This window comes from Nocardia sp. NBC_00508, assembly GCF_036346875.1.
Taxonomy (GTDB): domain Bacteria; phylum Actinomycetota; class Actinomycetes; order Mycobacteriales; family Mycobacteriaceae; genus Nocardia.
This window is the reverse complement of record NZ_CP107852.1, coordinates 6,189,269-6,418,914: the sequence shown is the minus strand read 5'-3', so window position 1 is coordinate 6,418,914 and position 229,646 is coordinate 6,189,269. Positions and strand designations below refer to the sequence as shown.

General features: G+C 68.5%; 218 protein-coding genes and 3 pseudogenes (2 of these 221 running past the window's edge). 91 read left to right on the top strand and 130 right to left on the bottom strand.

Features of this window, described 5'->3' with window-relative positions; all coding sequences use genetic code 11:
- A protein-coding gene (hydA, locus tag OHA40_RS28935) for a dihydropyrimidinase (RefSeq protein ID WP_330230003.1) crosses the window boundary here: on the bottom strand, positions 1-681 show its 5' end (the start). Its footprint begins 741 nt before the window's first position; only the first 681 of its 1,422 coding nucleotides appear in the window; it begins with the start codon at positions 679-681; its stop codon lies beyond the left edge, outside the window.
- A 16-nt stretch (positions 682-697) separates the two neighbouring features.
- On the bottom strand, positions 698-1,534 hold the full coding sequence (locus OHA40_RS28930) for a nitrilase-related carbon-nitrogen hydrolase (protein WP_330230002.1): 837 nt from the start codon (positions 1,532-1,534) through the stop codon (positions 698-700).
- A 656-nt stretch (positions 1,535-2,190) separates the two neighbouring features.
- On the opposite strand from OHA40_RS28930, the gene OHA40_RS28925 reads away from it, so the two are divergent.
- A complete protein-coding gene (locus OHA40_RS28925) occupies positions 2,191-2,919 on the top strand; it encodes a peptidylprolyl isomerase (protein WP_330230001.1) in 729 nt (242 codons plus the stop codon).
- 60 nt (positions 2,920-2,979) lie between these two features.
- Here OHA40_RS28925 and OHA40_RS28920 read toward each other — a convergent pair whose 3' ends face one another.
- From OHA40_RS28920 to OHA40_RS28910, 3 genes are all read right to left on the bottom strand, one after another.
- Positions 2,980-3,411 (bottom strand): VOC family protein, encoded by a 432-nt coding sequence (locus OHA40_RS28920; RefSeq protein ID WP_330230000.1) that lies wholly within the window; start codon positions 3,409-3,411, stop codon positions 2,980-2,982.
- 119 nt (positions 3,412-3,530) lie between these two features.
- Positions 3,531-4,712, bottom strand: coding sequence for a cation:proton antiporter (locus OHA40_RS28915; protein WP_330229999.1), 1,182 nt, complete (start codon positions 4,710-4,712; stop codon positions 3,531-3,533).
- Positions 4,713-4,718: 6 nt separating this feature from the next.
- On the bottom strand, positions 4,719-5,201 hold the full coding sequence (locus OHA40_RS28910) for a cation:proton antiporter regulatory subunit (protein WP_330229998.1): 483 nt from the start codon (positions 5,199-5,201) through the stop codon (positions 4,719-4,721).
- A 209-nt stretch (positions 5,202-5,410) separates the two neighbouring features.
- Between OHA40_RS28910 and OHA40_RS28905 the strand changes: the two genes are divergently transcribed.
- Positions 5,411-7,495 (top strand): acyltransferase family protein, encoded by a 2,085-nt coding sequence (locus OHA40_RS28905; protein WP_330229997.1) that lies wholly within the window; start codon positions 5,411-5,413, stop codon positions 7,493-7,495.
- A 9-nt stretch (positions 7,496-7,504) separates the two neighbouring features.
- Here the strand turns inward: OHA40_RS28905 and OHA40_RS28900 are convergent, their stop codons facing one another.
- The 3 genes from OHA40_RS28900 to arc form a co-directional block, all read right to left on the bottom strand.
- Complete coding sequence (locus OHA40_RS28900; protein ID WP_330229996.1) at positions 7,505-9,028, bottom strand: ArnT family glycosyltransferase; 1,524 nt, start codon at positions 9,026-9,028, stop codon at positions 7,505-7,507.
- Positions 9,021-9,656, bottom strand: coding sequence for a TetR/AcrR family transcriptional regulator (locus OHA40_RS28895; RefSeq protein WP_330229995.1), 636 nt, complete (start codon positions 9,654-9,656; stop codon positions 9,021-9,023). The genes OHA40_RS28900 and OHA40_RS28895 overlap by 8 nt, the downstream gene beginning before the upstream one ends.
- A gap of 96 nt (positions 9,657-9,752) precedes the next feature.
- Positions 9,753-11,513: a proteasome ATPase gene (arc, locus tag OHA40_RS28890; protein ID WP_330229994.1), complete on the bottom strand. Its 1,761-nt coding sequence runs from the start codon at positions 11,511-11,513 to the stop codon at positions 9,753-9,755.
- Positions 11,514-11,692: 179 nt separating this feature from the next.
- On the opposite strand from arc, the gene OHA40_RS28885 reads away from it, so the two are divergent.
- Positions 11,693-12,205, top strand: coding sequence for a hypothetical protein (locus OHA40_RS28885; RefSeq protein ID WP_330229993.1), 513 nt, complete (start codon positions 11,693-11,695; stop codon positions 12,203-12,205).
- A gap of 50 nt (positions 12,206-12,255) precedes the next feature.
- Here the strand turns inward: OHA40_RS28885 and OHA40_RS28880 are convergent, their stop codons facing one another.
- A complete protein-coding gene (locus OHA40_RS28880) occupies positions 12,256-13,089 on the bottom strand; it encodes a tRNA (adenine-N1)-methyltransferase (protein WP_330229992.1) in 834 nt (277 codons plus the stop codon).
- A 75-nt stretch (positions 13,090-13,164) separates the two neighbouring features.
- Here OHA40_RS28880 and OHA40_RS28875 point away from each other — a divergent pair, with 75 nt between their 5' ends.
- Positions 13,165-14,076 carry a RecB family exonuclease gene (locus OHA40_RS28875; RefSeq protein ID WP_330229991.1) on the top strand — a complete coding sequence of 304 codons (912 nt, stop codon included), beginning with the start codon at positions 13,165-13,167 and terminating at the stop codon, positions 14,074-14,076.
- Positions 14,077-14,156: 80 nt separating this feature from the next.
- On the opposite strand, the gene OHA40_RS28870 is transcribed toward OHA40_RS28875, so the two are convergent.
- The 3 genes from OHA40_RS28870 to OHA40_RS28860 are packed head-to-tail and all read right to left on the bottom strand — an operon-like array spanning position 14,157 to position 15,868.
- Positions 14,157-14,996 (bottom strand): helix-turn-helix domain-containing protein, encoded by an 840-nt coding sequence (locus OHA40_RS28870; RefSeq protein ID WP_330229990.1) that lies wholly within the window; start codon positions 14,994-14,996, stop codon positions 14,157-14,159.
- On the bottom strand, positions 14,997-15,527 hold the full coding sequence (locus OHA40_RS28865; protein WP_330229989.1) for a DUF6879 family protein: 531 nt from the start codon (positions 15,525-15,527) through the stop codon (positions 14,997-14,999).
- Positions 15,528-15,538: 11 nt separating this feature from the next.
- A complete protein-coding gene (locus tag OHA40_RS28860; RefSeq protein ID WP_330229988.1) occupies positions 15,539-15,868 on the bottom strand; it encodes a hypothetical protein in 330 nt (109 codons plus the stop codon).
- A 226-nt stretch (positions 15,869-16,094) separates the two neighbouring features.
- On the opposite strand from OHA40_RS28860, the gene OHA40_RS28855 reads away from it, so the two are divergent.
- Genes OHA40_RS28855 through OHA40_RS28835 form a run of 5 tightly spaced genes read left to right on the top strand, consistent with a single transcriptional unit; the run spans position 16,095 to position 18,236 of the window.
- Positions 16,095-16,496 (top strand): hypothetical protein, encoded by a 402-nt coding sequence (locus tag OHA40_RS28855; RefSeq protein ID WP_330229987.1) that lies wholly within the window; start codon positions 16,095-16,097, stop codon positions 16,494-16,496.
- Positions 16,493-16,993 carry a DNA-directed RNA polymerase subunit beta gene (locus OHA40_RS28850; RefSeq protein ID WP_330229986.1) on the top strand — a complete coding sequence of 167 codons (501 nt, stop codon included), beginning with the start codon at positions 16,493-16,495 and terminating at the stop codon, positions 16,991-16,993. The genes OHA40_RS28855 and OHA40_RS28850 overlap by 4 nt, the downstream gene beginning before the upstream one ends.
- Positions 16,994-16,998: 5 nt before the next feature.
- Complete coding sequence (locus OHA40_RS28845; protein WP_330229985.1) at positions 16,999-17,208, top strand: hypothetical protein; 210 nt, start codon at positions 16,999-17,001, stop codon at positions 17,206-17,208.
- Positions 17,209-17,263: 55 nt separating this feature from the next.
- Complete coding sequence (locus OHA40_RS28840; RefSeq protein WP_330229984.1) at positions 17,264-17,704, top strand: hypothetical protein; 441 nt, start codon at positions 17,264-17,266, stop codon at positions 17,702-17,704.
- A 22-nt stretch (positions 17,705-17,726) separates the two neighbouring features.
- Positions 17,727-18,236, top strand: coding sequence for a hypothetical protein (locus OHA40_RS28835; protein WP_330229983.1), 510 nt, complete (start codon positions 17,727-17,729; stop codon positions 18,234-18,236).
- A gap of 116 nt (positions 18,237-18,352) precedes the next feature.
- Here OHA40_RS28835 and OHA40_RS28830 read toward each other — a convergent pair.
- The 11 genes and pseudogenes from OHA40_RS28830 to metH all read right to left on the bottom strand — a co-directional run.
- Positions 18,353-18,496, bottom strand: a pseudogene (locus OHA40_RS28830) (ATP phosphoribosyltransferase); the annotation flags it as partial.
- An 85-nt stretch (positions 18,497-18,581) separates the two neighbouring features.
- On the bottom strand, positions 18,582-19,778 hold the full coding sequence (locus OHA40_RS28825) for a YeiH family protein (protein ID WP_330229982.1): 1,197 nt from the start codon (positions 19,776-19,778) through the stop codon (positions 18,582-18,584).
- Positions 19,778-19,912, bottom strand: a complete 135-nt coding sequence (locus OHA40_RS28820) for a hypothetical protein (protein ID WP_330229981.1) — start codon at positions 19,910-19,912, stop codon at positions 19,778-19,780. Before OHA40_RS28820 ends, OHA40_RS28825 begins: the two co-directional genes overlap by 1 nt.
- A gap of 113 nt (positions 19,913-20,025) precedes the next feature.
- The gene (gene hisG, locus OHA40_RS28815) at positions 20,026-20,877 is read right to left on the bottom strand and encodes an ATP phosphoribosyltransferase (protein ID WP_330229980.1); all 852 of its coding nucleotides are present in this window, start codon (positions 20,875-20,877) and stop codon (positions 20,026-20,028) included.
- Positions 20,878-20,919: 42 nt separating this feature from the next.
- Positions 20,920-21,183 (bottom strand): phosphoribosyl-ATP diphosphatase, encoded by a 264-nt coding sequence (locus OHA40_RS28810; protein ID WP_039798430.1) that lies wholly within the window; start codon positions 21,181-21,183, stop codon positions 20,920-20,922.
- Between the two features lie 120 nt (positions 21,184-21,303).
- The gene (locus OHA40_RS28805) at positions 21,304-23,118 is read right to left on the bottom strand and encodes a choline/carnitine O-acyltransferase (protein ID WP_330229979.1); all 1,815 of its coding nucleotides are present in this window, start codon (positions 23,116-23,118) and stop codon (positions 21,304-21,306) included.
- Complete coding sequence (locus OHA40_RS28800) at positions 23,115-23,957, bottom strand: class I SAM-dependent methyltransferase (RefSeq protein WP_330229978.1); 843 nt, start codon at positions 23,955-23,957, stop codon at positions 23,115-23,117. The genes OHA40_RS28805 and OHA40_RS28800 overlap by 4 nt, the downstream gene beginning before the upstream one ends.
- 44 nt (positions 23,958-24,001) lie before the next feature.
- Positions 24,002-24,865, bottom strand: coding sequence for a HalD/BesD family halogenase (locus OHA40_RS28795; protein ID WP_330229977.1), 864 nt, complete (start codon positions 24,863-24,865; stop codon positions 24,002-24,004).
- 162 nt (positions 24,866-25,027) lie between these two features.
- The gene (locus OHA40_RS28790; RefSeq protein WP_330234422.1) at positions 25,028-25,666 is read right to left on the bottom strand and encodes an HAD family hydrolase; all 639 of its coding nucleotides are present in this window, start codon (positions 25,664-25,666) and stop codon (positions 25,028-25,030) included.
- 61 nt (positions 25,667-25,727) lie between these two features.
- On the bottom strand, positions 25,728-27,560 hold the full coding sequence (locus OHA40_RS28785) for a protein kinase domain-containing protein (RefSeq protein ID WP_330229976.1): 1,833 nt from the start codon (positions 27,558-27,560) through the stop codon (positions 25,728-25,730).
- A gap of 559 nt (positions 27,561-28,119) precedes the next feature.
- A complete protein-coding gene (metH, locus tag OHA40_RS28780; protein ID WP_330229975.1) occupies positions 28,120-31,716 on the bottom strand; it encodes a methionine synthase in 3,597 nt (1,198 codons plus the stop codon).
- Between the two features lie 239 nt (positions 31,717-31,955).
- Between metH and OHA40_RS28775 the strand changes: the two genes are divergently transcribed.
- The 3 genes and pseudogenes from OHA40_RS28775 to OHA40_RS28765 all read left to right on the top strand — a co-directional run bounded on the left by OHA40_RS28775 (position 31,956) and on the right by OHA40_RS28765 (position 33,528).
- Entirely contained in the window at positions 31,956-32,840 is an 885-nt protein-coding gene (locus OHA40_RS28775) for a PAC2 family protein (RefSeq protein WP_330229974.1), read from the top strand.
- Positions 32,841-33,119: pseudogene (locus OHA40_RS28770) on the top strand (hypothetical protein); the annotation flags it as partial.
- Positions 33,120-33,231: 112 nt separating this feature from the next.
- Positions 33,232-33,528, top strand: coding sequence for a hypothetical protein (locus OHA40_RS28765; protein WP_330229973.1), 297 nt, complete (start codon positions 33,232-33,234; stop codon positions 33,526-33,528).
- A 170-nt stretch (positions 33,529-33,698) separates the two neighbouring features.
- Here the strand turns inward: OHA40_RS28765 and OHA40_RS28760 are convergent, their stop codons facing one another.
- Positions 33,699-34,004, bottom strand: coding sequence for a hypothetical protein (locus tag OHA40_RS28760; protein WP_330229972.1), 306 nt, complete (start codon positions 34,002-34,004; stop codon positions 33,699-33,701).
- Between the two features lie 278 nt (positions 34,005-34,282).
- On the opposite strand from OHA40_RS28760, the gene OHA40_RS28755 reads away from it, so the two are divergent.
- The 4 genes from OHA40_RS28755 to OHA40_RS28740 all read left to right on the top strand — a co-directional run bounded on the left by OHA40_RS28755 (position 34,283) and on the right by OHA40_RS28740 (position 42,917).
- The gene (locus OHA40_RS28755) at positions 34,283-35,476 is read left to right on the top strand and encodes an XRE family transcriptional regulator (protein WP_330229971.1); all 1,194 of its coding nucleotides are present in this window, start codon (positions 34,283-34,285) and stop codon (positions 35,474-35,476) included.
- A gap of 107 nt (positions 35,477-35,583) precedes the next feature.
- Positions 35,584-37,299 carry a TIGR02677 family protein gene (locus tag OHA40_RS28750; RefSeq protein WP_330229970.1) on the top strand — a complete coding sequence of 572 codons (1,716 nt, stop codon included), beginning with the start codon at positions 35,584-35,586 and terminating at the stop codon, positions 37,297-37,299.
- A complete protein-coding gene (locus OHA40_RS28745; RefSeq protein ID WP_330229969.1) occupies positions 37,299-38,723 on the top strand; it encodes a TIGR02678 family protein in 1,425 nt (474 codons plus the stop codon). The genes OHA40_RS28750 and OHA40_RS28745 overlap by 1 nt, the downstream gene beginning before the upstream one ends.
- Before the next feature lie 3 nt (positions 38,724-38,726).
- Positions 38,727-42,917, top strand: coding sequence for a TIGR02680 family protein (locus tag OHA40_RS28740; RefSeq protein WP_330229968.1), 4,191 nt, complete (start codon positions 38,727-38,729; stop codon positions 42,915-42,917).
- 75 nt (positions 42,918-42,992) lie between these two features.
- Here the strand turns inward: OHA40_RS28740 and OHA40_RS28735 are convergent, their stop codons facing one another.
- The 3 genes from OHA40_RS28735 to OHA40_RS28725 form a co-directional block, all read right to left on the bottom strand.
- The gene (locus OHA40_RS28735; RefSeq protein ID WP_330229967.1) at positions 42,993-43,517 is read right to left on the bottom strand and encodes a M15 family metallopeptidase; all 525 of its coding nucleotides are present in this window, start codon (positions 43,515-43,517) and stop codon (positions 42,993-42,995) included.
- 756 nt (positions 43,518-44,273) lie between these two features.
- Entirely contained in the window at positions 44,274-44,750 is a 477-nt protein-coding gene (locus OHA40_RS28730; RefSeq protein WP_330229966.1) for a hypothetical protein, read from the bottom strand.
- A gap of 139 nt (positions 44,751-44,889) precedes the next feature.
- The gene (locus OHA40_RS28725; RefSeq protein ID WP_330229965.1) at positions 44,890-46,566 is read right to left on the bottom strand and encodes a fumarate hydratase; all 1,677 of its coding nucleotides are present in this window, start codon (positions 46,564-46,566) and stop codon (positions 44,890-44,892) included.
- Between the two features lie 270 nt (positions 46,567-46,836).
- Here OHA40_RS28725 and OHA40_RS28720 point away from each other — a divergent pair, with 270 nt between their 5' ends.
- The gene (locus OHA40_RS28720) at positions 46,837-47,307 is read left to right on the top strand and encodes a MarR family winged helix-turn-helix transcriptional regulator (protein WP_330229964.1); all 471 of its coding nucleotides are present in this window, start codon (positions 46,837-46,839) and stop codon (positions 47,305-47,307) included.
- Positions 47,308-47,309: 2 nt separating this feature from the next.
- On the opposite strand, the gene mftD is transcribed toward OHA40_RS28720, so the two are convergent.
- Together mftD and mftE are read right to left on the bottom strand one after the other, a co-directional pair.
- Entirely contained in the window at positions 47,310-48,539 is a 1,230-nt protein-coding gene (mftD, locus tag OHA40_RS28715) for a pre-mycofactocin synthase MftD (RefSeq protein ID WP_330229963.1), read from the bottom strand.
- The gene (mftE, locus tag OHA40_RS28710) at positions 48,536-49,237 is read right to left on the bottom strand and encodes a mycofactocin biosynthesis peptidyl-dipeptidase MftE (protein WP_330229962.1); all 702 of its coding nucleotides are present in this window, start codon (positions 49,235-49,237) and stop codon (positions 48,536-48,538) included. Before mftE ends, mftD begins: the two co-directional genes overlap by 4 nt.
- A gap of 40 nt (positions 49,238-49,277) precedes the next feature.
- On the opposite strand from mftE, the gene mftR reads away from it, so the two are divergent.
- From mftR to OHA40_RS28680, 6 genes are all read left to right on the top strand, one after another.
- Positions 49,278-49,898: a mycofactocin system transcriptional regulator gene (gene mftR / locus OHA40_RS28705; protein ID WP_330229961.1), complete on the top strand. Its 621-nt coding sequence runs from the start codon at positions 49,278-49,280 to the stop codon at positions 49,896-49,898.
- A 139-nt stretch (positions 49,899-50,037) separates the two neighbouring features.
- Positions 50,038-50,943, top strand: coding sequence for an STAS domain-containing protein (locus tag OHA40_RS28700; RefSeq protein WP_330229960.1), 906 nt, complete (start codon positions 50,038-50,040; stop codon positions 50,941-50,943).
- A gap of 16 nt (positions 50,944-50,959) precedes the next feature.
- On the top strand, positions 50,960-51,349 hold the full coding sequence (locus tag OHA40_RS28695; RefSeq protein ID WP_040779629.1) for an STAS domain-containing protein: 390 nt from the start codon (positions 50,960-50,962) through the stop codon (positions 51,347-51,349).
- The gene (locus OHA40_RS28690) at positions 51,339-51,752 is read left to right on the top strand and encodes an ATP-binding protein (protein ID WP_051020806.1); all 414 of its coding nucleotides are present in this window, start codon (positions 51,339-51,341) and stop codon (positions 51,750-51,752) included. The genes OHA40_RS28695 and OHA40_RS28690 overlap by 11 nt, the downstream gene beginning before the upstream one ends.
- The gene (locus tag OHA40_RS28685; RefSeq protein WP_330229959.1) at positions 51,745-52,377 is read left to right on the top strand and encodes a SpoIIE family protein phosphatase; all 633 of its coding nucleotides are present in this window, start codon (positions 51,745-51,747) and stop codon (positions 52,375-52,377) included. Before OHA40_RS28690 ends, OHA40_RS28685 begins: the two co-directional genes overlap by 8 nt.
- Positions 52,378-52,447: 70 nt before the next feature.
- Complete coding sequence (locus tag OHA40_RS28680) at positions 52,448-54,733, top strand: SpoIIE family protein phosphatase (protein WP_330229958.1); 2,286 nt, start codon at positions 52,448-52,450, stop codon at positions 54,731-54,733.
- A 117-nt stretch (positions 54,734-54,850) separates the two neighbouring features.
- On the opposite strand, the gene OHA40_RS28675 is transcribed toward OHA40_RS28680, so the two are convergent.
- Positions 54,851-55,294 carry a pyridoxamine 5'-phosphate oxidase family protein gene (locus OHA40_RS28675; RefSeq protein ID WP_442943838.1) on the bottom strand — a complete coding sequence of 148 codons (444 nt, stop codon included), beginning with the start codon at positions 55,292-55,294 and terminating at the stop codon, positions 54,851-54,853.
- Entirely contained in the window at positions 55,291-56,076 is a 786-nt protein-coding gene (locus OHA40_RS28670) for a sigma 54 modulation/S30EA ribosomal C-terminal domain-containing protein (protein WP_330229957.1), read from the bottom strand. Before OHA40_RS28670 ends, OHA40_RS28675 begins: the two co-directional genes overlap by 4 nt.
- 116 nt (positions 56,077-56,192) lie before the next feature.
- Between OHA40_RS28670 and OHA40_RS34790 the strand changes: the two genes are divergently transcribed.
- Positions 56,193-56,672 carry an NAD-dependent epimerase/dehydratase family protein gene (locus OHA40_RS34790; protein WP_442943837.1) on the top strand — a complete coding sequence of 160 codons (480 nt, stop codon included), beginning with the start codon at positions 56,193-56,195 and terminating at the stop codon, positions 56,670-56,672.
- A gap of 21 nt (positions 56,673-56,693) precedes the next feature.
- On the opposite strand, the gene OHA40_RS28665 is transcribed toward OHA40_RS34790, so the two are convergent.
- The 3 genes from OHA40_RS28665 to OHA40_RS28655 form a co-directional block, all read right to left on the bottom strand.
- A complete protein-coding gene (locus OHA40_RS28665; RefSeq protein ID WP_330229956.1) occupies positions 56,694-56,945 on the bottom strand; it encodes a hypothetical protein in 252 nt (83 codons plus the stop codon).
- Positions 56,946-57,045: 100 nt separating this feature from the next.
- Positions 57,046-57,651, bottom strand: a complete 606-nt coding sequence (locus tag OHA40_RS28660) for a hypothetical protein (protein WP_330229955.1) — start codon at positions 57,649-57,651, stop codon at positions 57,046-57,048.
- 206 nt (positions 57,652-57,857) lie between these two features.
- Positions 57,858-58,949 (bottom strand): epoxide hydrolase family protein, encoded by a 1,092-nt coding sequence (locus OHA40_RS28655; RefSeq protein WP_330229954.1) that lies wholly within the window; start codon positions 58,947-58,949, stop codon positions 57,858-57,860.
- Between the two features lie 282 nt (positions 58,950-59,231).
- Between OHA40_RS28655 and OHA40_RS28650 the strand changes: the two genes are divergently transcribed.
- Positions 59,232-59,633, top strand: coding sequence for a hypothetical protein (locus OHA40_RS28650; RefSeq protein ID WP_330229953.1), 402 nt, complete (start codon positions 59,232-59,234; stop codon positions 59,631-59,633).
- A 281-nt stretch (positions 59,634-59,914) separates the two neighbouring features.
- Positions 59,915-60,253, top strand: coding sequence for an STAS domain-containing protein (locus OHA40_RS28645; RefSeq protein ID WP_330234420.1), 339 nt, complete (start codon positions 59,915-59,917; stop codon positions 60,251-60,253).
- Positions 60,254-60,301: 48 nt separating this feature from the next.
- Here OHA40_RS28645 and OHA40_RS28640 read toward each other — a convergent pair whose 3' ends face one another.
- Positions 60,302-61,339 carry an LLM class F420-dependent oxidoreductase gene (locus OHA40_RS28640; RefSeq protein WP_330229952.1) on the bottom strand — a complete coding sequence of 346 codons (1,038 nt, stop codon included), beginning with the start codon at positions 61,337-61,339 and terminating at the stop codon, positions 60,302-60,304.
- Positions 61,340-61,489: 150 nt separating this feature from the next.
- On the opposite strand from OHA40_RS28640, the gene OHA40_RS28635 reads away from it, so the two are divergent.
- Positions 61,490-62,149 carry a cyclodeaminase/cyclohydrolase family protein gene (locus tag OHA40_RS28635; protein ID WP_330229951.1) on the top strand — a complete coding sequence of 220 codons (660 nt, stop codon included), beginning with the start codon at positions 61,490-61,492 and terminating at the stop codon, positions 62,147-62,149.
- 50 nt (positions 62,150-62,199) lie between these two features.
- Here OHA40_RS28635 and OHA40_RS28630 read toward each other — a convergent pair whose 3' ends face one another.
- Complete coding sequence (locus OHA40_RS28630) at positions 62,200-63,102, bottom strand: NADP-dependent oxidoreductase (RefSeq protein WP_330229950.1); 903 nt, start codon at positions 63,100-63,102, stop codon at positions 62,200-62,202.
- A gap of 66 nt (positions 63,103-63,168) precedes the next feature.
- Here OHA40_RS28630 and OHA40_RS28625 point away from each other — a divergent pair, with 66 nt between their 5' ends.
- From OHA40_RS28625 to OHA40_RS28615, 3 genes are all read left to right on the top strand, one after another.
- The gene (locus OHA40_RS28625) at positions 63,169-63,603 is read left to right on the top strand and encodes a winged helix-turn-helix transcriptional regulator (RefSeq protein WP_330229949.1); all 435 of its coding nucleotides are present in this window, start codon (positions 63,169-63,171) and stop codon (positions 63,601-63,603) included.
- Positions 63,604-63,780: 177 nt separating this feature from the next.
- Positions 63,781-64,530 carry a L,D-transpeptidase gene (locus OHA40_RS28620; RefSeq protein ID WP_330229948.1) on the top strand — a complete coding sequence of 250 codons (750 nt, stop codon included), beginning with the start codon at positions 63,781-63,783 and terminating at the stop codon, positions 64,528-64,530.
- A 133-nt stretch (positions 64,531-64,663) separates the two neighbouring features.
- Positions 64,664-65,407, top strand: coding sequence for a hypothetical protein (locus OHA40_RS28615; RefSeq protein ID WP_330229947.1), 744 nt, complete (start codon positions 64,664-64,666; stop codon positions 65,405-65,407).
- 65 nt (positions 65,408-65,472) lie between these two features.
- On the opposite strand, the gene OHA40_RS28610 is transcribed toward OHA40_RS28615, so the two are convergent.
- Positions 65,473-66,327, bottom strand: coding sequence for a bifunctional 5,10-methylenetetrahydrofolate dehydrogenase/5,10-methenyltetrahydrofolate cyclohydrolase (locus OHA40_RS28610; RefSeq protein WP_330229946.1), 855 nt, complete (start codon positions 66,325-66,327; stop codon positions 65,473-65,475).
- Between the two features lie 231 nt (positions 66,328-66,558).
- Here OHA40_RS28610 and OHA40_RS28605 point away from each other — a divergent pair, with 231 nt between their 5' ends.
- On the top strand, positions 66,559-67,431 hold the full coding sequence (locus OHA40_RS28605; protein WP_330229945.1) for a YdcF family protein: 873 nt from the start codon (positions 66,559-66,561) through the stop codon (positions 67,429-67,431).
- Positions 67,432-67,520: 89 nt separating this feature from the next.
- On the top strand, positions 67,521-68,318 hold the full coding sequence (locus tag OHA40_RS28600; RefSeq protein ID WP_330229944.1) for a putative protein N(5)-glutamine methyltransferase: 798 nt from the start codon (positions 67,521-67,523) through the stop codon (positions 68,316-68,318).
- 170 nt (positions 68,319-68,488) lie between these two features.
- Here the strand turns inward: OHA40_RS28600 and OHA40_RS28595 are convergent, their stop codons facing one another.
- Positions 68,489-68,923 carry a hypothetical protein gene (locus OHA40_RS28595; protein ID WP_330229943.1) on the bottom strand — a complete coding sequence of 145 codons (435 nt, stop codon included), beginning with the start codon at positions 68,921-68,923 and terminating at the stop codon, positions 68,489-68,491.
- 15 nt (positions 68,924-68,938) lie between these two features.
- Positions 68,939-69,385, bottom strand: a complete 447-nt coding sequence (locus tag OHA40_RS28590) for a hypothetical protein (RefSeq protein WP_330229942.1) — start codon at positions 69,383-69,385, stop codon at positions 68,939-68,941.
- A gap of 570 nt (positions 69,386-69,955) precedes the next feature.
- Between OHA40_RS28590 and OHA40_RS28585 the strand changes: the two genes are divergently transcribed.
- Positions 69,956-71,140: a helix-turn-helix domain-containing protein gene (locus tag OHA40_RS28585; RefSeq protein WP_330229941.1), complete on the top strand. Its 1,185-nt coding sequence runs from the start codon at positions 69,956-69,958 to the stop codon at positions 71,138-71,140.
- Between the two features lie 101 nt (positions 71,141-71,241).
- Here OHA40_RS28585 and OHA40_RS28580 read toward each other — a convergent pair whose 3' ends face one another.
- Both OHA40_RS28580 and OHA40_RS28575 read right to left on the bottom strand, forming a co-directional pair.
- Positions 71,242-72,072, bottom strand: coding sequence for an SDR family NAD(P)-dependent oxidoreductase (locus OHA40_RS28580; protein ID WP_330229940.1), 831 nt, complete (start codon positions 72,070-72,072; stop codon positions 71,242-71,244).
- A 33-nt stretch (positions 72,073-72,105) separates the two neighbouring features.
- Positions 72,106-73,677 carry a succinic semialdehyde dehydrogenase gene (locus OHA40_RS28575; protein WP_330229939.1) on the bottom strand — a complete coding sequence of 524 codons (1,572 nt, stop codon included), beginning with the start codon at positions 73,675-73,677 and terminating at the stop codon, positions 72,106-72,108.
- Positions 73,678-73,826: 149 nt separating this feature from the next.
- On the opposite strand from OHA40_RS28575, the gene OHA40_RS28570 reads away from it, so the two are divergent.
- Positions 73,827-74,510 (top strand): TetR/AcrR family transcriptional regulator, encoded by a 684-nt coding sequence (locus tag OHA40_RS28570; protein ID WP_330229938.1) that lies wholly within the window; start codon positions 73,827-73,829, stop codon positions 74,508-74,510.
- Positions 74,511-74,926: 416 nt separating this feature from the next.
- Complete coding sequence (locus OHA40_RS28565) at positions 74,927-75,589, top strand: TetR/AcrR family transcriptional regulator (protein WP_330229937.1); 663 nt, start codon at positions 74,927-74,929, stop codon at positions 75,587-75,589.
- A 215-nt stretch (positions 75,590-75,804) separates the two neighbouring features.
- Here the strand turns inward: OHA40_RS28565 and OHA40_RS28560 are convergent, their stop codons facing one another.
- Positions 75,805-77,298 carry a flavin-containing monooxygenase gene (locus OHA40_RS28560; protein ID WP_330229936.1) on the bottom strand — a complete coding sequence of 498 codons (1,494 nt, stop codon included), beginning with the start codon at positions 77,296-77,298 and terminating at the stop codon, positions 75,805-75,807.
- A 586-nt stretch (positions 77,299-77,884) separates the two neighbouring features.
- Between OHA40_RS28560 and OHA40_RS28555 the strand changes: the two genes are divergently transcribed.
- Genes OHA40_RS28555 through OHA40_RS28525 form a run of 7 tightly spaced genes read left to right on the top strand, consistent with a single transcriptional unit; the run spans position 77,885 to position 86,191 of the window.
- Positions 77,885-78,934 (top strand): 3-oxoacyl-ACP synthase III family protein, encoded by a 1,050-nt coding sequence (locus OHA40_RS28555; RefSeq protein ID WP_330234419.1) that lies wholly within the window; start codon positions 77,885-77,887, stop codon positions 78,932-78,934.
- Positions 78,935-78,942: 8 nt separating this feature from the next.
- Positions 78,943-79,857, top strand: coding sequence for a hypothetical protein (locus OHA40_RS28550; protein WP_330229935.1), 915 nt, complete (start codon positions 78,943-78,945; stop codon positions 79,855-79,857).
- A complete protein-coding gene (locus OHA40_RS28545; RefSeq protein WP_330229934.1) occupies positions 79,854-81,527 on the top strand; it encodes a fatty acid CoA ligase family protein in 1,674 nt (557 codons plus the stop codon). The genes OHA40_RS28550 and OHA40_RS28545 overlap by 4 nt, the downstream gene beginning before the upstream one ends.
- 4 nt (positions 81,528-81,531) lie before the next feature.
- The gene (locus OHA40_RS28540) at positions 81,532-81,804 is read left to right on the top strand and encodes a hypothetical protein (RefSeq protein ID WP_330229933.1); all 273 of its coding nucleotides are present in this window, start codon (positions 81,532-81,534) and stop codon (positions 81,802-81,804) included.
- Between the two features lie 5 nt (positions 81,805-81,809).
- On the top strand, positions 81,810-82,856 hold the full coding sequence (locus OHA40_RS28535) for an NAD-dependent epimerase/dehydratase family protein (protein WP_330229932.1): 1,047 nt from the start codon (positions 81,810-81,812) through the stop codon (positions 82,854-82,856).
- 21 nt (positions 82,857-82,877) lie between these two features.
- Positions 82,878-84,077: a peptide synthetase gene (locus tag OHA40_RS28530; RefSeq protein ID WP_330229931.1), complete on the top strand. Its 1,200-nt coding sequence runs from the start codon at positions 82,878-82,880 to the stop codon at positions 84,075-84,077.
- Complete coding sequence (locus OHA40_RS28525; RefSeq protein WP_330229930.1) at positions 84,074-86,191, top strand: MMPL family transporter; 2,118 nt, start codon at positions 84,074-84,076, stop codon at positions 86,189-86,191. Before OHA40_RS28530 ends, OHA40_RS28525 begins: the two co-directional genes overlap by 4 nt.
- Before the next feature lie 89 nt (positions 86,192-86,280).
- Here the strand turns inward: OHA40_RS28525 and OHA40_RS28520 are convergent, their stop codons facing one another.
- From OHA40_RS28520 to recC, 7 genes are all read right to left on the bottom strand, one after another.
- Entirely contained in the window at positions 86,281-86,532 is a 252-nt protein-coding gene (locus OHA40_RS28520) for an Ada metal-binding domain-containing protein (RefSeq protein WP_330229929.1), read from the bottom strand.
- Between the two features lie 3 nt (positions 86,533-86,535).
- On the bottom strand, positions 86,536-87,279 hold the full coding sequence (locus OHA40_RS28515; RefSeq protein WP_330229928.1) for a 2OG-Fe(II) oxygenase: 744 nt from the start codon (positions 87,277-87,279) through the stop codon (positions 86,536-86,538).
- 46 nt (positions 87,280-87,325) lie between these two features.
- Entirely contained in the window at positions 87,326-87,940 is a 615-nt protein-coding gene (locus OHA40_RS28510; protein ID WP_330234418.1) for a methylated-DNA--[protein]-cysteine S-methyltransferase, read from the bottom strand.
- Positions 87,940-88,419 carry an RNA polymerase sigma factor gene (locus OHA40_RS28505; RefSeq protein ID WP_330229927.1) on the bottom strand — a complete coding sequence of 160 codons (480 nt, stop codon included), beginning with the start codon at positions 88,417-88,419 and terminating at the stop codon, positions 87,940-87,942. The genes OHA40_RS28510 and OHA40_RS28505 overlap by 1 nt, the downstream gene beginning before the upstream one ends.
- Positions 88,420-88,459: 40 nt before the next feature.
- Complete coding sequence (gene recD / locus OHA40_RS28500; RefSeq protein WP_330229926.1) at positions 88,460-90,361, bottom strand: exodeoxyribonuclease V subunit alpha; 1,902 nt, start codon at positions 90,359-90,361, stop codon at positions 88,460-88,462.
- A complete protein-coding gene (locus tag OHA40_RS28495) occupies positions 90,358-93,759 on the bottom strand; it encodes a UvrD-helicase domain-containing protein (RefSeq protein ID WP_442943836.1) in 3,402 nt (1,133 codons plus the stop codon). Before OHA40_RS28495 ends, recD begins: the two co-directional genes overlap by 4 nt.
- A 241-nt stretch (positions 93,760-94,000) precedes the next feature.
- On the bottom strand, positions 94,001-97,375 hold the full coding sequence (gene recC / locus OHA40_RS28490) for an exodeoxyribonuclease V subunit gamma (protein WP_330229925.1): 3,375 nt from the start codon (positions 97,373-97,375) through the stop codon (positions 94,001-94,003).
- Between the two features lie 599 nt (positions 97,376-97,974).
- Between recC and OHA40_RS28485 the strand changes: the two genes are divergently transcribed.
- Positions 97,975-98,820: a tat pathway signal sequence gene (locus OHA40_RS28485; protein ID WP_330229924.1), complete on the top strand. Its 846-nt coding sequence runs from the start codon at positions 97,975-97,977 to the stop codon at positions 98,818-98,820.
- Positions 98,821-99,227: 407 nt separating this feature from the next.
- Here the strand turns inward: OHA40_RS28485 and OHA40_RS28480 are convergent, their stop codons facing one another.
- The gene (locus OHA40_RS28480) at positions 99,228-100,724 is read right to left on the bottom strand and encodes a cytochrome P450 (protein WP_330229923.1); all 1,497 of its coding nucleotides are present in this window, start codon (positions 100,722-100,724) and stop codon (positions 99,228-99,230) included.
- 229 nt (positions 100,725-100,953) lie between these two features.
- On the opposite strand from OHA40_RS28480, the gene OHA40_RS28475 reads away from it, so the two are divergent.
- Entirely contained in the window at positions 100,954-102,387 is a 1,434-nt protein-coding gene (locus tag OHA40_RS28475) for an NAD(P)/FAD-dependent oxidoreductase (protein WP_330229922.1), read from the top strand.
- Positions 102,388-102,502: 115 nt separating this feature from the next.
- Positions 102,503-103,408, top strand: a complete 906-nt coding sequence (locus tag OHA40_RS28470) for a hypothetical protein (RefSeq protein ID WP_330229921.1) — start codon at positions 102,503-102,505, stop codon at positions 103,406-103,408.
- Between the two features lie 144 nt (positions 103,409-103,552).
- On the opposite strand, the gene OHA40_RS28465 is transcribed toward OHA40_RS28470, so the two are convergent.
- From OHA40_RS28465 to OHA40_RS28445, 5 genes are all read right to left on the bottom strand, one after another.
- Positions 103,553-104,209, bottom strand: a complete 657-nt coding sequence (locus tag OHA40_RS28465) for an urease accessory protein UreD (protein ID WP_330229920.1) — start codon at positions 104,207-104,209, stop codon at positions 103,553-103,555.
- A 9-nt stretch (positions 104,210-104,218) separates the two neighbouring features.
- Positions 104,219-104,938, bottom strand: coding sequence for an urease accessory protein UreG (ureG, locus tag OHA40_RS28460; protein WP_330229919.1), 720 nt, complete (start codon positions 104,936-104,938; stop codon positions 104,219-104,221).
- A 25-nt stretch (positions 104,939-104,963) separates the two neighbouring features.
- Positions 104,964-105,584 carry an urease accessory protein UreF gene (locus tag OHA40_RS28455; RefSeq protein WP_330234416.1) on the bottom strand — a complete coding sequence of 207 codons (621 nt, stop codon included), beginning with the start codon at positions 105,582-105,584 and terminating at the stop codon, positions 104,964-104,966.
- A 104-nt stretch (positions 105,585-105,688) separates the two neighbouring features.
- On the bottom strand, positions 105,689-106,558 hold the full coding sequence (locus OHA40_RS28450) for an SDR family NAD(P)-dependent oxidoreductase (RefSeq protein ID WP_442943835.1): 870 nt from the start codon (positions 106,556-106,558) through the stop codon (positions 105,689-105,691).
- A gap of 140 nt (positions 106,559-106,698) precedes the next feature.
- Complete coding sequence (locus OHA40_RS28445; protein WP_330229918.1) at positions 106,699-108,171, bottom strand: MFS transporter; 1,473 nt, start codon at positions 108,169-108,171, stop codon at positions 106,699-106,701.
- A gap of 94 nt (positions 108,172-108,265) precedes the next feature.
- Here OHA40_RS28445 and OHA40_RS28440 point away from each other — a divergent pair, with 94 nt between their 5' ends.
- Positions 108,266-108,940 carry a TetR/AcrR family transcriptional regulator gene (locus OHA40_RS28440; protein WP_330229917.1) on the top strand — a complete coding sequence of 225 codons (675 nt, stop codon included), beginning with the start codon at positions 108,266-108,268 and terminating at the stop codon, positions 108,938-108,940.
- A gap of 29 nt (positions 108,941-108,969) precedes the next feature.
- On the opposite strand, the gene OHA40_RS28435 is transcribed toward OHA40_RS28440, so the two are convergent.
- Positions 108,970-109,647: an O-methyltransferase gene (locus OHA40_RS28435; protein WP_330229916.1), complete on the bottom strand. Its 678-nt coding sequence runs from the start codon at positions 109,645-109,647 to the stop codon at positions 108,970-108,972.
- Between the two features lie 115 nt (positions 109,648-109,762).
- Between OHA40_RS28435 and OHA40_RS28430 the strand changes: the two genes are divergently transcribed.
- The gene (locus OHA40_RS28430; protein ID WP_330229915.1) at positions 109,763-110,608 is read left to right on the top strand and encodes an SGNH/GDSL hydrolase family protein; all 846 of its coding nucleotides are present in this window, start codon (positions 109,763-109,765) and stop codon (positions 110,606-110,608) included.
- A gap of 70 nt (positions 110,609-110,678) precedes the next feature.
- Here OHA40_RS28430 and OHA40_RS28425 read toward each other — a convergent pair whose 3' ends face one another.
- Positions 110,679-111,959 (bottom strand): SPFH domain-containing protein, encoded by a 1,281-nt coding sequence (locus OHA40_RS28425; protein WP_330229914.1) that lies wholly within the window; start codon positions 111,957-111,959, stop codon positions 110,679-110,681.
- On the bottom strand, positions 111,959-112,390 hold the full coding sequence (locus tag OHA40_RS28420; protein WP_330229913.1) for an NfeD family protein: 432 nt from the start codon (positions 112,388-112,390) through the stop codon (positions 111,959-111,961). The genes OHA40_RS28425 and OHA40_RS28420 overlap by 1 nt, the downstream gene beginning before the upstream one ends.
- Positions 112,391-112,520: 130 nt before the next feature.
- On the opposite strand from OHA40_RS28420, the gene OHA40_RS28415 reads away from it, so the two are divergent.
- Together OHA40_RS28415 and OHA40_RS28410 are read left to right on the top strand one after the other, a co-directional pair.
- On the top strand, positions 112,521-113,345 hold the full coding sequence (locus OHA40_RS28415; protein WP_330229912.1) for a DUF3097 domain-containing protein: 825 nt from the start codon (positions 112,521-112,523) through the stop codon (positions 113,343-113,345).
- 296 nt (positions 113,346-113,641) lie between these two features.
- Positions 113,642-114,460 carry a hypothetical protein gene (locus OHA40_RS28410; RefSeq protein WP_330229911.1) on the top strand — a complete coding sequence of 273 codons (819 nt, stop codon included), beginning with the start codon at positions 113,642-113,644 and terminating at the stop codon, positions 114,458-114,460.
- A gap of 50 nt (positions 114,461-114,510) precedes the next feature.
- Here the strand turns inward: OHA40_RS28410 and OHA40_RS28405 are convergent, their stop codons facing one another.
- The 9 genes from OHA40_RS28405 to OHA40_RS28365 all read right to left on the bottom strand — a co-directional run bounded on the left by OHA40_RS28405 (position 114,511) and on the right by OHA40_RS28365 (position 123,612).
- On the bottom strand, positions 114,511-114,924 hold the full coding sequence (locus tag OHA40_RS28405; RefSeq protein ID WP_330229910.1) for a hypothetical protein: 414 nt from the start codon (positions 114,922-114,924) through the stop codon (positions 114,511-114,513).
- Positions 114,925-114,997: 73 nt separating this feature from the next.
- Entirely contained in the window at positions 114,998-116,071 is a 1,074-nt protein-coding gene (locus OHA40_RS28400; protein ID WP_442943834.1) for a ferrochelatase, read from the bottom strand.
- A 10-nt stretch (positions 116,072-116,081) separates the two neighbouring features.
- Positions 116,082-116,918 (bottom strand): NADH-dependent enoyl-ACP reductase InhA, encoded by an 837-nt coding sequence (gene inhA / locus OHA40_RS28395; RefSeq protein WP_330229909.1) that lies wholly within the window; start codon positions 116,916-116,918, stop codon positions 116,082-116,084.
- Between the two features lie 82 nt (positions 116,919-117,000).
- The gene (fabG1, locus tag OHA40_RS28390; RefSeq protein ID WP_330229908.1) at positions 117,001-117,717 is read right to left on the bottom strand and encodes a 3-oxoacyl-ACP reductase FabG1; all 717 of its coding nucleotides are present in this window, start codon (positions 117,715-117,717) and stop codon (positions 117,001-117,003) included.
- A gap of 172 nt (positions 117,718-117,889) precedes the next feature.
- Positions 117,890-118,891, bottom strand: coding sequence for a VWA domain-containing protein (locus OHA40_RS28385; protein WP_330229907.1), 1,002 nt, complete (start codon positions 118,889-118,891; stop codon positions 117,890-117,892).
- On the bottom strand, positions 118,888-119,838 hold the full coding sequence (locus tag OHA40_RS28380) for a DUF58 domain-containing protein (RefSeq protein WP_330229906.1): 951 nt from the start codon (positions 119,836-119,838) through the stop codon (positions 118,888-118,890). Before OHA40_RS28380 ends, OHA40_RS28385 begins: the two co-directional genes overlap by 4 nt.
- 32 nt (positions 119,839-119,870) lie before the next feature.
- Positions 119,871-121,064: an AAA family ATPase gene (locus tag OHA40_RS28375; protein ID WP_330229905.1), complete on the bottom strand. Its 1,194-nt coding sequence runs from the start codon at positions 121,062-121,064 to the stop codon at positions 119,871-119,873.
- Between the two features lie 135 nt (positions 121,065-121,199).
- Positions 121,200-122,630 carry an NlpC/P60 family protein gene (locus OHA40_RS28370; protein ID WP_330229904.1) on the bottom strand — a complete coding sequence of 477 codons (1,431 nt, stop codon included), beginning with the start codon at positions 122,628-122,630 and terminating at the stop codon, positions 121,200-121,202.
- 388 nt (positions 122,631-123,018) lie between these two features.
- Positions 123,019-123,612 carry an Rv1476 family membrane protein gene (locus tag OHA40_RS28365; protein ID WP_330229903.1) on the bottom strand — a complete coding sequence of 198 codons (594 nt, stop codon included), beginning with the start codon at positions 123,610-123,612 and terminating at the stop codon, positions 123,019-123,021.
- A 285-nt stretch (positions 123,613-123,897) separates the two neighbouring features.
- On the opposite strand from OHA40_RS28365, the gene OHA40_RS28360 reads away from it, so the two are divergent.
- The 4 genes from OHA40_RS28360 (at position 123,898) to OHA40_RS28345 (ending at position 129,864) form a co-directional block, all read left to right on the top strand.
- Positions 123,898-126,714, top strand: coding sequence for an aconitate hydratase (locus tag OHA40_RS28360; RefSeq protein WP_330229902.1), 2,817 nt, complete (start codon positions 123,898-123,900; stop codon positions 126,712-126,714).
- Between the two features lie 137 nt (positions 126,715-126,851).
- Positions 126,852-127,418, top strand: coding sequence for a TetR/AcrR family transcriptional regulator (locus OHA40_RS28355; protein WP_330229901.1), 567 nt, complete (start codon positions 126,852-126,854; stop codon positions 127,416-127,418).
- A gap of 949 nt (positions 127,419-128,367) precedes the next feature.
- Positions 128,368-129,282 (top strand): hypothetical protein, encoded by a 915-nt coding sequence (locus OHA40_RS28350; RefSeq protein WP_330229900.1) that lies wholly within the window; start codon positions 128,368-128,370, stop codon positions 129,280-129,282.
- A 204-nt stretch (positions 129,283-129,486) separates the two neighbouring features.
- Positions 129,487-129,864 (top strand): hypothetical protein, encoded by a 378-nt coding sequence (locus OHA40_RS28345; protein WP_330229899.1) that lies wholly within the window; start codon positions 129,487-129,489, stop codon positions 129,862-129,864.
- Positions 129,865-130,081: 217 nt separating this feature from the next.
- On the opposite strand, the gene OHA40_RS28340 is transcribed toward OHA40_RS28345, so the two are convergent.
- Together OHA40_RS28340 and OHA40_RS28335 are read right to left on the bottom strand one after the other, a co-directional pair.
- Positions 130,082-130,324, bottom strand: coding sequence for a hypothetical protein (locus OHA40_RS28340; protein ID WP_330229898.1), 243 nt, complete (start codon positions 130,322-130,324; stop codon positions 130,082-130,084).
- A 6-nt stretch (positions 130,325-130,330) separates the two neighbouring features.
- Complete coding sequence (locus tag OHA40_RS28335) at positions 130,331-130,477, bottom strand: hypothetical protein (RefSeq protein ID WP_330229897.1); 147 nt, start codon at positions 130,475-130,477, stop codon at positions 130,331-130,333.
- A gap of 262 nt (positions 130,478-130,739) precedes the next feature.
- Here OHA40_RS28335 and OHA40_RS28330 point away from each other — a divergent pair, with 262 nt between their 5' ends.
- Positions 130,740-130,865: a hypothetical protein gene (locus OHA40_RS28330; RefSeq protein ID WP_330229896.1), complete on the top strand. Its 126-nt coding sequence runs from the start codon at positions 130,740-130,742 to the stop codon at positions 130,863-130,865.
- 41 nt (positions 130,866-130,906) lie between these two features.
- Here the strand turns inward: OHA40_RS28330 and OHA40_RS28325 are convergent, their stop codons facing one another.
- The 3 genes from OHA40_RS28325 to OHA40_RS28315 form a co-directional block, all read right to left on the bottom strand.
- Positions 130,907-131,161, bottom strand: a complete 255-nt coding sequence (locus OHA40_RS28325) for a hypothetical protein (protein WP_330229895.1) — start codon at positions 131,159-131,161, stop codon at positions 130,907-130,909.
- Between the two features lie 243 nt (positions 131,162-131,404).
- Positions 131,405-132,214, bottom strand: coding sequence for a hypothetical protein (locus OHA40_RS28320; protein WP_330229894.1), 810 nt, complete (start codon positions 132,212-132,214; stop codon positions 131,405-131,407).
- A 150-nt stretch (positions 132,215-132,364) separates the two neighbouring features.
- On the bottom strand, positions 132,365-132,877 hold the full coding sequence (locus OHA40_RS28315) for a MarR family winged helix-turn-helix transcriptional regulator (protein WP_330229893.1): 513 nt from the start codon (positions 132,875-132,877) through the stop codon (positions 132,365-132,367).
- Between the two features lie 160 nt (positions 132,878-133,037).
- Here OHA40_RS28315 and OHA40_RS28310 point away from each other — a divergent pair, with 160 nt between their 5' ends.
- From OHA40_RS28310 to OHA40_RS28300, 3 genes are all read left to right on the top strand, one after another.
- Positions 133,038-133,451 (top strand): cupin domain-containing protein, encoded by a 414-nt coding sequence (locus OHA40_RS28310; protein ID WP_330234413.1) that lies wholly within the window; start codon positions 133,038-133,040, stop codon positions 133,449-133,451.
- Positions 133,452-133,858: 407 nt separating this feature from the next.
- On the top strand, positions 133,859-134,314 hold the full coding sequence (locus tag OHA40_RS28305; RefSeq protein ID WP_330229892.1) for a hypothetical protein: 456 nt from the start codon (positions 133,859-133,861) through the stop codon (positions 134,312-134,314).
- A gap of 44 nt (positions 134,315-134,358) precedes the next feature.
- The gene (locus OHA40_RS28300; protein ID WP_330229891.1) at positions 134,359-135,288 is read left to right on the top strand and encodes a hypothetical protein; all 930 of its coding nucleotides are present in this window, start codon (positions 134,359-134,361) and stop codon (positions 135,286-135,288) included.
- Here the strand turns inward: OHA40_RS28300 and OHA40_RS28295 are convergent.
- The 3 genes from OHA40_RS28295 to OHA40_RS28285 all read right to left on the bottom strand — a co-directional run bounded on the left by OHA40_RS28295 (position 135,282) and on the right by OHA40_RS28285 (position 137,877).
- Positions 135,282-135,854: a dihydrofolate reductase family protein gene (locus OHA40_RS28295; RefSeq protein WP_330229890.1), complete on the bottom strand. Its 573-nt coding sequence runs from the start codon at positions 135,852-135,854 to the stop codon at positions 135,282-135,284. The genes OHA40_RS28300 and OHA40_RS28295 overlap by 7 nt on opposite strands.
- 76 nt (positions 135,855-135,930) lie before the next feature.
- Entirely contained in the window at positions 135,931-136,164 is a 234-nt protein-coding gene (locus tag OHA40_RS28290; RefSeq protein WP_083889466.1) for a helix-turn-helix domain-containing protein, read from the bottom strand.
- An 81-nt stretch (positions 136,165-136,245) separates the two neighbouring features.
- Entirely contained in the window at positions 136,246-137,877 is a 1,632-nt protein-coding gene (locus OHA40_RS28285; protein WP_330229889.1) for an ABC-F family ATP-binding cassette domain-containing protein, read from the bottom strand.
- Positions 137,878-138,047: 170 nt separating this feature from the next.
- On the opposite strand from OHA40_RS28285, the gene OHA40_RS28280 reads away from it, so the two are divergent.
- Complete coding sequence (locus OHA40_RS28280) at positions 138,048-138,812, top strand: SDR family oxidoreductase (RefSeq protein ID WP_330229888.1); 765 nt, start codon at positions 138,048-138,050, stop codon at positions 138,810-138,812.
- Between the two features lie 175 nt (positions 138,813-138,987).
- Here OHA40_RS28280 and OHA40_RS28275 read toward each other — a convergent pair whose 3' ends face one another.
- Positions 138,988-141,444: an MMPL family transporter gene (locus OHA40_RS28275; RefSeq protein ID WP_330229887.1), complete on the bottom strand. Its 2,457-nt coding sequence runs from the start codon at positions 141,442-141,444 to the stop codon at positions 138,988-138,990.
- A gap of 376 nt (positions 141,445-141,820) precedes the next feature.
- Here OHA40_RS28275 and OHA40_RS28270 point away from each other — a divergent pair, with 376 nt between their 5' ends.
- Complete coding sequence (locus OHA40_RS28270) at positions 141,821-142,927, top strand: lycopene cyclase family protein (protein ID WP_330229886.1); 1,107 nt, start codon at positions 141,821-141,823, stop codon at positions 142,925-142,927.
- A gap of 371 nt (positions 142,928-143,298) precedes the next feature.
- On the top strand, positions 143,299-144,258 hold the full coding sequence (gene ku / locus OHA40_RS28265) for a non-homologous end joining protein Ku (RefSeq protein ID WP_330229885.1): 960 nt from the start codon (positions 143,299-143,301) through the stop codon (positions 144,256-144,258).
- 56 nt (positions 144,259-144,314) lie between these two features.
- Here ku and OHA40_RS28260 read toward each other — a convergent pair whose 3' ends face one another.
- Complete coding sequence (locus OHA40_RS28260) at positions 144,315-144,926, bottom strand: hypothetical protein (RefSeq protein WP_330234412.1); 612 nt, start codon at positions 144,924-144,926, stop codon at positions 144,315-144,317.
- Between the two features lie 222 nt (positions 144,927-145,148).
- On the opposite strand from OHA40_RS28260, the pseudogene OHA40_RS28255 reads away from it, so the two are divergent.
- Positions 145,149-145,310, top strand: a pseudogene (locus OHA40_RS28255) (ABC transporter permease); the annotation flags it as partial.
- A 1-nt stretch (position 145,311) separates the two neighbouring features.
- On the opposite strand, the gene OHA40_RS28250 reads toward OHA40_RS28255, so the two are convergent.
- From OHA40_RS28250 to OHA40_RS28205, 10 genes are all read right to left on the bottom strand, one after another.
- Positions 145,312-145,740 (bottom strand): DUF4189 domain-containing protein, encoded by a 429-nt coding sequence (locus OHA40_RS28250; protein WP_330229884.1) that lies wholly within the window; start codon positions 145,738-145,740, stop codon positions 145,312-145,314.
- Positions 145,741-146,007: 267 nt separating this feature from the next.
- The gene (locus OHA40_RS28245) at positions 146,008-146,379 is read right to left on the bottom strand and encodes a metal-sulfur cluster assembly factor (RefSeq protein WP_330229883.1); all 372 of its coding nucleotides are present in this window, start codon (positions 146,377-146,379) and stop codon (positions 146,008-146,010) included.
- Between the two features lie 28 nt (positions 146,380-146,407).
- Positions 146,408-146,875 (bottom strand): Fe-S cluster assembly sulfur transfer protein SufU, encoded by a 468-nt coding sequence (gene sufU, locus OHA40_RS28240; RefSeq protein WP_330229882.1) that lies wholly within the window; start codon positions 146,873-146,875, stop codon positions 146,408-146,410.
- A gap of 3 nt (positions 146,876-146,878) precedes the next feature.
- Entirely contained in the window at positions 146,879-148,132 is a 1,254-nt protein-coding gene (locus tag OHA40_RS28235) for a cysteine desulfurase (protein WP_330229881.1), read from the bottom strand.
- Position 148,133: 1 nt separating this feature from the next.
- On the bottom strand, positions 148,134-148,952 hold the full coding sequence (gene sufC / locus OHA40_RS28230; protein WP_330229880.1) for a Fe-S cluster assembly ATPase SufC: 819 nt from the start codon (positions 148,950-148,952) through the stop codon (positions 148,134-148,136).
- A gap of 37 nt (positions 148,953-148,989) precedes the next feature.
- Complete coding sequence (gene sufD / locus OHA40_RS28225) at positions 148,990-150,168, bottom strand: Fe-S cluster assembly protein SufD (RefSeq protein ID WP_330229879.1); 1,179 nt, start codon at positions 150,166-150,168, stop codon at positions 148,990-148,992.
- Positions 150,168-151,604: a Fe-S cluster assembly protein SufB gene (sufB, locus tag OHA40_RS28220; protein WP_330229878.1), complete on the bottom strand. Its 1,437-nt coding sequence runs from the start codon at positions 151,602-151,604 to the stop codon at positions 150,168-150,170. Before sufB ends, sufD begins: the two co-directional genes overlap by 1 nt.
- Positions 151,601-152,404: a helix-turn-helix transcriptional regulator gene (locus tag OHA40_RS28215; RefSeq protein WP_442943833.1), complete on the bottom strand. Its 804-nt coding sequence runs from the start codon at positions 152,402-152,404 to the stop codon at positions 151,601-151,603. The genes sufB and OHA40_RS28215 overlap by 4 nt, the downstream gene beginning before the upstream one ends.
- A 308-nt stretch (positions 152,405-152,712) precedes the next feature.
- Complete coding sequence (locus OHA40_RS28210) at positions 152,713-153,732, bottom strand: alcohol dehydrogenase catalytic domain-containing protein (RefSeq protein WP_330229876.1); 1,020 nt, start codon at positions 153,730-153,732, stop codon at positions 152,713-152,715.
- A 27-nt stretch (positions 153,733-153,759) separates the two neighbouring features.
- Complete coding sequence (locus OHA40_RS28205; protein ID WP_330229875.1) at positions 153,760-154,482, bottom strand: TetR/AcrR family transcriptional regulator; 723 nt, start codon at positions 154,480-154,482, stop codon at positions 153,760-153,762.
- Positions 154,483-154,576: 94 nt separating this feature from the next.
- Between OHA40_RS28205 and mptB the strand changes: the two genes are divergently transcribed.
- The 10 genes from mptB (at position 154,577) to OHA40_RS28155 (ending at position 166,520) form a co-directional block, all read left to right on the top strand.
- Positions 154,577-156,259 (top strand): polyprenol phosphomannose-dependent alpha 1,6 mannosyltransferase MptB, encoded by a 1,683-nt coding sequence (mptB, locus tag OHA40_RS28200; protein ID WP_330229874.1) that lies wholly within the window; start codon positions 154,577-154,579, stop codon positions 156,257-156,259.
- Positions 156,256-156,414: a hypothetical protein gene (locus tag OHA40_RS28195; protein WP_330229873.1), complete on the top strand. Its 159-nt coding sequence runs from the start codon at positions 156,256-156,258 to the stop codon at positions 156,412-156,414. The genes mptB and OHA40_RS28195 overlap by 4 nt, the downstream gene beginning before the upstream one ends.
- Positions 156,415-156,487: 73 nt before the next feature.
- On the top strand, positions 156,488-157,420 hold the full coding sequence (locus tag OHA40_RS28190) for an ABC transporter ATP-binding protein (protein WP_330229872.1): 933 nt from the start codon (positions 156,488-156,490) through the stop codon (positions 157,418-157,420).
- Positions 157,417-158,208, top strand: coding sequence for an ABC transporter permease (locus tag OHA40_RS28185; RefSeq protein WP_330229871.1), 792 nt, complete (start codon positions 157,417-157,419; stop codon positions 158,206-158,208). Before OHA40_RS28190 ends, OHA40_RS28185 begins: the two co-directional genes overlap by 4 nt.
- Before the next feature lie 68 nt (positions 158,209-158,276).
- Complete coding sequence (locus OHA40_RS28180) at positions 158,277-159,251, top strand: COX15/CtaA family protein (RefSeq protein WP_330229870.1); 975 nt, start codon at positions 158,277-158,279, stop codon at positions 159,249-159,251.
- Between the two features lie 28 nt (positions 159,252-159,279).
- A complete protein-coding gene (gene pip / locus OHA40_RS28175) occupies positions 159,280-160,263 on the top strand; it encodes a prolyl aminopeptidase (protein WP_330229869.1) in 984 nt (327 codons plus the stop codon).
- A gap of 188 nt (positions 160,264-160,451) precedes the next feature.
- Positions 160,452-161,330 carry a universal stress protein gene (locus tag OHA40_RS28170; protein WP_330229868.1) on the top strand — a complete coding sequence of 293 codons (879 nt, stop codon included), beginning with the start codon at positions 160,452-160,454 and terminating at the stop codon, positions 161,328-161,330.
- A gap of 22 nt (positions 161,331-161,352) precedes the next feature.
- Positions 161,353-161,592: a hypothetical protein gene (locus tag OHA40_RS28165; protein WP_330229867.1), complete on the top strand. Its 240-nt coding sequence runs from the start codon at positions 161,353-161,355 to the stop codon at positions 161,590-161,592.
- A gap of 80 nt (positions 161,593-161,672) precedes the next feature.
- On the top strand, positions 161,673-162,092 hold the full coding sequence (locus OHA40_RS28160; protein ID WP_330229866.1) for a response regulator: 420 nt from the start codon (positions 161,673-161,675) through the stop codon (positions 162,090-162,092).
- Between the two features lie 54 nt (positions 162,093-162,146).
- Positions 162,147-166,520 carry a HAMP domain-containing protein gene (locus OHA40_RS28155; RefSeq protein ID WP_330229865.1) on the top strand — a complete coding sequence of 1,458 codons (4,374 nt, stop codon included), beginning with the start codon at positions 162,147-162,149 and terminating at the stop codon, positions 166,518-166,520.
- A gap of 20 nt (positions 166,521-166,540) precedes the next feature.
- On the opposite strand, the gene OHA40_RS28150 is transcribed toward OHA40_RS28155, so the two are convergent.
- From OHA40_RS28150 to OHA40_RS28135, 4 genes are all read right to left on the bottom strand, one after another.
- Entirely contained in the window at positions 166,541-167,305 is a 765-nt protein-coding gene (locus OHA40_RS28150) for a pentapeptide repeat-containing protein (RefSeq protein ID WP_330229864.1), read from the bottom strand.
- A 442-nt stretch (positions 167,306-167,747) separates the two neighbouring features.
- Positions 167,748-167,963, bottom strand: coding sequence for a hypothetical protein (locus OHA40_RS28145; protein WP_330229863.1), 216 nt, complete (start codon positions 167,961-167,963; stop codon positions 167,748-167,750).
- A 2-nt stretch (positions 167,964-167,965) separates the two neighbouring features.
- The gene (locus tag OHA40_RS28140) at positions 167,966-168,424 is read right to left on the bottom strand and encodes a DNA-directed RNA polymerase subunit beta (RefSeq protein WP_330229862.1); all 459 of its coding nucleotides are present in this window, start codon (positions 168,422-168,424) and stop codon (positions 167,966-167,968) included.
- Positions 168,421-168,753, bottom strand: a complete 333-nt coding sequence (locus OHA40_RS28135; protein ID WP_330229861.1) for a hypothetical protein — start codon at positions 168,751-168,753, stop codon at positions 168,421-168,423. The genes OHA40_RS28140 and OHA40_RS28135 overlap by 4 nt, the downstream gene beginning before the upstream one ends.
- Before the next feature lie 219 nt (positions 168,754-168,972).
- On the opposite strand from OHA40_RS28135, the gene OHA40_RS28130 reads away from it, so the two are divergent.
- Positions 168,973-170,202, top strand: coding sequence for a helix-turn-helix domain-containing protein (locus OHA40_RS28130; RefSeq protein ID WP_330229860.1), 1,230 nt, complete (start codon positions 168,973-168,975; stop codon positions 170,200-170,202).
- Positions 170,203-170,357: 155 nt separating this feature from the next.
- Complete coding sequence (locus OHA40_RS28125; RefSeq protein ID WP_330229859.1) at positions 170,358-170,930, top strand: flavoprotein; 573 nt, start codon at positions 170,358-170,360, stop codon at positions 170,928-170,930.
- Between the two features lie 139 nt (positions 170,931-171,069).
- Here the strand turns inward: OHA40_RS28125 and OHA40_RS28120 are convergent, their stop codons facing one another.
- On the bottom strand, positions 171,070-171,912 hold the full coding sequence (locus tag OHA40_RS28120; protein ID WP_330229858.1) for a glutamate ABC transporter substrate-binding protein: 843 nt from the start codon (positions 171,910-171,912) through the stop codon (positions 171,070-171,072).
- A 114-nt stretch (positions 171,913-172,026) separates the two neighbouring features.
- On the opposite strand from OHA40_RS28120, the gene OHA40_RS28115 reads away from it, so the two are divergent.
- On the top strand, positions 172,027-172,188 hold the full coding sequence (locus OHA40_RS28115) for a hypothetical protein (protein WP_330229857.1): 162 nt from the start codon (positions 172,027-172,029) through the stop codon (positions 172,186-172,188).
- 52 nt (positions 172,189-172,240) lie between these two features.
- On the opposite strand, the gene OHA40_RS28110 is transcribed toward OHA40_RS28115, so the two are convergent.
- Both OHA40_RS28110 and OHA40_RS28105 read right to left on the bottom strand, forming a co-directional pair.
- On the bottom strand, positions 172,241-173,035 hold the full coding sequence (locus OHA40_RS28110; protein WP_330229856.1) for a transporter substrate-binding domain-containing protein: 795 nt from the start codon (positions 173,033-173,035) through the stop codon (positions 172,241-172,243).
- A 3-nt stretch (positions 173,036-173,038) separates the two neighbouring features.
- The gene (locus tag OHA40_RS28105) at positions 173,039-173,389 is read right to left on the bottom strand and encodes a hypothetical protein (RefSeq protein WP_330229855.1); all 351 of its coding nucleotides are present in this window, start codon (positions 173,387-173,389) and stop codon (positions 173,039-173,041) included.
- Positions 173,390-173,450: 61 nt separating this feature from the next.
- On the opposite strand from OHA40_RS28105, the gene OHA40_RS28100 reads away from it, so the two are divergent.
- Positions 173,451-174,416 (top strand): quinone oxidoreductase family protein, encoded by a 966-nt coding sequence (locus OHA40_RS28100; RefSeq protein ID WP_330229854.1) that lies wholly within the window; start codon positions 173,451-173,453, stop codon positions 174,414-174,416.
- A gap of 270 nt (positions 174,417-174,686) precedes the next feature.
- Here OHA40_RS28100 and OHA40_RS28095 read toward each other — a convergent pair whose 3' ends face one another.
- The gene (locus tag OHA40_RS28095) at positions 174,687-175,301 is read right to left on the bottom strand and encodes a TetR/AcrR family transcriptional regulator (protein WP_330229853.1); all 615 of its coding nucleotides are present in this window, start codon (positions 175,299-175,301) and stop codon (positions 174,687-174,689) included.
- 83 nt (positions 175,302-175,384) lie between these two features.
- Here OHA40_RS28095 and OHA40_RS28090 point away from each other — a divergent pair, with 83 nt between their 5' ends.
- Positions 175,385-176,806: an FAD-dependent monooxygenase gene (locus OHA40_RS28090; protein ID WP_330229852.1), complete on the top strand. Its 1,422-nt coding sequence runs from the start codon at positions 175,385-175,387 to the stop codon at positions 176,804-176,806.
- Here the strand turns inward: OHA40_RS28090 and OHA40_RS28085 are convergent.
- Positions 176,799-177,731 (bottom strand): heme o synthase, encoded by a 933-nt coding sequence (locus OHA40_RS28085; protein WP_442944083.1) that lies wholly within the window; start codon positions 177,729-177,731, stop codon positions 176,799-176,801. The genes OHA40_RS28090 and OHA40_RS28085 overlap by 8 nt on opposite strands.
- 1,005 nt (positions 177,732-178,736) lie before the next feature.
- Between OHA40_RS28085 and tkt the strand changes: the two genes are divergently transcribed.
- The 7 genes from tkt to OHA40_RS28050 all read left to right on the top strand — a co-directional run bounded on the left by tkt (position 178,737) and on the right by OHA40_RS28050 (position 188,436).
- Positions 178,737-180,878, top strand: coding sequence for a transketolase (tkt, locus tag OHA40_RS28080; RefSeq protein ID WP_330229850.1), 2,142 nt, complete (start codon positions 178,737-178,739; stop codon positions 180,876-180,878).
- A 5-nt stretch (positions 180,879-180,883) separates the two neighbouring features.
- Complete coding sequence (gene tal / locus OHA40_RS28075) at positions 180,884-182,029, top strand: transaldolase (protein ID WP_330229849.1); 1,146 nt, start codon at positions 180,884-180,886, stop codon at positions 182,027-182,029.
- A gap of 3 nt (positions 182,030-182,032) precedes the next feature.
- Entirely contained in the window at positions 182,033-183,610 is a 1,578-nt protein-coding gene (zwf, locus tag OHA40_RS28070) for a glucose-6-phosphate dehydrogenase (protein ID WP_330229848.1), read from the top strand.
- Positions 183,607-184,515 (top strand): glucose-6-phosphate dehydrogenase assembly protein OpcA, encoded by a 909-nt coding sequence (gene opcA / locus OHA40_RS28065; protein WP_330229847.1) that lies wholly within the window; start codon positions 183,607-183,609, stop codon positions 184,513-184,515. The genes zwf and opcA overlap by 4 nt, the downstream gene beginning before the upstream one ends.
- Positions 184,508-185,263 (top strand): 6-phosphogluconolactonase, encoded by a 756-nt coding sequence (pgl, locus tag OHA40_RS28060; RefSeq protein ID WP_330229846.1) that lies wholly within the window; start codon positions 184,508-184,510, stop codon positions 185,261-185,263. The genes opcA and pgl overlap by 8 nt, the downstream gene beginning before the upstream one ends.
- 306 nt (positions 185,264-185,569) lie before the next feature.
- Positions 185,570-187,909 carry a thiamine pyrophosphate-dependent enzyme gene (locus OHA40_RS28055; RefSeq protein WP_330229845.1) on the top strand — a complete coding sequence of 780 codons (2,340 nt, stop codon included), beginning with the start codon at positions 185,570-185,572 and terminating at the stop codon, positions 187,907-187,909.
- A gap of 47 nt (positions 187,910-187,956) precedes the next feature.
- Positions 187,957-188,436: a hypothetical protein gene (locus OHA40_RS28050; RefSeq protein WP_330229844.1), complete on the top strand. Its 480-nt coding sequence runs from the start codon at positions 187,957-187,959 to the stop codon at positions 188,434-188,436.
- 13 nt (positions 188,437-188,449) lie between these two features.
- On the opposite strand, the gene OHA40_RS28045 is transcribed toward OHA40_RS28050, so the two are convergent.
- Both OHA40_RS28045 and OHA40_RS28040 read right to left on the bottom strand, forming a co-directional pair.
- Positions 188,450-189,052: a DUF7691 family protein gene (locus tag OHA40_RS28045; protein ID WP_330229843.1), complete on the bottom strand. Its 603-nt coding sequence runs from the start codon at positions 189,050-189,052 to the stop codon at positions 188,450-188,452.
- Between the two features lie 61 nt (positions 189,053-189,113).
- Positions 189,114-190,103, bottom strand: coding sequence for an alpha/beta fold hydrolase (locus OHA40_RS28040; protein ID WP_330229842.1), 990 nt, complete (start codon positions 190,101-190,103; stop codon positions 189,114-189,116).
- A 60-nt stretch (positions 190,104-190,163) separates the two neighbouring features.
- On the opposite strand from OHA40_RS28040, the gene OHA40_RS28035 reads away from it, so the two are divergent.
- On the top strand, positions 190,164-191,012 hold the full coding sequence (locus OHA40_RS28035) for an SDR family NAD(P)-dependent oxidoreductase (protein WP_330229841.1): 849 nt from the start codon (positions 190,164-190,166) through the stop codon (positions 191,010-191,012).
- Between the two features lie 4 nt (positions 191,013-191,016).
- Here OHA40_RS28035 and OHA40_RS28030 read toward each other — a convergent pair whose 3' ends face one another.
- The 4 genes from OHA40_RS28030 to OHA40_RS28015 form a co-directional block, all read right to left on the bottom strand.
- On the bottom strand, positions 191,017-191,256 hold the full coding sequence (locus OHA40_RS28030; protein WP_330229840.1) for a LysR substrate-binding domain-containing protein: 240 nt from the start codon (positions 191,254-191,256) through the stop codon (positions 191,017-191,019).
- 180 nt (positions 191,257-191,436) lie between these two features.
- Positions 191,437-191,670, bottom strand: coding sequence for a preprotein translocase subunit SecG (gene secG / locus OHA40_RS28025; protein ID WP_039798855.1), 234 nt, complete (start codon positions 191,668-191,670; stop codon positions 191,437-191,439).
- 67 nt (positions 191,671-191,737) lie between these two features.
- Entirely contained in the window at positions 191,738-193,336 is a 1,599-nt protein-coding gene (locus tag OHA40_RS28020; RefSeq protein WP_330229839.1) for an MFS transporter, read from the bottom strand.
- 10 nt (positions 193,337-193,346) lie between these two features.
- The gene (locus OHA40_RS28015) at positions 193,347-194,291 is read right to left on the bottom strand and encodes a DMT family transporter (protein WP_330229838.1); all 945 of its coding nucleotides are present in this window, start codon (positions 194,289-194,291) and stop codon (positions 193,347-193,349) included.
- 332 nt (positions 194,292-194,623) lie between these two features.
- Here OHA40_RS28015 and OHA40_RS28010 point away from each other — a divergent pair, with 332 nt between their 5' ends.
- On the top strand, positions 194,624-195,406 hold the full coding sequence (locus OHA40_RS28010) for an META domain-containing protein (protein ID WP_330229837.1): 783 nt from the start codon (positions 194,624-194,626) through the stop codon (positions 195,404-195,406).
- Positions 195,407-195,579: 173 nt separating this feature from the next.
- Here OHA40_RS28010 and tpiA read toward each other — a convergent pair whose 3' ends face one another.
- The 9 genes from tpiA to OHA40_RS27965 all read right to left on the bottom strand — a co-directional run bounded on the left by tpiA (position 195,580) and on the right by OHA40_RS27965 (position 205,211).
- Positions 195,580-196,365, bottom strand: a complete 786-nt coding sequence (gene tpiA, locus OHA40_RS28005) for a triose-phosphate isomerase (protein ID WP_330229836.1) — start codon at positions 196,363-196,365, stop codon at positions 195,580-195,582.
- 2 nt (positions 196,366-196,367) lie between these two features.
- Complete coding sequence (locus OHA40_RS28000) at positions 196,368-197,582, bottom strand: phosphoglycerate kinase (protein WP_330229835.1); 1,215 nt, start codon at positions 197,580-197,582, stop codon at positions 196,368-196,370.
- A 5-nt stretch (positions 197,583-197,587) separates the two neighbouring features.
- Entirely contained in the window at positions 197,588-198,607 is a 1,020-nt protein-coding gene (gene gap, locus OHA40_RS27995; RefSeq protein WP_330229834.1) for a type I glyceraldehyde-3-phosphate dehydrogenase, read from the bottom strand.
- 186 nt (positions 198,608-198,793) lie between these two features.
- Entirely contained in the window at positions 198,794-199,777 is a 984-nt protein-coding gene (gene whiA / locus OHA40_RS27990) for a DNA-binding protein WhiA (RefSeq protein WP_330229833.1), read from the bottom strand.
- Complete coding sequence (locus OHA40_RS27985; protein ID WP_330229832.1) at positions 199,768-200,814, bottom strand: gluconeogenesis factor YvcK family protein; 1,047 nt, start codon at positions 200,812-200,814, stop codon at positions 199,768-199,770. Before OHA40_RS27985 ends, whiA begins: the two co-directional genes overlap by 10 nt.
- A complete protein-coding gene (rapZ, locus tag OHA40_RS27980; protein WP_330229831.1) occupies positions 200,811-201,791 on the bottom strand; it encodes an RNase adapter RapZ in 981 nt (326 codons plus the stop codon). The genes OHA40_RS27985 and rapZ overlap by 4 nt, the downstream gene beginning before the upstream one ends.
- Positions 201,792-201,904: 113 nt before the next feature.
- On the bottom strand, positions 201,905-203,914 hold the full coding sequence (gene uvrC, locus OHA40_RS27975) for an excinuclease ABC subunit UvrC (RefSeq protein ID WP_330229830.1): 2,010 nt from the start codon (positions 203,912-203,914) through the stop codon (positions 201,905-201,907).
- Positions 203,915-203,968: 54 nt separating this feature from the next.
- The gene (locus tag OHA40_RS27970) at positions 203,969-204,388 is read right to left on the bottom strand and encodes a hypothetical protein (protein WP_330229829.1); all 420 of its coding nucleotides are present in this window, start codon (positions 204,386-204,388) and stop codon (positions 203,969-203,971) included.
- A 133-nt stretch (positions 204,389-204,521) separates the two neighbouring features.
- Positions 204,522-205,211, bottom strand: coding sequence for an HAD family hydrolase (locus OHA40_RS27965; protein WP_330229828.1), 690 nt, complete (start codon positions 205,209-205,211; stop codon positions 204,522-204,524).
- 146 nt (positions 205,212-205,357) lie between these two features.
- On the opposite strand from OHA40_RS27965, the gene OHA40_RS27960 reads away from it, so the two are divergent.
- Positions 205,358-207,310 (top strand): gamma-glutamyltransferase family protein, encoded by a 1,953-nt coding sequence (locus tag OHA40_RS27960; RefSeq protein ID WP_442943829.1) that lies wholly within the window; start codon positions 205,358-205,360, stop codon positions 207,308-207,310.
- 8 nt (positions 207,311-207,318) lie between these two features.
- Here OHA40_RS27960 and OHA40_RS27955 read toward each other — a convergent pair whose 3' ends face one another.
- The 5 genes from OHA40_RS27955 to OHA40_RS27935 form a co-directional block, all read right to left on the bottom strand.
- Positions 207,319-207,858, bottom strand: a complete 540-nt coding sequence (locus tag OHA40_RS27955; RefSeq protein ID WP_330229827.1) for a GNAT family N-acetyltransferase — start codon at positions 207,856-207,858, stop codon at positions 207,319-207,321.
- An 84-nt stretch (positions 207,859-207,942) separates the two neighbouring features.
- Positions 207,943-208,443, bottom strand: a complete 501-nt coding sequence (locus OHA40_RS27950) for a PH domain-containing protein (RefSeq protein ID WP_330229826.1) — start codon at positions 208,441-208,443, stop codon at positions 207,943-207,945.
- 2 nt (positions 208,444-208,445) lie between these two features.
- The gene (gene ribH, locus OHA40_RS27945; protein WP_330229825.1) at positions 208,446-208,925 is read right to left on the bottom strand and encodes a 6,7-dimethyl-8-ribityllumazine synthase; all 480 of its coding nucleotides are present in this window, start codon (positions 208,923-208,925) and stop codon (positions 208,446-208,448) included.
- A 30-nt stretch (positions 208,926-208,955) separates the two neighbouring features.
- On the bottom strand, positions 208,956-210,200 hold the full coding sequence (locus tag OHA40_RS27940; protein ID WP_330229824.1) for a bifunctional 3,4-dihydroxy-2-butanone-4-phosphate synthase/GTP cyclohydrolase II: 1,245 nt from the start codon (positions 210,198-210,200) through the stop codon (positions 208,956-208,958).
- 467 nt (positions 210,201-210,667) lie between these two features.
- Entirely contained in the window at positions 210,668-211,291 is a 624-nt protein-coding gene (locus OHA40_RS27935) for a riboflavin synthase (RefSeq protein ID WP_330229823.1), read from the bottom strand.
- Between the two features lie 557 nt (positions 211,292-211,848).
- Here OHA40_RS27935 and OHA40_RS27930 point away from each other — a divergent pair.
- Entirely contained in the window at positions 211,849-212,319 is a 471-nt protein-coding gene (locus OHA40_RS27930; RefSeq protein ID WP_330229822.1) for a hypothetical protein, read from the top strand.
- Positions 212,320-212,324: 5 nt separating this feature from the next.
- Here the strand turns inward: OHA40_RS27930 and rpe are convergent, their stop codons facing one another.
- Positions 212,325-212,981, bottom strand: a complete 657-nt coding sequence (gene rpe / locus OHA40_RS27925) for a ribulose-phosphate 3-epimerase (RefSeq protein WP_330234410.1) — start codon at positions 212,979-212,981, stop codon at positions 212,325-212,327.
- A 96-nt stretch (positions 212,982-213,077) separates the two neighbouring features.
- On the opposite strand from rpe, the gene OHA40_RS27920 reads away from it, so the two are divergent.
- Together OHA40_RS27920 and OHA40_RS27915 are read left to right on the top strand one after the other, a co-directional pair.
- The gene (locus OHA40_RS27920) at positions 213,078-213,500 is read left to right on the top strand and encodes an ATP-binding protein (RefSeq protein WP_330229821.1); all 423 of its coding nucleotides are present in this window, start codon (positions 213,078-213,080) and stop codon (positions 213,498-213,500) included.
- On the top strand, positions 213,500-214,369 hold the full coding sequence (locus OHA40_RS27915; protein WP_330229820.1) for an RNA polymerase sigma factor SigF: 870 nt from the start codon (positions 213,500-213,502) through the stop codon (positions 214,367-214,369). Before OHA40_RS27920 ends, OHA40_RS27915 begins: the two co-directional genes overlap by 1 nt.
- Positions 214,370-214,375: 6 nt before the next feature.
- Here the strand turns inward: OHA40_RS27915 and OHA40_RS27910 are convergent, their stop codons facing one another.
- The 4 genes from OHA40_RS27910 to def are packed head-to-tail and all read right to left on the bottom strand — an operon-like array spanning position 214,376 to position 217,963.
- Positions 214,376-214,726, bottom strand: coding sequence for an MmcQ/YjbR family DNA-binding protein (locus OHA40_RS27910; RefSeq protein WP_330229819.1), 351 nt, complete (start codon positions 214,724-214,726; stop codon positions 214,376-214,378).
- A gap of 59 nt (positions 214,727-214,785) precedes the next feature.
- Entirely contained in the window at positions 214,786-216,477 is a 1,692-nt protein-coding gene (locus OHA40_RS27905; RefSeq protein ID WP_330229818.1) for an RsmB/NOP family class I SAM-dependent RNA methyltransferase, read from the bottom strand.
- Positions 216,474-217,397, bottom strand: a complete 924-nt coding sequence (gene fmt, locus OHA40_RS27900; protein WP_330229817.1) for a methionyl-tRNA formyltransferase — start codon at positions 217,395-217,397, stop codon at positions 216,474-216,476. Before fmt ends, OHA40_RS27905 begins: the two co-directional genes overlap by 4 nt.
- On the bottom strand, positions 217,397-217,963 hold the full coding sequence (gene def, locus OHA40_RS27895) for a peptide deformylase (RefSeq protein ID WP_330229816.1): 567 nt from the start codon (positions 217,961-217,963) through the stop codon (positions 217,397-217,399). Before def ends, fmt begins: the two co-directional genes overlap by 1 nt.
- 141 nt (positions 217,964-218,104) lie before the next feature.
- Here def and OHA40_RS27890 point away from each other — a divergent pair, with 141 nt between their 5' ends.
- Positions 218,105-218,293, top strand: a complete 189-nt coding sequence (locus OHA40_RS27890; protein ID WP_330229815.1) for a hypothetical protein — start codon at positions 218,105-218,107, stop codon at positions 218,291-218,293.
- A gap of 21 nt (positions 218,294-218,314) precedes the next feature.
- On the opposite strand, the gene OHA40_RS27885 is transcribed toward OHA40_RS27890, so the two are convergent.
- The 4 genes from OHA40_RS27885 to OHA40_RS27870 form a co-directional block, all read right to left on the bottom strand.
- The gene (locus OHA40_RS27885) at positions 218,315-219,400 is read right to left on the bottom strand and encodes a proline racemase family protein (protein WP_330229814.1); all 1,086 of its coding nucleotides are present in this window, start codon (positions 219,398-219,400) and stop codon (positions 218,315-218,317) included.
- Positions 219,401-219,749: 349 nt separating this feature from the next.
- Positions 219,750-220,706: an esterase/lipase family protein gene (locus OHA40_RS27880; protein ID WP_442943828.1), complete on the bottom strand. Its 957-nt coding sequence runs from the start codon at positions 220,704-220,706 to the stop codon at positions 219,750-219,752.
- A 111-nt stretch (positions 220,707-220,817) separates the two neighbouring features.
- Positions 220,818-221,453: a PadR family transcriptional regulator gene (locus OHA40_RS27875; protein WP_330229813.1), complete on the bottom strand. Its 636-nt coding sequence runs from the start codon at positions 221,451-221,453 to the stop codon at positions 220,818-220,820.
- A 328-nt stretch (positions 221,454-221,781) separates the two neighbouring features.
- Positions 221,782-222,363 carry a TetR/AcrR family transcriptional regulator gene (locus OHA40_RS27870; protein WP_330229812.1) on the bottom strand — a complete coding sequence of 194 codons (582 nt, stop codon included), beginning with the start codon at positions 222,361-222,363 and terminating at the stop codon, positions 221,782-221,784.
- A gap of 75 nt (positions 222,364-222,438) precedes the next feature.
- Between OHA40_RS27870 and OHA40_RS27865 the strand changes: the two genes are divergently transcribed.
- On the top strand, positions 222,439-223,284 hold the full coding sequence (locus tag OHA40_RS27865) for an SDR family oxidoreductase (RefSeq protein ID WP_330229811.1): 846 nt from the start codon (positions 222,439-222,441) through the stop codon (positions 223,282-223,284).
- Between the two features lie 167 nt (positions 223,285-223,451).
- Here the strand turns inward: OHA40_RS27865 and OHA40_RS27860 are convergent, their stop codons facing one another.
- From OHA40_RS27860 to gmk, 5 genes are all read right to left on the bottom strand, one after another.
- The gene (locus tag OHA40_RS27860) at positions 223,452-225,902 is read right to left on the bottom strand and encodes a primosomal protein N' (protein WP_330234408.1); all 2,451 of its coding nucleotides are present in this window, start codon (positions 225,900-225,902) and stop codon (positions 223,452-223,454) included.
- A gap of 81 nt (positions 225,903-225,983) precedes the next feature.
- Positions 225,984-227,195: a methionine adenosyltransferase gene (metK, locus tag OHA40_RS27855; RefSeq protein ID WP_330229810.1), complete on the bottom strand. Its 1,212-nt coding sequence runs from the start codon at positions 227,193-227,195 to the stop codon at positions 225,984-225,986.
- Positions 227,196-227,426: 231 nt separating this feature from the next.
- On the bottom strand, positions 227,427-228,650 hold the full coding sequence (gene coaBC, locus OHA40_RS27850) for a bifunctional phosphopantothenoylcysteine decarboxylase/phosphopantothenate--cysteine ligase CoaBC (protein ID WP_330229809.1): 1,224 nt from the start codon (positions 228,648-228,650) through the stop codon (positions 227,427-227,429).
- A gap of 49 nt (positions 228,651-228,699) precedes the next feature.
- The gene (gene rpoZ / locus OHA40_RS27845; RefSeq protein WP_040780043.1) at positions 228,700-228,981 is read right to left on the bottom strand and encodes a DNA-directed RNA polymerase subunit omega; all 282 of its coding nucleotides are present in this window, start codon (positions 228,979-228,981) and stop codon (positions 228,700-228,702) included.
- Positions 228,982-229,085: 104 nt separating this feature from the next.
- Positions 229,086-229,646, bottom strand: the 3' portion of a protein-coding gene (gmk, locus tag OHA40_RS27840; protein WP_330229808.1) for a guanylate kinase. Its footprint extends 24 nt past the window's final position; only the last 561 of its 585 coding nucleotides appear in the window; its start codon lies beyond the right edge, outside the window; it ends in the stop codon at positions 229,086-229,088.

Sequence of the window (229,646 nt, the reverse complement as noted above, 5' to 3'; positions counted from 1 at the left end):
CTCCTCCTCCATTTGCCATGGCCTGCTCGTGCCGTGGAAGTAGGGTGCCGTGTCGCCACGCGCGATCGCCTGTTCGACCAGCACATCGATGGCGATGCCGTTCTCGGCGTGCATCATCAGCAGCGCGCCCAGCTCCGCTACGGACTGCATGGCCCGCAGGATCTGGCCGTCGGTGGAGTAGAAGACGCCCGGATAGGCCATGAAAAGCTTGAAGCTGGTGACCCCCTCGGCCACCAATTCGCTCATCCCCTTGAGGGATTCGTCGTTGACCTCGCCGATGATCTGGTGGAAGCCGTAGTCGACCGCGCACTGTCCGGCCGCCTTCTGGTGCCAGGCGCCGAGCGTGTCCTGCAGGCGCTCCCCCGGTTTCTGGACGACGAAGTCGACGATGGTGGTGGTGCCGCCCCAGGCGGCGGCACGGGTGCCGGTTTCGAAGGTGTCGGACGCCTCGGTGCCGCCGAAAGGCATCTGCATGTGGGTATGGCCGTCCACGCCACCTGGGATCACATACTTACCGGTCGCGTCGAGCACCACATCGGCGGATCCCGCGAGGTCCGCGCCGAGCGCGGTGGAGCCGGGGTGCAGCACGGCGACGATGGTCTCGCCGTCGACGAGCACGTCGAGCGGTTGCGATCCGGTGGCCGAAACCACCGTGCCGCCGTGAATGAAGGTGCGCGTCATCTCGATCTCCCCGGTCTCAGGGGGCCACCAGCGGCCCATAGGCGTCAGGGCGGCGGTCGCGGTAGAAGGCCCAGCGGTCGCGCACCACTTTGATCAGGTCCATATCCAAATCGCGGATCACCAGCTCGGGGTCTGTATCGGAGGCGACATCGCCCACGAATTTGCCTTCCGGGTCGACGAAGTAACTGGTGCCGTAGAAATCGTCGTCGCCGTACTCCTCGATGCCGACCCGGTTGATCGCCCCGATGAAGTACTCGTTGGCCACCGCGGAGGCGGGCTGTTCCAACTTCCACAGATAGCCGGACAGGCCGCGCGAGGTGGCCGAAGGGTTGAACACGATTTCGGCGCCCGCCAACCCCAGCGCGCGCCAGCCCTCCGGGAAGTGCCGGTCGTAGCAGATGTAGACGCCGACCTTGCCCACCGCGGTGTCGAACACCGGCCAGCCCAGGTTCCCCGGCCGGAAGTAGAACTTCTCCCAGAACCCGTGCACGTGCGGGATGTGGTGCTTGCGATACTTGCCGAGATAACTGCCGTCGGCGTCGATCACCGCCGCCGTGTTGTACAGCAGGCCCGGTTGTTCCTGCTCGTAGACCGGCAGGATCATCACCAGCCCCAATTCCCTTGCCAGCGCGGCGAACCGCTCCGTGGTGGGACCGGGCACGGATTCGGCATAATCGTAGAACGTCGTATCCTGCAGTTGGCAGAAGTACGGGCCGTAGAACAGCTCCTGGAAGCAGATCACCCCGGCCCCCTGCGCGGCCGCCTGCCGCGCGTAGTCCTCGTGCGCCTTGATCATGGACTCTTTGTCGCCCGTCCAGTTCGTCTGGACGAGCGCCGCTCGAACGATTCCCATGCTTTGTTATACTTCACCGAGAACCAATTGAGTTGTGTTATTGGATTGCGGAAACAATTTCGTAGCCGTAAATTTCGGAGTCGGTCGTAATTCCCTCGCCACGCCCGACGCAGAATGGCGCTGTGAATATCGAGCCCGCGTTCGCCCCTCCCCGAGCCGCCGACGGCGCGTCCTCTCCCGGGCAGACAGGGCGGTTCATCGCGGAGCTCGATGATCGGACCCCGGCGGGGAACGCCGCGGCGGTCGGCCGGTTGATTCATTCCGGCAGAGGACGACCACTATGCCGGAATCGCCTCCGCCGCACTGCGTTCGCTCGGTGCCCGGCGTCCGGGCCGCACCGTGCACGTCCGCTCGCACGCCAAATCCCACGGCGCCGACCCGCGCCCGGTCGTCGCGGGCGGCCTGCCGAGCTACTCGACCCGGTCATCGCGTGCCGCATGCTCGGCCCTGGCTGGTCCAGCAGGCCAGCTCGCTTCCGCCACCGCCGCAACATCCACCTACCGCCGCGTCCGCCGGGGCTGAGCGCGAGCGAAGACCGGGGTTGGCCGCATCGGATGATGGGTAATCGGGCCGTACAGCCGCGCCGGGCAGGGCGAAATGGAATGATTCGCGCTGCATCGTCCGGTGCGCAACCCGAATGAAGGAGATTTCCAGCGGTGAGCAAAGTGCAGGCGCGACAACTCGTCAACGCTCGGCGCGCGGGGCGCCGTCGCCTACCGTGGCGCTCGCTGCGGGTTATCGGCGTCTTGGCGGTGGGCGCGACGGTGGCGGTGTTCACGGCCGGCGGCGTCTCCGCGACCCCGGGACCCGCACGGGAGCAAGCGCCGGCCACCTGCGCCGCTCCGATCGCGGGTCAGCCCAACGGCAAGCAGTGGCCCGCCGAGCCCGGTCTGACCATCGATCCCAACGCCGGATACACGGCGACTCTGGCCACCACGTGCGGCACCGTGACCATCGCGCTGGAGGCGGCGCGCGCCCCGCGCACGGTCAACTCGTTCGCGTTCCTCGCTGGTGAGCAGTACTTCGACCACACGAAGTGCCACCGGATGACCACCGAGGGCATCTACGTCCTGCAGTGCGGTGACCCGACGGCGACGGGTACCGGCGGTCCCGGCTATCGCTTCCCCGACGAGAACCTGGCGGGCGCCACCTACCCGGCGGGCACGGTCGCCATGGCGAATGCGGGCCCCGGCACCAATGGCAGCCAGTTCTTCCTGGTCTACCGCGATAGCCAGCTGCCGCCGGACTACACCCCCTTCGGGCGGGTCACCGCGGGCATGGACGTGCTCACGTCCATCGCCGCCGCGGGCGTCGAGGGCGGCACGGGCGACGGCGCGCCCGCCGTCGACGTCGTGCTCGATTCCGTTGCGGCCGTGCGCAACTGACGTCGCGCCGAGACGGTGGCGGTGCCGATCCGGCACCGCCACCGCCGTGTTCGGCGAGGATCAGCTGTCGCGCTGCTCGAAATACACGACCTCCCAGAGATGGTCGTCCGGGTCCGCGAAGTATCCCGCGTAGATCCCCCACGGCCGCTGCCTCGGCGAATGCACGACGCTCCCGCCCGCCGAGCGGGCAAGCGCCAAAGCCTCGTCCACGTCCGAGCGGCTACCGGCGAACCATCCGAGGCTGATCGGCGATCCGCTGACCCGGGCGACCGGGATGCCCGCGTCCTTAGCCAGGTCGTCGCGCCCGTACAGGGACAGGATGAGCCCGTTGTCCAGCGTGAACATGGCGACCGAGCCGCCGGGATTCTCCTCGTCCCCGACGAATTCGGTGCCGATGATGCCAGGTGACGACATGCCGAGCTCCCGATAGAACCGCAGTGCGCGCTCCAGGTCGCGCACACCGAGCGTGATCACGTTGACGTGCGTCCGCACCGACTCCACCTCCGAATTGCCGACCGGCTATCTGTCGAGCCCAGTCAACTCGCCTGGCTGCGGGACGTCTTGAAACAATCGGACAGAGGGAGCGAACGAGATCCGGCGGAGGGGTGTGGTCAGGACACCCCGGCGCGGCGGCGCAGTACCGCTGCGAGGACCGGCTCGACGATTCGGCTGGCGATCGGGCCGAGGACCGCCATCAGCAGCACGTAGGTGGTGGCCAAGGCGGCGAACTCGCCGGGAACGGCACCAGAGGAGACGGCAAGGCCCGCGATGACGATCGAGAACTCACCGTGGGCGACCAAGGCGGTGCCCGCGCGCGCCCGACCGTAGCGGCCAGCACCGGCCCGCTTGGCCGCCCACCATCCGGTGGCGACCTTGCTCGCCGTCGTGACCAACGCCAGCAGGCACGCCCAGCCCAGTACCGGCGGGATAGTCGCCGGATCGGTACTCAGTCCGAACAACACGAAGAACAGCGCCGCGAACAGATCGCGCAGCGGTTCCAGAACCTTGGTGGCGTTGTGCGCGGTCGAATCCGAGATCGCGATGCCGAGCAGGAACGCGCCGACCGCCGCCGACACCTGCACCGCGGAAGCCGCTCCGGCCACCAGCAGCGCGGAACCCAGCAGCTTCAACAGGAAGATCTCCCGAACGTCGCTGTCGACGATCGCGGAGACATAGCGGCCGTAGCGCAGCGCGACGATCAGCACCACCGTGACGGCGATCAGCGCGATACTCAGCGTCTTCAGCCCGGCGAGGAAACCGACCCCGGCCAGCACCGCGGTGAGCACCGGCAGGTATCCGGCCATCACCAGGTCTTCGAACACCAGGATGGACAGCACCACCGGTGTCTCGCGGTTGCCGAGCCTGCCCAGATCGTTGAGCACTTTCGCGACGATGCCCGAGGACGAGATATAGGTGACGCCGGCCATCGCGATCGCGCCGGTGAAACCCCAACCGAGCGCGAGAGCAACCAGCACACCCGGCGTGGCGTTGAGCACGATATCCAGGACGCCCGCGGCCCACGATCGGCGCATGCCGGTGACCAATTCCGGCGCACTGTATTCCAGTCCGAGCAGCAGAAGCAGCAGGACGACGCCGATCTCGCTGGCGAGGTGGATGAAATCGTCGACCTGTCGCAGCTCGACCAAGCCGCCGGTGCCGAACACCAGCCCGCCGATCAGATACAACGGGATCGGCGACATGCCGATGCGTGCGGCGATCCGGCCGAGCAGGCCGAGGCCGAAGAACACCGCGCCCAGCTGGATCAGCGCGAGCGCAGTCTCGTGTGCCACCATCGCCGCTCAGCCGTCGGACAGGATCTTGGCGGCGGCCTCCAGGCCCTCCGCGGTGCCGACGACGACGAGCACGTCACCGGCGGTGAAGGTGAAGTCCGGGCCCGGCGACGGGATCGGCTGCCCGCCGCGTACCACGGCGACGATGGAGGCTTTTGTCCGCGTTCGCATCTGCGTCTCGCCCAGCCTGCGTCCGTCGTAGCGGGACCGGTCCGGAATGGACAGCTGGCGGGTGGTCAGGCCGGTGAACTGGCGGTGCTCCTCGCGCAACTGCTCGACCAGCTGCGGCGCACCGAGCAGGTTGGCCAGCACGGCAGCCTCTTTCGCCGACAGCGGTATCTGCTCGGTCTCGTCGGGGTTGTCGACCTTGCTCACGATCAGATCCATCGTGCCGTCACGATGATCGATCACCCCTATCCGGCGCCGTGCGTTGGCCAGCGGAAACTCCTTGCGCACACCGATACCCGGCAGGGGTGTCACCTCAACGTTCACGACCCCACCCTATCGGCCCCGGGCGAACGCCCAGACGACAGGTGACCGAATTGTCCGTATCAATCCCACCGTCTCCGTACGACACCCAATCCCCTGGTTGGACCCTGGTTCAACGCCCGTGGTAAGAGAAATGACGTGTCCCGTACATTCACTCGTCGCCGAGCCGTCAGCTCGGGCTGCGCCACGCCGGCCCTGTGACGGTCGCCCGTGTGGTGAACCGATTCCGACGACCGGGCGCGCTCGTCGGCGCGGCGGACGCACCACCGCGGGCGAACGACGGTAGCTACCGCCCCGATCTGGACGGACTGCGCGGAGTGGCGATCGCGCTGGTCGTGGCGTTCCACATCTGGTTCGGCCGGGTGTCGGGCGGGGTGGACGTCTTCCTCGTCCTGTCCGGGTTCTTCTGCACCGGCTCGCTGCTGCGCGCCGCGGAATCCACCGGCACGGTGCCGGTCCGGCACACCGCACGCCGACTTGCCCGCAGGTTGCTGCCCGCCCTGGTGACGGTGCTGGCCGCAGTGGTCGCGGCGACGGTTCTGCTGCGTCCGTTCACCCAGTGGGGCGAGATCGCCGCGCAGACACTGGCGTCGCTGCTGTCCTACCAGAACTGGTATCTGGCGCTGTCCTGGTCGGACTACCTGGCCGCCGATCCGTCCGTGAGCCCGCTGCAACATCTGTGGTCGATGTCGGTCCAGACGCAGTTCTACCTGGCCGTGACGCTCGGAGCGGCGCTCGCGGTGCGGCTGTGCACGCGCTTCGCCGGTCCTGCTGCACTGCGGCCTGCTCTGCTGGTCGTCCTGGCGACAGGCGCGGTGGCCTCCTTCGTCTACGCCGCGCACGGAACCGCGGTGCAGCAGGGCTGGAACTACTACGACAGCTTCGCGCGCGCCTGGGAACTACTTGCCGGGGCGCTGCTCGCGGTCGTAGCGCCCTGGCTGTCGCCGCCACGTCCGGTGCGCGTGGCCGCGGCCGTGCTCGGCGCGGTCGCGGTGCTCTGCGGCTGGCTGATCGACGGCGCCGACCGGTTTCCCGGCCCGGCGGCGCTGGTTCCGGTGAGCGCCGCGCTGGCGCTGATCGTCGCGGGCGGCAACCTGCCCGGCGACGCGCAGCCCCTGCCCAACCGTCTGCTCGGCGCGCCCGCTGCCGTGCGGCTGGGCGAACTGGCCTACCCGCTGTACCTCTGGCACTGGCCGATCCTTGTCTTCGTTCTAGCGCGGACCGGAACCGCGCACGCGGGAGTCGTCGGCGGTCTGGGCGTCATCGCGGCGTCGCTGGTCCTCGCCCACCTGACGAACCGGTTCGTCGAAGAGCCGCTGCGGATGCGGTCGGCCGACCGGGCACCCGCTCGCACCAGCCGCACCCTCCGGCTGGTCGCGGCGCTGGGCCTCGCGGTGCTCGCGCTATCGGTGGGCGAACAGGTGGCGACCCGGGTGAATCCGCCGCAGGCGGTAGCCCTCCTCGACCCGATGCGCTATCCCGGAGCGGAGGCGCTGGTCCATGGGACGAGCGCGCCCAAGGTGCGGATGCGTCCGACCGTGTACGAAGCGCCCGCGGACCTCGCCTACCCGGCGCGCGACGGCTGCATCGCGGACTGGGACACCCGCGACGTCCTCACCTGCACCTACGGAGATCCGGACGCGCACCGCACCGTTGCGGTGGTCGGAAGCTCCCACGCCGAACACTGGGTGCCCGCGCTGGACGTGCTGGCCCGCAGGCACGGCTTCCGCGTCGAGGTCTATCTGAAGATGGGTTGCCCGCTGACCGTGGCGGCGGAACCGAGGTACAAGGGCGAAGCGATCCCGGACTGCCGCGACTGGTCCGCCGAGGTGATCGACCGCTTGGGCGTGGTCCGGCCGGAGTGGGTGTTCACCACCGCGACCCGCCCGCGCGACGGTGTCGGCGACGAAACCCCGGCCGACTATCTGGAGGTGTGGTCGCAACTGGCCGAACGCGGGCTCAACGTACTCGCCATCCGCGACACTCCGTGGCTGCGCCGCGACGGCGTGCGGTATCGGGCGATCGATTGCCTCGCCCAGGAGGGCGACCGGATCAGTTGCGGCATGCCACGCACGGCCGCGCTGGACGAGGTCAATCCGGCTCTGGAGTTCGCCGCCCCGTTCCCCAACGTCTTCCCGTTGGACCTGTCGGATGCGGTCTGTGAACGCGAGGTGTGCGCGGTAGCCGAGGGCAACATCCTGATCTATCACGACGAGCACCACCTCACGGCCAGCTACTCGCGATCGCTCGCGCCGGAACTCGGCAGGCAATTGTCGCCGATCCTCGGTTGGTGGTGAGGCGGCCGGTCAGTTCAGCCGCAGCATCTCCGGCCAGGCCTGCGACCACGGTACGCGTGGTTGCGCGCAGCGCCAGAGGGTGACATCGCGGGTGACGCCGGGAAACCCGAGCCGGGCATCGACGCGTCCGATCGAGGTCACCTCGGCACAGTGCGCGCGCACATCCGCCTCGGCGTTGCCCACCCACAGGACCGTGGTGGCGTCGTCCGGCGGCGTGCCGAAATAGCCGAAACCCCGGTTCGGGCTGTAGATGGCGGGCAGACCGTAGGCCGTGCGGTAGACATCCAGAGCGCTGGCCTGCCAATACGAATCGGCGACCACGACGGCCGTCGCCCGCTCCTGCTCCGGCAGCGCCCGGTAGGCGGCCGCCGTCTCCGCGGCGAGTTCCGACCAGCCGAAACGGCCGTAGACCGCGATTTCCAGGCCGGCCTGAGCCTGGGTGTCGACCGGCGCGATCTCGGACTCCGGGCGCAAGGGCAGCATGAACACCGCCAGTACCGTGGACAGCGCAACCAGCGGCACGGTGATGATCCGGCGCGAACGTCCCCAGTTCTCCGTCCAGCGCACCGCGCCCACGGCGATCAGCGCGCCATAGCAGCCCGCCGCGTAGTACGGACGTCCGTTGGTCGCCACGAAGACCACGACCAGCACCAGCGGCAGCAGCCCGAGAAACCGGTAGGGCCGCCAGGATTCGGCTCGGAACAGCGTCCACACCCCATAGCAGAGCAACAGGGTTCCGAGTAAGCCGGCCGCGGCCAGCGCCAGCGGCAACCACAGGTAGCGGCCGCCGATGGTCGCCTGCTCCGCGGCCACCACTCCCCCGAGACGAAGCTGCGGCCACTCGTGCGCCGCCTGCCAGATCAGGCTGGGCGCCGTGGTGAGCGCGACGATCCCAGCGCCCCACCACAGGACCGGGCGGCGCAGCAGTTCCCGCGGTCCGTAGACCGCCACACCCACCGCGATCGCGATCCAGAAAAACGGAATCAGCCACTTGACCTGCATGTCCAGCGCGGTGACCAGCGCCGCCGCCAGCAGCAGGCCGTCGCGGCGGGTGCGGACCCAGCGGATCACCAGCCAGCTGATCACCACCCACAACGCGGTGTCGATCGTGTTGGTGGCCAGCTGGTCGCCCTGCACCAGCAGAAATGGCGAGGTGGCGTACGCGGCCGCGGCCAGCACCTGCGCGCCGCGGGTGCCGCCGAACTCCCGGGCGATCTGTGCGGTCACCACCACCGCGGCCACGGTGATCAGTACGGCCGGAAGCCGAAGCGCCACCAGCGAATCCGGTGCGAGCACGTCCATCACCCGGGCGATCGCCGGCAGCAGCGGCCCCTGGTCGGCATAGCTGAGTGCGAGCCTGCGCCCGGCGGAGATGAAATACAGCTCGTCGCCGAAGAATCCGTACCGCCCGATCGAGGCCAGCAGCGCCAGCGCCGCAAGCGCCGACACCGCGCCGACACCGCCGAACGCGAACGGCGGCAGCGGCTTCCCGGAATCCGTCCGGCTCCGTTCGGCCTGCAGTACCTCAGTCATCTTTGCCCGCCCTCCGCGTCGCCATGTCGAACAACTTGCACAGATGCGCCGAGTACGGGGCCATGGCGAAATCCGGTTCCCGGACCGCGCGTCCGGCAGCGCCATCGATGGCGTCGCGGATCGACTTGGCCATCAGCAGGGAATCGAACTCCCCGAACTCGCCCGCGCGCTGACCCTCGGTGAGGATGTCGACTAGCGGCACGATGATGTCGCGTTCCCCGTCGGCGGACGCGAACTTCGGATTGCCTTCCGGGTCACGCAGATTCGTCACGACCTCGACGAGTGCCGCCACATACGTGGTGTTCGCGTCGATGAAGCCCAGGTTCGATTCGAGGTAGGCCAGTAGCTGGGCGCGCGCGCCGACGGCCGCACCCACCCGCGGCGCTATGTACTCTGCCGCCGAGACGTACAGCTGGATCACCAGCTGCGTCATCAGGTCGTCTTTCCCCGCGAAGTGGTAGGAGATGACGCCCTTGGAAATTCCGGCGTGCTCGGCGATCCGCGCCAGCGCGGCGCTACCGTACCCGACCTCGGAGATCACCTCCACCGCCGCGGCGATGATCTGCCTGCGGCGCGCCTCTTCGATGAACGACCTGCGCTGACCATGCGTCTCATTTTCTGGCCGCATGGTCAGATTCTAGCACACACGGTCAGGAACCTGGGCCCGATACGCCCGAGGGCCGCGCCTCCAGCGGAGACGCGGCCCTCGGTTGTCCGGCGAACCTTACAGGTACTGACCCGTATTCGACTCCGTATCGATGGCGCGGCTGGCGCTCGCGTTCTTGCCGGTGACCAGCGTACGGATGTAGACGATCCGCTCACCCTTCTTGCCCGAGATACGTGCCCAGTCATCGGGATTCGTGGTGTTGGGCAGGTCCTCGTTCTCGGAGAACTCGTCCACGATCGAATCGTAGAGATGCTGGATGCGCAGACCCGGGTTGCCGGTGTCGAGCACCGCCTTGATGGCGTACTTCTTGGAGCGGTCCACGATGTTCTGGATCATGGCGCCGGAGTTGAAGTCCTTGAAGTACAGGACCTCCTTGTCACCGTTGGCGTAGGTGACCTCCAGGAAGCGGTTGTCCTCGCTCTCGGCGTACATCCGGTCGACGACCCGCTCGATCATCGCGGCGATGCACAGTGCCTTGTCGCCACCGAACTCCGCCAGATCGTCGTCGTGCAGCGGCAGGTGCTCGGTGAGGTACTTCGAGAAGATGTCCTGCGCCGACTCCGCGTCCGGACGCTCGATCTTGATCTTCACGTCCAGGCGGCCCGGCCGCAGGATGGCCGGATCGATCATGTCCTCGCGGTTGGAGGCGCCGATCACGATGACGTTCTCCAAGCCCTCGACGCCGTCGATCTCCGACAGCAGCTGAGGCACCACAGTGGTCTCCACGTCCGAGGAGACGCCCGACCCGCGGGTGCGGAAGATCGAGTCCATCTCGTCGAAGAACACGATGACCGGAGTGCCCTCGGACGCCTTCTCGCGGGCCCGCTGGAAGATGATCCGGATGTGCCGCTCGGTCTCGCCGACGAACTTGTTCAGCAGTTCGGGGCCCTTGATGTTCAGGAAGAACGACTTGGCTTCCTTGGCATCCTCACCGCGCGCCTCGGCGATCTTCTTGGCCAGCGAGTTCGCCACCGCCTTGGCGATGAGCGTCTTGCCGCAGCCGGGCGGACCGTAGAGCAGCACCCCCTTCGGCGGACGCAGCGCGTACTCCCGGAACAGATCCTTGTGCAGGAACGGCAGCTCCACCGCGTCGCGGATCTGCTCGATCTGCCTGCCAAGACCACCGATGTCGCTGTAGTCGACGTCCGGAACCTCTTCCAGCACGAGATCCTCGACCTCGGCCTTGGGGATGCGCTCGAACGCGAACCCGGCCTTGCTGTCGACCAGGAGCGAGTCGCCGGGGCGCAGCTTACGGATGGGGGAATCGGGATCTTCCAGGTCGTCGAGTTCGGCAATGTTGGCCAGCGGACCCGCCAGCCACACCACGCGCTCCTCGTCGGCATGGCCGACGACCAGAGCGCGACGTCCGTCGTCCAGGATCTCCCGTAGGGTGCCGATCTCGCCGACCGAGTCGTAGCGCCCGGCCTCGACGACTGTGAGCGCCTCGTTGAGGCGGACGGTCTGGCCGTACTCGAGCGTCGCGGTCTCGATATTCGGCGAACACGTCAACCGCATCTTGCGACCCGAAGTGAACACGTCGACCGTCTGATCGTCGTACACACGGATCAGAATGCCGTATCCGCTCGGTGGCTGACCCAGCCGATCGACCTCCTCACGCAGCGCGACCAACTGCTGGCGCGCTTCTTTGAGTGTGTCCATCAGCTTCGTGTTGCGAATGGTCAGCGAATCGATGCGGGCTTCCAATTCCCGTGTGCGATCCGGCGAATCGGCGAGTTGCCTTCGGAGTGCAGCCGCCTCGGCGCGTACTGCCTCGAGCTCTCTCCAGGCCGCCGAATCCGAATTCTCGATGGGGCTCATGTGCTGCTCCTCCCAGTCCCGGTCTATCAACGCTACCGGGCGCGACCCGTTCTCGCTTTCCGACATGGTTTCTTCGTGATCACATCTGGGCCGCGATCGGCCGCCGGACCACCATGTTAGCCTGCCCTAACCAGACAGCGGCGAGCCTGCTCGCCGACCGAGCCGAAAGGTTGCTGACCATGCTCCTTCCCGCCAGAACTCTGCGCGTTTCCCTTGCCACCGCCGCGGCGGCGCTGGCTATTTCCTGCGGTCTGGCGGCGTGTGGCTCCGACGACGACTCCGCCGCCACGACCACCACCGTGGCGGCCACCGCGACGTCGAGTACCCACAGCCACGGCGACCATGCGGCGGGCGCGCCCACGGCCGAGACACTGCACGCTGTGCTGGTCAAGCTCGCCGACCCCACCGTGGCCACCGCCGAGAAAGCGAAGCTGATCGTCAACGGCGAGCAGCGCACCGCGAACATCGACAAGATGAACGCGGGCCTGCAGGGCTACGCGCTCACCTTCACGGTCGCCGACATCACCACCCAGGGCAACACCGCGAACGCGCAGGTGACCATCGGCTCTCCCCACGGCGCCGCGCCCGCCGTGCCGCTGACCTGGGAAGACGTCGACGGCACCTGGAAACTGTCGGACGCGAGCGGCTGCCTGCTGCTCGGCTTCGCGCAGGCGCCCTGCGTCCCGGCCTGAGCCGAGCGCACCCATCAGCGGGCGACGCGCGGTCGCCCGCCCCACCGCGTTCATCCCTTCGACGGCCTGCGCTGCGGCTTGGGGGTGACGGTGCCCTCGGCCAGCCTGCGGGCGCTGACGAGGAAGGCGGTGTGGCCCTGCATACGATGTTCCGGACGCACGGCGAGGCCCACCACATGCCACGGCCGGACGAGCGACTCCCAGGAGCGGGGCTCGGTCCAGCACTCCTGCTCGCGCAGCGCCTCCACCACCTTCGACAGCTGGGTGACGGTGGCGACGTAGACGATCAGCACGCCGCCCGGCACGAGCGCCTTGGACACCGCGGGCAGCGCGTCCCAGGGCGCGAGCATGTCCAGCACCGCCCGGTCGACCGGCTCGCCGGTGTAATCGGCCACGTCGCCCACGGTCAGCGACCAGTTAGCCGGATGTTCGCCGAAGAACGTCTCCACATTGCGCACGGCGTGTTCGGCGTGGTCGGCGCGAATCTCGTAGGAGATCACCTGCCCCTGCGGCCCGACCGCGCGCAGCAGCGAGCAGGTGAGCGCGCCCGAACCCGCCCCGGCCTCCAGCACGCGCGCGCCGGGGAACATGTCGCCTTCGTGCACGATCTGCGCGGCGTCCTTCGGGTAGATCACCGCGGCGCCGCGCGGCATGGACAGCACGTAATCGATCAGTAGCGGGCGCAATGCCAGGTACGGCGTGCCGTTGGTGGAGTGCACCACACTGCCCTCGTCGGCGCCGATCAGACTGTCGTGCTTGATGCCGCCGCGATGGGTGTGGAACTCCTTGCCCGGCTCCAAGACCACCGTGTACAGGCGCCCTTTGGCATCGGTCAGCTGCACCCGGTCACCGACGATGAATGGCCCGGTCCGTCTGGCCGTCATGAATCTCCGTTCCGCTGGTTCGAATCCGTGCTGTCGCGCACCGGCGTGTCGGTGCCGCGGGATAGCCTGCCAGGTATGTGCCCGCCCGTGTCCACGCCCCCTGCCGACGACGCGCAGGCGTCCGAGCCCGACACGACGGCAAGCCGCGCGCGGCCCGCGCTGTCGCCTTCCCGGGCAATGGATTTCAAGCAGTGCCCGCTGAAGTACCGGTTCCGCGCGATCGATCGGATCCCGGAGCCACCGTCGCGGCAGGCGGTGCGCGGCACGGTGGTGCACGCGGTGCTGGAGGATCTCTACGGGCTGCCAGCCCTGGAGCGTCTGCCCGAACGCGCCGAGGCGCTGGTGCCCTCGGCATGGGCGCGGGTGCGCGCCGAGCAGCCGGATGTCGACGAGCTGATCACCGGCGAGGAGCTCGACGCGTTCCTCGGCGAGGTGCGGGCGCTGGTGGGGCGCTATTACCGGCTGGAGGATCCGACCCGGTTCGATCCGGAATCACGCGAGGCGCGCGTGGAGGTGGAGCTCGACGACGGCGCGCTGCTGCGCGGCTTCGTCGACCGGATCGACGTCGCCCCCAGCGGTGCGCTGCGCGTCGTGGACTACAAGACCGGCCGCGCGCCGGGACCCCTGCAGGAGACCAAGGCGCTGTTCCAGCTGAAGTTCTACGCGCTGGTGATGCTGCGCACCCGCGGCCTGGTGCCCGCCCAGCTGCGGCTGATCTACCTGGCCGACGAACAGATCCTCACCTACACCCCCGACGAGCAGGAGTTGCTTCGCTTCGAGCGCACCCTGTCGGCCCTGTGGGCGGCGATCCTGGAGGCGGGTCGCACCGGCGATTTCCAGCCGAACACCAGCTGGTTGTGTTCCTACTGCGACTACAAGCCGCTGTGCCCGGAATTCGGCGGCACGCCCCCGCCCTATCCAGGCTGGCCGGTCGGCGGGGCGGCCGAGTCACCAGACGAGACGCTGGCCGAGGCGGTGTCCGACTGAGTGCTGGCTGTCGCCAACACGCCGCCTCGTTCAGGCGTTAGCGGTCGGTCGCCTTCTGCGCGGTTGTTTAACGCATTCGACTATTGCGTTCCGCGGCAAGGGTCCAGTGCGGCTCTGATCCGTTCGCGCGCTCGGTAGCCGTAAAGAGCCTGGCGGTGCAGCGCGACCCATGCCTTCTCGTAGTAGGACAGCTCTGTTGGCCCGGTAACGCTCAACTCGGCGCTGACCGTCTCCACCATCGCCAATCGTCGATCGAACATCGCGAAGCTAGTTGTGGTGTATATGAATTCGAACTCACGAGGAACGACCCCCAGGATCAGCCGTGGCAGGGTCATCACCTCGAGCAGGTGCTCCAATTGCCCGATCATCACCTGGTCGTCGCCGACGCTCGTATAGAGAGCCTGTTCGGCGAGCAGGATGATGGTGCGCCGTTTGCCGGAGTGCAGCACATTCTGCCGCCGCAGCCGGGCAGCGACAGCGTCATCGAGGTCGTCGCGGGTACCCAGGAAACTGATACAGGTGGACAGCACCGCCCGCGCATAATCCTCGGTTTGCAGCAGACCCGGCACGATGAGTTGCGACCAGTTCCGGATGGTGTGGGTCGCCGCCTCGAGCTCGATGCTGCGGCGCTGACGCTGGGCGTGGCCGGAGGCAGCGACCCGTTTCCATTCGGCCCACATGGATTCCAGGTTGGTGAGGGTGGCGAGCAGGTCGGGCAGCGCGAGCGCGCAGTCGGTGATCTCGCACCATGTAGCGAGGTCACTAGCGGTGGGTGTTTGCTGGCCACGTTCGATCTTCGAGACCTTGGACGGCACCCAGCCCGCCTGCCTGGCCAGATCGACACCGGACAGGCATGCGGCCTTCCGGAACTCACGCAGCCGGTTTCCCAGCACCACCCGCGCCTGCTCGACACCCGTCATCTATCGCGTACCTGGCTCATAGGTGTTGTGCGGGACCGCCTTCGGCCACAACGTGTCACGGACCGAAATGGCGCGAGCGACCTCGACGGGGTCACGAGTTAGCGCGAATCCGCTGAAATCGCCTTGACCATCGAACAGCGTCCATGCCAGCGCTTCATCGTCCAGTAGCCACCATTCGTCTACGGTAACCTCAGACGGGTCGACGTTATGCCGTGGCAACCACCGGATGTCCTCTCCGTGCGCCTGGTTTCGGTCGGTAACTGCGTGAAGGAACCGAATGTACTCGGTTAGCGGTTCGGTAACGACTCGGACCCTCTGCAACGCAACACCCCTGGTGGTGGCTTCGTCGGTGAGGTCCTCCCACCGCTTCCAGTCGGGCGGGTAATTGTCCGGGTCCAGCGGTGCCAACCCGGCCCGCCATCGGCGCATCGGTTCGTCCTCGTTGGACACTGTGTGGTCGTCCTGCACCTCCAGATGAAAGGCGCGTCGCTGCGCCATGCTGAGCAGTTTGCCGCCGGTGCCAGCGGGCATGTACAACATGGTCACCATCTCCTCGGTGCCGCGGCGGCAGGCACTTCAACGCAGATCTCGTGTGGGGGAGTCTGTATCTGCGCCAAGGCTTCCACATCGGTTACGGGCCGCCCGGTGAGGGTGAACGTCCCTAGCCCGGAGTCGGTCAGCGTGGCGCCGAGGTGTGTATCGGGTTCCAGCCAGGTGAGCAGCATGTGCGGGATCTCCACCTGGTCGAAGTGGCCGGGAACTTTCAGACCTTGGACGAAATAGATCCCACGGTCGTCATCGATCCACAGTCTCGGTGATCCTTCGTTGCCAGTGGGACCGCCAAGTAAACGCAGCTTCATGCCAACACTCATTTCTTGAGTGTTCACGGATGATATCAATCCTCGCAGCTCAATCGCATGAATGGCGTGCTTTCGAGAAATATTGAGAAATATTGTTGAGTAGTGACCTGCGTCATACGTAGCTTCGGATTCGGCCCCGGGCGCTAGGACGACGGATACGCAGGCTCCTCCGCTTGACGAGTTCACCTCCCCTGGCGCCGGGTGCCCCAGTCGAGCGAGCAGGAGAAGGGGTCTGACGATGGGTTGCCACGACGATGATTTCGGCGACGACTTCGCGGCGCTGCTGCACCACGTACGAGCCAAGGACGAGCTGGTTACCGAATCGGACAAGCGCCTAACGCAACACGCCCCCGCAGTCCGGCTGTCGGAGGTCAGGCAGTGGGCGACAAGCGACGAAACACCATATGGGCCGCTATCGCGTGTTCGGTGCCCCGATACCCAGCATTGCTTGCGGCTGGCCCCTTTCGAAGACGGCCGGATCGGGCCGCATGATCGCAACATCCCGGGCCCCTGCGAGTGGGTCGATGCCGAGGTACTGGACGACCGCCAGGCTATCCCGCGCGATTTCTTGATCACCGTCGGCAGCACCACCGGCTTCGACCGGAAGCGGCTTCCGCGTGAGAGGCGGCGACTGGAATGACGGAGACCACAACGCATCTCGCGGACGATGCCACTATGGTTCTGGCGGACACGCCGGTGTCGCGGTGCTGGTTCTACCAGCGGGTGTGCGGGCTGCCGGCACGGATAGACCCGCAGATGGGCCGAATCTTCGTGCTGTCCGGAAGCATTGGCGCGATCACCATGCCCGCGCAACTCGGTGCGCTGGTGAAGAACCATCTGAACCAGGGTGCACCCGTTGGGCCGGTCGTGTCGCATCCGCGGTCGAAGCGGTGGACGTTTTTGATCAGGCCGGAGGTCCGCGACGAGATGCCGCTGTTCTCAGAGCTGTTCCGGCTCAACGCTTCCCTGTCTCCGATCGGAGCACAGATCGCGCTGCCCTCCCCCGCCGATGAGGTTGGGGCTGTCGGGTTTCGGATATGGGCGCAGGCCCCGCGTGATTCCTACCGGCCGTCAGGGCTGGCGGTGATAGACGCTATCCGCGCCTGTGTGTGTCCGCGACCAGAGCGGCGGAGGTAGCCCATATGACCAGTCGGCGCATGACGGAGCTGAATGGCGAGACCGTGGTGTGGCGGGTGGATGCCGGCGTGATCCGAGTGCTGCTGGTGCAGCGCGCGGACGGTTCGAGCATCCGATTCCGTAACCCGCCATCACTGGCTGAGTGCGTCGACCTCATGTCCCGCTCGCTGCGGGAGCAAGTCCGCTACCAGCACGAACGGTCCAGAAAGTATTAGAAGTCGAGGGACCGGCCCTCAACGAACCGGACACCGCCGGAACCGGAGGAATTCCATGACCATCGCCACCGCGATCCGCACCACCGTGCTCGCCAGCGCGCTGGTGCTCGGCACGGCCACCGCCGCCCACGCCGAACCTATCCCCGCCGCCAACGACAACGTGGTGTGCTTCATCAGCGCTATCCCGCCCTACAAGACCGGCGCGGGAAGCATCGCCTCGATCAATTTCGGGTTCAAGGTGCACTGCACCGGCAGGCCCTCCTTGCGGAGCGTCAACACGAAGCTGTACCGATACGACCCGGCAGACGGTAAGCACTACGTGCACTCCGAACGCAACGACGACACGACCGACCCCGATGTCGAAACGCTCTACAGCGCGTCGTGCTCGGCGGCGGGAATCCTCTACCAGTTCCACACCAAGGCGACCATGGTGGCGTTCCATGGCAACTGGGGCCGAGAGTACGACGACAGCATTACCATCGGGGCTCTGTGCTGACCTGAACGGAAAGGGCACGCCAATGGACGCACTGGACCATCCAGCGGTCACCGTAGCTATTGATGCCCTGTCGGGCGCTGACCGGGACCTCACCCCGGTCAGCGTCATCGTCCGGGACGAGATCGTCGCGGTGCTCATCGATGGTGAACGAGGGCGGTACGTCAGCTTCGTTCGGCTCGATCATGGGCGTTGGATCGCGCCGAGCATGATCACCGGTTCGCCCCGACCCGACGGCCCCCGTGCGGACCGCACTCCGAACCACCAACCGCTGCATCGAAAGTCGGCCAAGCTGTTCACCCTCCCCAATCCTGACGGCACACCTCAAGACGAAAGCTGGTTCGCCGTCACCGGCCTCGCCGCTCTGGATGCCGTTCAGGTGTCGGTGACCTCTGAATTGGACGAGCAGACCGCACCCATCAGCACTGAGGGGCTGGCCTTCGCAGTCGTCCGGGCACGGACAAGCGAAGACCCGCGAATCTACGTGCACACCCGCGACGGGCGGCGGGTCGCAGCCGGGCCACTCGTGGCCTGATCAGGAACCCAACCGAAGGCTTTGGAAGGGCTTTCGTCTGGGTACTGGTTGCAGCACTCGGTCACTATCACACCGATTGTGCTCAGCGTGAGTCGATCACGCGGACGAACCGGCGTTCAGAATGCGCGGCAGGAGCGGATGTCGGTGGCCAGGATGGCTTTCGCACCCAGGTCGGCCAGCTTGTCCATCAGTTCGTTGCTCTGTTTGCGGGGAACGAGCGCGCGGACGGTGTCGGCCAACAGAGCCACGGTCGGCGACTGGGCGACCATCGCTCGCGAACGCTCCGCCACCCAGCCCGGGTACGGATTCTTCCCGCACCGTGCCCGGCTACGCGGGGGCGAGCGCTCAGACGGTGAAGTCGCGGAAAAGCAGGACCGAAAGTCCAAGACCGACAGCCAGGTTCACGACCGCGGCCGAACCGAACACCACGATCGGCCGCCAGCCCGCCTCCCGCAAACCGCGCAGCGAGAACTCCAGACCGATCGAGACGAACGCCAGGATCAGGAACCAGGTCCGCAGATCGTTGACGATCGCGATATGCGCCGCGCCCGACTTCTTGTCCACGGCTTGCAGATACAGCGTGCCGATGATCGAGGCGGCGACGAAGCCGAGCACGAACTTCGGGAACCGCTCCCAGAACTGGCGCACCGACGGCCGCACCGCGCCGGGTGATCGCTCCACACGCAGCGTGAAGTACGCGGTCAGCGCGATCGCGACCACCCCGATCAGCGCGTTCTGCGTGGTCTTGACGATGGTGGCGATCTGCAGGGCCTTCTCCCCCGCGATGGCGCCGGAGGCCGCCACCGCCGCCGTGGTGTCTATATTGCCGCCGATCCACGCGCCCGCCACCGCGTCCGACAGGCCGAACACCTCCGCCAGCCAGGGCAGCAGGAAGATCGACGGGAGCGCGAAGATGATCACCAGCGAGGCGGCGTAGGCGATCTGCTCGCGGCGCGCCTGCACCGCACCCGCGGCGGCGATGGCCGCGCTGACGCCGCAGATCGACACCGCCGAGGACAGCAGCGCGCGAAGCTTGTCGTCCAGTCCGAGCTGTCCGCCCAGCCACCAGGTGAAGGCGAACACCGCCGTGATCAGCAACAGCGCCTGCAGGATCGACGGACCCGCGGCGGTGACCAGGATCTTCAGATTGATCGACGCGCCGAGCAGCACCACGCCGGTCTTGATGAAGAACTCGGTCCGGAAGCCCGCCGAAAGCCGGTCGCGCAGTGCGAGCTTGGTGAGCAGAACGTTGCCGATCAGTCCGATCGCGATGGCGTACACCGGGTATTCGATCGACTTGGCCACCCGCTCGAGCGGGGTGTCCGCCGCCCACTGCGGGACGTGGGTGTCGAAATAGCGGGTGAGCGCACCGAGCGCGAACACGACCGCGACGCCCACCGCGATGGCCCCCGTGGTCGGCCGCGACACCGCCTGTACCGCCTCGGTTTCCGACGACGGCGCCTCCGAACACGATGGAGCGCCGGATTCGTTGTCCGCCAACGCTTTCGGTTTGCTCGCTGCTCCGGCACCGGTCTCGGCCATCACGGCACCAGCCGATCCGGAATCACGCCGAGCAGGACCAGTGCGATCAGAACCAGGCCGACGATCGCGGCCAGCCAGTCCTCGTTCCAAGTGAATGTGCTGCCCGAGCGTTCCTCGGGTGATGGCTGTGACACGGGGCGCTCCTTGCGTTCCTCATCGAGAGGCCGCACGGTAACAACACCCGGTCACAGCGCACACCGATTGCGCTCAGCGTGAATCAATCACGCGAACCGGACCCTTCCGGCGTTCAGAATGCGCGGCAGGAGCGGATGTCGGTGGCCAGGATGGCTTTCGCACCCAGGTCGGCCAGCTTGTCCATCAGCTCGTTGCTCTGTTTGCGGGGTACGAGCGCGCGGACGGCGACCCAGCCGGGGTCGGCCAACGGAGCCACGGTCGGCGACTCCAGCCCCGGGGTGATGACGAACGCCTCGTCGAGCAGGCCCTTGGGGCAGTCGTAGTCCAGCATCACGTACTGCTGGGCGAAGACAACGCCCTGGACGCGGGCGACGAGCTGATTGCGCGCCCGGTCACCCTGGTCGGCGTCCTTGCGTTCGACGAGCACGCCCTCGGAGTCGCACAGCGAGTCCCCGAAAGCGACCAGGTCGTGCTGGCGCAGGGTGCGTCCGGAGCCGACGACGTCGGCGATGGCGTCGGCGACGCCGAGCTGGATGGAGATCTCCACCGCACCGTCCAAGCGGATCACCTCCGCCTCGATGCCGCGGCGGCGCAGATCGCTCAGCACCAGGTTCGGGTAGGAGGTCGCGATGCGCTTGTCGTAGAGGTCTTCCACCTTCCACTCCCGACCGGCGGGGGCGGCGTAGCGGAAGGTGGAGCGCCCGAAACCGAGGGCGAGCCGCTCCTGCACGGGTGCGCCGGAATCCAGCGCGAGGTCGCGCCCGGTGATGCCGAGATCGAGTTCGCCGGAGCCGACGTAGATCGCGATGTCCTTGGGCCGCAGAAAGAAGAACTCGACCTGGTTGGCGGGATCGAGGACGGTCAGGTCACGCGAGTCGGTGCGCTTACGGTAGCCCGCCTCGACGAGGATCGAGACGGCGGATTCGGACAGGGCGCCTTTGTTGGGGACTGCGACGCGCAGCATGGGGAGTCCTTTCGGGAGGAGAAACCGGGTAGGAGACGGCCGTCACAGATGTCGGTACACGTCTTCGAGCTTCAGCCCACGACCCACCATCAGCACCTGTACCCAGTACAGCAGCTGGGAGATCTCCTCGGCGAGTGACTCGTCGCTCTCGTGTTCGGCGGCCAGCCACACCTCACCGGCCTCCTCGAGCACCTTCTTACCCTGGGTGTGCACGCCTGCGTCCAGCGCCGCAACGGTTCCGGACCCCTCGGGGCGGTTGACCGCACGATCCTGCAGCTCGGCGAACAGGGATTCGAAGTTCTTCACGATGAGCCATTGTTTCAGACCCGGATGCGGGCCTGTTGCTCCGGCCCACGATGGCCCCGAACAGCGACCGCCCGGCTCCCCGAACCCGATCAGGATGCGCGAGAGCCGGGCGGAACGCGGCTAGTTTCCGGCGAGAAGCGCCGTCAGATCGGCGACCGCTGTGCGCAGGTGGTCGGCGAAGGCGTACATCTGGTCGGCGACGGGTGTCGGTGTGGCGAGGTAGATATTCCAGCGGTCCGGGAGCAGGACGTAGGCGACGCCGATGCACCGGGAGCTGGTGGAGCCGAAACCGAAGTAGCGGATGTTCACCGACGGCGCCGAGCTGGTGCTCAGGTAGTCGTCGCGCATGATCGTCCAGCCGGGGCTGTCGTAGAGCGGAATCGGGTCGGTGACGCCCAGCTCCGCACCGCGGCGACGCTGGATCCATTGCAGCTCCCACAGGTGCTGCTCGGGCGCGTCCCCCGCCTGGCACTGCTTGGCCCGCTCCACGTGCGCGGTAGCCGCCGCACGCGCCGCGGCGAGCTTCGCCGCGGCGTCGGCGCCCGGGTCCCGCATCGTGTCCACGAAGGCGACCATCTCCGGGGTGACCACCCGCATCGCCTCGGTGCGGCCGTTGCGGTACTGCCTGGTCGCGATGGACTCGTAAGTCGCGCCGGTGAGTCCCTTGCTGCGCCGATGGGCGAGCTGGTAGCTCAGCTGCGCGAACGCGTCCGGCGAGATGCCCAGCTGCTTGGCGCGGGCGGTGCCGAAATCCGGGAAGGACACCGTCTGCGTGGCGTTCTCGGCGGCATAGTGGGTGAAGTCGGCGCCCGCCGCGGCGATATCGCCGCGCAACGCCGCGTCGAGGACGAACTCGATCGGTTCGACCGGGGGCAGCCCTTGCGCCTGCGCGCCGGAGCGGGCGGCGTGTTCCTGCACCGGGGTTTCCAGCAGGGCGTCCACGAACGAGAGAATCGTGGTGCCGTCCAGCCCGCAGTGCTCGACGTTGATGCCCGCCTGGCCGTCGCCGAAGACGATGAACGACACCGACTTGTCGAACCACCGGTTCGCGCTGTCGCCGTGCAACAGCTGATCGCAGGCGTGCAGTTCGTCTCGGGGAACGAAGTCCTCGAGGCAAATGGCGAACAGCGCGGTTTCGATGCTGTCCAGCGCCGCGACGTTGGCGGGCTCGGCCAGCAGCCGCTGCCTGCTCGCCGCCCAGTCCGCGCGGGCCTTGGTCGTCAGGTGTCCCACGGCACTGTCGGTGCGGGCCGGGCGCGCGCCCGCCTTCAACACCGCGCGCAGACCGTCGGCGAGATCCTCGGGCGCGTACGGCGTACCGTCCGGACCGATCACGTCCATCCGGAACGTGCTGCCACGGAAGAACACCACGATGTGCCTGGCCTCCGAGTGGCCCGGCCATTCGTCGCTGTAGGGGACCCGCACCGCGTCCTGCTCGGGACCGGGAATCCTGGTCTCGGAGAACAGGTACTTGTTCTGCCACATCGACAGCTGCTGCCCGCGCTGGGTCACCGGCGCGATGGCCTCCTGGTCGAGGGCCAGCTTGTAGTCGACCGCGGCGGAGATGATGCCTGCGGCACGATCCACCTGAGTCGCGGCGGTGGAGGTGGCCAGCGGCGTTTCCTCCCGGAACAGGAAGAAGAAGTTCGCGTTCAGCGCGATCCGGTCCCGGCGGCCCAGATACCGCGACGGCCAGAACAGATCCAGCCAGCTGCCCACACCCGGCGTCGCGTCGTACTCGGCGAGCGCCGCCTGCAGGGTGCGGCCCGGCCCGTCGACGCGCAGCAGGTCGTCGACCGCGGCGCGGGTGGCGGCGAGCTCGTCGGCGGTCAGCAGCGGCTCGCACCACTGCAGGAACCGGCCGCAGCTGTCCTCCAGGGTCGGCAGGGGCACCCTGGGTAGCTGATCGTCGGCGGCGAACGTGCGTTCGGTCAATGCGGATCCTCGGTGTCGGCGTGGTGTTTCGGCAGCGGCCTGGACACGTACAGGGTGGCATACAGCCATCCCCGGTCTTCCCGGCCGGTGGTGTCGATCCCATTGGCGGACAGGGTGTTCAGCACTTGCGCCCGCTCGGCCTCGGAGGCGAACCTGCGCTGCTCGTACAACCCCGGCGCCTGCTCGGTCCGGTAGCCGAGCGCGGCGAGTTCCGCCGCGATCGGAGCGAAGTCGAACATGCGCAATACAAAGTGTGCCATCCACGGCCGCCTGCGCGGGTGCGCCGTGGCCACGCGCGTCAAGGTCTTCTCGGTGACGTAGCCGACGCAGCCGGTGGAGACGACCAGGTCGGCGGTGGCCAGCAGCGCGCGCTGCTCGTCGGACGGCTCGCCGGACTCCAGGTCGGCGTGCACCACGTCGTGCACGAGCCCGGCCTCGTGCGCGTACTCGAGAGCCGGGCGGGCGGCGTCCATGCCGAGGAAGCGGACGTCGTCCGGTGCGGCGCCCGTTGCCACGCGCGCCTGGTCGCGCCGGATGAGACCAGCGCGGTCGGAGTCGGGGTCGGCATCGGCGTAGTGCTCGGTCAGGTCGCGCATCGTCGTGTCGAAGCGCAGCAGCGCGGCGTTCACGCCATAGGAGCAGCCGATATCCAGCACGGTCGGTGCGGTGACCCGAGCGGAGGCGCGGTACTCCCGGATCTGCTGCTCGAAGAACGGTTTCGCCAGTTCCGGAATGCGATAGTCCAGATCGGACATGCGCGCGTAGTACGCGCGCGGATCGGGGCGGTCGTAGATGTCGTCGAAAGACGCTTTCCCGGTGGTGTGTAACGGCACTGGCACTGTCGGTCCTCTCGGGTCGAGCTCGGTCAGTCGAGCCGTTCGGCTCAGTCGAGCAGTCGATCGCCCCGGACAACGTCGGCCGCGGCGGCTAGGTGGTCGGGTAACACGCGGCCGAAGAGCTGCCGAGTACGCTCCACCGTGCCGACCATGCCGGGGCGATCGGTGTAGGCGAAGATTGCCGAATGGCGCTCGCGCGCACCACTGACAGGTGAGACGCGATGCAACGAGAAGCGACCGCGGAACAGCTGCAAGTCGCCAGGGCGCAGTTCGAGCCGCTGGACGAAGCGCTTACCGGACCCGGTCAGCACCGCCCGCACGTCGTCGAGGTGCTCCGCCTCGGGTGTGCGGATATTGGGGCAGTATTCGAAGACGCCACCGCTGTCCGCCAGTTGGGTCAGCATGGAGACGGTGAATTCGTTGGTGTCGAAATGCCAGGGATGCGACATGCCCGGCGCGACGACGTTGAGGCACAGTCCCGCGAGGGGATCGGCGAACTCGTGCAGTTCGGACAGGCCGAAGCACTCGGCGACGAACTGCTGGAACAGTTCGTCGGTGTAGAGGCGGTGGATCAGCGCGTCTGCCGGGATGCGGTCGCGTGGGACGAAGGCGTTGCCGCGCTCGAGCACGATACGGCCCGGATGATCCTGCGGCAGGTCGGCATCCAGCGGAATGTTGTACGCGTTGACCTGTTCGACCTCGTAGTAGGCGTGCGGGGCCATCTGCTCCCCCTGTGCCCGCAGGGTGTCGGTCAACTCCGGCCGGATGAAACCGCGCAGCACGGTGCAGCCAGTGTCCGCCAGGTCCGCGTGGGCGCGGCGTACCACGGCGCGCAGGCCGGGACCCTCCGGATCCGCGAGGGGATACCGCGCGCTATCTACGATCTCGTCGAGTACGCCCAACGCTGCCATGGCGTCATTTTCGTGCAGCGCCCGCCGACACGCCCGAGATTCGGCGAGATTGCCGGTGATCACTCTCACACGTATGATCTGCACGCACTCCCGTTGCGGCACAGCAACTCTCGGTGTATGTCAAGATCGGCAGCGAGGCCGGGGAGCGATCATAGCAGTGGCTCAAACGCGCACGCGTAGTGCCTTTTCGAGATCGGCGACGGTCAACCCGACCAGCGAGTCCCGGAACACTCTCCCGCGTGCCGATGGCACCGGAATCTCGCACGGAACCACCATCAGGGCGCAACCCGCGGCTTGCGCCGCGCGCGCACCGGTGGGCGAATCCTCCACCGCCACACAGTGCCTCGGGTCCAGTCCGAGCAACTCGGCGGCGCGCAGGTAGACATCCGGCTCCGGTTTGCCGTGCGCCACCTCGTCGCCACAGACCGAGACGTCGAAGAAGTCGCGGCCGAGGGTGTCGAGCCCGAATTCCGTAAGCGACCGCTTGGTATTGGTGACCAGCGCGCTGCGCAGACCGGCGGCACGGACCACGGCCAGCGCGTCCTTCGCGCCGGGCCGCCACGGGATGGGGCCGGTCATCAGTTCGGTCACCCGCCGCTCCAGGAACTCCCCCGCCGCCCGCAGCGACGCCGGGGTCGGCTCGATGCCCAGGCCGGTGAACATGATCCGCAGGGCATTCGGGCCGGACGCGCCGATCAGTGCGTGCCGGATCGCGTCGGTCATCTCGTGGCCGTGTTCGCGTGCCAGTTCACGCACCGCGATATCCCAGAGCTTTTCCGAATCGAGCAGCGTGCCGTCCATGTCCCAGAGCACTCCGGCCAATCGCGCTGTCACGTTCGGTGTCTCTCCTCGGTCTCGTCGATCAGGTGCCCGATGCGGCGATCTGCAGCTTGGCACTGTCCCCGGCGACCTCGATCCATCGGTTCTCCGAGGTCGTCGTGCCGTTCTTCAGGGTATAGGTCAGCGCGACCACCGCCCGATTCGCGCCGTTCTGCGTGACCGGGCCCACGCGGATCGATCGGATCGTGCCCCAGAAGTTCGCATAGGAGTCGTAGCCGGTCTGCGCCTGATAGCCGGGCGACAGCTGGGTCCAGGCGCCGGACACATTGCCGGGCAGCATGCCGTAGTAGCCCTGGATGAAGGAGGCGATCCGGTCGGGCGTCGGCGGGCCGGACTGGGTGGCCGTTCCGGTGGAGGTCGGGCCCGTCGTGCTCGACGCGGCGGGCGGCGTCGTCGTGATCTGGGACGACGGAGTCGGCGTGGGTGAAGCGGAACTCGGTCCCGGGGTGGGCGTCGCAGGGGGCGTAGTCGCCGGTGCCGGCGGGGGCGGCGGGGCAGCCGCGGAGGTCGTCGGTGCCGGTGCAGGGCCGGGCGCGGGTGTGTGTCCGGACGTGGGAGTAACTGCGGCGGGGGCCGGGGCCTGGGCCGGGCCTTGCGCCGGGGCCTGTTGCGGGACCGGTCCGGCCGCATCGGCGGGCGATGGCGAATTCTCCGCCGCCGCACCAGGAGGCACGACCGAGGAGTTCGGTGTGGCGCCATCTCCATCGCGTTCCCCGGTGGTCAGCGTCGCGACGATTCCGGCCAGGATCAGTAGCCCCACCACCGCCGCTGCGGCCAAGACCAGCATCCGACTGCGATCGGGTCCGACCAGAACGCCCGGCAATGTCGCGGCCACGCGGCCCCGCAGCGGGATCGGAGGGCGCTGGACGGCAGCCGGCTGTGGCGCGTTCGGACCCATCACCGCGGCGGGTACGACCGCGGTGGCGCCGGTATCACTCGACTTCCCGGTCGACGCGGTCATGGTCCGTTGCGGCAGCACAGTGGTCGCGTCCGGTGCGGGTAGCACCGTGGTCACCGGTGCGGACAGCACCGGATCCCGGCCCGCGGCAACGGCTTCCAGCGCCTCCTTGGCCTCGTGCATGGTCGGCCGGGCATCGGTGGTCGGAGCGAGCAAACGCAGCAGCACCGGAGCGAGCGGTCCCGCCGACTGGGGCGGCGGGATCTCGGCACTGGCCACCGCGTGCAGCAGGGCGAGCGGGTTGTCGCTCTCGCCGAACGGCGGGCTGCCCTGGACCGCCGTGTACAGCGTCGAGCCGAGCGCGAAGACATCGGAGGCCGGTTCCGGATCCTCGCCGCGCGCCACCTCCGGCGCCAGGTACGCGGGTGTCCCGGCCAGGAAACCCGTGGCCGTGACCGTCACGTCGCCGACCGCGCGGGAGATGCCGAAATCGGTGATCTTCACCGTGCCGTCGTCGGCGACCAGCAGGTTGGCCGGTTTGACGTCGCGGTGCGTGATGCCCGCGTCATGCGCGGCGGCAAGAGCGCTCGCGGCCTGTGCGCCGATCTTGGCGACCTCCAGCGGATCCAGAGTGCGGTTGCCCGACAGCTTGGCCGCCAGGCTCGGCGCGTCCAGGTACTCCATGACCAGCCAGGGCTGGCCGTCCTCCTCGGCGACATCGAAGACGGTGATGGCGTTCGGATGGTGCAGCCGCGCCGCGATCCGGCCCTCGCGCATGGCGCGCCGCTTCGCCTCCAGCGCCGCCGATCCGGTCAGTCCGGGACCGAGCAGCACCTGTTTGACCGCGACGGTACGCTGCAACCGCACGTCGGTCGCTCGCCACACCACACCCATGGCGCCGGTGCCGATCGGATCCGTGAGCCGGTATCGTCCCGCGATCAATCGATCCGCCGTCATCGTGGTGTGCCTCTCCTACTTACGTGCCGAGCTGTTCACACTCCACGCGCAAGCCCGGACAATCTCCGAAAGACATACGCGCCGAGGTGTTTTTGCACCACCGAGCAGAGACGCGAACGCATCCGCCGACTGCTCCGGATGCAGTTACAACGCCATCGACAATGGCACATCCCCCCGACAGACATCCACCTGCCCGCGCCGGGATGGGCGATCGCCCAGGTAGACACCGCGCGCCCGCACCCGGCGACGCGCCGTCCGGTGCGCGGATCCGCGCGAGACACGACATCCGGCCAGGTAGCAAAGGCCCTCGGCGCGACCGACTTCCGCGACGGCAGGCGTCGCGCACCGTGCGCCGCTGACCGCCTCGAGACGGCCCGGCGGCGTGTCGTGGATGCTGCCGGTCAGCGGCTCGAACCGAGTTGAGCGCTTCGCAGACCTCACGCCGGGGATCGAACCGGGTCGACCGGGATACGGTACGCCGGTCGGTGTCGAAGGGCCTGCCGCGCAGCCATCCGGTCCGCCCTTGGGGCGGCGCGCAGCAGGCGCATTCGACAACGGGTCAGGCGTTGAAGTACTTCGCCTCCGGGTGCAGGAGAACGAAGGCGTCGGTGGACTGCTCCGGATGCAGTTGCAGCTCTTCGGAGAGTACGACGCCGATGCGGTCGGCCTCGAGCAGGTCGACCAGTTTGGCGCGGTCTTCCAGGTCGGGGCAGGCGCCGTAGCCGAAGGAGTAGCGGGCGCCGCGGTAGCCGAGTTTGAAGTACTCCTGCACGTCGGCCGGATCGGAGTCGGCGACCGCATGGCCTTCGAGGACGAGTTCCTCGCGGACGCGGCGGTGCCAGTACTCGGCAAGCGCCTCGGTGAGCTGGACGCCGATGCCGTGCACCTCGAGATAGTCGCGGTAGTTGTCGCCCGCGAACAGCTCGTTGGCGAAATCGGCGATCGGTTGGCCCATGGTGACCAGCTGGAACGGCATGACGTCCACCTGGCCGGTCTCCCTGGCGCGGGCCCGCGACCGGATGAAGTCGGCGATGCACAGGAACCGGTCGCGCTGCTGGCGCGGGAAGGTGAACCGATAGCGTTCCGGCGCATCGGGATCCGGTCCGGTGAGCACGATGACCTCGTCGCCCTCGGACACCGCGGGGAAATACCCGTACACCACGGCGGCGTGCTGCAACACGCCTTCGGTGCTCAGCCGGTCCAGCCAGGCGCGCAGGCGCGGCCTGCCCTCGGTGGCCACCAGCTCCTCGTAGCCGGGCCCGTCACCGCCGCGCTGCCCGCGCAGACCCCACTGCCCGAGGAACAGCGCCCGCTCGTCGAGCAGACCCGAGTACTCGTGCAGCGCGAGACCTTTCACCACGCGCGTGCCCCAGAACGGCGGCACCGGAACCGGCAGGTCCGCCGCGACGTCGGAGCGCTCGGGCACCACGACGGGCACCTCGGCCGCCCTGCGTTCCGCGGCGATCCGCTTGGACCGCTCGTGGCGCGCCTTGCGCTCGGCGGCCTTCTCCCGCTCGGCGATGGCCTCCGGGCTGTCCGGGTCGGCACCGCCACCGCGCTTGCGGGTCATGATGTCGTCCATCAGCCGCAGACCCTCGAACGCGTCGCGCGCGTAGTGCACGTCGCCCTCGTACACCTCGGTGAGGTCGTGCTCCACATACGAGCGGGTGAGCGCCGCACCGCCGAGCAACACGGGGAACTGCTCGGCCACACCTTTGGCGTTGAGCTCCTCGAGGTTTTCCTTCATCACCACGGTCGACTTCACCAGCAGGCCGGACATGCCGATGACGTCGGCCTTCTTGTCCACCGCCGCGTCGAGGATGGTGGCAATCGGCTGCTTGATGCCGAGGTTGACCACCTCGTAGCCGTTATTGGACAGGATGATGTCGACCAGGTTCTTGCCGATGTCGTGCACGTCGCCCTTGACGGTGGCCAGCACGATGCGGCCCTTGCCGCTGTCGTCGGTGGCCTCCATGTGCGGTTCCAGGTACGCGACGGCGGCCTTCATCACCTCGGCGGACTGCAGCACGAACGGCAGCTGCATCTGACCGGAGCCGAATAGCTCGCCGACCGTCTTCATCCCCGCCAGCAGGGTCTCGTTGATGATCTGCAGCGGCGGCACCTCGGTCATGGCCGCATCCAGATCGGCATCCATCCCCGCCCGCTCGCCGTCGACGATGCGCCGCTCCAGCCGCTCGAACAGCGGAAGCGCGGCCAACTCCTCGGCACGCGACGCCTTCGACGACGAGGTGGACACGCCTTCGAACAGCTCCATCAGCTTCTGCAGCGGGTCGTAGTCCTCGGTGCGGCGGTCGTACACCAGATCCAGCGCGGCCTCGCGCTGTTCGTCCGGAATGCGGCTGATCGGCAGGATCTTGGAGGCGTGCACGATGGCGGAATCCAAACCGGCCTCGACGCATTCGTGCATGAACACCGAGTTGAGCACCTGCCGGGCCGCCGGGTTCAGACCGAAGGAGATGTTGGACAGTCCCAGCGTGGTCTGCACCCGCGGGTGGCGGCGCTTCAGTTCACGGATGGCCTCGATGGTCTCCAGGCCGTCCCGGCGTGACTCCTCCTGGCCGGTGCCGAGGGTGAAGGTGAGCGTGTCGATGATGATGGCGCTCTCCGATAGACCCCAGTTGCCGGTGATGTCGGCGATCAGCCGCTCGGCGATCTCCACCTTCGTCGCCGCGGTGCGGGCCTGGCCCTCCTCGTCGATGGTCAGCGCGACCACCGCGGCGCCGTGCTCGGCGACCAGCCGCATGGTCTGCTGGAAGCGCGAATCCGGGCCGTCGCCGTCCTCGTAGTTCACCGAGTTCACCGCACACCGCCCGCCGAGATGCTCCAGCCCGGCCTGCAACACCGGGGTCTCGGTGGAATCGAGCATGATCGGCAGAGTCGAGGCGGTGGCGAGCCGGCCGGCCAGCTCCGCCATGTCCTGGCTACCGTCGCGGCCCACGTAGTCGACGCACAGGTCGAGCATGTGCGCGCCATCGCGGGTCTGGTCCTTGGCGATGTCCAGGCACTTCTGCCAGTCGCCTGCCAGCATGGCTTCGCGGAATGCCTTGGAGCCGTTGGCGTTCGTGCGCTCGCCGATCATCATGATGGAGGCGTCCTGCTCGAACGGCACCGCCGTGTACATGCTGGACACGCTCGGCTCGTGCACCGGCTCGCGGCGCTCGGCGATCGGCGGCAGGGCCGGCTCGACCTCCCGCACCGCGGCGGTGACCTGACGGATGTGCTCGGGGGTGGTGCCGCAGCAGCCGCCGACCAGCGCCAGCCCGAACTCGGTGACGAACCCGCGCAGCGCGACCGCCAGCTCTTCGGGGGTGAGCGGGTACACCGCGCCGCCTGCGCCGAGCACCGGGAGTCCGGCGTTCGGCATCACCGAGACCGGTACCCGCGCGTGCCGGGAAAGATGCCGCAGATGCTCGCTCATCTCGTCCGGACCGGTCGCGCAGTTCAGGCCGATCATGTCGATGCCGAGCGGCTCGAGCGCCGTGAGCGCGGCCCCGATCTCGCTGCCGACCAGCATGGTGCCGGTGGTCTCCACGGTGACGTGCGTGATGATCGGGATCCGGCGGCCGAGCCGCGCCATCGCCCGCTTGCTGCCGGTCACCGCCGCCTTTACTTGCAGCAGGTCCTGGCAGGTCTCGATGAGGATGGCGTCGGCGCCGCCGTCGAGCATGCCGAGCGCGGCCTCGGCGTAGGCGTCGCGCAGCGCGGCGAACGCGGCGTGGCCCAGCGTCGGCAGCTTGGTGCCCGGCCCCATCGAACCGAGCACATACCGCGGCGTACCGTCGGAGGACGGGCCCATCTCGTCGGCGACGTCGCGGGCCAGCCGGGTGCCGCGCTCGGACAGGTCGCGGATCCGGTCGGCGATGTCGTAGTCGGCGAGGTTGGGTAGGTTGCAGCCGAAGGTGTTGGTCTCGACCGCGTCGGCGCCCGCCTCGAAGTACGCGCGGTGGATGTCGCGCAGCACGTCCGGCCGGGTGTCGTTGAGGATCTCGTTACAGCCCTCCAGCCCGCGGAAATCGTCCAGGGTCAGATCGGCGGCCTGCAGCATCGTGCCCATCGCCCCGTCAGCGATGACGACACGACGGCGCAGCGTGTCGAGTAGCGTGGTGTCGAACTCGGCGGGGATGGACGCAGACATGCGCTCCAGCGTAGTGGGCGGGGCTGACGATCCAGCCCACCACGTCGAGGCTCGGTGTCCTGCACCACACCGTTCATGCAGCTGCAGGACATCACTTGGTCACCCTTCATCGTGTCCTGCGGCCCACCACTCGGCCGTGCGGCAGGACACCGCCTGCTCGGCGACAGCCGCGGGAAACACATCACCCGATCCGACCGGCATACAACACGCCACATCGACTCACGCCGTAGGCTGACCGAGTGAACGCCAGTGAAACTCCCGATACGGAACTGCCGACGTTGCGGGATCCGGTGCTGGTCGCGGCCTTCGAAGGCTGGAACGACGCCGGGGACGCGGCCAGCGGCGCCGTCGAGCATCTGGAACTGATCTGGGACGCCGAGCCGTTGGCCGAACTCGACTCCGAGGACTATTACGACTATCAGGTCAACCGTCCGACAGTGCGCCAGGTGGACGGTGTGACCAGGGAAATCCAGTGGCCGTCGACGATGCTGTCGGTCTGCTCTCCGCCGGGCAGCGACCGCGACGTGGTGCTGCTGCGCGGTATCGAACCGAATATGCGCTGGCGCAGCTTCTGCGGCGACCTGCTGCAGTTCATCGAACAGCTCGGGGTGCAGACGGTCGTCATCCTGGGCGCATTGCTCGCCGACACCCCGCACACCAGACCGGTCCCGGTGACCGGCTCGGCCTACAGCAAGGAGGCGGCCGAGCGGTTCAATCTGGAGCAGACCCGCTACGAGGGTCCGACCGGGATCACCGGCGTGCTGCAGGACCAGTGTGTGAAGGCGGGGGTGCCCGCGGTGTCGTTCTGGGCCGCCGTTCCGCACTATGTCTCCCAGCCGCCGAACCCGAAGGCGACCATCGCGCTGCTGCACCGAGTCGAGGACGTGCTCGACATCGAGGTCCCGCTGGGCGAGCTGCCCAAACAGGCGGAGGACTGGGAGACCGCGGTGAACGAGATGACCGTGGGCGACGACGAGATCAGCGAGTACGTACGTTCGCTGGAGGAGCGTGGCGACGCCGCGGCCGACGTGAACGAGGCGATGGCCAAGATCGACGGCGACGCCATCGCGGCCGAATTCGAGAAGTACCTGCGCAGGCGGGGTCCGGGCAGCTTCGGGCTCTGAATTCGTTCGCGGCGGCGACTTCGGCCCACGCAGCCCGCGCCCGGATCTCACCTGCCTGCTGAGCGCGTCGGGGGTTCCACCGGGTCGCCGTCGCCGGTCCGGCTCGCGGCGGCGAACCTGCGAGCCAACGCCGCGGCCATCGCCGAGTATTCGGCGATCGGCCCGGACGACTGTGCGGCTACCGCGTTGCCGATGTTCTACTGCTATGGGCTCTCGGTAGTGCACAGCCATCTGTTCCGCGGTGGGCGCTTACTCCTCAGCGACCGGTCGGTATCGGACGCGGAGTTCCGGCACGTGTTCCGGAACTGTCGGGCAACCTCTTTCGTCGCGGTTCCTAAACCTCGATCCCGTGGGTGGACCGCACACAACGGGCGAACCATTCTGATTCGCGATGACGCTCGTCGCGGTGAGCCTCGTGTTCCGATACCAGGCGTTCGGTCTGTATCCGGCGAAGGACGTCCCCTTCTCACCACTGGCGGCGTGGCTCTTCGCGCTCGGCTGGGTGGCGGCGAAGGAGTTCCGCGTGGCGGCGGGTAACAGTCGGTGCCGTCGTACTGATCACGGTGCCCGGATATTTCGGCGTTCCCGATCGGGAAAGGCTGGTCATGGCGGGCTTGCTCGCATTGGCATGGTTGGGCGCGATCCGGGTTCCCGCCGTCGTCGCGGCCTGCGCCGCTGTGCTGGCTGATAGCTCGCTGTTCGCGTATCTGCCGCACTGGCAGGTGTATCCGCTGTTCGGCGGCCACCATCTCGCGGCGCTGCTTGGGCCTCTCGCAGCGGGCGTCGCCCTGGCCAACATGGTGGCGATGCTCGAGGCGATGGGGATCGAGGAGATTTCGGGCAATCCGGTCGAGCCGGTCAGCTCTCTATGGTCCAGACCCGAGCCGCCGCCTCCTGGGCCAGTCTCGCGATCAGGATGTCGCGCGGAATCGTCTGACCGGCAAAGTGATCGAGTGAGGGAACCACCACATGGTGCGCGTCGGCGCGCTTGAGTTCCGCCGTGAGCTCCGCCAAAGCCGTCCCGTCACCCCCGGTCGATTCATGGAACGTTGCGGCGAAGCAGAGTCCTTCTTCGCGAGCGAGGCTGCTCATCGCCGCCTCGAGCTCTTTGCTGTGGCCATCGGCCAGATCGTCACGCAAGTATCCATAGATCAACGCTTCCACCCGAACCTCCGTTGGATTGGGATCGCTGTTCTCTGAAGTGGATCCACCCGTTCTACGGGGTTACTGCGCTTCATGCAAGAGCAGATGTACTTGCAGTTGCTCTGGTAAGGATGCCTGGCAAACTTCCCGCGCTCATGTCCAGCATGCACCATGCGGCAGCGCGAATGGAGCTGTCAACCCCATGACATCTGTATGCCCTATCGGGGACACCAAACGTTAACTGGTGCGATACTACAGACGTGGCCGCTACTGACGATCGACCCGTCTGGGCTGTCCGGATGCGTTCCGAACGCGACGTGCGGGGGTGGTCTCAAGCCGACGCCGTTCGCGCGATGCGCGGGAAGTCATCGCACAACCTGCCGACGGACAGCACCCTCCTACGCAACTGGCGCCGTTGGGAATCGGGCGAATCACGCCCGGACGACTTCTACGCCCCCATCATCGCCGCCACCTTCGACACGGTGACCGCGGCGTTCTTTCCCAAGGCCAGACCGAACCGGGACGACGAATTACTCTCCGCGACGGGCATGGACACGCTCGAGTTCCTCGGCAGACTCCGGATATCCGACGTGTCCTCGGTGACGCTGGAGGCCGTCCGGATCACCGCCGAGCGCCTGTGCTGCGAGTACTCCTACGCCGACCCGCACGACCTGCACGCCGAAGGCACCGCGTGGCTACGCAGGATCACCTCGTTGCTGGACGGTCGCCTGACACTGGCTCAGCATCGCGAAATCCTCGTCCTCGCCGGATGGGTCGCCCTCCTGGTCGGATGCGTCGACTACGACCTGGGCAGGCGCACCGCCGCCGAGGCCACCCGCCGCGCCGCCCACTCGCTGGGACAGGAGGCCGACAGCGTCGAGATCACCGCGTGGGCAGCGGAAATGGCCGCGTGGTTCGCGCTGACCCAGGGCAACTACCGTGGCGTGATCGAGATGGTGCAGCCGACGCTCGCAGTAAGCCAGGACCTGCGCGTCGGCGTGCAACTGGCCGCCCAGCGTGCCAAAGCCTGGGCCAGGCTGGGCAACCCACGCGAGGTGGACGCCGCACTCGCGGAGGGGCGGGCAATCCTGGAGCGACTCGATCATCCGGCGAATCTGGACAACCACTTCGTCATCGACGAGCACAAGTTCGACTTCTATGCGATGGACTGCTGCCGGGTCGCGGGTGAGGATCGGCTCGCCGAATCCTACGCCCGCGAAGTGATCCGGACCGCAACCCGGCCAGATGGCACGGTGCGCAACCCGATGCGCATCTCCGAGGCGCACCTGACGCTGGCCGTGGTCGCGGTCCGCCATCGTGATCTGGAACTGGCGGTGGCCGAGGGTATGCGCGCGTTCGCGGGTAGGCGACGCTCGCTGCCGTCGCTGATGTGGATCGCGGGCGAAGTCGCGCGCGAGATCATCGAGCGCTATCCCGGCGATCCGCGCACCCGCGCGTATCTGGACCAGTTGCGCTCGCTGTCCGTCGGGTGAGCCGACCTGCGGCACAGCCTCGGCGAACGCGGGCGAACCGGACGCGGCCACGCCGAACAGCGGAACATCGTGCAGGCGGCGACCGGCCCGCTACTACCCTGTTCCCGGTGACCGACTCCGATGACGGCTGCGCCGATGCCCACTGGGACGATCGGCTGCGGCTGTTCTCCTTCGCCACCGCCGAGCGGCGCGCGGACTACCTCTGGGTGCTGCGCGCCTTCGACAGCGCGCGGGCGGCGTACGTGGTACTGCTGCACGCGGACGACGTCGCCGAGTGGATCGAGCGCAACCGGATTACGCTCCGCACCCCCGATCTGGACTATCCGAACCAACCGGTCGCTACTCCAGCGCGGGTCGACCGTGCTGCGGAACGGCGAACTCGTCCAGCCGATCCGCACGTCACGAGACAACAGGAGCCGGAAACTCCTGCACCGGACCACTCCCCGGCCGGTGAATCCAACGCGACAGCACCGCCCCTGACCGCCGCCGAGATCGGCCCTCTGCTCGATCAGCTACACCGGTGGGGCGTGCTGGAACGCAGTTACGACGGAACCCGTGCCGCGACGCTGGCCGAGTATCGCAACCGCCACTACGTGTACCAGTTCTCCCAGGCGGGATTTCAGGCGTACCGGGCGGTCGCCGACGTGCTCGGCGCCCGCCTCGACGAGGCCTCGCTGTCGCGTCTGGTGCTGCCGGAGCTGCTGGCCGATCTGCATACGCTCGCCGAGGCGAACCGGGCATGCGACGCCGAACGGGTCTACCGCACACTGCGCCGCCTCGACGCCGCGCTGTCGGACCTGGCAGCACGTGCCGCGCACTTCTATCTCGGACTCGGCGATCTGGTCCGCACCACCGAGATCACCCCGGAATCGTTTCTCGCGCACAAAGACGCGCTGCTGGCGCACATGCGGGAGTTCAGCCTCGACTTGGCCAGATTCACCCCGCGCCTGGCAGCGGCGATCGCGGAGATCGAGGAGACCGGCGTCGAGGAGCTGATCGCTCGCGCGGCGCGCTGTGACGAGCGAGTGCTGCTGAGCGTCGCCGAACGCCAGTCGGATTGGCAGGCCAGATGGGACGGACTGCGGATCTGGTTCGTCGCGTCCGGAAGCGGCGAGTCGGCGGGGCCGACGGAAGCCGAGCGGCTGCGCGAGGCCACCATGAGCGCCATCGCCGCGGTGCTCTCGCTGCTGCGACGGGTCACCGAGACGCGGCGGGGCGGGGTGAGCCGGGAATCGGCGCTGCGGCATCTCGCCGCCTGGTTCACCGCGGCGCCGACCACAGACGGCGCGCACGCGCTCTTCGACGCGGTATTCGGGCTCGGCAAGCCGCGGCACCTGGCGATGGAGCACCCGGACGCCGACGTGATTCCGGCGATGCGATCGTGGTGGGACGCGCCGCCATTGGAGATCTCGCGCACGCTCGCCGAGACCGGGCGCCCGCCGTCAGCGGGCGCGCCCGCCCGCATCCATCGCAACGACGCCGGCATCCGGCGGCTGCGCGAGGCCCAGTTGGACGCGCAGCGGGCTCGCGCCGAGGCCGCCCGGTCGCTGGCCTCCGGTGACCTGCACGAGCGGGTTCTGGACGAACGGGAAACCGAAGTGCTGCTGCGCCTGTTGGACGCCGCGTCCACCGCCTGGGTTCCGGTGCGCGGCACGGTGGCGGGCACCACCGGTTCGGACAGCGGCGTCACGCTGACGGTGTCCGAGCACCATGGCTCGACCGTCGTGCGCACCACGCGCGGGCTGCTGCACTTGAACAACCGGGCACTGAAGATCGAACAGACAATTAGGACGCGGTCGCGCACTTCCGGGGAGCGTGGCTGATGCACGGACGCACCATCGACGCACTCACGCTGGACAACTATCAGCGCGCCGCCCGCGTCGTCCTGGCCAATCATCTGGTGACCCGAACCTATCCGGACCGGATCGCGCTGCCGCTGATCCGCCGATGGGCCACTGAGCTCCGCGACGATCTCGCCGAACTGTTCGGCTACCGGCTGGAAGTCACCGAAACCACCGCGCGGGTGTTCCCCGTGCTGGACCGCCTCGACGCGGGCAGACCTGCGCGCACGCCGGCCGAGCGCGTCTTCGACCGCCGACGCTACGCCTACCTCGCCTTGGCGCTCGCCGCGCTGGGACGCGCGGGCGATCAGATCACGCTGTCCGAGCTGGCCGATCAGGTCGCCGCCTATGCGGGCCGGGTGGACGGCCTCGAGCTGTCCACGGACCGGGCCTCCGATCGCGACGCGTTCGTCGACGCGGTCGGCTGGCTGACCGTGCGCGGTGCGCTCACCTTGGCCGACGGCGACGCGGGCGGGTGGGCCAGCGATCCGGAGGCCGGTGAGGCGCTCTACGACATCGACCGACCGGTGGTCTTCGCGCTGTTCCGGCCGCCGCGGGCACTGCAGCATCTGTACAGTGTGCGCGGGTTGTTCGCCGAAGAGGCCACCGCCACCGGCGTTTCCGCGCATGCCCCGACCGCTGCCGAGGTCGCGCGCCGGGTCCGCAGGGCGCTGGTCGAACGACCGGTGGTCTACACCGACGATCTCGCGCCCGAAGAACGTCCCGCGCTCGCGCAGGAGCGGATCGTCGCGGATGTCGAGTTGTTCACCGGCCTGCGGGCCGAGCGCCGCGCCGAAGGTGTCGCGCTGATCGACACCTCCGGACGGCTGTCGGACACCCGTTTTCCCGGGACCGGCACACTCGCCCAGGTCGCTCTGCTGCTGGCGGGCGAGATCGCCGACCGCGTGCTCGACATCGACCACCCGCTGCCGCGCCGCGGCGGCGCACCTGACCCGGGCGCGGCGCTCGCCGAGCAACTCGACGCGGCCATCCCGGAATCCACCCTGTTCACTCCGCTGGCCCAGCCGCGCTCGCCGGGTTCGCCTGCGGACGAGCCCGGTTCGCCGGACATCGAGCCGGAGCAGGAGGACGGACTGGTGGCGAGCGCCTACCCCCTTGTCGACTCGGCGTGGCTGCGCGAGACGATGCAGGCGCTCACCGATCGCTACGGCGCCACCTTCGCCGCGCAGTGGCAGGCCGACGTCCCCCGTCTCACCACGGAAGTGGTGGCGCTGCTGGAGCGGCTGCGGCTGGTCCGGGCGGTGGACGACGGACTGCTCGTGCTCCCCGCGCTGGCCCGCTACCGCGGGGCGGTCGTGACGGTGCGCACGAAGCGGGCCGCGGAACTGTTCGTGACGGCGGCCGACACCTACGGGCCCGACGGCACCGGGACGGAAGGGAACTGACGGATGTCGCTCATTCACGGCGGAGTGCGGTTCACTCCGACCCGCGCCGGGATCGTCAACCTCTGGGACTACCGCGACCAGGAATTCTGTTTCGCCGACGGCAGATTGGTCCTGCGAGGTCCGAACGGGTCCGGCAAGACCAAGGCGCTGGAGGTCCTGTTCCCGTTCGTGCTCGACGGCCGGATCGAGCCGCGCAGGCTCAACCCGTTCGCCGGCGAGGAACGCACGATGAAGTCGAACCTGCTCTACCGCAAGCAGGACTCCGCCTACTCCTACGTCTGGATGGAGTTCGCGCGCGGTCGCTGGGACGACGCCGAAGTGGTCACGGTCGGCATCGGCATGCGCGCTACGCGTTCCTCGGACAAGGTGACCCGTTGGTACTTCGTCGCCGACGGCCGCGTCGGCGTGGACTTCTCGCTGATCGGTCCGGACGACCGTCCGTTCACCCGCAAACAGCTCGCCGAACAGATCGGCACCGACTCGATCGTCGACCGCCCGGTGGACTACCGCAACGCCATCGACGCGCGCATGTTCGGCCTCGGCGCGCAGCGCTACGACCAGCTGATCAACCTGATTCTCACGCTGCGCCGCCCGCAGCTGGCGAAGAACCTGGATCCGCGCGGCCTGTCCCAGGCGCTCACCGACGGCCTGCGCCCACTCGACGAGCATCTGATCCTGGACGCCGCCCGGTCGTTCAGCGATATGGAGGAGGTGGCCCGCACCCTGGACGGGTTGGTCCATGCGGACACCGCGACGCGGGCCTTTGTCGAGGTCTACCGGAAATACCTTGCGGTCCAGGCGAAGACGGACGTTGACCAGGTACGGACCCGGCTCGACGCGGTCGCGCACGCGAGCACCGCGCTGTTCGCCGCGACCGAGCTGCGCCGGCGCAGGGAGACCGAGCGCGCCGCTGCCGAGACCCGTGCGGAGGATGCCGACCGCGCCTACGAGCAGGCCCTCGCCTATCGGGAAAACCTGCGGCGTTCCAGCGCTTACGAGGGCAAGCAGCAGCTCGACGACCTGGCCGACGCCGTACGTCGGCTGGAGACCTCGGCGGGCGTGCACGCCGACAAGGCGCTCAAAGCGCGGCAGACCCTGGACCAGCGCGCCGCGGAGGCGGAACGCGCGCGCACCGCGGTCCGCGCGGCCGCCGCCGCGCTCGCCCGCGGCGAGGACGACCTGCGCAGCGGCGCCGAGGACGCGGGCATCGGGTGGACGCCGCTGCCCGAGAACGCACGGGCCGAACAGCTCACCGCGGCTGTGCGTGGCCACGCCGAGGAGCGCGACGCCGACGTGCGGGCGGTCCGCAAGACACTGGGTGCGGTAGACACCGCTGCGGCCGAACGCGCCAGGGCCGAGCGGCTCGCCGAACGCGCCAGGGAACTGCGTGACGCGGCCGCCGCCGAGGCCGCGCACGCGGAGGCGACGGTCGCGTTGGCCCGTACCGAGGCCGCCGGCGCGCTGCGCGGGTGGTGGGAGGAGCACCGAGAGGTCTACTCCCCGGTCCGCACCGGTCTGTTCGAGGCACTGAACGCCGCGGTGGCCGAGGCCGGTTCGGATGCCGCCACGGTCGCCGAAGTGCTGACGGAGCGGGCCGAGCCCCTGCTCGACGAGATCCGCGGCCGCCGCCAGGAGGCCCGTGCGCGGGCGGCGACGGCGGCCGCGCGAATCTTTGAGCTGACCGCCGAACGCGAACGGATCGCGGGCCAACGTGACGACGCGCCACCGGTATCGGCGGCTAGGTCCGGCCGCACCGGCGATCGGCCCGGCGCCGCGCTGTGGCGTCTGGTGCGCTTCGCCGACGGCGTGTCGCCCGAGACCGCGGCGAGTATCGAGGCCGCGTTGGACGCCGCGAACCTGCTCGACGGCTGGGTCTGTCCCGAGGGCGAGCTGCCATCGGACTACGAGTCGGATCAGTTCCTGGTGCCGCTGCCTGCCGCGGACCGGCCGACCGGCCGCACCCTCGCCGACGTGCTTGTCGTGGAGGATGATTCGGACATGCTCACCCGGCCCGGGCAGACCGTGGCCGACGTGCTCGCCTCCATCGCCCTGCACGACGGCGCGGACGAACCGAGTGGAACGGTGACGATCGAGACGAACGGTGGATTCCGCCACGGCGTGCGCGTCGGCAGGCATCGGAAGGCCGACGCGGAATACATCGGCGCCACCGCCCGGGCCAAGCGCCGCGCGCTCCGCTCGGCCGAGCTGACCGCGGCCATCGCCGCCGCGGAGGAGGACCGGCACGCCGCCGAGCAGCAGGAAACGGACGCCACCGCCGGACTCGCGCGAATCTCCGCTGCCGCCAAAGCGCTTCCGCGTCCGACCGCGGTGAGCACGGCATTGCGCGCGGTGGCCGAGGCCGCGGGCGTGATGCGGTCCCGCGCCGAAGCCGCCGCCCACGCCGAGCGCGAGCTCGACCAGGCGATCGCGGATTTGTCCGCCGCGGAGAAGAAGCTGCGTGCCGCCGCGGCGGCACATCGCACCCCCCGCACGGGGCGCGAGATCGACGCCCTCGCCGCCGCCATCCGGCACTTCGAGAACACCGGGACCGGACTGCTGCGGCTACGTGGCGACCACGAGCGGGAACGCGAGCGCGAGCGGGAAGCCGAGGACCGCTTGGCCGAAGCCGCCGACCTGGCCGAGGCGTTCGCGGAGGAAGCGGAGGCCGCGCAAGCCGGCTACCAGGAGCAGGTGCGGAAGCTGGAGACCCTGCGCGAGGCGCTCGGCGCAGGCGCGGCCGACATCGATCGCGAGCTGGAGCAGGCCAGGCAGCGGATCGAAGCGACCAAGGCCGAGCAGAAGTCCGCGCGCAAGGCCGCCAACGAGGCCATCGAGGCGGTCGGCGACGCCGAGGCCGCCTACCGCACCGCGCACGAATCGCTCGCCACCGCGCTCACCGAGGTCATCGCCGAGGTGAAATCCCTTGCGCCGTATGCCCAGCCGGATCTGCTCATCCTGCTCGGCGCACCGGCCGGCGGACGCTGGCCGAGCAGCGACGCCGCGTGGTCGACGCCCGAGCAACTGCTGTACCGGATCTCGACAGCGGGACCGCACGCGCAGCCGCGGGTGCTGCCCGACGACGTCGCCGAGCTGTTCGATGGCCTCGCGGCCGCCACCGCCTCGGTACGGGCGAGCGAGGCGACCCGAAAGTCCACCCGCAGTGCGGTGACCGCGGCGCTGCAGGAGTTCGACGCCGCGCTCGCCGGTTCCGGCCGCGACTATCGGCTCCAGTGGGACGCGGCCGACGGCCTCACCGTCGTGCAGGTGCAGGACGAGCACGGCGTCGGCCCGCTCGCCGAGTTCGCCGCCCGCGTCGACGCCGCTCGCCGCGACCAAGAGTTGCTGCTCACCGACGCCGAGCGGCGCATCCTGGAGGACGCGCTGCTGACCGGACTGGCCCAGCAGATCCACGAACGCACCAGCGACGCGCGCGATCTCATCGCCAGGATGGGCGCGGAGATGAAGCAACGGCGGATGTCCTCGGGCAACACCATCGGCGTGCACTGGCTGCTCGCCGACAACCTGTCCGACGCGGCCCGGGCCATGTGCAAGCTGCTCGACCGGGACGCCTCGGCCCTGACGGCGGAGGATCTGGCGGCGATTCGCGCACATTTCGCCACCGAGATCCGCGCGGCGCGGGCCGCGCACCCGGAACGCTCCTATCCCGAGATCCTCGCCACCACCCTGGACTACCGCGGCTGGCGGGTGTTCTCCTTCACCCTGATCTCCGCCGACGGCGGCGAGGACAAGCTCACCGTGGCCAGGCACAGCGCGCTGTCGGGTGGTGAGCAGTCGGTGTCGCTGCACCTACCGCTGTTCGCCGCGGCGCACGTCATGCTCGACTCGGCCGACCCGCAGGCGCCGCGCCTGCTCGCGCTGGACGAAGCGTTCGCCGGCGTGGACGACAACGGCCGCAGCGAGTTGCTCGGGCTGAGTGTGCAATTCGACCTCGACCTGTTCATGACCGGCTACGACCTGTGGATCACCTATCCGCATGTTCCGGCCTGCGCGCACTACGACCTGGCACACGCGGCCGCCGAGAACACCGTCAGTGCGACGCTGCTGGTATGGGACAGCGGCGAACTGCTCGCCGAACACGATGGAACCGATCTCACCGCCGCGCTCGGCTCCCCCGATCGCCGACGAGTTCCCACCACTATCGAGGGCGGACTCGAACTCGCGCCCGTGACCTAGCGGTCCGGCACCGCGAAGCTTCGTCCGAACGGGGTGCGAGTACGAGGTCGACGGACGACCCGTGTACCGGTGCGGCTAACGGGCGCTCGCGTCCGGCTTCATCGGCGGGCAGCTCGCGCCCGGCAGGGTGGCCAGTTCGAAATGCCACCACTCGTTCTCGAATATCCGGCACAACCCCCATCGGTAGCCGTTCGCCTCCAGCCACTGCGCGCCCCGCCAGGGCCCGACGTCGATCGCCTGCCCGGAGACATGCGTGGACTCCTCCGGCGGCAGCACCCAGCGACGCGCACCGTCCGGGCCATAGGTCGCCACACCGTCCTCCCACAGTGCCTGCTGCTCGGCGGGCGTGCGGTATCCGGAGGTGATGGACAGCGGCACACCCTGCGCGTGCGCCTCACGTTCGGCGAGCGTGTACGCCAGCGCCGATGCGGGCTCGAGCCCGTCGGTCCCGGTCGCCGATCCCACCGACTCCCGCTGATCGACGATGCGCAGGTCGGCCCGCGCCTGACCCGCCAGCACGCCGGTCGCCACCAGCGCGGGCAGCACCGCCACCGATAGCCGCGCCAGTACTCGACTTCGCTCACGATTCCGAAGCACCATGCGCCGATGCTATCGTCCGCGGTCGCCTATGCCGGATATGCCCCGGTTCGCCGGGATATGGAACGTCGCCGTCCACACGGAGCGTCCCCCGACCGAGCGGTGGTACGTCCCATGGCGCGCGCTGGTCGAGGCACAGCCCGCGCACCGCGCAGCGGCTCGGTGCGCCGGATCAATCCCCGAAGGAGCCTGTGGACAACATTTAGCGAATTCCACAGCGGACAGCACTACTTCACATGATAGCGATCAGGTATGTCCGATATGTGCCCAATTATCCTCAGGTAGCAAACATTTCGTTCACCTGGAAGGCCGTCTGTCCACAATCTATTCTAGTGTTGTGGATCACAGTGAAGTGGTTGTTGCTACCGCACCCTAATTGTCGGAATCCGCAGCACTTCTGGACCGATGGACACACCATGGGGTGATCACGTCCTAGACAAATCGGGCCATGCCCGAACGTTTTTCCACGCATCGAGGCATTTCGTTCGACCCGAATTTCACACTCCGTCCCCAACCCGGCATCGGATTCGGCACTGCCCGACGATTCCTGGACCGAAGCCGCGACGGGTGCGCACCCGGACGAAATCCGTTGCTTCCCAACGAGCACGAAGGACAACGGGTCCGACGCACAGCGGACGGCTACCGGAGTGCGCCGGTGAGCCGTCCGCGAGTCGAACGAGTCTGTGGACAGAAGGTGAGATTCTCCACATTTTGCTCCACAGTATGTGAAGAGCTACCGCACCGGACAATCCGGCCGAATCAGGTAGTCGGCGGACCGTCCAGTACGCTCGGCCGTATCGTCGGCGCGGTAACTCGCCGTCGGCCGCGGCGAATTCCTTCCATCGCTTGCCTATTACGTCCGATTCGCTCCAGGATCTCGCCGCCGTGCGACCGGGCGTAGGCGAGCGCGATCCTGATCTTGCTCGTCTGCAGATCCGTCTTCGCGCTGAGCACCGCGATGCGGTGTTCCACCGGGCCGTCCAACTCCCGTAGGCGCGCAACAACTTCCCAGATGTCGGGTCCGGCGGCCAGACCCGCGCGACGATCGTGCAGCGGACCGCGGAAGACGATCCCGGGATGGTCGAGTTGATCGACGCCCTCCCGGATCAGCCGATCGAGCAGGACGGCGCATGTGGTTCCCTCGCGCGCGGCGCGATCGGCCAACCGGCGCGCGGCCGATTCCGAGACGCACAGAGACGTCGGCTCCTGCCTGGCTGCCCTCCTGGATGTACTCATTGCCACTCCTCGACCCGCATCGGTACCGGAATCAACGACGTACTTCGCTAAGGGTGCCCTGTGCGACGGCGAGGCCACCCCGGCGATCGGGGGGACATCGTCGTGTCCGCGGGCTGCCATCCGCGGGCCGGACGGTGGCTCAGACGCGCTCTTTGGAGCGGGTGCGCACGCGCAGCGCGATCGGCTTCTGCGTTTCGGCGAAGAAGTCGTTGCCCTTGTCGTCGACAACGATGAACGCGGGAAAGTCCTCGACCTCGATCTTCCACACCGCTTCCATGCCCAACTCGGGATACTCCAGCACCTCGACCGACTTGATGCAGTCCAGCGCGAGCCGCGCGGCGGGACCGCCGATGGAGCCGAGGTAGAAGCCTCCGTGTTCCTTGCACGCCTTGGTCACCTGCGCGGACCGATTGCCCTTGGCCAGCATGACGAACGAGCCGCCCGCGGCTTGGAACTGGTCGACGTAGGAGTCCATCCGGCCCGCGGTGGTCGGGCCGAATGAACCGGACGCGTAGCCTTCCGGCGTCTTGGCCGGGCCCGCGTAGTAGACGGCCATATCGCGCAGGTAATCCGGCATCGGCTCGCCCGCGTCGAGGCGCTCCTTGATCTTGGCGTGCGCGATGTCGCGCGCGACCACCAGCGGCCCGGTCAGCGAAAGCCGGGTCTTGACCGGGTATTTCGACAATTCGGCGCGGATCTCGTCCATCGGCCGGTTCAGGTCGACGCGCACCACGTCGCCGCCGAGGATGGTGTCGGTCTGCTCGGGCAGGTACTGCGCGGGCTCGCGCTCGAGCTGCTCCAGGAACACGCCTTCGGCGGTGATCTCGGCCAGCGCCTGCCGGTCCGCCGAGCAGGACACCGCGATGGCCACCGGACAGCTGGCGCCGTGCCGCGGCAGACGCACCACCCGCACGTCGTGGCAGAAGTACTTGCCGCCGAATTGCGCGCCGATGCCGAAGGACTGGGTCAGCTTGAAGACCTCTTCCTCCAGTTCCAGGTCGCGGAAGGCGTGCGCGGACAGTGACCCCTCGGTGGGCAAATTGTCCAGGTAGTGAGCGGACGCGTATTTCGCCGTCTTCAAAGCGAACTCGGCGCTGGTGCCGCCGATGACGACCGCGAGGTGATAGGGCGGGCAGGCCGCGGTGCCGAGCGACCGGATCTTCTCATCCAGGAACTCCAGCATCCGCGTGGGGTTCAGGATCGCCTTGGTCTCCTGGTAGAGGAAGGACTTGTTCGCCGACCCGCCGCCCTTGGCCATGAACAGGAACTTGTAGGACGGGTGCGCCGGATCGCCCGCCGTGGAGTAGAGCTCGACCTGCGCGGGCAGGTTGGAACCGGTGTTCTTCTCCTCCCACATGGTGATCGGCGCGAGCTGCGAGTAGCGCAGGTTCAGCTTGGTGTAGGCGTCGAACACGCCCCGGCTGATCCATTCCGCGTCATCGGCGCCGGTGAGGACACCCTCGGACTTCTTGCCCATGACGATCGCGGTGCCGGTGTCCTGGCACATCGGCAGGATGCCGCCCGCGGAGATGTTCACGTTCTTGAGCAGATCCAGCGCGACGAAGCGGTCGTTGCCGCTGGACTCCGGGTCGTCGATGATCTTGCGCAGCTGCCCGAGGTGCGCCGGACGCAGGAAGTGGCTGATGTCGTGCATCGCCGTCTCGGTGAGCAGCCGTAGCGCCTCCGGCTCGACCTGCAGGAACATGCGCCCGTTGTGCTCGAACGTGCTGACACCCTCGGTGGTGAGCAACCGGAAGGGGGTGTCGCCCGCGCCGATCGGCAGCAGGTCTGAATAGCGGAAGTCCGGCGCGGTCACCAGTCGCACTCCTTCGGATGGGCCCGGGCGCCATGAGCTGCCGGGCTGGTCACGAGCACAGCGAGCCTAGCCACCACCCTGCGCCGCACCGATGGTAAGGCAACCCTATCTCGGACAGTTGGCCAAGAAAGGTTGCACGTTCAACCCCGGTGATGCTACCTCTCATCTCTGAGAAAGCGTTCGGGCGTCCGATCGTCCGGCCGCGCGCAGACTGTTCCCGCGGCGACGCGGAGCGGTATTTGTGATCACGTCAGAGTTTGGAGCGCTATCGTGACCGATCCCCATTGGCTAGATGAGGTCGAGATGCGCGCCTGGGTAGGTTTCGTGCGCACCCGCGACCTCATCGCCGCGGCGGTCGGGCGGGATTCCACCAGGGAGTCCAACCTCACCTATGTCGAGTACTCGGTACTGGCCTATCTGGCCGACGCCCCGGATCACGTGCTCACCTTTGCCGCTCTCGCGGCCAAACTCGAGTGGTCGCAGAGCAGGCTCTCCCACCAGATCACCCGAATGGAGAAGCGCGGGCTGGTCTCGCGCGAGCCGATCCCCGACGATGCCCGCCGCACCGCCGCGCAGCTCACCCCGCGCGGCGCCGAGGTGCTGACCGGCGCCGCGCCCGCCCACGTGCAGAGCGTGCGCAGGCACATGATCGACGTTCTCGATCGCCGGCAACTGGCCGCTCTGGCCGATATCTATGACACGCTGCTCACGCATCATCGGCGATCGGCGGCCGAGAGCTGACCTCAGGCGGGCGTGGCCGCCCCCGCACGATCGGCCGGAGTACTTGCCGCAGCGTCCGTTTCGGGCACCCCGAGCGCGCGCTCGAAACCCGCGGGCACCACCACGTCCGAGCGGTCCAGATCCGTGACGCGAGTCTTGCGCAGCCCCAGCAGCGCCGAATCTATGCCGCCGCGCAGGATGTCCAGCACGTTCTCCACGCCGGCCTGCCCGTTCGCGGCCAGCCCCCACAGGTAGGCGCGCCCGATCATGACCGCCCGCGCTCCCAGTGCCACCGCTTTCACCACGTCGCTGCCGCGCCGGATGCCGCCGTCGAGCACCACTTCGATCTGCGAGCCCACCGCCTCGGCGATCACCGGCAGCGCCCGGATCGCGGCCGGCGTGCCGTCGAGGTTGTTGCCGCCGTGGTTGGACACCGAGATCGCGGCGACGCCCGCGTCGACCGCACGGTGCGCGTCGTCGACCCGCATCACGCCTTTCAGCATGACCGGCCCGTCCCAGTGCTCGCAGATCCACCGCACGTCCGCCCAGTCCGGTGCGGGCGTGCCCATCCACTCGCCGTAGGCGCCGAAGAAGCCCGGCGCCGGTCCATCGCCGACGGCCATGTTCGGCGCGGTCAGATCGGGAATGTGGCCCGACCGCGCATATGTGGCCAGCCACTTCGGCCGCGCCAGGGTCTGCGGCGCGAACTTCAGCATCGTGCGCAGATCGAGCTTCTCCGGAATGACCGGGCTGCCCCAGTCCCGCCCGTGCGAGAACGACCAGTCCAGTGTCAGGATCAACCCGACCGCGCCCGCCTTCTTCGCCCGGTTCATCCGCTGCAGGATCTCGTCCTTGCCGCCGCACCAATACAGCTGGAAGAACGTGGCCGGGTTGGCCGCGACGACCTCTTCGATCGGCTTGCTGGCGAACGAGCTCAGCCCCATCGCGATACCCCGCGCGGCCGCCGCGCGAGCGACGGCGACCTCACCCTCCGGGTGCACCGCCTGAACGCCGGTCGGCGAGATCAGCACCGGCATCGAAAGCTGTTGGCCCAGTACGGTCGTCGACTGATCGCGGTCGCCGATCCGCCCCGCCACGTGCGGCGCGAAACCGAGTTCGGTGAACGCCGTCTGATTGTCCTCGATGGTCTGGCCGCGCTCGGAGCCTGCGATCAGCGCGCCGTAGACGGACTTGGGGAGTCGTTTCTTCGCCCGCCGCTGCGCTTCGGCGACGGTCTCGAACCAGGTATTCATGTTCCGGTCCTTTCCGGGGAGTTCTCCGGCCACCAGAGCCGGGTTCGGTGCAGCAGGTCGGTGTCCAGCTGATCGAGCAGAGCGGCGCCTTCGGCGGCGGTCGCGCCCGCCGGGTCGCCGAGTACGCCGTTGGCGCTCACCGCGCGTACACCGTGGGCACGCAGCAACGGCAGCAGCTCGGCCCGCGGACGGGTGTCCCCGGCCGCGGCCCGGTCGTCACGCACCCGGCCCGGCGCGAGCGCCAGCTGGAGCGCGGTCTCCGACCGCCCGGCGTGCAGATCGCCGTCGAAACGCGGCAGGTAGACGCGCACGTCACGGGATTCGGCGCGCAGCAGGTCCTTCGCCCGGCGCAGCGGTTCGACGTTGCCGCCGTGCCAGTTCACCAGCAGGATGCGATCGAAAGTGTCGGTCGCCGAGCGGCACAGCTCGACCACCAGCAGCTCGAGCGCGGCCTGTCCGATGGACAGCGTGCCGGGAAAACCCGCGTGCTCACCGCTGGCGCCGTACGGAATCGCCGGTCCGACGAGCACATCGGGCCGTGCGGCGGCCAGCCGGGCACACAGCGCCGCGGCGACGTCGGTGTCGGTGGACAGCGGCAGATGCGGGCCGTGCTGCTCGCTCGCCCCGACCGCGACGGTGAGGATCGCACCCGCGGCGGCTCGCTCGCCCGCCTCCGGCCAGGTCAGATCCGCCAACATGTCGCGAGATTATCGTCAGTCACTGACATAATCAAGTGTCGTGACGGCCGAGCAGAATCAGACGATGCGGGAGAACCGGACCACGCGCGGACGCCCACGCGGTACCACCAAGCGCGAACTCGAGCTGATCGCCATGCGGCTGTTCACCGAGCAGGGTTTCGACGAGACCACCGTCGAGCAGATCGCCGCCGCCGCCGGCATCAGCGGACGCACGTTCTTCCGCTACTTTCCCACCAAGGCGGAGGTGCTCTGGTGGCAGTTCGATGACGAGGTCGCCGCATTGCGCACGGCCTTCGCCACCGTCGCGGACGACCTTCCGATGATGACCGCCGTGCGCCGAGTCGTCGTGAACGCCAACCGATATCGCGCCGAGGACGTCCCCGAACTGCGCACCCGGATGCAGCTGGTCGCCACGGTTCCCGCGCTGGCCGCCACCGCGGGCGCGCACTACGACGCTTGGGAGCGCGCGGTGAGCGCGTTCGCCGGAGAGCGGCTCGGCGAGCCGGAGGACGGACTCATCCCACTGGCCGTGGGGCGGACCACACTCGCGGCGGCCCGAGCCGCGTTCGACGCCTGGCTCGCTCGCGCCGACGCGGACCTCACCGTGTATTTGGACGAGGCGCTCGCGGCGCTGGAACGCGGGTTCGCTACGGTGCCGTGAGAACCACCACATCCGAACAACAGGCGAACAACCGGCAGGTTTCGTCGGCGACCCTGGTGGGGTATGACTAGGCTCGGAATCGGCGAGCAGCCGAACCACGAAGATCCCGACTCAACCGTCGAAAGGGGCAGGAGTTTCCATGTCCGAGGTGTCCATGAGCCTTTCGGCGGATTCCCTGACCGCGGGACCGGTCGACAAGCTGCTGCCGCAGCTGGTCGAGCACCTGCGCCAGAACCGCACCGCGCTGCGTGAGGAATGGGCCCGGCGCATCACCGACGCCCAGCTGCTCACCGCGATGACCCCCGAGGAGATCTTCTCCGAGGCGACCTCCGTCTACGACAACTATGTCGAGGTGCTGGAGACCGGCAGCGTCGAGGCCCTGCAGGCCTACGCGCGGGACCTGTCCGAACGCATCATTCCGAGAGGAGTCGAGACCGACGAGGTGCTCGGCATCGTGCTGTTGCTGCGCGATGTGCTGGCCCGGTCGTTGTTCGAGAAGTACCAGGCCGACTTCGAGCTGCTCAACGCGGTGCTCGACGCCTACGAACCGGCCGCCAACCGCATCGCCAACACCGTGGGCGTCTCCTTCGTCCAGGAGCGCGAGCGCGTCATCCGCCAGCAGCAGGAGGCCATCCGCGAGCTGTCCACGCCGGTGCTCCAGGTGCGTGAGCAGCTGCTGATCCTGCCCATCATCGGCGTGCTGGACAGCCAGCGCGCCCGGCAGCTCACCGAGCAGCTGCTGCGCGCCATCCGGGCCAACCGTGCCAAGGTCGTCGTCATCGACATCACCGGTGTGCCCGCGATCGACTCCACGGTGGCCAACCACCTGGTGCAGACCGTCGACGCGTCCGGACTGATGGGCGCGAACGTCATCATCACCGGCCTGTCCTCGGAGATCGCGCTGACTCTGGTCACCATCGGCCTCGATCTGTCGAAGATGAACGCGGTCGGCGACCTGCAGGGCGGTATCGAGGAAGCCGAACGCCTGCTGGGGTACGAGGTTTCCCGCGTCACCGAACGGGTCACCGAACGCGACGGCCGCTGATCAGGCGGGCGGGCAGATGCCGGTTCCGATTCTCAAACAGGGTACGTATCTCATCGCGTCGGTGCAGTCCGCGCTGACCGACGCCGATACCGAGCGCCTGCAAGACGACCTGATGAAACAGGTCAGCAAATATCGGGCACATGGCATCATCGTCGATGTCACCGCGATCGACGTGATGGATTCGTTCGCCGCGAGATCGCTGCGTACCATCGCGCACATGACGCAGCTGCGTGGCGCCGAAACGGTGATCGTCGGCCTGCAACCGGAAGTCGCGTTCGCCATGGTGCAGCTCGGCCTCACCTTCGAGGACATGCACACCGCCCTCGATCTGGAAGAGGGACTCGCCTGGTTGGACCGAAAGACCCCAGCCCGTCGCCAGCGAGACGGTCGTGACAGTGGCCGCTGAGAACGTGGTGATCGCGGTCAGGGTGTCCGGGGACATCGTGACCGCACGTCAGGCCGGACGCGAACTGGCAGCAAAGCTCGGATTCACGCTCACCGATCGAACCATGATCTCCACGGCGATCTCCGAAATCGCCCGCAACATCACCAGCTACGCGGGTAGCGGCGAGATACGTTTGCTGGTCGATGACCGAGAGGGTCGCCAAGCGCTGGTGGTGCAGGCCGAGGATCAGGGACCCGGCATCATCGACATCGCCCGCGCGCTGGAGGACGGTTACTCCACCGGGCGCGGTCTCGGGCTCGGTCTCCCCGGCGCCCGGCGGTTGATGGACCGGCTCACCGTCGACTCGGCGCCCGGCCGCGGCACGCTGGTGGAGATGTGGAAGTGGGTACCCAACGGTGCATGAGGACGGGTTCATCGGCCGGATCGAATGGGCGGTGGCCGGTCGCGCACTGCCCGGTCAACAGGTCTGCGGTGACCGCGCCGTCGTCCTCGACACCGGCAGCGGCACAGTCCTTTTCGCCGTGATGGACGGGCTCGGGCACGGCGCCGCCGCCGCGGACGCGGCCGACCGGGCGGTGCGGGTGCTTGCGGAGAACCGCGCCGAGCCGCTCGACGTGCTGATGGTGCTGTGCCACCGCGCGATGGCCGACACCCGCGGGGCGGCGATCTCGCTCGCTGTGTTCGACGAGGGCGACACGGTCCGCTGGCTCGGCGTCGGCAATGTCGAATCCCAGGTGCTCACCGCCGGACCCGCCGGGCTGACCGTGCACGCCACCGTGCTGCTCACCGCGGGCATCGTCGGCTATCGGCTGCCGGCGAATCTCCAGCCGCAATCCGTGACGGTCCGTCCCGGCGACCTGCTGCTGATGTCCACCGACGGTATCGTCCCCGAATCCGCCACGGGGATCGACCTTTCCAAGTCCACCGCCGACATCACCGCCGAGATTCTCGCCGAGCACGCCAAGGACACCGACGACGCGCTCGTGCTGGCCGCCCGGCACCGCGGTGCGACAGGAGTCACGGCATGAGTGAGCGCAGCGAGCGAACCACAACCGAGCACTCGCTCGTGCCGGAACCGAGCGTCGACGAGGCGCGGACATGAGTGCGCTGCTGGCCGATTTCCTGGACGCCTACGCGGACGCGCTACGGCGGCACCTGCATTCGCCCACCCAAGCCGGTCTCGCCGAAGGGTACGAACTCGGCAGGCGTGCGCTGGTGGAGGGCATCAGCCTGCTCGATCTCACCGAGAACCACTTCCGGGTCGTCCAGGAACAGCAGCGGCACGACCTCGCGTCGGAAGGCGGCGGCGAATCCGAGAGTCGTTTGCCCGAGACCGCGCTGGAATTCCTGTTGCAGACCCTGGTCCCGTTGGATATCGCCACTCGCGGCTACCTCGACGGCACCCGCCGATATGAGCAACAGCGTTCGCGCGCCGACGATCTCGCCGGTCGGGACGCCTTCCGCACCGCGCTGGTCGAATCGCTCCAGGACGGCTTCTTCGTCGCCGATGCGCTGGGCACCATCATCGAGGTCAACACGGCCTTCGGCGCGCTGACCGGCTACGGCGCCGCCGAGGTCCCCTATCCGCTTCCGCATCCCTGGTCGAGCCCGGAGGGCACCCGCTACCCCGATCTCGGTACCGAGGCGCAGCGTTTCGTCATCCCGATCCGGCATCGCGACGGGCGGAACGTGTGGCTCGCGGTCAGCACCAGCGCGCTGATCAAGCCGGAGGGCAACGAGCGGATCTTCGTCGGCACCATCCGCGATGTCACCGCCGAGCACGACGCGCAGGCCCGCGACCAGGCGGCCTCACGGCTGGCGACCGCGGTCGGTGCGGCGACCAGCGTGGTCGAGGTGCTCGCCGTCGGGCTCGACGAGCTGCGACGCACGGTAGGCGCGGAGACCGCGGTGGTGGCGGTGTGGCCGAGCCGCAACGCCGCACCCGAGGTGTACGTCTCCGGAGCGGGCGCCGACGGTGCTTCGCACAACGGAGCCGACGCCCTCGACGACCGGTCGCGCGCGCTTCTGGACCGGGCCAGACGTAGGCCGCCGCGCAGCCTGCTGGCCATACCCGACGGCGCCGAGAGCTCCGAGGGCATCGTCGCACCGCTCGGTGAGACCGGCGACGCGGCGATGTGGTTGCGTTTCGCCGCGGCTCGCGCGATCAGCGCCGCGGACTGGACGCTGTTCTCCCTGTTGATCGGCCACCTCAGCCTCGCGGTGCAGCGGGCCCGCAACTTCGACCAGGCGCGTGCCACCTCACTGACCCTGCAGCGTGCCATGCTCGGCCCGATCGAGCTGCCGCCGCGCTTCTCGGTGCACTACGAGCCCGCGCTGCCGCCGCTGGAGATCGGCGGCGACTGGTATGACGTGGTGCCGCTGCGCGACGGCACCATCGGCGTCATGGTCGGCGACTGCGTGGGTCGTGGCCTGTCCGCCGCGGTGGTGATGGGCCAATTGCGCACCGCGGCTCGCACGCTGTTGCTGCGCGGGGCCGGACCGGCGCAGCTGCTCGCCGAACTCGACACGGTCGCCTCGCGCATCCCTGGCGCCATGTGCACCACGGTGTGCGCCGCCGTGCTCGACCCGGTGCGCGGGCTGGTCCGCTATAGCAGCGCCGGGCACATGCCTCCGATCCTCGCCGACGTCGGCACAACCGGCAGACTGCTCGAGGGCGGCCGCTCGGTGCCGCTGGCGACGTTCGATACGCCGCGCCGCCCGGAGGCCACTACGCCGCTGGCGCCCGGCTCGACCTTGGTGCTGTTCACCGACGGCCTGGTCGAACAGCGCGGCGTCGACATCGATGAAGGGTTCGCCAAGATCGCCACGGTGCTGGCCGACACCTCGGGCCGGCTGCCGCGCGAGGTCGCCGACGCGGTGCTGTCCCGGCTGCGGCCAGCGGCCGGATACGACGACGACGTGGCCATGGTGGTCTACCGCCAGCCGCCCGCGCCGCTGCGGCTGGATGTGCCCGCGCACGCGGACGAGCTCGCGATGCTGCGGCGCACGCTGAAAGGCTGGCTGGCCGCCGCGGCGGTGCCGCACGATCTGGCCGCCGATCTGGTCGCGGCGGCCAACGAGGCGTGCAGCAACAGCATCGAGCACGCCTATCGCAACGAGGTCAGTGGGCAGGTCCTGTTGTCGGCCACCTGCGATATCGATGCGGTCGTGATCGTGGTCACCGACACTGGCGATTGGAAGCCGCGCGCCTCCGATCCCGGCTATCGCGGCCGCGGTATCGACATGATGCGCGCATTGACCGAGGAACTCGACATCGACCACTCCGGACCGGGCACGATGGTCCGGATGTCGGTGACACTTCCCGCGATCACCTTCCCCGTCGCCAACCCGTTGCGTGGCACGAACCGGCGGATTCCCGGGTGATCGTGCGGCGCCAGGATTTCGGCCCTCGCCTGCCCCGGACGCGTGATCACCACCTGGTCGGGAACGCGCCCACTCGCGTGCCGGCGCGCGGTCGCGCTGCTCTCCGAACCTCGTTGCCTACCTCTCGTTTTCGATGAGCCGGATACCAGTGACGATGTCGGGTTCGATGGCGATCACCGCATCGGTCACGCTGTCGACCCACGGCCGCAGCAACTGCTCGTAGTGGGCGGCGCGTGCGGGGTCGGTGACGGTGTGCGCGAGGCCGACCACCACGACCGACCACCCCAGACGCCGGACCGGATCGATCTCGTCGGCCTCGTAAGCGACCACCACGGGGGAGTTTCCGCGCACGGCGGTGGTGAGACCGGAGGATAGCCGGGTCCGCATGATGATGACGCCGTGCTCGTCGACCAGGTGATTGACCGGACGGATGGCGGGCAGGGCGTTGCGGGTGAAGACCACTCGCCCGATCGGCGCACTCGCCAGCAGCCGCATCGATTCCGCGCGCTCGAGGGCGATGGTGGCCCGGCCGGTGCGGCTGGCCGCGATCGGTTCGGTCACGAGACGGCACACCTGCCGTCCGCGTCGTCGCCGAACCCGGCGGGCGCCACGAGGGTCAGGTTCCCGTCGTAGCGTCGCAGCAGTAGCCGGCCGCGGTCGCTGCGCGGGTCGGTGAAGAACAGGAAGGGCAGACCGAATCGGCACAGCCGTGCCGCGGCCTCGGCCTCCGTCAAGCGGAGCGTGGGATGCGGATTCATCGCCAGCGGCACCGCGGTCGGGCACTGTGGCGGCTGCATCCGCCGCTGTCGCGCCAACCGCACCCCGAGCGGGCCGCCCCAGTGGACGATGGCGTCCTCACCGGTTTCCGCGTCGGTGAACAAGTATGCGTCGTAATCCATCACGTCCATCACCCTGGCCGCCGCGCCGGGCTCGCCGACCAGGAGTTCGCATTCCTTGCGGCGCACGATCGGACGCGGCGAGGTAGCCGACGCCAGGGGTGGGCGCGCAGGGTCCGGCCACAACCGTGCACCGGGTTCATCGCCGAGGCGGGTGATCAGCCGGTCGAGCCGCTCGGCGACGAATGCGGCGATGAACCTGTGCGGACCCGCGATCTGAACTCTGATCGGCATGTCCCGATATGCGGTATTCGCCTGTGCCAGCATGAGGCCCGCGCCATCCGGTGGGCCGGTAAGCCGTATCCGGGCCGTCTCGTCGATGTGACGGCCATGCATCACCTGCCCGATCGACTGCACTGACCCGGCGATCTCGGCCGAGTCGACCGATCCCTTGGTCCGCACCGTCACCACCGGCCGGGCTGCACCCGACCACAACTCGGAATACATCACCGGCACCGACTCGCTTTCCGTCCTGGGGATCACCGCTACGACTTCGGCGAATATCCCCGCACCGGCGTGTCCGCGAGTAGGGTCCAAAGTCCCCATACGTGGTGACCAGCGCAATGCTGAGTACCCGATCCGGACAACGACATCGGTCCCAACGGCTGGGTGATGTGATCGCCCCGATGCGGATCGGGGCAGATCCCGAGTTCGCAGCGGTCGGGTTCCAGGACACGTCACTCAACCCACATCGTCACTCAACGCGTCCTCGAAGATCTTCGCTCACGAAATGTGTCGTGCATCGCATATGCCGGGATCTGTCACATTCGACCCCGATAGCCGGCTCTCAACTGTGTACGCCGATACCGTGCGGCCACCGTCAACGCCGGGACCGCGGAGAAAGGAAGGACATGATGCAGCCGGTGCTGGTGACAGGTGGAACCGGAAGACTTGGGCGGGCCGTGGTCGATCGCCTGATCAGCACGGATCGGGAGGTCCGAGTGCTCAGTCGGCGCGCCCCGCGCCCCGGCATTCCGTCGCCGAGCACTCGGCCCCAGCCGAAGCCAACCTGTTGCTCGCTGTGCTCGGCGTCGGTGCGGTGAGTTCGATCGCATTGTTCCTGATCACTCTCGGGCCGCGTCCCGTGCCCGGTGCGCGAGGGCGTAGGCCGGCTTCTCCGGATCGACAACGACATGCAGGGCGGTGATCGCCTCCTCGGAAACCTGAACGGCAACAACGGCTTCCAGCTCGGATCCGCGATACGCCGCAACCGCGCGTTCGCCGTCGGTTGCGCCGCCGGCGCCGAATGTCGAAGGTGTCGCGAACCGCTGCGCGCGGCTCGCGACACCTTCGACGAGAAGCTCTACCTCTCGCACCGAACCATCGGTTCCCACCTGTATCGCATCTACCCCGCCTCGGCATCACCGGCCGGATCGAACTCGCCGGAACACTCGAGGGAACCACCACGTCAGCGGATCACTTCGACAAAGCCTTGCCACCGTTCGGAGCCACCGCGAACCACGTCCCGCCCACACCCTGGCCGAGCAGATCCCCCGGCTTGCTGTCCTTCGAGAAGTAGTACACCGGCCAACCCCCGATGGTGATCTGGCACGCACCGTCGGCACGTTCGATGAACCCGACGAGCTGCGGGTCGACACCCGACGCGTAGAGCACTTGACCGCGAGCCACCGTCAGCGGCGGCCAGGTCACCGCGCACTGCCCGGAACAGTTGGATGCCGAGGGCTGCGCGGTGTCCTTGTCGAACCGGTACAGCGACCGCCCTGCCCCGTCCGAAACATACTTCCCCACAGTGGGATTGCTGGTCACGTCGAGCTGCACCGCATTAGCGGTTCCGGCTGAGGCCTGGCCGCTGTAGATCTTCAGCCAACCTTGCGTCTTCGCCACCGCGGGAGCCTGCCCGGCGACCGGCTCGACCGCGGCAGACGCGGTGGCCGGCGATGCCGCCTGCGCCGCGGGCTCGGCGCCCTTCTCGCTGCCGCACCCGCTCAGCAAACCCACAAGCGCGATCGCCGTCGCCGCGACCGCCACTCCGGAACGCTGGAATCGCCTGGCTGAACCCATGTATCGAACCTCCATCACTATTCGACGAGGCGCACAACGCATCTCGTTGCCCAGTACCACGAGCCGGAGCGACGACTGGTTCATGCTGCCGCCACGACCGCGGTGTTCGTTCCGTCACACGTGCTGACCTGCCCCAGCTGGTTCGGTCCGGTGTGTGGGTCGTGCGGCCCACGTGAACGGCGGCACCGTTTCCGGGAAGACGGTGATCAGCCCAGTGACCGGAAGAAGTCGCGCACGTCCTGGACGAACAGGTCCGGGACCTCCATCGCGGCGAAGTGGCCGCCGCGCTCGAACTCCGACCAGTGTCTGATGTCGTACAGCCGCTCGGCCAGCGGTCGCACCGACTGCGTGATGTCGTGTGCGAACACCGCAACGCCAACCGGTACCGGGCACGGCTCGATGCGTCGCGGAGCCTCGCGGCTCAGCCGCGCCGAGGAAGCCGCGGTGGCGGTCAGCCAGTACAGCGAGACGTCGGTGAGCATCCGCTCGTCACTGATCTGCGAGCGAGGGTCGGTCCACTGTGCGAAGCGCTCGGCGATCCAGACCAGCTGGCCGACCGGCGAGTCGGTCAGCGCGTAGCCGATGGTCTGCGGGGTGAGGGCCTGCAGAGCCTGGTACGGCGGACGATTCGCCATCAACTGCCTGATCTTGTCCAGTCGAGCTTCATCCGTTTCGGACAGTTCGATGTCGGCGTCCGGGTCCGGCCGGGTCGGCAGGTAGTTGACGTGCACCCCGACGACGTGCTCGGGTGCCACCGCGCCGAGCGCCATGGAGATGCCCGAGCCGAAGTCGCCACCCTGCGCGCCGTAGCGCTCATACCCGAGACGGCGCATCAGCTCAGCCCAGGCCCCCGCGACCCGGACGATATCCCAGCCGCGCTCGTGGGTCGGCCCGGAGAAGCCGAAACCCGGGATGGACGGAATCACCAGGTGGAAGTCGCGCGAGAGCGGCTCGATCACGTCGAGGAACTCCAGGAACGAACCCGGCCAGCCGTGGGTGAGGATCAGCGCGAGCGCATCCGGCTTCGAAGACCGGACGTGGACGAAATGGATGTTCTGGCCGTCGATTTCGGTGGTGAAGTGCGGAAGCTCGTTGAGCTCGGCCTCGTGCTCACGCCAGTCGTAGTCGGTGCGCCAGTATTCGGTGAGTTGCTCGAGCCGTGCCAGTGGGAAGCCGTAGTCCGACCCGGCGTCGGTGATCTCGTTGGGCCAACGGGTGCGCGAAAGGCGATCGGTCAGGTCGTCGAGGTCGGCTTGGGGGATGTCGATCTTGAATGGAGTGATGGCGGTCGGGTTCACGGTGGTCTCCCTGGCAGTGGTGGGGTGGCGGTCAGTGGGGGGTGTGGGGGACGTGCACCCGGACACGGTGAGTGCGAGGGTGATTGCGGCGAGGCCGGCGCATCGGATGAGCCCGTGCATGAAACTCCTCATATCGTTGGCGAGGCCAACAATATCAAACGTTGGCGACACCAACAATATGGCTCGGTGGATCTATGCGGGCCATCCGGCGGCGCTTGACAGCCTGATCGAATGCTGCCTGCTGTCAGCGACTTTCGCTCCAAGATCAGGTAGACAAGTGACATGTTCAAACGAGTTCTGATCGTCGCTGGTATGGCGGGCTCCGTGTGCACGGCTACCGCCGCCGGGCTGGCCCCGCAGGCACATGCTCAACCCTTCCCACCCGGCGTGTCATGTTCCGACACCACCTGCCGCAACGACACGAACGACACCTATCTCGTCGAGGCATGGCAGCATTGCCGAGTCATCAGTACGGGATGGAAAACCGAAACCCCCTTCAACGTGGTCGTCCGGCCACACGAGACCGCGCATGTCGCGGGCGTGGACTGTCCACCGTTCGTCACGGACAGCAATATGACACCCCGGCACAACGTGATGCCGACCGAGCCGGACGGCATCACGTATTTCAAGGCTGTGATCTACAATCCGAACGCTCCCAAGGTGCCCAGCGGCTCGACCCGGTGACAGAAATGCGCGCCCATTAGCCGTGGGCCGCCGCGCTGGGTCTCAGTGCGCACTGGATCCGGTACATCACTCTGACGTGGATGGAGCGGGAGTGAGGCGCATCCGCTCGCGTATAGCCATCGTCATCCGCCGGCGCCGCGACCTCCGCGACCTCCGCCTGCTCGCGCCCTCGATGTACTGTGTGAGGCTATGAACACTCCGAGGTTGCGGATTCACCACAATTTGTGTGTGGTGAGAAGGTGACCAACACTTCCGGAGACGCGTATCCCCTCGCGGACACGATGACCACCACGGTCGCGGCGCACGACGGCGCGACGGTACTGACGGTGGCCGGGGAGGTCGATCTGGCGACGGCCCCGGCGCTGGAGAACGCGATCGAGGCCATCCTCAGCGGCAAACCCGCGGCCCTGATCATCGACCTCACCGCGGTCAGCTTCCTCGCCTCGGCGGGCATGGCAACGCTCGTCGCCGCCCATCAACGTGCGGGCACCACGACCGCGATCGCCGTCGTCGCCGAAGGCCCGGCGACCAGCCGCCAGCTGAAGATGACCAGCCTGGATCAGGTGTTCGCGCTACATTCCACACTGGACGCCGCGCTCGCGGCGCTCCGGCAGAGCTGACCCGTCCCTCGACGCCGTCGCATCCTGCGACGGCGGCGAGGGCTTCGCTCACACCAGTTCGCGCAGCTGCTCGATCAGCTTGACCCGCTCGGCGGCGGTGCCCGCCATCGGGACGACATTCAAGACCGTGACGCCCGCCTCCTTGAAGGCCGCGACCCGCTCCTTGACATAGCCCGCCGGACCGACCAGGGAGATGTCGCGGGCCAGCGCGTCCGGGACCGCCTTGGCCGCGGCCTCCTTCTCTCCGGCGAGGTACAGCTCCTGGATACGGTCGGCCTCGGCGCCGTAGCCGTACTTCGTGGCCAAGGCGTGGTAGAAGTTCTTGCCCTTGGCGCCCATGCCGCCGATGTAGAGCGCCAGGTGCGGCTTCACGAACTCCAGCAGCGGTTCGACGTTCTCCCCGATGGCCAGCGCCGGGCCGGCGAACACGTCGAGGTCACCGAGGGCGGGGTCGCGCTTCGCCAGACCCGCCCCGAGCGAATCGCCCCAGATCTGCCGCGCCTTCTCCGGCAGGAAGAAGATCGGCTGCCAACCTTCGGCGATCTCGGCGGCCAGCTCCACGTTCTTCGGGCCGAGCGCGGCCAGCAGCACCGGAATACGGTCCCGGACCGGGTGATTGATCAGCTTGAGCGGCTTGCCCAGGCCGGTCCCCTGCCCGGCGGGCAGCGGGATCTGGTAGTGCTTGCCCTGGTATTCCAGGCGCTCGCGCCGCCACACCTTCCGGCAGATCTCCACCAGCTCCCTGGTGCGGCCGATCGGCGAGTCGTAGGGCACGCCGTGGAAGCCCTCGATCACCTGTGGACCCGACGCACCCAGGCCTAGCAGGAAGCGGCCGTCGGAGACGAAGTCCAGGCCCGCCGCGGTCATCGCGGTCAGGCTCGGGGTGCGCGTGTAGATCTGCAGGATGCCCGAGGCCAGCTGCAGACGCGTGGTCTTGGCCGCCAGGTAGCCGAGCGCACTCACCGCGTCGAACGAGTACGCCTCGGGCACGAACACGATGTCCAGACCCGCCCGCTCGAGGTCCGCGACTTCCGCCGCCGCCTCCTTGAAGCCCCCCGAGTAGTTGATGCCCAATCCGATCCGCATGGCACTCAACATAACGGCGAGTAGGCAGCGCCCGCGCACCGGCCACGCGGGAACGCCCGTCAAGGCGTGGTCGCAGCCGGATCCGCCGGTGCGACGAGGTAGCGTCTACCGTAGTCCCGCTCTCGCCGTAGAACGAAAGGCAACATCCCCGTGTCGCAGCCGAGCACGTCGTCAACGGACACTGCGCCGTCCTTCGGCGAGGTCACCCTCGCGCAGTACCTGAGCGATCTGGCCGCCAAGATTCCCGCGCCGGGCGGCGGCGCGGTGGCCGCGCTGCACGCCGCGCAGGCCGCCGCGCTGGTGGCGATGGTGGCTCGCTACACCACCCGGACAAAGGACGCGGACAACCGTCCCGTGGTCGATCGCATCATCGAGGCCGCGGACGCCGCACGCGAGCGCGCACTGGAACTCGCTGACGCCGACGCCGCCGCGTTCCTGGCCGTCGGCGCCGCCTACAAGCTGCCCAAGGACACTCCGGAGGACCGCGCCGCCCGCACCGCGGCGATCAATGCCGCACTGGTCGAGGCCGCCCGCGTGCCGACCGCGGTCGTCGACGAGGCCGACGAGGTGCTCTCGCTGGCCGCGGAACTGTTCCCGATCGGAAACCCGAACGTGGTCACCGATATCGGCGCCGCCGCCGACGCCTGCTGTGCCGCCGCGGCCAGCTCGCAGCTCAATATCGAGATCAACCTGGCGTCGCTGCCCGCGGCCGAGGGCGATCGCTTCGCGTCCGTGCTGGTACGCATCGAGGAGCTGACCGCTCGCGCGGACGCCCTGCACGCCGACGTCGTGCATGCGGTACGCAAATAGTCCCTCGCTCCCCGGGCGCCGATGAACTCATCGGCGCGGCGGTAGCTCGTTCATGCAGGCGGGTTCCAGGCGACCAGCACGATTTTGCCGCGCACCCGTCCGGATTCGCTGATCCGATGCGCCTTCGCGATTTCCGGTAGCGGCAGCACCTGGTCGATCATGGCGCGCAGATGCCCGCGCTCGACCATGGTGGTGATCTCGCGCAGCGAGACGCCGGACGGCTCGACGTAGAAACGCTCGTAACGCGGGTCGGATTCCGCATCCGAACCCTGGGCGTCGATCAATCTGCCGTCGGGACGTAACACACGGACCGAGCGGGAACCGTATTCGCCGCCGACCAAGTCGAGCACGATGTCCACGTCGCGGACCGCGGTGCCGAAATCGACTGCGGTGTAGTCGATCACCTCATCGGCGCCGAGTGAACGCAGGTACTCGTGGTTGGCTGCGCGTGCGGTTCCTGCCACGAACGCCCCGCGGTGCCGGGCGATCTGCACCGCGAGGTGACCCACGCCGCCCGCGGCCGCGTGCACGAGCAGACGCTGCCCCGCCCCGAGCGCGGCCAGCGACTGCCACGCCGTCAGCGCCGCCGTCGGCAGCGCCGCCGCCTGCACGAAGTCGACGCTCCTCGGTATCGGTGCCAGCGTGGACGCCTGCGCCATAACGTATTCCGCATTGGCGCCGCCGAACACCATGCCGTACACCGGGTCACCGACCGCGAAGCGCTCCACGCCGGGACCGAGCTCGTCGACGACACCCGAGACGTCGAGTCCCAGCGTCAGCGGCGGATCACCGAGCGCGCTGATCAGCCCCGCGCGCACCTTCCAATCGGCCGCGTTGACGCTGGTGGCGGCGACCCGCACCAGCACCTCCCCCGGGCCGGGTCGCGGCCGGTCGACCTCGGCCACCTGGAGAACTTCCGGACCTCCGAACGCGTTCTGCGTGATTGCGAGCATGCGACGATTCTGCGAGAGCCTGGTACCTTCTGGAAAGAAGGCACCTTTTTGATATCGAGGTACCCAATGGATACTGCCTGCGACTGGTCCACCGCGCCCACCCTGGTCGAGAGCTACTTGCACCACTGTCCCGCCCGGCAAGTGCTGGCCGTCCTCGCCGACAAGTGGGTCATGCTCGTGCTGAGCGTCCTGCGCGACAACGACGGGCCGATCCGCTTCAACGATCTGCGCCGCCGCCTGGACGGCATCACCCAGAAGATGCTCACCCGCACGCTGCGCAACCTGGAACGCGAGGGACTCGTGCGTCGCGCGGTCTATCCCACGGTGCCGCCGCGGGTGGAGTACTCCCTCACCGAACTCGGTTCGAGCATCGGTGCACTCAGCCACGCCATGGGCGTCTGGGCCGTCGAGCACCAGCATGAAATCCTCGCCGCACGAGCGGAATTCGACGCTCGGTCGGCAACCGAGCCGGAGCCGCTGCCCATGCGATCCGCCCGCTGACCGAGTCGCCGCGGCGCCGACGCCGGTTTCCTTCCCGCTCGAACGGGTAGGCGACCAGTGGTAGGCGAATCCTCCGACTACGACTCGACCGCGGACCGAATTCATCCGTGGCCGAGTTGATCATGGGGGCCTAGAATGTTTCATTGCCTACCACACCATCTCGAAGGGGTGGACGCCATGAGGAGCGCTATTCGGTACCTGTTCCTCGCGACCGTGATCGTGGCACTGGCCGCGGTCGGGTCGGGTGCGGCGGCAGCGACGATCGCACGGCCATCGGCACCTGCCGTGGCGGCGATCGGACCCGCGAACGGCCAAGTGGTGGGTGTCGCTCATCCCGTGACCATTCGTTTCGCCGCGCCCGTGACGGATCGCGCACGCACGGAACAATCCATCGACATCAGAACGACCCAGCCACTCGCGGGCACGCTCGCGTGGACCGGCGATCGCGAAGCGGTGTGGACGCCGACCGGGTTCCTGCCCGCCAATGCCCACATCGTCGTCTCGGTCGGCGGCACACGCACGGAGTTCCGGACCAACGCAGGCGTTTTCGGCGACGCGGACATGTCGGCGCACACGTTCACCGTCACCATCGGCGGCACCGTCGTGCGGACCATGCCCGCCTCGATGGGCAAGCCGGGCTGGGAAACACCGTCGGGCACGTGGCCGGTCCTGGAGAAGTTCCGTTCGATCGTGTTCGACTCCCGCACCATCGGCGTTCCGCTGAGCTCGCCGGAGGGCTACATCATCAATGGCGAGTTCGCCGAACGCCTCACCTGGAGTGGCGTTTTCATCCATTCCGCCCCGTGGTCGATGGATCAGCAGGGTTACGCGAACGTCAGCCACGGTTGTATCAATCTCGCCCCCGATGACGCTCAATGGGTCTATCACACCATCGGTATCGGAGACCCGGTGGTCACACACTGGTGATTCGGGTACCGGGCAGTATTCTCCGTTGTGCGTGCGGCTCGGCGTAGGGACGCGGCACCGCGTTCCCGCATCGTGGCATTGCGGATAACCTGACGGGGACCTGATGAAGGGTGGGGCGATGGATCGACCGGAGATGAGCGCTCGACCCGGCTACGACCGCGGTGGCCGGGGCGGACCGGAGGGGCCCGGCGAGCCGCGCGTGGGCGGCGAGGACTATCAGGGTGAGTGGTCCACCTGGGTCGACCAGCTACCCGCCGCCACGCAGCCGCCACCTGGGCCCGCACCGGCACCCGAGTTCGCACCCTACGAAGACCGATTCACCGGACTGATCGATCGTTCGCGCGCGCCGCGTCCGAAGCGGCGGTGGGCGATACCGCTGCTCGGCACGCTCGGCGTCGCCGCTCTGATCTTCGCCGCCTACCTGCAGTTCGGTACCGGCGGCTCCGGACAGCCGGCCGGGCCTGCGCCGTCCGCCCAGGCCGCCGCCTCGGCGGCGACGCCGATCACGGAGTGCGCGGCCGAGCGGGTCGGCAACCGGATCCAGGGCAACGGTGTGGGCGGCTTCGATTCCGGCCCCGCGGTGATCTTCGCCTTTCAGCACGCCTACTACGTAGTCCGCTCCGGCGATCAGGTCCGTAGCACGACGACCGCCGACGCCGCCGTGCAGACCGCCGACGCCATCCAGCGGGGCATCGACACCATTCCCGCGGGGACCACCCACTGCGTGGCCATCAGCCCCGGTGCTTTCGCAGGCCAGTACGTCGTGGTCGTCACCGAGCATCGCCCCGGACAACCTCCGGTCACCTACAACCCGCAGATCGTCACCACGACCAAGGACGGCAACCGCACCCTGATCAGCGCCATCAGTCGCGGGTGAACCCCGGCGCGCCGTTTCGGTCCGCGCGAGACGCCGCCGTGTGCGGTGACGAGGGCGGCGAGCACTCAGTTCTGGCGGCTGGTTTCGGCGGCGGTGACGACGTGGCGCATCAGCAGGGCGGTGGTCACCGGACCGACGCCGCCCGGAACGGGGCTCAGGCCTGCGGCCTTGCCGCGGACCGAGTCCGCCTCGACATCACCGACGATCTTGCCGTCGGGCGCTTCGTTGGTGCCGACGTCGATGACGACCGCGTCCTCGCGGATGTGTTTGCCGGAGATCAGACCGATGCGGCCCGCTGCGGCGACGACGACGTCGGCGGCGGCCGTGACGGCGGCCAGGTCGGCGGTGCGGGAATGGCACACCGTGACCGTGGCGTCCTTCGCCAGCAGCAGCTGAGCGAGCGGCTTCCCGACGATGTTCGAGCGGCCGACGACCGCGACATGGCGACCGGCGAGCGGGATCTCGTGGTGGTCGAGCAGTTCCACCACGGCCTCGGAGGTGGCGGGTACGAAACCGTCCAGCCCGGCCGCGAGCAGGCCGAGCGAGAGCGGGCTCACGCCGTCCACGTCCTTGGTCGCGACGATCGCAGAGCTCACGTCGTCGAGCGTGACGCCGGCCGGCAGGGGGGTCTGCAGCATGATCGCGTCGGTGCCACGATCCTCGCCGCGGGCGGAGAGTTCGGCGCGGATCGCCGCCACGGTCGCGTCCGCACCGAGATCGACTGTGTCGCAGGCGATCCCGAGCCGCTCGGCCGCCTTGCGGAGTGAGTTCACATACCAGGCGCTGGCCGGGTCGTCGTTCGCCACGATCAGCGCGAGACGCGGCGCGGCCGCGTCCTCGGTGAGTGCGGCGGCGCGGGCCTTGGTGTCGGCGTTGATGGCGGCGGCGAGTTCCTTGCCGGACAGCGAAACGGTATCCACGTCGACACAGCCTAATGGGCGCGTCCGCCCGAACTCCGTCGCCGCCCCGCGCCGGGCCGTCTGCCCACCTCTGTCGGGGGTCTTACCAGGTGGACACACGCAACACCAGCGCGGAATCCGCCCGGCAGTTCCCTTATGTCGCGTTCGATCGCCCGTATCGTGATCTCTGTTTGCCCCAGCTGACTGCTAGTGCGTGCCAACCCGTTCCTCAGCGGAAAGGTGTCGACTGTAGTGAAGATCTCGAGGCATGTGAAACTGCTCGTCGCGACGTCGTTCGCCGCGTTCTCCCTTACCGGTCTGGCCGGTGTTCCCGCACACGCCGCACCGGACACCGCGGCCCTCTACAACTCCGCCCAGCGCCACTTCGCCAACGGCGACGACGCGGCGGGCCGGGCCGACCTGCGCGCCCTCATCGGCGCCGACCCCAATGACGCGGAAGCGCTCTCCCTGCAGGCGATCTGGTCCGATTACGCGGGCGACCTGCCCGCGCTCATCGATGCCATGGCACGGTTGCGCGTCATCGATCCGGGCATGGCGCAGGGCACCGACAACGTGCTCGGCGCCGTCCGCGCCGCGGTCGGCACCCTGCCGAATCCGCTGCCCGCGCTGGCCGGGCCGCAGACCGGCATCGTCGTGCTGGGCTACGGCCTGCTCCCGGACGGGTCGCCGCGCCCGGAACTGGTGAACCGGCTCACCGCCGCGTGGGTGCAGTCGATCGCCGCACCGTTTTCGCCGATCGTCGTCACCGGCGGCAATCCGCAGAACGGCATCAGCGAGGCCGAGGCCATGCGCCACTGGCTGGTCGCCCACGGTGTGCCTGCGGCGCGGATCCACGTGGAGAGCGGTGCGGGCTCGACCGTGCAGAACGCCCTGTTCAGCACGCGGATGCTGCGGGATGTGGGTGCGACGAGCGCGATCGTGGTCACCTCGCCCAATCACATTCGACGGGCCGTCGCCGACTTCATCGTCGCGGGCACCCGGGTCGTCGGAGCTACGACTTCGCTGGAGCAACTGGTCGCACAGCTACCCCCGCCCGGCAGAGCGTCGCAGCGCGGCATCTACCTCGACGCCACGCGTACCTTCCAGTTGAGTACCGGACGCTGACGGATCGGGACCCGCACCCGCGGGTGCGGGTCCCGATCGTCGTGGAAATCCGTTGGCGGAATCACGCGTGCACGCGGCAGGATGGCGCGGTGACGTCAGCCGGAACCGATGTGGTCGCCCAACTCCGCGCGGCGGGCTGTGTGTTCGCCGAGGACGAGGCGCGACTGCTCATCGCCGCCGCCGCGGAGACCGGCGCCGCTCTCCCGGCCCTGGTCGCCCAGCGTGTGACCGGCACCCCGCTGGAGCATGTGCTCGGCTGGGCCGAGTTCCACGGGCTGCGGGTCGCGGTGTCCCCCGGCGTTTTCGTGCCGCGGCAACGCACCGCGTTCCTCGTCGACCAAGCGGTCGAGCTGATCCGCACCAGGACGGGTCACCCGATGGTGGTCGACCTGTGTTGCGGCTCCGGCGCTCTGGGCCTGGCGGCGGCCACGATCGTCGCGGCGGAGGGCCGCACGGTGACCCTCGCGGCCGCCGACCTCGATCCCGTCGCGGTGGAGTGCGCCCGCCGCAATCTCACCCCGCTCGGCGCCCCTGTCTACCAGGGCGATCTGTTCGAGGCCCTGCCGGAGGAACTGCGCGGCTGCATCGACATCCTGCTCTGCAACACCCCCTACGTTCCCTCGGCGATGATCGCGCAGATGCCGCCCGAGGCCCGCGAGCACGAACCGCGCACTGCCCTCGACGGCGGATCCGACGGCCTCGACACCTTCCGCCGCGTCGCCACCGACTCCTCCGCCTGGCTCGCCTCGGGCGGCCACCTGCTGGTCGAGTCCAGCGAAGAACAGGCGCCGCTCGCGCTCGCCATCCTGAGCAAGCACGGCCTCGCGGGCCGCGTCGCGGAATCCGGCGAGCACTACGCGACCGTCGTGATCGGAACTCGTCCCTGAGCATGCGACGACTGATCGCGCACACACATGGGCAACTCGCCGGGTTACCTCATGTGGTCCGAACACCGGTACGACGTCGGCCCTGGTGGGGCTACTGGTTTGCCCGGTGCGCCCACTTCGCGAATCGGGCCAGGGCGTCGGCACCCGTCCTTCTGCGAGCTGGCCTCATATCAGTTCCAGCGGGGAAACCGTCGTATGACTTCTTGTGTGACGCCTACCTGATCGCCGGATCGAGATTGCCACCGGTCGCCGTTCGGAGCCCAAGCGTTGAGGTGAATCCCGACCCACTGGCCTTCGCTGTCGATGAGGCAGCGTTCTTCTGCATTGCCCGAACAGATCGCTTCGACCACGCCGAGCGCTGGAACTGGACGACTGCGGTCATCAGCGACGTAGTCCCAGACCATGTCGAAGCACCACCCGGTTTCTATTCGTGCCGCCTCATCATCGAAACGGGTGACCCTGATAGAGCAGGAATCATTGCCCTGCTTCGCTTTACGCGATGTCAGCACCACCACGTCGGCGTAGAGGAACGTCTCGGCGTCGTACTTCGCCGCCAGGTCACATAGACCGACGACCAGTTCATCCCAGCCACCATGCTGGCTCACCGTTGCGCTCCTCGTTCAGCCGCAGGGATTGGTAACAGTTCCTGAATACTGCCATGCCATGGACTTGGAGGGCCGGCCGCCATACACCCCGCCACCCCGCGCGGCGGTCCGGTATTCGCCCGCTTCGCACGGTACCTGTCCCTGGGCTGTGTACTTCTCGTTCGCGCGGGGCGCAGTCACCGGTTGATGCCCTGTAGTTCCGACCAACACCCAACTTCCGTTCGTCTTCTTCTCGAGCTGTACGAATACTTCCAAGGAGTCGATGTCGGCGGTGCAGGAGATGCGGCCTTTGCCGACGATCCATCCGGGCGACCCCTTCGAATGGTGCGGGTTGTTCGCCTCCACGTGGCACGTCGTGTTCCCGTTTCCAGGCGCGGCCTCGGCGATGGCCGGTACCAGTCCCGGCGCGGCCAGAGTCGCAGCGACGAGAACTGCGGTGATGGTGATCTTGCGTGTGTTCATTGAATCCCCTCGATTAGTTAGTTTGCGGCGGAACCGCTTCCGAATCCGCGTACTTGTTCGGATGCGCCACAGCGTCATCTGGTTCCAGCCAAGATCTTCAGTACTCTCGCGATGTGTCCGGCACCATGCGCCCGGCGTCGATCAACACTTGCCGCGCGGCTGCCTTTCGCGGGCACAGGTCGGCGCGGCATCCGCGATGGCGTTGCATGGTGGCGTGAGCTTCGGGCACGCTGAGCGAATGATCCGGTTTCTCGTGGGGCCAGCCGCTCGGCCATAGCCGAGCGTCGGCGGGCTCGGTCGGCTGCTCAGCCCGGATACGCTCGCGGCGGCGTTCAGCTCGCCACTCGTCCTGCACTCGGTCGATGATTGCCTGCGCCGATGTGTCATCCGGCTCGGCTTCCCTCCACCAGTTGAATCCCACCGCTTCACCCCTCCTGATCGCCTGCCATTGGTAAGGCACCCGCCGCCGGGGAACCGATGAAGGATCGGATCAACCCGGCGGCGAGGCCGGTATCCACCTTGTCTGCCGAGCTGACTGCGAACGGCCACAACCTGTGTCACCGTGGAGACATGGACGACGCCGGGATCGGGGAACGTACCGCCAGGGCGCGCAAGCTCGCTCGGCTCACACAGCCACAGCTTGCGCAGAAGGCGAACGTGTCGATGTCGCTGCTGCGCAAGGTCGAGCGAGGCGACCGCCCCGCCTCGCCCGCGTTCATCGCGGCCGTGGCCCGAGCGCTGGGTGTGAACGTCGAAGCTCTGACCGGGCAGCCCTATGCCCCAGTGCGCGTCGACACTGCGGCACACGCCGCCATCCCTGGACTGCGACGCTCGATCCTGGCGTTCGACGATGAACCACTCACCGGGCCAGTGAGGTTCGAGGATTTGACTGGGGCGCTGCATCGGGTCCGGGAGAGCAGGCACCGGGGTCGGTACGGTGACCGCATCGCCGAACTGCCGGACGTGATCCACGGTTTGCATGTGCTCGCAGGCGACGAGCCTTCCGAGCATCGCCTGGCGGCGATCTATTCGACGCTCGCCTATGCCTATAACAGCGCGTCATCGATCGCCTACCGGTACGGCTACCTCGATCTCGCCGGGCTGGCCGCCGAGCGCTGCGTGTGGGCCGCTGAACGCAGTGGTGACCCGGCGTGGCCGATCGCGGCGGAATATCATCGCGCGGTAATCCTGCTGTACTCCGGCGCGTACGCCGGTGGGCTGCGGATCGTTGAGCGCGCGTACGCCGCCAGCGAGAAGCTGCCCACGACACCGGAGGTCCTCGCGGTGCGGGGCGCGTTGCACCTGCGGGGGTCGATACTGTCGGCCCGTGCGCTCGACGCCGATACCGCCAACGCACATCTTCAGGAGGCACGCCGGATCGGCGAGGCGATCAGCTCTGACCGGTATCAGGAGTACGGGACCAGGTTCGATCTGCCGAACGTCGACATTCATTTCGTCGCTGTACCGGTCGAACTGTCCGATGGGACCACGGCCGTATCCCGCGCAGGGCAAGTACGCCTACCGGCGTCGGTCGCACCCTCCCGCGCCGGGCATCACTGGATCGACGTGTCTCGCGCATGGTTGCTGCACGGTGACAAGCAGCGTGCCCTGACCAGCCTCGAACAGGCGCGAAAGATCGCGCCGGAGCTGACCCGCAACCACCCTCAGGTGCACGAGACCGTGCGGGTGCTCGCACGCGCACGGCGCAGCGCAGACGCATTGGCGAACTTCGCCAAGTGGGCCAACGTCAAATAGGACGCTGCGGGCTGGTGATCTCTCTCCTCGCCCGGTAACGCGTCACCGACCCGTACGGCCTGGAGACCCGGCGGGGCAGGGACGCGACATACTGTGCCGCCCTACTTCTTGCGGCCGGTGAACTCGTCCATCGAGTGGTAGACCCCGACCGTGTCGAGGAACAGGTCACGCAGCTTGATCGGCAGCAAACCGGAGATCGCCTTGTTCAGGCGGGAGGTCCAGGGCAGCACGACCAATGGAGTGCCGCTCTTCATCTCGCGCCACGAAGTGTCGACCACATCCTGCTGTTCCAGGATCGGGGTGAACAGGAATCCCTTGGCGCCATCGAACATCCCGGTGTTGATGTAGGTCGGGCAGACGGTGGTGACCTTCACGTGGTCGTGGCCCGCCTGCTCCAGCTCGATGCGCACCGAGTCCGACCAGCCCAGCGCCGCCCACTTGGACGCGGCGTAGACGCTCATGCGCGGATTCGACACCAGGCCCGCCGACGAGGCGATGGTGAGCACCCGCGCCTCGGTGGAGCCCGCGACCATGGCGGGCAGGAACTCGAGCGTGACGTACATCGGGGCGAGCGAGTTGATCGCGATCGTCTTGTCGATGTCGGCGCGATTCTCGGTTTCCCAGAAGTAGCTGTTGCCGCGCACGATGCCCGCGTTGTTCACCAGGATGTCGATGCCGCCGACCTGGTCGCGCACGGTCGCCGCCGCCTCGGCGATCGCATCGGACGCCGACACGTCGACCACGTGGTGATCAACGGTGCCGCCGAGGCCGGCCAGTTCGGCGGCGGTCTCCTTCAGCGCGGCCTCGTTGATGTCCCACAGCACCACCGCCGCGGCGCCTTCGCGCACCGCACGCTCGGCGAACAGCTTGCCGAGCCCCATCGCGGCTCCCGTGACCAGGACCCGCTTGCCCGCAACCGTGTTCAGTTTCATCCGTGTCTTTTCCTGATCCGTGAGTCGTGCGAGTTACTTCTGCCGCAGCGTCTTCATCACGCCGAAGTACAGCGTCATGGTCTTGGCCCACATCGCCTCGGACATGCCGGGCAGCGGCGCGATCGGCAGCACCCGCTGCACCGCGATGGTCTGGGTGTCGATGTACTTCAGCAGTCCTTCGGGGCCGTGCCTGCGCCCGGTGCCGGAGATGCCGAGCCCGCCGGAGGGCGCGTCGGCGCTGCCCCACGCGGCGATGAAGCCCTCGTTGACGTTCACCGAACCCGCGTTGATCCGCGCCGCGACCGCGCGGCCGCGGGCGGTGTCCTTGGTCCACACGCTGGCATTCAGGCCGTAGGCGGTGTCGTTGGCCTGTTCGACGGCTTCGTCGTCGCTGCTCACCCGGTAGATCGACACCACAGGACCGAAGGTCTCCTCGCGGTGGACGGTCATCCCGGGCCGCACTCCGGCCAGGACGGTCGGTTCGTAGAAGTACGGGCCGAGATCCGGGCGAGCGCGACCGCCCGCCAGCACGGTGGCGCCCTTCGCGACCGCGTCGTCGACATGCGCGGTGACCGTGTCGAGCTGCCGCTGGAAGGTCAGCGATCCCATGTCGCTGTCGTAATCCAGCCCGGCGCCGAGCTCGAGCTTCTCGACGTGCCCGACGAATTCGGCGACGAAACGGTCGTAGACGCTGTCGTGGACGTAGATCCGCTCCATCGACTCGCACAGCTGCCCCGCCGAGGCGAAGCAGGCACGGATGGCGATCTTGGCCGCACGGGACACGTCCGCATCGGCGAGCACGAGCAGCGGATTCTTGCCGCCGAGTTCGAGCGAGTACCCGATCAGCCGCTCGCCCGCCTGCTGGGCGATGGTCCGGCCGGTCGCGCTGGAGCCGGTGTAGTCGACGTAGTCGGCGCGAGCGATCACCGCACCGCCGATCACCGACCCGCGGCCGAGCACCGCCTGCCAGAGTCCGCGCGGCAACCCGGCGCGGACAGCGGCGTCGATGGCCCACAGCGCGGTGAGCGCGGTCTGGTTGTCCGGGCGGGCGACCACGGCATTGCCCGCGACGAGGGCGGGCAGTGCGTCCGAGACGGCCAAGGCCAGCGGGTAATTCCACGGCGAGATGACCGCGACCACGCCCTTGGGCCGGTGTCGTACGTCGACCCGGGTGAGCACCGGAAGCACGCCGCGCGGTCTGCGAGTGGCCAGCAGCCGGTCGGCCACCGAGGCGTAGTACCTGGCGTTCACGGCTACGTCCCCGACCTCGTCGAAGGCGTGTGCGCGCGCCTTACCGGTCTCGGTCTGCACGATGTCGAGGATGGTGTCCTGTTCGGCGAGCACGATGTCGTGGAACCGGCGCAGCACCGCGACCCGTTCCCGGACCGGCCGCCGCACCCACTGGCGCTGCGCTTCCCGCGCGGTCGCGAACGCGTCCTCGATGTCGGCGGCGGAGGACTGCGGCAGGTCGGCGATCTTCGCGCCGGTCGCGGGCGCGAACACCTCGACCGCGGGGGCGCCGCCCGCGACGGCGTGTGCCAGCAGCGGCCGCACCAGCGACGAAGGCAGCGCGTCGGCGGTGGCCGACTGGGAGGCGGTCGTCATGATCGGCCCTCTCGAGAACGGTGGGCTGCGCCGCACGCAACCACCATTTAATGAACAGTGATGTTAGATTAATGTCTATGTCACACCTCGTGTCAAGCTGTTCGTCGTGGGACACAGGTATGCCGGGAGCGCCGTTGTGAGGCGGCACGATGTCCGCTGAGACCACGACCGCGCGGCGCGGGCGGCCGCCGCAGACCCGGGAACAGGCCGAGGAGGTGCGCGCCCGCATCGTGCTCGCCACCGCGGAAGTGTTCACCCGCACCGGTTCCCGTGGGCTGAGCGTCGCGCAGATCATCGAACAGGCGGGGCTGGCGCGGCCGACGTTCTACCGCTATTTCGGCAATGCGACCGAACCGCTGCTCGCGGTGCTGGACAGCTCCAACGACGGGTTGGTCGGTGGCATCCGCGCGGCGCTGACCGGCACCGACGAGCCGGTCGAGCTGGGTATCCGGCTGATCGACGCCTACCTGGACTGGGCGCGTGGGCATGGTCCGATGCTGCGTCCGCTGTTCGCCGAGCTGCACGATCCGGGTTCGCCGGTGTCCGCGTATCGGGAGCGGGCACTCGACGACATCCGCGCCCTGGTGCGCGAGACCTTCACCGAGCTGGGCCGCCCCGTCCCGAGCCCGCTCGACCTGGACGCCGCACTGCATCTATGCGAGTACGTGGTCTACCGGATCTCCGCGGGCACCGCACCCGGTGCCGAACCGGACGCGGACACTGTCGCGGCCGCACGCCTGACGATGATCCGAGTGCTGCTCACCACCATCGGCACCCGGACCGATCTGGAGTACGCGCTCACGCTGCCAACGATATTTCCCGCCGAACCGTAGGCGGAACCGCTGGTCAGCGCGGCACCGGGTGGCTGTCGGTCCTGCGCTGTTCGACGCGGTGGATCGGGTCGCGCACACGCGGGTCGCGCGCGAGCCTGCCGTCCAGCACCACGTTGATCACGCCACAGCAGCGCGTCGGGCTCCCATTGCGGCGGCCCGATCCCCTCGGCGAGGGATTCGCCCGCATCGTGCACGGGCAATCACCACCGCTCGGTGTGCAGCGAGACCGCCGTGTCGTGCAGCACGAGCACGACACGCGCGGCCTCGGCCAACGGCGCCAGGGCCGCAGACGTACACCGCGGCCCAGATCGGCGTCGATTCGTGCATTCCATCGTGTGTCCTGGCAATCTATTGATGACATCAACCGCTGTCAACATCACATGATGTCAATTCGATTGCTGTGAGAGGATGACGCCATGGTCGAAGCGGACGGGTCGATTCCGGGTATGCGTCGCTGGCGCGGACTCTCCCCCGCCGACCGCGTCGCCGCACGCCGGGAACAACTGATCGAGGCGTGTACGGAGTTGATGGCCACCATCGGCGCCGCGGAGACGTCGATGCGGGGCGTATGCAGGCAGGCCGGGCTGACCGAGCGCTATTTCTACGAGAGCTTCCCCAATCTGGACGCGCTGCTGACGACCGTGCTCGACACCGTGGTCCTCGGCGCGCGCGACCGGCTGCTCACCGAGCTGCCCAACGCACCGAGCGAGCGCGACGCGATGTTCTGCCACATGGTCGGCGTCTTCACCGACTATCTGGTGGAGGACCGCCGCCGCGGCCGGATCATGTTCGTGGAGTCACAGGCCACGCCGGTGCTGATGCCGCGGGCGAACGAGCTCATCGGCTTGTTCACCGCGCCGATCGCGTTCACCATCAGCGCGGGCGACTACGCCGATCCGGTGCCCGACGCGCACGACATCGCACTCAACGCCAACGCCATCTTCGGCGCGCTGGCCTACCTCTACCGCCCCTGGCTCGACGGCGAGATCCCGGTCTCACGGGAACGTTTCGACGAACATGCCGCCGATGTCATCGAGCGGATCGCGACGGCACGCTCGTCGCTCGGCACCGAAGCATAGTGGCCGCTGTCGGACGCAGTCCGTCCTCAGCCGCGCACGGCCGGAGCGGAGGCACGGCGGTACGCATAACGCGCACGGCCGGAGCGAAGGCACGGCGGTACGCATAACGCGCACGGCCGGAGCGAAGGCACGGCGGTACGCATAACGCGCACGGCCGGAGCGAAGGCACGGCGGTACGCATAACGCGCACGGCCGGAGCGAAGGCGGAGGTACGCCTAGTCCCGGGACCCGACTTCCGCGTGCCGCCGCGCCCGTTCGAAATGCATGGCCCGGTCGGCGATCCGGCTGTATCGCAGCGTGAATACGTCGCGCAGATAGTTCATCCGCAACCGCCACGGGGCACGATCACCTTGCACCGGGAACAGGCTCGCCGCACGGCGCACGTAGCCGGGGGTGAAGCCGGTGAACAGTGATTCGGGGCCGACCGCCGGGTCGCGGACCGGAACGCAGCGCGCGTATCCGTGCTGATCCATGTGTCTCAGCAGCCGAACGACATACTCCGACACCAGATCCGCCTTCAACGTCCACGAGGCGTTGGTGTACCCGATGACGAAGGCGAAGTTCGGCACGCCGGACAGCATCATCGCCTTGTAGGCCATGGTCGCCGACGGCGTCACGGGTGTGCCGTCCACTACGAGTCCGACACCGCCGAAGACTTGCAGGTTCAAACCCGTCGCGGTGATCACGATATCGGCAGGCAGCGTCGCCCCGGAGGCCAAGCGCAGACCGGTCTCGGTGAAGGTCTCGATCCGGTCGGTGACCACGTCGAGCACACCGTGACGAATGGCGCGGAAGAAATCGCCGTCGCGCGCGAGGCACAATCGCTGGTCCCACGGGTTGTACCGGGGTGTGAAGTGGGCGTCGATGTCGTAGCCCGCGGGCAGCCAGCGCCGCTGCCAGGCGCGTATTCGTTTGCGCATACCCTCCGGATTGCGCCTACTGAACTGGTAGAGCGCGGTGGAGATCGCGACGTACTCGGCGCGGGTGAGCGCGTACGCGACGCGCGCGGGCAGCAAGCGGCGGACCGTCAGCGCCAGCCGGTCGCGGGAGGGTGCGGAAATGATGTAGCTCGGACTGCGCTGCAGCATGGTCACGTGCGCACCCTGCGCGGTGAGCGCAGGCGCGAGCGTCACCGCGGTGGCGCCGCTGCCGATGAGCACCACCCGCTTGCCCGCGCAGTCGAGTCCCTCCGGCCAGAACTGCGGATGCACGATGGACCCGGCGAACCGTTCGGCGCCGGGGAACTCCGGCGCATACCCGGCGTCGTAGCGGTAGTACCCGGAGCAGGAGAACAGGAAGCCCGCGGTGAACGTGACGGTTTCGCCGGTGTCGGTACGCTCCGCGGACACCGTCCAGCGGTTGTCCGCACCGGACCACTCGGCACGAACCACTCGATGACGGAAACGGATACGGCGGTCGACGCCGTTTTCGGCGGCGGTCTCGCGCAAGTAGTCGAGGATGGCGCTGCCGTCGGCGATCGAGTCCTCCCCCAGCCACGGCTTGAACCGGTAGCCGAGGGTGTACATGTCCGAGTCGGAGCGAATGCCGGGGTAGCGGAACAGATCCCACGTTCCTCCCAGGGCTGCCCGGCTCTCCAGGAGCAGATAGGTCCGCCGCGGGAAGGCCCGCCGCAGGTGGCAGGCCGCGCCGATGCCGGAGAGTCCGGCGCCGACGATGAGCACGTCCACGTGCTCGACTGCGGTCGTCATGACTCTCCTCTCCATCCTCCGCAGAACGTCCTGGTACACCGCGGCGACACTGGTCCCGCCTCAACCCTATCTCCCCAGGTAGCGGGTTCGAGACACGAGCCGGCGGGCCGGCGACGGGAGACCCGGGTTCCCTTCCACCACAACAGGGTTCGCAAAATGGACAGGCCGGACAGACCTCGCGGTACCGACCGGTCACGTAATGCGAGACTCGCAGTGAACTCACTCACATCCACCGGTGGGCACAACCCGCCGACCGCGCGCGAACAACCACCATTCGGCAATAGCCGATCAGTTGCCATTCCGAATGCGGCGGATTCGCCGGCCTCGCGCCCCGTACGCGGTGCCGAATGCGAAACAGGCGGACAAATGGATCCGTGCGGCCGAATCGCAATGCTGCGAACGCCATAGCCAGTCGATCACCAGTTGGTGATACCTAACGAAACATCAAGTCCGGGTAGTGATTTCCGTCTCAGACGGTCGTCGCGCCGCACCTATAGCCATCCGTTGTTACTGTCGGGTAGTGTCAATCTCACCGACGATCAGAGTCGATCCGGAACCGTATATGTCCACGATTTCAGGAGCGCTCGTGTCTCATTCTCGCTTCGAATCCATCGGCGCCTATCTGCCATCGAAAGTCGTCACCACAGATGAACTACTGGGCCGAATGAAGGAACGCCCTTCGTTCGATCTTGAGAAAATCACCGGCGTCCGTGAACGCCGGGTGCGCGACACTCGACCGGAAACTCACGAAGATTCGTTCACTCTCGCCATAAAGGCCGTCGAGGACTGTCTGTCCAGGTCACAGTATGGCCCAGAGGACATCGACGTGATCATCTCCACCTCGATCTCGCGGAGCAAGGATGCCACCCGCTTGTATATGGAGCCCTCGTTCGCCTTGTCGATCAGCCGTCTTATCGGTGCCAAGAACGCTATTGCGTTCGATATTTCGAACGCCTGCGCCGGAATGCTCACCGGCACCTACATCCTGGACCGGATGATCCGCTCCGGCGCCGTCCGAAACGGAATCGTCGTCAGTGGTGAAGCGATTAGCGCAATCGCCGACACCGCGGTAAACGAGATTTCCGAGAAATACGATCGGCAGTTCGCTTCGCTGACCGTCGGCGACTCCGGATGCGCCATCGTGCTGGACCAGGCCGTCGATGAAAACGATGTTATCCACTACATCGAGATGATGACGGCCGCGGAATACTCGCACCTGTGCCTCGGCATGCCGAGCGGCAAGACCCAGGGCGTGGCGATGTACACCGACAACCGCACGATGCACAACGAGGACCGTTTCCTGCTCGGCACCAACACCCAGCGCAAGTTCCTCGAGGCGCAGGGCAAGACCTTCGCCGACGAGAAGTTCGACTACGTCATCCACCACCAGTTCGGCGCCGCCGCCATTCCGTGGATGAACGCCATCGCCGAGCGTGAGTTCGGCAGCCCGATGCCGCCGGATCTCCGGGTCATCGAGAAGTACGGAAACACCTCCACCACATCGCATTTCATGGTGCTGCACGACCAGCTCAGCCAGCAGAGCCTCCCTGCGGGTTCGAAGTTGCTGCTGATCCCGGCGGCCTCCGGCATCGTCACCGGGTTCGTGTCCACCACCATCTCGTCGCTGAAGGTCTGAGGTCTGTCATGAGTGTGCGCATCAAGTCCACCGGCGTCAGCCGGGCAGGCGACAGCCACAGCATCGTCGAGCACACCGCCCGCGCTGCCAAGCAGAGCCTGCAGCGCGCCGGAATCCGTTCCGATCAGGTCGGCCTGCTGATCAACGCAGGCATCTTCCGTGATTCGAACATCATGGAACCCGCGGTGTCGGCGCTGATCCAGAAGGCGGCCGGCATCGGCCTGGAATACGCCAAAGACGACCCGAGGACCTTCTCGTTCGATTTGATGAACGGGGCGATCAGCGTGCTCAACGCGGTTCAGGTGGCCACCTCGGTCCTGGAGACCGGCAGCGCCGAGCACGTGCTGATCGTGTCCGGCGACACCCATCCGTCGATGACCCGCTACATCGCCGACGACGAGTTCCCCTATGCCACCTCCGGCGCGGCACTGTTGCTGGAGCGCACCGACGAACCGGTCGGCTTCGGCACGGTGCACAGCGTGAAAGGTGAAGGTACGCCGGCGGTCGAGGGCTATCTCGACACCACGACGATGGGCAACCAGGGGCGCGGCGTGATCACCGTGGTACGGGAGCCCGGCTTCGAAGACCGCCTGCTGGAGGTGGCCGTCGACGCCGCACGTCGAGCGCTGGCCGAGTCGGACCATGCCTCGCTGGGCGAGATCGCGCTGATCGCGTCGACGCCGGCACCGGAGTTCCCGGCGAAGCTGGCCACCGCCCTCGGCATCGACCAGCGATCGGTCCACACACCGGATCTGCGCTACGGCGACCCGCATACGGCCGCGCTCACCGCGGCGTACGACCTGGCGGTCGCGGACGACAAGCTCGCCGATTACCGCCAAGTGCTGTTCGTCGCCGCGGGCGCGGGTCCGGCTGCCGCGGCGGTGCTGTACCGGTTGCCCGTGCTCGTCGGGGCGCCTGCGTGACGACGGGAACCTACTGGCAGGCCATCGATCGGTTTCGTGCGGTCGTCCGCACCGACCCCGACCGCGTGGCGGTGCGCTACGCGGACGGGGTCGACCCCGATGGCCTGCCGGCCTACCGGCAACTCACCTACCGCGAGCTGGACCTGTGGTCGGAAACGATCGCCGAAAGGCTGGCCGCGGCGGGGGTCGGCGCGGGGACGCGCACGATCGTGCTGGTGCTACCGAGCCCCGAGCTGTACGCGATCATGTTCGGGCTGCTGAAGGTCGGGGCGGTGGCGGTGGTGATCGACCCCGGCATGGGCGTGCGGAAGATGTTGCGCTGCCTGCGCGCCGTGGACGCCGAGGCGTTCATCGGCATACCGCAGGCGCACGCGTTGCGCGTGCTGTTCCCGCGCAGCTTCCGCACCGTCCACACTGCCGTCACGGTCGGCAAACGCTGGTTCTGGCGGGGTGAATCGCTGCGGGCCTGGGGCCGGACGCCCACAGGTCGGGTGGCGCCGGGCCGTCCGGCCACCGAGGGCGACCTGCTGCTGATCGCGTTCACCACCGGCAGCACGGGACCGGCCAAGGCCGTGCAGTTGACCCACGGCAACCTGGCCGCGATGGTCGACCAGGTGCATATGGCACGGGGCGAAGTCACGCCGGAGGCTTCGCTGATCACCCTTCCGCTGGTCGGGGTGCTCGACCTGCTGCTCGGCTCGCGCTGCGTGCTGCCGCCGCTGATCCCGAGCAAGGTCGGCGCGACGGATCCCGCGCACGTGGCGGACGCGATCCAGAAGTTCGGGGTGCGAACCATGTTCGCCTCCCCGGCCGTCCTGATCCCGCTGCTCGAGCATCTGCGTGCCCACCCGGCCACGCTGCCGTCGCTGGACAGCATCTATTCCGGCGGGGCTCCGGTACCGGACTGGTGCATCGCCGGGCTGCGTGAGGTGCTCAACGAGGACGTACAGGTCGTCGCCGGGTACGGATCCACCGAAGCGCTGCCGATGTCGACCATCGAATCCCGCGAACTGCTGGATGGATTGGTCGGGCGGGCGCACCAGGGCGAGGGTACCTGCATCGGCCGACCGTCCTACCAGGTGCAGGCACGAATCGTGGCGATCACCGACGATCCGATTGCGACCATGGCCCGAGCCGACGAACTCGCCGGCGAGCTGGAAACCACCCGCGGCATCGGCGAACTCGTTGTCACCGGGCCGAACGTCAGCACCAGGTACTACTGGCCGCAGCAGGCGAACGCACAGGGCAAGATCCTCGACGGCGATCGGATCTGGCACCGCACCGGCGATCTCGCGTGGATCGACGAGCAGGGACGGATCTGGTTCTGCGGACGCAAAAGCCAGCGTGTGAGCACGGCGCACGGACCGATGTTCACCGTCCAGGTCGAGCAGATCTTCAACACCGTCGCGGGCGTGGCGCGTACGGCACTGGTAGGGGTCGGCCCGCGTGGCGCCCAGCGGCCGGTGCTCTGCGTCGAAGTGAAGCCGGGCGCGGACCCGGACGTCGTCGAGCCCGCGCTGCGGGCCCGCGGCGCACAGTTCGACCTCACCAGCACGATCGCCGACTTCCTGGTCCATCCGTCCTTCCCGGTCGATATCCGGCACAACGCCAAGATCGGGCGCGAACGACTCGCGGTGTGGGCGGCAAATCGGCTCGGAACGGACACATAACACAATGAAAACAACTGCATTCAGGGCGATTCCCGTACTCGGGTGGTTGTATCTGGCCGGCGGCGTGCTGGCCGTGGCAACCGACCGTGTCCCGGACAGCCGACTCCTGCGCACGGTGTGGTGGATCGACGCGTTCCTCAGCGTGGTGGTGCACGCGGCCCAGATTCCGGCGGCCCTGCGCGCCGCCGAGGGCTCGGGACGCGGTCGGATCGAGACCGCCGTATTGACGCAGATCTTCGGCTTGACCTGGTGGCGAACCCAGCCCGGCAAGGAGTGAGAGCAATGAGCAAAGTTCTGGTAACCGGTGCGTCCGGATTTCTCGGCGGGGCACTGGTGCGCAGGCTCGTGCGCGACGGCGAGCACGCCGTATCGATTCTGGTGCGCCGCACCAGTAACCTGGCCGACCTGCGCGACGACATCGACAAGATCGAGCTGATCTACGGCGATCTCACCGACCCCGTCTCGCTCGAGCAGGCGACGCACGGCGTCGACATCGTGTTCCACAGCGCGGCGCGGGTGGACGAGCGCGGCACCAGGGAACAGTTCTGGAACGAGAACGTCCGGGCCACCGAGCGGCTGCTCGAGGCAGCCCGGCGAAGCGGAGCCGGACGATTCGTGTTCATCTCCAGCCCGAGCGCGATGATGGACTATTACGGCGGCGACCAGCTCGACGTCGACGAATCGGTGCCGTACCCGCGGCGCTACCTCAACCTGTACGCGGAGACCAAAGCCGCGGCCGAACGAGCCGTCCTGGCCGCCGACAGCACCGGATTCCGCACCTGTGCCCTGCGCCCGCGCGCGATCTGGGGTGCGGGCGACCGCTCCGGTCCGATCGTGCGGATGCTCGGCCGGGCCGGCGCGGGGACCTTGCCGGACCTGTCCTTCGGCCGCGCCGTCTACGCCTCGCTCTGCCACGTCGACAACATCGTCGACGCCTGTGTGAAGGCGGCGGACTCGGACGCGGTGGGCGGCAAGGCGTATTTCATCGCCGATGCCGAGAAGACGGAGGTCTGGGGCTTCCTCGGCGAGGTCGCCACCAAGCTCGGGTACCAGCGACCGACGAGGAGACCCAACCGCACGGTGCTCGACGCCGCGGTGCGCGTCATCGAGACGATCTGGCGCATCCCGGCCGTTGCGACCCGCTGGTCGCCTCCGCTGTCGCGCTACACCGTCGCGCTGCTGACCCGCAGCGCCACCTACGACACCACCGCAGCCGCACGAGATTTCGGCTACCAGCCGGTCGTGGACCGCGACCGCGGGCTGACCGACTTCCTGGCATGGCTGAAAAACCAGGGCGGGGCGGTCGAACTCACCCGAAGTCTGCGCTGAAGACCGGGATCGGAGGCCAGCATGAGCAACGCCACCGTCTTCCGCAGGAAGATCACCCCTACCGAACGTCTGTACTTCTTCACCCGGACCGTGACACCGCCGTTCGTGATGCACCTAGCCGTCCACGGCGACGGCAGCCTGGATCCGGCGGCGTTGCAGCGGGCCGTCGACGTGGCCTCGGCCGCCAACCCCGGCGCACGCCTGATCCGCGACGGTGACGAGTGGGTGGACTGCGGTCTGGCCGCCCGCGTGCGTCACGTGCCGGGTTGGTCGCTGAACTACGCCGCGCTGGAGAACGATGCGGTGCTGAACACACCTATCGGTCCGACTCCGGACCGGACCACCGAAGTGCTGCTGGTCACCGGAGAACAGACCACCGTCGTGTTCCGCGCATTCCACGGCGTGATGGACGGCATGGGCCTGCGCGTCTGGGTGGACGACGTGTTCCGCGTACTGCGCGGATACCCGCCGCTCGGCGCGCCCGACCCGATCGCCGACGCCGAACTCGTCGCCCGGATCGGCGCGCCGGGCAGACCGACCCTGGTGCTGCCCACCTTCAAGGCGGCGACCGGGCGCGGCCGCCAGAACCGGACGGCCGCGCGCTGGCTGCTGCGTCACCGCACGATCAACGCGACCGGCAAGGGCATCGTCGCACGGGTCGCGGCGATCCTGGCCGCCGAGTCGGGAGCCAAGTCGCGCTTCATGATTCCGGTCGACCTGCGCAGGCACGACCCCGCCCTGCGCTCCACCGCCAACCTGGCGCTGCCGCTGTTCCTCGACGTCGCCCCCGGCGAGAGCTGGGCGGCGATCAGCACCCGAATGCGCAGCGGGCTGCGGGAAAAGCGGGAACTCGACCAGCTCGACAACGGGCGGCTGTCGAAATTCCCACCCGGCGTCATCCGCGGCGTGCTGCGCACGAGCAACTGGGCCGGGGCGCGGCTGAACCGGAACCTGGTGTCGGCCACCGTGTCCCACATGGGCACCTTCGATCTGGACGAGATGGCGGTCCCCGGCTGGACGCCGACCGGCGTGCGGGTGCTGCCTCAGCACAGCGGCGCGATGCCGCTGCTGTTCGCCATGGTCGAAGCGGGCGGGAAGCTGGAGCTGAGCGTCTCCTGCCGCAACGGCGCCGGCATCGAGGCTCGGTTGGAGGCGCTGTTGGACAAGATCGCCGCCCGGCTGGAGGCCGAGCTGGCGCCGCATGAGGTGGTCGTGCGATGACCGCCCCGATCCGCTTCGTCCTTGCCCGGCCCCGCACGGTGCTCGCCGTCCTAGCCGCGGTGATGCTGCTGGCCGGTCTGGTCGGACTCGGAGCATCCGACAAAGTCACCGCGGCCGGATTCATCGATCCCGGCAGTGAGTCGGCGCGCGTGGACGAGCTGGTGGGCGAGCACTTCGGCCCGCAGAATCCCGACATCGTCGTCCGGTACACCGCACCGGAGGGACAGACGCTCGACGATATCGGCCCCCGCGTCCAGGAGTCACTCGCCCAGGTCGACCCGGCCATGCTGCAACGCCCCGTCGAAACCTATTGGAATGCCGGGTTCGCGCGTAAGCAGTTCCTACGTTCGGCGGACAATCGGCACGCCCTGGCGGTGGTGTACCTCGCCGGTGACGCCAACCAGCGGGTCAGCGTGTATCCGGACATCGAACCGAAGCTGCGCGTTCCCGGTGTAGCGACCGACCTGTCCGGCTACAGCGCGATCTCCACCGAGATCAACGTGCAGTCCCGGCACGATCTCCTCCGGGCCGAAACCCTGTCGCTGCCGCTGACGCTGGCGATCCTGGTGGTGGTGTTCGGCGGTTTCGTCGCCGCGTCCTTCCCCGTGGTGGTCGGCGGCCTGACGGTGCTCGGCGCGATGGGAGCGATTCGCGCGCTCGCCGAGGTCACCGAGGTGAGCACGTTCGCGGTGAACGTCGCCTCGCTGCTCGGGCTCGGCATGGCCATCGACTACGGGCTGTTCCTGGTCACCCGGTTCCGCGAGGAGGTCGCCGACGGGCACGACGTGAAATCCGCGATCACCCGCACCTACGCCACGGCCGGCCGCACCGTCGCGTTCTCGGCGCTGCTGCTGATCTGCGCGTTCGCGGGCACGTTCGTCTTTCCGCAAGCGGTGCTGCGGTCGCTGGGCATCGGCGCGATCACCGCGGTGGCGCTGGCCGCCGGGCTCTCGCTCACCGTGCTGCCCGCTCTACTGGCGCTGTTCGGCGCGCGCATCGGCACCGCGCGGGCCACCGACCGCACCGAGCGGTTCTGGGGACGCCTCGTCGACCGCGTCCTGCGGCGACCGGGTCTGGTGACGGTCGCCGTCGGCGCCGCCCTGCTGGTGTTCGCGGCTCCGCTGACCGGACTGCGGCTCGGCGATATCGACCATCGCGCACTGCCCGCGGGCAACCAGATGCGCACCACCGTCGAGGAACTCACGGAGCAGTTTCCCGCGGCGGGCAGCGGGGTCACCGCCGTGCTGCACGGAGTGGACGGGCCACCGCAGTCGGCAGCCGTCGACGCGACGGCGTCCGCACTCGGCAAAGTCGAGGGTGTGCGGCAGGTCGTGCAAGTAGGTCGTGCGGAGGACTTCGTGGTGTTCCACGCGTTCCTCAGCAACACCGACCGCACCGAAGCAGCGGGTGCAACGGTGCGTGGCATGCGCGAACTGACTCCGCCGGACGGCACCGTGGTGTGGATCGGCGGCGATACGGCGGCCACCGTCGACAGCGTGCGCTCGATCGTCGCCCGAATGCCGTGGATGATCCTCGTCATGGTCGCCGCGACGATGGTGCTGCTGTTCGCGGCGTTCCGCTCGATCGTGCTGCCGCTCAAGGCGGTCACCTTGGCGTTCCTCAGTCTGGCCGCCACGTTCGGTGTGCTCACCTGGATCTTCTGTGGCGGACACCTGTCGGGTGTGCTCGGCGTGAGTCCGGGACCGATCGTGGCGGGGATGCTGGTCCTGATCATCGCCGTGGTGTTCGGACTGTCGACCGACTACGAGGTATTCCTGCTGTCGCGCATGGTCGAGGCACACGACGCGGGCGCGAACACCGCGGCGTCGGTGCGTATCGGCACGGTCAAGACCGCCCGCGTCATCACCGCCGCAGCGACCCTGCTGGTGATCGTCACCGGGGCGTTCACCCTGTCCCCGCTGGGGCCTATGCGCTTCCTCGGGCTCGGCATGATCATCGCCCTGGTCGTGGACGCCACTCTGGTCCGCATGCTTCTGGTCCCCGCGTTGGTCCAGCTGATGGGCCCGGCCAACTGGTGGTCGCCGCGGCGTCGCCGTCGCATCGTCCCGGCCACCGTCGACCGCATCGAGGAACGCACCCCGACGAGCGCTTGATCGAGCACCTGGTGGCCGTGGACGCCACGGCCACCAGCTCGTTGTCCCTGCGATCCGCTGCGAGCCACACCAGACATGCCCCGGCATCGCTATCGCCGCAGCGCTTTCCACGCGGCGTAGCGCACCGGCATGCAGACCGCGCAGGGGCGGTAGCCCGCGGCGACCGCGTCCGACTCGCTGGCGAAGAAGACCCTATACGGGCGGTACGCGCCGCGAGCCAGGGCGCGCAGGGCCGAGGGGCAGTCGAGGCGGCCGTAGATCCGGCTGCGGCGGTGGCCGCCGTACCGGCCAGGGGTGGCGCTGCGGTACGGTCGGCCGTCGGCGCCGAGCAACGTGTACACCGGCTATTCGGCGTCGTGCAGCACGAGGCCGAGCGTATGCCGCAGACCGCTACGCACGCGGCTGACACCGTGCCGGACCGGAGCGCGCGACCACCCGCGGCTGGACCGGATCGGACGATCGCGGGTGGTGAAGATCAACGCATGCCCCTGTTCCAGCACGGAGACAGTCGCTTTCGACTGGGCGCGCGGCCGTTGCTCCACGATCAGGAATTCCCCGCCGGTGTGGTCGGTACCGGGCCGATCCAGGCCGATGACCACCTGAAGCGGAAAGACCAGGTCGCCGTAGAGGTCGCGGTGCAGGGCGTTCCAGTCACCCGCGGTGTAGCGCAACAGGATCGGGGTCGGCTTGCGCTGTCCCGCGGCGTGACAGGCGTCGAGCCACTCGGCGAACTCGTCCGGCCACGGGGCCGGATCACCGAGCCGCTCGGCCCAAGATCGAGCCAGCGGCAGCAGTTTCCGGTAGTACGCCGCACGCAGCGTCATGATCGGCTCGGGCACCGGTTCGGCGAAGTACCGGTAGGTGCCCTCGCCGTACCGGTAGCGCGCCATCTCGACGGTCGCCCGGAAGCGTGCAGTGTCGTCCCACATCGCGCTGAACTCGGCACACTCGTCCGGAGTGAGGATGGGCCCGCCGGCCGCGCAGCCGTAGGCGTCGAGCTCCTCGAGCAGCCCCGACCACGGTTGGGCATCGACCCGATCCGCCAGGGCCGCAGCGTCTTCCGACCGCCTCCACGTCTGCCCGGTCATGCCCGCACCGCACTGACACTCGACTTCGGCACTATGGTGTGCTCGCTCACGCCGCCTCCAGATTCAGCAGGGTGTGCTTCGCGGTGACGCCGCCGACGTACTGTCCGATGGACCCGTCGCCGCGCACCACCCGGTGGCAAGGAATCACTACGGGCAGCGGGTTGTGTGCACACGCGGAGCCGACCGCCCGCACGGCGCGTGGGTTGCCGACGGCCGCGGCCACCGCGCCGTAACTCGCGCGCTGCCCATAACCGATGGCGGGCAGATGCTCGATCACCTGGCGGCGGAACCCCGCCGTCAGCCGGAGATCCAGCGGCAGATCGAAATGCGTTCGAGCACCGGTGAAGTATTCGTCGATCTGCCGCACCGCGGCGTCCAGCCGCGCGGGCGCCGCGAGTATCCGCGGGCTGATCCGCGCGGACAGCATGGCGAGCACCGCGTCGTGGTCCTCGGTGGGATAGGCGACGCGGACCAGGCCCGCAGGCGTGGCGGCCAGCAGCAGCGCGCCCACCGGGGTGTCGACCGTGCGATAGGCGACATCGAGCAGATCCGCGGCCTGCGCTTCGGCCACCAATCGCGCGTGCAGGGTGGCGAGCAGGTCGGCGTCGGGAGTCAGCGCGCGCGACAGCCCGTTCAGGTCGCCGCGATCGAGAGTGGCCATCATGCTTGATCCTTTGGGTAGAGCTTGCGCAGGGTCTTCAGGCCGTCCGCAGCGGCGCGGCGGGCGGCGTCGGGGGAATTGCCGAGCAGTTCGGCGATCTCCGCGTGCGGAAGCCCGGCCAGGTAGTGGTAGGCGACCGCTTGGCGCTGCTTGGTCGGCAGCGCGCGCAGAGCGGCCCAGAGATCGGGGTCGTAGTCGGCTGGGTCGGGGTCGGCGGCGGGACGTTCCGGCAGCGTCGCGGCCGGCACGGGCGCGCGGCTGAGCGACCGGCCGACGTCGATCGCGCGGCGGTGCGCGATCGTGACCAGCCACGCTTCGATGTTCGTGTCCGAGGAGAGGCCGGGAAACGCGCGCAGGGCCGAGAGAAACGTCTCCGACCACGCGTCGGCCGCGTCGGACGGACCGAGCACCGCCCGGCAGACGCGCAACACCATCGGGCCGTACTCGGCCACTATTTCCTCGAACGGGGGGAGACTCACACCGGGTAGACGCCGCGGGCGGCGCGAACGTGAGATTTCATCAGGGACGCGGTTTCCCTTCCTGCCGCGACAGTCCGCTGGCGCGCAGCACGCGGCGCGCGATGCCGGCGCGGATGGACTCCTCGGTTCCGATGATCCGCACGTGGCGGCGGGCCCTGGTGATCGAGGTGTAGAGCAGTTCCCTGGTCAGCAGGGTCGACTCGGGCTCGGGCAGCACGATGGAGACGGTGTCGTACTGGCTGCCCTGGCTGCGGTGGATGGTCATGGCGAAGACCGTCACCACCGCGGGGAATTGGGTGGGATGCACCAGGTACGGTTCGCTGCCGCGTTGCAGCGCCGCCCGTAGTGAACCGTCGGGCATGCGCACGACGACGCCGGTGTCGCCGTTGTAGATGCGCGCCTCGTGATCGTTCGCGGTCACCAGCAGCGGCTGGCCGGGGTACCACGGCGCCTGGTAGGCGTCGGGACCCGCTCCCCCGCCAGCGGCCCACTCGGCGGCCATCCGGTCCCAGCGTTCGACGCCGAAAGGCCCTTGGCGATGCGCGCACAGCAACCGGTGCGATTCCAGCGCGCTGAGCGCACCCGCCGCATCACCCTCGAGCGCCGCGCCGGTGACCGCGTCCGCCGCACGGACGACGTCCGCACGCACCGCGGTCAGGTCATCGGGCCCGCTCAGCGAGAGTTCGTCGCCGCCGGCACGCAGCAGCGCGAGGGCGGCGTCCGCGTCACCGGCCCGCACCGCGACGGCCAAGTCGGCGATCCGGCCGCCGAATCTGCGGCCGCGGGTCAATCGCACGATGCCGCCGCGCAGACGGGTCCGCTCCAGCGCGGTCAGCGCTTCCGCATGATCGGCGGACGCTGCCGTTTCCGGGCCGAGAATCTGGTCGAGTACCGGGTTCGGGGTGGCGGCGACCGGTCCGGCGACGAGGTCGGCCAGCACGGCACCCGCGTCGACCGAGGCGAGCTGGTCCGGGTCGCCGACCAGGACCAGGCGGGTGTCCGGGCGCAGCGCGGCCAACAGCCTGCTCATCATGGTGAGCGAGACCATCGACGTCTCGTCGACCACGATCACGTCGTAGGGCAGGCGATTGAACTCGTGATGTCTGAAACGGGTGCCGCGGCCGCGTTGCCAGCCGAGCAGCCGATGCAGCGTCGCGGCGGTGAGTTCCGGTAACCCGAGCGAATCGGCTTGCTCGCGAACGGCTTCCTGCAGCCGCGCGGCCGCTTTGCCGGTCGGCGCGGCCAGCGCGATGCGCAGCGCGGGCAGCTTCGGCTCGGCCTTGCGGTGTGCGGCCAGCAGCGCGATGATCCGCGCGATCGTGTGGGTCTTCCCGGTGCCGGGACCGCCCGCCACCACGGTGGTCCAATGCGTCGCGGCGAGCGCGGCAGCCAGGCGCTGGCGATCCGGCGCCGCTGCGGCCGATGCGTCGAACAACCGATCCAATTCGCGGCGCACGATCCGCGGGTCGGCTACCGGGTGGTGGGCGGATCGCTCGGTGAGCACCCGGCGGATCGTCTGCTCCTGCCGGTAGTACCGATCCAGGTAGAGCAGCGGACCCGAATCGCCCGGCCCCTGGGATTCCACCAACCGCAGCGGCCGCAGCGGCCCCGCCGGTCCGCCGCACACCAGCGGGCTGACCCGCAGCGCGGCGACCACCGCCGCGATGTCCGGCCACGGCAGCGTCGCCGGATCGATGCCCGCGTCCCAGGTTTCGTCGGCGTCGACGCCGATCTCCCGCATCCGGTGCAGTTCCAGGCACACCGAGCCGGAACGCACCGCCCGCACGGCCAGCGCCGCCGCGAACAGCACCTGCTCGGCGGGTTCCCGGCCCAGCCTGCCCAGCCGCAGCGCCACGTGCACGTCGGCGGCCGACAGCACACCCGCCTCGTTGAACGTACGCAGCAGGCCGGTTCCCCGCTGCGCCACTTGGATCGATGTCATCCTGCGGTCTCCCCGGCCAGCAGCGCCGACAGTGCGACGACCAGATCGGCGGGCGGGTACCAGTCGAAGACACCACAGCCGGGCGGCGTCGCCGGTCCGATCATGCCGCGCACGAACAGGTATCGAACGCCGCCGAGGTGGCGCGCCGGGTCGTAGCCCGGCAGTCGCCAGCGCAGATATCGATGCAGCGCAACGGAATACAGCAGCGCCTGGAGCGGATAGTGGGAGCGCGACATCTCGGCGGCCATCCGATCGCGCGTGTAGTGCGCGACGGTGAGATCGCCGGTGCCCAGCCGATTGGTCTTGTAGTCCACGATGACGAACCGTGGCGCCGCGCCGTCCGTGACACGCAGCACCGCGTCGATGCTGCCGGTCAGGTAGCCACGCAGCGGGATGTCCGCCAAGCCTGCCACGAGGTCCGCGTATCCGTACAGGTCGTCGTCCGCCGGGAGGTGGGCACGCAGCAGGTCGGCGATCCGTCGCAGCGTCGCCGCGGTGGCGCCGGTCCGGTCGCCACCCGCCAGCGGCAGTTCGAACTCGAGCTCGGTGAGGCGGTCGCGGCCGGCGACGTCGGCCAGACAGCCGCCCTCGAGCGGCGTCCGCAGCACCGCGAGCAGCGCGGTGGCGAGCTGTTCGGGGTCTGCCTCGGCCATCAGCTCCGCGACCGCCGCGCGGCAGCGTGCGCCCACCTCGGTCGCCAGATCGGCACGATCGGTGTCGATCCGTTCCAGCACGCCGTGCACGAGGGTGCCGAACTCTGCGCCGTAGGGCAGCGCGTTCATCAGCGAGGCGGCTCCGGTCGGCTCCGGCTCGGCGCCGATCGGCGGCGTGCTCGCGGGCTCGTCCCCGGGACCCCTGGCGTCCTCTGGTTCACTGTCGGTGTCGAGCACGGCGGGTCCGTGCGCCGACGCGGTGAGCGCCGAGTACGAGGTGCGCCGCCACTGCTGGTCCAGGACGCGGTCGAACCGCGCGGTCGCCAGCTCGCCGAGCGCGGGCTCGGTACGCACCCGCCGGATCTCGGCGTCGTCGCTTCCTGCCACCGCCGTCACCGAGATCGCCGCTCCCGCGTCCTCCGCCCAGGCCGAAAGGGCGGACCCGGCAACGGCATCCGCGGGCACGGTGGCGCGCGCGGCGACCGCGGCGCCGCGGTCGGCTCGCCCGAAGACCATCCGGTGCAGCGGGGAGGCCGCGGTGGTGATCGCCGGCGCCCACCAAGCGACGATCTGGCACATCGCCCGCGTGAGCGCGACGTACAACAACCGCAGCTCCTCGCCCGCCTCCTCGGCTTCGCTGCGTGCCTTGCGTTCGGCGTAGCCCGGGGCGTCCTGGCCGCCCACGTCGAGCACGCGCGCCCCGTCGTCGTCGTGGAACAGCAGCGTCGCGGGGTACGGGTTCTTCGCGCTGTCCCAGGCGAACGGCAGGTAGACGACCGGGAATTCCAGCCCCTTGCTGGCGTGCACGGTCGCGATCTGCACGGCGGCGGCGTCCCGGTCCAGCCTGCGGCTGCGGTCGGCGACGGCGCCGGAGGCCGGATCGCGGACCCGGTCGGCCAGCCATCGGGTGAGCGCGGTCAGCCCGAGTCCCTCGCTGAGCGCGACCTGGTCGAGCAGTTGCGCGATGTGCCGCAGGTCGGTGAGCAGGCGCTCCCCGTTCTCCACGGCGAGCAGCCGCTGCGCCAGGCGGGCTTCGGCGGCGATCTGCTCGAAGACGGCCGCGAATCCGGCACGAGTGAACAGCCGCGCGGCCTCGCGCAACTGCGCACTGATCCGCCCGACGAGATCGGCTCCGCCGCTATCGATCTCGGCCGCGGTGACGCCGAACAGCGGGGTGCACGCGGCCAGCCGCACCCGGTCGCCACGGTGCGGCTGTTCCAGCGCCCGCAGCACCCACAGCCAGTCGCTCGCACTGCTGGTCGCGAAGACGCTGATGCCGCCGGCGAGCACGGAGGGGACGCCGACGCGGTCCAGCGCGGCGCGTACCACGTCGATCTGCGAGCGGGTCCGCACCAGCACCGCGACATCACCGGGTCCGATCGGCCTGCGCGCCGCGTCTCCGGGCAGCGAGGCGCTCGAATCCGCCGCGGAGACGACGGGCTCGGCTTTCGCGTCGAGCAACACACCCGATTCGAGAAGGCGGACGATGTCCGCGGCCAGATCGTCGGCGACCTCGGCCCGCATGCGGCCGACGGACGGGAACCCGGACTTGTTCAGCGGCCCGGCGCCGGTGCGGGGCAGGCACCGGACGCGCATCGGGGTGGTCAGCTCGTCCGGACCGGACAACCGCGACCACGGCCTGGTCGCGGTGACCGGATGCACGCCGATCTCCTTGTGCCCCAGCGCCGCACCGCCCTGCAGGTGGTCCAGGGCGGCCAGCAGTCCCGCATCGCTGCGCCAGTTGGTGGTGAGCTCCTTGCGGGTGCCCGCGTGCGCGACCGCGTCCAGGTAGCTGAGCACCTCGGCGCCGCGGAAGGCGTAGATCGCCTGCTTCGGATCACCGACCAGGACCAGGGTGGTGTGTCCGTGGAACGACCTGCGCAGGATGTCCCATTGCAGCGGGTCGGTGTCCTGGAACTCGTCGACCAGAGCGACCCGGTAGCGGGCGCGGATGCGGCGGCAGGCGCGCGGGCCGTGCTCCGGATCGGCGAGCACGTCGTGCAGCAGCACCAGCAGGTCGTCGAAATCGCGCAGCCCGGTCAGCCGTTTGCGTCGTTCGGTCTCCGCGCGGGCGGCGCGCGCGAACGCCACCCGCTCGCTCGCACCGGACTCCCCATCGGGGACGAGCACCGCGTGCCGGTCCCGCACCGCGGCCAGAGCGAGTGTGCGGGCTTCCTTCACCGGGAACGGAGGTTCGGCACGGGCGTAGCGGTGGAGGTACAGGTCGTCGACGACCGTGGCGACGAGGTCGTCGACGGACTCCACCAGCCGGGTGCCGGGATCGTGTTCGCCCGCGAACCCGAGCTCGTCGAGCATCCGCTGGCAGAAGCTGTGCGTGGTCGCGATGGTGCCCGCGTCGAAATCCGACAGCGCCGTCAGCAGGCGCCGCTGCCGCAGCCGGACCTCCCCTTCGTCGGCGTCGGCCAGGTACCGGACCAGCTCGTCGGCGTGTGCCCGCGCCGCGTCCGGGTCGGCCAATCCGGCGGCGACGGCGACGAACCGGTCGCGGGTGCGCTCCCGCAGCTCCTGGGTCGCGGCGCGGCTGAACGTCACCAGCAGCAGCCGGGACACCTCGATGCCCGCCTCGGCGACGTAGCGTACGGCCAGCCCGACGATGGCATGCGTCTTGCCGGTCCCCGCGCTGGCTTCCAGCGCGGTCGTTCCGGTCGGCAACGGCCCGTACGGCTCGAACGCGTCGGCCGTGCCGAACGCGGGCGCGATGAAGGAGGTTTCCTGAATGGTCACGCGTGCCTCCCTCCTGCGTGGCCGGACGTCACGCGGTCCGCGGACATCGCGAGCACGCGGTGGACCGGCCACGCCGCGCGGGCCTGGTTCGTCGATGCGGCCGAACGCGACTGTCCGAGCTGCCATTCTGCCGTGCACTCGACCGCCGAGGGGCGACCAACACGCGCCGCGGCGGTGTATTCCACCCCTTCGCACCCAGCCGCTCGCAATCGGTGGCGCAGACCGGCCGCAGCATGACCGGTCACGGCTGCCCCTGGCTTTCCTGGGCCAGCAGCGGAGCCCAGATGCGCCGGGCCAGCTCGCCGAAGCGGGTGGTTTCCCCCGGCCCGCCCGCGGGGGCGGGCGCCGCCATGAGGTCGTCGAGCCGCGGTGCCGAACCCCAGACGTAGCGCAGATGGCGGTCGGTGTGGTCGCCGAAGTGGCCGGGACCATTGGGGCCGCCGTTGAATTCACGTTCCGCCGCCGCGATCGCGTCGTCGGTGCTCGCCCCGCGGAAGCGGCGCTCGGCGTAAACCGCGGTGGCGGTGGGCGCGACCGGCAGCGGTTCGGTCAGCCCCGCGTCGCGCAGGGTGACGAGCTCGCGCAGGATCTCCCTGGCCGCAGGCATCTCGGGCGCGGCGAGCTCGCACCGCCATGCGGGACGGCCGAATTGGCCACGGCCGGTGCTCACCGCGCGCCACGACCTATCCTCGGTCACGGCCAGCGCCAGCAGCGAAACCCACGCGCCGATCCGATGTTTCGGGGCGAGCCGGGAGAAAGTGGTGCGGACCAGGGTTTCACCGCGCACCTCCGGCACGGTGCCGGTGAGCCTGCGTCCGTTGCCCAGATCCACCGCGATGTCCACGGCACGCGCGGCGCCCGCGTAGTCCGCCTGTGCGGCGCGCACCAACCGGTCCACGGTGTGCTCGACCTCGTCGAGGACGGCCGCGCCGAAACCGAAGGGCGGCAACGTGCCGCGCCGCCATTCCGCCGCCCGCAGGCCCACCGGGTCCGCGCCGGTCAGGCGTGCGGCGAGGAGGCGCTCGCCCACTTCCCACTTGGCCAGACCGTCGAGTTCGATGGGCAGCCGCTCGGCGATGTCCTCCTCGTGCTCCGGGACGCGCAGGCCGAGGCGCTGCCAGAGGAAAGCGCGCACCGGGTGCTCGGCGAACGAGATCAGGTCGGCCAGTGCCACGTCCGCCGTTTCGGCGGCCGGCAGCGGCGCGGGCAGGAACGGCGGACGCGGCTGTGCGGGCCGGCCGGCCGCGTGCGCGCCGGCCAGCGCGACCGTGTCGAAACTGAACGGGCGGTCGGCCCGGAAATTGCGGCGGTCGAAGTCTTGCAGCGCATGCCGCGTGACCACCGCGTCCATCGCGGCGGTGCCGACATGAGCCCGCAGTACGTCCAGTAGCTCGGCGACCGGGATGGCGGGCGGTCGGTACGCCCCGGTCACGGGGTCGGCGCCAGTGTGGAACACCAGCAGCGCGTCACGGGCCGCGAGGACCGCGTCCAGCAGCAACTGCCGGTCCTCGCTGCGCGGGTCCCGTTCGCCCAGCAGCGGTTGCCTGGCCAGCACGTCGTCACCGTCCGCGCCGCTCGCGCGCGGGAACACCTCGTCGTCGAGGCCGAGCAGCACCACCACCCGGTGCGGCACCGATCGCATGGGCACCATCGTGCAGACGGTCAGCTCCCCGGTCCGGAAGTTGGCCCTGGTCGGCCGCGCGGCCAGCCGCGAACGCAGCAGCACCCCGACGTCCGCCAGCCGCAACGGCACGCCGTCCGCGTGCTCGGTGGCGGCGGCGAGCTCCTGCTTGGCCTCGGTGCGCACCCACGCCTGGGCATCCGGCACGTCGGTCAGCAGATCCAGCGCGTGGCCAAGCACCGCCGTCCACTCCCGCGCGGGCCGCGGACCGCGCAGGTCGCGCAGGCACACCGCGAGCCGATCGATGAACTCCGCGAAGCGTCCGGCCAAGTCGACGTCGTTGCTGTCCACGTCATCCAAGGGCAGCGCGAGATCCAGCCAGTCCTCGGAGGTTTCGCCGGCGGTGACGCCGAGCAGAATCCGGTCCACCGCGCTGTTGAGCGTGTTCTGGGCGAAGTCGGCGAGCCCGAACGCCTCGCGCTGGCGCTGCCCGATCCCCCACCGCGCGCCCGACTCGGCCGCCCACTCGCGCAGCCGTTCGATATCGTCGTCGTCGAATCCGCAACGGCGCCGGACGGATTCGGCGGCAGCGAGGTCGAGCACGTGGGTCACCGTCACCCTGCCGTCGGCCAGCTCCAGCAGCACCCCGATCACGGCGAGCAGCGGGTTGGTCACCCCACGCCCCCGGTCGGCAAGACGCACCCGCAGCCGGTGCGCCGGATGCTCCGAATCACCCTGCACCTCCGGCGATCCGGGCGTCCGCTGTCCGAACGCCGCCCGCACCAGCGGCGCGTACGCCTCCACCTCGGGACACATGACCAGCACGTCGCGTGGCTCCAGCGTCTCATCGGCCGCGAACAGCCCGAGCAGGCATTCTCGCAACACCTCGACCTGCCGCGCGGGGCCGTGGCAGGTGTGCACCTGCACGGTGCCGTCCGCGCCGGCGGCTGCCTGCACCGGCGGCCATCGATCGTCCCGGATGCCCGCCTGCAACGCGTGCAGCAATGTCGTTGGCGAATTCACGTCCGGCGCGACGCTATCGGTTCGATCCGTGGCGACGGGATGGTGTGTGTCGGTGCCGGTGGCGGCGAGTTCGGCAAGCCGCTGCTGGAGTTCCCGGACGTCACGGGCCGGCCCGGCCAGCAGCGGATGCGACACGGCCGTGGCGCTGCGATCCTCGACGCGGGTACGCGCCGCTGGCATGCGACGTACACGCGACCAGAGGACCGGGCTCGGATGCGCGAGCCAGAGGTGGATGTCGCGGGCGGTCGCCAGGGCCGAGAGCACGGCGAGCTGATCGCTGGGAAGCCTGGTCACGCCGAACAACGACAGCCGCGGGGGCAGTAGGGCCAGATCCGGCTGCGCGCGCAACAGCGCGCAGGCCGCGTCCAGCCGCTCGGCCGGGCTCGGCGCCCCGATCTCGGAACGCAGACTGCGCCACAGCATGGGTTGCCAGAGCAGGTCGTCGGGCACCGCGGCGCCGGCGCCGTCGGTGTCCCGGCCCGCCGCCCACTCGGTGATCAGCGCGGGGCGCTGAGCGCCGTAGCTGTCGAACAGCGCGACCAGCTGGGCCGCGGTCGCGTAACGCCGACCCACGCGGTGCTCTCGGCCCGCCACGGTCCGCGCGCCCAGATGCCTGGCCAGCACGGCGCACCACGGCTCCGACAACGACGCATCGATCACCCGCAGCAGCGTCCACACCACCCGCTCGTGCGCCCACGGGTCGTCCTCGGGGGCCACCCCGCTCGCCGCGGCCAGCACCTCCCCGACCAGCGCGGCGGGTGACGGGAAGGCGACGTTCGCGCAGACGCCGTCGGCCGCGTCGCCCGCCCCGAGAACCGCTGAGAGCGTCTGCGTCAGCCAGCGCTCCACGCCCTTGGCGGGCACCGCGACCACCTCGGCCGCGAACGGGTCCTCCGGCGGCGACGCCAGCATTCCGGCAAGCGCCTGGGCAAGGACGTCGGCGTGCTCGGCACGGTGGATGTGCAGCGGCATCTGCGCCCTCTCGGTCGATGGTGTCGGGCTGCGCTGGCCTCGGACTTCGTGCACGTTTATACGCCCGGCGACCGACGCGCAACCGCACCGCCCCATCGCGACGCGAGTGAAATAGACCACACGAGAACGGAATACTCCGCCGTGTCACGCGGGTTCCGCGCGACCGATGTGCGACAGTGCTGCACCGGGGAGGGACGAGAGCTGCACCGAAAGGCTGGTTCGCGTTCATGGATGCGATGGTGATTCCCCTGGTTCCGAGAGGCGGATTCACGGTCCGCCGAGTCGGTGACTGCTGGGAGCTCGTCAACTCGCGCCACTACGGTCGTGCCGTGGTCCTCCATTCCTGGCCCAGGGACCGGCACACCGAGGCGTTCGAGCACTGCTACCGCCTCAACGGACGCACGGTCGAGGAATTGCGCGCCGCGTTCCGCTGAACCGCTCTGGCCTGCGACGACGACCGAAACCCGGTGCGACGCAAGTACGCAGACGCCCGATTAGCACAATCCGGACCCGAGCTCAAGACGTGCGTCCGGACCCGCGATGTGCGATCGTGGTCCCTCGTGCGTTATCCGTCCTCCGCCACCCGAACCGTTCCCCGCGTGGCCGCCTCCGCCTGTGTCCTCGCCGCCACGGCTATCCTCGCCCCCAGCCTGCCCGCCACGCTCCCGATCGCGGGTGCGGCACCGCTCACGCATACCCAGGGATGCCTGGCCGGTTTCGACTGCGATATGAGCAGTCGCATCGCCGCCGCCGACGCCTACCTCAACAGCCGCCCCGGTGTCACCGGCTACGTCGTGCGCGACCGGGTATCGGGCGGAATCTACGCCAACGCTCATGCGGAGAACGCCGTCTGGACCGCGTCCACGATCAAGCTCGCGATCGCCGCGGATCTGCTGAACCGCGCGCGGGTCGGCGCGATCGCGCTGCCTCCGGAAGACCGCGGCCTGCTGGAATCGATGCTGGCCACCTCGAACGACGGCGCCGCCGACCTGCTGTGGACCAAGTACGCGGGCATCGACCGGATGGCGTTCAACAATGCCTTCCGCGCGAACGGCATGTCCACGCTGGTGCCGCAGCCGACCCATACCGCGCTGTTCCCGGACTGGTCGTTCCAGAAGTGCACCGCCGCCGACCTCGACCGGCTGATGGACCACATTCTCAACCATATGCACCCCGACGACCGCAACTACCTGGTGGACCGGATGCGCGCGGTCGACTCCAACCAGCACTGGGGCGTATGGGGTGCGGGCGCGAAGATGCGGCCGGGCCTGAAGAACGGCTGGTCCTCCGAGGAAGGCGGATGGGTGGTCAACTCGGTCGGCTTCGCAGGACCGGGCGAGCGCTACACCCTGGCCATCATGACTTCGCTGGGTGACGCGGCCGGCTACACCGAGGGCGCCGACACGGATACCAAAGTCGCGGAGATGCTGCTCGCCGGACGCTGAGTTCGATTTGCAGCGCTGTGTCTGATTTGCAGCGCCTGCGGCGCTGCGTGTTCACGGCCCCGGGAAGTCTCACGTCCGAGCAACCGAGACTCGCGCCTACGGCGCATGCACTTCGGTCACTCGGACGCGAGACGGGCCGCGAACGGCGCTCGTAAGACTCGCACACTGTGTTTGATTTGCAGCGCCTGCGGCGCTGCGTGTTCACGGCCCCGGGAAGTCTCGCGTCCGAGCAACCGAGACTCGCGCCTACGGCGCATGCACTTCGGTCACTCGGACGCGAGACGGGCCGCGAACGGCGCTCGTAAGACTCGCACCCGACGGGGCCGGCAATGCGTGAATCGGCTGGACTATGTGATTTGCCAGCGCCAGCGGCGCGCGCCCTCAGGGGCCGGGAGGGTGCGAATCACTCAGGTGGCCGAGCGCCTGCGCAGCGTCATGGGTGCGCCGTCCCTGGGGAAGGGAATCGTGGTGAATCCCCAGGGCATCCGGTATTTCTCCGGGATGTGCCACTCGTATTCACGCACCAGGGCGGCGGTCACCGTCTTCACTTCGAACGTGCCGAAGTGCATCCCGATGCACTTGTGCGCGCCCGCGCCGAACGGCATCCAGGCCAGGCGGTGCGACTTGTCCTCGCGGCGCTGCTCGCCGAACCGCTCGGGGTCGAATCGCTCGGGGTGGGTCCATAACTCCGGCAGCAGGTGATTGACCTGGTAGGCGAGGTCGACCGGAGCGCCGGCCGGAATGTAGTGCCCGGCGATCTCGGTGTCGCGCACAGCGCGACGCGACAACCCCGGAACCGGCGGCATCAATCGCAGGCTTTCCTTCACGACCAGGTCCAGATCACGCAGTCCGTCCAGATCCGCGATGGTCGGCGGCCCGTCGCCGAGCCGTTCGTCCATGCCGAGTACCTCGGCGCGCACCCGCTGCTGCCAGTCCGGATGTTTGCCCAAGTAGTAGGCGACCGCGGTGGCGGTGGTCGTCGTAGTGTCGTGCGCGGCCATGATCAGGAAGATCATGTGGTTCACCACGTCCGCGTCACCGAAGACACCGCCGTCTTCACTGCGTGCGTGACATAGCCCGGAGAAGAAGTCCGGCGATTCGGCGCGGCGCTTCTGCGGCAGCATCGCGGTGAAGTACTCCTCGAGCACCTTCCGGCCGCGCAGCCCGGCCCGCCAGTTTCCGCCGGGCACCGAGTGCCGGATGATGGCCAGCCCGGCGTGGGTGCAGTCGACGAACGCGTCGATGAGCTGTCGGCGCCGCTGGCCGACGTCGACGGCCATGAAGGTCTCGCCAGCGATGTCGAGGGTCAGTTCCTTGATCGTCGGATACAGCCGCACGGTGCGTTCGGCGTTGTCCCGCTGCGGAACCCACCGCGCGATGCTCGCGCGCACCACCGGGGTCAGCGCCGCCAAATGCGCTTCCAGCCGGTCCCTGGTGAAGGCCTGCTGCATGATCCGGCGGTGGAATTTGTGCTCGTCGAATTCCAGGAGCAGCAGTCCGCGCCGGAAGAACGGACCGATGAAATAGTCCCAGCCCTGGCCGAAGTCGCGGCGCCGGTGACCGAGCACTTCGTCGAGCGCGTCCGGCCCTGCGACCAGCACCCGGTCCACGCCGAGCGAGGTGTTCAGCGAGACCGGCCCGTAGCGGCGGTAACGTTCCATCATCTCGGCCGGACCCCAGCGCATGTAGTGCAGTGCCCGGCCCAGATAGGGCAATCCGGCATCGCCGCGCACCGCGACCGTGTCGCTGCCGCGCGGCGGCGTGGCCAGCACCTGCCGCCGTTCCGGCAGTAACCCCAGCGCACGGTCGATCAGATGATCGTGCGGGGCCTCGATCAGCGCGACGTTCTCCGATTCGGCCTGCACGCTGGGCTGTCGACCGAGCGCGCGGTCACCGGCCACCATGGCGAACCTCCCTGAACGACAAAGTCCATCGTAGGCTTACGGCCGCGTCCGCTCGGCCGGTTCCGCCGCAACGATCCTCCCCGTGGCGATCCGCCGACGGTGAGACATCGCACCGCAACACGCCAGGAACGGGGATCTCGTCGTGACGCTGCACGGCGCGGCGGCTACGGTTGGGCGTGTCAGAAAGTGTCGCCGGGGACGGCCCCGAGGTCCATCGAGGAGCAACACGATGAGCAGTCAGACTGTCGGGAACGGTCGTCACCGGGTGGTGGTGATCGGCTCGGGCTTCGGCGGCCTGTTCGGCACCAAGCACCTCAAGCGCGCCGACGTCGATGTCACGCTGATCTCGAAGACCTCGACCCACCTGTTCCAGCCGCTGCTCTACCAGGTCGCCACCGGCATCCTGTCGGTCGGCGAGATCGCGCCCGCCACCCGGCTCGTGCTGCGCAAGCAGAAGAACGCGCAGGTGCTTATGGGCGAGGTCACCGATATCGACCTGCACAACAAAACGGTGACCTCGCGCCTGCTCGACAAGGCCACGGCCACCCCGTTCGACAGTCTGATCGTCGCGACCGGCGCGCAGCAGTCCTACTTCGGCAACGACCGGTTCGCCATCTACGCGCCCGGCATGAAGACCATCGATGACGCGCTGGAGTTGCGCGGACGGATCCTCGGGGCGTTCGAGCAGGCCGAGCTGGCCACCACTCAGGAGGAGCGCGACCGGCTGCTGACCTTCGTCATCGTCGGCGCCGGCCCGACCGGCGTCGAGCTTGCCGGGCAGATCGCCGAGCTTTCCGACCGCACGCTGGAGGGCACCTTCCACAATATCGATCCGCGCGACGCGCGCGTGGTGCTGATCGAAGGCGCGGGCGCGGTGCTCGGGCCGATGGGCCCGAAGCTCGGCGGCAAAGCCGAACGACGATTGACGAACATGGGCGTGGAGATCCAGCTCAACGCGATGGTGATCGACGTCGACGCGTTCGGTGTCACGGTGAAGGACTCCGATGGCACCATCCGCCGCATCGAGTCGGCGTGCAAGGTCTGGTCGGCGGGCGTGCAGGCCAGCCCGCTGGGCAAGATGATCGCCGAGCAGTCCGACGGCACCGAGATCGACCGCGCGGGGCGGGTCGTGGTCGAGCCCGACTTGACCGTCAAGGGCCACCCGAACGTGTTCGTGGTCGGCGATCTGATGTCGGTGCCGAACGTGCCCGGTCAGGCGCAGGGCGCGATCCAGGGCGCGACTTACGCGGCCAAGCAGATCAAGGCAGGCCTGAGCGGCCAGACACCGCAGGAACGGAAACCGTTCAAGTACTTCAACAAGGGCAGCATGGCCACGATCTCGCGGTTCAGCGCCGTGTGCCAGGTGGGCAAGCTGGAGTTCGGCGGGTTCATCGCGTGGCTGGCCTGGCTGGCGCTACACCTGTACTACCTGGTCGGGTACCGCAGCCGGATCATCACCGTGATCCAGTGGTTCGTCACCTTCCTCGGCCGCAGCCGCGGACAGATGGCGGCCACCGAGCAGTGGGTGTTCGCGCGACTAGCCCTGGAGGCCATCAGTACCAGCGACGACCAGGACGCCGAACAGTTGGCCGCCGCACTCGGCACCTCCACCAACAGCAGGGTCGCGGTGGACAAGGCCCACACCGACGTCAAAGCGGGCTGAGTAGCAAACACACAGTTATTTCAATTCGGGGTGCGATAGCGAGTTCGACCAATCCAGGTTGCCAGCGAGTCCGAATGTGGGGCGTCGAAGTCTCCTTCCGGATGAAAGGTGATCTATGGGCACTGGCAAGCACAGAGCAGCCGCCCCGCGTCGACAGAAGATGGGCTCGATCGTCGTGGCGGGGGCGATTCCCCTGGTCCTCGCGCTGGTCGGAACCGGAACCGCGAACGCAGAGCCCGATCCCTCCGCCCCGGCGCCCCCGGCCGACCAATCGGAGTGGCCCGGCGAAACGGAGCAGACCGGTGAGTCCGACCCAACCGATCGGTCGGAGCAATGGCCCGCGGCCGAGGCGCCGAATGTGCGTCCGTACCAGGGGCTGCATATTCCGGAGGACACGCTGAGTTCGCTGCAGTGGGCACGGCCGCTGCCGGAGCAGAAATACCTGGCTCCGTTAGAGGCGCTGCACCTGCCCGTTGCGGTCGCTCCGGTGCCACCGATCGCGCCGCCGCCGCACAAGTTGCGCTTCGGCGACGTGCAAGTCGATTCACCGGAATGGCTCTACCGGGAGCAGGCGATCCAGCTCAATGACAGCGCGGCGGTAGCCGAGGCCAATATGGCGACATTCCTCGACTCGGTTGGCATGGAGCGCACCAGGTCCGACCGCATCGCGGGCCAGACCGTGGGCGCCGCGGCCATCGGTGCGGCCGCGGGCGCGGCGGTGGCAAGCCCGTTCGCGCTGTTCGGGGCCGCCGTCGGCGGTGTGATCGGCGGGGCCATCGGCCTGCCGTTCGCGCCGATCGGCCTCGCCGCGGGTCCGATGGGCGCCGCGTACGGCGCGGCCCTCATGGCCGTTCCCCTCGCGGCCATCGGCGCGGGCGTCGGTGCGGCGCTCGGCGCGGTACACGCCTTCAGCGCTCCCCCGCAGGCCCTCAGCACACCCCCGGAATCCGCCGACATGCCCTCGGAGTCCGCCGAGACGGCCCCCGACGCCGACTCGGCGCCGGAGGAGGCCAACGGTTGACCGGAACGGTGCTTCCGAGGGAGGGGGACTCCCGCAAGGGGTGGGAGTCCGACGACACTGTCGGGCTCCCACCCCTCCTTGTTTCTCCCGCGCTCGATCGGATTACACCCCTACCGGGCCGCAATCTTCGATCCCTCCTGCGCCTCACTCGGAGACGGCGAGCAACGGCCCGGTGCGGGTGAACAGGCTGCCACCAGCCGCCAGCGGCAGCCGGGTCTGCGTCAAACCGGTTGTCGCCGCTGCACATCCGTCTGGATAGACGAGTTCGCTCTCCACGGCGCGCGGGGCGGACAGCGCGTCGTCGGCCGGTGTGCCCGCGCCCAGTGCGAGGCGATGGCGCAGCAGCGGGATCGCGCCGACGTCGGCCACCAGGTCTCCTCGCCACTCGCCCGAGTCCTCGCCGGTGCGTCCGATCTGGACACGTTCCCGCATGCGCAGCCGGGCATCGGAGGCCAGCCGGATAGTTGTGACGGTGTGGTGCCGCGCCGAACCCGCGACGATCATCGGCTCGGGATCGAAATCCAGCGCTGCTCCGCTGCCGACCTCGAGATGCCACCGCGCGAACGACAGCGGCGTCGTAGGGCCGGGCAACGCCAGCGTCGCCGCGACCGAGCGCACCGTCAGTTCGGCGCCGGGCGCGACCACGACGACGATGTCGAGCTCGTCACCACCGAGCGGTGTGGCGGCGGTGCCGATCAGATGAATTGTCCGTGGACCGGTGCGGCGAGCCGACAGCCCACCGCTCGCGTGGATCTCCGGGAGCGCCGCCGCGGTGGCGACGATCCGTACCTCGGTGCGCAACAGCGGAACTCAATGCGCGACAGCGGATTCGCCGGTGTCCGCCCGGTCCTGCTCTGCCACCGCACGTAATCGCTCGCGGACCCAGTCCAGCACCGGCGTCGCCGCCGGGTCCTCGGTGAGCGAGACCAGTACGGTCGGGCGGCCCGCACGCACCCGCGCGGCGTCGCGCTCCATCACGCCCAGATCCGCGCCGACCAGCGGGGCGAGATCGGTCTTGTTGACCACCAGCAGATCCGAGAAGGTCACGCCGGGACCGCCTTTGCGCGGTACCTTGTCGCCGCCCGCTACGTCGACGACGAAGATCTGCACATCGATCAGACCGGAGGAGAAGGTCGCGGTGAGATTGTCGCCACCGGATTCGACGAGGATCAGATCCAGCGGCGGGTTGGCCGCGATCAGATCGTCGATGGCGTCGAGGTTGGCGGTGATGTCGTCGCGGATGGCGGTGTGCGGGCAGCCGCCGGTCTGCACGGCGGTGATCCGCTCGTCGGGGAGTACCGCGTGCCTGCGCAGGAAGTCGGCGTCCTCGGTCGTGTAGATGTCGTTGGTCAGGACGGCCACCGACAGCTCGCCGCGCAGCTGCCTGCACAGCGCGGCCACCAGAGCGGTCTTGCCGGAACCGACCGGGCCGCCGATGCCGATGCGCAGCGCCTCGCCAGGGGTGCGAGCCCGCTTGGGCCGATCGTGACTATGGTCGTGCGGCTCACCGTCGATCAGGTGCGGGGGCATCGCGTGATCTCCTTCTCTCGGGGCTTCAGCTGGCGAACAGGGGCATGTCGCGGCGCAGGTGACGCTCGGCGAGCACGTCTTGCAGTGGATCGGATACCGCGGCAAGACCGGTCACCGCCTCCGCGGCGATGCGGTCGCACAGGCCGGCCAGGCGGATCGTGCACGCGGCGATCGCGGCGGGGTCCAAGGCCAGCAAGCGCTGGGCGGCGGTCGCCGCGCCGGTGAGCGTGGTGTAGACGACGACACTCGCGGTCTCCAGGGGCGGCACCGCGGCGGCCGCACCGACCACACCGAAAACCGTGGACAGGTGCGGTGTCGGGCCCAGCGGCGACCACTCGTGTTCAGGCCACAGCTGTTTGGCCAGACGCAGCAGGCCGCGGCCCTGCGCACGAGACGCCGCTCGGGCGCCGGGCGCGGGTGTGCGCGCGTCGGCCTCCGCCTCGGCGCACGCCGGATCGAGTTCGCCCGCGCACACCGCGGCGGCCAGCGATGCGGCCACCAGAGCTGTGGTCCGGATTCGGCGGCGCAGGTACAGCTCCACCGTTGCCACGTCGCGGATCAGGCCGGAGGAGACGGCCTCTTCCACGCCGCCGGAATGCACGTGCCCACCGATCGGCAGCCGCGAGTCGGCGAGCGCGAGCACCATCGTCAGGCTCGACGCAGCCGGACCGGTCGGACCAGATTCACGCACCCGTCGATCCTATGTCCGGGAGTGTCCCTGCCGTTTCGCGGACGTTCCGGTGGTGCGCGTCAACGCCGGAAGGCGCGTTCCATGAATCGCTGGGCGCGGCCGCGGGTCAAATCGGTCCACGCCTGTACCGGCGCCGACCACCAGGGGGCGATCTCGCGCGGTTTGGCGGTCACCGCCTGGCAGACCAGGTCGGCGGCCTCGTCGACGGTGAGCCCGGGAACACGGCTGAAGTCGGTGGGCGCGCTCATCCTGGTGTGCACCAGCGGCATGTAGATCGAGGTGGTCGTGACACCGTCGGACACCACTTCAGCCGCGACGCTGCGCAACCACACATCGAACGCGGCCTTGGACGCCCCATAGGCCGCCCAGCGTGGGGCAGGCGGAACACGCACGCCCCAGGTGGAGATGTTGACGATGTGGCCTCGGCCGCGGGCGCACATGGCAGGCAGCAGCGTGAGCAGCAATCGAACCGGGCCGAGATAGTTGACGTCGATGGTGCGAGTGAAATCGTGAAAGCGGTCGTAGGACTCGTCGATGGGACGGCGAATCGACTTGCCCGCGTTGTTGATCACCACGTCGAGGCGGCCGTGCTCGTCGAGCAGCGCGCAGCCGAGGCGTTCGACGGCGTCCATGTCGGTGAGATCGGTGGGATAGGCGTGCGCGACCCCGCCCGCCGCTGTGATCTCCGCGGCCAGCCGGTCGAGTTCATCGGCGGAGCGTGCGACGAGCAGGACAGTCGCACCCGCCGCGGCCAGTTTGCGCGCGCTGGCTTTGCCGATTCCGTGCGATGCGCCGGTGACCAGCACGATCTGGCCATCGACCGCGGCGCGCAACGCTTTTTCCTGCGGCCGCGACGTGGGATACAGCAGCCGCGTCGCCACCCGTTCGGCGATCGGGCGCCCGTTGTTCGAGGCCGGGGTGTGGTTCACGAATTCGACTGTAGCCCGGATCCGGCCGCTCACCCCGGGATCGGGTGATCACCTGGGCTGTGACCGGTCCCGCACGAGTTGCGGCCGGTCCTGCCGGGCGAGGTCAGCGGCGATGCGCAGATCGACACCGGTGCGCCGGATCAGCGCCGCGCGGATGCGGCGAACCGGGCGATCAGGGCCATCGCCGCCAGCGCCGTCGCGCCGACGGCCAGCGCGATGTGCATCCCGTTGACGAAGGATTCGCGTGCCGACTCGATCAGCGCCGCGTCGCCGTCGGCCTTCTGGATGGTCTCGCCGAGCGTGGCCGCGTAGTCACCGCCGGACCGGAAGATCAGCGCCGCGAGCGAGCCGAGCAGCGCGAGGCCAAGTGCATTGCCCAACTCGAAGCTGGTCTCGGAGATGCCCACCGCCGATCCGGCCCGCTCCGGCGGCACCGAGGACACCGCCACGTCGGACACCAAAGTGAAGGCCAGGCCATAGCCGATTCCCGCGATGGTGGACCCGGTCAGGTACCACCAGAGCCCGCCGTGCACGCCGACGCCGAGCAGCATCAGGTTGCCGACCGCCGAGGCGAGCAGCGCGAATACGAAGGTGGCGAGTGCCCCGAACCGGTGCCCGACCCGCGCTCCGCCCATGGAGCAGACGAACACGGCGATCGCCATCGGAATGCCGAGCAGCGCCGCTGCCAGCGGCGTGCGGCCGGTCACCGACTGCAGGTAGATGCTGGTCAGATAGCTCAGACCGGCCAGCGACATCATGCCGATCAGGCTGGAGCCGATCGCCACCGAGAAGGGGACCCTCGCGAACAACCGCAGGTCGAGCAGTGGTTCGTCGAGCTGTCGCTGCCTGCGGACGAAGACGGTCGAGAGCGCGGCGCCGATCAGCGCGAGGACGACGGCTTGCGCATCGATGCCTTGGGTCGCGGCGTGCTTGATGCCATAGACCACCGGCAGGATGCCGCCGATGGACAAGGCGACGCTCGGCAAGTCCAGCGGTCCCAGCACGCCCGCGCGATGCTCCGGCAGCACGAACGGGCCGAATGCGAGCAGGATCAGCAGCACCGGGATATTGATGAGAAACACCGAGCCCCACCAGAACTGGTGCAGCAGCACCCCGCCGATGATGGGTCCGACGGCCGAGCCGCCGGCGAAGAACGCCGTCCAGACCCCGATCGCGGCGGCCCGCTCGCGCACGTCGGGAAACAGGTTGGAGATCAGCGCCAGACTGGAGGGCAGCAAGGTCGCGCCCCCGATGCCCATCAGCGCCCGCGCCGCGATGAGCACGGCCGCGCTCGGCGCGAACGCCGCGATCACCGAGGCGATCCCGAACACCGCGGCGCCCGCCAACAGGATGGTGCGCCGCCCGACCCGGTCGCCCAGGTTGCCCATGGTGATCAGCAGGCCCGCGATCAAGAATCCGTAGATATCGAGAATCCACAGTTGCTGGTCCGCCGAGGGATCCAGGTCGACGGTCAGCGTCGGCAGCGCGAGGAACAGCACCGACATGTCCATCGACACGAGCAGCACCGGCAGCAGCAGGACGGCCAGGCCCAGCCAGGCGCGGCGTGAGCCCACCGTGGTCGGCGCCGTCCCCTCTGCCCGCACGTCTGTCATTCCGAACGTCCTCTCACTGGCGCGTACGTCGTACGCATGAGTCCGGGTACAGTGTACGCTACGCGTCCGGGCCCAGAAGAAAGCGAGCCGTGGGATGACCGAGGTCAAGCTGCACCGCACCGCCATCGTCGACACCGCGATCGAGCTCGCCGACACCGAGGGCTTGGACGCGCTGTCCATGCGGCGCATCGCCGAACGGCTCGGTGTGGGAGCCATGTCGCTGTATCGCCACGTCGCGAACAAGGATGAGCTCCTGGCATTGATGACCGACGAGGTGGCCAGGCGCAACCCGTACCCGCCACCGGAGGGGCGACAGTGGACCTGGCGCGACCGGGTCCGGATCGCCGCCGAGATCGATTGGGCGCTCTACCGGCAGCATCCGTGGGTGCTGCTCACCTTCGCCACCCCGCGCTACAGCTTCGGCCCGCAGAGCCTCGCCTGCCTGGCCTGGTTGGTGGACGGCTTCCTGGAACTCGGAGTCTCCACCCGCGAGGCGACGAGCATGTCCTTCACCGTGTGGAACTACATCTCCGGCGCCACCTTGCCGGAGATCAGCGCCGCGTTGATGGCACGCAAGGGCATGAACCCCGTCGGCGACAACGGTCTGCGGACACTGCTGAACGGCACGGCCCAGGGAGCGGTCCCGCCGGTGCTGGCCGATCTCGCAGGCAGCGGCGTCAGCGACCTGACCCAGGAGGAACTGCTCTACGGCGGGCTCGAGGCACTGTGCGACGGATTCGCGGCCCGGGCCGCGCGCCGCGACATTTGACGAAGTAGCGCTGATCCCCTAGCCGCGGATCATTCGATGACCTCGCCGTTCACCACGGCATAGGCGAAACCGTCCCAGCCCTTGCTGCCCACGGTCTGCACGACGGTCGCGTCCAGGCTCGGTTCGGCGGCGAGCAACTCGATCAGTTCGCGGCTGGCTTGCACGGCCGGGTCCGGCGAGTGCTCCTCGGCCACCGCTCCCCCGCGGACCACATTATCGACGATGATCACCGAGCCCGGCCGGGTCAGCCGCAGCGCCCACAGCACGTAGTTCGAGTTGTTCACCTTGTCCGCGTCGATGAACACCAGATCGAACGGATCGGGGTCCTCCTCGGCGAGCACGGGCAGGCTGTCCAGCGCGGCGCCGACCCGGATCTCCACCCGGTCGCCCACCCCGGCACGCTCCAGGTTCGCCCGCGCCACCTCGGCGTGCTGTGCGGCGAACTCCAGCGTGACCACCTGTCCCTTCGCGCCGACCGCGCGGGCGAGCCAGATCGTGCTGTATCCACCGAGGGTGCCGATCTCCAGCACCCGCCGCGCCCCGACCGTCCTGGCCAGCAGATGCAGAAACTTCCCCTGCGGCGGTGACACATCGATCGCGGGCAGGCCCGCGGCCTTGTTCGCCGCCAGCGCGGCTTCGGAGGCCGGATCCGCTACCAGCGTGTCCACTAGGTAGCCGTCCACGTCGGCCCATTCAGGTGTCGTCATGCCTGGAAGTCTGCCACTGGATTCCGCCCGGCGGATCGGCTTCCCGAGTAGCGTGCGGCACAGAAGAGACGTGCATGTCCCGCTCTCGAGCGCCGACCCACGGACAGGACACGACATGACGAGGCTTCCGCGCGCGATAGCCGTCACCGCCTGCCTGCTCGCACTCGCCGCCACCGCACCCGCCCACTCCTCACCCGGCGACGAAGGGGCCGAGTACGTCGCGCTCGGGGACTCCGGCGCTGCCACCACTGGTGTGCGGAACTTCGACAATTCCGCCCCACCGCGGTGCCTCCGCTCGACCGCCAACACTCCGAAGCTGGTCGCGGCGGGTCTCGGCCTGCGGCTCGACGACCGCACCTGCAACTCGGCGCGCATCACCGACCTCGCCGCCTCCCAGGGGCCGGGCATCGCACCGCAGTTCGACGCCCTCGGCCGCGCCACCAGGCTGGTGACGGTGCATATCGGTGCCAACGACGCCCTGATGGCCGAGCATGTCATCGCCTGCCACGTGTCCGGAGGCTTCGGTGTCGGCACCTGCGCCGGTCCGGACTGGAACGCCGACATCGACGGTATCGCGTCGTCGTATTCGACCGCATTGCAGCAGATCTCGGCTCTGGCCCCGAAAGCGAAGATCATCGTCGACGGATGGCCGCTCTACGTCCGCGACGGCGGTTGCCCGGACCTCGTCGGCCTTCGCCCGTCCGACGCCGCCCACATACAGGCCGCCTTCGACCGCCTCAACACCGTGGTGGCTCGCGCCGCTACCGCGCACGGCGCCACCTATGTCGATACCCGCTCCGCGTCGGAGGGCCGCGACGCGTGCGCTCCGGTCGGCGTCCGATGGATCGAACCCGTGATCGCCACCGAAACCCTCGTCCCCTACCACCTCACCCCGCAGGGCATGCGCGGTGTGGCCGACGTCATCCTCCCGGCGATCCGCGCGTCGGGACTGCCCGCTTGAGCGATTTCCGCCCTACAGATGGCACCGCCCCGGACTCCAGCGGAGGTCCGGGGCGGGTCGGGCGCGATCCTTACTTCGAGAAGTTCTCCGGAGGCTGCCAGGGGCGGCTGTGCGGGTCGTCCGGGCGCTGGGCCGGAGGCTGCTGCGGAGGATCTTGTTGCGGCGCCGGCTGCTGCGGCGGGAAAGCCTCCTGCGGGGGAAGCACCGGCTGGTGCGGGGAGGGTTCGTATCCCTGCGGCGGCGAGGTCGGCGCCAAGCCCTCGACCGGAGTACGAGCCGTGGCCTCGGCGGCGCGCACGGCCCGCTCGATGGTCGGGTCGGGCGCGGTGTCGAACCAGTCCGCGACGTCGGAGTCGTCCTCGGGCTTGACTTCCGAGCCGTCGGAGGCGGGCGGTTCGTAGCGGAACACCCCGTCCTCGCCCTGCGTGCCGAAGCTCTTGGCGAACCCTTCGAGCGCCTTGCCGAAATCGCTCGGCACCAGCCACACCTTGTTGGCGTCGCCGCGGGCGACCATGGGCAGCGTCTGCAGGTACTGGTAGGCAAGCAGTTCCGGCGTCGGCTTGCCGGATTTGATGGCGGCGAAGACCTTTTCGATGGCTTTGGCCTGTCCCTGCGCCTGCAAATACGCGGCGGCGCGCTCACCTTGGGCGCGCAGAATACGGCTCTGCCGTTCACCTTCGGCGGACAGGATCGCCGATTGCTTGGCGCCCTCCGCGGACAGGATCTGCGCTTGCTTGGCGCCCTCGGCGGTCTTGATCTGCGACTCCCGCTGGCCCTCCGCGGTGAGGATCATCGCGCGCTTCTCGCGGTCGGCCTTCATCTGCTTCTCCATCGACTCCTGGATCGATGGCGGCGGATCGATGCTCTTCAACTCGACCCGCGCGACGCGCAGTCCCCAGCGCCCGGTCGCCTCGTCGAGCACGCCACGCAGCTGGCCGTTGATCGAGTCGCGGGAGGTGAGCGTCTGCTCGAGCGTCATACCGCCGACGACGTTGCGCAACGTGGTGACGGTCAGTTGCTCGACCGCGGCGATGTAGTTGCTGATCTCGTACACCGCCGCCTGCGGGCTGGTCACCTGGAAGTAGACGACGGTGTCGATGTGCAGGGTCAGGTTGTCCTCGGTGATCACCGGCTGCGGCGGGAACGAGACCACTCGCTCCCGCAGATCGACTTTGGCGCGGATCCGGTCGGCGAACGGGACGAGGAACGTGAGCTGGCCCGACACCGTGCGCGAGTACCGGCCCAGACGCTCGATCACCGCGGCCTCGGCCTGCGGCACCAGCGCGATCGACTTGAAGACCACCACCACGACCAGGAGGACGAGGACGGCGGCGACGATCAGTACAGCCATTACGGCCCCTTCCAGACGACGGCGGTCGCGCCGTCGATCTTCATGACGTACACGGTCGTGCCGGGTTCGTAGACCTCGCTCACGTCCATCGGCCGCGCGGTCCACACCTCCCCGCCCAATTTCACCTGACCGGAGTGCGCCGCGACCTGTTCGAGCACCAGCGCCGTCTTACCCGGCAAGGCATCCACGTTCGTCGGCGTCGGCGGCGGAGTTCCGAAGCGCCGCCAGAGGATCGGGCGGACACCGAGCAGCAGCACCGCCGAAATCACCGCGAACACGATGGCGTCCACCACGAGCGACGTGCCCGCCGCGGCGCTGACACCCGCGGTGCCGAGCGCGGCCACACCGAGCATCAGCAGCGTGAGATCCCCGGTGAGCATTTCCGCCGCCGCGAGCAGGATGCCCGCGACAAGCCAAAAAATTGCGGCCACACGACCACTGTAGTGCTCCGGCTATGTTCGCGGGCCCGACCGTCGTGCGTACTCCGTACGAATTCGCCATCGGGACGCGCAGGGACCCGGTTGCACCGAAACCTTCAGCGGCGGTGCTAGCTTCAGGCGGGTGAGCGGGCGTGACAGGTATGGCGACATCTTCTCCGGACATCCCCGATCGAAGAAACGGGCGGTACCGACGGTCGCCGCGGAACGCGACCTCGTCGTCGAAGACGCCGCCACCGGATTCTGCGGCGCCGTGGTCGGTTTCGATCGCAGCTACGACGGCGAGTTCGTGAAGCTCGAGGACGCCCGCGGCGCGGTGCGCCTGTTCGCGCTGCGCGAGGCCGCGTTCCTCATCGACGGTGAGCCCGTGACGCTGGTCCGGCCGGTCGCGGCCGCGCCGAAGAAACCGGACCGCTCCGCCTCGGGCTCCAACCGGGTCGAGGGTCTGCGGGCGCGGGTGGCCCGTGGTAGCCGGATCTGGGTGGAGGGCGTCCACGACGCCGCGCTGGTGGAGCGGGTGTGGGGCCACGATCTGCGCGTCGAGGGCGTGGTCGTCGAGCATCTGGAGGGCTTGGACAACCTGGCCGCGCGGCTGGCGGACTTCGAGCCGGGCCCCGGCCGGCGGGTCGGCGTGCTGGTCGACCATCTGGTGACCGGATCGAAAGAGACCCAGCTGACCACCGGGCTCGGACCGCACGTGCTGGTGACCGGGCACCCGTTCATCGATGTCTGGCAGGCGGTGCGCCCCTCGACCGTGGGGATCGCGCAATGGCCGCAGGTGCCGCGCGGCGAGGATTGGAAGACCGGGGTCTGCGCACGCCTGCGCTGGGGCACACCGCAGGACGGATGGCGGCGAGTCTACGGCGCGGTGACCTCCTTCCGCGACCTGGAGGCACCGCTCATCGGCGCGGTGGAGCGCCTCATCGACTTCGTCACGGAACCGGAATAGGCGGCGGCCTCGCCTTCGCTCGCCCGGCGCAATAGCGGCGGCCTCGAGCCTTCGCTCGCCCAGCCCAACAGCGGCTGACACAGCCGTGGCTCGGTCCGGCGCGGGTTGAGGACGGACTTCGTTCGGGTGCGTCGTTGTGCGTTGGGCGATCGTGCGGGCGACGGCCGGATGCCGGGCGGTATCCGCGCGGATTCGGCGGTCATCGGCCGCGGTGTGCCCGTGGTTCCGGCGCTGCTCACGAATGCCCTCGCGCATGGATGCCCGCCGGTAGCGCCCACCCTTTATGCTCGATAATTATGTGCTCTCCAAGCGCGACGCTGACGGTGTGGGCGAGCTCCTGGCTGGCCGGCCGCAGTGCGCCCGACGACGTTTTGGCGGCCTTGCACGCATGGGCACCGAGGCACACGATCGCGGCCGGTGATCCGCTGGCCGGCGGCCGCACCGACCTGCCCTGGTCCGCGCACGGCACCCTGCCGGGGAGCGGAGTCATGGCCCTGCTCAAGGTGATTCGCGAGACGATGGCGCGGCCCGGGTCACGGCTGCGACTGGTGCTCCCGGTCCCCGGAGACGTGCGCGGAGTCCCCGGAGGCACGGCGTTCGCCGCCGACGCGATCGACGCGGAGGAGGGCATCCTGATCGGCGTCCCCGGCACCGATGGCACGGGTCTCATCCCGCAGTGGCCCGACGAGGACACCCTGCAGTGGACCGTCTACAGCACCCCCATCCCCGTTGCGGCGCCGGGCCCCGACATGTCGCTGGGCGAGGCCGAATACGCGATGCGCGAAGCGGTCCGCGACGCCGCCGACGCGCTGATGAAGCTGCACACCACCTCGCTCGGGGCGGCCGAGTCCGATCCGCGTGAACTCATCGAGGCCGAACTCGCGGACTACTCCCGGCACGACTATCCCGATTCGATTCCATTGCGCGCCAGGCGCATTCTGGATACCGCCGACCATGTCGCGGCAATCCTCACGGTCGCGCAGCGGGAACCTGCCTCCGCCCCCACCTCCGCCAGCGCGATCGGCGCACAGGAATCGCTGCTGCGCCCGCTGTGGGACGCGATCCGCTCGGCCCGCCTGGTCGCGGTGCATGCCTCGGCGCGGGGCGACGACTGACCTCGTCTACACCCGCGCTTGCCGTAACACCGGGCGATCGCGGGGCGAGGTCACCGCTGGGGCGGATACGGCGGTTGATACGGCTGCTGCGGCGGGTGCTGCTGGTACTGCGGCTGCCCCTGGGGCGGGTAGGGCTGCTGGTATTGAGGTGGATTCTGATACTGCTGTTGCGCCGGGTAATCCTGCTGCGGTGGATATGGCTGCGGATATTGCTGCGGCGGATATGGCTGCTGGGGCTGGTTCGAGTTCGACTTCCCGCGCTTGCTCAGCCAGATCACAAGGCCGATAACCACGACGACCACCCCGAGGCACAGGATCAGGCCCCCGACCGAGAAACCTTTACCGCTGCTGCGTCCGCGGCGCCGGGCTTCGGTGGCGTCCAGAGCGACGGTCCACACATTCGCGTCGGACCAGGCGTGCGGGTCGAGCACAGCGGCGTTGGTCAGCACGTCGGCATAGGTCATCGAGAGTTACCCCCCAGGAGAATCGAGTTCGGTTGGTCTCAGGCGCAGTACAGGCTATCGCGCGTAATCGGCGTCAATTCCCAGCGCTGGGACGCCGCGGTGCGGCGCAGCAGCCGGGGGCGCACGCAGAGCCGTTACGCGTGCAGCCGTATTCAGCGACGCTGCCGAGCCGACGGGGTTCGGTATCGCCCAAATGCTCGGAGATCAGTTCGACAACCAGCGTCGCGAAGCGGGCATCGGCCCCCGGGGTGGCGGCGCGCGCGAACCCAATGCCGAGTTCGGCGGCCTTCTGCGCGGCCTCGTTGTCCAGATCCCAGATGACCTCGAGATGATCGGAGACGAAGCCGACCGGACAGACGACGACGGCTTCGACGTCCTTGGCGGCGAGGTCGTCCAGATGGTCGATGATGTCCGGTTCCAGCCACGGCACCTGCGGCGGACCGGACCGAGACTGCCAGACCACGTCGTAGTCGGTGAAACCGGTTGCCGCGGCGCACAAGCGGGCCGCCTCGGCGACCTGACGGCTGTAGAGCCTGCCGCCGTCGGCCGGTGGGCCCGCGGCGGCGTCGGCGGACACCGGAATGGAGTGGGCGGTGAACACCAGCCGGGCTCCGGCGCGCTGGTCGGCCGGAAGCCGCTCTTGCGCCGCGCGAATCGCGTCGGCGAACGCCTCGATCAGCAGCGGATGGTCGAAGTACTGGCGCAGTTTCACCAGTTCCGGCGCGCCGTCGCCGAAAGCCGCACGCGCCCTTGCGATGTCCTCGTGATACTGCAGGCAGCCGGAGTAGCCACCCCACGCCGAGGTCGGGAACACGAGTGCGGAGCCGACACCGTCGGCGGCCATCCGTGCGACGGTGTCCTCCACCAGGGGATGCCAATTCCGGTTGCCGAAGTAGACCGGAAGATCCACTCCCGCGGCGGCCAATTCGGTTTCGACCGCCTCGATGATGTCCCGGTTGAGCGCGTTGATAGGCGAGACGCCGCCGAAGTGCAGGTAGTGTTCGGCGACCGTGTCGAGACGTTCGCGCGGCACTCCCCTGCCCCGAGTGACGTTCTCCAGGAACGGCATCACGTCCTCGGGGCGTTCCGGGCCGCCGAAGGACAGCAGCAGCAGCGCATCGACGGCCCGAACCACGGTGTCTCCCATCGAATCCGGCTCAGTTGATCGGCATGTTCTCCGGGAACCAGGTGTTGTGGCTGGCTCCGCCGTCGACGTAGATGATCGAGCCGGTGGTGCCCGGCAGCCAGTCCGACAGCAGCGCGACGATCGACCTCGCCACCACCGTGGGGTCGTCGACGTCCCAGCCGATCGGCGACGCGCCGTCCCAGTACGTGTTGAGCTGGTTGAGCTTAGCGGCGTCGTCGGTCGCGGTGCCCGCGATCGCCTTGGCGGCCAGCGTCTTGATCGGACCGGCGGCGATCAGGTTGGAGCGGATCTTCTTGGCGGTGCCCACTTCCCGCGCCACGTACCGGTTCACCGACTCCAGCGCCGCTTTGGCCACGCCCATCCAGTTGTAGTACGGCATCGCGGTGCGCGGATCGAAGTCCATGCCGACGATCGAGCCGCCTTCGTTCATCACCGGCAGCATCGCGCGCGACAGCGACGCGTAGCTCCATGCCGAGATCTCGAACGCCTTCGCGGCGTCCGGTCCCGGTCCCTCGAGGAACGGCCGAGCCTCCGGCCCCATCAGGGTGCGGGGGGCGAACGCGATCGAGTGCAACACCCCGTCGATTCCCTCGGGCGCCAGCTCCCGCAGCTTGTCGGCCAGCCCGGCGAGATCCTCCTCGCTGGTGACGTCGAGCCCGATGGCAGGCGGGACCTCCTGGGGCAGGCGCTTGGCGATCCGATCGATCAGCCGCAGCCGCTCCGGAATGCCGGTGATGATCACCTTCGCGCCCTGCTCCTGCGCGACCGCCGCCGCGTGGAACGCGATCGACGAATCGGTGATGATGCCGGTGACCAGAATGGTCTTGCCTTCGAGCAGTCCGCCCATGGGTTCTCGGTTCTCCTGAAATCTCGAAATGGTGGGTTGGCTGCGGGCGGCCGCGACCGGCCGCGCTACGCGTTCGGTGTGGTCAGTGGCCCATACCCATGCCGCCGTCGACCGGGATCACAGCGCCGGAGATGTAGCCGGAGTCCTCGGACGCCAGGAAGCTGATGACGGACGCGACGTCTTCGGGTTGGCCGAGCCGCTGCAGCGGGATGAACTGCTTTGCCATGTCGCGGTACTTCTCGTCCAGTTCCGCGGTCATGTCCGTCTCGATGAACCCGGGCGCGACGACGTTGGCGGTGATCGAGCGCGAGCCGAGCTCACGGGTGATCGAACGCGCCATGCCGATCAGACCCGCCTTGGACGCGGCGTAGTTGATCTGGCCGGGTCCACCACCCATCCCGACCACCGAACCGAGGAAGATGAGCCGGCCCCAGCGCGCCCGCAGCATGGCACGGTTCGCACGCTTGGCGACGCGGAAGGCGCCGGTCAGGTTCGCGTCGACGACCTTGGTGAACTGCTCCTCGGTCATCCGCATCAGCAGCGTGTCGTCGGTGATGCCCGCGTTGGCCACGAGCACCTCGACCGGACCCTGGTGCGCCTCGACCTCGGCGAACGCGCCATCCACCGACTCACTGTCGGTCACATCGCATTTCACACCGAACAAACCGTCCGGCACCCCGGACCCACGATGCGTGACGGCCACCTTGTGACCGTCGGCGAGCAGACGCTGCGCGACCGCGAGACCGATGCCGCGATTACCGCCGGTCACCAGGACCGACCGGGATGTGATGTTCGACATGGGGTTCAACCTACCTGGTCGGATCGATCGGTCACGACGCGGCCGCCACGTTCGTCGAACCGACGCTCGCAGCCTGGCGGTGTCGGTGAAACGGCACAACGACAGCACAAGTCGAAGCGAGCCCTCCTCACTCGGAGCGACATCGGCACGAGATTCCGTCGCACGTGCAGCGCTAGGGCAGACGCTGGCGATACAGCAGTCCGACGACGACTCCCGCGGCGATGACCAGCAGTCCGAGCAGCAGCCACGGACGGCTGGCGTCGCCTCTGGTCAGCTCGTAACCGATCTGCTGCTCCAAGGTGTCGTAGACCCGGGTCAGCTCCTGCAAGGACGACGCGGAATAGAACTCTCCGCTGGACAGCCGTGCGAGTTCGCGCATGGCATCGTCATCCACGGGCACCCGCACTTGTTCGCGGCTGCCGTCCTCGCGAGGAATCTCGACGACGCCCCAGCTGGTGCCGAACGAGATCGTCGAGATCGGGATGTTCTTGGTTTTCGCGAGCCGGGCGGCGACGAACTCGTGCCGCGGATTGTCGACGTCCTCGAACGCGGGGACCGTCTGTTTTCCGTCCGACATCAGGACGACCCGGGCCGGTGGCGGTTCCTGGGCTCCGCCGAGAACCGTGGCGAGCGTGTCGATCGCCTGCAGCGCGGTGAGAATGCCTTCGCCCGTCGCGGTGCGCTCGGCGAGCCTGACGTTGTCGATCGCCGCCTTGACCGCCTCGTGGTTCGTCGTCGGCGACACCATCACCGAGGCGGTGCCGGCGAAGGTGACGAAACCGATGTTCACGCCCTCCGGCAGGCCGTCGACGAACTCCTTGCCCGCCTTCTTCGCGACCTGGATCCGGCTCGGCGCCACATCGGTCGCCTCCATCGACAGCGACACGTCCATCACCAGCATGACGGTCGCACGGTTGCGCGGCACCTTCTTGACCGCCGTCGGCCCGGCCGCGGCGACGGTGAGAAGCACCAGGCCGACCAGCAGGAGCACGACGGCCACGTGCCGGAACGGGCTCGGCCGGGATGGCGCGACCTTCTCCAGCAGCTCCATGTTGGTGAATTTCAACATGTGCTTGCGCCGGTTGCGCTGCACCAGGACGTAGCCGAGCGCGATCAACGCGATGACGGCGAGGAATCCCAGCCAGATCTGTGCGGTGAAATGCGAAATACTCACTGACGTGGCACCCGCCCGGTCGGGGCGCCGAAGCTGTGGCGCCGGGTGGACACGAACCGGACCACGTCGGCGATCCAGTCCCGATCGGTTTGCAGGGTGAGCACCGGAGCGCCGCAGCTGCGCAGGGCCTGTTCGACCTGCTGACGGTGGCGCTGCGCGGCGGCCGCGAAATCGGCGCGCAGGGTGGGGGTCACGCTGAACTCGCGGGTGCGCCCGGTCTCCGGGTCGTGCAGCACGACGTCGCCGATATCGGGCAGCGACAGGTCGCGCGGGTCGAGCACCTCGACCGCGAGCAGGTCGTGCCTGGCGGAGATAGCGCGCAGCGAGCGCTGCCAGTCGATATCACCCAGGAAGTCGCTGATGACCACCGCGAGCCCGCGTTTGCGCTGCGGGCGGCGCAGCGATTCGATGCCGCCGCGCAGGTCGCCACGCACGCCGTCGCGCGCGTGCGGTGTGGTCGCGATACTGCGCAGCAACGACTGCGCGTGCAGGCGCCCGCCGCGTGCCGGGATGCGGACCAACCGCTCGCCGGTGGCGACGACGGCACCTATCCGGTTGCCGCCGCCGCTGGTCAAGTGCGTGATGGCGGCCGCGGCGGCGATGGCGAGATCGCGCTTCTGGCAGGCGGCGGTGCCGAAGTCGAGGCTGGCCGACAAGTCGACCACCATCCACGTCTCCAGCTCCCGGTCGGCGATCATCTGCCGCACGTGCGGATGGGTGGTGCGGGCGGTGACCGACCAATCCATCTGGCGCACATCATCGCCCGGCTGGTACGCGCGCGCCTCGCCCGGCTCGGAGCCGGGTCCGGGGATGAGTCCGAGATGGTCACCGTGCAGCACGCCGTCGAGCCTGCGGCGCACGGTGAACTCGAGGGTCTTCAGCGCGACCGAGAGCCGGGGGCCGGTGAGCTCCCCTGCGTGGAAAGACGGCGGTGCGTGCGACGACATCGGCACTGGCGCAACCGGATCCGATGCCGAGGTCACTTCGGCGGGATGGTGCCCGCAGGCTGCGACGGCTGCCCGTTCGGCGGCTGGGGCACGGCTTGCTGCTGCGGCGACGGCTGCTGCGGAATCTGCTGCTGCGCGCCCTGCGGAGCGGCGGGCGGCGCTGCGGGCGCGCCCGGGGCGACGGCCTGCGGCGCGACCTGCGGCATGCCGACGGTCTGCAGCACGCGCTTGATCACGTCCTCCGGGCTGATCTCGTCGGCGAGCGCGTCGTAGGACAGCACCAGACGGTGGCGCAGCACGTCCGGGATCACCTCGACGACGTCCTGCGGCACCACGTAGTCGCGCCCGCGGATCAGCGCGACGGCACGGGCCGCGGCGATGATCCCGAGGCTGGCGCGCGGCGACGCGCCGTAGGAGATCCAGCTGGCCACGTCCTGCATGCCGAAGTCGGCCGGCGTGCGGGTCGCCGTGATGACCCGGACCACATAGTCCACGAGAGCGTGGTGGACGAAGGTGTTGGCCGCGACTTTCTGCAGGCGGATCAGCTCCTCCGGGTGCAGGATGCGGCTCGCCTCCGGCGGCGTCACGCCCATCCGGTAGATGATCTCGCGTTCCTCCTCCACAGAGGGATAGTCGACGAGGAGCTTGAACAGGAAGCGGTCGCGCTGCGCCTCGGGCAGCGGATACACGCCCTCGCTCTCGATCGGGTTCTGGGTCGCCATGACCAGGAAGGGATCCGGCATCGGATAGGTCTTGCCGCCGATCGACACGTGCCGCTCGGCCATCACCTCGAGCAGTGCCGACTGCACCTTGGCGGGCGCGCGGTTGATCTCGTCGGCGAGCACGAAGTTCGCGACGACCGGACCGAGTTCGGTGTCGAATTCTTCCCGGCCCTGCCGGTAGATGCGGGTACCGATGAGGTCGGTGGGCACCAGGTCGGGCGTGAACTGGACGCGGGCGAAGGAACCGCCGACCACCTTGGCGAAGGTCTCCACAGCCAGCGTCTTCGCGATACCGGGAACGCCTTCGAGCAGCACGTGACCGCGCGCGAGCACGCCGACCAGCAGTCGTTCGACCAGGCGATCCTGGCCCACGATCACCCGCTTGACCTCGTAGATCGCCTTCTCCAGGGTCTGGACGTCACGCTCGAGGGTGCTGGGCGCAGGGGGCGGCGCATCCTTCGCCGAGTTCGCCCCACTCACACCATCCGTCGAAGTCACCAACATCCCCGCTTTCGCTTTGGTCCTGTGCGTGCTGCCACAACTATTCCAGGTAATCACGGCCTCTGCCGCAACGGGACCCCGACATGACGGGAATTCGACGCCCCTCCGACCGGCCCGATACCCGAAATGCCCGATATGTCAGGAGACTACGCGCACCGCGTACGGCATGATGCCGCTCTCGCGGACCGGGGACACCTTCACCACATCGCCGGACTGGGGCGCCTCGACCATCTGGCCGTCACCGAGATACAGCGCCACGTGCCGACTGCCGTTCGGACCCCAGAACAGCATGTCGCCGCGTTCTCGCTCGCCGACCGGCACCCTGGTACCCGCGTTGTACTGGTAGCCGCTGTAGTGCGGCAGCGATACCCCGATACCCGCGAACGCGTAGACCATCAGCCCCGAGCAATCGAAGCCCACCTTGTTGTAGTCGCCGTGACTATCGGCGACACCTCCATCGCGTATTCCGAGCGTCGGTCCGCCCTCGTCGCCCCCGCCCCAGGCATACGTGACGCCGAGCTGCGACATCGCCCGGTCGACCACGGTCTCGATCGCCGCCGAACCCCCGACCGCGGGTGAATCCGGCCGGGGAGCACTCTGGCGCGGCGGCGGCGCGTCCTCCATTTGGGTGTGCGGGCGCCTACCGGTACCCAGCTGGGCGGCGCGATCGTGGGCCGCCTGATCACCGGCCGCACGGGCGGCGGCGGCCGCCGCGGCGGCGCGCACCGCCGCTTCCTCCGCCTTGCGCTGCGCGTCCCAGGCCAGGAAAGCGTCGCGCTGGTCGCGCAGACCGGCCACGTTATGGCGCGCCAGATCCAGCCTGCCCTGCGCGTCGTGACGCCTGCGCAGCAGGCCGTCGCGCTGCGCGGCCTGCTGGTCGAGCTGCGCCTTGGCCGCGGCGACGGCGTTCTCCGCGTCGGTCTTGCGCGCCGTTGCGATGGCGGCGGCCGCGTCGGCCGCGGACTTCGCCTGCCGGGCCGCGGAATTCTTATTGCCCTGATCGATCTGCGCGCGACGCAGGCCGTCGAGCACCCGCTGCCGGTTCTTCGAGACCAGCTCCAGCAGCTGCGCGCGGTCGAGCGCGGCCGACGGGGTGGCGGCCGCGAGGTAGGTGATCATCGAATCAGAATCGGGCCGGGTATAGACCTGGGTGGCGAACTGGTCGAAGTTGCGCCGCGCCTGGCCGACGCGCGTTCCGGCGTCGGCCAGTGCGTGCTGGGTATCGACGACCACCACGGCCGCCGCGTCGGCGGCATCGCGCGCGTTCTGCAGGTCGACCAGCGCCCGGTTGACGTCTTCGCGGCGCTGCGCGACCACGTCGTCGAGCTGCCGCAGCTGGTGGTCTGCGGTGGCGACCTGGTTGATGAGGGTGCCCACCTCGGCGACTCCGGCGTCGACCTGGGCCCCGGCCTGGGCGATCTGCCCGTCGCTGGGATTTTGCGGAGGAGGCGGTACAGCGGCGACCGGTCCGGTGGCTACCACCGTGGCGACCGATATCAGCAATCCCATAGCGACCCATAGCGGGCGCCGGTCGGCTAGCTCGCCATTGTTGCGCATCACACCTCCCATGGACCGGATTCGGGTAATGCCTCACAGGCATCAGGCGAACCATGACGCACTGTGGTCGACAGATGGCCTCTGGAAACACATATTCCCCATCAGTGACCATTCGAACCGTATGACACATAAGTCACTTCAATAACGGCAGTAACACAAAACACGCCTGGAATTTCTAATTGCTGAAAGTTTGCTGAACTCAGCGAATGATTCCGCTGTCCACAACAGACCAACCGGAAGGAAAATTAGCTACAGGGAAACTGGAGTCCGGATTGTCCCCAAGTGGACCCCTCGCACCCTTCGCGCGGGCGACGGCCCGCGCCAGGAGAGCACCACCGCAGCCGAGGGCGATCGCTCGGGTCGGAGAGTGGCCGAGAAAAAGTGAAAGCGTTGCGCGGCGCTAGACGGCGCGAACGTCCGGTGACTCGCCCCCCGGCGATCGCCGATCGGCGGAGACTCGCCCGAGAGCGGCGTCCTTCCGCGCCCGCCGGGCCTTGACGCAGTACAGCCCGGCGATGGCGGCCGCCGTCCCCGCCAGCAGCACGCAGGTGATCGCGGTCCAGGACGCCGATTCCGGTGTCTCGAGACGGGCGGCGAAAATGCTCGCCGCCTCTGCGCTGTGGCCCTGCCGGTACTTCGCGGCGTCTTCGGCCCATTCCAGCTGCACCCGGCTGATCGTGTCGCTGTACGTGCCGATCCAGTCGTCGCTGAGGACGACGACGGTGCCGTGCTGCGTCTTGCCCACCTCGGTGGCCAGGTCACGTAGGCTCGAGTCGTGTCCTGGATTGCCGGGGACGACCACGATGCTCAGCGAGATCCCCTGCGATCGCGCTTCCGCGGCGATGGCCGCCAACTCCGCCTCGTCCTTGCCGGTCAGCGTCGCGACGTGATCATCGGCCAGATCGGCGTTGAGCAATCGCACGGTGTCGGCTGTGACGTTCGGCGGCAATTCGGCGGCCATAGGGGTGAAAACCGAGTTGAGCGGGGCGGTCATCTTCCATCCGGTCTGTCGAGCCGCATCGGCATCCGAAGCGACGAGCATCCAACACTGCAGGTCGAGCAAGATCCCCCTTGCTGGCTCGAAAGCACAGTACGCGACGGAGTGTCGCAGCACCGCTCCACGGCACGCCGAACCGCCCCCTGGTGTTTCACAGGACAAGCGTACTGTTAAGGTCGTACCGCGAGGAACCGGCGCCCTAGCGGCGCGGGAGCACCTCCAAAGACTCGGTCGCCGGCACAGCCCCGTCGGCGGCCACCCTCACAGACGAGTGGAGCTGACGTGACGACAAGTACCGATACTTTCGGCGCCAAGGGCACCCTCGAGGTGGGAAGCGACTCCTACGAGATCTTCCGCCTCTCCGCCGTGCCCGGCACCGAGAAACTCCCCTACGCACTGAAGATCCTCGCGGAGAATCTGCTCCGCACCGAGGACGGCGCGAATATCACCGCCGATCACATTCGCGCCATTGCGAACTGGGATCCGTCGGCGCAACCGAACACCGAGATCCAGTTCACGCCCGCCCGCGTCATCATGCAGGACTTCACCGGCGTGCCGTGCATCGTCGACCTGGCCACCATGCGCGAGGCCGTGGCCACCCTCGGCGGCGACCCGGACAAGGTGAACCCGCTCGCCCCCGCCGAGATGGTCATCGACCACTCCGTCATCATCGACGTGTTCGGTCGCGAAGACGCCTTCGAACGCAACGTCGACATCGAATACCAGCGCAACGGTGAGCGCTACCAGTTCCTGCGCTGGGGCCAGACCGCGTTCGACGACTTCAAAGTCGTCCCGCCGAGCACCGGCATCGTGCACCAGGTCAATATCGAACACCTGGCGCGCGTCGTCATGGTCCGCAACGGGCAGGCCTACCCCGACACCTGTGTCGGCACCGACTCGCACACCACGATGGTCAACGGCCTCGGCGTGCTCGGCTGGGGCGTCGGCGGTATCGAGGCCGAGGCGGCCATGCTGGGCCAGCCCGTCTCGATGCTGATCCCGCGGGTGGTCGGCTTCAAGCTGACCGGCGAGATCCGGCCGGGCGTGACCGCGACCGACGTGGTGCTCACCGTCACCGACATGCTGCGCAAGCACGGTGTGGTGGGCAAGTTCGTCGAGTTCTACGGCAAGGGCGTGGCCGAGGTGCCGCTGGCCAATCGCGCCACCCTGGGCAACATGAGCCCGGAATTCGGTTCCACGGCCGCGATCTTCCCAATCGATGACGTGACCGTCGACTACCTGCGCCTGACCGGCCGCTCCGACGAGCAGGTAGCGCTGGTCGAGGCGTATGCCAAGGAGCAGGGCCTCTGGCACGACCCCGACACCGAGCCCGCCTACTCCGAGTACCTCGAGCTCGACCTGAGCACTGTGGTGCCGTCGATCGCGGGCCCCAAGCGTCCGCAGGACCGAATCCTGCTGTCGGAATCCAAGGTCGCCTTCCGCAAGGACATCCACAACTACACCAGCGACGAGGTCAGCGGCCCGATCGCGAGCACGCCGCACTCGCACCTGGACGAGGCCATCGAGGAATCCTTCCCGGCCTCCGATCCGGCCGTGTTGTCCTTCGCCGACGACGACGCCGTGCTGGTATCGGCGGCCAACGGTGCCGAGGGCCGTCCGTCCAAGCCGGTGGCGGTGCAGACCGAGGAGTACGGCGACTTCGTGCTCGACCACGGCGCGGTGGTGGTCGCCTCGATCACCTCCTGCACCAACACCTCCAACCCGTCGGTCATGCTCGGCGCGGCCCTGCTGGCCCGCAACGCGGTGGAGAAGGGCTTGACCCGCAAGCCGTGGGTGAAGACCTCGATGGCGCCCGGCTCGCAGGTCGTCAACGGCTACTACGAGAAGGCCGGCCTGTGGCCGTACCTGGACAAGCTGGGCTTCAACCTGGTCGCGTTCGGTTGCGCCACCTGCATCGGCAACACCGGCCCGCTCCCGGAGGAGATCTCCAAGGCGGTCAACGACAACGACCTCACCGTCACCGCGGTGCTCTCCGGCAACCGCAACTTCGAGGGCCGCATCTCCCCCGACGTGAAGATGAACTACCTGGCCTCGCCGCCGCTGGTCATCGCGTACGCGCTCGCCGGAACCATGGACTTCGACTTCGAGCACGACGCGCTCGGCAAGGATCAGGACGGCAACGACATCTTCCTGAAGGACATCTGGCCGTCGCCGCAGGAGATCCAGGACACCATCGACCGGGTCATCAGCCGCGACATGTTCCTCGAGGACTACAAGGACGTCTTCCGGGGCGACGAGCGCTGGCGCAGCCTGCCCACCCCCGAGGGCAAGACCTTCGACTGGGACGCGCAGTCCACCTACGTGCGCAAGCCTCCGTACTTCGAGGGCATGCCGCAGACCCCGGAGCCGGTCACCGACATCACGGGCGCCCGGGTGCTCGCGCTGCTCGGCGACTCGGTCACCACCGACCACATCTCGCCGGCGGGCAACATCAAGCCGGGCACCCCGGCCGCCCAGTACCTGGAGGCCAACGGCGTCGAGCGCAAGGACTACAACTCCTACGGCTCGCGCCGCGGCAACCACGAGGTGATGATCCGCGGCACCTTCGCCAACATCCGGCTGCGCAACCAGCTCCTGGACGACGTCTCGGGCGGCTACACCCGCGACTTCACCCAGGAAGGCGGCCCGCAGGCGTTCATCTACGACGCCTCGCAGAACTACCAGGCCGCGGGCATCCCGCTGGTCGTGCTCGGCGGTAAGGAGTACGGCTCGGGCTCGTCACGTGACTGGGCCGCCAAGGGCACCCGGCTGCTGGGCGTGAAGGCCGTCATCACCGAGTCGTTCGAGCGCATCCACCGCTCCAACCTCATCGGCATGGGCGTCATCCCGCTGCAGTTCCCGGCGGGTGAGTCGGCGGCGTCGCTGACGCTGAACGGCACGGAGACCTTCGACATCGAGGGCATCACCCAGCTGAACGAGGGTGTCACCCCGAAGACCCTGAAGGTCACCGCCACCAAGGAGAACGGTGACAAGATCACCTTCGACGCGGTCGTGCGGATCGACACCCCTGGTGAGGCGGACTACTACCGCAACGGCGGGATCCTGCAGTACGTGCTGCGCAATATGATTCGCGGCTGAACTGTGTTCCACCGGCGGTAGCAACCGTCGTAGAAGGGTCCGCACACCGCATCCGCGGTGCGCGGACCTCTCCACATTTCGCTTCGCGCCGCATCGCGTGCCACGCGCGCGATGCCCGCTTCCTTCGGAGGTGCCCGATGCCCAAGGTCAGTGACGATCACCTCGCCGCCCGGCGCAGCCAGATTCTCGACGGGGCACGCCGCTGCTTCGCCGAGTACGGCTACGACGGCGCCACCGTGCGCCGCCTGGAGGATGAGATCGGGCTCTCCCGGGGCGCCATCTTCCACCATTTCCGCGACAAGGACGCGTTGTTCCTCGCGCTCGCCCAAGAGGACGCCGAACGCATGGCCGACGTCGCGGCCAACCAAGGCATCGTGCAGGTGATGCGCGACATGCTCGCCCACCCCGAGCAGTTCAACTGGCTCGGAACGCGTTTGGAGATCGCGCGGCGGTTGCGCACCGATCCCGAGTTCCGCGCCGGCTGGACCCAGCGTTCGGCCGAGCTCACCGCCGCCACCCTGGCCCGCTTGGAACGCCGCAAGGCCGCGGGCGCACTGCGCGACGACGTCCCCACCGACGTCCTGCTCGGCTACCTCGACCTCGTCCTCGACGGCCTGATCGCCCGGATCGCCTCCGGCCACACCAATGAAAACCTCTCCGCGGTGCTCGATCTAGTGGAGGCATCCGTCCGCCGCAAACACTGAGGCTCCCCCGCCTCTCCGGGTTTTCAGGCCGTACTAGTCGAGTGACACGGAAGTCGCGTTCAGGTCCTGCGTTGGGTGACACTCGAGTTCTGGACGTACCCGATGAGTTCCAGTGTGCTCCCTAATCGCATCGCCGCTGGTCATGGGGGCGACAGTACCGTGCGTTCTGTGGCCAATTGCCATCTAGTCGTCAAGAATTCGGCCGACGTGTGTAGGGCGGTGCTGAATGACGCGGTGTGTTGGTCTCGCCCGGTCGGGCCGGGGCCAGCGAAGAGCGCGGGGTGCAGGGGTAAGACGGAGGATGGGGCCGGCGGTGCGGCGCGTTCTGTCGCGATCTGTCGTTTGCCACCCCCGTTGTGGGACCACCGTGTTGCCAGTCGTGGGACCACTGACAGCGGAACAGAAGTGGAACAGGTTATCGCACTGTCGATTGGCGAACGCTTCGTTCCCGAACGACCGATATGCGGCAGATCCGGACGCTCGCGGATCGCGCGCCCAGCGGCAGTACAGTGCGATGGCATGAGTGGGCCCGCCGCTGGTTGGATCCTGTGGCGGCGGGCCGACTGTGGGGCTGGGTCACGGGCCAGCTCCTCGACGCCACCGGTTGCGGCCGTCAGGTCGTGTCTCCCGATGTTTCAAGCCATTCGGCGACGCGGGCCAGGACGAATCCGGCTCGGTGGGTGGTGGCGAGTTCGTGGTATCGCCGCCGCCGCCGTCGCCGCGCCGGGTCGGGTCGGTCGCCCACCACCTTCGCAGTGTCGCTGGCAATGATCCGACCAGCGTCATGACCGAAATCCGCTAGCATCGCCTGGCGCCCCGGACGCCAGAATGAAACGTTATGCGCTTAACCACCCCGACCGTCATATTGATGATGGCGGCAGTCCTGCTGACAGGATGTGTTCTTCCGACACGAGGACCCGACCAGGCCGAGCGTGACAGCTGGTCACGCGTGATCGAAACTGCCATCCAGGCTCTTCCCGGGGTGGTCGATGCGTCACATTGGTTCGATTACGAGGGCAAGTCCCGCACGTACGCATCCCGACTCTTCGTGCGCCTGGAGGATGGCGCCACACCGGACGAGGCCGCGTCCGTGGTGCGTGCCATGGGCGCCCAGCAGCTTCCGCCGCGCTACCAAGGCGACTACACCGAGGTCAACATCGACCGGATGGCGGACTCTTATTCTGCGAGTTGGCGGTTCGGTCGGGACGTGAGCAGGGAAGCGAACTCGGCACACACCTGGGTGAGAGTCTCGGCCCCCGGCACACAGGTGGGCTGGAGGTCACGCGGCTTCGACGTAGACCAGATGAGCAACGCCATCGGCGCTGCAGCGGGCTCCGAGGCCGAACCCCACCGTGCTACCGCGGCGATGCGCCGAATCATCCAGGACTTTCCCGAACTGGCGCCCAACGATTGGACGGTGGCCACCGTTCCTGTGGAGAGCGGGTTGAAGAATCGCTCGATCCTGGAACCCGGGTGGCTCAACTCCGGCCGCCAACCCCTCCTTCCGTCCAGCCGGCCCCGCTTCCCGTCCAATGGTGAACTCGAGATGTGGGAGTGGTTCCTGACCGATCAACCCACCCCATTCTTCGTCGAGATTTCCGTATACGACCCGCCCGGCAAAGCAGGCCGCACCCTGGACGTCGCGATATACCCTCCTGTCGGAAAGCAATTCACCGCTGCGCAGGCAACACAACTCGCCGAACGGCATCTTCCCTACCTGGCCCAGCCCGGTGCCGTGGTCGACTACACGATCGGAGACCGCAACGTCCCCGTTTTCGCGGTCTTCGTCGGCGGTTGCCAGCCATCCTGGCGCGATGTTCCACCGGAGTCGCAGCCCTACGCGCGTCAGTATGAACGCTGCTAGGCCGTGTCTCAGCAGTGGTTTGTGTTGCAAGGCGCTGGGAAGCGGCGTCCGCCAAGGTAGCAACTGTACGTGGATATAGCGGTAGATACCCAACATCAGTCGTGAGCTTGCGGCCACACTCGCCGGATCCAAAGGCGTCGTCACCGGCTGGCTGAACACACTCAATTCGGCATTTCATTTCCGGACGTTCAGTTTGCCGTCGCCATGCTCGGTCGGCCTAACGAATCTGGAACATGTTCCCCCAGCGGATCACCTGGTGTCGGTGGTCCCACGACTGGCGCCGCCACCGCCGCCGCCCGCGTCGGCGAGGCGGCGGTATTCGGCGGCCAGCTCCCCTGCGGCGGGCACGTCCGCATCCACGGCAAGGGCGGCAGCGTGCTGCTGGACGACCGCGGCTACGTCGCCCTTGTCCGGCTCTACCTCGCCCGCACCGGCTACACCAGGGGGGCCATGTTCCGCGCCAGCATCAACGGCCGCGGCGGACCACTGTCCTATTCGGCGGCACACAACCGGTGGCAGCGCTACTGCGCCGCCGCAGGCGTCGACATCCCCAACTGCGGCACTCCCACGCGACCGAGCTGATCAACACGCCGGTGTCTCCATCGAGGTGGTACACAAGCGGCTTGGGCACGTCTCCACCGAGACCACCCAGGTCTACACTCTGCTCGCCGACAAGGTCGCCGACGACGAGATCCGTGCCGCACGGCGGCGACGGACGAAAGCCTGACCGCCGCCCCATGAGACAGGACCCCGGCGCCGTGGTGGCGTCGAGGCCCATCTCCTGTGCGGGTCTTGCTTGTCAGTCCGCTGAATTCCCGGACTCGATCCGATGCTGTTCGAGGATGTCTTCGTACTGCAGTTGCCGGTCCTCATCCATGTCCTCCGCAGAGTCGATGCCGATCGACCAAGGGATCGGGCACGGCGGTGCATGATCAGGATTCGGGCACAGCAAATGGGCGATCTGATCCGACAGCTTCTTCGCCTCGGCCTCAGTGGCCACGATGCCTACCTTGATCTCCCACAGCCTCTTCGCATCCGACATACGAACTCAGATCTCCTTGCAGTGCCGTTTGTAGTGCCCCTGCGGTACCGACCGATCAGCGTCCTTCTTAGCCGCCGCGACCGCCGCCGGTTTCGTCTTGCCGCTGCCGGTGCCGGTGATGTACCCGATGGCCTCGCCGCCATGGACAACCAACTGGCACTTGACTGTAGCTGTGTACCGCGCCACGAACTCGATCTGACCAGCGGACGCCTTCGGCGCCGAACCGGCTGGTACGAGCGTGGCGATAGGGACGCTCAACGGATACCGGTCGGGAGCATCGAGGACGGATTCGACACTGAGACCCCGCCCGCGACGAGCAGCACTTTGTCACCGACCTGGATTATGCCGGTGAGCCTATCTCGCGGCCATGGTTCAGGTCGGTGACAGAGTGTTGTTGGTCGCAAACGGGGTCTCAGTGTTCAAGGTCCTGGAGCTCGACGACGAAGGCCACGCGATCGTCGAGTCCGTGCTCGAGGAAAGTCCCGGTCGGTACCCGTTCAGCGTCCGGGCCGACTCGCTCGTACCTGCGCCGGAGGCGTAGCCATGGGGCCCTATCGCCTCAACGGCCGCCCCTGAGCTGCCCTATTCCGAATCGTCCGACAGTCCGCGCTTGTTGCGAATCACCACTGCCGCCACGGAGGTCGGCGGCAGGTCGATCCACCGGTCGTTGTTGGGGGCGAGCGGCCGAACTCTGATCCAGCCGCTGTCTTTTGAGACGACACGGTCGGCCTTGATGTACGCCACATGCTCGTCGTCAGGGTCTTCTTGCGCTATGCCGCTCGGCAGGGCGAGGGAGGTGGTCTTCAGCAAATAGACCACGTGCGGCTCTCTTGTCATGGACGTCACGATACGGAGTGCCGCCGAGCCTCCGCTATGGGTCGTGAAGCATGCTGGATGGTCGTTCAAGGCACGGCCAAGAACTGCGTGACTCGACAAGAGTTGTTTGGAGGCCCACTGCTTTTCGACACGTTTTATCGACACATGTTCGGTTTGAGGTTACCCATGTGCGTGCGAAATCAGTCGTCACGTTACATATCTGGGCGAGAGATGAAGGAGCGTCGGTGCTTGCGGGGAGATTTCTCAATACGTCGCGTTGATGTACTCCGCGGCGTGTGTGGTCCAGAGGACGTTCGTGCCTGGCATGTTGTGGGTCGCGTAGAGGACGTGCTGGCCGTGGGGCCAGGGGGTCAGGTAGCCGACCACGCCGCGGACCGCCTTGCTGTAGCGGTCGAGATTGCCGATCGGGTCGCGCCGCAGGATTTCGAGTAGTTCGGCGAAGATCAGCGGCGCGACGTTGCCGATGCGAGCACCTTCCACGAAGGAGAACGGCGAGATGCCGACGCCGATGATGCGCAACGGCGAATCCTTGGTGGCCGCGGTGATGATGTCGCCGGGATTGGCGTACTCGCGGACCGCGACCGAGGCAGGCCACTCGCCGCGCTGCCCGTGCAGACCGAAGGTCGAGACCGGGCACAGGTTTCCGACCGACTCACCGGCCCGGCGCACCGGGTTGGCGATGTTCACCGCGAACGCGATTTCCAGGGGTGTGCCGTCGACGTTCTGGTATTTCCCCGCCCGGACGCCCTCCAAGATCCGGCTGGCGCAGATGCCGCCGAGCGAATAGCTCAGCAGTCCGCAGACATTCGGCGAGTCCTGGATGGCTTTCACCCCTGCGGCCGCGCCGAGCCGCACGGACGTATCCAGCGAAGGACCCCAGACATCCGGCGCGGTCCCCACCGGCACCGGCCCCACCGAAGCGGGCCAAACGGGTTCGAAGCAGCGGAATTTGTCGGTGTCGAGTAGTTCGGCGACCTCGTGCAACATGCCCGCGGGCGTTCCGTCGGAGTTCCGCGGCTCACCGGTGCCACGGAAGGTGATGATGTCGATCATCGTGTCCTCCTTGCACAATCGCACCGAAACCTTCGGCACGCAATTCCACGGTAAACCCGCACGACACCCGGGCGTGAGCTTTCAGCTACCTCGCCGGTCCACGAGTTTTCCCATGTAGAGCGGTATTCGGCGGACGCACGGCTGGGTGAGCTACCGCGGCGTCCCCGGCTCCATGCTGCCCAGCAGAATTCGCGCGATCCGGTCCAGTTCCCTCCGCTCACCGGCGGTCAGCACGGACAGCATCCTGGTCTCGTTCGCGGTGTGTTCGGTGACGACGGTGTCGACCAGTTCCTGCCCGGACTCCGTGAGGGCGACGCGGATCGCGCGACGGTCCTGCGCGTCGGCGACGCGCCGCACCAGCCCCGCGGCTTCCAGCCGATCCAGCCGCCCGGTCATCCCCGCTCGCGAGAGCATCAGCGTGTCGGCGATCACCGAGGGGTTCAGCTCGAATGGAGCGCCCGAACGACGCAGCGCGGCAAGCACATCGAACTCGCCGCGGCGCAGGCCGTGCCTGCCGAATACCGCCTCGATCTCGCGCCGCGCCACCAGCATCAGCCTGCCCATCCTGCCGAGCACGGCCATGGCGTCGAGGTCGAGATCCGGACGTTCGCGCCGCCACTGCGCCACGATCGCGTCGATGGGATCCGTTTTCCGTTCGGTCATGGACGGGATTTTATTCGGTGGTATATAGTTTGGTAGCGAACTATAAGCTGGCGAATCACTTGGAGTTACGATGAGTCCCACCTCCCCGCGTACCGATGCCGCGATCTGCCAGCCGCAGGACGCTGAGACATTGCACACGAAGTCGGTCAGCCTGCGACTGCTGATCGACGCCGAGGCGGCGGGCGGCGCGCTGAGCACACTCGAAGTAGCCATGGACCGCGGCGCCGACGGCGCGGCGCCGCATTACCACACGCGCTCCGACGAGCTGTTCTACGTCGCCGACGGCGAACTCCAACTGCTCGCGGGCGATCGGATCGTCACGGTGGGCGCGGGCGGTTCGATCGTGGTACCCAAGTTCATGCCGCACGCCTTCGGCGCCGCGCCGGACAACACGGCGCGGATCCTGATCGCCCTCACCCCGGGCGTGCAGCGCTTCGAGTACTTCCGCCTGCTGGAGCGAATCGCCGCGGGCGAATCAACCATGGCCGAGCTCGCAGCAGCTCAGGACGAGTTCGACAACCACTTCGTCGACGCGCCGGTGTGGTGGGCCGAGCGGAACGGAAACCGGCGCTGAGCCCCTCCGGCTCGCCCGGCCCGCAAACCTCGGCCGGCGCAACCCGATTCGAACAAGTCGATCACGACCACCCGCACGCCCGAGCCGAGCAAATACGATTCCCTGCGCACCCGGTGGCAGCTGCGCCCACTCGCCGAGGCAGCGGCACACGAAAGTACAGATGCACAGCCGCCAATGCCGGGCTATGGACACGCTCCGCACCCATCGCGAGGGTTAGCTCGACGATTGCGTCCTAACTATTTCCGGCCTGCCGGAAATCTTTCAGCGCTCGCCGGTTCCGGATCGGAATTCCGTTTGCCACCGGCCGGTAAATCTCGCGATCCGAACCGATCGAAGCCCCTACCGCGATATGATCGCTCACACGCTTGGGGGTCGTGGCAAATGGTGAGCAGATCGGAGAAACGGCTATGACCGACGTAATCCGCCTTCCCGGGACGACGCCGCAGGGTGACCGCGTTCCTCCGCTCCGGGGCCTGCTGGTCGCGGAATCGGACCGCGAGATCAGCGTGCGCGTCGCCGAGGGAACGTGGACCTTCTGTCGGTCCGACGTTCTGCGCGTTGTCGATTCCACCGTGCCGGACCCCGATCAGGACGGCCGCCCGGTGCTGGTGGACATCCGCGCGGGCGCCACCGCCGACTTCACCCGGCGACTTCGGATCGACCTGGTCGACCGGCCGATGACCATCCCGGAGGCGCCGTCGGAGGCGCTCGGTGACGCCCAGTTGCGCCGGCTCACCGAAATCTGGGCCGACCGACTGCAACTCGTCGAGTGCGCGGGCGCCAGCGGCGCGACGTTCACCTACTGCCAGACCAAATCGTTCGACGGCAGCGACGACGGCATCAACTGCGACAGTCTCGACTGAACGGCACGCGCATGGCGGGACGCCGGAAGGCTTCGGTCCTGATCGTGTCCGAAGCCGATGACCTACACGGCACCGCGATGGCGGCGACGTTACGAGAGCACCACGGGCTCAGCCCGATTCAGCTCGACCTGCGTGATTTTCCGCGCGAGTCGGGCAGCTTCCGCCTGGACCGGCTCGGCACGACGCGCTCGCTGTCGCACCTGATCGGCTTGGACGACGTCCGGTCGGTGTGGTGGCGCCGCCCGCACCCCGCCCAGGTGCCCGCGGGGGTCCGCGCCTCGGACAACGACTTTCGCCAAGCCGAGTGCGATGGGTTCATCCAGGGTTTGCTCTGGTCCATCCCGGCCTACTGGGTCAACGACCCAGGCGCCGATCGCACCGCGGGACGGAAGATCGTGCAGCTGGAGACGGCGCTGCGGGCCGGGTTCGCAGTACCGGAGACGCTGATCACCAACGATCCGGACGAGGCGCGCAGTTTCGTCGAATCCCGGCCCGGTCCGGTGGTTTACAAGCGCACCGGCACCAGCCGCGCCGAGTTCGCCGAGACCAGGATCATCTCCCGCGACGACTTCGGCAGGCTTGCCGCGATCCGTTCGGCGCCGACCACCTTCCAGGACTACATCGATGCCACCTGTGACCTGCGCGTGGTGTGGGTGGACGGGATCGAATGGACCGTGCGCATCGACTCGCAAGCCGGCGTCGGCAAGATCGACTCCCGCCTGGACACCTCGGTCGAGTTCACGCCGGACCACCTCCCCGCCGCGGTGAGCAAGTCGCTGGCCACGCTGATGGGTGCGCTGGGCCTGTCCTTCGGCGTGCTCGACATCCGGCTCGGTCGCGACGGCGAGTACTACTTTCTCGAGGTCAATCCGCAGGGCCAGTTCGCCTACCTGGAGATCAAGACCGGACTGCCCATCTTCCGCAGTCTGGCCAACCTCTTGGTGGACGGCGACGGCATGGTGGCCGGTCACTGAGTCCGGCGATAGGTCTGCCGCACCACACCGGACGCCGGGAACGCGGTGACGTCCACCAGCCGCAGCCGCCGTGGCGCCACCTCGCCGAACAGTGGTTGACCCGCGCCGAGCAGCACCGGAAACACCAGCAGCCGAAGCTCATCCACCGCGTCGAGGCGAAGGAATTCCTGCGCGGTGCGCGCACCCGCGAACACCACCACCGGCTTGCCGGGGACGTTCTTCAGCTCCGCGACCTCGGCGGGCAGATCCGCGCCGATCCTGCGGGCGGGCTGCCATGGCAGCTCGAGGTCCGTCCGGTGCGAGAGCACCATTTTGGGCAGCGCATTGACCAGCGGAGCTAGCCGCGCGTCCCCGGGAGTCGCCGGATTTCGTTGCGCGTCCGGCCAATATCCGGCGAGCAGCTCATAGGAGGCGCGCCCGAAGATCTGCGCATCGACGCCGCCGAGCAGTTCGGCGAGATAGGCGTCGAGCTCGGGATCATCGACCTCGATCCAGTCGAGCGCTCCGTCCGGGCCGGCCGCGTAGCCGTCCAATGTCACCATGATCTGCAGCAGCAGGTCTCGCACCGCGAGGTCCTTCCGTCGACACGTCCTTACAGTGCAGACGGTCCGCGCGGCGCGGATTCATCGCCACATCGGGACGCTACTGGCCCTTCCGGCGATTGGCCCCACCCCGGCTGCGGAGCTGCACATGCGACTCCACTAGCACGTTGTGGATGAAGCCATAGGAACGGCCGGTGGACCGCGCCAGTGACCGGATGCTCGCACCCGCCTCGTATTGCTTCTTCAGCTGGGTTTGTAGGCGGTCGCGCGACTTCCCGGTGACGCGTGTGCCCTTACCCAATGTGGCCTTACTTTGTGTGGGCCTGTCGCTCATGGCTTCCTCCGAGTCGCCGAGCAGCGTCTTTCCAGGCTAAGCACTCAGCAGGCCGTGATCAACGGGTTCCTGTGATGAAACTCACGCAAGCTGAATAAGTTCCAGGTATTCGGCCGACCAGTGGTCTTCTGTCCCGTCCGGGAGGAGGATGACCCGTTCCGGAGACAGCGCCTCCGCTGCCCCTGGGTCGTGGGTCACCAGCACCACGGCGCCCGCGTAGGTGCGCAGCGCGTCCAGCACCTGCTCCCGGGACACCGGGTCGAGGTTGTTGGTCGGCTCGTCCAGCAGCAGCACGTTCGCCGCCGAGGAGACCAGACCGGCCAGCGCCAGACGGGTCTTCTCACCACCCGAGAGGGTGCCCGCGGGCTGGTCGAGCTGCGGACCGGAGAACATGAACGCGCCGAGCAGCCCACGCAGATCCTGTTCACCCGCGTCCGGAGCGGCGTGGCGGATGTTCTCCCATACGGTGGCGTCGTCGTCCAGGGTGTCGTGCTCCTGCGCGAAGTACCCGACCTTCAGGCCGTGGCCGGGCACCAGCCCGCCCGCGGTCGGTTGCTCGACCCCGGCGAGCAGACGCAGCAATGTGGTCTTTCCCGCGCCGTTGAGCCCGAGCACCACGACCCGGCTGCCGCGATCGATCGCGAGTTCGACGCCGGTGAAGATCTCCAGCGAACCATAGACCTTGGTCAGGTTCTCGGCCATCAGTGGCGTCTTGCCGCAGGGCGCGGGCTCGGGGAACTTGATCCTGGCGACCTTGTCGGCGACGCGCACGTCGTCGAGTTCGGCCAGCAGGCGATCGGCCCGTTTGGCCATGTTCTGCGCCGCAGTCGCTTTCGTGGCCTTCGCACCGAGCTTGGCCGCCTGGGCGCGCAGCGCGCTCGCCTTCTTCTCGGCGTTCGCACGTTCGCGGCGCCTGCGCTGTTCGTCGGTCGCGCGGGCGTCCAGATACTTCTTCCACCCCATGTTGTAGACGTCGGCTTCGCCGCGCACCGCGTCCAGGAACCACACCTTGTTCACCACGTCGGCGAGCAGTTCCACATCGTGGCTGATCACGATCAGGCCACCGTCGTGGTTCTGCAGGAAACCGCGCAGCCAGGTGATCGAGTCGGCGTCGAGATGGTTGGTCGGCTCGTCGAGCAGCAGAATGGTGTCCGATCGCCCGCCGCTGCCGTCGGAGGCGGCGAACAGGATGCGCGCCAATTCGATCCGGCGACGCTGGCCGCCGGAGAGAGTGCGCAACGACTGGCCGAGTACCCGGTCGGGCAGCCCGAGGCTGTGGCAGATGCGCGCCGCTTCGCTCTCGGCGACGTAACCGCCGAGAGCGGAGAAACGTTCCTCGAGCCTGCCGTACTTGCGGACCGCCTTCTCGCGCTCCTTGTCGTCGGCGACCTCGGCCATCAGAGCCTGCTGCTTCTCCATCTCACGGATCAGCGTGTCCAGGCCGCGCGCGGACAGCACTCGGTCACGGGCCAGCACGTCCAGGTTGCCTTCGCGCGGATCCTGGGGCAGGTATCCGATATCGCTGGAACGCAGGATCTTTCCCGCGTACGGCTCGCCCTCGCCCGCCAGGATGCGCAACGTGGTCGTCTTGCCCGCACCGTTACGTCCGACCAGTCCGATCCGGTCGCCCGCCTGCACGCGCAGCGCCGGCCCGGGTGCCGACAGCAGGGTGCGGACTCCGGCCCGGACTTCCAGGTCGGTCGCGGTGATCACAAACTTCTCCTCGCGGATCGTGGTGCTGGACGCGTGTTGCTCGATTGTGCGACCCGATGCGCACAAGAACCACCGATTTTAACCGGGCCGAACCTCCCGCCCGCAGCCCAGCTGCCCGCATGTGACGGCGGTAACGTCACATGCGGGCCACTGCGCTACCGTGCGATGCCATGAGTACCGATCTATTGGGGAAGAGCGCTCTGGTCACGGGGGCCAGCCGGGGCATCGGCAAGGCGGTGGCGGCGGAACTGCTCGGCCGCGGCGCGAACGTGCTGATCACCGCGCGGAAGAAGGATCCGCTCGAGGAGGCGGCCGCCGAGCTGCGCGAGCTGGGCCACCAGGGGCAGGTCGTCGCGCTGGCAGGCAACTCCGGCGTCGCCGAGGACCGGGCGGCGGCGGTCGAGCGCGCGGTCACGGAGTTCGGTTCGCTGGACGTCCTGATCAACAACACCGGCATCAATCCGGTGTTCGGCTCCCTGATGGACGCCGACCTGGATGCGGTACGCAAGATCTTCGACGTGAACGTGGTCGCGGCGCTCGGCTACATCCAGGAGGCCTACAAGGCGTGGATGCGCGACCACGGAGGCGCGGTGGTGAACGTCGCCAGCGTGGCGGGTATCCGTTCGACCGGCGTGATCGCCGCGTACGGCTCGTCCAAGGCCGCGCTGATCCGCCTCACCGACGAACTCGCCTGGCAGCTGGGGCCGAAGATCCGGGTGAACGCGGTCGCGCCGGGCGTGATCAAGACGAAGTTCGCCGACGCGCTGTACTCGGCCGACGAGGAACGCGCCGCGAGTGGGTACCCGATGAAGCGGCTGGGCAGCCCGGAGGATGTGGCGCGCCTGATCGGCTTCCTGGTCTCCGACGAGGCCGCGTGGATCACCGGGGAGACGGTGCGGGTGGACGGCGGCCTGCTCTCGACCGGCGGGCTCTGACCTCCCCACGAGATCGCCCGGCACCGATGCGGGGCGCTGCCGCGCTACCGGAACGCCAGTGCGCCGGAGCATGTCGGTGTGCCCGGTAGCGCAGGTATTTCTCCACCGTCTCGGTGTCGACCGTGTCGGTGGCGGTCGCCACCGTCACCACCACGAACTCCTTCTGGCTACGCGGTCACAGCCGGGCGGGCTGACGCCACTCCTCGCGGCCGGCACCGGCGGCCGCCGGTGCCTCCTCGATGCCGAAACGCCGGTGCAGCTTGCGCAGTGGTCCGGGCGCGTACCAGTTCCAGTCGCCGAGCAGCTCCATCGCCGCGGGCAGCAGGAATCCGCGCACCAGCGTCGCGTCCACCAGGACCGCCAGCGGGAGGCCGATACCGAACGCCTTCATGAACGTGATGTCCGAGGCGAGGAAGCCGAGGAATACCAGCGAGATCAGCACCGCCGCCGCCGTGACGATCCGTCCGATCCGCTCCAGCCCGGAGGTTACGGCCAGCGCGTTGGATCTGGTGCGCTGGTACTCCTCGCGGATACGGGCCAGCAGGAACACCTGGTAGTCCATGGCCAGGCCGAACGCGACGCCGAACAGCATGACCGGAACCGTGGGCGGCAGGTCGCCGGTGACGGTGAAGCCGAGCCAGCCGGACAGGTGCCCGTCCTGGAAGATCCAGACCAGCGCGCCGAAGGTCGCGGTCAGGCTGAGCACGCTGAGCACCACCGCCAGCAGCGGCAGCACGACGCTTCCGGTGAGCAGGAACAGGACGGCCACCATGATCAGCACGACGAACGCCAGCGCGTACGGCAGCGCCGAGACCACCGCGCCGATCGCGTCCGCGTTCGCCGCGGCCACACCGCCGACCAGCACCGCCGAGGTGGCGGGCGTCGCGCGTACGTCACTGGCGATCCGGTCCAGCACGCCGGGGTCGGAGCTGTCCGGAATCACCGTGAGGTAGGCGGCGTTCGGCGCGCGGAAGCGGTCGTTGGCCGAGGTCGGCGGCGCGAGCAGGCCGCCGTGGCTGTAGCTGCCGGTGGCGGTGTCGACCCGGCGGACGTTGTCGATCTCCGACAGTTCCCGCGCGTAGGCGTCCAATCCCGCTGCGTTGTAAGCGCTGTCGGGCAGCACCGCGAACAGCCCGTTCTGCTCGGTGGCGGCGAAGTCGCGCTGGATGGTCTCGGTGACCTGGCGATTGTTCATAGACTCCGGCAGCGAACGTTCGTCGGGGAAGCCGAGTTTCACGCCGAGGAACGGCGCGCCGAGTACGAGCAGCAGGGCGGTCACCGCGAGCCCGATGGGCACCGGCCGCATCATCACGAACCGGGCCAGGCGATGCCACGCGCCCTCGCCAGGCGCGGGCCGGGCGGCGCGCAGGAACCACCACAGCTGACCACTGTCGATCTTGGTGCCGAGCAGGAAGAGGATCGCGGGCAGCACGGTCAGCGAGACCACGGCGGCGATCCCCGCGACGGCCAAGCCCGCGTATCCCATCGACCGCACGGCCAGCAGCGGGAAGAACAACAGGCCCGACAGCGCGACCGCGACGGTGACGGCCGAGAACGCGACGGTGCGACCCGCCGATCGCATGGTCGCCACCACCGCCGCCGCCGGCTGTTGTCCGGCGACCAGTTCGTCGCGATAGCGGCTGATGATCAACAGGCTGTAGTCGATCGCGAGACCGAGCCCGAGCAGGGTGGCGACGTTGGTCGCGGTCGCCGCGAGATCGGTGACGCTCGCGATCAGCCACAGTGTGCCCATCGTGATCATCACCGTGAGAATGGCGATGACCAGCGGCAGGCTGGCCGCGACCAGACCACCGAAGACCAGCAGCAGCGCGATCAGGGTGATCGGGAAGGCGATGGATTCGCCGAGTACGACGTCTTTCTCGCTCTGCTGCACCGTCTCGTGCAGCAGCATCGCGTAGCCGCCGATCCGCACCTCCAGCGGACCGTGCGTGCCGCCGAACCGCTCGGCGAGATCCCCGACCTGCTTGTCCACCTCGGATTCCTCGCCGAGGATGCTGGCCACGATCAGGCCCTTGGTGCCGTCGGTGCTGCGCAGCGCGGGCGATTTGTCGGTCCAGTACGAGGCGACGCCCGCGACGCCGGACACCGACTTCAGCTCGGCGGCCAGGGTGGTCGCGGCGGTGGCCACGGCGTCGTCGTCCACCGACCCGGGAGTCTGTACCAGCAGCACGAGATTCGGGGTGGCCTGGCCGAAGGTGTCCCGCAGCGCCGCGGCCGCCCGGCTGGATTCGCTGTCGGGGTCGATGTACCCGCCGCCCTGCACTTTGTCGAACAGCGTCGCGCTCATCGTGCCCATCGCCAGCGCGAGCACGACGAACACCCCCAGGATCCACCGGCTGCGCCGCCTGGTCAGTTCGAACACCGTGTCTACCCCTAACTCGTTCCGGCCGAGCCGCTTTCGTCCTCGGACTGCCACGGCGTCGCCGGTTCGTCTACTGCCCGGCGCGCCATCGCAGCGCACCGGCACGCCGATCATTCGCCGCCGAACCTCGACACCGGGCCGGATGCGTGCGCCAGCGCCCCGGAATCCTAACAACGTCGGGCGAAACTGCGGTGGGCGAGAACACATTCCGTGCAGCAACAGCGCTCGGACGTGCACCGTGCGCCACACGGCCCGAGATCCCGTTCCGCCGCATGCCGGGGCGTTTGCCGTGGCGCGGCCACCGGCCTAGCGCACACATCGCCGGTCTGCGAAGCGTGTGGTACCGCGCCCAGGCACAGAGTTCGCTGCACCGTTGTTCCGGACATCTCGGTCGCAGCTTCGCCGTGCCGACCCGCGGCCGGGGTCTGCGCCGCCGTATTCGCGAAGAATTCATCTGAGGCGTGCCGGGGCTCCGGCATGTCCTCGTTGGCCAACGGTGCGGACCGCGATGCCCCCGTCGAGGCCGGGCGGCTACTAGGCTCCGACCCGTCCAGGACCGAGCAAGCGAACGAAAGGCGCAGACGATGCACGCAGGCGCACCCCTGCGCACCCGCGTGGACGTGGCGTGACGGATCTGGTCGTCTGTGGTCTCGGCCCGGCCGGGCGTGGTCTTGCGCACCGCGGTGTGGCGCGCGGGCTGACGGTCGCCGTCGTGGATCCCGCGCCGGAACGCAGATGGACAGCCACGTATGGGGCGTGGGCCGACGAACTGCCGGACTGGCTGGGTCCGGAGGCCATCGCCGCCACGGTGCCGCGGCCGATGGCATGGGGCACTCGCGCGCACCAGGTGGAGCGCCGCTACGTGGTGCTGGATACCGCGCGTTTGCAGACGTCGCTGTCGTTGCCGGGCGCGCAGATGATCGCGGACCGCGCAGTCCAGGTCTCGCCCGAACGGGTGACCCTGGCCTCGGGCAGATCTCTCGCGGCGGCCAGAGTCGTCGACGCTCGCGGCCTCACCCGTTCGCCCACGCGGGCGGAGCAGACCGCCTATGGCGTGATCGTGGACGCCGAGCGCTGCGCTGGCCTCGACCCGCTGTTCATGGACTGGCGCGCCGACAACGGAGCGGCGGCCGACGAGACGTGCTCGTTCCTCTACGCCGTCCCGCTGGACAACGAGCGAATGCTGCTGGAGGAGACCTGTCTGGCCGGTCGTCCCGCGCTCACGGGTTCGCGGCTGCGCGCGCGCCTGCACCACCGGCTGCGCTCCAGGGGCATCCGCCTCACCGGTGCGGAACCCGTCGAGCACGTCCGGTTCCCCATGCAGGGCGGACGTCCGGGCCCGCACGCGTTCGGCGCGGCAGGAGGGTTCCTGCATCCGGCGACCGGATACAGCGTCGCCGCCGCGCTGGCCGCGGCCGACGCGGTGGCGGCCGGTCAGGACGTGTGGCCGCCGGCCGCGCGGGTCGTCCACCGTCTTCGCGGCGCGGGGCTTCGGGCGTTGCTGGCGCTGCCGCCCGCCGACATCCCGCTGTTCTTCGACACATTCTTCGAGCTGCCCTCGGCGGCGCAACGCGCGTATCTGTCCGGCCGTACCGACCTGGCCGGCACGGTCAGCGCGATGCGGACCCTCTTCGCGGCCTTACCGTGGCGGCTGCGCCGACGTGTCGCCGCCGCGACACTCGGGATTCCGGTTCCCTCGCGTGATCGACGGGTTCAGCCATGGGAAGAATGAGATCGAGCTCGTCCGCCGCACCGCGTATCGCGCGTTCGGCCTCCGGCCGGCCAGCGATGGGTGACAAGTAGCCTGCAAATCTAGTGGCGGCAGGACAAACGATCAGGGGTCTCGGGCCGTCGTGGCGACCCGAGACCTCCCGATCACCGTCCGGACGAACACGCGAAATGCAGCAGTGGACGTCGCTCGTTCGGAAGGCTTGATCCACATCGCAACGTTCGCTCGATGTGTGTTTACTCGAGTGTCTGCTTGAACAGTTCCAGCACGTGTGCCATGCCGTGGCCCCACTCGGCGGTCAACCAACAACCACCGAAAACCCAGGTTGGCAAGGTTTCACCAAACGCGAACCACCTAGAAAGTACGATCGAGAGATGAGATCGATCTGGAAGGGCTCGATCGCATTCGGGCTGGTGAATGTCCCGGTGAAGGTGTACACCGCCACCGAGGACCACGACATCCGGTTCCATCAGGTGCATGCCAAGGATGGAGGCCGGATCAAGTACGACCGCGTGTGCACCGTATGCGGTCAGTCCGTCCAGTACACCGATATCGACAAGGCTTACGAGTCCCCGGACGGAGACAAGGTCGTCCTGACCGACGAGGACTTCGCGAAACTGCCCGTGGCGGAGAAGCACGAAATCCCGGTGCTCCAGTTCGTGCCGTCCGACCAGATCGACCCGATCCTGTTGGACAAGAGCTACTACCTGGAACCGGATTCCAGCACACCGAAGGCGTACGTCCTGCTGGCCACGACGCTCGAGGAGGTCGAGCGCACCGCGCTGGTGTACTTCACGCTGCGCCAGAAGACCAGGCTCGCCGCGCTGCGCGTGCGCGAGGGCGTTCTGGTGCTGCAGACCCTGCTGTGGCCCGACGAGGTCCGCTCCGTCGACTTCGAATCGCTCGACGGTGTCGCGGAACCGAAGCCGCAGGAGATCAAGATGGCCGAGACGCTGGTCGAGACCATGTCCGACGACTTCGATCCGGACCAGTTCACCGACGAATACCAGATCGAGCTCAAACGCCTGCTCGACGAGGCGATCGCCAGCGGCACGGGGAAGGTGCCCGAGCAGCCCGAGCTGGTACCGAGCGGGATGGACGCCGAGGTGGTCGATCTGGTCGCCGCACTGCAGCGCAGCCTGGAGGCCAGCGGACGCCGGACGGCGGGCGGCGACGGTGCGGCCGAAGCCGAGCCGAAGAAGGCGGCGAAGAAGACCGCGGCCAAGAGCGCGGGGGCCAAGAGTGCGGCCAAGAGCACCGCGTCGAAGAGCACCGCGAAGAAGGCGCCCGCGAAGAAAGCCGCCAAGAAGACGGCTACCCGCAAAGGCGCCTGATCCTCGCCCGGTAGAAGGGTCGGTGGAGCCGCCGCCCGCCCGAGCGGTCGATCGGGTCAGCCCCGGGCCGCCCGTTCCCGTCCCTCCTCGAAGAATTGCAGCAGCGCGGCCACGGTGTTCACCTTGTCGCGCGGACGCAGCGCACCGAACGGTGCGTTCCAGAAATCGCCGGTGCGCGGGGTCCACGGCCCGACGTAGGCGTACGGGCCGGGGTGCGCATCGTCGCCCGGCGACACCCCATAGTTCACCTCGTCCAGCGTGCTCGCCATATCGAAATGCTCCGGCCACAGCACAGGCGTCACCTCGGGCGCCAGGCAGCGTAACGCCCTGTCCCCCACCGCGAACCACTCCTCGATCAGCCCCGCCGCGGAGGAGTCCACCTCGATCGGCGTATCGGGATCGACACCGGTCGCGTCCGGATAGGACCCTTCCGGAGCTCCCGGTTCGAAGCCTGCCGCGCGCGCCACCTCCCGGTACGTCCCCTCCAGTCGGATCCGCCCGTCCGGCCACACCAGTTCGGCGCCGACGACCGAGACAGGCCACCGCACACCTCCGAATCCCCCGTGCACCGCTCGCAGCCGAATAGTGCCGAACTCCCGATACTGCGGCCCCGCGATCAGCAATTCCGCCGCCGCGTGCAGCGCCTGTCTCGACCGCAGATACGTCATCTCGTCCACTCCCGCATCATCTCCGCTCCCGCCGCCCGACCGCACGCGTTTCATCCCGAGAAGCCTGCCAGATCGGCCCGATCCCGCGACTGTCCGCGCGCGTCTCGGACGCCCCCGGTCCGGCAGTGCCAGCTGCCCCGGAGGCTATGCGGGGGGTTCGGGTGCCGGTCGCGAGGCGACGGGGATGGCCCGGTAGTGGCGGCCGGTGATCGGATCGGGCCGGGCATGGTCGGCGGCGGCGGCCTCGGCGACTTCGCCCTGGTCTACGGCTATCAGCGCTTCGATTGGCAGGTCACGCTGGTCGCGACGTTGATCATCATCGCGGGCGTGCAGGGCATCCAGTTCTTCGGCAATTGGCTGGCCCGGAAAGTATTGCGCCGCTGAGCTACCCGGCTGTCATCGTGCAGACCGTGAGGCGCACGCTCGCGGGGCGGGGCACGGCGCTGCCGAGATCGGGGAACCGCGGGGCGCTGGGACCGAGAAACTCGATGGCACGGCGTTCGGCGTCGGCCCGGGTGGTCGCCCATGCCCAACCGTGGCGACCGTCGGCTCCCCGGACCACCGACCCGCAGGCATTCCAGAACTGCACGACCGCCCGGCAGTCGCTGATACCGCACTGGGAACGGGCAGCGGTCTCGGCCGCGGCGGCGGTCGAGTAATTGACCGCCGACCCGATCGCGCCGCTCGACGAAAGCGCAATCGCGCCATGGTAAGCCCCGGCCGCACGCGCTTGGCCCGCAGGACTGCCAACTATGGCGCAGGTGGCGGCGGACACCACCGCCAGACCGAGAGCAGCCTTGTGCGGCACCGACATGTGATCCTCCCCGTTTCCGACAGACTCAGGGCTCAGATCATCGTCCAGCTCGCTTGACATGTCCAAAACCAGGACTTCCCAGCCGGTGCGGCAGGGACCGATCGCTGTGCTCGTTGCGGGCCTACTCGATCGGGAGCCGGTCGCATCGTCTCGGATGCGAGCCTGGGCCGCAACGGAAGCGGCAATCACGGTGGAGATGACGAAGCCGCCGGGCCGGCACTCTCTGCGGAGCGCCGGTCCCGGCGGCTACTGCCGGTTCTGGCTGGTCTACACCGTGAAACCGAGGGCGCGCAGCTGCTCGCGACCGTCCTCGGTGATCTTGTCCGGACCCCACGGCGGGATCCAGACCCAGTTGATCTTCAGGTCCTCCACCAGCCCGCTGCGCACCAGCGCGTTGCGCGACTGGTCCTCGATGACATCGGTCAGCGGGCAGGCCGCGGAGGTCAGCGTCATGTCGAGGACGGCGATGTTGTCCTCATCGATGCGCAGCCCGTAGACCAGGCCCAGGTCCACGACGTTGATGCCGAGTTCCGGGTCGACGACATCGCGCATCGCCTCTTCGATGTCCTCGAGCAGCTTGATGTCCTCGGCGGACAGCTCGGCCTGCTCGGTCGTGTCGGTGGCCGGTGTGTCACTCATGACGCTTCCCCGTTTCCCATCGGACGCTTCACTTCTCTTCTGCGGTGGCGGCGGGCTGCTCGGGGCCGATGCGCAGAACGGCGTCCTTGAACGCCATCCACCCGAGCAGCGCGCACTTCACCCGTGCGGGATACTTCGACACCCCGGCAAGGGCGATGCCGTCGCCGATCACGTCTTCGTCACCTTCGATCGTGCCGCGGCTGGAGATCATCTCGCTATAGGAGTCGACCACCTTCAGCGCCTGCTGCACCGGGAGCCCGACGACCTGATCGGTGAGGATCGAGGTGGCGGCCTGGCTGATCGAGCAGCCCTGCCCGTCATAGGAGACGTCCGCGACGTCGCCGTTGTCGTCCAGCTGAACGCGCAGGGTCACCTCGTCGCCGCAGGTCGGGTTCACGTGGTGTACCTCGGCACCGTACGGCTCCCGCAGTCCGCGGCCATGCGGGTGCTTGTAGTGGTCCAGGATCACTTCCTGGTACATCTGCTCCATGCGCATGTCTTATGCAACCCCGAAGAAGCTCTGGGCCTTCCGCACGGCGGCGACCAGCGCGTCCACCTCGGCGAGGGTGTTGTAGACCGCGAACGAGGCGCGGGCGGTGGCGGCGATGCCGAAGCGCCGGTGTAGCGGCCATGCGCAGTGGTGGCCCACGCGGATGGCGACGCCCTCGTCGTCCAGAATCTGCCCGACATCATGGGCGTGGATGCCGTCGACCAGGAACGACACCGCCCCGCCGCGGTCGATGTTCTCGGTGGGTCCGATGATCCGCACGCCGTCGATCCCCTCCAGCCCCTCCAGCGCCGCACTGACCAACGTATGCTCATGCGCCGCAACGGCATCCATCCCGATCTGTTCGAGATAGCGTACGGCCGCGCCCAATCCGACCACCTGCGAGGTCATCGGCACGCCCGCCTCGAACCGCTGCGGCGGCGGGGCGTAGGTGCTGTGGTCCATGAACACCGTCTCGATCATGGACCCGCCGGTGATGAACGGCGGCGTCTCCTCCAGCAGCGCGCGGCGGCCGTAGAGCACGCCGACGCCGGAGGGGCCGAGCATCTTGTGACCGGAGAACGCGGCGAAATCGACGCCGAGTTCGCGGAGGTCCACCGTCGTGTGCGGCACCGACTGGCAGGCGTCGAGCACCACCAGCGCGCCGACGTTCTTCGCCCGGCGCACCAGCTCCGCGACGGGGGCGACGGCGCCGGTGACATTGGACTGGTGGGTGAACGCGACCACCTTCGTGGCGGGCGACAATTCCAGCGAGTCGAGGTCGATGCGGCCGTCGTCGGTGACGCCGTACCACTTCAGCGTCGCGCCGGTGCGGCGGGCCAGCTCCTGCCAGGGCACGAGATTCGCGTGGTGCTCGAGCTCGGTGATGACGATCTCGTCGCCCGGTCCGACGTGGTACGGGAACCGGTCGTCGGCGAACGCGTAGGTCACCAGGTTCAGCGACTCGGTGGCGTTCTTGGTGAACACGATCTCGCCTGCGTCGACGCCGACGAACCGCGCGATATCGGCGCGCGCGCCCTCATAGGCGTCGGTCGCCTCCTCGGCCAGCTGATGCGCGCCGCGGTGTACCGCCGAGTTGCTGGTGATCAGGAAGTCGCGTTCGGCCTCGAGCACCCCGATCGGCCGCTGCGCGGTCGCACCGGAGTCCAGGTACACCAACGGTTTCCCGTCCCGGACCGTGCGGCTCAGGATCGGGAAGTCGGCCCGGATGCGGGCGACGTCGAGGGTGCGGACCGTAGCGGTCATATCAGGCTCCAGCGGTAGCAGACTGGGGGACGGCAGTCGGCGAAGCCGACGGGGTGGGTGAGCTTTGCGTGAAACGTACGTAGCCGTTGGCGTCGAGTTCCTCGGCGAGTTCGGCGCCACCCTCGGCGACGATGCGGCCGCCGACGAAGACGTGCACGAACTCCGGCTGGATGTAGCGCAGGATGCGGGTGTAGTGCGTGATCAGCAGGACGCCGCCGTCCTCGCGCTCCTTGTACCGGTTGACGCCCTCGGAGACGATGCGCAGCGCGTCGACGTCCAGGCCGGAGTCGGTCTCGTCCAGGATCGCGATCTTCGGCTTGAGCAGGCCGAGCTGCAGGATCTCGTGGCGCTTCTTCTCACCGCCGGAGAAGCCCTCGTTCACGCTGCGGTCGGCGAAGGCGGCGTCGATGTCCAGCTCGCTCATCGACTCCTTCACCTCCTTGACCCAGTGCCGCAGCTTGGGGGCCTCGCCGCGGACGGCGGTGGCGGCGGTGCGCAGGAAGTTCGACATCGATACGCCGGGAACCTCGACCGGGTACTGCATGGCGAGGAACAGGCCCGCGCGCGCGCGCTCGTCGACCGACATCTCCAGCACGTCTTCACCGTCGAGCGTGATCGAGCCGGAGGTCACCGTGTACTTCGGGTGACCGGCGATCGCGTAGGACAGCGTCGACTTGCCGGAGCCGTTCGGGCCCATGATCGCGTGCGTCTCACCGGAACTCACCGTGAGGTTCACGCCTTTGAGGATCTTGATGGGCTCGCCGGTCTCGTCGGGGTTGGCGACCTCGACGTGCAGGTCCTTGATTTCCAGGGTGGTCATCGAATTCGAATTCCTTAGCTGTAGAAGGTCTGGTTCATCATGCGCCGATGGCGGCGAGTTCGGCCTCGATGGCCGACTCCAGCCGCTCCCGGACCTCGGGGACCGCGATCTTCTGGATGATCTCGTGGAAGAAACCGCGCACCACCAGGCGGCGGGCGGCGTCCTCCGGGATGCCGCGGGCGCGCAGGTAGAACAGCTGCTCGTCATCGAACCGGCCGGTCGCGGACGCGTGTCCCGCTCCGACGATCTCACCGGTCTCGATCTCCAGGTTCGGCACCGAGTCGGCGCGCGCGCCATCGGTGAGCACCAGGTTGCGGTTCACCTCGAAGGTGTCGGTGCCCTCGGCCGCGGCGCGGATGAGCACGTCGCCGACCCATACGGTGCGGGCATCGCCCTTGGGCGAGTGCGGATCACCTTGCAGCGCACCCTTGTACATCACGTTCGACTTGCAGTTCGGTACCGCGTGGTCGACGAGCAGGCGCTGTTCGAAGTGCTGGCCCGCGTCGGCGAAGTAGAGGCCGAGCAGTTCGGCGTCACCGCCGGGGCCGTCGTAGCGGACGTTGCCGGTCAGCCGCACCAAGTCGCCGCCGAGGGTGACGGAGGTGTGCCGCAGAGTCGCGTCGCGGCCGAGCATGGCATGGTGCGCGGTCGCGTGGACGGCATCGTCGGCCCAGTCCTGGACCGCGACGACGGTCAGCCTGGCGGAGTCGCCGAGCACGAATTCCACGTTCTCGGCGTAGGTTCCGCTGCCGCGCTGATCGATGACCACCGTGGCCTTGGCGAAGCGGTCCAAGCGGATCTGCAGATGACCGTAGGCGGTCTTGCCCTCGCCGGGGCCGGTGATCGTGACGGTCACCGGCTCGGCGACCTCGATCTCTTTGCCGACCGACACGACGGTGGCCTGTTCGAAGCCCGAGTAGGCTTGCGCGGCAACGCGATCCGACGGGACGCCGCCCTCGCCCAGCCGGGCGTCGGCGCGGTCGACCGTCTCCACCGTGACGCCGTCGACCACCGCGACCTCGACGGCCGCGCGGCCGTCGCGGACCGCGGTGCCGTCCTGTAGCCCGCGCAGACGGCGCAACGGCGTGAATCGCCACGTCTCGTCCTTGGCGGAGGGCACCTCGAAGGCGTCCACGTCGAACGAGGTGAACACCTCGCCCTTGTTGACCGCGGGAGTACGAGCCTCAGCGGCTTCGGCAACGTTCTCGACTGCCATCAGCCGACGGCTCCTTCCATCTGCAGTTCGATCAGGCGGTTCAGCTCCAGCGCGTATTCCATCGGCAGTTCCTTGGCGATCGGCTCGACGAAGCCGCGCACCACCATCGCCATCGCCTCGTCCTCGGTGAGGCCGCGGCTCATCAGATAGAACAGCTGGTCCTCGGAGACCTTGGAGACGGTCGCCTCGTGGCCCATGGTCACGTCGTCCTCACGGATGTCGACGTAAGGGTAGGTGTCGGAGCGGCTGATCGTGTCGACCAGCAGCGCGTCGCACTTCACCGTGGACCTCGAGCCGTGCGCACCCTTGTTCACCTGGACCAGGCCGCGGTAGGAGGCCCGGCCGCCGCCGCGCGCCACCGACTTCGACACGATGGTCGAGGAGGTGTGCGGCGCGAGGTGCAGCATCTTCGCACCGGTGTCCTGGTGCTGGCCTTCGCCGGCGAACGCCACCGAGAGCACCTCGCCCTTGGCGTACTCGCCGGTCATCCAGACCGCCGGGTACTTCATGGTGACCTTGGAGCCGATGTTGCCGTCGATCCACTCCATGGTCGCGCCCGCCTCGGCCTTGGCCCGCTTGGTGACCAGGTTGTAGACGTTGTTCGACCAGTTCTGGATGGTGGTGTAGCGGCAGCGGCCGCCCTTCTTCACGATGATCTCCACCACCGCGGAGTGCAGCGAGTCCGACTTGTAGATCGGCGCGGTGCAGCCCTCGACGTAGTGCACGTAGGCGCCCTCGTCGACGATGATCAGGGTCCGCTCGAACTGGCCCATGTTCTCGGTATTGATCCGGAAGTAGGCCTGCAGCGGGATGTCGACCTGCACGCCCGGCGGCACGTAGATGAACGAGCCACCCGACCAGACCGCAGTGTTCAGCGCCGAGAACTTGTTGTCACCGGCGGGGATCACCGAGCCGAAATACTGCTGGAAGATCTCCGGGTGCTCCTTGAGGCCGGTGTCGGTGTCCAGGAAGATCACGCCCTGGGCCTCCAGGTCCTCGCGGATCTGGTGGTAGACGACCTCGGACTCGTATTGCGCGGCAACACCGGCGACCAGCCGCTGCTTCTCCGCCTCCGGGATGCCCAGCTTGTCGTAGGTGTTCTTGATGTCCTCGGGCAGCTCGTCCCAGGACGCGGCCTGCTTCTCGGTCGAGCGCACGAAGTACTTGATGTTGTCGAAATCGATGCCATCGAGGTTGGAGCCCCAGATCGGCATCGGCTTGCGATCGAAGATGCGCAGCGCCTTGAGCCGCTGGGCGAGCATCCATTCGGGCTCGTTCTTCTTCGCCGAGATGTCGCGGACAACCGCCTCGGACAGACCTCGTTGCGCGCTGGCACCGGCCACATCCGAATCGGCCCAGCCGTAACCGTAATTGCCCAGGGACGCGATGGCCTCTTCCTGAGTGAGCGGTTGCACCTGGTCGGTGGTCGTCGTCATTCGGCACTCCTTCCGGAGTCGTTCGTTCGTACCGCTGCGGGCTGTGCAGCGGTTTGTGCTGAAGTCTTGGCCTGGGCTATCGGTGGAACCACCAGCGGCACGTGCGTGGTGCACGCGCAGTCGCCGTTGGCGATCGTCGCCAGCCGCTGCACGTGCGTACCGAGCAGCTCACGGAACGCCTCGAGTTCGGCCGCGCACAACTGCGGGAACTCCTCGGCCACGTGCGAGACCGGGCAGTGGTGCTGGCAGATCTGCACGCCCGCGCCCACCTTGCGGGTGGTGGCGGCGAAACCGGCGTCGGTGAACGCCTCGGCGATCTCCTCGGCCTTGGCCTCGGTCTGCTCCGGGGTGTGCTCCGCGACCGGTTCGATCCCGGCCACGATAGTGCGTGCCCGTTGGCGGGCGAACTCGGTGATGGCTTGTTCGCCGCCGATCTTGCCGAGCTGCCGCATGGCTGCCCCCGCGAGATCGTCGTAGGCGTGGCCGAGTTTGCCCCGGCCCGCCGCCGTCAGCTGGTACTGCTTAGCCGGGCGGCCACGTCCCTTGTGCTGCCACGGCGCCGATCGGCTGGCTCGTGCCTGACCGGCGTCGATCAGGGCGTCCAGGTGCCTGCGCACGCCCGCTGGGGCCAGGCCGAGCCGGTTCCCGATGGCAGTCGCGGTGATCGGCCCTTCTTCCAGCAGCAGCTGGACGATGGCCGCTCGGGTATGTCCCTCACCGCCGGCCGCCGCTGGCGCAGCAACAGACCCGGCGCCGCGATCGGCTCCCGCGTCGTCTCTCCGCAAACCCACGGTTTTCACAACATAAGTGTGGCGGAATTCGTTCCCGAAATCTAATAAGGGTCCCCTGAGTTCTCGCCCTGGCTGACCTGCGCGAATCGGGCGGCGACGAGCGTCCTTCGGAGCGGTGCGGGACGGGTGCCGACCGGCCGCAAACGCGCGGCCTGCGCGGGCCTCCACCCGGCTGACCTGCGGATAGGTAACGCTGGACGAACCCGGTCGGCGAGCGCTCGCCCATCGCCGACCGGTCATAGCGCTCAGCGGGCCCGATCCACCCGGCTGTCCGGCTTCGGTGAGCGAGCGGAGTGCGATTCGTCACAGGGTGACGCTCAACGCACCGCGACCAGCTTCATAGGGGTCTCCAGCAGTGCGTCGACGGCGTCGTCCCACGCGGCCGTGGCGGTGGTGACGAGCGACGGATCGAAGCGGCCCGCGGCGACCAGATCGAGAACGGCGGGAATGATGGGTCGAACGTGCGCGCGGCCGGTGTGGAAGGTGCAGCAGCGGTTGTACATGCCCAGAATCGGCAGCGCGACATCCTGCAACTGGACACTGACGCTGGTGCACCAGCCGTCGTAGGCGGTCGCATCGATCGCCGCGCGCAGCGCCTTCGCCCCGCCCGCCGCCTCCACGATGATCGAGAACCGGCCGACTCGAGCATCCGGTGGTCCCTCGACCGCCTCCGCGCCCAAGGATTTCGCGATCTCCAGTCGCTCGACGGAGTAGTCGAGATAAACGACGCGGGCGGAGCCGAGGGCGACACCGAGCCCTGCGGCGTACAGGCCGATCGACGACGCAGCGGGGCCGCCGATCACCAGGACTTCGGCGCCCGGGTCGTCGGCCAGTTGCGGCCCGACCGAGCGGTAGGCGTCCGGAATGTTGTCGCTGGCGCTGGCGACCGCGACCGGATCGACACCCGGCGGCAGCGCGACGAGCATGGCGTCGGCGTGCGGCACCAGCGTCAGGTCGGCCCACAGCCCGCCCCATCCGAGCCCGCCCATGGCGCCGAGCCCGAAGGTGGACAGCCGCGGATGGCTGCGGCAGTTCCCGCTCCGGCCCCGCGTGCACGCCCGACAGCTGCCGCACGAAATCTGGAACGGCACCACTACGAGATCGCCTACGACGACACTGCGGACCTCCGGGCCGACCGCGACAACCTCTGCGACCCCCTCGTGCCCGAACGGGTAGGGCCCGGCCAGTGGGAACGTGCCGCGCAGGACGGAGGGGTCGATGTCGCAGGTAGCCAGCGCGACCGGCCGCACCAGCGCCTGGTCGGGCCTGCTCAGCTCGGGTTCGGGATGTTCTTCCCAGCGCATTTCACCGGGACCGGCCAGCATCAGACGCTTCATCGTCCGAGTGTCGCTAGAACGTTCTTTCTAGTCAATGGTTCGCTTGCGATCGCCCTGCTCCACCGGCCTTTCCGGAATATTTCCGGCCGATGCATCCGCGACCTCCGGGCCGGCGACGTCGGGCTCGGTTCCGGCGGCCGCCTCGCGGCCCGCCGCCGCGCCAGCACCGACGCCTCCGGCGCCCACCGACGCGAACGCCGACCGGATGAGCCGCTCCATCGATACCGCCATGGTCCGCAACGGCGCGTCCGATTGCCTGAGACGGGCCAGAATCGTCGCACCCTCATATGCGGCGACCACCGTAGTGGCCAACGAGGCCGCTTCTTCCTCGCCGAGGCCGAGTTCGACGAGCAGAGCGGCGAAAGCCTGCTCCATCGTGTCGAAGGCGGTCACGCAGGCCGAACGCACCGCCTCGACGTCGCTGCCACCGTCCAGGGCGGGCGTGCCGATCGGGCACCCGTCGGTCCAGTCCGAGTCCGCGAGCTTGGCGACCATGTATTCGAACAGCGTCGCCATGGTCGCGAACACGTCGTTCGGCGCCTGCCGGATCATCCGTCCGGTCAGTACCCCGGTGCCGGTGATCGCGGCGACCGCGATCTCCTCCTTGCCTCCGGGGAAGTGATGGTAGATCGAACCGTAGGGCAGTTCCGCCGCTTCGCTCAACGCCTTCAGCCCGAACCCGTGATACCCGTGCCGCGCCAGCAGCCCGCACGCGGCGACCTCGATTCGCCGCCTGGACTCCGAAACCATGGGTCGATTGTGCCCCGCGAACCGGACGGGTCCGATCGGAGCGAGCGGTGCCCGTGCGCGATGGGCGACCGCAACCCGAACTAGGCTTCGTCCCGTGGCGGTACTGGAGGGCGCGCGGCGCAGGACACTGGCGTTCGGGCGCCGGGCACTCGGACTCGACGTGCCGACACCCGATCACACGATCGCGGCACTGCACAGTGACGAATCGGAAGTGCCCGGCCTCGACCGCAAAGAGCTGGCGCAGCTGGACCGGATCCGCCTGATGGGCGCGACCGGCACGGTGCTGATGGCGATCAGCGCGCTGGGCATCGGCGCGCAACCGGTGCACCAGAACCCCACCTCTGGAGTCCGCGTGCTCGGCATCTTCGCCCGTGCGCACACCGGCTCACTGGCCATGTGCATGACCGGCACCCTCGTGGTGGTGCTGGCCTGGCTTCTGCTCGGCCGGTTCGCGGTCGGCGGCATCGGCGGCTCACCCCTCCACCGGCTGACCCGCTCACAGCTGGACCGCACGCTGTTGCTGTGGATCATCCCGCTCAGCGTGGCCCCGCCGCTGTTCAGCAACGACGTGTACTCGTATCTGGCGCAGAGCGAGATCGCCGCGCGCGGCATCGATCCTTATGAGGAGGGTCCGGTCGCGGGACTCGGGATCGACAACGTCCTCACCAACAATGTGCCGACCATCTGGCGCGATACTCCCGCGCCCTACGGTCCGCTCTTCCTCTGGATCGGCCGCGGCATCGCCGAACTCACCGGCGACAACATCATCGCGGGCGTGTGGGTGCACCGGATGCTGGCGCTGGGCGGCGTCGCGCTGATCGTCTGGGCGCTGCCGCGGCTGTCGGTGCGCTGCGGCGTCGCGCCGGTGAGCGCGCTGTGGCTCGGCGCGGCCAACCCGCTGGTGCTGTTCCACCTGGTCGGCGGCGTGCACAACGACGCGCTGATGCTCGGGTTGATGCTGGCGGGCCTGGAGTTCTGCCTGCGCGCCATCGAGGACACCCACCCGTTCGACGGCCGCGCCTACGCCTGGCTGATCAGCGGGGCGGTCATCATCACGCTGTCCTCGTCGGTCAAATTCACCTCGATCATCGCGCTCGGCTTCGTCGGCATGGCGCTGGCCCGGCGCTGGGGCGCCTCGTTGCGCACCATCGCCATCGCGGCCGCCATGCTCGGCGCGATCGCCATCGGCACAACACTTTTCATCAGTTCGGTGAGCGGACTCGGCTTCGGCTGGATCTACACCCTGAACACCGCGAGCGTGGTCCGCAGCTGGATGTCGCTGCCGACGGTGCTCGGCATCATCACCGGATTCGGCGGCGTGCTGCTCGGGCTCGGCGACCACACCACCGCGCTGCTGAGCATCACCCGGCCGATCGCGGCGCTGGTCGCGGGTTTCTTCACGGTGCGCATGCTGGTGGCCACCGGCACGGGGCGGCTGCACGCGGTGGGCGCGCTCGGCGTGGCGCTGGGCGCCATCGTGCTGCTGTTCCCGGTGGTGCAGCCGTGGTATCTGCTGTGGGCGATCGTGCCGATGGCCGCGTGGGCCACCCGGCCGGTGTTCCGCGTTCCGGCGGTGGCCTTCTCGGCGGTCGTGAGCGTGATCCTGATGCCGCGCGGCGCCAACCTCGAGGTGTTCCAGATCGTGGGCGCCGCCATCGCCACTGTGATCGTCGGCGTGCTGTTCATCGTCATCACGCGAAACACGCTGCCCTGGCGTGGGCAGACGGGGGTGTCGGCTCCGTCACAGGTGCCCACCTCTTACGGTGTGAGACCGTGACCGAGCGCAGCGAGGGAACAATCGAACGCAGCACCAACGGGCGCGACGCAGCCGAGCGCCAGCGAGGTGGAGTCGTGACCGAGCGCAGCGAGGGAGCCATCGACACAGCACCAACGGGCGCGACGCAGCCGAGCGCCAGCGAGGTGGAGTCGTGACCGAGCGCAGCGAGGGAGCCATCAACGCAGCACCAACGGGCGCCACGCAGCCGAGCGCCGACGAGGCGGAGTCATGACCGCAGCGTCCGGATCCGCCGTCAGCGTCGACGGTGTTGTCAAGCGTTACGGCGAGACGACGGCGGTGGACGGCCTGACGTTCGAGGTCGAATCCGCGCAGGTGCTCGCGCTGCTCGGACCGAACGGTGCGGGCAAGACCACGACGGTGGAGATGTGCGAGGGATTCACCGCGCCGGACGCGGGTGCGGTGCGGGTGCTCGGGCTGGATCCGATCGCCGATTCCGAACGGCTTCGCCCCCGTATCGGCGTCATGCTCCAAGGCGGCGGTGCGTATCCGGGTGCGCGGGCGGGCGAGATGCTCGACTTGGTGGCCGCCTACTCCGCCGATCCGCTCGACCCCGACTGGCTGCTTCGCACGCTCGGCCTCCAGGACAACCGGCGCACTCCCTACCGCCGTCTCTCCGGCGGCCAGCAGCAGCGGCTCGCGCTGGCCTGTGCGCTGGTGGGCAAGCCAGAGATCGTGTTCCTGGACGAACCCACCGCGGGCCTGGACGCTCAGGCCAGGCTGATGGTCTGGGAGCTGATCGACGCCCTGCGCCGGGACGGCGTCACCGTCGTGCTCACCACGCACATGATGGACGAGGCCGAGCAACTCGCCGACCAGTTGGTGATCATCGACCACGGCCGCATCGTCGCCTCCGGCACCCCCGCCGAGGTCACCGCGCACGGGGCAGCCGGGCAGCTGCGGTTCTGCGCGCCGCCCAAACTGAACTTGGACCTGCTGAAGACGGCGTTGCCGGAAGGCTTCGCGCCCAGGGAGACCGCGCCGGGCACGTATCTGGTGGAGGGCGAGATCAATCCGCAGGTGCTCGCGACCGTCACCGCGTGGTGCGCGCGAATGAACGTGCTGGCCACCGACATCCGGATCGATCAGCGCCGTCTCGAGGACGTCTTCCTGGAACTGACCGGACGGGATCTCCGCGGATGAGCACGCACGATTCGGCCGCCAACCGCTTCGCGCCCGGCACCTTCACCCCTGGCCCGCGGCCGAGTTCCCGCGCGGCGATGATGCTCGCGCAGACTCGGATCGAGCTGATCCTATTGCTGCGCAACGGCGAACAACTGCTGCTGACCATGTTCATTCCGATCACCCTGCTGATCGGCCTGAGCCTGCTGCCGTTCGGCGACCTCGGCGCACATCGGGTCGACACGATCGTGCCCGCCGTGATGATGGTGGCCGTCATGTCCACCGCGTTCACCGGACAGGCCATCGCGGTCGGGTTCGACCGCCGTTACGGCGCGCTCAAGCGGCTCGGCGCGACGGCGCTGCCGCGCTGGGGCGTCATCACGGGCAAGAGCGCGGCCGTGCTCATCGTCGTCGTGTTGCAGGCGATCCTGCTCGGCGTGATCGGCCTCGCGCTGGGCTGGCGACCCGAACCCGTGGGGCTGCTGCTCGGCGCCGCGGTGATCGCGCTCGGCACCGCCACGTTCGCTGCGATGGGCCTGCTGCTCGGCGGCACCCTCAAGGCCGAGGTGGTGCTCGCGCTGGCGAACATCCTGTGGTTCGTGATGCTCGGCGTCGCCAGCACCGTGTTCGCCGCCGACGACCTGCCGACCGCGGTGAACGTGCTGGCCCGGCTGGTGCCCTCGGGCGCGCTGGCGGTCGCCTTGGAGGACGCGATGGGCAACAGCGTCGACTGGTTCGGCTTGGCCGTGCTCGCGGGGTGGGGCGCGGTGTCCGGGGTCCTGGCGACCCGCCTGTTCCGCTTTCACTGAGCCATCCAACGACGGAATGTAGTAGACCGGGTGCGGCTGCGGGATCCGGCCGGGCTACCATTTTCGACGTGCTGTATCGCGCGTTCCTGCGACTCGTCGACAAGCTGCCGCTGCCCTCGCTGCGGGTGCAGCGCCTGATCGCAGTCGCGGTGATCCTCTCCCAGGCGGGTATCTCGGTCACCGGCGCTGTCGTGCGGGTCACCGCATCCGGTCTCGGTTGCCCGACCTGGCCGCAGTGCTTCCCGGGCAGCTTCACGCCGGTCGCGGTGTCCGAGGTTCCGGCCATCCACCAGGCCGTGGAGTTCTCCAATCGGCTGCTCACCTTCGTCGTCTCGCTGTGCGCCGGGCTGATCGTGCTCGCGGTGACGCGGGCGCGCCGTCGCCGCGAGGTGCTGGCGTACGCGTGGCTGATGCCCGGCGGCACCGTCGTGCAGGCGATCATCGGCGGCATCACCGTGCGCACCGGACTGCTGTGGTGGACCGTCGCGACGCACCTGCTCGCGTCCATGGTGATGGTCTGGCTCGCCGTGGTGCTGTACGCGAAGATCGGCGAACCCGATGACGGCATCGACACCGTGCAGGCGCCCGCGCCGCTGCGCTGGCTCACCGGATTCACCGGCGTCGCGCTCGGCGCGGTCTTGATCGCGGGCACGCTGGTGACCGCGGCGGGTCCGCACGCGGGCGACAAGAGCATCGAGCGTCCCGTCGCGCGGCTCGAAGTCGAGATCGTCACGCTGGTGCACCTGCACTCGCAACTGCTGGTCGGATATCTCGCGCTGCTGGTCGGCCTGGCGTTCGGCCTGTTCGCCGTCGGCATCACGCCCGCGGTTCGCACCCGGCTGCTGGTGCTGCTCGGCTTGGTCTGCTCGCAGGCGCTGGTCGGCGTCGTGCAGTATTTCACCGATGTGCCCGCGGCTCTGGTCGTCGTGCATGTGGGCGGGGCCGCGGCCTGCACCGCCGGGACCGCGGCGCTCTGGGCCGCGCTGCGCACCAGGGAGCGGGTCGCCGCGCCGACGCCCGACCCGGCGACACACGCAGCCTGAGCGAGGCGCGCCGGTAGCGTGGTCGTTCGTGTCCCCGCCCGACCCGGAACCCGGAGCGCCCCAGCCGTTTCCCGACCTCGAGCCGTACGCCCACGGGCTGCTCGACGTCGGCGACGGCCAGCGGATCTACTGGGAGACCAGCGGTAATCCCACCGGCAAACCGGCGCTGGTCGTGCACGGCGGCCCCGGCGGCGGAGGACGGCGAGGCGCGCGGAAGTCGTTCGACCCGGAGATCTATCGGATCGTCCTGTTCGATCAACGCGGCTGCGGGGAAAGCCTGCCGCACGCCTCCGATCCCACGGTCGGGCTGGCGGACAACACCACCGACCATCTGATCGCCGATATGGAACGGCTGCGCGAGCACCTCGGGATTGATCGGTGGCTGCTGTTCGGCGGTTCCTGGGGTTCCACGCTGATCCTCGCCTACGCCCAGCGCCATCCGGAGCGGGTCAGCGAGATCGTGCTGGTCGGGGTGACGATGACCAGGCCCGAAGAGATCGACTGGCTCTATCGCGGCGTGGCGAGGCTGCTGCCCGAGCAGTGGGCGCTGTTCCGCGCCGGCGTTCCGCTCGGCGACCGCGACGGCGATCTCGTCGACGCCTATCGCAGGCTGATGGAAAGCCCCGACCCGGCGACGCGGGCGCTGGCGGCGCGGCGCTGGTGCACCTGGGAAGACGCCGTGATCGCCCACGAAAACCTCGGCAGCCCAGGGCAATACAGCGCCAAGCCGGATGCGGCGCGACTGGCCTTCGTGCGGATCTGCACGCACTACTTCGCCAACGCCGCGTGGCTGGAGGACGGGCAGCTACTGCGTGACGCACACCGGCTCGCGGGCATCCCCGGCGTGCTGATCCACGGCAGACTCGACCTGAGTGGCCCGCTGTACACCGCCTGGCAGCTGGCCGAGGCGTGGCCGGACGCCGAACTGCAGGTCATCGAGGATTCCGGGCATACAGGCAGCCCAGCGATGCGCACCGCCGTCCTGCAGGCGATCGACCGGTTCGCCCGCTAGGGCTCGACAGCGGCGCGGTACCGCGAGGCCATCGGCTCCGGGGTGAGGAATCCCTTCCCGGCGGAACGCCGGGTGGTCCGGAGATGAGGTCTTTGGTCCCTAGCATCAGTGCCCGCTGACCCCGTTGCGGGCAGGCGAGTGGCTGCGACTGTGAAAGAGCCACGTCGCAGCTATCGACGGGAGAACAGATGAGCACGCTCGCCGACCGGCAGTCGATCGTCGTCGGAATCGACGGCACCGCCACCGCCCTGGCGGCCGCGCGCTGGGCCGGGGCCGTCGCGAAGCGTCAGCATGCCCCACTCGTGTTGCTCGGTGTCGCTCCCACCCTCGACTACCCGCTGACCTCGTCGACGGAGATCAATCTGGTGCCCGAACTCCGCGCGGCGGCGAAGAACAAGCTCGACGAGGCGTTCGAGACCGTGCGCGCCGATCAGCCAGAGGTGGAGATCCGCCAGCTGGTCGAAGACGGCATGCCCGCACGCAGACTGATCGAGCACAGCGCGGTCGCACGCATGATCGTCGTCGCCGCGAACCTCGGTGACCGGCTCAGCACGCTGCTCCTGGGATCCACCGCGCTCACGGTCGCGAACAAGGCGGCATGCCCGGTGACGGTATGGCGGGGCAGCGTCGACCGGCCGCTGCCGGACGGGCGGCCGGTGCTGGTCGGCGTGGACGGCAGTCTCAGCAGCACCGCCGCGGTCGCCGAGGCGTTCGAGCTGGCGGCGGCCCTGGAGGTCGAGGTGATCGCGTTGCACGCCTGGAACGACCCCGACCTGCTGCAGTGGACTCCGGTGCCCGACGCCTGGGAGACGCTGGCCCAGCAGGAGGAGGAACTGCTGTCCGAGCGCTTGGCCGGATGGAGCGAGAAGTACCCGGACGTCACCGTCACCAAAGTGATCCGGAAGAACACGCCCGCGCAGGCGTTGCTCGAATTCGCCGAGACCGCGCAGCTGGTGCTGACCGGCAGTCGCGGGCACAACCGTCTCACCGGACTCCTGGTCGGATCGACCAGCCAGAACCTGCTGCACCACGCGCCCAACCCGGTCGTCATCTGCCGGGAAAGGTAGAACGCGAGAGGAGCTCCACCGTATGTCCGACCAATCATCCCCGAACAACCGGGACACGGACCTGGCACCGCTCGCGCCGATCGCGCTGGTATTGGGCCTGGCGATGATAGTCACCGCGCTCGCCACGGTGGTCAGAATTCCCGGCTGGGCTGTCGATTACGGCATCATGGTGCTCGCCGCCGGTTTCCTCTACCTCGCCCTCGCCACGTGGCTGGTGCACTGGGGTGTCGGGCAGCTGCGAAATCACTCCGGCGACGCCTGATCCGGCGAGTGCGGAGGTCTTGCGGTACAACTCGTCGAAAGCACTCAGCAATTGACCAGCGTCGACGTAAACTGACGTCCATGCCGGCTGATGTCAGCCCTGGGCATACGCGGCTGCTGGTGGCGGAAGATCACCCGATGGTGGTGACGGCGCTGGACTCCGCCTTCGAACTCGTCGACGACATCGAGGTCATCGAAATAGCGAGGTCGGTCGCGGACACGATCGGCGCCGCAAGCCGATACCGCCCGCACGTGATCCTGCTCGACCGTCGACTGCCCGATGGCGACGGGATCGATGCGATCGGGCGGCTGCGCACGGTGTCCCCGGAGACCAGAGTGCTGGTCTTCACCGGGGACGCGAACCAGGCCATGGTCGATCGGGTGATCGCGGCGGGTGGCGCCGGCCTGGTGCTCAAGACCGGAATGTTCGACGACCTACTGGACGCCATCCGGCGGGTCGCCGCCGGAATGGATTGCTTCGACGTCGACCTCGGACATTGATCGTCGACCTCGGACATCGACCGGCCGCAGAGGCGAAGAGTAGGTAGGTACACGATGGTCCAGGACATCGCGACCGTCGATGGGGTCAGCAGCAACGACGACCGTCTGCAGCCCTTGCTGGACGGGCTCAAGGCAGTACGCGCCGGCGACTTCCGGCGGTATCTGCCCGAGGTCGGTGACCCGCTGCTGGACGAGATCGCCACCGTCTTCAACGGCATGGTCGACCAGCTCTCGCTGTTCACCACCGAGGTCACCCGCGTCGCCAGGGAGGTGGGCACCGAGGGCAAACTCGGCGGCCAGGCTTCGGTTCCCGGGGTGTCGGGCACCTGGAAGGATCTGACCGACTCGGTGAACGCGATGGCGGACAACCTCACCTCGCAGGTCCGCGACATCGCCGGGGTGGCCACCGCGGTGGCGCAGGGCGACCTGTCGCAGAAGATCACCGTGGATGTCAAAGGGGAGTTGCTGGAGCTGAAGAACACCATCAACACGATGGTGGATCAGCTCTCGTCGTTCGCCGACGAGGTGACCCGGGTGGCCAGGGAGGTGGGCAATGAGGGGCGGCTGGGCGGCCAGGCGCAGGTCCCCGGGGTGTCGGGGACGTGGCGGGACCTCACCGAATCGGTGAACATCATGGCGGGCAATCTGACGGCGCAGGTCCGGTCGATCGCGGAGGTGACCACCGCGGTGGCGAAGGGCGACCTGTCGCAGAAGATCCAGGTGGACGCCCGGGGCGAGATCCTGGAGCTGAAGTCGACGATCAACACGATGGTGGACACTTTGTCCTCGTTCGCCGACGAGGTCACCCGCGTGGCCCGCGAAGTCGGCACGGAAGGGCAGCTCGGCGGCCAAGCCCAGGTGGTGGGAGTCTCGGGCACCTGGAAGGGCCTGACGGAGTCGGTGAATTTCATGGCCGACAACCTCACCGACCAGGTGCGTTCGATCGCCCAGGTCGCCACCGCGGTGGCCCGCGGCGATCTGTCGCAGAAGATCCAGGTGGACGCCCGAGGCGAGATTCTGGAAGTGAAAGACACCATCAATACGATGGTGGACACTTTGTCCTCGTTCGCCGACGAGGTCACCCGCGTCGCGCGCGAGGTCGGTACCGAAGGACGACTCGGCGGCCAAGCCGACGTGAAAGGCGTATCCGGCACCTGGAAAGGGCTGACCGAATCCGTCAACGTCATGGCCGACAACCTCACCGACCAGGTGCGTTCCATCGCCCAGGTCACCACCGCGGTGGCCCGCGGGGACCTGTCGCAGAAAATCCGGGTGGACGCCCGAGGCGAAATTCTGGAACTGAAAGACACCATCAACACGACGATCGATACCTTGTCCTCGTTCGCCGACGAGGTCACCCGCGTCGCGCGCGAGGTCGGTACCGAAGGACGACTCGGCGGCCAAGCCGACGTGAAAGGCGTATCCGGCACCTGGAAAGGGCTGACCGAATCCGTCAACGTCATGGCCGACAACCTCACCGACCAGGTGCGTTCCATCGCCCAGGTCGCCAGTGCGGTGGCCCGCGGGGACCTGTCGCAGAAGATCACCGTCGAAGCCAAAGGCGAGGTCGCCGCGCTGGCGCAGACCATCAACACGATGGTCGACACCCTGTCCTCGTTCGCCGACGAGGTCACCCGCGTCGCGCGGGAGGTCGGCACCGAAGGCATGCTCGGCGGGCAGGCGCGCGTGCCCAATGTCGCGGGCACCTGGAAGAGCCTCACCGACAATGTGAATTCGATGGCGGGCAACCTGACCAGCCAGGTCCGCTCCATCGCCCAGGTCACCACGGCGGTGGCGCGCGGCAACCTGTCGCAGAAGATCGACGTCGATGCTCGCGGCGAGATCCTGGAGCTCAAAACCACCATCAACACCATGGTCGACACGTTGTCGGCGTTCGCGGCCGAAGTGACCAGGGTTGCACGCGAGGTGGGCAAGGACGGCCGGCTCGGCGGACAGGCCGAGGTCGAGGGCGTCTCCGGCACATGGAAGCGTCTGACCGAGAACGTCAACGAGCTGGCCGGCAATCTCACCCGTCAGGTGCGTGCCATCGCCGAGGTCACCAGCGCGGTGGCCACCGGAGACCTCACCCGGTCGATTGCCGTCGAGGCGCAGGGTGAGGTCGCCGAGCTCAAGAACAACATCAACGCGATGGTGCAGTCGCTGCGCGAAACCACGCTCACCAACGAAGAGCAGGCATGGCTCAATACCAACTTGGCCCGGATATCCGGGCGCCTGCAGGGACACCGGGATCTCAGCGCTGTCGCCCAGCTGATCATGAACCAGGTCACCCCGCTCGTCGGCGCCCAATACGGCGCGTTCTTCTTCATGGAGTCGGAAGGCACACGCGTCCAGTTGCGGCTGATCGCGGGCTACGGGCGCAATGAAGACGAGACCGCGTTCGACCTCGGCCAGTCGCTGGTCGGCCAGGTGGCGTTGAGCAAAACGGCGATCGTGGTCGACCAGACGCCGCCGGACTACGTCCAGATCTGCTCGGGTCTCGGTGCCGCGCGGCCGGCCAACCTGATCGTGCTGCCGATAGTGTTCGAGGATCAGGTGCTCGGCGTGATCGAGTTGGCCTCGTTCAGCCGGTTCACGATGGTCCAGAAAGACTTTCTCGAACAGCTGATGGAAAGCATCGGCGTGAACGTCAACACGATCATGGCCAACGTGCGCACCGACTCTCTGCTAGAGGAATCGCAGCGACTCGCGGGTGAACTGCAACAGTCCAATGCGGCGCTGGAAGAAAAGGCAGAATTGCTCGTCCGCCAGAACCGCGATATCGAAATGAAGAACTTCGAAATCGAACAGGCCCGGCGGGAGATCGAGGAACGAGCTCAACAGCTCGCACTGGCGTCGAAGTACAAGTCGGAATTCCTCGCGAACATGTCGCACGAGCTGCGCACGCCGTTGACCAGCCTGCTCATCCTGGCGGGCATTCTGGCCCAGAACACGACCCGGAATCTGACCGCGAAGCAGGTCGAGTTCGCCAGCGTGATCCAGTCCGCGGGCAAGGATCTGCAGCAACTGATCGATGACATTCTCGACCTGTCCAAGGTCGAGGCGGGGAAGATGGACATCCAACGGGAGCTCGTTCCGCTGCGGCAGTTGCTGGAGTACGTGCAGACCACGTTCCGGCCACTCATCAGCCAGAAGGGCCTCGTGTTCGACGTCGATGTCGAACCGGACGTTCCCGCCCACCTCAACACCGATGAGCAGCGGCTGCGCCAGGTGCTGCGCAACTTGCTGTCCAACGCGGTCAAGTTCACCGAGAAAGGCACTATCCGGCTCCGGGTGCGGCGGCTGGACGACCACATTGCGTTCTCCGTCAGCGACACCGGGATCGGTATCGCCGAGCAGAACTTGGAGACCATCTTCACCGCGTTCCAGCAGGCGGACGGCACGACCAGCAGGCGCTACGGCGGCACCGGACTCGGCCTGTCGATCAGCAAGCAGGTGGCGAATCTGCTCGGTGGCGAGCTCCAGGCCGAAAGCCGGCTCGGTGTCGGCAGCACCTTCACGCTCTACCTGCCGGTGGCGCCGCAACCGGACGTGACCGCCGAGACGCGGACTCGGTCGAAGCCTTCGGATCGTTCGGTGCTCGTCGTGGAAAACCAGGACAACAGGCCACTGACCGGGCTCGTTCGGGAGGTCGTCGGGGCACTCGCGGACACCGCGGGACCGGTCCACATCGAGTCCGTCGGTACCCCCGACAAGGCACTCGAGATGTTGCCCACCTGTCGGTATCGATGCGTCTTGCTGGACGCGAGCCTGCCGGGCGTGGCCGCGCCGGAGTTCCTCGGCGCGCTGTGCGAGGGCACTCGACCGAGAAGTATTCCGCTGCTTGCTCATCCGGTCCAGGAGCCGGCTCGGGACCAGGAACGGCTTACCGAGGCGGATGCCCGCAACCATCAGGTCGAACTGCTGACTTCGCCTGACGAGTTCCGCGAACGGTTCGTTCTGCTGCTGACCCATCCTCACCGCACGCAGCTCGAAACACCGGTCGAGCGGACCGGGCAGCTCAGGCTGGAGGGACGCAAGGTCCTGATCATCGACGACGATGCGCGCAATGTCCTGGCGATCGCCGGAGTACTGGAACTGAACGGGATGTCCGTGGACCACGCGCCCAACGGACGCAAGGGCATCGAGACGTTGCAGGCCAACCCGGACGTCGACGTGATCGTGATGGACGTGATGATGCCGGAGATGGACGGATACGCCACGACCGCGGCGATACGGCAGATGCCCCGCTTCGACCGCCTCCCGATCATCATGGTCACCGCGAAGGCCATGGCAGGCGATCGCGAGAAGAGCCTGGCATCCGGTGCCAGCGACTACATCACCAAACCCGTCGACCCCGACGAACTCCTGAACTGCATCGACCGCTGGTTACACGACGCGGACCAGCCGGTGCCGCACCAGATCTGGTAGCGCATGCGATAAGTGTGCAGCTACAGCAGAGGGTTCGGGCGGCTTTTCGGTGGCGTGAACCCGCCTGGCCATCGTGTGGTGTCGCTGTAGAAGATGTTGGTGAAGTTCGCGCCGGCGAGGTAGGCGCCGGTGAGGTTCGCGCCGTCAAGGTTGGCGTCGGTGAAGTTCGCGCCCTGCAATATCGCTTCGGTGAGGTTCGCGTTGACCAGGTAGGCGCCGGTGAGGTTCGCGTAGGAGAAGCCTGCGCCGGTGAGGTTCGCGTCGCCGAAGTAGGCGTCGGTGAGGTTCGCGAAGTAGAAGATGGTGTCCGCGAGGTTCGCGGAGTCGAAGGATGAGCCGGTCAGGTTGGCATATCTGGGCCGGTCTCGGGCGTCGTAGCGGGCAGGTTGAAAAAATCGCATGCCGGCCAAGCACGTCCCAGCGAGGTCGAGTGGGCGTGCGTTGTCGCGCCTGCCGATCACTTTCACCACTGCGTAGGCATCGACCGGTGCCGGTGCGGTCCGGGTCGGGGGTTCGCACGCCGACGCGGTGGTGTGGGTGCGCAGGAACGCCGAAAGCACCGTGAACACCGTCTCGTGATCGGCAGGTGAGTCCTTCGCGAGCCGTTCCAGCAGGTAGATACCGCCCAAGCGGATATCGACCTTGTCGGAGGTCAGCTGCTCGATCGCCGTCTGGAAACGGTTGGTGACCGCCACCTGCTGGGACAAGGCGTACTGGTTGTCGGTGGCTCGCAATGACTGGCTGGTGAACCAGAGAGCAGCGATCGCGGCGACAGTGGTGGTCATCGCCGCGAGTTTCGGCCAGCCCGGCCACTCGACAAGACGGTGCATCGTACGCCTGACCCGAGATGACGGCGCCAATGGTGGTGTGGGTGGTCGCAGTGAGCGGCCACGGCCGGCGACCGCACCACGCCGTCGCGGCGATGGCGTGCCCCGCATCGACATCGGTACCTCCCTCGAAAAGTACAGGTCCGCGGTCGTATCACCTTATGTACCGGCGCGGTCGGCCTTCGATCAACTGCTACAGCTCGGCGCGTCCGGCTGAGTCCGCGCACGTCTTGTACACCGTCCACTGCGACACGCCAGCAGCCGTGCGACAGAGGAGACGATCACCTCAGGGCAAGTACGGATGGCGGACCTGACCGATCTGTTCAGCGGCGATGGACGATGGTCGGCCAAGTCGTCACCTGCGGGCACGGGCAGCGGCCAGGCCATCGGTGGCGAGCGCTCACGGTGGCAGGTACAACCTCTCGTTGGGCAACCGGGGCAGGCCCGTCGGATCGCCGGGCACCACGGTGACCGCGTGGTGATAGTGGCGGGCGCGCCACTCCTGCACGAACAGTCCCGCCGCGCTTGCGCACGCCGCGAAATCCATACGCACGTCATGGAATTGAATGGACAGGTGGACGTCCTTCTCGTCCGGGCGCGGAGACTGCTGCCGCACCGTCACCTCCGGCGCCGCGCGCAGACGCGAATCGCGGCGACCACGATCGCGCCTGATGGCCGGAAGGTGTCGCGGGGCGGCTCGACCCACACCCGGAAGCAGGGCGGCCGGTCGGCGGGCGAGGGCAGCGCGATCTGCGCACCGCCCCGGGCGATTGATACGTCCAGCCGGAACAGCTCGGCGAACAAGCGCACTTCGTCGGGCAGATCCGGCCGCACCAGGTAGGTCCAGCGCCGTGAGCGCGGATGCGAGATGATCGGCCCGAGCCCGGATCGCCGAACCTGCATCAGCGCCTTCACCTCCTGACCGAGGCGCGCGGGCATGGTGATCGCACCAACTCTGTCCGCGCGCACCACGATTCGCCCGTGTTCCGGCTCCACACCCGCCGCGAGCCCGCATTGCCGGTAGAAGCGGCACCGGCTGACCGGGGTATCTGCCACCAGATCAGGTGTCTCGCTCACCGTGCCCTCCACTGCGCGGCGCTCGGATACGCGACACGACCAGGAAGTATCTGCTCCGAGGTGACCAGATCGCGGTAGCCGCGCAGCACTCGTTGCGTCATCGCACCAAGGTGCGTGAAGTTAGGAACGATCACTGCCGGGACACGATTGGTGTGCACCCGTTGCAGCAGCCATAGCGTCGGACCAGGGTCGATCTCCGCGCCAGGCAGATACGCTACGACCAGGCCATACCCATCCCTCGCCGCGATCGCCCGGACCACGGGCCCGTCACCGTCCGGGTCCACGGACCTGTCGCGCCGCACGAACCCGAATGTCTTTCCCCGCATCATGTTTGGCTTCTCCCCTGCTCATCGCGTTGTGAGCATCGCCAAGGCATGCACCGGCCGACTTTGCCGCGCGTCGCTGTGCTGCCGCATGGATACGCGTGGCTCCATCGGCGAATGCTCGGGATAGCTTGGCGGGTTGATGGGCGCGCTTGGTCCCGCTGCGGGACACCTGATAGCGCGTCTAGCATGGGGTTTGATCAGCACCCGTCGAGGGGAGAGCCGATGAGCAATGACCTGGGGCATGACGACGGCCGGTACATCGGCCGCCAGGTGCGTGCTATCCGTGCGCGCCGCGGGATCTCTCAGCAAGTCTTGGCCGACCGCGTCGGTGTCAGCCGGGGCGCCATCGCCAAGTACGAGAACGGCGAGCGTCCTGTCGATTCGCGCAGGACGCTGCACGCGCTCGCACAGGCACTCGGCGTAGCGCTGGGCGACCTGACTGGAGATCACCGGGATCGACTGGACCCGATCTCTGCCGGATTCCATGCTGCGGTCTCCGACATCGAAACCGCGCTTTGGACGCACGGAAATACCACGACGACACGCGCACCACGAAATCTCGATGAACTGACCGCCACCACGAAGTACGCGGCCGACCTGCGGCGTGCCTGTGACTATGCAACACTCGGGCCGTTGCTTGCCCCGCTGCTCAACGACTGCTATCGCCACACTCGCGACGCGACCGGGGCCGCTCGGGACCGGACCTGGGACGCGCTGGCCGCGGTTGCCTACATTACGGCTCAGTCGGCGGCGCGTCGCGGCTACCCGTCGTTGGCGTGGACGGCGGCGCAGGAAATCGAACGCGCGACCGAAAACATCGGCGGCACAGGCGGTCCGGCCGCGGCCGCATACATACGGAGCCAGATACTCCTCGCCCGCCCCGGCTCCTTCGCCGCCGCATTCGACAACGCCAGGACGGTCGACCGACTCGCACCGGACGTGCGCACGCTCGGCGAAATCGAGACCTACGGCATGCTGCACCTCCAAGCCGCACTTGTCACAGCCGCACTAGGGGGTGACCCGACGGATCACCTGGACGAAGCAGACGAACAAGTCGCCCGGCTCGAGCAGGCAGGCCCGGACAGCACCCTCCTCCGCAACCCCACCTTCGACGCGGCGAACGTAACCTTGTGGCGCATGTCGGCCGCAATGGAAAGACGCGAACCGGGCCAAGTGCTCGAACTGGCACCGACACTCGCCCCGGAAACCATTGCCGCAGAAGGCCGCCGGGCACAGTACTTCGTCGAAATCGGCCGCGCACACGCCCTACGCCGCGACTACCGAAGCTCCCTGCACGCACTGCTACGCGCCGAACACATCGCCCCCCAACAGGTTCGCGGCATGACCCACGTCCGCGAACTGGTCGGCCACATGATGCGCTCGGCACGCCGCGACTTGACCACCGGCGACCTGGGCCGCTTGGCCAAACGCATCGGCGCGGTCCCAGCATGACTTCTTGGTTCGGGTGAACGGGTTCTCGTCGAGGCAAGCCCGAACGATCGCGTATTGGGTGTCGGCTCGGCCGCAGACGACCCTCGTGCCGAAGACCATCGGCGAATCCCAGCGCAGTTCCGGTCGGGGTATGTGCGACCTGACACGATGATCCCATGGACGCCAACGGAAATCCGGTGTTGTACGCCCTCGTGACCGGTTCGCCCGCTGCTCGCGATGTCGGCAAGCTGGTCGCCATGGCTCAGGCGGACGGCTGGGTCGTCTGCGTGATCGCTTCACCCTCCGGTACCAAGTTCATCGATGTCGAGGCAATCGCGGCGCAGACCGGTTACCCCGTGCGCAGCGAGTACAAGGAGCCTGGCACGCCGGATGTCCTGCCGCCGCCGGACGGCATGATCGCCGCACCGGTCACCGGTAACTCGGTCGCGAAGTGGGCCGCCGGGATCTCCGATACGCTGCCGCTCGGGCTGCTGGTCGAAGGGCTGGGCAAGGGGCTGCCGATCGTCGCGGTGCCGTACTCCAATCGCGCGCAGATGAGTTTTCCCGCAATTCAGGACGGGTTGCGCAAGCTGTCCGAGTGGGGCGTCACCGTGCTGATGGGCGACGGTGAGCCCCACGAGCCGCGCAGCGGGGAGTCGCTCATCCCCCGCTTCCCCTGGGATACGGCCTGGCAGGCGCTGCTGGCGCATCCGCGCCGGACGAACGTGGACCGCCCGGCGTCCAACTGAGCGACGTCCCTGCCCCGCGGGCCGCGGAAGTGTCGGACCGAGAGGTCAGGCGCTGCTACTGCCCGCTGCGATCGACGCCTATCCGACCCCAGCGCTTGCAGATCGGCGATCCGCAAGCGCTGGGGTCGGTGGAGTCCGATCAGTACCGGTCGACGGCGGGCGGCGTCAGCGTCGAGTCGCGGAGCGGACCGATCGTTGCCTCGAACGCCTTCTGCCAAGAACCGTCGGCGAACATTGCCTCGATCGCGTCGTTGATCTTGGCGCGGGTCTCCTGATCGCCCTTCTTCAGGCCGATGCCGTACTTCTCCACGGTGAACGTGTTGCCGACCAGCTTCAGTTCGCCCGATGCCTGGCCCGCGTAACCGGCGAGGATGATGTCGTCGGTGGTCACCGCGTCGACCGAACCGCTGCGCAGCGCTTCGATGCACTGCGAGTAGTTGTCCACTTCCACCAACTTGACGTCCTTGGCGTAGTTGTCCTTGACGTTCTGCGCCGGGGTGGAGCCTTTGACCGAGCAGAGCTTCTTGTTGCCTACCAGCGACTCGACACCGGTGATCTCGGTGTTCTCCTTCTTCACCAGCAGGGCCTGCCCCGCCACGAAGTACGGCCCGGCGAAGTCGACCTTCTCCTTGCGGCCGTCGGTGATCGAGTAGCTGGCGACGATGAAGTCCACCTCGCCGTTCATGATCATCGTCTCGCGTTGCGCCGACGGCGCCTCCTTGAAGGTGATCTTGTCGGACTGAACGCCGAGCTTGCCTGCCACGTATTTGGCGATCTCGACGTCGTACCCTTGGTACGCGCCGTCCTTGTCGCGAAAGCCCAGGCCCGGCTGGTCGAACTTGATGCCGATGGTCAGCTTGCCCTCCTTCACGTGATCAGCGGTGCTCGCGGTTTCGCTGCCGCTACCGCCACCGCAGGCGGTGGCGGCGAGGGCGACGGCGATCACCCCGATGCCGAGGCGGAGTGTGCGGTTGATCCTCATCGAATTCGGTTCCCTCTCACGCTGAGCCGTCAGGCCAGATCGCAGGCCCGGGTGCTAACGACACGTCATCTTTCCCCGGGAATCCCGACGCCCGTATCGAGCGCATTCCCGCCGGTGGGAAACCGGATCCGGCTCGCCGAACGGCGGACCATCGGCTTCCCCGAGCCGGTTGCCGATCTCGAGGAACCCGGTCAGCGCTTGCCGGCGCGGATCGGCCGCATCGGGCCCAGTCCCGGTCAGTTCCCGCACTATGCCCAAGTGGGTGAGGGCGTTTGACCTCCCCTCGCCGATCGGCGATGCGGCGGCAATGTATTTCGCGCTGGCGCAATCAGCCGATAGAAGCGTTCGGCCCGATCCACTGGTCGAACAGACGGTCCACCGCACCGGTCGCGAGCTGGGTCGCCAGGTGGGCGTTGAGGGCGGTGGCCAAGACCGGATCGTTCTTGCGGACCAAGAGCACCTTGCCGAACGAATCGAACGGCGCTTCCGGGTGCAGCACTTGGAGGTCCGGGTGCTGGCGAACGCGGTAGCGGCCCTCGACCGCGTCGGTGACGAATACGTCGGCGCGGCCCGCTTCGATCTCGCCGAAGATCGTCAGGTTGTCCGGCCACAAGGTGAGCTGCGCCTCCGGGAAGTTCTTGCGCGCGAATTCCTCGTTCGTGCCGCCGCGATTCGCGATGACCCGGACGCCGGGACGGTTGATCTCGTCGATGGTCGAGTAGGCGGTGCCGTTCGAGCCGCGGGTGATCGGGGTCTTGCCGTCGGTGCCGTAGGTGATCGAGAAGTCGGCGAAAGCGCGGCGGGACGGCAGGTCGGAGATGCCTCCGACGGCGATATCGCAGTTCCGCTCGGCGAAATCCGTTTTCAGCGTCGCCCACGTCACGGGCACGAACTCGATCGGACGGTGCAGCGCGGCGGCGAATCCGCGGGCGAGATCCACGTCCACGCCGCGGTAGCCGCCGTCCGCGACCGAGTACGGCGGATAGTCGCCAGGCGTACAGGCGCGCAAGGCATTCGATGTGTCCTGCGCCGCCGCCGGAATCGTCACCGCGACAAGGGCTGTCCACCCGGCGGCCACAATCGCGCCGATGCGGCTCGACAGCCGCGTCATCCGGCTACGCACCGATCACTTCTCGTTGCGTGCCTTGGGGAAACGGGTCTGTTTGGCCACCCAGCCCGCCATCTTGGCCCAGTGGCCCTTGCGCGGGGTGACGATCGAAGTGAGCTCGCGATCCCAGTCGTCGGCCTCGGTGAGCCCGTCGATGGTGGCGATCAACTCCTTGGCGGTGTCGAGGTCGGGGACCACGCGGTCGCCGAGGACGCCGTCGGCGCCGACCAGGGTGAGCCGGACGCCGCTGCGCCCGATCGGCTGGAGCACGGCCGTGGCGGAGCGGCCGTGCTCGGCGACGAATCCCTTGACGGACTCCACGAGGGCGCCCGACAGCTTCGCCGGGACCGTGACGGTTCGATCACTCATGGCAGGCAGTTTACCGACCGGTAGGATGCGGTCCAGCCCCTCGGGTGTACAACTGGATCTCATGCGCGCCATTCAGGTTTCCGAGCACGGTGGTCCCGAGGTCCTGAAGTACGTGGAGCTGCCCGATCCGCAGATCGGGCCGGACCAGGTGCTGGTCGATACCCAGGCGATCGGCGTCAACTTCATCGACACCTACATCCGCACCGGGCGCTATCCGCAGGATGTCCCCTACATCCCGGGCGCGGAGGGCACCGGCGTCGTCGCCGAGGTCGGCGCGAATGTCACCGAGTTCTCGGTCGGCGACCGGGTCGCCTGGGCCGCCGCACCGGGCAGCTACGCACCGAAGGTCGCGGTGAACGCCGCCGTCGCCATCGCGGTGCCGGACGGCGTCGACCCGCCGGTGGCCGCGTCGGCGCTGTTGCAGGGCATGACCGCGCACTACCTCATCGAGTCGATCTACAAGCCCGATCCCGGGGAGACCGTGCTGGTACACGCGGGTGCGGGTGGTGTCGGGCTGATCCTGACCCAGCTCCTCACGGCACGCGGCGTGCGGGTGATCACGACCGTGTCCTCCGACGACAAGGAGACCCTGTCCCGCGCGGCGGGCGCGGCCGAGGTACTGCGCTACGGCGACGAGCTCGCCGACCAAGTGCGCAAACTCACCGACGGGATCGGCGTGGCCGCGGTCTACGACGGCGTCGGCGCGGCGACTTTCGAATCGAGCCTGGCCTCGCTGCGCGTGCGCGGCATGCTCGCCCTCTTCGGCGGCGCGAGCGGGCCGGTGCCGCCGTTCGACCTGCAGCGCCTCAGCACCGCCGGGTCGCTGTTCGTCACCCGCCCCACGCTCGCGCACTACACCCGCGACCGCGCCGAACTCGCCTGGCGCGCGGGCGATGTCCTCGACGCCATCGCCAACGGCACGTTGAACATCCGGATCGGCGCGACCTACCCACTGGCCCGAGCCGAGCAGGCCCACCGCGACCTGGAAGGCCGCCAAACCACCGGTTCCATCGTTCTGCTGCCATGAATCCGAGCGGTGGGCGGCTCGACGGGCGGCCCGCCGTCAGGGTTTCTTCGGCAGCGCACCACCGAGAGGGATCGCGAATCGCGGCTGGATGCTGTACGGCAGTAGGCATAACTCGGTTGTCGACGCGGCGCAGTCGCTCGGTGAGGTGCGCAGGCACCGAAATCTCCAGACCTCGACTCTGCCGTTGTCGAGCCCGACCTTTGGAGTCGCCAGTTCCTCCGCCGGGTGTGGTCGAGGTCGGACGTGTGGCGCGCCGGTGATCGGCGACGCTCAATCGGGTGCCGCGATATCCCGCCCGGTCAGCCCGCGGTACACGAAGCGGGTCAGGCCATCCACCGCCTGTTCGTCGGTGAGCGCGACCGTGCCGTCCTCGACCGCGACCAGCAGGCTCTGGGTAAGCAGGAACATCATCGCCAGACTGGCGTCGGGGGTGCTCGGCAGCTGTAATCCCTTGTCGGCGAAGCCGGCCACGTGGTCGGCGATGTCGGCGCGCTGCTGGATGGCGAAGCCTGCCACCATGCGCGCGAATTCGTCGTTGACCAACGCCGCCTGATTCACCGCGCGCAGCACCGCCGCGTGTTCCCGCGCGAAGGTCCAATACCCGGCGACGTGGTAGCGCACAGCCTCCGGGTCGCTGAAATCCGGGTTGTGTTCGGGTCCTTCCGCGCGCTCGTCTCCCGCGGCGGCCAGATCGTTCAGCAGCGCCTGGAGCAATTCTTCCCTGCTCGCGAAGTGGTTGTAGAACGATCCGGCCGCCCGGCCCGCGGCCGTCGTGATGTCGGCGATCTTGGTGTTCAGGTAGCCGCGCTCGGCGAACAACCGCAGCGCCGCGGCCTTCAATGCCTGTTCGGTTTCGGCCGACTTCTCCTTGCGACTCAATGACATCCACCTCACCTCCTTGACAGGGAAGGTACCAACCCACCACACTGAATTTACATTCACTGAATATAAATTCACTAGGAGTAGTCGTGTCACAGCTCGTTCTCGTCGCGGGCGCAGGCCCCACCGGCCTCACCCTCGCTCTCGACCTCGCCCGCCGGGGTATCCCCGTGCGGATCGTCGACCGAGCGGCGTCGTTCTTCGCAGGCTCCCGCGGCGACGGCATCCAGCCACGCACCCTGGAGGTCTTCGACGACCTGGGGGTCCTGGACGCGGTGCACGCGGCGGGGATGCCGACCCCGGTGATGCGCGTCCACCTCGACGGCGAGTTCGTCACCGAGCGCAGGATGGCCGAGCCGGTCGAGCCGACCCCCGCCATCCCCTACCCGAACCTGTGGGTGCTCGGCCAGTCCGGGACCGAGGCCATCCTGCGCGATCGGCTCACCGAGTTCGGCGTGCACGTGGAACTCGGCACCGCGCTGGTCGATGTCACGCAGGACGGCGACGGCGTCACCGCGACCCTGGAACGCGACGGCACGCGCGAGCGGGTGCGAGCCGCCTACCTGGTCGGCGCGGACGGCGGCAAGAGCACCGTGCGCAAGACCTTGGGCATCCCGTTCGAGGGTAGTACCGACGAGTCGATCCGGATGTTGCTCGGCGACGTGCGCGCCGACGCGCTCGACCACGAGTACGGATACTGGTTCGCCGCCGCCGACCGGCCGATGGAGGGAATCGCGTTGTCCCCGTTGCCCAGTGGAGGTCAGTTCCAGTTCGCCGCGCCGCTGACCGGCGACGCGCAGCCGAGCCTCGAACTGCTGCAGGAGTACGCGGACCGCTACTGCGGGCGCGACGACGTCGTGCTCACCGACCTCACCTGGGTGACGGTGTGGCGGCCGAATGTCCGCCTCGCGCAACGGTTCCGCGACGGCCGGGTCTTCCTCGCCGGTGACGCCGCGCACGTGCACCCGCCCACCGGCGGCCAGGGCATGAACACCGGCATCCAGGACGCGTACAACCTCGGCTGGAAGCTGGCCGCCGCCCTCGCCGGTGACGACGCCGTTCTGGACAGCTACGAAGCCGAGCGCAGGACGGTGGCCGCCCGGGTGCTCGGGATGAGTTCCGAACTACTGGACAAGCTGGTCGACGGCGACGAGGACGCGATGCAGCGCGGACCGGAGACCCAGCAGTTGGACATCAGCTACCGCGACCCTGCCGTGCGCGCGGCGCTGGCCGTCGGCGACCGCGCGCCGGACGCGCCCTTGAAGGACGATGCGGGACGACCGGTACGGCTGTTCGACCTGTTCCGCGGGCCACACGCGACACTGTTGTCGTTCGGCGCTCCCGCCGAGCTCGAGCCGGGTGCACCCGCGTACGCGGTGGTCCGCCCGGGAGCGGCGGTGGCGGGACCATATGTGGTGGATATCGACGGCCACGCACACGCCGCCTACGCCGCGACCGAGGGCACGCTGGTCCGGGTCCGGCCGGACGGCTATGTGGGCGAAATCAGCTGAAGAAGCTGCCGATGGTGTCCCAGCCGAGCACCGAGTCCACCGCGAGGCCGCAGAACACCACGGCCAGATAGTTGTTCGACTGCAGGAACAGCCGCAGCGGCTTCACCGATTCGCCGCGCCGCACGCCCGCGTACAGCTGGTGGGCCATGAGCAGGAACCACGCTCCGGCCACCAGCGCGACGGCCGCGTAGATGACGCCGGTCGCCGGCACGAGGGCGAGCGTGGTGAGCACGGTCAGCCAGGTGTAGATGACGATCTGCCGGGTGACGGTCTGCTCGGTGGCCACCACCGGCAGCATCGGCACGCCGGCCGCACGGTAGTCCTCCTTGTAGCGCATGGCCAGCGCCCAGGTGTGTGGCGGCGTCCAGAAGAAGATCACCCCGAACAGGGCGACGGCGGGCCAGCCGATGCCCCCGGTCACCGCCGACCAGCCGACCAGCGCGGGCATGCACCCCGCCGCGCCGCCCCACACCACGTTCTGCGAGGTGCGGCGCTTGAGGCCCAGCGTGTACACGAAGACGTAGAACAGGATCGTCGCGACGACGAGCAGGCCGCTGAGCAGGTTCGCCTGCCACCACAGCCAGGCGAACGAGCCCGCGCCGAGTACCACGCCGAAGACGAAGGCGTTCCTGGTCGGCACCGCCTCCCGGGCCAGCGGACGCTTGGCGGTGCGCTTCATCATCTTGTCGATGTCGGCGTCGGCGACACAGTTGAGCGTGTTCGCGCTCGCCGCGCCCATCCAGCCGCCGAACAACGTGGCGAGGATCAGGCGGATGTCGACGGTGCCGCGGTCGGCGAGCAACATTGTCGGGATGGTGGCGACGAGCAGCAGCTCGATCACCCTCGGCTTGGTCAGCGCGACGTAGGACAGTACTCGCCGCAGCAGCCGGGACGGCAGGCCGGAACCAGTGAACCGGTCGGCCAGCGCCGTCGCGGAGGAGCCGTGCGCACCATCGCCACCCGGCTGTTGCCCAATCCGCACTGTCTCTCCTCGCACGCTGTGCATCGCATCCGGCATGGACCAGCAGCGCTCGTCCCGCTGGTACAGATGTGCCAGTACCGGATCCCTCGTCCGCCCCGGCGCCCTCTCCGACCGGTACGGCGCGATTACTACTACACAGGATGGTAGACCCCTGCCGCCCCCGGCCTTCTCCGCGCCCCCGCGCAACGGCACCGGAATGTGACGGATCAGACCGGCCATTCCGAGCGCTCCAACCGTCCGCATTCGAGTGGTCGCACTCATCGGACTGTGCGACCGGGGCGAGGCCCTCGCGGCTCTCCGCTGCCCCGGTGAGCGCATGCGGCGGTGTGCCTCGGACACAGCGTCCCACCGGACCGTCCGCTCTCAGCCGGAGGCCGTGCAGTCGCCAACTGGAGGGCGATGCGGACGCTCGACCGACACGCCCAGCGCCGATGCGAGTCTTACGAGTCCCGTTCATGCGGCTTACATCCGGATGCAACGAGCACTTCCGATGCGAGTCGCAAATCCTGCATGCTCGGAAGGGGCCGCAAAGTGGGCGCGAATACGCAGCACGCGGCGCGGCGCGGCACGGACGCGTCCCCGCAGCAGCGTTTCCGGCCACTCACGCCGAGGCTCCCGCGCGCTTGCTCGGTCAACGCACGCCAGGCCGCCGGGTGCGAGACAGCGGGTCACCGTTCGCGGCCCAGCCCGCGTCCGAGGGGCGAAGCGTGTGTGACGTGATCCCGAACCTCGGCTGCTCCGGCACGAGCCGCAACGTGGGCGCGAATACGCAGCGCCGCAGGCGCCGCAGAACAGCATGGCAAAACAACACAGGGTTACTGCTGTGCCGGTCACCGGGCACATCTAGGGTAGTTGGGTAAACCGGTATGCACGCCGTAGCTGCCGCGCGATCATCGCCGTCAGAAACCCACCCGCCGTCGACGAACCAATGTCAGGAGAACCTCGGTCGTGTCGATCACAGACGACATCCGCGCCCTCACTCAGCCGAACCACCCGGACGACTGGACGGATCTGGACACCAAGGCTGTCGACACCGTTCGGGTCCTCGCCGCCGACGCGGTGCAGAACACCGGAAACGGTCACCCCGGTACCGCGATGAGCCTGGCGCCGCTGGCGTACACGCTCTACCAGCGCGCCATGCGTATCGACCCGAGCGATCCCAGCTGGGTCGGCCGGGACCGGTTCGTGCTGTCGTGCGGCCACTCCAGCCTCACCCAGTACATCCAGCTGTATCTGGCGGGTTTCGGCCTGGAACTGGATGACCTGGAGAACCTGCGCAAGTGGGGCTCGCTCACCCCGGGCCACCCGGAGTTCCGCCACACCGACGGCGTCGAGATCACCACCGGCCCGCTCGGCCAGGGCCTGGCCTCGGCGGTCGGCATGGCGATGGCGGCGCGGCGCGAGCGCGGTCTGTTCGACCCGGACGCCGCGCCGGGCACGAGCCCGTTCGACCACTTCATCTACGTGGTCGCCTCCGACGGTGACCTGGAAGAGGGCGTCACCTCCGAGGCGTCGTCGCTCGCGGGCACCCAGCAGCTGGGCAACCTCGTCGTGGTCTACGACGACAACAAGATCTCCATCGAGGACGACACCACCATCGCCTTCACCGAGGACGTCGCCGAGCGCTACGCGGCCTACGGCTGGCACGTGCAGGTGGTCGAGGGCGGCGAGGACGTCGTCGCCATCGAGGCCGCGCTCGCCTCCGCCAAGGCCGAGACCGAGAAGCCCTCGATCATCGTGCTGCGCACCATCATCGGCTACCCGGCGCCCAGCAAGATGAACACCGGCTCCGCCCACGGCGCCGCACTGGGCGCCGACGAGGTCGCCGCCACCAAGAAGGTGCTCGGCTTCGACCCCGAGCAGAGCTTCCAGGTCGACCCGGCGGTGATCGCGCACACCCGCAAGGTCGTCGACCGCGGCAGGCAGGCGCACGCGGAGTGGCAGAAATCGTTCGACGCATGGGCCGCGGCCAACCGGGAGAACAAGGCGCTGTTCGACCGCCTCGCCGCGCGTAGGCTGCCGGAGAACTGGGCCGCGAATCTGCCCACCTACGAACCGGATCCGAAGGGCATGGCCACCCGCAAGGCGTCCGGCAAGGTGCTCGCCGCGCTGGCTTCGGTGTTGCCGGAGCTGTGGGGCGGTTCGGCCGACCTGGCCGAGTCCAACAACACCACCATGCCCGACCAGCCCAGCTTCGGGCCGGAGTCGATCTCGACCGGCATGTGGAAGGCCAACCCGTACGGCCGCACGCTGCACTTCGGTGTCCGCGAGCACGCGATGGGCGCGATCCTCAACGGCATCGCGCTGCACGGCCCCACCCGCCCCTACGGCGGCACCTTCCTGGTGTTCAGCGACTACATGCGCCCCGCCGTCCGCTTGGCCGCGCTGATGCGGGTGCCCGCGATCTATGTGTGGACCCACGATTCCATCGGCCTCGGCGAGGACGGCCCGACGCATCAGCCGATCGAGCACCTGGCCGCGCTGCGCGCCATCCCCGGCCTGAACGTGGTCCGTCCCGGCGACGCCAACGAGACCACCTACGCCTGGCGCACCATCCTCGAGCGCGACAGCAGCGAGCACACCTCGCATTTCTCGGTGTCGGAGCCGCCGCACCAGGACGGCCCGTCCGGGCTGGCGCTGACCCGCCAGGATCTGCCGATTGTGGAAGGCACCAGCTACGAGGGCGTGTCGAAGGGCGGGTACGTGCTGGCCGAGGCGTCCACCGGCACCCCGCGGGTGATCCTGATCGCCACCGGTTCGGAGCTCCACCTCGCCGTCGCCGCCCGCACTACGCTGGAGGAGCAGGGCATCGCCACTCGCGTGGTGTCGATGCCGTGCGTGGAGTGGTTCGACGCGCAGGACAAGGCTTACCGGGACGAGGTGCTCCCGCCCGCGGTCACCGCTCGCGTCGTCGTCGAGGCCGGTATCGCGATGCCGTGGCACCGGTTCGCCGGTGACGCGGGCGAGATCGTGTCGATCGAGCACTTCGGCGCCTCCGCCGATCACAAGACCCTGTTCCGCGAATTCGGCTTCACTCCGGAAGCCGTCGTTGCCGCCGCGCAGCGCACGCTCGAGAACGTGAAGGGATAGCGCTCATGGCTCAGAACGAAAACCTCGCCGCCCTGTCGGCGGCGGGGGTGTCCGTATGGCTCGACGATCTGTCCAGGGACCGGATCCGGTCCGGCAACCTGGCCGAGCTGATCGCCACCCGCAGCGTCGTCGGGGTCACCACCAACCCGACGATCTTCCAAGGTGCGCTCAGCAAGGGCCACGCCTACGACGGCCAGGTGAAAGAACTTGCCGCCCAAGGCGCCGACGCCGATGCCGCGATCCGCACCATCACCACCGACGACGTCCGGGCGGCCTGCGACGTGTTCGCTCCGGTCTACGAGGCGACCGGCGGCGTGGACGGCCGGGTCTCCATCGAGGTCGATCCGCGCCTGGCGTTCGACGCGGACAAGACCGCCGCGCAGGCCGTCGAGCTGTGGAAGATCGTCGACCGGCCGAACCTGTTCATCAAGATCCCGGCCACCGAGGAGGGCCTGCCCGCGATCAGCGCCGTGATCGCCGAGGGCATCAGCGTGAACGTCACGCTGATCTTCTCGGTGCAGCGCTACCGCGCGGTCATGGGCGCCTACCTGGACGGCGTGAAGAAGGCGAAGGTCGCGGGGCACGATCCGGCCAAGATCCATTCCGTCGCTTCGTTCTTCGTGTCCCGGGTGGACACCGAGATCGACAAGCGGCTGGAGGCGATCGGCACCGAGGAGGCGCTCGCACTGCGCGGGAAGGCCGGTGTCGCCAACGCCCGCCTGGCCTACGCCGAGTACCAGGACGTGTTCGACGGTGGCAAGCACACCTCCACCTACACGACCTTGGCCGCCTCGGGCGCGAATCGGCAACGGCCGCTGTGGGCGTCGACCGGCGTGAAGAACCCGGACTACTCCGACACGATGTACGTCACCGAGCTGGTGGCGCCGAACACGGTGAACACCCTGCCGGAGAAGACCCTCGAGGCGGTCGCCGATCACGGCGAGATCCGCGGCGACGTGGTCAGCGGCACGGCCGCGGCGGCCAAGGGCGTCTTCGACCAGCTGACCGCCGTCGGCGTCGACCTCGACGACGTGTTCGAGGTGCTCGAGCGCGAAGGCGTGGACAAGTTCGAGAAGTCCTGGGAGGAGTTGCTGTCGGCCACGGCCGAGGAGTTGAGGTCGGCCGGCGCTTCCGCCTCCGGGAACAGCTGACCGATGGCCGGTACAGCGTCGACGGGTCGACCAGCCGCCAACGATTGGCAGAGCCCGCTGCGCGACAAACGGGACAAACGGCTTCCGCGCATCGCGGGACCGTGCAGCATGGTGATCTTCGGGGTCACTGGTGACCTGTCCCGGAAGAAGCTGATGCCGGCCATCTACGACTTGGCGAACCGGGGGCTGCTGCCCGCGGCTTTCGGCTTGGTCGGCTTCGCCCGCCGCGACTACGCGGATGAGGACTTCGCCGCCGTCGTCCTCGACGCGGTGAAGACGCACTCGCGCACCCCGTTCCGCCAGGAGGTCTGGGACCAACTCGCGGAAGGCATCCGATTCGTCCAGGGCACCTTCAACGACGACGCGGCGTTCGACCGGCTCGCCGACACCCTGGCCACCCTGGACAAGGAGCGCGGCACCGGCGGCAATCACGCCTTCTACCTGTCGATCCCGCCGAAGACGTTCCCCGTCGTGCTCGATCAGCTCTCCGGGCACGGCTTGGCCCAGACCAAGGGCCTCGACGAAGCGGGACGCAGGCCGTGGCGCCGAGTGGTGATCGAGAAGCCGTTCGGGCACGACCTGGAGAGCGCCCAAGAGCTCAACGAACTGGTCAACCGGGTGTTCCCGGAGGAGACGGTGTTCCGCATCGACCACTACCTGGGTAAGGAGACGGTGCAGAACATCTTGGCGCTGCGCTTCGCCAACCAGTTGTACGAGCCGATCTGGAACGCGAATTTCGTCGACCACGTGCAGATCACCATGGCCGAGGACATCGGATTGGGCGGTCGCGCCGGCTATTACGACGGCATCGGGGCCGCGCGTGACGTGATCCAGAATCACCTGCTGCAACTGCTGGCGCTCACCGCCATGGAGGAGCCGATCAGCTTCGAGCCCAAGCAACTGCAGACCGAGAAGATCAAGGTGCTCTCGGCGACCAAGCTCCTCGAACCGCTGGACGAGACCACCGCGCGTGGACAGTACGCGGAGGGCTGGCAGGGCAGCGAGCACGTGGTCGGCCTGCTGGACGAGGAAGGGTTCGATCCGAATTCGCGGACCGAGACCTATGCCGCGATCAGTCTGGAGGTCGACACCCGCCGCTGGGCGGGCGTCCCGTTCTTCCTGCGCACCGGAAAACGATTGGGGCGCAGGGTGACCGAGATCGCGGTGATCTTCAAGCGGGCGCCGCACCTGCCGTTCGACCAGACCATGACCGAGGAACTCGGGCAGAACGCGCTGGTCATCCGGGTGCAGCCGGACGAGGGCATCACCACGCGGTTCGGCTCGAAGGTGCCGGGCTCCGGTATGGAAGTGCGCGATGTCAACATGGACTTCAGCTACGGCGAGGCGTTCACCGAGTCCTCTCCCGAGGCGTACGAGCGCCTGATCCTCGACGTGCTGCTCGGGGTGCCGTCGCTGTTCCCGGTCAACGCGGAGGTCGAATTGTCCTGGCGCATCCTGGACCCCGTGCTCGAGCACTGGGCCGCCGATGGCAAGCCGGAGCCGTACGAGGCGGGCACCTGGGGTCCGTCGTCGGCCGAGGAGATGCTCGCCCGCACCGGGCGAGAATGGCGGCGGCCGTGATCGTCGACATGCCGGAGACCAAGACCGGCGAGGTGACCAAACGCCTCGTGCAACTGCGCGAGAGCAACGGCGTGATCACCGTGGGCCGGGTGCTCACCCTGGTGGTGTGCACGCTCGACAGCTCCGAAGCCGAGGGCGCGATCGACGCCGCGAACGATGCCAGCCGCGAGCATCCCTGTCGCGTGGTGGTGCTCGCACGCGGTGACCGGGAGGCCGCCACCCGGCTGGACGCCCAGATCCGGGTGGGCGGCGACGCGGGGGCGGCCGAGGTGATCGTGCTGCGGCTGCAGGGCGAACTGATCAACCACGAAAGCAGCGTGGTCATCCCGTTCCTCCTGCCGGATACGCCGGTGGTCGCCTGGTGGCCACGCGGAGCCCCGGAGTTCCCGTCCAAGGACTCGGTGGGGCGCCTGGCGACCCGGCGCATCACCGACGCCACATTCGCGCCCGATCCGCAGGCGGCGATCAAGAAGCGACTCGGCTCCTTCGCAACCGGCGATTCCGATCTGGCCTGGAGCCGGATCACCTACTGGCGCGCACTGCTGGCCGCCGCTATGGACGAGCCGCCGTTCGAGCGCGTGGATTCGGCGACCGTGTCCGGACTGCGCAACGAACCCGCCCTGGACATGCTGGCGGGCTGGCTGGCCGCCCGGCTGGGTTGCCCGGTACGCCGCCGCACCGGTCCCCTGCACGTGGAACTGCACCGCCGAACGGTCTCCATCGCGATCGAGCGACCGCAAACCGGTCGCACCGCCACGCTCACCCGCACCGGCGACCCGGTACAGCGGATCGCGCTGGCGCGCAGGGAGACTCGCGACTGCCTGGCGGAGGAACTGCGCAGGCTGGACGCCGACGAGATCTACGCGGAGGCGCTGGCCGGAATCGAGAAGGTGATCTATGAGTGACCACACCGATTCACCCTTTCCCAGCGACACCGTCGAAGTCCACCTCGACACCGAGTCACTGGTCGCCGCCGCGGCGGCCCGCTTCGTGTCGATCGTCGTCGCGGCCCAGGCCGAGCGCGGTGCGGCGTCGGTAGTGCTCACCGGCGGCGGCACCGGCATCGCCCTGCTGGAGCAGGTGCGCAAGGCGCCCGGCGACATCGACTGGTCCCGGCTCGACGTGTTCTGGGGCGACGAGCGTTTCGTGCCCGCGGGCGATCCGGAGCGCAACGATCTGCAATCCAGGCAGGCCCTGCTCGACCACGTGCCGGTGGACCCGGCACGGGTGCATCCGGTGGCCGCCTCCGATGGCGAGTACCCCGACCCGGTGGAGGCGGCCGCCGAATATTCCGCGGCCGTGCACGCCTACCTCGCCGAGCACGGTGCGTTCGATCTGCATCTACTCGGCATGGGCGGCGAGGGCCACGTCAACTCGCTGTTCCCGCACACCGACGCCGTCCGCGAGGAACACGAACTCGTTGTCGCCGTGACGGATTCGCCGAAGCCGCCGCCGGTGCGGGTGACCCTCACCCGGCCCGCCATCCGCCGAGCTCGCCATGTCGTGCTGGTGGTCGCCGGCGGGGCCAAGGCCGAGGCGGTCGCCGCGGCGATCGGCGGCGCGGACCCGATCGACATCCCGGCGGCGGGCGCGACAGGCATCGACTCCACCACCTGGCTGCTCGATCAGGAGGCCGCGTCCGCGCTGCGTTGAGCGCGGCGGCTGTCGCTCGAGGTTGCGGATCGGCTGGGATCGAACTCGGTGGTGCCGGACGCTGCTGCCGATCGTCGAGCGCAGTCGATGGTCGGGTCGAGAACGAGAGGCCCCGGACACCAAAGGACATCACGCGAGTCACCGACAGCATGAATGACCGTCGCCGATGGACCTTCCGGCGCGGTCGATGGCTGATCCGCCGCCTCACCGGAGCGACTGAATTTTGTCCGTAATTTTCGGGTGACTACCGGAAGAATGCCGACCGATATTGCATCCAAACGGCGAGTTCTACGGGATGATCGTTCGGTGACCGAGCAGGTTGTGGATCTGGACGAGCGGTTTCGCACCGCGATCGCCGGGCTAGAGCCGCGGCCGGGCCGTCCGGCGAGTCAGCCGATCGCGCCCGGCAGCGCGATCACCGGCGCGGCGTGCCTCGAGCTCTTCGAATCGCAAGCGACGAGCAGGCATCTCGATCTCGCGGCACGGCGCCTCGGCAGCGCCCGGCGCGGTTACTACAGCATCGGATCGTCCGGCCACGAGGGCAACGCCGCGATCGCGGCGGCCCTGCGGACCTCCGATCCCGCTTTGCTGCACTACCGGTCAGGGGCGTTCTTCGTGCACCGGTCTCGGCGCGTGCCCGGTCTCGACCCGATCCGGGACGTGCTGCTGGGCGTGGTCGCCGCGGCGGCCGACCCGATCTCAGGTGGGCGGCACAAGGTGTTCGGGAGCGCGGCGGCGAACGTCATCCCGCAGACCTCCACCATCGCGTCGCATCTTCCGCGTGCGGTGGGGTTGGCCTTCGCGATCGATCGTGCCGCGCGACTGGGGGTTTCCGGCCCGTGGCCCCCGGATTCCGTGGTGCTGTGCAGTTTCGGCGACGCCTCGGTGAACCACTCCACCGCGGCCGGGGCGATCAACGCAGCCGTCCATACCGCCCACCAAGGCATTCCGATGCCGATACTGTTCGTCTGCGAGGACAACGGCATCGGGATCAGCGTTCCCACTCAGCCGGACTGGATCGAGCAGGCATACGGCCATCGTCCCGGCCTGCGGTACTTCAGCGCGGACGGATGCGACGCCCTCGACGCGCTGACCACCGCGAGCACCGCCGCGCAGTGGGTTCGGGACAATCGGGCGCCTGCGTTCGTGCGTCTGCGGACCGTCCGGTTGCTCGGTCACGCGGGTTCGGACGTGGAGGCCGCCTACCGCCGCCCCGCCGATATCGCCGCCGACCTGCTCGGCGATCCGGTACTGGCGACCGCGCGGCTGCTGGTCGACTCCGGCGTGGCCACGCCCGCCGACGTGCTCGACTGCTATTCCGACCTGGGCCGCCGCGTCGCGGCGACAGCCGAAATCGTTTGCCGGGAACCGAAACTCACCTCTGCCACAGTCGTGACCGCACCGATCGGCCGGTCCCGTCCCGGTTTGGTGCGCGCGGACGCACTCAGAGCCGAGCGCCTACCGGACGACCGCCGCTGGGCGTCGCGGGACCGGGCGGGCACCGATCAGACGATCTCACGTACCGATGCGTCACACCTCTCAAGCGCGAACGGCGCTGCCGCGCAAGGTGATCCGATGACCCTCGCGCAGGCGGTCAACAACACGCTCGCGGATCTGCTGGCCCGCGACCGCGATGTACTCGTCTTCGGGGAGGACGTCGGCCGCAAAGGCGGCGTGTACGGCGTGACAAAGGGACTGCAGAAGATGTTCGGCGCGCGCCGTGTGTTCGACACCCTGCTGGACGAGCAGGCCGTCCTTGGCACCGCACTCGGCGCGGCGCTGGCCGGTTTCGTGCCGATCCCGGAGATCCAGTATCTCGCCTACCTGCACAATGCCGCCGACCAGATTCGCGGCGAAGCGGCCACGCTGTCGTTCTTCTCCGACGGCCGCTACCGCAACCCGATGGTGGTGCGGATCGCCGGATACGCCTACCAGAAGGGCTTCGGCGGCCACTTCCACAACGACAACTCGATCGCCGCGCTGCGCGACATCCCCGGCGTGGTCCTCGCCTCCCCGTCCCGCGCCGACGACGCCGCGGCGATGCTGCGCACCTGCGTGTCCGCCGCCCGAGTGGACGGCAGGGTGTGCCTGTTTCTGGAGCCGATCGCGCTGTATCACACCCGCGACCTGCACACTTCCGGCGACGACGGCTGGCTGGCGCGCCCGTCCCGCACTGAGCACGTGGAGATCGGCCGAGCCCGCGTCTACGGCGACGGCACGGACCTGACCCTGGTCAGCTTCGCCAACGGCGTGCCGATGAGCCTGCGCGTGGCGCGACGCCTGGCCCGGCGCGGCATCCATGCCCGGGTGCTCGACCTGCGCTGGCTGGCTCCGCTACCGGTGGACGACCTGCTGGCACACGCGTGCGCGACCGGCCGCGTCCTCGTCGCGGACGAGACCCGCCGCAGCGGGGGCATGTCCGAGGCGGTCTGCGCAGCCCTGATCGATGCCGGTTTCTCGGGCCGTCTCGCGCGCGTCACCAGCGAGGACAGTTTCGTGCCGCTCGGACCAGCCGCGGACACGGTGCTGCTCGACGAGAACCGGATCGACGCCGCGGCCCGAGCACTCGTGGCGGAAGCGACCGCTCCGGATGCGCGGCGCGCCGAAGCGCGGCAATCCGGGGAATCCGATTCGGGCAGGGAATAGTGGAAATACAGTGAGATGACGGTGACCAGCAGCGGAAGGACACGGCGATGACCACGATGTCCATGCTCGGCGAGGTACGGCCGGAGCACGAGCACACGACCGGCGACGATCTGGTGCTCCTGCACTACCTGCGTTCCTTCCGCAAGCCGGTGCTGGACGTGTGGTCGGCGGCCACCGAGCGCGGCCAGCTCACCCGCTGGCTCGGCGCCGTCTCCGGAGGCAACGGCAACCTCACCATCGAACTGTTCGACGGTCCCGCCCCCGGCCCGGTCGCGGTGCGCGTCGACCACTGCGAGGCTCCGCACGAGCTGGTGGTGCACATCGACGGCTGCCTGCTCGAAGTCCGCATGAACCAGGTCGGCGTGGTCACCACCGTCGAACTGACCCGCCGCCATGTTCGTCCCGCCGACGCGGGCGCCATCGGCCCGCGCTGGCAGTACCTGCTCGACCGTCTCACCGCCTACCTCGACTACCAGCCGCTACCGCGGTGGTCGGACTACCCGAAGCTGAGCGAGGAATACCGCTGAGCCCGTCAGGCGGTCAGTAGAAGAACCCGGCGATGCCCCAGCCGGGACGCGCCTGCGCCGCACGGATCCATTCGACGCACGACTCGATGGCCGCGAGCACCTCGTGGTCGACCTCCTCGCGCTGCGGCGGCGTCGTGGACTCCCACTGCACCAGCGCCTCCGCGCACTGCTCGGGCGTCCATTCGCCGTAGCCGGGCAGATCGTCGGGTTGGGGCAGCGCGGGCGGCAGCGAGTGGTACATGAAGTCGCGGACGCTGATCGCCTTGATGCCGAGCGCGGCGAGTCCGTCATCGATGTGATCCAGCCACCGGCCACGGAACGCCGAGAAGTAGCGGTTGTCCACGAACCGGCCGTAGAACTGGCAGATCGTCTGGTAGGCGTAGCCGTATTGGAAGCCGTAGGACGGGTCGAACGGGCCGCCGTCGATGACGGCGCGCACCGCCTCGTAGCGGGTGGGCGCGCCGCCGGCGATCTCGTCGGCGAACCAGTCGTCGTCGTGGGTCAGCTGGGCCTTGAACCGGCCGCCGATCATCCGCCGGAGCTTGTCGTCCCTGGACCCGATGGCGGCGGAGACCCTGTCCAGTTCGACGACGTAGATGCTCAGGCTATAACTCATTCACCAGACATTAGCGGTGCCCACCGACAGCGAACGGCGCTGGGCCCGAAGATGTTTCGCCTCAGGTCGAAATCTCGGACGAGCGCTCCGTCAGGTGGCGCAGATGCGCGGTGAGCAACGCGTTCACCTCCGCGGTCCGCTCCAGCTGCACGAGGTGGCCCGCGTCGGCGATCTCGGTCACCGCGCGCAGGTCGACGACATGCTCGCGCATGGTGGCCAGTGGATCACGGCCGCTGAAACCCTCCATGTCGGGATCGCGATCGCCGTACAGGAAATACACGGGCACAGTGACTTTCGCGTCTGCGTAATCGGCGGTGAGTGCCCAATTGCGGTCCAAGCTGCGGTACCAGTTCAATCCGCCGGTGAATCCGGTGCGTTCGAAATCGCCGGCCAGGATGTCCAACTCGCGTTCGCTCAGCCAGCGCCACGGCAGCGCGGGCGCCTGCGGCAGCACGTCGAGGTAGCCGGTGCCTTCCGCCGGGAAGCGCCACGTGTCCAGGTAGTGGTAGTCGGCGCTGAGCGCGAAGTACACGCGCGCGAGAAACTCCCGCGGACACCCGCCGAGTTCCGCGTCAGCGACACCGGGGGTCTGAAAGTAATGCAGGTGCAGGAAGTGACGCGCGGCGGCCTTTGCCCACAGCTGCGACGGGGAACGCGGTGGACGGGGCGCGAACGGATTGTTCAGGACGATGACGGCGCGCACCCGCTCCGGGGCGCGCAATGCCAGTTCCCACACCAGCGCGGCGCCGAAGTCCAAGCCCACGAACACCGCCTGCTCGGCGCCGATGTCATCGAGCACACCGAGCAGATCGGCGCAGACGGCGCGATTTGTGTACGCCTCGAGGTCGGCGGGCGCGTCGGTCCGTCCATAGCCGCGCAGGTCGGGTGCGATGGCTCGATACCCCGCCGCGGCGACCGCGGGGAGTTGGCGGTGCCAGACGTACCAGGTATGCGGAAAGCCGTGACAGAAGATCACCGGCTGCCCCTCCCCCTGCTCGGCGACGTGCATGCGAATACCGTCGGTCGTCACGAACCGATGCGTCAGCTCCACTCCGGCCTCCAGAACGATGTACTAGAACACGTTATCGCTTCACGGTAATGTTCCGGTTTCGTGAGCGGAATACCCGACGGACTCGAAGGCAAGATCGCGGTGGTCACCGGCGCCAGCCGCGGCATCGGCAAAGGGATCGCGCAGGAACTGGGCGCGGCGGGCGCGACGGTGTTCGTCACCGGGCGCTCGACCGCGCAGGGACGCTTGCCCGGCACCGTGCACGCGACGGCCGCGGAGATCGATGCGGCGGGCGGGGTAGGCATCCCGTTCGTGTGCGATCACCGTGACGACGACGCGGTGGAGCGGCTGTTCGAGCGGATCCGCACCGAGCACGGCAGGTTGGACGTGCTGGTGAACAACGTCTACAACTCCCCTGCCGCGGCCCGCTGGCTCGGCAAGCCGTTCTGGGAGGTCCCACCGGCGGCCTGGGACGAGACCTTCGACGTGGGCGTCCGGTCGCATTACGTGGCAAGCGTTTTCGCCGCGCCGCTGCTGATCGAGTCGGGCGGGCTGATCGTCAACATCTCCTCGCCGGGCGCGCGCAGATACATGCACAACGCGGTGTACGGCGTCGCGAAATCCGCGCTGGACCGGCTCACCGCCGATATGGCACACAATCTCGCGGGCACCGAGGTGACCGTAGTCTCGCTCTGGCCGGGCATCGTGGATACCGAACTGCTGCAACTGGTTCCGGCCGACGCGCACGGGCACCGGCTGGTCACACTGCCCGGCGAGGGCACCTTCGATCTCGCCGAGGCGCAGACGCCGCGCTTCACCGGCCGCGCGGTCGTCGCGCTGGCCACCGACGCCGGGCGGCGCTCGCGCACTGGATTGTCGTGGCGAGTCGCCGATCTCGCGGAGTACTACGGCTTCACCGACGTCGACGGGCGGGTTCCGCACACAGATTGACCGGTCAGAGCACGCCCAGGAAGCGCTGCACCGAGCTCGGCGGGCCCGGCCGGGCGCGCCAGGCCAGGTAGACGTGCGAGGGCGGTGCGTCGGGAAGGTCGAGATAGGCGACACCCGGGTGCGGCGGTCGGGTGCGCGCCAGGTCGGGCACGACGCCGATGCCACGGTTCGCCGCGACCAATTCGATCCACTCGTCGAAATTCGTACATGTGACGATCTCCCGGACCGGGTGGGGAATCGTCATGCCGGCGATGCGCGTCGGCGCCGAGCTGACCGGCGGAGCCCGCGGCGGCACCGCTGACCGCCGGGTATGGCGCGGGACAGATCCTCGGCCCACTGGTGGTCGCCCCAGCGCTCGGGACGAGCTATCCCGCCGCGATCGTGCTCGGTGCGGCGGCGCTCACGGCGGCCGCGGTGACGCGGATCAGGCGAACTTGATCTCCAGGCCGATGCCCAGGATGGCGATCAGCCAGATGACGCCGGTGAAAATGGTGACGCGGTCGAGGTTCTTCTCCACGACCGTGGAACCGGACAGACTGGACTGCACGCCGCCGCCGAACAGGCTGGACAGACCTCCACCCTTGGCGCGGTGCAGCAGCACCAGCAGCACCAGCAGCACGCTGGTGATGATCAGGAGGATATCCAGGAACATCCGCATGCCGGACAGTCTATGCGGTCGGTCCGATCCCACCGAATCAGGCGCCCGGCATCGTCGGGGCCCCGGTCTAGCGCCGGTCGATCGCCACCAGGTGGGTTACCCGGTCGCCCTCGGCGGTGGTGAACTTCGCGACGGCCTGCTCGCGCAGCTCATCCTGTGCGGTGAGGCGAACCTGGTGCTGGTGCATGTGCTCGGCCCAGGACCGCACGACAAAAGCCTCGACATAGCGGTCGATCACCCCGACGTCGCGGTAGAGCCGCCATTCCATCGCGCCGGTACGCTGCCGGGATCGGCCTACGAAGGCCATGGCGGCGAGGAACTCCTCGACATTCTCCGGTGGTACGTCGTAGTCGCGCAGGATCAGCACCGGGCCGTCGTCGGGATCGGGTTCGACCACCAACTGGGGCTCCGGCCAGAACGCCGACGGGGTCAGGTCGACTTGCTCGGCGTTGTGCCGGATCGGCAGCCACAGGGTGCTCACCGCGCATAATCCGAGCAGCGCCGCGGCCCACAGCAGCGCCGACACCGACCCGATCGCTTCGGCGACCACACCCCAGACCAGCGAGCCGATCGCCTGGCCACCCATGAACACCAGCAGGTACACCGACAGCCCGCGCGCACGCACCCAGGTCGGTAGCAGCAGCTGCATGGTCGCGTTCATCGTGGACATCGCCAGCAGCCAGGCCAGGCCCGCGAAGACCAGCAGCACCAGCACCACGGGCACGACATGGAGCAGCGCGGTGCCCGCCGCCGCGAGTCCGAACAGGATCGCGGCCGTGCTCAGCCGCTGGGTAGGGTTCAGCAGCCGCCGCAAGCGCGATAGCGCCGCGGCGCCGACCACCGCGCCGAGTCCCAGCGCGCCGAGCATCAGACCGTATCCCGACGACGACAGTGCGAGCCGATCGCGTGCGATCACGGGCAGCAGTGCCCACACCGCACTGGCGGGCATGATGAATAAGATCGAGCGCAACAGCACACGGCGGATCGCCGGCGCGGCCCGGATGAACCGTGTGCCCGCCTGCAACGCCGCCAGCGGACGCTCGGTGGGTAGTCGCCGATCCGTCGCCGGCCGACGCCAGACCGTCAGCGCCGCCACGATTCCGCCGAAGGACACCGCGTTCAGCGCGAACACCACCGTCGGCCCGGACAGCGCGACCAGCACACCCGCCAGCGCCGGACCGACCGCCCGGCCGATATTGATATTCATGCTGCCCAGCGCCGCGGCCGCGGGGATCTGCTCGCGCGAGACCAACTCCGGCTGAATCGCCTGCCAGGCGGGCGCGGTCAGCGCCTGACCGCAGCCGAGCAGGAACAGCAACGTCAGCAGCACCGCGGGCGTGGTGTGCCCGGTCGCGGTCGACACGGCGAGAATCGTCGCCAGCGCCGCCATCGTGGACTGTGCGCCGAGCAGCAGCCTGCGTCGATCCACCAGGTCGGCGATCACGCCGGACGGAATGGCCAGCAGCATCACCGGCAGCGTGACCGCGGTCTGCACGAACGACACCAGGGCCGGTGCGTTGGGCAAGTCCACCAGCATCCACTGCGCCCCGACCATCTGCATCCAGGTGCCCAGATTGGACACCAACTGGGCCACCCACAGCGCCCGGTACACCGGTGAACGCAGCGGCGCCCATGTGGAGCCCGGGGTCGTCGCGGCAACGGTCACGCGCCGAAGCTTAGTCCCGGAAGCGGCAGATATCGGTCGCCCTGTCCTGCCATCGGACCCGGGAACGCCCGGTGGTCGCGGCGAGCAACAACGCCACGACGAGCAGCGCGGCGCCCAGCAGTCCGGGGGTCGTCAGGCGTTCACCGAGCACTACCGCCGCCAGCACGGCCCCGGTGAGCGGTTCGAGGAGAGCGAGTACCGCGGCGATGCCGGGTCCGGCATCCGAGAGCCCGCGAAAGTACATGGTGTAGGCAACCGCGGTCGGCGCCAGCCCCAGCAGCAGAACCAGCGCAATGCTGCCCACGGTCGGGTCGAAGGCGAGACCGCTCGTGGCCGCCAAGGGAATCAACAGCAGTGCGCCGCCGGTGAACCCGAGGCCTGTGGTGGTCATCGCGTCGAGGCCGGGCGCAGGCGCCGCGTTGATCACGGTGACCATCGCGAACGCCGCGGCGGCCACCGATGCCAGCGCCGCGCCCACCAGCAACCCGCCCGCGCTCGCGCCGGCGGACGGCACCCCGACCAGCAGAGCCAGCCCGCACAGGGCGATGCCGATCGTGGCCGCGCGGCGCCGGTCCACCGCACGCCGTCCGGTGACGTGCTCCAGCACCGCGACGACCACCGGCGACATACCGATGGTGATCAGGGTGGCGAGGCTGACCGACGCGGCCGCGACCGCGCCGAAGTAGGCCGCCTGGAAGATTGCCGCGAGCACGGCCACCGCACCGATGCGACGCCACGCCAACGGATCTCGTGGCCAGGGCTGTCGTCTGGTGGCGAGCAGGGCTACCAGCAGTAGCCCACCGACGGCGAGCCGGCAGGTGGCGACCGAAACAGGGGAAAGACCGGTGGCCCGGTGCAGCAGCATGCCGAGCAGACCGCCGGTGCCCCAGAGGATTCCGGCGCCGACGAGGTAGACCAGCCCGGAACGGCCGGCCGTGGATACAGACGTGGACATAGAAAGATCGCGCTCCTGCGACTGAAAGGGATGGGGTCGCGGAAGCGAGGTGCACAGCGATGCCGAAAAGGGCGCGTACACCGTTCGGTGACGCGCTGGATACCTACACCTCGCTCAGGAGGCGGGCGGCGGGGTGATGGGGAAGCATCGGTGCACGGCACAGATAGTAACGCATGCCGATCGAGTCATCCCATGTATCCGGCTTATTGGCTCGCGTGACCTCGGTGGGTTTCGCCGCTGGCGCGATGGCCCGAGGCACCGCATCGCAGCCCGGCAGGCGTCGCAAGCCGCGAAATCCGAGCCGCTCACCGCGGCATCGGTAGCATCGGCGCATGGCGGCACACTTCGCGCGACTAGCCCTCGCTGTCCTACTCGCCCCGTGCGCGATCGCGGCGTGCTCGAGCGACCGGCCCGAGCAGGCTCCTGACGAGCCGAGCCCGGTGGGCCACACCTTCCTCTCGACCGGCGTCGAGGGCACTCCGATTCCCGGCGGCGGTCCGCTGACGGTCGGCTTCCCCGACGGCCGCATCACCGCGGACGCGGGGTGCAACAAGTTCACCGGTGCGGTCACCCTGGATGATCACGTTCTGCGCGTCTCCGGCCTGTCCGCGACCCTGATGGCCTGCGCGGATGATCGCAGCGGCGCCGACGAATGGCTCAGCGGGCTGCTGAACTCCGAGCCCAGCTGGCGACTCGACGGTCCGAGACTCACGCTGCACAGCGACGACCGGACCGTGACCCTGGTGGACAAGGAGGTCGCTCAGCCGGATAGGCCCGTCAAGGGCACCCCGTGGCTGGTCACCGCCTATATCGCCGAGAATGCTCAGGTCCGCTCCCGCGCCCTCGACGAGGCGAAGCCTACGCTCACCATCGCCGAGGACGGCGGTGTCTCGGGCAGCACCGGGTGCAATCGCCTGACCGGCAGTGCCGACGTAGCGGGAACCGAGATCACCTTCCGGGTCGCCACCACGCGAATGGCGTGCTCTCCCGAGGTGATGGAAGTGGAGCAGGCAGTCTTGAAAGCGCTGGACGGCAAGGCCGCCGCGACGGTGGACGCCGACGCACTGACCCTTCGCAACGACAACGGCGCCGGCCTGGTCCTGCGGGCGCAGTGAGCCGCTTCGAGTAGCCACGCACCTTGCATAGCGTCACGAAAGTCCTTGTCGGACCGGCGAATCGAAGCTCCGCGATCATCGCATGAGCACCGGTCGCCGAGCATCGGCGAAGCCGCGACAGCCCGGTATCGCTCGTCGCGATACCGGGCTGTCGAACGTAGTCCCTGGACGGGTCAGGGCAGGGGGCCGCCCGCGGCGATCGCCGAGAGGGTGGCGAACTCGTCGCCCTTGAGCGAAGCACCGCCGACCAGAGCGCCATCGATATCGGTCTGGGCGACCAACTCACCGACGTTCTTGGCGTTCACCGAACCGCCGTAGAGGACGCGGACCTCGGCGGCGACCTCGGGCGAGGCCAGCAGCGCCAGCTCCCCGCGGATCGCGCCACAGACCTCCTGCGCGTCGGCGGGGGTGGCGACCCTGCCGGTGCCGATCGCCCACACCGGCTCGTAGGCGATAACGATCTTCGAGATATCCTCCGCCGTCAGGCCTTTCAGCGATCCGCGCAGCTGCTCGAGGTTGTACGCGACGTGCGTGCCCGCCTCGCGGATGTTCAGGCCCTCGCCGATGCACACGATCGGGGTGATCCCGTGCTTCAGCGCCTGCTTGGCCTTGGCCAGCACGGTGGCGTCGTCCTCGTTGTGGTACTGGCGCCGCTCCGAGTGCCCCACCACGACGAAGGCACAGCCCAGCTTGGCGAGCATGCTCGCGCTGATCTCGCCGGTGTAGGCGCCCGACTCGTGCACCGAGACATCCTGCCCACCGTAGGTGAGCAGGAGTTTGTCCCCCTCGATCAGCGTCTGCACGCTGCGGAGGTCGGTGAACGGCGGGAGTACCGCCACGTCGACCTTGTCGAAGTACTTCTCCGGCAGGGCGAAAGCGATCTTCTGCACCAGGGCGATGGCCTCGAGGTGATTGAGGTTCAGCTTCCAGTTGCCCGCGATGAGTGGTTTGCGTGCCATGTTCAGTCCTCCAACACCGCGATGCCGGGGAGTTCCTTGCCCTCGAGGTACTCCAGCGAGGCGCCGCCGCCGGTGGAGATGTGCGAGAAGCCGTCCTCCGGGAGGTCCAGCGCGCGCACGGCCGCGGCCGAGTCGCCACCGCCGACGACGGTGAACGCACCCTTGCCGGTGGCGGTCACGATCGCCTCGGCGACCCCGCGGGTACCCGCGGCGAACTTCTCGAACTCGAATACGCCCATGGGCCCGTTCCAGAAGACGGTCTGCGCCTCGGTCAGCAGCGCCGCGAAACGGTCCACCGACTCCGGGCCGATGTCCAGACCCAGCCAGCCGTCCGGGATCTCGTGCGCGGGCACCACTCCCGACTCCGCGTCGGCGGCGAATTTGTCGGCCACCACGATGTCGCGCGGCAGGTGGATCACGTCGGCGTACTGCTCGAGCAGGTGCTTGCAGGTGTCCACCATCTCCTCCTGCAACAACGAGGCACCCACCGAGAGGCCCTGCGCGGCGAGGAAGGTGAAGCACATGCCGCCGCCGATCACCAGCGTGTCCACCTTCGGCGCGAGCGCCTCGATGACCGCGAGCTTGTCGGAGACCTTGGAACCGCCGAGCACGACCGCGTAGGGCCGGTCCGGGTTCTCGCTCAGCTTCGCCAGCACCTCGACCTCGGCCGCGACCAACGTGCCCGCGTAGTGCGGCAGCGACTCGGCCACGTCGTAGACCGACGCCTGCTTGCGGTGCACCACACCGAAACCGTCGGAGACGAATGCGCCGTCGTCGCCGACCAGCTCGACCAGCGCCGCGGCGAGCTCGGCCCGTTCGGCGTCGTCCTTGCTGGTCTCGCGCGGGTCGAACCGGATGTTCTCCAGCAGCAGCACGTCGCCGTCGGTGAGGCCCTCGGACCGCGCGAGCGCGTCCTGGCCCACCACGTCACCGGCGAGCTGGACGTTGCGGCCCAGTTCCTCGGCGAGCCTGGCGGCGACCGGCGCCAGCGAGAGCTTCGGGTCCGGCTCGCCCTTCGGCCGACCGAGATGCGCGGTCACGATGACCTTGGCGCCCGCTTCGGCCAGCGCCCTGATGGTCGGCGCCGAGGCGATGATCCGGCCGGCGTCGGTGATCTGTCCCTTGTCGTCGAGGGGGACGTTCAGGTCGGAGCGCACCAGCACGCCCCGACCCTCGACGCCCTCGCCGAGCAGGTCCGCGAGTGTCTTGACAGCCATACGCGTCAGAGCGACTTGCCGACGAGGCCGATGAGATCGGCGAGACGGTTGGAGTAGCCCCACTCGTTGTCGTACCAGGAGACGACCTTGACCTGGTCGTCGATCACCTTGGTCAGCGGCGCGTCGTAGATCGACGAGGCCGGGTCGGTGACGATGTCGCTGGAGACGATCGGGTCGGTGTTGTACTTGAGGATGCCCTTCAGCGGGCCCTCGGCGGCCGCCTTGTACGCGGCGTTGATCTCCTCGATCGTGGCCGACTTGCGCAGCGTGGCGGTCAGGTCGGTGACCGAACCGGTCGGGACCGGCACGCGCAGCGCGTAGCCGTCCAGCTTGCCCTGCAGCTCGGGCAGCACCAGGCCGATGGCCTTCGCGGCGCCGGTGCCGGTGGGTACGATGTTCAGCGCGGCGGCGCGGGCGCGGCGCAGGTCGCCGTGCGGGCCGTCCTGCAGGTTCTGGTCCTGGGTGTAGGCGTGGATGGTGGTCATCAGGCCGCGCTCGATGCCGAACTCGTCGTTGAGCACCTTGGCCAGCGGGCCGAGGCAGTTGGTGGTGCACGAGGCGTTCGAGATGATGTTCTGGCTGCCGTCGTACTTGTCGTCGTTCACGCCCATCACGATGGTGATGTCCTCGCCCTTGGCCGGGGCTGAGATGACAACCTTCTTCGCGCCTGCGGCGAGGTGGCCCTTGGCCTTGGTGGCATCGGTGAAGATGCCGGTGGACTCGACGACCACGTCGACGCCCAGGTCGCCCCAGGGCAGCGCGGACGGGCCTTCCTTGATGGCCAGCGCCTTGATCCGCTGGTCGCCGACCACGATGGTGTCGTCGCCGTCGAGCGAGACGTCCTGCGGCAACCGGCCGAGGATCGAGTCGTACTTGAGCAGGGTCGCGAGGGTCGCGTTGTCGGTGAGGTCGTTGACCGCGACGATCTCGATGTCGGTGGTGCCGAGCGCCTTCTGCGCCTCCACCGCCCGGAAGAAGTTACGTCCGATACGACCGAAGCCGTTGATGCCTACCCGGACAGTCACGTTATCGCTCCTCAGCTTTCCAGCGGGTCATTCCGATGCCCTACTCACACTAACGCCCTGCCGTGACCTCTCCGACACGCACCTGGCGTTCGTGAGGACGGCATGCCTGGTCAGACGACCGACCAAGAAAAGTTCCGAAATCGGCACGCCACCATTCCGGAGCGGGGCGTCGGCGGAAATCGAACTTCAGGCTTCGTCGAGCAACTCGGCCGTGACGGCGGATTCGGTGTCGGGCACGCCGAGTTCCTTCGCGCGCCGGTCGGCCATCGACAACAGCCGCCGAATCCGGCCCGCCACAGCGTCTTTCGTCATCGGCGGATCGGCGAGCTGGCCGAGTTCCTCCAGCGACGCCTGGCGGTGCTGCACCCGCAGCCTGCCCGCGGCCGCCAGATGGTCGGGCACGTCGTCGCTGAGGATCTGCAGCGCGCGTTCCACCCTGGCCGCCGCGGCGACCGCCGCCCGCGCCGAGCGGCGCAGGTTGGCGTCGTCGAAGTTGGCCAGCCGATTCGCGGTCGCGCGGACCTCGCGGCGCAGCCTGCGCTCCTCCCAGACCATCCGGGTGCCGTGCGCGCCCATCCTGGTCAACAGCGCGCCGATCGCCTCGCCGTCGCGCACCACGACGCGGTCGGTGCCGCGCACCTCGCGCGCCTTGGCCGCGATCCCGAGGCGCCGGGCCGCACCGACCAGCGCCAGCGCCGCTTCCGGCCCGGGGCAACTGACCTCGAGCGCGGAGGAACGTCCCGGCTCGGTCAGCGAGCCGTGCGCGAGAAACGCTCCGCGCCAAGCGGCCTCGGCGTCGGCGATGCTGCCGCCGACCACCTGCGCGGGCAGGCCGCGCACCGGACGACCGCGGACGTCGAGCAGACCGGTCTGCCGGGCAAGCGCCTCGCCCTCCTTGGACACGCGCACCACGTACCGGGAGGTCTTGCGCAGCCCACCGGCGCCGAGCACGTGCACGTCGGAGCCGTAGCCGTAGAGTTCGAAGATCTCCCGGCGCAGCCTGCGCGCGATGGAGCCCATGTCCACCTCGGCCTCGACGATCACCCGGCCGCCGACGATGTGCAGGCCGCCCGCGAAACGCAGCAGTGCGGACAGTTCCGCCTTACGGGAACTGACCTGTGCGACGGTGAGCCTGCTCAGCTCATCCTTCACATCGGCTGTCATCGCCACGAGACGCGCTCCTTTCCACCCAACCCGGAACGCACATCCTGACCCATGTGCCGTCCCTCGACTCGAAGCCCTGCCATTTGCGGCCGAGGTTGCCGGATCACTTGATCCAGTGCGGCGGCAAGTTTTCCGGGGTGATGCCGGTCCGTTCCCGCTTCGGCGACATCGGAGAACGTTACTCGCGCCCGCAACTGTTCGGCAGCCCTGGCCACATGTTCCCGCTCGCGTCCTTCCGGCACCGAGCCGGAGTCCACCAGCACCTCATCGACCACGAAATCCGGTGCGTGCTGGGACAATACATGCAAATGCCGCTCCGCGGAGAACCCGGCGGTCTCCCCCGGCTCGGCGGCGAGGTTGAGCACGAGGACTTTCCTGGCCCTGGTGTACACCAGCGCCTCGCGCAGTTCGGGCACGAGCACGTGCGGAATCACGCTGGTGAACCACGATCCCGGGCCCAGAACGACGACATCGGCGTGTTCGATCGCCGAGGTGGCCTCCGGACTGGCCGGCGGGTCGGATGGAATCAGCCGCACCCGCCGCACCTTACCCGGCGTTGTCGCGATGGCAACTTGGCCGCGAATGCATCGGCTCACCCGCGGATCCGCTTCCAGCCCAGACACATCCGCCTCGATGTCGAGCGCGATCGGCGACATCGGCAGCACACGTCCGGTGATGCGCAACATTCTGGCGACCTCGTCGAGTGCGGCGACCGGGTCGCCCAGCACTTCGGTGAGCCCGGCGAGGATCAGGTTGCCGACCGAGTGCCCGGCCAGAGCGCCGGTGCCGCCGAAACGATGCTGGACGGTTCGGGTCCAGACCCCGTCGGCATCGGCGGCCAAGGCGGCCAGCGCCATGCGGAGATCCCCCGGCGGCAGCACCCCCAGTTCGGCGCGTAGCCGGCCCGAGGAGCCTCCGTCGTCGGCGACGGTGACCACCGCGCAGATCTTCCTGGTCAGCCTGCGCACCGCGGTGAGGGTCGCGTACAGGCCGTGGCCGCCACCCAGCGCGACGATGCTGGGATTGGATTCCCAACCGGTCATTCGCGCCCCAGATCTCGATGCACAACCCGGACCACGTCGGCGGATTCCTCCGACCCGCCGGTGACCTCACCCATCAATTCGCCCAGTGCTTCAGCTATCGCGACGCTTCGGTGCTTGCCTCCGGTGCAGCCCACTGCGACCGTCATGTATCGCTTCCCCTCTTGGCGGTAACCATTCGTCGTCAGCTCGACCAGGTGGTGGCAGGTGCGCAGGTAGTCGTCCGCACCGGGCCGCGACAGCACGTACTCGCTGACCACCACCTCTTGACCCGTATGTTCCCGCAACTCCGGTATCCAATGTGGATTAGGTAGAAAACGCACATCCAACACCATGTCGGCGTCCAGCGGAACCCCGTACTTGAAGCCGAAGGACTGCACGGTGAGCTGCAGCGCGGCGGGCGCGCCACCGCCGTAGGCCTCCTCCAGCTTGCGGTGCAGCTGGTGAATGGACAGCTCGGTGGTGTCGATCACCAGGTCCGCGGCGGTCTTCACGGGCGAAAGGCGCACCCGCTCGGCGGCGATGCCCGCGGACAGGGTGCCGTCCTTGCTCTCGCTCTGCAGCGGATGCCTGCGCCGGGCGAAGCCGAAGCGACGGATCAGCACGTCGTCGGAGGCCTCCAGGAACAGCACCCTGGTGCGCACGCCGAGCGGCCGCAACTGCTCGGTGACCACCGAAAGATCGCCGGTGAAGAACCGGCTGCGCACGTCCATGACCAGAGCCAGCCGCCGGATCGGCGGCTTCGCGGACGCGCCCAGCTCGACCATACGCCCGAACAGCTCCGGCGGTAGGTTGTCGGCGACATACCAGCCGAGGTCTTCGAGCACGCGGGCCGCGGTACCGCGGCCCGCGCCCGAGAGCCCGGTCACGATCACCACTTCGACCTGCGGGTTCACCCCGGCGATGGTGCCGGACGAGCCCGCTCGTCCCGCGCTCGTCGGCGCAGAGCCCGCACTGCTGTTCGATTCGACGCGTGTCATGTCCTACCGGATCCGTCTCTCGGGTGCCTTCCGATCATCGCGCACCGTTCTCGGTATCGGGCGCAGACACACAACGTACGCGAAACCGAATCTTCCGGTGCACTGTCGACTGACTATTCGGACCGGAGGGCCGAAAGGACCGCTTTCGCGGTAGCCACGCCGATGCCGGGAACCTCGGTGATCTCTTCGACCGTGGCCTGCTTCAGCTTGGCCACCGACCCGAAATGGGTGACCAGCGCGGTCCGCCGCGCCGTGCCGAGGCCGGGCACCGAATCCAGCGCCGAGGCGATCATCCGGCGCGAGCGTTTGCTGCGATGGAAGGTGATGGCGAAGCGATGCGCCTCGTCACGGACCCGCTGCAACAGATACAGCGCCTCGCTGTTGCGCGGCAGGATCACGGGTTCACTCTCCCCCGGCACCCACACCTCCTCCAACCGTTTGGCGAGGCCGATCACCGCGACGTCGGTGATGCCGAGTTCGTCGAGCACCTCGGCGGCCGCCGCCACCTGAGGCGCGCCGCCGTCGACCACGTACAGGTTGGGCGGATAGGCGAATTTGCGCGGGCGTCCGGTGTGCGGATCGATACCGGGCCGCGAGGTGAGGTCGAGCGCGTCGCCGTCCTCGCCGGCCGCGGCGAGATCGTCGCGCTCCACCATGTCGCGTTCGCGGCGCAGCTTGAGGAAGCGGCGGCGGGTCACCTCCGCGATGCTGCCGACGTCGTCGGAGCGGCCTTCGCCCGCGGCCTCCTTGATCGCGTAGTGGCGGTACTCGGATTTGCGGGCCAGACCGTCCTCGAAGACCACCAGCGAGGCGACCACATCGGTGCCCTGCACATGACTGACGTCGACGCATTCGATCCGCAGCGGCGCGCTATCGAGGTCCAACGCGTCCTGAATTTCTTGCAGCGCTTGCGATCTCGAAGTGAGGTCGCCGGCTCGCTTGAGCTTGTGCTGGGCCAGGGCCTCCATCGCGTTGCGCTGTACGGTCTCGGCGAGCGCCTTCTTGTCCCCGCGCTGCGGCACCCGCACTTTCACCGCCGAGCCACGCAGCTCCGACAGCCACTGCTGGACCTGCTCCACATCGGCGGGCAGCTCCGGCACGAGCACCTCACGTGGCACCACGGTCGCGGGCTGCTCCTCGGCACCCTGCTCGGCCACCGCGACCTGCTCGCCGTAGAACTGGGTGAGGAACTGTTCGACGAGGGCGGCGAGTTCGCCACCCGCGCCCGGGACGTCGACGGCGTCGCCCGACTTGTCGACCACCCAGCCGCGCTGACCGCGCACCCGGCCGTCGCGCACGTGGAAGACCTGCACCGCCACCTCCAGCTCGTCGGTGGCGAAGGCGATCACGTCGGCATCGGTCCCGGTGCCGAGCACCACGGCCTGCTTCTCCAGCGCGCGGCGCAGCGCTTGCACGTCATCGCGCAACCGGGCGGCGGCTTCGAAGTCGAGGTCTTCGGCGGCAGCGTGCATGCGCCGTTCCAGCTCGCGGACCAATCGGTCGGTGCGGCCGGCCAGGAAGTCGCAGAAGTCCTCGACGATCGCGCGGTGCTCCTCGGCGCTCACCCGCCCGATGCACGGCGCCGAGCACTTATCGATGTACCCGAGCAGGCAGGGGCGTCCGATCTGGCCGTGCCGCTGGAAGACTCCGTTGGAGCAGGTGCGCGCGGGAAACACCCGCAGCAGCAGGTCGAGGGTCTCGCGGATCGCCCAGGCGTGCGCGTACGGGCCGAAGTACCGGACACCTTTGCGGCGCGCCCCGCGGTAGACGAACAGCCGCGGGTACTGCTCGTTCAACGTGACCGCAAGCACCGGGTAGGACTTGTCGTCCCGGTAGCGGACGTTGAAGCGCGGATCGAATTCCTTGATCCAGTTGTATTCCAGCTGCAGCGCCTCGACCTCGGTGGAGACGACCGTCCACTCGACGCTCCCAGCCGTGGTGACCATCTGCCTGGTGCGTGGGTGCAGATTCGCCACGTCGGCGAAGTACGAGTTCAGCCTGCTGCGCAGGCTCTTGGCCTTGCCGACGTAGATGACCTGCCGATGGGCATCCCGGAATTTGTAGACACCGGGTTCGACGGGAATCGTGCCCGGCGCGGGCCGGTACGTCGCTGGATCTGCCACCCATCCAGCCTAGCCACGGTGACCGACAGCCCCACACGGCAGCGTCGCGGCCGGTCAGGGTTCCCGGACGCCGAACCAGGCCTTGGCTTCCGGTTGGCACAGCAGGTGCACGACCACCGCCGACGTGCCGAGCGAATAGGCCGCGGCGACGATCCCGACCAGGGGCGGGACGGTCTCCAGGTCGCCGAGCGCAGAGCACCCGAGGGCGGCCTGCATGATCGCCAGCGCGATCGCCAGGCTGCGGATCGTGCGCGCGCCCTCGGCGAATCCGAAGACGAGCAGGCCGAGCGCCCAGGCGACGCAGAACTGAGTGGACGCCGCGGCTGCCGCGTCGCCGCCGCGGGTCAGGTTCATCAGCACCGGATACGCGATCGCGAATCCCGCCAATCCCGCGACGGCTTCCCGCACGTCGCGAACCGCCACCGGCATGGCCGTTTCCACGCCGACGGATGGCTCCTCACCCGAAAACGCCATGCTCACAGCCGTACCCCCGTTGGTACCCAACGAACCGACGCACCTGACGACCACGCCGATTCGCACGGTAACACGGTGGCGACCCGGGCAACTCGGACTTCGGCAATCGGAGCGGGCGCGTGCGGAATGCCGGCTACTCCACGAGGCCGTGCCGACGCAGAGCGGTCAGCAGCGCGTCCGGGCGTTCGGCGGTGGGCAGGGCTTGTACCAGGGCGAATCGGCTGCCGAGCGCAGCGGCGCCGCCGTCGGCCTCGGCGCTGTCGCCGATCATCAGCGCCGCGTCGGCGGGCACACCGAGTTCGTCCAACGCGGAGTGGAAGATCTCCGGGTCGGGCTTCATCACGCCGACCTCGTAGGAGAGCGTGAACGCGCCGACCAGGCGGTCCCAGCCGCGCGCCGCGAACGACGGGCGGATGTCGAACGGGATGTTGCTCACCACCGCGACCGGAACATCCTGTACCGCGAGCAGATTCAAGACGACTTCGCTGTCGGGATAGGGCGTCCACTCCAGCGGGTCGAGCAGCCGGGCATACAGCCGTTCGGCGTCCGCGTCGGTGGGGACACCCGACTTGCGCAGCACCTCCATCATCGCGATGCGATGCAGCGCGGGATCGAGGTCGCGGTTGTCCCACGCGTACTTCGTCTCGGCGTCGAATTCCACGATCTGGTCCACCGGCGCCGTCATCCTGCGCATGATCTCGGCCTTCTCGTGCACGTCGAACGCCCGCCCATCGGACCAGGTCAGATCCTCGTACCAGGATTCGTCGTCCTCCAGCCGAAACAAGGTCCCGGAAAAGTCGAACAGCACCGCCTCGATCGCCACCCGGCCAGCCTACCGACGGCACGCCCGGCGCCGCAGGGCCGCGCGGCTCGGCCCTCCGTGCTCGACACTCGCTGCCGCCATGACGATTTCGTCCGTGGGAAGGAAAGCGGCGCAGGCGGTCGGTGGCTGGCGCTAGAGTCCCCCGCATGTGGCGCAAGCAAGGAACCTGGGTGGCCGCGGTGGCGGCGTTCGTACTCACCGTCGGGATGGCCACGGCATGTTCGTCCGGCGAGGACCACGCCCACGGCGTCTGCGAGACGGTCCCCAACGGCACGCCGGTCACCGCGACCGCGACCGGGCCGGCGGGGAGCGGCACCAAGGACCTGAGCACGAACCCGGAGATAGCGAGCGGCTATCGCACGGGCATGACCCCGGTGCGCACGCACACGTTCGCGGTCTCGACCGCCAACCCCCTGTCGACCAAGGCCGCCTGCGAGGTGCTGCGCGACGGCGGGACGGCGGCGGACGCCCTGATCGCGGCGCAGACGGTGCTCGGGCTGGTCGAACCGCAGGCCTCCGGCATCGGCGGCGGCGCGTTCCTGCTCTACTACGACGCGAACACGAAGACCGTGGACGCCTACGACGGCCGCGAAGTCGCACCGGCGGCCGCGACCGAGAACTATCTGCGCTGGGTCAGCGACACCGATCGCACCGAGCCCAAGCCGAACGCACGCGCCAGCGGCCGCTCGATCGGAGTGCCCGGAGTGCTGCGCATGCTCGAGCTGGCGCACCGCGACCACGGCAAAACCGCGTGGGGCGAGCTGTTCGACCCCGCCATCGGGCTGGCCGACCGCGGGTTCCCGATCAGCCCCCGCCTTGCCGGTCAGATCGCGGAGTCGGCGAAGGACCTCGCGGTCGACGAGGGCGCCAAGGCGTACTTTCTCGAGCCGGACGGCAGCCCGAAGGCCGTCGAGACCGTGCTCACCAATCCGGCCATGGCGAAGGCGCTCGGCGCCGTCGCCGCCGAGGGCGCGCAGGCCTTCTACACCGGCGCCATCGCCCGCGACATCGTCGAGGCCGCGGGCCGGTCCTCCGGCGGGCGCACGCCGGGCCTGATCACGACCGAGGACCTGGCCGGTTATCAGGCGAAGAAGCGCACGGCCTTGTGCACCGGGTACCGCGAGCGCGAGATCTGCGGCATGCCCAGTCCTTCCTCCGGCGGCATCGCCGTCGCCGCCACGTTGGGCATCCTGGAGAACTTCGATCTGGCCACCATGCGGCCGGACAATATCGATCGCAACGGTGGACGGCCGAACGCCCAAGCGGTGCACCTCATCTCGGAGGCCGAGCGGCTCGCCTACGCCGACCGCAACAAGTACGTGGCCGACACGGATTTCATTCCGCTGCCGGGCAATTCCGCACAGACCCTGCTGAACAAGGACTATCTGCGGCAACGCGCCGGGCTGATCGATGCCAACCGCAGCATGGGCACCGCACAGCCCGGCGACTTCGGCCCGGTTCCGCTCGGCGTCGGCCCGCAGCCGCCCGAGCACGGCACCAGCCATATCTCGGTGGTCGACGAATACGGCAACGCGGCGGCCATGACCACCACCGTCGAGTCCGCGTTCGGTTCGTTCCACCTGGTCGACGGCTTCGTGCTGAACAACCAGCTCACCGACTTCAACGCCGACCCGCTGGGCGCCGACGGCGTGCCGGTGGCCAACCGCGTGCAGCCGGGCAAGCGCCCGCGCAGCTCGATGAGTCCCACGCTGGTGTTCGACAGGGCCCCCGACGGCGCACGCGGCGAGCTCACCCATGTCGCCGGTTCGCCCGGCGGTTCGGTGATCATCCAGTACGTGCTGAAAACCCTGGTCAACATGTTCGATTGGGGTCTGGACCCGCAACAAGCGGTCTCCGCAGTCGCCTTCGGCGCCGGGAACAGCCCGTCCACCGGCGTCGGCGGCGAGCACCCGGCGATCAACGCCGCCGACAACGGCAACCACGACCCGCTCGTGCTCCGGCTCCGCGAACTCGGCCACCAGGTGTCGGTCGCGCCGCAAACCAGCGGCCTCAGCGCCCTGAAACGCGACGGCGCGGACGGATGGATCGGCGGCGCCGACCCGCGCCGCGAGGGTGCGGTCCTCGGCGACACGCGCTGATCCGAGAGTCAGTTCGCCCGCACCATCGGGTACACGACGAGACCGTGGTCGATCGTCAACTCACCGTGTGGTTCGAACCCGAAGCGCTGATAGAACGGCACGGTGCCGTGGCTGTCCGAGATCAGGAAGCAGGGCTGCTCGGCCGACGACAGCCGCCGCTCCAGCAGTGCCGTCGCCAGTCCCTGCCCTTGCGATCCGGGCAGCGTCCCGATTGCGGCCAGATACAGGTGGGGCGTCGCCGGTCGTGCCCGTTCCAGCTGGCGCCCGGCGGCCAGCGCCCGGATCGTGCTCCTGCCCGTGGCTCGCAGCATCGTCAGCGGCTTCGCCATCGGCGACACCACACCGGCGGGTTCCCACAGCGCCACGCAGGCGAGGTTTCCTTCCGCGTCGTGCGCGAGGTCGACCAGCCCGTTCTGCCTACGCGACGCGATGCGTGCATCCCAGAACAGCGGCAAGGCTTTCCGCCGCCGTCGCGAACGCGGCCAGAAGTAGATCATCAGCGGATCGTCGGCGAAAGCCGCCGCGAGAACGCACGCACCCGGCTCCATACCGGCGAGGCTAGACCAGCGCCGAGCACCGCGCGAGACGGACGAACCCGGGGTTGCACGCCTCGGTCGACGCGCCCCGAGTGATCAGTCGTTCCCGGAGTACTTCGCGCCGAGTTCGCGCAGCCGGGCCATCGCCCGCGCGGCGTGCTCCTTGTCGTTGGAGCGGATCGCCAGCATCGGCACGTAGTCGTCGCCGACCAATTCCAGACGCGCCCAGGACTTCCGATCCGGGAACGACACGCCTCGGACGTACTCCCACGGGAAATCGTTGTCGCCCAAGACGTTCCGCACGGACACACCGCGCGAGCCCACTCGCACCCTCGGTCTGGTCAGCAATAGCACCGCCGCAGCGCCGAGCAAGCCGATCCCGATCATCGCGATCTGGTCGGCCACACGGAAGTTGACGCCGGTCGACCCGCTGCGCAGCCAGATACCGCCCGCGGTGAACGCGGCAGCGATCAGCACCGCCACGACCCAGGCCGACCGCACCGCGCGCCGCGGGCGCACCTCGAACTCCCACTCGGGCGTATCGCCGGGCGCCGCGGGCGAGCCCGCGTTCCTCCGGAAGATACGTACCACCGGCATCGCTACGCGGACTGCCGCAGGGCGCGCAGCGTCAGCGCGGCATCCAACGCCGCGGCAGCCGCCTGCTCGCCCTTGTTCTCGTGCGACTCGGGCAGCCCTGCCCGATCCAGCGCCTGCCGCTCGTTGTTCGTGGTGAGCACACCATTCGCGACCGGCGTGCCCTCGTCCAGCGATACTCGGGTGAGCCCGGCGGTCACCGCGTCGCAAACGTACTCGAAATGCGGTGTGTCACCGCGGATGACCACGCCGAGCGCGACCACCGCGTCGTGCGACCTGGCCAGCTCCTGGGCAACCACCGGCAGCTCCATGGCGCCGGCGCAGCGCACCAACGTGATGTGCTGGACGCCCGCGTCCTTGGCCACCCGCTCGGCATTCGCGACCAGCGTGTCGCAGATCTGGGTGTGCCAGCGCGACGCGACGATGCCCAAGGTGAGGTCCTTGGCATCCTCCAACGCGAAAGTCGGTACCCCGGTACCGCTCATCAATGTCCGCCTTTCCGGTCGGCTCGCAGTTCAGTGCGCCGTCTCGCCGAGATCGAGTTCGTCCAACCCGATCAGGTCGTGTCCCATTCGGTCCCGCTTGGTGCGCAGGTAGTGCAGGTTTTCCGCATTGGCGCGCAACGGCATCGGCACCCGCTCGGTGATCCGCAGGCCGTAGCCGTCCAAACCGACCCGCTTGGCCGGGTTGTTGGTGAGCAACCGCATCGAGCGGATGCCGAGATCCACCAGGATCTGTGCACCGGTGCCGTAATCGCGGGCATCCGCGGGCAGCCCGAGCTCGAGATTCGCGTCGACCGTGTCGTGTCCGGAATCCTGCAGCTGGTAGGCCTGCAACTTGTGCATCAGGCCGATGCCACGCCCTTCGTGACCGCGCATGTACAGCACCACACCGCGCCCCTCGTCCGCGACCATCTCCAGCGCGGCGTCCAGCTGCGGACCACAGTCACAGCGCAGCGACCCGAACACGTCTCCGGTCAGGCACTCCGAGTGCACGCGGACCAGGATGTCCTCGCCGACGCTGATATCGCCGCGCACCAGCGCGACATGCTCGACCTCGTCGTAGATGCTCTGATAGCCGACGGCCTTGAACTCGCCGTGCGCGGTGGGGATGCGCGCCTCGGCGACCCGCACCACATGCTTCTCGTGCTTGCGCCGCCAGGCGATCATGTCGGCGATGGAGATCAGCGCGAGCTCGTGTTCGTCGGCGAAAACGCGCAGTTCCTCGGTGCGGGCCATATGGCCCTCGTCCTTCTGGCTGACGATCTCGCAGATCACGCCCGCGGGCCGCAGACCGGCCATGCGCGCCAGATCGACGGCAGCCTCGGTGTGACCGGGACGACGCAGCACCCCGCCGTCCTTGGCGCGCAACGGCACCACGTGACCGGGGCGGGTGAAGTCGTCGGCCTTCGCGTTGGCGTCCGCCAGCAGCCGCATGGTGGTGGCGCGGTCGGCGCCGGAGATGCCGGTGGTGATGCCTTCGCGCGCGTCCACCGAGACGGTGTAGGCGGTGCCGTGCTTGTCCTGGTTCATCGCGTACATCGGTGGTAGGCCGAGCCGATCGCAATCGTCGCCGGTGAGCGGGACACAGATGTACCCGGAGGTATAGCGGATCATGAACGCGACCAGCTCCGGGGTGGCCTTCTCCGCCGCGAAGATGAGGTCGCCCTCGTTCTCGCGGTCCTCGTCGTCGACGACGACGACCGCCTTACCGGCTGCGATGTCGGCGACTGCGCGCTCGATGCTGTCGAACCTGGTCACGTCTGCTGTGCTCCATCTCGAAATAGGTGCCTCACCACAGTACTGTGCTTGTTTTGCCGCGCCTGCGGCACGGCGTGTTCGCGGCTGTGCTTGTTCGGCCGCGACTCCGTCGCGGCGTGTTCGCGGCCCCCTTGTGGCTCGGGCCGCGAACGGGGAATGCTCGGTCTCGCTGCGCTCGAAAACAGGAGCTGGGCCGACGTGGTTGCGTCCGGTAGCAGGCGCGGGACCTGGCGTTCGCTCCATGCCGATGGCTCGCGGACAAACGAATGCCATTGGCTGTCTTGCTGCTGACGCGGTCGCGCCCGAGACCGAGCAGATCGGAGCAGGCAGGCAGGCCGCACTGAGACGTGCAGAGAGGAACCGTGGCGACGTCGCATTCGATTCGGCCGCCCTGACGGGTGCGCGGCCACGGACGGTGCTCCCGGTCTCGCGTCTTCTTCTTGTCAGGACGAGCGGGTGGGACACGGCTAGCCGCGCTGTTGGAGGCGTTCGACGTACTTGGCGATCACGTCTGCTTCCAGATTCACGGTGGTGCCGACAGTGGCGGAGCCGAGATTGGTCAGCGCGAGTGTGGTGGGGATGAGCGAGACCTCGAACCAGTCCCGGTCGCCGGTCTCGGTGGGCTCGTCGGCGACCCCGAGTCCGGAGACCGTGAGCGAGATGCCGTCGACGGTGATCGAACCCTTCTCCACGACGTAGCGGGCGAGGTTGTCGGGAAGTGAGATCCGTACCACGTCCCAGTTGTCCGACGGGGTGCGCGAGAGCACGGTGCCGGTGCCGTCGACGTGGCCCTGCACCAGGTGGCCACCGAGCCTGCTGTTCAGCGCGGCGGCACGCTCCAGGTTCACCCTCGCGCCGATGTCCAGCTTGCCGATGCTGGAGCGGTTGAGCGTCTCGGCCATGACGTCGGCGGTGAACGAGTCGCCGCCGACCACCTCCACGACGGTCAGGCACACTCCGTTCACCGCGATCGAATCACCGTGCCCGGCATCGGAGGTCACCAGCTCGCCCTTGATCGTCAGCCGCGCGGCGTCGGCCAGCTGCTCGCTGGCGACGATCTCGCCGAGTTCCTCGACGATGCCTGTGAACATGTGCCCTGACTCCCTGTGTCGTTGTCGTCCGGTTGGGCCAACAGCGTGGGCACCGGCCGCTATTCCCGCGCCCGCTCAGCCTAACGACGCCGGATCGTAGGAGACAGCGGGCGTTCCGGTTCGCGGCAGCGGCACCGACGACCGGACCGGAAGCAGACCGGCCGCCAGGCCCACGCGCCGCGAACAAGCTGATGTCATCGAAAGTGGAACAAAATATGTCCAGACGTTCGGAAATTACCTGCCGTACTAGAGTGTGATAATTGTTCCAGGCAATTTCCGATACCGTGCGAAGCCATTCATCCGAGGTCGTCGACCGCGTTCATTGATCGGTACCCCATCGCGACACGGTTATAAACGATAATTTGCACGCGGACGACCCGGGGGCGATATCGTTATCCGGCTGACTTCTCCCGTTCAACTTTCCGTATGAGCAGTTCGATGTGACGGATCGACCAGGCGTCGGGCCCAGGCGCACGAAGCCCGGCGCCGAGGTCCCTACACGAGAAAGCCGGAAGAACAGTGAGACAAATCGAGTCCGACAGCGCTGGGGGCGCGATGTGACCACATTTCTCGATGCGACGCCGGAAATTCGCTGCGTGCGGTATCGCCGCGAATTCCAACTGCCCGCTTCGGTAGATCCCGGCTCGCGCCGCATTCTGCTGCATATCGGCATCGATTACGGGGCCGTCAGCATGCCCGACGAACTCGGCGAACAGGTGCTGCGACGACTCGGCGAAGACGGAATCGCCGGTCCGGTCGTCGACCATCCGCGCGCCCGGCGCTGGACCTTCCTCACCGGCCCCGCCCAGCCCGGCGTGCTCGGCACCGCGGTCTCGGCCGCATTGTTCCGGCTGTACGTGACGGTGGCCGGTGCGGGCAGCCAGGTCGTGCTGCCGTCGCCGGAGGACGAGCGCACCGGCTATCGCATCTGGATCCGACCGCCCGAGGCTGCGGCGCGCCGACCGCCGCTGGACGCGGCGATCACGGCGATTCGCAGCATCGCCGCGACGAAACTCCGAGCCAGGTAGCGCTTTCAGCGCGCTTGCGCCGAGGCCGCCTGCCTGCGCAAGGCCTGCACGGTGGCTCCCGGGTCGGCGGTGCCGTAGACCGCGGACCCGGCGACGAAGCAGTCGACGCCCGCCGCCGCGGCCGCCTCGATGGTGTCGGTGTTGATGCCGCCATCGATCTCGACCAGCAGCCGAAGCTCACCGGCATCGACCAGGTTGCGCACGATGCGCGCCTTCTCCAGCACCTCCGGGATGAAGGACTGTCCGCCGAAACCCGGCTCCACGCTCATCACCAGCAGCGTGTCGAACTCGCGCAGAATCTCCAGATACGGCTCGATCGGTGTGTTCGGCTTCACCGAGAGCCCCGCTTTGGCGCCGGCGGCGCGGATATCGCGCGCGACCGCGATCGGGTCGTCGGTCGCCTCCGCGTGGAAGGTCACGTTGTGCGCGCCCGCCTCGGCGTACGGCGGCGCCCAACGGCCCGGGTTCTCGATCATCAGGTGGCAGTCCAGCGGGATGTCGGTCGCCTTCAGCAGGCTCTCGACCACGGGAAGGCCGATTGTGAGGTTCGGCACGAAGTGCGCGTCCATCACGTCGACGTGCAGCCAATCGGCGCCTGCGACGACGTCTGCCTCGTCCGCGAGGTGCGCGAAGTCGGCGGACAGGATGGAGGGAGCGATCATCGGCGCGGCCGGACGCGGGTAAATCGGGTTGGACACAACGCCGCAGTCTAATGGCCGCGAGGGTTGTCCAGCGCGGGAGTGGGTAGCCTGCATAGGGTGATCAATTTTTCGGCGGAACAGGGGCTCTACAGCACCCCGGTGGAGATTCGGGTGGCCGCGTCGGTGACACAGCTGCCCATCGTGCGTGGGCTCGCCGAAACCCTCGTCCTACTCAGCGATTTCACGCTGGACGAGGTGGCCGACGTCCGGCTCGCCGTCGATGAGGTCTGCTCGACGCTGATCGCGGTCGCGGCCCCGGAAACGAGCCTGAACTGCCGATTTACCGTCGGTGACACCGAACTGCTCGTGCGGGTCGACGGCATCGCGGAGAAGCCGGGACTACCGGACCAGCGCAGCTTCGGCTGGCACGTCCTGCGTACGCTCACCGACGCGGTGGAGGCGACGCAGGATTCGTTCGACACGACGGTTTCCGGATATCCGACGACGGTGGAGTTCCGTCGGGTCCGGGGGAAGGCGTAGTGGCGGACGAAGACACCGTGTTCGACTCCCAGCACGACGACGCCGACACCCTGACCACGGAGGACGACGCCGAGGACGTCGAGGAAAGCGAAACCATCGAAGCCGCGGGCGCGGTCCCCGGATACGACGATGTCGGTCTGCTCTTCGAGCAGCTTTCGGCCAGTGAGCCCGGCTCGGCCCGGCACACGGCGCTGCGCGCGGAACTGATCAGCCGCTGCATTCCGCTCGCCGATCACATCGCGCGCAAGTTCAGCGGCCGTGGTGAGCCGTTCGACGACCTGACCCAGGTGGCCCGGGTCGGTCTGGTGCACGCGGTGGACCGCTTCGACGTCGAGCGCGGTTCGAATTTCCTGTCGTTCGCGGTGCCGACCATCATGGGCGAGGTCCGCCGATACTTCCGGGACAACACGTGGGCGATGCGAGTCCCCCGGCGGGTCAAGGAGACTCACCTACGCATCGGCGCGGCGATCGACTCCCTATCCCAGACGCTCGGACGCTCGCCGACCGCGAAGGAGATCGCGGCGGAGCTGGACGTGGACCCGGACGAGGTCACCCAGGCCGTCATCGCGGGCAACGCCTACCAGCCCAGTTCGATCGACGCGGCCACGCTCGGCCGCGACACCGACGCCTCGCTGCTGGACACCCTCGGCGAGGAAGAGTCCCAGTTCGACCGGGTCGAGGAGTACGTCGCGATCCGGCCGCTGCTGGCCGGGCTGCCCGAGCGGGAGCGGCGCATCCTCACCATGCGGTTCTTCGAATCGATGACCCAGACCCAGATCGCCCAGCAGATGGGCATCTCCCAGATGCACGTGTCGCGCATCCTCGCGAAAACCCTTGCCCGCCTGCGCGAACAGTCCAGCCGGGAATGACCGGGCTCACCGGGCTTCGCGGTCGCGCAGTCGGCGCGACTTCGCCGGAGCGGTGAGCCACCAGGCGTCGTCGAGCAACTCGCGCAGCTGATCGGGCGCGACGCGATCCAGATCGATCAGGATGTAGGCGTAGCCGTCGTAGTGCGGCGTGGTGTAGAAGGCCGGATCGCCGGAGGCGAGCAACGCCTCCTTTTCGGCCGGATCGCAGGCCAGTACGAGCCCGCCCTCCGCCTCGCTGCGCAGCCGGGCGAACCCTTTGCCGCCGACCTTCAACCCCGGACTGCGCCACCAGGTCGATTCCTCGACCTCCGGGAGTTCGGTCGCAAGCGCCACCACGTCCTGCCAGGTCATCGTCATGAACCGAGTGTGCGGCATGGCCTGGGGTCCGGCTTGGACAAATGGAATGTCGCGGCGGCTCAGCGTGGTTTGCGCAGCGCGGCCAGGTACATCGCGTCGGTGCCGTGCCGGTGCGGCCACAGCTGCGCACCCGGTCCGTCCCCGACGTCGGTGACGCCGGGCAGCAGATCGCGGGTGTCCAGTTGTTCCGCGCCGAGACGGCGCACCGCATCGGCGACGATCGACACGGTCTCCGGCAGATGCGGCGAGCAGGTCGAGTACAGCACGACACCACCGGGACGCACCAGATCCCAAGCGGCGGTGAGCAATTCGCGCTGCAACACGACCAGATCGCGAACGTCCGCGGGGGTGCGCCGCCAACGCGCCTCGGGTCTGCGCCGCAGCGCCCCGAGGCCGGTGCACGGCGCGTCCACCAGGATTCGGTCGTAACCCGGGGGCAGTCCGCTGGCGCGACCGTCGGCGACATGGACGTCCACGGGGAGGTCGCGCACGGCCTTGCGCACCAGTTCGGCGCGATGCGCGGCCGGTTCGACCGCGTCCACCCGGAAGCCATCGATCGCGGCGATCGCCCCCAGCAACGCGGCCTTGCCACCGGGTCCCGCGCACAGGTCGAGCCAGCGGCCGTTGTCCGGCCCTTCGAGCGCGGCCCGGGTCAGCGCGAGCGCCACCAGCTGGCTGCCTTCGTCCTGCACGGCCGCCATACCTTCGCGCACCGGCTCGAGCTTGCCGGGGTCGCCTCCGTCCAGATACACCGCGTACGGCGACCACCGGCCTTCCGCACCGCCGGTGACCAGCGCGAGTTCCTCCGCGGTGATGTCGCCGGGCCGGGCCACCAAGTGCACAAGCGGACGGGCGTCGTCGGCGGCGAGCATGTCGCGCAGCTCCCCTGCTCGCGCGCCGAGCGCATCGGCGAACGCCTGCGCGATCCACGCCGGGTGGGCGTACTCGAAAGACAAGCGCCCTACGGGATCGGCGGGTGCGAGCGCATCGACCCACTGCTCGATGGTCTTCTCCGCCGCCCGCCGCAACACAGCGTTGACGAAACCGGCCTTGCCCGCGCCGAACTCGGCGCGGGCCAACACCACCGAGGTGTCGACCGCCGCGTGCGCGCCGATCCTGGTCCGCAACAGCTGGTAGACGCCGAGCCGGAGCACGTCCAGCAGCGGTCCGTCGATCTCCTCGATCGGCCTGCCCGCTCCCTTGGCGATCACCGCGTCGAGCAGCCCCAGCGACCGGCAGGCGCCGTAGGCGAGTTCGGTCGCCAACGCCGCGTCCCGCCCGGATAATCCCCGTTCCCGCAACAGCGCTGGCAGGACGAGATTGGCATAGGCATCGCGTTCGCGGACCGCTCGCAGCACATCCCTGGCGACCACCCGAGCCGGGTCGGCCGGTTCTTTCCGGTCCGATCGACCGGTAGCCCGGGAGCCTTGTCGCGCAACGGCTTTCGATCCGCTGCGGTCCGGGCGTCGCTGGGGGGAACGGTCCGCCCGGCCCGCGCGCTGTGCCGCGGAGGTGCGCTGTTCGTCCCGATCACGACCGCGGCTCTCGCCTCGGGCAGGCTGTTCGGCCGCCCGCGGCCGATCGGCGCCGTTCCGGTCCTGCTGCCGTCCGGCGCTGGACGGCGCAGGCTGACCGGCGGTCGGTCCGGTCTGATCGGACCGATTCGGGCGGCCGGATCGCTTCACACGCTCGCGCGCGGCATCCCGTTCGTCACGCCGCCGATCGCGGCCGTCGTCCTCGCGCGGGCTCACTCGACCACCGCGCCGGGCCGCAGGCGGGCGCCGCGCGCCCAGTCGAGCGCGGCCATCATCCGCTTGCCTTGCGGCTGAACCTGATCGAGCCGCACGGCGGTGGTGGCGGTGCCGACGAAGACGCCGGACTTGCGGACCTCGATCACCCGCTCCGGCAGCACCTCCTCGACCAGCTCGACCGGACCGAGTTTCAGCCGGGTGCCGTCGACCTCGGTCCACGCACCCGGGGCGGGGGTGACCGCGCGAATACGCCTGCTGATGGCCAGAGCGGGCTGGTCCCACCGGACATGCCCCGCCTCGACGGCAACCTTGGGCGCGTACGACACGCCGTCGGTGGACTGCGGCACCGCCTCCAGCGTGCCGTCCTCCACGCCGTCCAGCGTCACTTCCAGCAGCCGGGAGCCGCTGTCGGCCAGGCGCTGCAGCAGCGTACCCGCGGTGTCGGTGACGGAGATCTTCTCGGTCACCATGCCGAACACCGGTCCGGTGTCCAGTCCGGCCTCGATCTGGAAGGCCGACGCGCCGGTGACCTCGTCACCCGCGTCGATCGCCGCCTGCACCGGCGCCGCGCCACGCCACGCGGGCAACAGCGAGAAATGCAGGTTGATCCAGCCGAAGCGCGGTATGCCGAGCACCGGCTGCGGCAGCAGCGCGCCATACGCCACGACAGGACAGCAGTCCGGCGCCAATTCGGTGAGATGTGCGACGAACTCCGGCTCCGACGGCCGCGCGGGCGTGAGCACCGGGATGCCGTGCTCATCGGCCAGCCTGCCGACCGGCGACCTGGTCACCTTCCGTCCGCGCCCGGCCACCGCGTCCGGTCGGGTCACCACGGCGATCACCTCGTGGCGCGACGATTCCAGCAAGCGCCGCAACGACGGCACCGCCGGTTCGGGGGTTCCCGCGAAGACGACGCGCATCAGCGACCCAGCCCGAACGGGTTGGGCCGGCCCGCACCGCTGATCGACCGGGCGGGGCGCACCGTCGCACCCGCGGCGAACCAGTCGGATTCGCGGATGACCCGCATCGCCTCCTTACGCTGAGCCGGGTCGAGACGATCGATGAACAGGACGCCGTCCAGGTGATCGGTCTCGTGCTGCACACACCGCGCCAGCAGTCCCTCGGCCTCGAACGCGACCGGCGCGCCGTCGAGGTCCACACCGGACGCGCGCACGCGCAGCGCCCGCCGCGTGTCGTAGCGCAGGCCGGGAATCGACAAGCATCCCTCCGGGCCGACCTGTTCTTCGTCGCCGACGACTTCCCACTGTGGGTTCACCAGATGTCCGGCCGCATCGCCGGTGTCGTAGACGAACACGCGCAGCCCGACTCCGATCTGTGGCGCGGCCATGCCGACCCCGCCGTCGTCGTGCATGGTCTCGGTCAGGTCGGTCACCAGCTGCCGCAGATCGCGGTCGAACGCGGTGACCTCCGCGGCGCGGGCACGCAGGATGGGATCACCGAACAGGCGAACGGGCTGAATGGTCACGGCTGGCTCCCGGGAGCGGACGAACAGGTCGATTCATTCTAGTGAGACGACCGCAAAATCCCCGATTCACCAGCCAGGAGCTGGTAGAACTCCTATGCGGTCCGGGCGGGGTGTCGATCCCTCCGCCCGGCCGCCCGGAAAATGGCCTGGTCAGCGACCGAAGATGACCTCGACCTGCTGTTCACCTGCCGATTCACGACACGTCGTTGCATTTCACAACAGAACGCGGTCGGGCCGCAGGCTCTGGCGAATCCGGGCAGCTACGGCACCGGCGTGCAGGCCGGTTGGAATACCGGTGCCGCGCAGCAGGCGGCGGCCATCTTCAAGTAGCCGATTACCGGACGTCGGGTATCACCGTGGCCCCTGGTCGCCGGGCGTGGCCTTGTGGTTGCCATCCAGGATGTGCCGGAGCCCGTGGTCGTCGATCAGCGGGTCCTCGAAGTCGACGACGACGCGGCTGCGACCCAGCAGGCGCGGTGTTCCGCCGATGCGGGTTTCGACCGCGCGCGTACTCCCGACGGTCGTGTCGGCGGTCAGTGTTCCGGTGAATTCGGTTCCGTACGGCGAAATCGCGCGCACGGTCGTGCCGACGGCGATCTTCTGCCGGTGTCGCAACCAGGCCAGCAGAGCGGTGGTGCCCGTGCCGGTCGGGCCGTAGCAGATGACGGAGGGCTCCATGTACACCGCGACGCGCACGACCCACCGCCCGGCGTCCGCGCTATGCACGGACCCGGCCAGCATGCTCAGCCGCAGCGGTGGCATGGCTCCGAGGACCGGATGCGTCATTCGCGATACCGGTGCCGCGACCGTGTGGAAAGCGTCGAGGAAGCGCCTCAGCTCCGCAATGGGCGTTCGTGTCAGGTCCATTCCGATGGCATCGGCGTCGACCAGGGCATAGCAGGTGCCGCCGTATACGAGGCTATAGCAGACAGTTCCCCATTCCCCGACCTCGACGCTGCAGTCGTCCGCGGCGACAAACCCGGGCAGCGCGTCGTAACTCACCGATTCCACGGTCGTGCCCTGGCCCGAGACCCTCAACGCCGATACCCCGGCGGGGGTCTCCAGCAACAGTTCCCGGCTGCCGCCGGGCAGTGTCAATCGCCCAACTGCTGCCAACGCGGCCACCGCGCACATGGCGTTGGATCCGGAGAAGCCCGGATACCCCATGGTCCCCATGATGATGAGGCCGAATTCAGCGCCCGGCGCCGACGGTGCGACAACAAGATTCACGCTCACCGTCGGGTCGCCGTGCGGCTTCCCGATCAGCATCCGACGCAGTCCATCGGCGGTGCCCTCGAGAAACCGGGCACGTTCGGCCACCGACTCACCGGGCAGCCGCACCACGCCGCCGACGATGACCCGACCGACATCACCACCGGCATGCGCATCAACGATATCCAATATCGGCAGGCCGCCGAACCCCTCGAGATCCCACACGCTCACAAAGCTCTACCACACCAAGACCGCTGCCATCCAGTCGACCCGACGGGGATCACCGTCCGATGCGAAGCACGAAACTTGCCCCCGGCACAGGGCTCAACAGCTCGAGGGTCGGGGAAGGTCATGGACGCTCGACTATCGCTGTCGCGGTGTTTGAGGCGTTCAAGCACACTTTCGGGCGTGATCGACCAATCCGAGCACGAGCCGGCTGCCGCGGCCTTCTATGCCTTGTTGATCCGCACCGCTCCCGTCTCGGGGTCGATGTCACGGACCAGCAATCACCGACTTCACTCGGCCGCTCCCTGAAGCCGGGCGGGCGTCGATCCCTCCGCCCGGCCGCCCGAGTTCAGGAGTTCCCGGCGATGATCACTTCCGGGATGCCGGTGCCGAGCGGGACCGGCCTGCACACCGGGGCGGGACTGCTCGGCTCGAGCACCGTGAGCAACAACTCCTGCACGAACAGGTCGTACACCATGTGGAAGTGTCCGGTGAGATCGGACGGGCAGAGATCCTGCAGTGCGATGTTCCGCGCGCCGGGCCCGCGCAGGGCGATGTTGTCGAACGGCTGGATCATCTCGTCGACCCGGCTGCCGATGGTGACGTACCGCACTTCGGGCACCGTATCGCCGCCCGCGTTGAGATCGAGCATGATCGGTGAGCCTTCGGCCTGCTGCACGGCGGCGAGCGACGTCACCCGGGCGAAGGCGTCCAGAGCGCCGGGGATCGACTGAGCGATCGGCACCAACCCGTACATCACACCGCCGTACGTGGGCGAGGCCAGGCCGATCCATTGCCCGACCTTGGCCGCGCCGCCGAGCTTGTTGACGTAGTAGCGGGTCACGTTGGCGCCTTGCGAGAACCCGACCAGATCGACCTCGCTCGCGCCGGTCGCCGCGAGCACTTGGTCGACGAACACGCGGACCTGGTGGGCGCTCAGCACCAGATCCTCGGTACCGTAGCTCTCCGCGCCGGGGCTGCCGCCGTAGTTCAGCGCGAACACGCAGAATCCGGCCGCGGCCAAGCGGGGCGCGATGGCCGACCAATCGGAGTAAGCGGTGGAGTCGGTCCCGTGCGCGAGTACCACCGGCCGGGGGTGGGCCGTGTTCGGTACGCAGCCGAAGTCGTTCGTGCCCATCGGCGTCACGTTCGGATGGCTCTTCTGGTACCACGCGGCGGCCAGATGGTCGGGCTGCGGAGGCGCGGCGTGCATCGGCACGTCGGCCGGGCGGAAACCGGCCGGCTCGGCCGTCGCCACTCCGGAGCCCAGGACGGCGGCTCCAGCGATGACAAAGACCAGCACCACCCTCCGCAAGTGTGAATAACCCCAAGCTCTCAAACCACTCGGCTGTCGCATATCACAATGATCTCTCCGATCGGCTCGAAATGCCCGCCGTATCGGGGTGTTTCGCCTCCCCTACTTCTCGGGGGTCTCGTCTTCGGCGAGAATCCGGTAAAGGGACTTGCGAGTCTCCGTGAGCAGCTCCGCCGCACGCGCCGCCTGTTGCGGCGTGCCGGCGGCTGCGACCTGCGCGACCGCGCCCATCAGCTGTCCCACGAGTGCGCGCAGGTCCATCGCCTGGGCTCCGACGTCCTGCTTGACCTCCGCCCACGGGTCGCCCAATTCGTCCCGGTGAGCCGTGACGTACTCGGTGCCCGTCTCGGTCAGCTTCGCCGTCTTGCGCCCGGCGACCTTCTCGATGAGCACGAGACCCTCGTCCTCCAGCTGCGCCAGCGCGGGGTAGATCGACCCCGGGCTCGGTCGCCAGATATCGTCGCTGCGCTCACGAATCTGCTGGATGAGTTCGTAACCGTGCATCGGCCGCTCGGTCAGCAGCAACAGGACGGCGGCGCGCACGTCACCGCGTCTACCCCGGCCGCCGCGACCGCGACCGAAGTGCGGTCCGAATCCGGGTCCGAAACCCGGCCCGAACTCGGGTCCGAAACCATGCCTGCCACCACGGCGGAATCGCCGCCCGCGGTCGAAATCCTCATGGTCCGGCCGCGGCCTGCGGCCGCGTCGTCCGAACTCTCGATGTTCCCTGTGTTCCATGTCGGCCTCCCAAGGCTCTCGTGTGTGATTCATTTTATCGACGATATATCGGCAATGCATCGAGCGCAAGGAGTGTGCCAAGTCGAAGGTCAGCCGGCACAGACTCGGACGCACACCATCTGCGACCTTGTGCCGCATCGCGGGAAGGACGTGATGAAGGGCGAGATCCCGGTCAGGACTCGACGCGATCGGGTAACTCCTCGGTGTCACCACATGACCGAGTCGCGCTCGGCCCAGCTGATGAGAACATGACGCCACCGCCGACACGAAGTCCCCGGCGTGAGCACAAACGAGCGCACCGGCCGATCAGTGGAGAGCGCCTTCGCGCTCAGGAAACGAGCGAGTCGATCCAGCGCTCCAGCCGACGCCCCTCGGCGACCATGAGCTCGGGTTCATGGAAGGTATTGGTGAGCAACGAGATCCCCTGATATGCCGCGATCAACGCCACCGCGAGCTCATCGGCGTCGCCGCTACGCATGCCCGCGAATTGCCGCTCCACCCAGTCGATCAGTTCACGCAGTGCGGCCGCCGCCTCGCGGTCGAGCCCGTCGGCGCGCTTGCCCAGCTCCGCCGCCAAGGTCCCCGTGGGGCAGCCGAACTGCGCGGCCACGTCCCGCTGATCCACCCAAGTGCGCACCAACGCCTTGAGCCGGTCCTGCGGCGCCTCGTGCTGCTCCAACCTGGCGATCAGGTCCCGAAGACCACGCCTTTGCGCGCTGATCGCGGCCTCCACCAGCTGATCCTTCGTTTTGAAGTAGTAATACACGTTGCCCACCGGAACCTCGGCGGACCGGGCGATATCGGCGATCGTGGTCTTCTCGACGCCCTGTTCGTGAAACACCCGAGCCGCTGCCGCGGCCAACCGCTCCCGCTTGCCCGCTTGTGCTGTCGCGTCGGATGAGTTAGTCACACAACTAACTATAGACACGGCGTCCACGATCGGCTACGTTGCTTTTAGTCAGTCAACTAACTCAGGAGCTGCACCATGATCGTTGTCACCGGAGCGACCGGAAATATCGGCGCACCGCTCGTGCGCCTGCTCGCCGATGCGGGCGAGGAGGTGACCGCCATCTCGCGGCGGGGCACGGACCAGCCGCTGCCCGACGGCGTCCGTTCGGTGCGCGCCGATCTCAGCGACCCGGACAGCCTCTCTCCCGCCGTCACCGGAGCCGACACGCTGTTTCTCTTGGTCGCGGGCGAGCAACTGGTCGCAGGCCCGGAGCCCGAACAAGTGCTGAAAGTCATCGCGGCGGGCGGCGTGCGGCGGGTCGTCTTCGTGTCCTCGCAAGGTGTGGCGACCCGACCCCAAGCCGCGGGATACGCCCGGCTGGTCGCCTACGAGCAGGCGATCCGAGAGTCCGGGCTGGACTGGACATTCCTGCGACCGGGAGGGTTCTTCTCCAACACCTACGCATGGGCGGAATCGGTGCGCACCGAACGAGTGGTCGCCGCGCCATTCGGCGATATCGGACTGCCGTCGGTCGATCCGGCCGACATCGCCGCGGTCGCGGCGGCCGCGTTGCGCGACGACCGGCATGCCGGACAGGTCTACACGCTGACCGGACCCGCGCTCGCCACACCGCGGGATCAGGCCGAGGCGCTCGGCGCGGCACTCGGGGAACCGCTGCGATTCGTGGAATTGACCAGGGCACAAGCGCATGCGGCAATGCTCCACTTCATGCCCGAGCCGGTGGTCGAGCACACGCTGACCATCCTCGGTGAGCCGACACCCGCCGAACAGCGAATCAGCGCCGACATTCCGCGTGTACTCGGGCGCCCCGCCACGGACTACGCCGCCTGGGCCGCACGCAGTCGAGCGGCATTCGCCTGATCGACGTACCCGGCACCGATCGTTCCGGGGTGGATTCGAGATGAGCGGAGCGATCCTCGGCCGCGGTCACGCGTGGCCGCGGCCGAGGGACCGGTCTCCCCGGTAGGCGACACCGCCGGAGGTGGATACGACGCGATCTCTCGCGACCGAGCGATGCGGTCGCCTGGTCAGCCGATGTCGATCGGATCGATCTGGACGCGCAGCGGTGCGTCGGAGCGGTGCGTGCTGCGGACCGCCTGGGCCGCGCGCAGAGCACCCGCCAGCGCCGCGCCGTAACCGCGTTCGACCCGCAGCAGGATGCGCTCGACCTCGACGGGGGAATCGCCGGAGGAGAAGGGCTTGCGGGCGCCATCCGGGAGCGGCACCGGCCCGAGCTGGTCGACGATGTCGGGAAGCTCGGCCGCGGCGAGCAATTCGGCGATGGTGGCAGCGGTGCCGTCGACGGCCGCCAGACGGACCGCGGGGGGGAAGCCGACCTCGGCACGGGCGGCGACCTCGGCACGGGCGGCGCCCACCGGGTCCCAGCGGACCAGCGCCTGCACGGTGGGTATCGAGGGCTCGGCCATCACGATGACCTGCCCGTGCGCGCGGACCAGCGCGGCGGCGGCCATCCAGCGGCGCAGCGCGTCCTCGGCGGCCCGCAGGTCGGCGCGGCCGAGCAACGCCCAACCGTCGAGCAGCAACGCGACGCCGTAACCGCCGGGTACGACAGGCTCGGCGCCCACCGTCGCGACAACCACTTGCGGTCCCGGCTCCACGGTGTCGAGCACCGCACCACCGCCGGAACCACGAATCGTCACATCGGGAAACGCGCGGCCGAGTTCTTCCGCTGTGCGGGCCGCGCCGATCACCACCGCGCGCAATACGCGCGACCCACAGCTGGTGCAGCGGAACGCGGCTTCGGTGATCCCGCACCAGCGGCATGCGGGACTCTGGACGGCCGCGCTGGACTCGGCAGACGGGCCGCGCTGCCGATGCGCTTCCGGCAGCGCGAGCGGCCCGTTGCAGTGCCTGCATCGGGCGGGCGTGCGGCATTTCGCGCAGGCCAGTGCGGGAATGTAGCCGCGACGCGGCACCTGAACCAGCACCGGCGCCCCCTCCTTCAGCGCGGCACGGGCGGCCGCGAACGCGACGCCGGGAATCCGGACCGCGCGCGCGACCGGATCGCGTTCCAGTGCGATGTCGCTGTCTCCGGGGGCACTGATCCGCGGCGCGGCCTTACGCAGGACGGCTCGGTCGGCAACCAGGTCGTGCGCCCAGCCGGAATCGACCACAGCCTGGACCTCCGCGGTCCGCGCGAAACCGGCCGCCACGAACGCGGCCCCGGTCTCGTGCGCTCGCAGCATCGCCACCTCGCGCGTGTGCGGATACGGAGCGCGCGGTTCGGCGTAGGTGTCATCGCCGTCGTCCCAGAGCCCGATCAGGCCGAGATTCACCGCCGGTGCGAATACCGCGCTGCGCGTGCCGACCACCACGCGCGCCGAACCACGCAGCACCGCGAGCCAGCGCCGGTACCTGGCCGCCGGTCCGAGACCGGCCGCGAGTCCGACCGCCGAATCTCCCACCAGCCGAACGCATTCCGTCAGTACTCGGTCGAGATCGCGTTGATCGGGCACCATCAGGATCGCGCTGCGCCCCTGCGCCGCCACCACAGCGGCGAGTTCGGCCAGCCGCCGTGGCCAGTCTTCGCCGGGCAGTGCTTGCCACGCCGCCCGCGCCCCCTTTCCTTGCGCGAGCGCGGTGACGAACGCCGGGCCGTGCACGTACCGCTCCCATGAAGCGATCTCCACCTCGACGCCGGAAGGTGCCGGTGACCGCGGCGGATCGGCAGGAGAGAGCTGGTTCGCGGGCCGATCTTCGACGACGGCGTCCCATTGTTCGCCGCTCACCGCGTCGACCGCGCGCGGCCCATCCTCCTCCGAAGACCCATCACCACCGGACGCATCGGCCTGGTCCGTGGTCCGCGGGTAGGGTCGCTCGCTCGCCGGACGGGGCTCGTCGGGTTCAGTCGCTCGAAAAGATCCGGTGCTCGCCCCTCGTGCGGGCTCACTCACGTCGGCAGGAGAAGCCGACACACCATGCGCCTCAGCGGAATCCGGGAATGGTATGGATCTCGACACGGTAGCGGAGACGTCGATCACATCATCTGTTCGGGCCGAAGATGTTGCGACGCCGGCAGTCTCAGCGACGGCTCCGCTGGCTTCGCCGTCTCCCGCCAAGCGTTCGACCGAAACAGCCTGTGCCGCAGCGGGCTCGGCGGACTTCTTCGTCCCGCCGGATTCGGTGCGGGCGTGGCGCGGCGGAATGGCCAGCCGCAGGACGTCGGCGCGGGTCCCCGCGTAACGCGCGGCCACCGCCGTGGCCAGCTCGAGGATTTCCGGCGTCAGCACACGCTCGCCGGAGACGACGCGTTCGAGCTTGACCAGCTTGCCTTCGTGGTCGCTGCGTGCCAGCCGCGCGAGCAGGTAACCGTCGACGAGGCGACCCGCGAAACGGACGCGCACCCGCACCCCCGGCTGGGCGAGCTCGTCCAGCTCGGGGGGCACCAGGTAGTCGAAGTCACGGTCCAGGTGCGCCGGTGACAGCAGCGGAAGCACTCGGGCGATCGGCTGCTCCACGGCTGCGGGACCCGCGGCCGGACGGTCCGCCGGGGTGGCGGGGTTGTCCGCCGCGGGTTCGTTCACTCCGACCCGGTCGGGCTAGAGGCCGATGGCCGCGCGCAGCTTGTCCGCGCGGTCGGTGTGCTCCCACGGCAGGTCGACGTCGGTGCGGCCGAAGTGGCCGTACGCGGCGGTCGGCGCGTAGATCGGGCGCAGCAGGTCCAGGTCGCGGATGATCGCGCCGGGACGCAGGTCGAACACCTCGGTGATCGCGGTGGAGATGCGAGCCGGATCGACCTTTTCGGTGCCGAAGGTCTCGACGAACAAGCCGACTGGGGCGGCCTTGCCGATCGCGTAGGCCACCTGGACCTCGACGCGCTCGGCGAGGTCGGCCGCGACCACGTTCTTCGCGACCCAGCGCATGGCGTACGCGGCCGAACGGTCCACCTTCGACGGGTCCTTGCCGGAGAAGGCGCCGCCGCCGTGGCGGGCCATACCGCCGTAGGTGTCGACGATGATCTTGCGGCCGGTCAAGCCCGCGTCGCCCATCGGACCGCCGAGCACGAACTTGCCGGTCGGGTTGACCAGCAGCCGGATGTCCGAGGTGTCCAGGCTGGGCACTTCCAGTTCGGCGAGCACCGTGTCGACGACCTTCTCGCGGATATCGGGCGCGAGCAGATTGTCCAGGTCGATGTCGGCGGCGTGCTGGGTGGAGATGACGACCGTGTCGAGGCGGACCGGGCGGTCGCCGTCGTACTCGATTGTTACCTGGGTCTTGCCGTCCGGACGCAGGTAAGGCAGCACGCCGGACTTGCGCACCTCGGTCAGCCGGCGCGACAGCCGGTGCGCCAGCGCGATCGGCAGCGGCATCAGTTCCGGGGTGTCCTTGGTGGCGTAACCGAACATCAGCCCCTGGTCGCCGGCGCCCTGCCGTTCGATCTCATCGGCGGCCCCGACGACGCGCGCCTCGTGCGAGGTGTCCACACCCTGCGCGATATCCGGCGACTGCGCGCCGATCGCGATATTCACACCGCAGGAATTCCCGTCGAATCCCTTTGCGGAAGAGTCATATCCGATTTCCAGGACCTTCTCCCGGACAATTCGCGGAATATCGGCGTACGCCGATGTGGTGACCTCACCCGCGACATGCACCTGACCGGTGGTCACGAGAGTTTCCACCGCGACCCGGCTGCGCGGATCGTCCGCAAGCAATGCGTCGAGGATGGAATCGCTGATGGCATCACAGATTTTGTCCGGATGACCTTCGGTCACGGACTCACTGGTGAAAAGGCGGCTGCCGGACGTGCGCACAGTTCTTCCCTCTCCCTCAACGGGTTACTCGTATCGGCTTGCGACAGTAACGCGGTGTCGCCACTGCGCAACCCTTATATCTCAGACTATTCCAAACCACCGACGCGGCGGACCCCTATGCGCAGCCCTCCCAGACAGCTGAACCCACGGTGTCGCGGCGGTGATGCCGATATGACGGCGGCGCGAACACCGGCCGATCAGGTGGCAATCCTGGCAGGCGCACAGCCCAACTCAGCGCAACAACACACTCAGCGCATCGAGTACCCGGCTCGCGAGCAATGCCTTGGAGCCGTGATCGAGCGCCTGCTCGGTGCCGTCCGCGCCGAGCAACCAGCCGTCGTTGGTGTCCACCTCGAACGCCTTGCCCTCGCCGACCGCGTTCACCACCAGCAGGTCACAGCCCTTGCGGGCGAGCTTGGCCCGCGCGTGGGTGAGGACGTCGCCGTGCTCGTCACCGGTCTCGGCGGCGAAGCCGACGATCGCGGTACCGGGCAACTGTCCGTCGCGCCGCGCCTGCACCAGACCGGCGAGGATGTCGACAGTCTTGGTCAGCGGAATGACGTCGGGCTCGCCCGCGCCCTTCTTGATCTTGGCCGCGGCCACGTTGGTCGGCCGGAAATCGGCGACCGCCGCGGCCATGATCACCGCGTCGGCACCGACCGCGTGCTTGTCGACTGCGGTCTTCAGCTGGTCGGCGGTGGTGATGTGCACCAAGTCGACGGCGGCGGGTGCGGCCATCTCGATCGTGTTGCCCGCGATCAGCGTGACGTGGGCGCCGCGCTGGGCCGCGACCCGAGCGAGCGCGTAGCCTTGCTTGCCGGAGCTGCGGTTGCCGAGGAAGCGCACCGGATCGAGCGGTTCCCTGGTGCCGCCCGCCGTGATGACCACCCTGCGGCCCTCCAGGTCACGTGGGATCGCGTCGGTGCGCTCCAAGAGCAGCGACGCGAGGCCGAAGATCTCCTCGGGCTCGGGCAGCCGTCCCGGACCGGTGTCGGTACCGGTGAGCCTGCCCGACGCGGGTTCCATGACGATCGCACCGCGGGCGCGCAGCGTCGCGACGTTCGCGACGGTCGCCGGATGCTCCCACATCTCGGTGTGCATCGCGGGCGCGAACAGGATCGGACATCGAGCCGTCAACAACGTGGCGGTGAGCAGGTCGTCGGCGCGGCCGATCGCGGCACGCGCCATGAGGTCGGCGGTCGCAGGGGCGATGACCACCAGGTCCGCCTCCTGGCCCAGCCGAACGTGCGGGACCTCGGGCACGTCGGCGAACACGCCGGTGTGCACCGGGTTCCCGGAGAGCGCTTCGAAGGTCGCCTTACCGACGAACTGCAGCGCCGACTCGGTGGGGATCACCCGAACCTCGTGTCCGGTCTCGGTGAATCGCCGGACCAGAGAGCATGCCTTGTAGGCGGCGATCCCTCCGGATACGCCGACGACGATCCGTGTGGTCACTACGCCTCCGGGTGGCTGATCCCCGTGTTCGCGGGGAGATCGATGACGCTCACTCGCCTTCGGAGTGCTCGAGCAGATCGGCGTGGATCTCGCGCAGCGCGACCGACAGCGGCTTCTCCTGCAGACCCGGCTCGACCAGCGGGCCGACGTACTCGAGGATGCCGTCGCCGAGCTGGTTGTAGTAGTCGTTGATCTGACGGGCCCGCTTGGCCGCGTAGATGACCAGGGCGTACTTGGACGAGGTGCGCTCGAGCAACTCGTCGATCGGCGGGTTGGTGAGGCCGACCGGCGTGTCGTAGGCGGGCGCGGTCTTGGTGTCCGTACTGCTCACTAGAGGGACTCCTGCTGTCTAGGATGTCGCATGAACGAGGGGCCCTGCATTGGTGACGCAGGCCGCCTGCTCCGGGCCCTGAGTCACTCATGCGCAGGTGGGTATCACGAACTCGAATTCGTGCTAACGAACAACGATACCAACTGCTCACAGGCGCTGGTCACGTCATCGTTCACTATGACGATGTCGAACTCGTCACAGGCTGCCAGCTCGATCCTGGCGGTTTCCAACCGGCGTTCGATCACCTCGGGCGACTCGGTGCCGCGCGAGGTCAGCCGCGCCACCAACTCGTCCCAGCTCGGCGGGGCGAGGAACACCAGGATCCCCTCCGGGATCGCCTGGCGCACCGAGCGGGCGCCTTCCAGATCCACTTCGACGAGCACGGGGAGGCCCTCCGCCAAAGCGGCGCGCACCGGCCCTGCGGGGGTGCCCGAACGCTGCAACCCGCCGTGGATGTCCGCCCACTCGAGCAGTTCGCCCGCCTCGATCATCGCGTCGAACTCCGCGCGGGACACGAAGCGATAGTCGAGGCCGTCGACCTCCCCGGGCCGCGGGGCCCGGGTCGTTGCCGACACGCTGAAGACCAGTTCGGGCAGTCGCTCGCGGACGCAGCGGACCACGGTGGACTTGCCCACGGCCGAGGGGCCGACCAGTACGACCAGCCG

Coding starts and splice junctions, on each gene's coding strand:
- OHA40_RS28790 (WP_330234422.1), bottom strand. CDS start 25,666: ATGGACGGCACGCTGCTCGATTCGGAAAAGCTCTGGGATATCGCGGTG.
- OHA40_RS28155 (WP_330229865.1), top strand. CDS start 162,147: ATGGTCCAGGACATCGCGACCGTCGATGGGGTCAGCAGCAACGACGAC.
- sufB (WP_330229878.1), bottom strand. CDS start 151,604: ATGACGACGACCACCGACCAGGTGCAACCGCTCACTCAGGAAGAGGCC.
- OHA40_RS27865 (WP_330229811.1), top strand. CDS start 222,439: ATGATCGTTGTCACCGGAGCGACCGGAAATATCGGCGCACCGCTCGTG.
- OHA40_RS28100 (WP_330229854.1), top strand. CDS start 173,451: ATGCGCGCCATTCAGGTTTCCGAGCACGGTGGTCCCGAGGTCCTGAAG.
- OHA40_RS28015 (WP_330229838.1), bottom strand. CDS start 194,291: ATGTCCACGTCTGTATCCACGGCCGGCCGTTCCGGGCTGGTCTACCTC.
- OHA40_RS28190 (WP_330229872.1), top strand. CDS start 156,488: ATGACCGCAGCGTCCGGATCCGCCGTCAGCGTCGACGGTGTTGTCAAG.
- inhA (WP_330229909.1), bottom strand. CDS start 116,918: ATGGGCGGACTGCTCGAAGGCAAGACCATTCTGGTCACCGGCATCATC.
- OHA40_RS28325 (WP_330229895.1), bottom strand. CDS start 131,161: ATGACAAGAGAGCCGCACGTGGTCTATTTGCTGAAGACCACCTCCCTC.
- OHA40_RS28205 (WP_330229875.1), bottom strand. CDS start 154,482: ATGGTTTCGGAGTCCAGGCGGCGAATCGAGGTCGCCGCGTGCGGGCTG.
- OHA40_RS28875 (WP_330229991.1), top strand. CDS start 13,165: ATGTGCCCGCCCGTGTCCACGCCCCCTGCCGACGACGCGCAGGCGTCC.
- OHA40_RS28615 (WP_330229947.1), top strand. CDS start 64,664: ATGAGCGCTCGACCCGGCTACGACCGCGGTGGCCGGGGCGGACCGGAG.
- secG (WP_039798855.1), bottom strand. CDS start 191,670: ATGCGGATGTTCCTGGATATCCTCCTGATCATCACCAGCGTGCTGCTG.
- OHA40_RS28860 (WP_330229988.1), bottom strand. CDS start 15,868: ATGAGTGTTGGCATGAAGCTGCGTTTACTTGGCGGTCCCACTGGCAAC.
- OHA40_RS28440 (WP_330229917.1), top strand. CDS start 108,266: ATGACCGAGGTCAAGCTGCACCGCACCGCCATCGTCGACACCGCGATC.
- OHA40_RS28405 (WP_330229910.1), bottom strand. CDS start 114,924: ATGACCTATGCCGACGTGCTGACCAACGCCGCTGTGCTCGACCCGCAC.
- recC (WP_330229925.1), bottom strand. CDS start 97,375: ATGCCGCTGCACATCCACCGTGCCGAGCACGCCGACGTCCTTGCCCAG.
- sufU (WP_330229882.1), bottom strand. CDS start 146,875: ATGCGCATGGAGCAGATGTACCAGGAAGTGATCCTGGACCACTACAAG.
- OHA40_RS28185 (WP_330229871.1), top strand. CDS start 157,417: ATGAGCACGCACGATTCGGCCGCCAACCGCTTCGCGCCCGGCACCTTC.
- OHA40_RS28515 (WP_330229928.1), bottom strand. CDS start 87,279: ATGACCGGGCAGACGTGGAGGCGGTCGGAAGACGCTGCGGCCCTGGCG.
- OHA40_RS28380 (WP_330229906.1), bottom strand. CDS start 119,838: ATGTCGTCGCACGCACCGCCGTCTTTCCACGCAGGGGAGCTCACCGGC.
- OHA40_RS27875 (WP_330229813.1), bottom strand. CDS start 221,453: ATGGAACACAGGGAACATCGAGAGTTCGGACGACGCGGCCGCAGGCCG.
- OHA40_RS28850 (WP_330229986.1), top strand. CDS start 16,493: ATGACGGAGACCACAACGCATCTCGCGGACGATGCCACTATGGTTCTG.
- OHA40_RS28135 (WP_330229861.1), bottom strand. CDS start 168,753: ATGATGCGGGGAAAGACATTCGGGTTCGTGCGGCGCGACAGGTCCGTG.
- sufC (WP_330229880.1), bottom strand. CDS start 148,952: ATGACCACCCTGGAAATCAAGGACCTGCACGTCGAGGTCGCCAACCCC.
- OHA40_RS28375 (WP_330229905.1), bottom strand. CDS start 121,064: ATGTTGGTGACTTCGACGGATGGTGTGAGTGGGGCGAACTCGGCGAAG.
- OHA40_RS28130 (WP_330229860.1), top strand. CDS start 168,973: ATGAGCAATGACCTGGGGCATGACGACGGCCGGTACATCGGCCGCCAG.
- OHA40_RS28290 (WP_083889466.1), bottom strand. CDS start 136,164: ATGAGCGACAGGCCCACACAAAGTAAGGCCACATTGGGTAAGGGCACA.
- OHA40_RS28250 (WP_330229884.1), bottom strand. CDS start 145,740: ATGTCGGTGCCGCACAAGGCTGCTCTCGGTCTGGCGGTGGTGTCCGCC.
- OHA40_RS28340 (WP_330229898.1), bottom strand. CDS start 130,324: ATGTCGGATGCGAAGAGGCTGTGGGAGATCAAGGTAGGCATCGTGGCC.
- ureG (WP_330229919.1), bottom strand. CDS start 104,938: ATGCCCCCGCACCTGATCGACGGTGAGCCGCACGACCATAGTCACGAT.
- OHA40_RS28260 (WP_330234412.1), bottom strand. CDS start 144,926: ATGACGTATCTGCGGTCGAGACAGGCGCTGCACGCGGCGGCGGAATTG.
- OHA40_RS28865 (WP_330229989.1), bottom strand. CDS start 15,527: ATGCCCGCTGGCACCGGCGGCAAACTGCTCAGCATGGCGCAGCGACGC.
- OHA40_RS28835 (WP_330229983.1), top strand. CDS start 17,727: ATGGACGCACTGGACCATCCAGCGGTCACCGTAGCTATTGATGCCCTG.
- OHA40_RS28480 (WP_330229923.1), bottom strand. CDS start 100,724: ATGGTGGCCGGTGACCGCGCGCTCGGTCGACAGCCCAGCGTGCAGGCC.
- OHA40_RS27985 (WP_330229832.1), bottom strand. CDS start 200,814: ATGACCGGTTGGGAATCCAATCCCAGCATCGTCGCGCTGGGTGGCGGC.
- OHA40_RS28570 (WP_330229938.1), top strand. CDS start 73,827: ATGTCCGCTGAGACCACGACCGCGCGGCGCGGGCGGCCGCCGCAGACC.
- OHA40_RS27935 (WP_330229823.1), bottom strand. CDS start 211,291: ATGTTCACAGGCATCGTCGAGGAACTCGGCGAGATCGTCGCCAGCGAG.
- OHA40_RS28425 (WP_330229914.1), bottom strand. CDS start 111,959: ATGGCTGTACTGATCGTCGCCGCCGTCCTCGTCCTCCTGGTCGTGGTG.
- OHA40_RS28315 (WP_330229893.1), bottom strand. CDS start 132,877: ATGACCGAACGGAAAACGGATCCCATCGACGCGATCGTGGCGCAGTGG.
- OHA40_RS28745 (WP_330229969.1), top strand. CDS start 37,299: ATGCACGGACGCACCATCGACGCACTCACGCTGGACAACTATCAGCGC.
- OHA40_RS28455 (WP_330234416.1), bottom strand. CDS start 105,584: ATGGTGCTCGCGCTCGCCGACTCGCGGCTGCCGATCGGTGGGCACGTG.
- OHA40_RS28740 (WP_330229968.1), top strand. CDS start 38,727: ATGTCGCTCATTCACGGCGGAGTGCGGTTCACTCCGACCCGCGCCGGG.
- OHA40_RS28030 (WP_330229840.1), bottom strand. CDS start 191,256: ATGACGATTCCCCACCCGGTCCGGGAGATCGTCACATGTACGAATTTC.
- OHA40_RS28680 (WP_330229958.1), top strand. CDS start 52,448: ATGAGTGCGCTGCTGGCCGATTTCCTGGACGCCTACGCGGACGCGCTA.
- OHA40_RS28245 (WP_330229883.1), bottom strand. CDS start 146,379: ATGAGTGACACACCGGCCACCGACACGACCGAGCAGGCCGAGCTGTCC.
- OHA40_RS28735 (WP_330229967.1), bottom strand. CDS start 43,517: ATGGTGCTTCGGAATCGTGAGCGAAGTCGAGTACTGGCGCGGCTATCG.
- OHA40_RS27970 (WP_330229829.1), bottom strand. CDS start 204,388: ATGGCGTTTTCGGGTGAGGAGCCATCCGTCGGCGTGGAAACGGCCATG.
- OHA40_RS28670 (WP_330229957.1), bottom strand. CDS start 56,076: ATGTATTCCGAGTTGTGGTCGGGTGCAGCCCGGCCGGTGGTGACGGTG.
- OHA40_RS28855 (WP_330229987.1), top strand. CDS start 16,095: ATGGGTTGCCACGACGATGATTTCGGCGACGACTTCGCGGCGCTGCTG.
- OHA40_RS28585 (WP_330229941.1), top strand. CDS start 69,956: ATGGACGACGCCGGGATCGGGGAACGTACCGCCAGGGCGCGCAAGCTC.
- OHA40_RS28550 (WP_330229935.1), top strand. CDS start 78,943: ATGAGTGTGCGCATCAAGTCCACCGGCGTCAGCCGGGCAGGCGACAGC.
- OHA40_RS28785 (WP_330229976.1), bottom strand. CDS start 27,560: ATGACGGCGGATCGATTGATCGCGGGACGATACCGGCTCACGGATCCG.
- hisG (WP_330229980.1), bottom strand. CDS start 20,877: ATGCTGCGCGTCGCAGTCCCCAACAAAGGCGCCCTGTCCGAATCCGCC.
- ribH (WP_330229825.1), bottom strand. CDS start 208,925: ATGAGCGGTACCGGGGTACCGACTTTCGCGTTGGAGGATGCCAAGGAC.
- OHA40_RS28000 (WP_330229835.1), bottom strand. CDS start 197,582: ATGGCTGTCAAGACACTCGCGGACCTGCTCGGCGAGGGCGTCGAGGGT.
- OHA40_RS28345 (WP_330229899.1), top strand. CDS start 129,487: ATGCTCGGTCGGCCTAACGAATCTGGAACATGTTCCCCCAGCGGATCA.
- OHA40_RS28095 (WP_330229853.1), bottom strand. CDS start 175,301: ATGTCATTGAGTCGCAAGGAGAAGTCGGCCGAAACCGAACAGGCATTG.
- OHA40_RS28445 (WP_330229918.1), bottom strand. CDS start 108,171: ATGACAGACGTGCGGGCAGAGGGGACGGCGCCGACCACGGTGGGCTCA.
- OHA40_RS28435 (WP_330229916.1), bottom strand. CDS start 109,647: ATGACGACACCTGAATGGGCCGACGTGGACGGCTACCTAGTGGACACG.
- arc (WP_330229994.1), bottom strand. CDS start 11,513: ATGAGCCCCATCGAGAATTCGGATTCGGCGGCCTGGAGAGAGCTCGAG.
- OHA40_RS27890 (WP_330229815.1), top strand. CDS start 218,105: ATGGCCTGGTCAGCGACCGAAGATGACCTCGACCTGCTGTTCACCTGC.
- OHA40_RS28765 (WP_330229973.1), top strand. CDS start 33,232: ATGACGCTCGTCGCGGTGAGCCTCGTGTTCCGATACCAGGCGTTCGGT.
- OHA40_RS28535 (WP_330229932.1), top strand. CDS start 81,810: ATGAGCAAAGTTCTGGTAACCGGTGCGTCCGGATTTCTCGGCGGGGCA.
- OHA40_RS28150 (WP_330229864.1), bottom strand. CDS start 167,305: ATGACCACCACTGTCGCCGCGATCGCTGCTCTCTGGTTCACCAGCCAG.
- OHA40_RS28560 (WP_330229936.1), bottom strand. CDS start 77,298: ATGACGACCGCAGTCGAGCACGTGGACGTGCTCATCGTCGGCGCCGGA.
- recD (WP_330229926.1), bottom strand. CDS start 90,361: ATGACATCGATCCAAGTGGCGCAGCGGGGAACCGGCCTGCTGCGTACG.
- OHA40_RS28160 (WP_330229866.1), top strand. CDS start 161,673: ATGCCGGCTGATGTCAGCCCTGGGCATACGCGGCTGCTGGTGGCGGAA.
- OHA40_RS28370 (WP_330229904.1), bottom strand. CDS start 122,630: ATGGGAGGTGTGATGCGCAACAATGGCGAGCTAGCCGACCGGCGCCCG.
- mftD (WP_330229963.1), bottom strand. CDS start 48,539: ATGAATACCTGGTTCGAGACCGTCGCCGAAGCGCAGCGGCGGGCGAAG.
- OHA40_RS27910 (WP_330229819.1), bottom strand. CDS start 214,726: ATGACGATGACCTGGCAGGACGTGGTGGCGCTTGCGACCGAACTCCCG.
- OHA40_RS28320 (WP_330229894.1), bottom strand. CDS start 132,214: ATGATCGACATCATCACCTTCCGTGGCACCGGTGAGCCGCGGAACTCC.
- OHA40_RS28165 (WP_330229867.1), top strand. CDS start 161,353: ATGTCCGACCAATCATCCCCGAACAACCGGGACACGGACCTGGCACCG.
- OHA40_RS28575 (WP_330229939.1), bottom strand. CDS start 73,677: ATGACGACCGCCTCCCAGTCGGCCACCGCCGACGCGCTGCCTTCGTCG.
- OHA40_RS28625 (WP_330229949.1), top strand. CDS start 63,169: ATGGATACTGCCTGCGACTGGTCCACCGCGCCCACCCTGGTCGAGAGC.
- OHA40_RS28510 (WP_330234418.1), bottom strand. CDS start 87,940: ATGGCCACTCTCGATCGCGGCGACCTGAACGGGCTGTCGCGCGCGCTG.
- OHA40_RS28930 (WP_330230002.1), bottom strand. CDS start 1,534: ATGGGAATCGTTCGAGCGGCGCTCGTCCAGACGAACTGGACGGGCGAC.
- OHA40_RS28430 (WP_330229915.1), top strand. CDS start 109,763: ATGACGAGGCTTCCGCGCGCGATAGCCGTCACCGCCTGCCTGCTCGCA.
- OHA40_RS28365 (WP_330229903.1), bottom strand. CDS start 123,612: ATGACCGCCCCGCTCAACTCGGTTTTCACCCCTATGGCCGCCGAATTG.
- OHA40_RS28885 (WP_330229993.1), top strand. CDS start 11,693: ATGCTCCTTCCCGCCAGAACTCTGCGCGTTTCCCTTGCCACCGCCGCG.
- fmt (WP_330229817.1), bottom strand. CDS start 217,397: ATGCGCGTCGTCTTCGCGGGAACCCCCGAACCGGCGGTGCCGTCGTTG.
- OHA40_RS28895 (WP_330229995.1), bottom strand. CDS start 9,656: ATGCGGCCAGAAAATGAGACGCATGGTCAGCGCAGGTCGTTCATCGAA.
- metH (WP_330229975.1), bottom strand. CDS start 31,716: ATGTCTGCGTCCATCCCCGCCGAGTTCGACACCACGCTACTCGACACG.
- OHA40_RS28210 (WP_330229876.1), bottom strand. CDS start 153,732: ATGAAGCGTCTGATGCTGGCCGGTCCCGGTGAAATGCGCTGGGAAGAA.
- OHA40_RS28120 (WP_330229858.1), bottom strand. CDS start 171,912: ATGAGGATCAACCGCACACTCCGCCTCGGCATCGGGGTGATCGCCGTC.
- OHA40_RS28645 (WP_330234420.1), top strand. CDS start 59,915: ATGACCACCACGGTCGCGGCGCACGACGGCGCGACGGTACTGACGGTG.
- OHA40_RS27960 (WP_442943829.1), top strand. CDS start 205,358: ATGTGGCGCAAGCAAGGAACCTGGGTGGCCGCGGTGGCGGCGTTCGTA.
- ku (WP_330229885.1), top strand. CDS start 143,299: ATGAGATCGATCTGGAAGGGCTCGATCGCATTCGGGCTGGTGAATGTC.
- OHA40_RS28580 (WP_330229940.1), bottom strand. CDS start 72,072: ATGAAACTGAACACGGTTGCGGGCAAGCGGGTCCTGGTCACGGGAGCC.
- OHA40_RS27950 (WP_330229826.1), bottom strand. CDS start 208,443: ATGCCGGTGGTACGTATCTTCCGGAGGAACGCGGGCTCGCCCGCGGCG.
- OHA40_RS28845 (WP_330229985.1), top strand. CDS start 16,999: ATGACCAGTCGGCGCATGACGGAGCTGAATGGCGAGACCGTGGTGTGG.
- OHA40_RS28630 (WP_330229950.1), bottom strand. CDS start 63,102: ATGCTCGCAATCACGCAGAACGCGTTCGGAGGTCCGGAAGTTCTCCAG.
- OHA40_RS28640 (WP_330229952.1), bottom strand. CDS start 61,339: ATGCGGATCGGATTGGGCATCAACTACTCGGGGGGCTTCAAGGAGGCG.
- OHA40_RS28170 (WP_330229868.1), top strand. CDS start 160,452: ATGAGCACGCTCGCCGACCGGCAGTCGATCGTCGTCGGAATCGACGGC.
- OHA40_RS28530 (WP_330229931.1), top strand. CDS start 82,878: ATGAGCAACGCCACCGTCTTCCGCAGGAAGATCACCCCTACCGAACGT.
- OHA40_RS28400 (WP_442943834.1), bottom strand. CDS start 116,071: ATGGGAGACACCGTGGTTCGGGCCGTCGATGCGCTGCTGCTGCTGTCC.
- OHA40_RS34790 (WP_442943837.1), top strand. CDS start 56,193: ATGCTGAGTACCCGATCCGGACAACGACATCGGTCCCAACGGCTGGGT.
- fabG1 (WP_330229908.1), bottom strand. CDS start 117,717: ATGTCGAACATCACATCCCGGTCGGTCCTGGTGACCGGCGGTAATCGC.
- tpiA (WP_330229836.1), bottom strand. CDS start 196,365: ATGGCACGCAAACCACTCATCGCGGGCAACTGGAAGCTGAACCTCAAT.
- OHA40_RS28880 (WP_330229992.1), bottom strand. CDS start 13,089: ATGACGGCCAGACGGACCGGGCCATTCATCGTCGGTGACCGGGTGCAG.
- OHA40_RS28470 (WP_330229921.1), top strand. CDS start 102,503: ATGGGCACTGGCAAGCACAGAGCAGCCGCCCCGCGTCGACAGAAGATG.
- OHA40_RS28125 (WP_330229859.1), top strand. CDS start 170,358: ATGGACGCCAACGGAAATCCGGTGTTGTACGCCCTCGTGACCGGTTCG.
- OHA40_RS28870 (WP_330229990.1), bottom strand. CDS start 14,996: ATGACGGGTGTCGAGCAGGCGCGGGTGGTGCTGGGAAACCGGCTGCGT.
- OHA40_RS28565 (WP_330229937.1), top strand. CDS start 74,927: ATGGTCGAAGCGGACGGGTCGATTCCGGGTATGCGTCGCTGGCGCGGA.
- OHA40_RS28045 (WP_330229843.1), bottom strand. CDS start 189,052: ATGAGTTATAGCCTGAGCATCTACGTCGTCGAACTGGACAGGGTCTCC.
- tal (WP_330229849.1), top strand. CDS start 180,884: ATGGCTCAGAACGAAAACCTCGCCGCCCTGTCGGCGGCGGGGGTGTCC.
- OHA40_RS28915 (WP_330229999.1), bottom strand. CDS start 4,712: ATGGTGGCACACGAGACTGCGCTCGCGCTGATCCAGCTGGGCGCGGTG.
- OHA40_RS28730 (WP_330229966.1), bottom strand. CDS start 44,750: ATGAGTACATCCAGGAGGGCAGCCAGGCAGGAGCCGACGTCTCTGTGC.
- OHA40_RS28010 (WP_330229837.1), top strand. CDS start 194,624: ATGGCGGCACACTTCGCGCGACTAGCCCTCGCTGTCCTACTCGCCCCG.
- rpe (WP_330234410.1), bottom strand. CDS start 212,981: ATGATCGCTCCCTCCATCCTGTCCGCCGACTTCGCGCACCTCGCGGAC.
- OHA40_RS28280 (WP_330229888.1), top strand. CDS start 138,048: ATGAGTACCGATCTATTGGGGAAGAGCGCTCTGGTCACGGGGGCCAGC.
- sufD (WP_330229879.1), bottom strand. CDS start 150,168: ATGGCAGTCGAGAACGTTGCCGAAGCCGCTGAGGCTCGTACTCCCGCG.
- OHA40_RS28590 (WP_330229942.1), bottom strand. CDS start 69,385: ATGAACACACGCAAGATCACCATCACCGCAGTTCTCGTCGCTGCGACT.
- OHA40_RS28650 (WP_330229953.1), top strand. CDS start 59,232: ATGTTCAAACGAGTTCTGATCGTCGCTGGTATGGCGGGCTCCGTGTGC.
- pgl (WP_330229846.1), top strand. CDS start 184,508: ATGAGTGACCACACCGATTCACCCTTTCCCAGCGACACCGTCGAAGTC.
- rapZ (WP_330229831.1), bottom strand. CDS start 201,791: ATGACACGCGTCGAATCGAACAGCAGTGCGGGCTCTGCGCCGACGAGC.
- OHA40_RS28825 (WP_330229982.1), bottom strand. CDS start 19,778: ATGGCCGAGACCGGTGCCGGAGCAGCGAGCAAACCGAAAGCGTTGGCG.
- OHA40_RS28410 (WP_330229911.1), top strand. CDS start 113,642: ATGTGCTCTCCAAGCGCGACGCTGACGGTGTGGGCGAGCTCCTGGCTG.
- OHA40_RS28525 (WP_330229930.1), top strand. CDS start 84,074: ATGACCGCCCCGATCCGCTTCGTCCTTGCCCGGCCCCGCACGGTGCTC.
- OHA40_RS28475 (WP_330229922.1), top strand. CDS start 100,954: ATGAGCAGTCAGACTGTCGGGAACGGTCGTCACCGGGTGGTGGTGATC.
- OHA40_RS28695 (WP_040779629.1), top strand. CDS start 50,960: ATGCCGGTTCCGATTCTCAAACAGGGTACGTATCTCATCGCGTCGGTG.
- OHA40_RS28105 (WP_330229855.1), bottom strand. CDS start 173,389: ATGAGTGATCGAACCGTCACGGTCCCGGCGAAGCTGTCGGGCGCCCTC.
- OHA40_RS28355 (WP_330229901.1), top strand. CDS start 126,852: ATGCCCAAGGTCAGTGACGATCACCTCGCCGCCCGGCGCAGCCAGATT.
- OHA40_RS28900 (WP_330229996.1), bottom strand. CDS start 9,028: ATGACTGAGGTACTGCAGGCCGAACGGAGCCGGACGGATTCCGGGAAG.
- OHA40_RS28305 (WP_330229892.1), top strand. CDS start 133,859: ATGACCGACGTAATCCGCCTTCCCGGGACGACGCCGCAGGGTGACCGC.
- OHA40_RS28840 (WP_330229984.1), top strand. CDS start 17,264: ATGACCATCGCCACCGCGATCCGCACCACCGTGCTCGCCAGCGCGCTG.
- OHA40_RS28050 (WP_330229844.1), top strand. CDS start 187,957: ATGACCACGATGTCCATGCTCGGCGAGGTACGGCCGGAGCACGAGCAC.
- OHA40_RS28620 (WP_330229948.1), top strand. CDS start 63,781: ATGAGGAGCGCTATTCGGTACCTGTTCCTCGCGACCGTGATCGTGGCA.
- mftE (WP_330229962.1), bottom strand. CDS start 49,237: ATGTTGGCGGATCTGACCTGGCCGGAGGCGGGCGAGCGAGCCGCCGCG.
- OHA40_RS28700 (WP_330229960.1), top strand. CDS start 50,038: ATGTCCGAGGTGTCCATGAGCCTTTCGGCGGATTCCCTGACCGCGGGA.
- OHA40_RS28235 (WP_330229881.1), bottom strand. CDS start 148,132: ATGACCGCTACGGTCCGCACCCTCGACGTCGCCCGCATCCGGGCCGAC.
- zwf (WP_330229848.1), top strand. CDS start 182,033: ATGGCCGGTACAGCGTCGACGGGTCGACCAGCCGCCAACGATTGGCAG.
- OHA40_RS27955 (WP_330229827.1), bottom strand. CDS start 207,858: ATGGAGCCGGGTGCGTGCGTTCTCGCGGCGGCTTTCGCCGACGATCCG.
- OHA40_RS28660 (WP_330229955.1), bottom strand. CDS start 57,651: ATGGGTTCAGCCAGGCGATTCCAGCGTTCCGGAGTGGCGGTCGCGGCG.
- OHA40_RS28755 (WP_330229971.1), top strand. CDS start 34,283: ATGCGTTCCGAACGCGACGTGCGGGGGTGGTCTCAAGCCGACGCCGTT.
- OHA40_RS28540 (WP_330229933.1), top strand. CDS start 81,532: ATGAAAACAACTGCATTCAGGGCGATTCCCGTACTCGGGTGGTTGTAT.
- OHA40_RS28795 (WP_330229977.1), bottom strand. CDS start 24,865: ATGGCAGCGTTGGGCGTACTCGACGAGATCGTAGATAGCGCGCGGTAT.